At 58.1% G+C, this 227,770-nt stretch carries 201 protein-coding genes, 4 tRNA genes, 3 rRNA genes, 1 other RNA gene, 6 pseudogenes and 1 riboswitch (1 of these 216 running past the window's edge); of the genes and pseudogenes, 114 read left to right on the top strand and 101 right to left on the bottom strand.

Annotated features, from left to right (window positions below):
* Positions 1–26 precede the first annotated feature (26 nt).
* Genes ACA070_RS26240 through ACA070_RS26225 form a run of 4 tightly spaced genes read left to right on the top strand, consistent with a single transcriptional unit; the run spans position 27 to position 3,573 of the window.
* A complete protein-coding gene (locus ACA070_RS26240) occupies positions 27–899 on the top strand; it encodes a heme/hemin ABC transporter substrate-binding protein (protein ID WP_497448914.1) in 873 nt (290 codons plus the stop codon).
* Positions 896–1,933 carry a FecCD family ABC transporter permease gene (locus ACA070_RS26235; protein ID WP_497448913.1) on the top strand — a complete coding sequence of 346 codons (1,038 nt, stop codon included), beginning with the start codon at positions 896–898 and terminating at the stop codon, positions 1,931–1,933. The genes ACA070_RS26240 and ACA070_RS26235 overlap by 4 nt, the downstream gene beginning before the upstream one ends.
* Complete coding sequence (locus ACA070_RS26230; RefSeq protein ID WP_497448912.1) at positions 1,933–2,700, top strand: heme ABC transporter ATP-binding protein; 768 nt, start codon at positions 1,933–1,935, stop codon at positions 2,698–2,700. The genes ACA070_RS26235 and ACA070_RS26230 overlap by 1 nt, the downstream gene beginning before the upstream one ends.
* Before the next feature lie 21 nt (positions 2,701–2,721).
* Positions 2,722–3,573 carry a ChaN family lipoprotein gene (locus tag ACA070_RS26225; protein WP_497448911.1) on the top strand — a complete coding sequence of 284 codons (852 nt, stop codon included), beginning with the start codon at positions 2,722–2,724 and terminating at the stop codon, positions 3,571–3,573.
* Positions 3,574–3,837: 264 nt separating this feature from the next.
* Here ACA070_RS26225 and ACA070_RS26220 read toward each other — a convergent pair whose 3' ends face one another.
* From ACA070_RS26220 to ACA070_RS26210, 3 genes are all read right to left on the bottom strand, one after another.
* Positions 3,838–4,110 (bottom strand): TfoX/Sxy family protein, encoded by a 273-nt coding sequence (locus tag ACA070_RS26220; RefSeq protein ID WP_007971093.1) that lies wholly within the window; start codon positions 4,108–4,110, stop codon positions 3,838–3,840.
* Positions 4,111–4,352: 242 nt separating this feature from the next.
* Positions 4,353–4,697: a pentapeptide repeat-containing protein gene (locus ACA070_RS26215; protein WP_497448910.1), complete on the bottom strand. Its 345-nt coding sequence runs from the start codon at positions 4,695–4,697 to the stop codon at positions 4,353–4,355.
* A gap of 91 nt (positions 4,698–4,788) precedes the next feature.
* Positions 4,789–6,345 carry a bifunctional aminoglycoside phosphotransferase/ATP-binding protein gene (locus ACA070_RS26210; protein WP_497448909.1) on the bottom strand — a complete coding sequence of 519 codons (1,557 nt, stop codon included), beginning with the start codon at positions 6,343–6,345 and terminating at the stop codon, positions 4,789–4,791.
* 118 nt (positions 6,346–6,463) lie between these two features.
* Between ACA070_RS26210 and mrcB the strand changes: the two genes are divergently transcribed.
* The 3 genes from mrcB to ACA070_RS26195 are packed head-to-tail and all read left to right on the top strand — an operon-like array spanning position 6,464 to position 9,874.
* On the top strand, positions 6,464–8,788 hold the full coding sequence (mrcB, locus tag ACA070_RS26205) for a penicillin-binding protein 1B (protein ID WP_497448908.1): 2,325 nt from the start codon (positions 6,464–6,466) through the stop codon (positions 8,786–8,788).
* A 16-nt stretch (positions 8,789–8,804) separates the two neighbouring features.
* A complete protein-coding gene (locus tag ACA070_RS26200) occupies positions 8,805–9,539 on the top strand; it encodes a tetratricopeptide repeat protein (protein ID WP_497448907.1) in 735 nt (244 codons plus the stop codon).
* Positions 9,539–9,874 carry a YqcC family protein gene (locus ACA070_RS26195; protein ID WP_497448906.1) on the top strand — a complete coding sequence of 112 codons (336 nt, stop codon included), beginning with the start codon at positions 9,539–9,541 and terminating at the stop codon, positions 9,872–9,874. The genes ACA070_RS26200 and ACA070_RS26195 overlap by 1 nt, the downstream gene beginning before the upstream one ends.
* Before the next feature lie 50 nt (positions 9,875–9,924).
* Here ACA070_RS26195 and ACA070_RS26190 read toward each other — a convergent pair whose 3' ends face one another.
* Entirely contained in the window at positions 9,925–10,338 is a 414-nt protein-coding gene (locus ACA070_RS26190; protein WP_497448905.1) for a DUF4124 domain-containing protein, read from the bottom strand.
* A 399-nt stretch (positions 10,339–10,737) separates the two neighbouring features.
* Between ACA070_RS26190 and ACA070_RS26185 the strand changes: the two genes are divergently transcribed.
* The 15 genes from ACA070_RS26185 to ACA070_RS26115 all read left to right on the top strand — a co-directional run bounded on the left by ACA070_RS26185 (position 10,738) and on the right by ACA070_RS26115 (position 26,225).
* Complete coding sequence (locus ACA070_RS26185; RefSeq protein ID WP_497448904.1) at positions 10,738–12,462, top strand: acetolactate synthase 3 large subunit; 1,725 nt, start codon at positions 10,738–10,740, stop codon at positions 12,460–12,462.
* Positions 12,463–12,464: 2 nt separating this feature from the next.
* Positions 12,465–12,956 carry an acetolactate synthase small subunit gene (ilvN, locus tag ACA070_RS26180; protein ID WP_003205610.1) on the top strand — a complete coding sequence of 164 codons (492 nt, stop codon included), beginning with the start codon at positions 12,465–12,467 and terminating at the stop codon, positions 12,954–12,956.
* Between the two features lie 49 nt (positions 12,957–13,005).
* The gene (gene ilvC / locus ACA070_RS26175) at positions 13,006–14,022 is read left to right on the top strand and encodes a ketol-acid reductoisomerase (protein ID WP_007948647.1); all 1,017 of its coding nucleotides are present in this window, start codon (positions 13,006–13,008) and stop codon (positions 14,020–14,022) included.
* A 145-nt stretch (positions 14,023–14,167) separates the two neighbouring features.
* Positions 14,168–15,025 (top strand): CDP-diacylglycerol--serine O-phosphatidyltransferase, encoded by an 858-nt coding sequence (pssA, locus tag ACA070_RS26170; protein ID WP_010467638.1) that lies wholly within the window; start codon positions 14,168–14,170, stop codon positions 15,023–15,025.
* Positions 15,026–15,088: 63 nt separating this feature from the next.
* Positions 15,089–16,102, top strand: coding sequence for a protein-methionine-sulfoxide reductase catalytic subunit MsrP (gene msrP, locus ACA070_RS26165; protein ID WP_497448903.1), 1,014 nt, complete (start codon positions 15,089–15,091; stop codon positions 16,100–16,102).
* On the top strand, positions 16,102–16,722 hold the full coding sequence (msrQ, locus tag ACA070_RS26160; protein WP_497448902.1) for a protein-methionine-sulfoxide reductase heme-binding subunit MsrQ: 621 nt from the start codon (positions 16,102–16,104) through the stop codon (positions 16,720–16,722). Before msrP ends, msrQ begins: the two co-directional genes overlap by 1 nt.
* A gap of 72 nt (positions 16,723–16,794) precedes the next feature.
* Complete coding sequence (locus ACA070_RS26155) at positions 16,795–16,974, top strand: hypothetical protein (RefSeq protein ID WP_497448213.1); 180 nt, start codon at positions 16,795–16,797, stop codon at positions 16,972–16,974.
* 292 nt (positions 16,975–17,266) lie between these two features.
* Positions 17,267–18,805, top strand: a 16S ribosomal RNA gene (locus ACA070_RS26150).
* A gap of 82 nt (positions 18,806–18,887) precedes the next feature.
* A tRNA-Ile gene (locus ACA070_RS26145) sits at positions 18,888–18,964 on the top strand.
* Between the two features lie 27 nt (positions 18,965–18,991).
* Positions 18,992–19,067: transfer RNA gene (locus ACA070_RS26140), tRNA-Ala, on the top strand.
* Between the two features lie 249 nt (positions 19,068–19,316).
* Positions 19,317–22,208, top strand: a 23S ribosomal RNA gene (locus ACA070_RS26135).
* Positions 22,209–22,395: 187 nt separating this feature from the next.
* A 5S ribosomal RNA gene (rrf, locus tag ACA070_RS26130) occupies positions 22,396–22,511 on the top strand.
* Together the 16S, 23S and 5S rRNA genes with 2 tRNA genes alongside form the textbook arrangement of a ribosomal RNA operon.
* Before the next feature lie 148 nt (positions 22,512–22,659).
* Entirely contained in the window at positions 22,660–23,319 is a 660-nt protein-coding gene (locus tag ACA070_RS26125) for a paraquat-inducible protein A (protein ID WP_497448901.1), read from the top strand.
* The gene (locus tag ACA070_RS26120; protein ID WP_131063243.1) at positions 23,306–23,929 is read left to right on the top strand and encodes a paraquat-inducible protein A; all 624 of its coding nucleotides are present in this window, start codon (positions 23,306–23,308) and stop codon (positions 23,927–23,929) included. Before ACA070_RS26125 ends, ACA070_RS26120 begins: the two co-directional genes overlap by 14 nt.
* On the top strand, positions 23,922–26,225 hold the full coding sequence (locus ACA070_RS26115; RefSeq protein WP_497448900.1) for a PqiB family protein: 2,304 nt from the start codon (positions 23,922–23,924) through the stop codon (positions 26,223–26,225). The genes ACA070_RS26120 and ACA070_RS26115 overlap by 8 nt, the downstream gene beginning before the upstream one ends.
* Positions 26,226–26,430: 205 nt before the next feature.
* Here the strand turns inward: ACA070_RS26115 and mksF are convergent, their stop codons facing one another.
* Genes mksF through mksB form a run of 3 tightly spaced genes read right to left on the bottom strand, consistent with a single transcriptional unit; the run spans position 26,431 to position 31,248 of the window.
* Entirely contained in the window at positions 26,431–29,271 is a 2,841-nt protein-coding gene (gene mksF / locus ACA070_RS26110) for an Mks condensin complex protein MksF (protein WP_438657682.1), read from the bottom strand.
* Positions 29,268–29,981 (bottom strand): Mks condensin complex protein MksE, encoded by a 714-nt coding sequence (gene mksE / locus ACA070_RS26105; RefSeq protein ID WP_497448899.1) that lies wholly within the window; start codon positions 29,979–29,981, stop codon positions 29,268–29,270. Before mksE ends, mksF begins: the two co-directional genes overlap by 4 nt.
* Positions 29,971–31,248: an Mks condensin complex protein MksB gene (mksB, locus tag ACA070_RS26100; protein WP_497448898.1), complete on the bottom strand. Its 1,278-nt coding sequence runs from the start codon at positions 31,246–31,248 to the stop codon at positions 29,971–29,973. The genes mksE and mksB overlap by 11 nt, the downstream gene beginning before the upstream one ends.
* Positions 31,249–31,467: 219 nt before the next feature.
* On the opposite strand from mksB, the gene ACA070_RS26095 reads away from it, so the two are divergent.
* Positions 31,468–32,208 carry an energy transducer TonB gene (locus ACA070_RS26095; RefSeq protein ID WP_497452025.1) on the top strand — a complete coding sequence of 247 codons (741 nt, stop codon included), beginning with the start codon at positions 31,468–31,470 and terminating at the stop codon, positions 32,206–32,208.
* Complete coding sequence (rimI, locus tag ACA070_RS26090; protein ID WP_201120507.1) at positions 32,201–32,653, top strand: ribosomal protein S18-alanine N-acetyltransferase; 453 nt, start codon at positions 32,201–32,203, stop codon at positions 32,651–32,653. The genes ACA070_RS26095 and rimI overlap by 8 nt, the downstream gene beginning before the upstream one ends.
* Before the next feature lie 129 nt (positions 32,654–32,782).
* Here rimI and ACA070_RS26085 read toward each other — a convergent pair whose 3' ends face one another.
* Positions 32,783–33,187: a serine kinase/phosphatase gene (locus tag ACA070_RS26085; protein ID WP_497448897.1), complete on the bottom strand. Its 405-nt coding sequence runs from the start codon at positions 33,185–33,187 to the stop codon at positions 32,783–32,785.
* A 142-nt stretch (positions 33,188–33,329) separates the two neighbouring features.
* On the opposite strand from ACA070_RS26085, the gene can reads away from it, so the two are divergent.
* Complete coding sequence (gene can / locus ACA070_RS26080; protein WP_497448896.1) at positions 33,330–33,974, top strand: carbonate dehydratase; 645 nt, start codon at positions 33,330–33,332, stop codon at positions 33,972–33,974.
* A gap of 6 nt (positions 33,975–33,980) precedes the next feature.
* Here the strand turns inward: can and ACA070_RS26075 are convergent, their stop codons facing one another.
* From ACA070_RS26075 to ACA070_RS26055, 5 genes are all read right to left on the bottom strand, one after another.
* Positions 33,981–34,502, bottom strand: coding sequence for an SET domain-containing protein-lysine N-methyltransferase (locus ACA070_RS26075; RefSeq protein WP_497448895.1), 522 nt, complete (start codon positions 34,500–34,502; stop codon positions 33,981–33,983).
* A gap of 179 nt (positions 34,503–34,681) precedes the next feature.
* On the bottom strand, positions 34,682–35,854 hold the full coding sequence (locus ACA070_RS26070; protein ID WP_497448894.1) for a hypothetical protein: 1,173 nt from the start codon (positions 35,852–35,854) through the stop codon (positions 34,682–34,684).
* Positions 35,855–35,928: 74 nt separating this feature from the next.
* Positions 35,929–37,602: a J domain-containing protein gene (locus ACA070_RS26065; protein ID WP_497448893.1), complete on the bottom strand. Its 1,674-nt coding sequence runs from the start codon at positions 37,600–37,602 to the stop codon at positions 35,929–35,931.
* Positions 37,603–37,613: 11 nt separating this feature from the next.
* Positions 37,614–39,311, bottom strand: coding sequence for a molecular chaperone HscC (locus tag ACA070_RS26060; protein ID WP_497448892.1), 1,698 nt, complete (start codon positions 39,309–39,311; stop codon positions 37,614–37,616).
* A 297-nt stretch (positions 39,312–39,608) separates the two neighbouring features.
* Complete coding sequence (locus ACA070_RS26055; protein ID WP_497448891.1) at positions 39,609–41,027, bottom strand: short-chain fatty acid transporter; 1,419 nt, start codon at positions 41,025–41,027, stop codon at positions 39,609–39,611.
* A 200-nt stretch (positions 41,028–41,227) separates the two neighbouring features.
* Between ACA070_RS26055 and ACA070_RS26050 the strand changes: the two genes are divergently transcribed.
* The 4 genes and pseudogenes from ACA070_RS26050 (at position 41,228) to ACA070_RS26035 (ending at position 44,628) form a co-directional block, all read left to right on the top strand.
* Positions 41,228–42,541, top strand: coding sequence for an MFS transporter (locus ACA070_RS26050; RefSeq protein WP_497448890.1), 1,314 nt, complete (start codon positions 41,228–41,230; stop codon positions 42,539–42,541).
* 65 nt (positions 42,542–42,606) lie between these two features.
* Positions 42,607–43,383 (top strand): annotated as a pseudogene (locus ACA070_RS26045) (PAS domain-containing protein); the annotation flags it as partial.
* On the top strand, positions 43,363–43,971 hold the full coding sequence (locus ACA070_RS26040; RefSeq protein ID WP_497452024.1) for a methyl-accepting chemotaxis protein: 609 nt from the start codon (positions 43,363–43,365) through the stop codon (positions 43,969–43,971). The pseudogene ACA070_RS26045 and the gene ACA070_RS26040, both read left to right, overlap by 21 nt.
* Positions 43,972–44,028: 57 nt before the next feature.
* Complete coding sequence (locus ACA070_RS26035; RefSeq protein ID WP_497330868.1) at positions 44,029–44,628, top strand: flavin reductase family protein; 600 nt, start codon at positions 44,029–44,031, stop codon at positions 44,626–44,628.
* 11 nt (positions 44,629–44,639) lie between these two features.
* Here the strand turns inward: ACA070_RS26035 and ACA070_RS26030 are convergent, their stop codons facing one another.
* A complete protein-coding gene (locus ACA070_RS26030) occupies positions 44,640–45,008 on the bottom strand; it encodes a cupin domain-containing protein (protein ID WP_497448889.1) in 369 nt (122 codons plus the stop codon).
* A gap of 77 nt (positions 45,009–45,085) precedes the next feature.
* On the bottom strand, positions 45,086–45,895 hold the full coding sequence (locus ACA070_RS26025; RefSeq protein ID WP_497448888.1) for an AraC family transcriptional regulator: 810 nt from the start codon (positions 45,893–45,895) through the stop codon (positions 45,086–45,088).
* A 186-nt stretch (positions 45,896–46,081) separates the two neighbouring features.
* Between ACA070_RS26025 and ddlA the strand changes: the two genes are divergently transcribed.
* The 3 genes and pseudogenes from ddlA to ACA070_RS26010 form a co-directional block, all read left to right on the top strand.
* On the top strand, positions 46,082–47,176 hold the full coding sequence (gene ddlA / locus ACA070_RS26020) for a D-alanine--D-alanine ligase (RefSeq protein WP_497448887.1): 1,095 nt from the start codon (positions 46,082–46,084) through the stop codon (positions 47,174–47,176).
* Positions 47,177–47,209: 33 nt separating this feature from the next.
* Positions 47,210–47,554: a gamma-glutamylcyclotransferase family protein gene (locus ACA070_RS26015; protein ID WP_497448886.1), complete on the top strand. Its 345-nt coding sequence runs from the start codon at positions 47,210–47,212 to the stop codon at positions 47,552–47,554.
* A 37-nt stretch (positions 47,555–47,591) separates the two neighbouring features.
* A pseudogene (locus ACA070_RS26010) lies at positions 47,592–47,747 on the top strand (TOBE domain-containing protein); the annotation flags it as partial.
* A gap of 7 nt (positions 47,748–47,754) precedes the next feature.
* Here ACA070_RS26010 and ACA070_RS26005 read toward each other — a convergent pair.
* Positions 47,755–48,910, bottom strand: a pseudogene (locus tag ACA070_RS26005) (Fic family protein).
* A gap of 254 nt (positions 48,911–49,164) precedes the next feature.
* Positions 49,165–50,997 carry a gamma-glutamyltransferase gene (gene ggt / locus ACA070_RS26000; RefSeq protein ID WP_497448885.1) on the bottom strand — a complete coding sequence of 611 codons (1,833 nt, stop codon included), beginning with the start codon at positions 50,995–50,997 and terminating at the stop codon, positions 49,165–49,167.
* Between the two features lie 163 nt (positions 50,998–51,160).
* On the opposite strand from ggt, the gene ACA070_RS25995 reads away from it, so the two are divergent.
* The gene (locus tag ACA070_RS25995) at positions 51,161–52,270 is read left to right on the top strand and encodes a DUF2817 domain-containing protein (protein WP_497448884.1); all 1,110 of its coding nucleotides are present in this window, start codon (positions 51,161–51,163) and stop codon (positions 52,268–52,270) included.
* A gap of 71 nt (positions 52,271–52,341) precedes the next feature.
* On the opposite strand, the gene ACA070_RS25990 is transcribed toward ACA070_RS25995, so the two are convergent.
* Positions 52,342–52,418: transfer RNA gene (locus ACA070_RS25990), tRNA-Met, on the bottom strand.
* A gap of 115 nt (positions 52,419–52,533) precedes the next feature.
* Positions 52,534–54,591, bottom strand: a complete 2,058-nt coding sequence (locus tag ACA070_RS25985; RefSeq protein WP_497448883.1) for a methyl-accepting chemotaxis protein — start codon at positions 54,589–54,591, stop codon at positions 52,534–52,536.
* A 332-nt stretch (positions 54,592–54,923) separates the two neighbouring features.
* Between ACA070_RS25985 and ACA070_RS25980 the strand changes: the two genes are divergently transcribed.
* Positions 54,924–56,141 (top strand): MFS transporter, encoded by a 1,218-nt coding sequence (locus ACA070_RS25980; protein WP_497448882.1) that lies wholly within the window; start codon positions 54,924–54,926, stop codon positions 56,139–56,141.
* 201 nt (positions 56,142–56,342) lie between these two features.
* Here ACA070_RS25980 and ychF read toward each other — a convergent pair whose 3' ends face one another.
* The 8 genes from ychF to ACA070_RS25940 all read right to left on the bottom strand — a co-directional run bounded on the left by ychF (position 56,343) and on the right by ACA070_RS25940 (position 63,261).
* Positions 56,343–57,443 carry a redox-regulated ATPase YchF gene (gene ychF / locus ACA070_RS25975; protein ID WP_134419017.1) on the bottom strand — a complete coding sequence of 367 codons (1,101 nt, stop codon included), beginning with the start codon at positions 57,441–57,443 and terminating at the stop codon, positions 56,343–56,345.
* Positions 57,444–57,465: 22 nt separating this feature from the next.
* On the bottom strand, positions 57,466–58,050 hold the full coding sequence (gene pth / locus ACA070_RS25970) for an aminoacyl-tRNA hydrolase (RefSeq protein ID WP_008153430.1): 585 nt from the start codon (positions 58,048–58,050) through the stop codon (positions 57,466–57,468).
* Between the two features lie 168 nt (positions 58,051–58,218).
* On the bottom strand, positions 58,219–58,821 hold the full coding sequence (locus ACA070_RS25965) for a 50S ribosomal protein L25/general stress protein Ctc (protein WP_046053454.1): 603 nt from the start codon (positions 58,819–58,821) through the stop codon (positions 58,219–58,221).
* A gap of 141 nt (positions 58,822–58,962) precedes the next feature.
* Positions 58,963–59,904 carry a ribose-phosphate pyrophosphokinase gene (locus ACA070_RS25960; RefSeq protein ID WP_003208392.1) on the bottom strand — a complete coding sequence of 314 codons (942 nt, stop codon included), beginning with the start codon at positions 59,902–59,904 and terminating at the stop codon, positions 58,963–58,965.
* 45 nt (positions 59,905–59,949) lie between these two features.
* Positions 59,950–60,024: transfer RNA gene (locus ACA070_RS25955), tRNA-Gln, on the bottom strand.
* A 36-nt stretch (positions 60,025–60,060) separates the two neighbouring features.
* Entirely contained in the window at positions 60,061–60,912 is an 852-nt protein-coding gene (gene ispE, locus ACA070_RS25950; protein ID WP_497448881.1) for a 4-(cytidine 5'-diphospho)-2-C-methyl-D-erythritol kinase, read from the bottom strand.
* 2 nt (positions 60,913–60,914) lie between these two features.
* The gene (gene lolB / locus ACA070_RS25945) at positions 60,915–61,532 is read right to left on the bottom strand and encodes a lipoprotein insertase outer membrane protein LolB (protein ID WP_131059495.1); all 618 of its coding nucleotides are present in this window, start codon (positions 61,530–61,532) and stop codon (positions 60,915–60,917) included.
* A 4-nt stretch (positions 61,533–61,536) separates the two neighbouring features.
* Complete coding sequence (locus ACA070_RS25940; RefSeq protein ID WP_497448880.1) at positions 61,537–63,261, bottom strand: tetratricopeptide repeat protein; 1,725 nt, start codon at positions 63,259–63,261, stop codon at positions 61,537–61,539.
* A gap of 182 nt (positions 63,262–63,443) precedes the next feature.
* On the opposite strand from ACA070_RS25940, the gene hemA reads away from it, so the two are divergent.
* From hemA to ACA070_RS25910, 6 genes are all read left to right on the top strand, one after another.
* Positions 63,444–64,733, top strand: a complete 1,290-nt coding sequence (gene hemA / locus ACA070_RS25935; RefSeq protein ID WP_497448879.1) for a glutamyl-tRNA reductase — start codon at positions 63,444–63,446, stop codon at positions 64,731–64,733.
* On the top strand, positions 64,730–65,812 hold the full coding sequence (prfA, locus tag ACA070_RS25930) for a peptide chain release factor 1 (RefSeq protein ID WP_462028675.1): 1,083 nt from the start codon (positions 64,730–64,732) through the stop codon (positions 65,810–65,812). Before hemA ends, prfA begins: the two co-directional genes overlap by 4 nt.
* Positions 65,813–66,643 carry a peptide chain release factor N(5)-glutamine methyltransferase gene (prmC, locus tag ACA070_RS25925; protein WP_497448878.1) on the top strand — a complete coding sequence of 277 codons (831 nt, stop codon included), beginning with the start codon at positions 65,813–65,815 and terminating at the stop codon, positions 66,641–66,643.
* Positions 66,637–67,392, top strand: coding sequence for a molybdopterin-synthase adenylyltransferase MoeB (locus ACA070_RS25920; protein WP_497448877.1), 756 nt, complete (start codon positions 66,637–66,639; stop codon positions 67,390–67,392). The genes prmC and ACA070_RS25920 overlap by 7 nt, the downstream gene beginning before the upstream one ends.
* Complete coding sequence (murI, locus tag ACA070_RS25915) at positions 67,385–68,176, top strand: glutamate racemase (protein ID WP_497448876.1); 792 nt, start codon at positions 67,385–67,387, stop codon at positions 68,174–68,176. Before ACA070_RS25920 ends, murI begins: the two co-directional genes overlap by 8 nt.
* A gap of 114 nt (positions 68,177–68,290) precedes the next feature.
* Entirely contained in the window at positions 68,291–68,809 is a 519-nt protein-coding gene (locus ACA070_RS25910) for an acyloxyacyl hydrolase (RefSeq protein WP_497448875.1), read from the top strand.
* A 103-nt stretch (positions 68,810–68,912) separates the two neighbouring features.
* Here the strand turns inward: ACA070_RS25910 and ACA070_RS25905 are convergent, their stop codons facing one another.
* The 12 genes from ACA070_RS25905 to ACA070_RS25850 all read right to left on the bottom strand — a co-directional run bounded on the left by ACA070_RS25905 (position 68,913) and on the right by ACA070_RS25850 (position 78,978).
* Entirely contained in the window at positions 68,913–69,218 is a 306-nt protein-coding gene (locus tag ACA070_RS25905; RefSeq protein ID WP_131059487.1) for a YkgJ family cysteine cluster protein, read from the bottom strand.
* A 53-nt stretch (positions 69,219–69,271) separates the two neighbouring features.
* Positions 69,272–69,775: a DUF2878 domain-containing protein gene (locus tag ACA070_RS25900; protein ID WP_497448874.1), complete on the bottom strand. Its 504-nt coding sequence runs from the start codon at positions 69,773–69,775 to the stop codon at positions 69,272–69,274.
* Positions 69,768–71,039, bottom strand: a complete 1,272-nt coding sequence (locus ACA070_RS25895) for a class I SAM-dependent methyltransferase (protein ID WP_497448873.1) — start codon at positions 71,037–71,039, stop codon at positions 69,768–69,770. Before ACA070_RS25895 ends, ACA070_RS25900 begins: the two co-directional genes overlap by 8 nt.
* On the bottom strand, positions 71,026–71,841 hold the full coding sequence (locus tag ACA070_RS25890; protein WP_497448872.1) for a DUF1365 domain-containing protein: 816 nt from the start codon (positions 71,839–71,841) through the stop codon (positions 71,026–71,028). The genes ACA070_RS25895 and ACA070_RS25890 overlap by 14 nt, the downstream gene beginning before the upstream one ends.
* On the bottom strand, positions 71,838–73,085 hold the full coding sequence (locus ACA070_RS25885; RefSeq protein WP_497448871.1) for an NAD(P)/FAD-dependent oxidoreductase: 1,248 nt from the start codon (positions 73,083–73,085) through the stop codon (positions 71,838–71,840). Before ACA070_RS25885 ends, ACA070_RS25890 begins: the two co-directional genes overlap by 4 nt.
* Positions 73,082–73,864: an SDR family NAD(P)-dependent oxidoreductase gene (locus ACA070_RS25880; protein ID WP_497448870.1), complete on the bottom strand. Its 783-nt coding sequence runs from the start codon at positions 73,862–73,864 to the stop codon at positions 73,082–73,084. Before ACA070_RS25880 ends, ACA070_RS25885 begins: the two co-directional genes overlap by 4 nt.
* The gene (locus ACA070_RS25875) at positions 73,861–74,283 is read right to left on the bottom strand and encodes a nuclear transport factor 2 family protein (RefSeq protein WP_497448869.1); all 423 of its coding nucleotides are present in this window, start codon (positions 74,281–74,283) and stop codon (positions 73,861–73,863) included. Before ACA070_RS25875 ends, ACA070_RS25880 begins: the two co-directional genes overlap by 4 nt.
* Positions 74,276–75,721 (bottom strand): deoxyribodipyrimidine photo-lyase, encoded by a 1,446-nt coding sequence (phrB, locus tag ACA070_RS25870; RefSeq protein ID WP_497452023.1) that lies wholly within the window; start codon positions 75,719–75,721, stop codon positions 74,276–74,278. Before phrB ends, ACA070_RS25875 begins: the two co-directional genes overlap by 8 nt.
* 20 nt (positions 75,722–75,741) lie before the next feature.
* Positions 75,742–76,683 carry a MerR family transcriptional regulator gene (locus ACA070_RS25865; RefSeq protein WP_497448868.1) on the bottom strand — a complete coding sequence of 314 codons (942 nt, stop codon included), beginning with the start codon at positions 76,681–76,683 and terminating at the stop codon, positions 75,742–75,744.
* Complete coding sequence (locus tag ACA070_RS25860; protein WP_497448867.1) at positions 76,683–77,645, bottom strand: YbgA family protein; 963 nt, start codon at positions 77,643–77,645, stop codon at positions 76,683–76,685. The genes ACA070_RS25865 and ACA070_RS25860 overlap by 1 nt, the downstream gene beginning before the upstream one ends.
* A 134-nt stretch (positions 77,646–77,779) precedes the next feature.
* Positions 77,780–77,995 (bottom strand): TIGR02450 family Trp-rich protein, encoded by a 216-nt coding sequence (locus ACA070_RS25855; RefSeq protein WP_497448866.1) that lies wholly within the window; start codon positions 77,993–77,995, stop codon positions 77,780–77,782.
* Positions 77,992–78,978, bottom strand: a complete 987-nt coding sequence (locus tag ACA070_RS25850) for an NAD(P)/FAD-dependent oxidoreductase (protein WP_077749006.1) — start codon at positions 78,976–78,978, stop codon at positions 77,992–77,994. Before ACA070_RS25850 ends, ACA070_RS25855 begins: the two co-directional genes overlap by 4 nt.
* Before the next feature lie 196 nt (positions 78,979–79,174).
* On the opposite strand from ACA070_RS25850, the gene ACA070_RS25845 reads away from it, so the two are divergent.
* Together ACA070_RS25845 and hemH are read left to right on the top strand one after the other, a co-directional pair.
* Entirely contained in the window at positions 79,175–80,077 is a 903-nt protein-coding gene (locus ACA070_RS25845; protein ID WP_497448865.1) for a TIGR01777 family oxidoreductase, read from the top strand.
* A gap of 13 nt (positions 80,078–80,090) precedes the next feature.
* Positions 80,091–81,116 (top strand): ferrochelatase, encoded by a 1,026-nt coding sequence (gene hemH, locus ACA070_RS25840; RefSeq protein ID WP_497448864.1) that lies wholly within the window; start codon positions 80,091–80,093, stop codon positions 81,114–81,116.
* A gap of 105 nt (positions 81,117–81,221) precedes the next feature.
* On the opposite strand, the gene ACA070_RS25835 is transcribed toward hemH, so the two are convergent.
* Positions 81,222–82,496 (bottom strand): uracil-xanthine permease family protein, encoded by a 1,275-nt coding sequence (locus ACA070_RS25835; protein WP_131059474.1) that lies wholly within the window; start codon positions 82,494–82,496, stop codon positions 81,222–81,224.
* 2 nt (positions 82,497–82,498) lie between these two features.
* Positions 82,499–83,137, bottom strand: coding sequence for a uracil phosphoribosyltransferase (gene upp, locus ACA070_RS25830; RefSeq protein WP_010458234.1), 639 nt, complete (start codon positions 83,135–83,137; stop codon positions 82,499–82,501).
* A 164-nt stretch (positions 83,138–83,301) separates the two neighbouring features.
* Here upp and ACA070_RS25825 point away from each other — a divergent pair, with 164 nt between their 5' ends.
* The 4 genes from ACA070_RS25825 to ACA070_RS25810 all read left to right on the top strand — a co-directional run bounded on the left by ACA070_RS25825 (position 83,302) and on the right by ACA070_RS25810 (position 85,344).
* Positions 83,302–83,859, top strand: a complete 558-nt coding sequence (locus tag ACA070_RS25825) for a hypoxanthine-guanine phosphoribosyltransferase (RefSeq protein WP_462028657.1) — start codon at positions 83,302–83,304, stop codon at positions 83,857–83,859.
* Positions 83,860–83,862: 3 nt separating this feature from the next.
* Positions 83,863–84,336 carry a WbuC family cupin fold metalloprotein gene (locus tag ACA070_RS25820; protein ID WP_497448863.1) on the top strand — a complete coding sequence of 158 codons (474 nt, stop codon included), beginning with the start codon at positions 83,863–83,865 and terminating at the stop codon, positions 84,334–84,336.
* Between the two features lie 171 nt (positions 84,337–84,507).
* Complete coding sequence (locus ACA070_RS25815) at positions 84,508–84,993, top strand: hypothetical protein (RefSeq protein WP_131059471.1); 486 nt, start codon at positions 84,508–84,510, stop codon at positions 84,991–84,993.
* 63 nt (positions 84,994–85,056) lie between these two features.
* Complete coding sequence (locus ACA070_RS25810; protein WP_497448862.1) at positions 85,057–85,344, top strand: PA4642 family protein; 288 nt, start codon at positions 85,057–85,059, stop codon at positions 85,342–85,344.
* A 217-nt stretch (positions 85,345–85,561) separates the two neighbouring features.
* On the opposite strand, the gene mqo is transcribed toward ACA070_RS25810, so the two are convergent.
* Positions 85,562–87,070 carry a malate dehydrogenase (quinone) gene (mqo, locus tag ACA070_RS25805; RefSeq protein ID WP_497448861.1) on the bottom strand — a complete coding sequence of 503 codons (1,509 nt, stop codon included), beginning with the start codon at positions 87,068–87,070 and terminating at the stop codon, positions 85,562–85,564.
* A 739-nt stretch (positions 87,071–87,809) separates the two neighbouring features.
* Positions 87,810–88,043, bottom strand: coding sequence for a hypothetical protein (locus ACA070_RS25800; RefSeq protein ID WP_131059469.1), 234 nt, complete (start codon positions 88,041–88,043; stop codon positions 87,810–87,812).
* A 205-nt stretch (positions 88,044–88,248) separates the two neighbouring features.
* Between ACA070_RS25800 and ACA070_RS25795 the strand changes: the two genes are divergently transcribed.
* The gene (locus ACA070_RS25795) at positions 88,249–88,833 is read left to right on the top strand and encodes a YajG family lipoprotein (RefSeq protein ID WP_497448860.1); all 585 of its coding nucleotides are present in this window, start codon (positions 88,249–88,251) and stop codon (positions 88,831–88,833) included.
* Positions 88,834–89,024: 191 nt separating this feature from the next.
* Here ACA070_RS25795 and ACA070_RS25790 read toward each other — a convergent pair whose 3' ends face one another.
* On the bottom strand, positions 89,025–89,231 hold the full coding sequence (locus ACA070_RS25790; protein WP_010458215.1) for a hypothetical protein: 207 nt from the start codon (positions 89,229–89,231) through the stop codon (positions 89,025–89,027).
* A 192-nt stretch (positions 89,232–89,423) separates the two neighbouring features.
* Here ACA070_RS25790 and ACA070_RS25785 point away from each other — a divergent pair, with 192 nt between their 5' ends.
* The gene (locus ACA070_RS25785; RefSeq protein ID WP_131059467.1) at positions 89,424–89,702 is read left to right on the top strand and encodes a hypothetical protein; all 279 of its coding nucleotides are present in this window, start codon (positions 89,424–89,426) and stop codon (positions 89,700–89,702) included.
* A gap of 247 nt (positions 89,703–89,949) precedes the next feature.
* On the opposite strand, the gene ACA070_RS25780 is transcribed toward ACA070_RS25785, so the two are convergent.
* The gene (locus ACA070_RS25780) at positions 89,950–91,116 is read right to left on the bottom strand and encodes a 1-acyl-sn-glycerol-3-phosphate acyltransferase (protein ID WP_497448859.1); all 1,167 of its coding nucleotides are present in this window, start codon (positions 91,114–91,116) and stop codon (positions 89,950–89,952) included.
* Positions 91,117–91,255: 139 nt separating this feature from the next.
* Here ACA070_RS25780 and ACA070_RS25775 point away from each other — a divergent pair, with 139 nt between their 5' ends.
* The 3 genes from ACA070_RS25775 to ACA070_RS25765 are packed head-to-tail and all read left to right on the top strand — an operon-like array spanning position 91,256 to position 92,367.
* A complete protein-coding gene (locus tag ACA070_RS25775; RefSeq protein ID WP_497448858.1) occupies positions 91,256–91,438 on the top strand; it encodes a CPXCG motif-containing cysteine-rich protein in 183 nt (60 codons plus the stop codon).
* A 9-nt stretch (positions 91,439–91,447) separates the two neighbouring features.
* Positions 91,448–91,708 carry a putative signal transducing protein gene (locus ACA070_RS25770; RefSeq protein WP_497448857.1) on the top strand — a complete coding sequence of 87 codons (261 nt, stop codon included), beginning with the start codon at positions 91,448–91,450 and terminating at the stop codon, positions 91,706–91,708.
* Positions 91,709–91,743: 35 nt separating this feature from the next.
* Positions 91,744–92,367 (top strand): SOS response-associated peptidase, encoded by a 624-nt coding sequence (locus ACA070_RS25765; RefSeq protein ID WP_497448856.1) that lies wholly within the window; start codon positions 91,744–91,746, stop codon positions 92,365–92,367.
* A gap of 195 nt (positions 92,368–92,562) precedes the next feature.
* Here the strand turns inward: ACA070_RS25765 and ACA070_RS25760 are convergent, their stop codons facing one another.
* Both ACA070_RS25760 and ACA070_RS25755 read right to left on the bottom strand, forming a co-directional pair.
* Positions 92,563–93,267, bottom strand: coding sequence for a methyl-accepting chemotaxis protein (locus tag ACA070_RS25760; RefSeq protein WP_407682191.1), 705 nt, complete (start codon positions 93,265–93,267; stop codon positions 92,563–92,565).
* A 198-nt stretch (positions 93,268–93,465) separates the two neighbouring features.
* Positions 93,466–93,525, bottom strand: a pseudogene (locus ACA070_RS25755) (hypothetical protein); the annotation flags it as partial.
* A gap of 1,450 nt (positions 93,526–94,975) precedes the next feature.
* Here ACA070_RS25755 and ACA070_RS25750 point away from each other — a divergent pair.
* Positions 94,976–95,794 carry a M48 family metallopeptidase gene (locus tag ACA070_RS25750; protein ID WP_497448855.1) on the top strand — a complete coding sequence of 273 codons (819 nt, stop codon included), beginning with the start codon at positions 94,976–94,978 and terminating at the stop codon, positions 95,792–95,794.
* Positions 95,795–95,941: 147 nt separating this feature from the next.
* Here the strand turns inward: ACA070_RS25750 and ACA070_RS25745 are convergent, their stop codons facing one another.
* From ACA070_RS25745 to ACA070_RS25735, 3 genes are all read right to left on the bottom strand, one after another.
* On the bottom strand, positions 95,942–96,526 hold the full coding sequence (locus ACA070_RS25745) for a TMEM165/GDT1 family protein (protein WP_461955667.1): 585 nt from the start codon (positions 96,524–96,526) through the stop codon (positions 95,942–95,944).
* Between the two features lie 89 nt (positions 96,527–96,615).
* A riboswitch (yybP-ykoY riboswitch) is annotated at positions 96,616–96,740 on the bottom strand.
* Positions 96,741–96,779: 39 nt separating this feature from the next.
* Positions 96,780–97,778 (bottom strand): methyltransferase, encoded by a 999-nt coding sequence (locus tag ACA070_RS25740; RefSeq protein WP_497448854.1) that lies wholly within the window; start codon positions 97,776–97,778, stop codon positions 96,780–96,782.
* Positions 97,779–97,811: 33 nt separating this feature from the next.
* On the bottom strand, positions 97,812–98,777 hold the full coding sequence (locus tag ACA070_RS25735) for a 2-hydroxyacid dehydrogenase (protein WP_497448853.1): 966 nt from the start codon (positions 98,775–98,777) through the stop codon (positions 97,812–97,814).
* Positions 98,778–99,018: 241 nt separating this feature from the next.
* On the opposite strand from ACA070_RS25735, the gene ACA070_RS25730 reads away from it, so the two are divergent.
* The 5 genes from ACA070_RS25730 (at position 99,019) to ACA070_RS25710 (ending at position 108,233) form a co-directional block, all read left to right on the top strand.
* The gene (locus tag ACA070_RS25730; protein ID WP_497448852.1) at positions 99,019–99,648 is read left to right on the top strand and encodes a LysE family translocator; all 630 of its coding nucleotides are present in this window, start codon (positions 99,019–99,021) and stop codon (positions 99,646–99,648) included.
* A gap of 163 nt (positions 99,649–99,811) precedes the next feature.
* Positions 99,812–101,494, top strand: a complete 1,683-nt coding sequence (locus ACA070_RS25725) for a fatty acid--CoA ligase (RefSeq protein ID WP_497448851.1) — start codon at positions 99,812–99,814, stop codon at positions 101,492–101,494.
* A gap of 336 nt (positions 101,495–101,830) precedes the next feature.
* Positions 101,831–103,717: a DUF1302 domain-containing protein gene (locus ACA070_RS25720; protein ID WP_497448850.1), complete on the top strand. Its 1,887-nt coding sequence runs from the start codon at positions 101,831–101,833 to the stop codon at positions 103,715–103,717.
* A gap of 28 nt (positions 103,718–103,745) precedes the next feature.
* Positions 103,746–105,110, top strand: a complete 1,365-nt coding sequence (locus ACA070_RS25715) for a DUF1329 domain-containing protein (protein ID WP_497448849.1) — start codon at positions 103,746–103,748, stop codon at positions 105,108–105,110.
* Between the two features lie 384 nt (positions 105,111–105,494).
* The gene (locus ACA070_RS25710; protein WP_497448848.1) at positions 105,495–108,233 is read left to right on the top strand and encodes a winged helix-turn-helix domain-containing protein; all 2,739 of its coding nucleotides are present in this window, start codon (positions 105,495–105,497) and stop codon (positions 108,231–108,233) included.
* A 110-nt stretch (positions 108,234–108,343) separates the two neighbouring features.
* Here ACA070_RS25710 and ACA070_RS25705 read toward each other — a convergent pair whose 3' ends face one another.
* A complete protein-coding gene (locus ACA070_RS25705; RefSeq protein ID WP_497448847.1) occupies positions 108,344–114,613 on the bottom strand; it encodes a calcium-binding protein in 6,270 nt (2,089 codons plus the stop codon).
* Between the two features lie 216 nt (positions 114,614–114,829).
* Here ACA070_RS25705 and ACA070_RS25700 point away from each other — a divergent pair, with 216 nt between their 5' ends.
* Complete coding sequence (locus ACA070_RS25700; RefSeq protein WP_461955658.1) at positions 114,830–115,474, top strand: MBL fold metallo-hydrolase; 645 nt, start codon at positions 114,830–114,832, stop codon at positions 115,472–115,474.
* A gap of 101 nt (positions 115,475–115,575) precedes the next feature.
* A complete protein-coding gene (locus ACA070_RS25695; protein ID WP_497448846.1) occupies positions 115,576–116,283 on the top strand; it encodes a YiaD family glycine zipper/OmpA-like lipoprotein in 708 nt (235 codons plus the stop codon).
* A gap of 266 nt (positions 116,284–116,549) precedes the next feature.
* On the opposite strand, the gene ACA070_RS25690 is transcribed toward ACA070_RS25695, so the two are convergent.
* Positions 116,550–116,984, bottom strand: coding sequence for a Z-ring associated ZapG family protein (locus ACA070_RS25690; RefSeq protein WP_497448845.1), 435 nt, complete (start codon positions 116,982–116,984; stop codon positions 116,550–116,552).
* A 144-nt stretch (positions 116,985–117,128) separates the two neighbouring features.
* Here ACA070_RS25690 and ACA070_RS25685 point away from each other — a divergent pair, with 144 nt between their 5' ends.
* The 3 genes from ACA070_RS25685 to zapE all read left to right on the top strand — a co-directional run bounded on the left by ACA070_RS25685 (position 117,129) and on the right by zapE (position 120,323).
* The gene (locus ACA070_RS25685) at positions 117,129–117,758 is read left to right on the top strand and encodes an alpha/beta hydrolase (protein WP_497448844.1); all 630 of its coding nucleotides are present in this window, start codon (positions 117,129–117,131) and stop codon (positions 117,756–117,758) included.
* Between the two features lie 24 nt (positions 117,759–117,782).
* Positions 117,783–119,138 carry a tryptophan--tRNA ligase gene (locus tag ACA070_RS25680; RefSeq protein ID WP_497448843.1) on the top strand — a complete coding sequence of 452 codons (1,356 nt, stop codon included), beginning with the start codon at positions 117,783–117,785 and terminating at the stop codon, positions 119,136–119,138.
* Positions 119,139–119,228: 90 nt separating this feature from the next.
* Positions 119,229–120,323 carry a cell division protein ZapE gene (gene zapE / locus ACA070_RS25675; RefSeq protein WP_131059449.1) on the top strand — a complete coding sequence of 365 codons (1,095 nt, stop codon included), beginning with the start codon at positions 119,229–119,231 and terminating at the stop codon, positions 120,321–120,323.
* Between the two features lie 187 nt (positions 120,324–120,510).
* On the opposite strand, the gene ACA070_RS25670 is transcribed toward zapE, so the two are convergent.
* Complete coding sequence (locus ACA070_RS25670; protein ID WP_461959384.1) at positions 120,511–121,407, bottom strand: GlxA family transcriptional regulator; 897 nt, start codon at positions 121,405–121,407, stop codon at positions 120,511–120,513.
* A 245-nt stretch (positions 121,408–121,652) separates the two neighbouring features.
* Between ACA070_RS25670 and ACA070_RS25665 the strand changes: the two genes are divergently transcribed.
* Positions 121,653–122,789 (top strand): acyl-CoA dehydrogenase family protein, encoded by a 1,137-nt coding sequence (locus tag ACA070_RS25665; RefSeq protein ID WP_461976673.1) that lies wholly within the window; start codon positions 121,653–121,655, stop codon positions 122,787–122,789.
* A 103-nt stretch (positions 122,790–122,892) separates the two neighbouring features.
* On the opposite strand, the gene ACA070_RS25660 is transcribed toward ACA070_RS25665, so the two are convergent.
* Complete coding sequence (locus ACA070_RS25660) at positions 122,893–123,933, bottom strand: NADP(H)-dependent aldo-keto reductase (protein WP_497448842.1); 1,041 nt, start codon at positions 123,931–123,933, stop codon at positions 122,893–122,895.
* Between the two features lie 245 nt (positions 123,934–124,178).
* Here ACA070_RS25660 and rplM point away from each other — a divergent pair, with 245 nt between their 5' ends.
* The 7 genes from rplM (at position 124,179) to ACA070_RS25625 (ending at position 129,066) form a co-directional block, all read left to right on the top strand.
* Positions 124,179–124,607: a 50S ribosomal protein L13 gene (rplM, locus tag ACA070_RS25655; protein WP_007905295.1), complete on the top strand. Its 429-nt coding sequence runs from the start codon at positions 124,179–124,181 to the stop codon at positions 124,605–124,607.
* 14 nt (positions 124,608–124,621) lie between these two features.
* Positions 124,622–125,014 (top strand): 30S ribosomal protein S9, encoded by a 393-nt coding sequence (gene rpsI / locus ACA070_RS25650; RefSeq protein ID WP_002555064.1) that lies wholly within the window; start codon positions 124,622–124,624, stop codon positions 125,012–125,014.
* 267 nt (positions 125,015–125,281) lie between these two features.
* Complete coding sequence (petA, locus tag ACA070_RS25645; RefSeq protein WP_007905300.1) at positions 125,282–125,875, top strand: ubiquinol-cytochrome c reductase iron-sulfur subunit; 594 nt, start codon at positions 125,282–125,284, stop codon at positions 125,873–125,875.
* The gene (locus tag ACA070_RS25640; RefSeq protein WP_462028636.1) at positions 125,875–127,086 is read left to right on the top strand and encodes a cytochrome b; all 1,212 of its coding nucleotides are present in this window, start codon (positions 125,875–125,877) and stop codon (positions 127,084–127,086) included. The genes petA and ACA070_RS25640 overlap by 1 nt, the downstream gene beginning before the upstream one ends.
* Positions 127,086–127,868, top strand: a complete 783-nt coding sequence (locus ACA070_RS25635; protein WP_497448841.1) for a cytochrome c1 — start codon at positions 127,086–127,088, stop codon at positions 127,866–127,868. The genes ACA070_RS25640 and ACA070_RS25635 overlap by 1 nt, the downstream gene beginning before the upstream one ends.
* Positions 127,869–128,018: 150 nt before the next feature.
* Positions 128,019–128,636, top strand: a complete 618-nt coding sequence (locus tag ACA070_RS25630) for a glutathione S-transferase N-terminal domain-containing protein (protein ID WP_027922678.1) — start codon at positions 128,019–128,021, stop codon at positions 128,634–128,636.
* Between the two features lie 16 nt (positions 128,637–128,652).
* Positions 128,653–129,066 carry a ClpXP protease specificity-enhancing factor gene (locus ACA070_RS25625; RefSeq protein ID WP_008155980.1) on the top strand — a complete coding sequence of 138 codons (414 nt, stop codon included), beginning with the start codon at positions 128,653–128,655 and terminating at the stop codon, positions 129,064–129,066.
* Positions 129,067–129,170: 104 nt separating this feature from the next.
* Here ACA070_RS25625 and ACA070_RS25620 read toward each other — a convergent pair whose 3' ends face one another.
* The 4 genes from ACA070_RS25620 to ACA070_RS25605 all read right to left on the bottom strand — a co-directional run bounded on the left by ACA070_RS25620 (position 129,171) and on the right by ACA070_RS25605 (position 132,617).
* The gene (locus tag ACA070_RS25620; RefSeq protein WP_131059442.1) at positions 129,171–129,749 is read right to left on the bottom strand and encodes a BON domain-containing protein; all 579 of its coding nucleotides are present in this window, start codon (positions 129,747–129,749) and stop codon (positions 129,171–129,173) included.
* Complete coding sequence (locus tag ACA070_RS25615) at positions 129,746–130,339, bottom strand: phosphoheptose isomerase (RefSeq protein WP_008025961.1); 594 nt, start codon at positions 130,337–130,339, stop codon at positions 129,746–129,748. Before ACA070_RS25615 ends, ACA070_RS25620 begins: the two co-directional genes overlap by 4 nt.
* Before the next feature lie 104 nt (positions 130,340–130,443).
* Positions 130,444–130,806: a YraN family protein gene (locus ACA070_RS25610; RefSeq protein ID WP_007904371.1), complete on the bottom strand. Its 363-nt coding sequence runs from the start codon at positions 130,804–130,806 to the stop codon at positions 130,444–130,446.
* Positions 130,806–132,617 carry a penicillin-binding protein activator gene (locus ACA070_RS25605; RefSeq protein ID WP_497448840.1) on the bottom strand — a complete coding sequence of 604 codons (1,812 nt, stop codon included), beginning with the start codon at positions 132,615–132,617 and terminating at the stop codon, positions 130,806–130,808. The genes ACA070_RS25610 and ACA070_RS25605 overlap by 1 nt, the downstream gene beginning before the upstream one ends.
* Before the next feature lie 175 nt (positions 132,618–132,792).
* On the opposite strand from ACA070_RS25605, the gene rsmI reads away from it, so the two are divergent.
* The 18 genes from rsmI (at position 132,793) to lpxC (ending at position 152,287) form a co-directional block, all read left to right on the top strand.
* On the top strand, positions 132,793–133,698 hold the full coding sequence (rsmI, locus tag ACA070_RS25600) for a 16S rRNA (cytidine(1402)-2'-O)-methyltransferase (RefSeq protein ID WP_497448839.1): 906 nt from the start codon (positions 132,793–132,795) through the stop codon (positions 133,696–133,698).
* 76 nt (positions 133,699–133,774) lie between these two features.
* An RNA gene (rnpB, locus tag ACA070_RS25595) (RNase P RNA component class A) lies at positions 133,775–134,128 on the top strand.
* A gap of 355 nt (positions 134,129–134,483) precedes the next feature.
* On the top strand, positions 134,484–134,939 hold the full coding sequence (mraZ, locus tag ACA070_RS25590) for a division/cell wall cluster transcriptional repressor MraZ (RefSeq protein WP_008147486.1): 456 nt from the start codon (positions 134,484–134,486) through the stop codon (positions 134,937–134,939).
* On the top strand, positions 134,936–135,883 hold the full coding sequence (gene rsmH / locus ACA070_RS25585) for a 16S rRNA (cytosine(1402)-N(4))-methyltransferase RsmH (RefSeq protein WP_497448838.1): 948 nt from the start codon (positions 134,936–134,938) through the stop codon (positions 135,881–135,883). The genes mraZ and rsmH overlap by 4 nt, the downstream gene beginning before the upstream one ends.
* Complete coding sequence (gene ftsL / locus ACA070_RS25580) at positions 135,880–136,173, top strand: cell division protein FtsL (protein ID WP_497448837.1); 294 nt, start codon at positions 135,880–135,882, stop codon at positions 136,171–136,173. Before rsmH ends, ftsL begins: the two co-directional genes overlap by 4 nt.
* Positions 136,173–137,912, top strand: coding sequence for a peptidoglycan D,D-transpeptidase FtsI family protein (locus ACA070_RS25575; RefSeq protein ID WP_497452022.1), 1,740 nt, complete (start codon positions 136,173–136,175; stop codon positions 137,910–137,912). Before ftsL ends, ACA070_RS25575 begins: the two co-directional genes overlap by 1 nt.
* The gene (locus ACA070_RS25570; RefSeq protein ID WP_497448836.1) at positions 137,912–139,375 is read left to right on the top strand and encodes a UDP-N-acetylmuramoyl-L-alanyl-D-glutamate--2,6-diaminopimelate ligase; all 1,464 of its coding nucleotides are present in this window, start codon (positions 137,912–137,914) and stop codon (positions 139,373–139,375) included. Before ACA070_RS25575 ends, ACA070_RS25570 begins: the two co-directional genes overlap by 1 nt.
* Positions 139,368–140,735, top strand: coding sequence for a UDP-N-acetylmuramoyl-tripeptide--D-alanyl-D-alanine ligase (locus ACA070_RS25565; protein WP_497448835.1), 1,368 nt, complete (start codon positions 139,368–139,370; stop codon positions 140,733–140,735). Before ACA070_RS25570 ends, ACA070_RS25565 begins: the two co-directional genes overlap by 8 nt.
* Positions 140,735–141,817, top strand: a complete 1,083-nt coding sequence (gene mraY / locus ACA070_RS25560; RefSeq protein WP_497448834.1) for a phospho-N-acetylmuramoyl-pentapeptide-transferase — start codon at positions 140,735–140,737, stop codon at positions 141,815–141,817. The genes ACA070_RS25565 and mraY overlap by 1 nt, the downstream gene beginning before the upstream one ends.
* 5 nt (positions 141,818–141,822) lie before the next feature.
* Positions 141,823–143,169 (top strand): UDP-N-acetylmuramoyl-L-alanine--D-glutamate ligase, encoded by a 1,347-nt coding sequence (gene murD / locus ACA070_RS25555; protein ID WP_497448833.1) that lies wholly within the window; start codon positions 141,823–141,825, stop codon positions 143,167–143,169.
* A complete protein-coding gene (gene ftsW, locus ACA070_RS25550; protein WP_497448832.1) occupies positions 143,166–144,383 on the top strand; it encodes a putative lipid II flippase FtsW in 1,218 nt (405 codons plus the stop codon). Before murD ends, ftsW begins: the two co-directional genes overlap by 4 nt.
* Complete coding sequence (gene murG / locus ACA070_RS25545; protein ID WP_497448831.1) at positions 144,373–145,443, top strand: undecaprenyldiphospho-muramoylpentapeptide beta-N-acetylglucosaminyltransferase; 1,071 nt, start codon at positions 144,373–144,375, stop codon at positions 145,441–145,443. The genes ftsW and murG overlap by 11 nt, the downstream gene beginning before the upstream one ends.
* Entirely contained in the window at positions 145,436–146,896 is a 1,461-nt protein-coding gene (murC, locus tag ACA070_RS25540) for a UDP-N-acetylmuramate--L-alanine ligase (RefSeq protein WP_497448830.1), read from the top strand. Before murG ends, murC begins: the two co-directional genes overlap by 8 nt.
* Positions 146,893–147,849: a D-alanine--D-alanine ligase gene (locus ACA070_RS25535; protein ID WP_497448829.1), complete on the top strand. Its 957-nt coding sequence runs from the start codon at positions 146,893–146,895 to the stop codon at positions 147,847–147,849. The genes murC and ACA070_RS25535 overlap by 4 nt, the downstream gene beginning before the upstream one ends.
* A 4-nt stretch (positions 147,850–147,853) precedes the next feature.
* Entirely contained in the window at positions 147,854–148,723 is an 870-nt protein-coding gene (locus tag ACA070_RS25530; RefSeq protein WP_497448828.1) for a cell division protein FtsQ/DivIB, read from the top strand.
* 15 nt (positions 148,724–148,738) lie between these two features.
* Positions 148,739–149,998 (top strand): cell division protein FtsA, encoded by a 1,260-nt coding sequence (gene ftsA / locus ACA070_RS25525; protein WP_046048247.1) that lies wholly within the window; start codon positions 148,739–148,741, stop codon positions 149,996–149,998.
* A gap of 71 nt (positions 149,999–150,069) precedes the next feature.
* The gene (ftsZ, locus tag ACA070_RS25520; protein WP_497448827.1) at positions 150,070–151,263 is read left to right on the top strand and encodes a cell division protein FtsZ; all 1,194 of its coding nucleotides are present in this window, start codon (positions 150,070–150,072) and stop codon (positions 151,261–151,263) included.
* Between the two features lie 112 nt (positions 151,264–151,375).
* Entirely contained in the window at positions 151,376–152,287 is a 912-nt protein-coding gene (gene lpxC / locus ACA070_RS25515) for a UDP-3-O-acyl-N-acetylglucosamine deacetylase (protein WP_017340679.1), read from the top strand.
* Between the two features lie 181 nt (positions 152,288–152,468).
* Here lpxC and ACA070_RS25510 read toward each other — a convergent pair whose 3' ends face one another.
* The 7 genes from ACA070_RS25510 to ACA070_RS25480 all read right to left on the bottom strand — a co-directional run bounded on the left by ACA070_RS25510 (position 152,469) and on the right by ACA070_RS25480 (position 162,480).
* Positions 152,469–153,965 carry a diguanylate cyclase gene (locus ACA070_RS25510; RefSeq protein WP_497448826.1) on the bottom strand — a complete coding sequence of 499 codons (1,497 nt, stop codon included), beginning with the start codon at positions 153,963–153,965 and terminating at the stop codon, positions 152,469–152,471.
* A 148-nt stretch (positions 153,966–154,113) separates the two neighbouring features.
* A complete protein-coding gene (locus ACA070_RS25505) occupies positions 154,114–155,382 on the bottom strand; it encodes an OprD family porin (RefSeq protein WP_497452021.1) in 1,269 nt (422 codons plus the stop codon).
* A gap of 246 nt (positions 155,383–155,628) precedes the next feature.
* Positions 155,629–155,853, bottom strand: a complete 225-nt coding sequence (locus ACA070_RS25500) for a hypothetical protein (protein WP_497448825.1) — start codon at positions 155,851–155,853, stop codon at positions 155,629–155,631.
* A 327-nt stretch (positions 155,854–156,180) separates the two neighbouring features.
* A complete protein-coding gene (locus ACA070_RS25495; RefSeq protein WP_497448824.1) occupies positions 156,181–157,545 on the bottom strand; it encodes a heavy metal sensor histidine kinase in 1,365 nt (454 codons plus the stop codon).
* Positions 157,535–158,212, bottom strand: coding sequence for a heavy metal response regulator transcription factor (locus ACA070_RS25490; protein ID WP_077044915.1), 678 nt, complete (start codon positions 158,210–158,212; stop codon positions 157,535–157,537). The genes ACA070_RS25495 and ACA070_RS25490 overlap by 11 nt, the downstream gene beginning before the upstream one ends.
* Positions 158,213–158,221: 9 nt before the next feature.
* Positions 158,222–161,323 carry a multidrug efflux RND transporter permease subunit gene (locus tag ACA070_RS25485; protein WP_497448823.1) on the bottom strand — a complete coding sequence of 1,034 codons (3,102 nt, stop codon included), beginning with the start codon at positions 161,321–161,323 and terminating at the stop codon, positions 158,222–158,224.
* Positions 161,320–162,480: an efflux RND transporter periplasmic adaptor subunit gene (locus ACA070_RS25480; RefSeq protein WP_497448822.1), complete on the bottom strand. Its 1,161-nt coding sequence runs from the start codon at positions 162,478–162,480 to the stop codon at positions 161,320–161,322. Before ACA070_RS25480 ends, ACA070_RS25485 begins: the two co-directional genes overlap by 4 nt.
* Positions 162,481–163,598: 1,118 nt before the next feature.
* Between ACA070_RS25480 and ACA070_RS25475 the strand changes: the two genes are divergently transcribed.
* From ACA070_RS25475 to ACA070_RS25465, 3 genes are all read left to right on the top strand, one after another.
* Positions 163,599–163,970, top strand: a complete 372-nt coding sequence (locus ACA070_RS25475) for a DUF6124 family protein (RefSeq protein ID WP_497448821.1) — start codon at positions 163,599–163,601, stop codon at positions 163,968–163,970.
* 200 nt (positions 163,971–164,170) lie between these two features.
* Entirely contained in the window at positions 164,171–164,428 is a 258-nt protein-coding gene (locus tag ACA070_RS25470; RefSeq protein WP_028620828.1) for a hypothetical protein, read from the top strand.
* 142 nt (positions 164,429–164,570) lie between these two features.
* Positions 164,571–165,710, top strand: coding sequence for a transporter substrate-binding domain-containing protein (locus tag ACA070_RS25465; protein WP_497448820.1), 1,140 nt, complete (start codon positions 164,571–164,573; stop codon positions 165,708–165,710).
* A gap of 66 nt (positions 165,711–165,776) precedes the next feature.
* Here the strand turns inward: ACA070_RS25465 and ACA070_RS25460 are convergent, their stop codons facing one another.
* The 5 genes from ACA070_RS25460 to norR form a co-directional block, all read right to left on the bottom strand.
* Complete coding sequence (locus ACA070_RS25460; RefSeq protein ID WP_497448819.1) at positions 165,777–166,526, bottom strand: YkgJ family cysteine cluster protein; 750 nt, start codon at positions 166,524–166,526, stop codon at positions 165,777–165,779.
* 83 nt (positions 166,527–166,609) lie between these two features.
* Positions 166,610–166,936, bottom strand: a complete 327-nt coding sequence (locus tag ACA070_RS25455; protein WP_497448818.1) for a hypothetical protein — start codon at positions 166,934–166,936, stop codon at positions 166,610–166,612.
* A gap of 153 nt (positions 166,937–167,089) precedes the next feature.
* Positions 167,090–167,548: a GNAT family N-acetyltransferase gene (locus ACA070_RS25450; protein ID WP_497452020.1), complete on the bottom strand. Its 459-nt coding sequence runs from the start codon at positions 167,546–167,548 to the stop codon at positions 167,090–167,092.
* A gap of 27 nt (positions 167,549–167,575) precedes the next feature.
* Positions 167,576–168,478 carry a chemotaxis protein CheV gene (locus ACA070_RS25445; RefSeq protein ID WP_497448817.1) on the bottom strand — a complete coding sequence of 301 codons (903 nt, stop codon included), beginning with the start codon at positions 168,476–168,478 and terminating at the stop codon, positions 167,576–167,578.
* A gap of 267 nt (positions 168,479–168,745) precedes the next feature.
* Positions 168,746–170,299, bottom strand: a complete 1,554-nt coding sequence (gene norR, locus ACA070_RS25440) for a nitric oxide reductase transcriptional regulator NorR (protein ID WP_497448816.1) — start codon at positions 170,297–170,299, stop codon at positions 168,746–168,748.
* Positions 170,300–170,455: 156 nt separating this feature from the next.
* On the opposite strand from norR, the gene hmpA reads away from it, so the two are divergent.
* From hmpA to ACA070_RS25400, 8 genes are all read left to right on the top strand, one after another.
* A complete protein-coding gene (gene hmpA / locus ACA070_RS25435) occupies positions 170,456–171,637 on the top strand; it encodes an NO-inducible flavohemoprotein (RefSeq protein WP_497448815.1) in 1,182 nt (393 codons plus the stop codon).
* A 280-nt stretch (positions 171,638–171,917) separates the two neighbouring features.
* Entirely contained in the window at positions 171,918–172,427 is a 510-nt protein-coding gene (locus tag ACA070_RS25430; protein ID WP_497448814.1) for a disulfide bond formation protein B, read from the top strand.
* 814 nt (positions 172,428–173,241) lie between these two features.
* Positions 173,242–174,186, top strand: a complete 945-nt coding sequence (gene cyoA / locus ACA070_RS25425; RefSeq protein ID WP_462028607.1) for a ubiquinol oxidase subunit II — start codon at positions 173,242–173,244, stop codon at positions 174,184–174,186.
* 3 nt (positions 174,187–174,189) lie between these two features.
* Positions 174,190–176,220, top strand: coding sequence for a cytochrome o ubiquinol oxidase subunit I (gene cyoB, locus ACA070_RS25420; protein ID WP_497448813.1), 2,031 nt, complete (start codon positions 174,190–174,192; stop codon positions 176,218–176,220).
* A 3-nt stretch (positions 176,221–176,223) separates the two neighbouring features.
* Complete coding sequence (locus tag ACA070_RS25415; protein WP_461955624.1) at positions 176,224–176,850, top strand: cytochrome o ubiquinol oxidase subunit III; 627 nt, start codon at positions 176,224–176,226, stop codon at positions 176,848–176,850.
* Positions 176,851–177,186, top strand: a complete 336-nt coding sequence (gene cyoD / locus ACA070_RS25410) for a cytochrome o ubiquinol oxidase subunit IV (protein WP_084320724.1) — start codon at positions 176,851–176,853, stop codon at positions 177,184–177,186.
* 11 nt (positions 177,187–177,197) lie between these two features.
* Positions 177,198–178,085: a heme o synthase gene (gene cyoE, locus ACA070_RS25405; RefSeq protein WP_403100034.1), complete on the top strand. Its 888-nt coding sequence runs from the start codon at positions 177,198–177,200 to the stop codon at positions 178,083–178,085.
* Positions 178,086–178,576: 491 nt separating this feature from the next.
* Positions 178,577–179,029 (top strand): hypothetical protein, encoded by a 453-nt coding sequence (locus ACA070_RS25400; RefSeq protein ID WP_497448812.1) that lies wholly within the window; start codon positions 178,577–178,579, stop codon positions 179,027–179,029.
* A 78-nt stretch (positions 179,030–179,107) separates the two neighbouring features.
* On the opposite strand, the gene ACA070_RS25395 is transcribed toward ACA070_RS25400, so the two are convergent.
* Positions 179,108–179,386 carry a DUF3077 domain-containing protein gene (locus ACA070_RS25395; protein ID WP_497448811.1) on the bottom strand — a complete coding sequence of 93 codons (279 nt, stop codon included), beginning with the start codon at positions 179,384–179,386 and terminating at the stop codon, positions 179,108–179,110.
* A gap of 538 nt (positions 179,387–179,924) precedes the next feature.
* Positions 179,925–181,337, bottom strand: a complete 1,413-nt coding sequence (locus ACA070_RS25390; RefSeq protein ID WP_497448810.1) for an aminotransferase-like domain-containing protein — start codon at positions 181,335–181,337, stop codon at positions 179,925–179,927.
* 133 nt (positions 181,338–181,470) lie between these two features.
* Here ACA070_RS25390 and ACA070_RS25385 point away from each other — a divergent pair, with 133 nt between their 5' ends.
* Positions 181,471–181,953 (top strand): RidA family protein, encoded by a 483-nt coding sequence (locus tag ACA070_RS25385; RefSeq protein ID WP_497448809.1) that lies wholly within the window; start codon positions 181,471–181,473, stop codon positions 181,951–181,953.
* Positions 181,954–182,125: 172 nt separating this feature from the next.
* Here the strand turns inward: ACA070_RS25385 and ACA070_RS25380 are convergent, their stop codons facing one another.
* The 4 genes from ACA070_RS25380 to ACA070_RS25365 form a co-directional block, all read right to left on the bottom strand.
* Complete coding sequence (locus ACA070_RS25380; RefSeq protein WP_497448808.1) at positions 182,126–182,830, bottom strand: hypothetical protein; 705 nt, start codon at positions 182,828–182,830, stop codon at positions 182,126–182,128.
* A gap of 116 nt (positions 182,831–182,946) precedes the next feature.
* A complete protein-coding gene (locus tag ACA070_RS25375) occupies positions 182,947–183,690 on the bottom strand; it encodes a DUF72 domain-containing protein (protein WP_497448807.1) in 744 nt (247 codons plus the stop codon).
* A 53-nt stretch (positions 183,691–183,743) separates the two neighbouring features.
* Positions 183,744–185,261 (bottom strand): sensor histidine kinase, encoded by a 1,518-nt coding sequence (locus ACA070_RS25370; RefSeq protein ID WP_497448806.1) that lies wholly within the window; start codon positions 185,259–185,261, stop codon positions 183,744–183,746.
* Positions 185,258–185,974, bottom strand: coding sequence for a response regulator transcription factor (locus tag ACA070_RS25365; RefSeq protein WP_497448805.1), 717 nt, complete (start codon positions 185,972–185,974; stop codon positions 185,258–185,260). The genes ACA070_RS25370 and ACA070_RS25365 overlap by 4 nt, the downstream gene beginning before the upstream one ends.
* 152 nt (positions 185,975–186,126) lie before the next feature.
* On the opposite strand from ACA070_RS25365, the gene msrB reads away from it, so the two are divergent.
* From msrB to msrA, 3 genes are read left to right on the top strand one after another with little or no spacing between them, the layout of a single operon-like run.
* Positions 186,127–186,645 (top strand): peptide-methionine (R)-S-oxide reductase MsrB, encoded by a 519-nt coding sequence (msrB, locus tag ACA070_RS25360; RefSeq protein ID WP_497448804.1) that lies wholly within the window; start codon positions 186,127–186,129, stop codon positions 186,643–186,645.
* A gap of 43 nt (positions 186,646–186,688) precedes the next feature.
* Positions 186,689–188,452: a cytochrome c biogenesis protein DipZ gene (locus ACA070_RS25355; protein WP_497448803.1), complete on the top strand. Its 1,764-nt coding sequence runs from the start codon at positions 186,689–186,691 to the stop codon at positions 188,450–188,452.
* A 31-nt stretch (positions 188,453–188,483) separates the two neighbouring features.
* The gene (gene msrA, locus ACA070_RS25350; protein ID WP_497448802.1) at positions 188,484–189,191 is read left to right on the top strand and encodes a peptide-methionine (S)-S-oxide reductase MsrA; all 708 of its coding nucleotides are present in this window, start codon (positions 188,484–188,486) and stop codon (positions 189,189–189,191) included.
* Positions 189,192–189,203: 12 nt separating this feature from the next.
* Here the strand turns inward: msrA and ACA070_RS25345 are convergent, their stop codons facing one another.
* The 3 genes from ACA070_RS25345 to ACA070_RS25335 form a co-directional block, all read right to left on the bottom strand.
* Complete coding sequence (locus tag ACA070_RS25345) at positions 189,204–189,608, bottom strand: GNAT family N-acetyltransferase (protein ID WP_497448801.1); 405 nt, start codon at positions 189,606–189,608, stop codon at positions 189,204–189,206.
* The gene (locus ACA070_RS25340) at positions 189,605–190,618 is read right to left on the bottom strand and encodes a sensor domain-containing diguanylate cyclase (RefSeq protein ID WP_497448800.1); all 1,014 of its coding nucleotides are present in this window, start codon (positions 190,616–190,618) and stop codon (positions 189,605–189,607) included. Before ACA070_RS25340 ends, ACA070_RS25345 begins: the two co-directional genes overlap by 4 nt.
* Before the next feature lie 75 nt (positions 190,619–190,693).
* The gene (locus ACA070_RS25335) at positions 190,694–191,599 is read right to left on the bottom strand and encodes a LysR family transcriptional regulator (protein ID WP_497448799.1); all 906 of its coding nucleotides are present in this window, start codon (positions 191,597–191,599) and stop codon (positions 190,694–190,696) included.
* A gap of 102 nt (positions 191,600–191,701) precedes the next feature.
* Between ACA070_RS25335 and ACA070_RS25330 the strand changes: the two genes are divergently transcribed.
* Positions 191,702–192,877 carry an aspartate aminotransferase family protein gene (locus ACA070_RS25330; protein ID WP_497448798.1) on the top strand — a complete coding sequence of 392 codons (1,176 nt, stop codon included), beginning with the start codon at positions 191,702–191,704 and terminating at the stop codon, positions 192,875–192,877.
* 146 nt (positions 192,878–193,023) lie between these two features.
* Here the strand turns inward: ACA070_RS25330 and ACA070_RS25325 are convergent, their stop codons facing one another.
* From ACA070_RS25325 to ACA070_RS25310, 4 genes are all read right to left on the bottom strand, one after another.
* A complete protein-coding gene (locus ACA070_RS25325; protein WP_497448797.1) occupies positions 193,024–193,458 on the bottom strand; it encodes a bleomycin resistance protein in 435 nt (144 codons plus the stop codon).
* A gap of 11 nt (positions 193,459–193,469) precedes the next feature.
* Positions 193,470–193,979: a P-loop NTPase family protein gene (locus ACA070_RS25320; RefSeq protein ID WP_497448796.1), complete on the bottom strand. Its 510-nt coding sequence runs from the start codon at positions 193,977–193,979 to the stop codon at positions 193,470–193,472.
* 14 nt (positions 193,980–193,993) lie between these two features.
* Positions 193,994–195,916, bottom strand: coding sequence for an alkaline phosphatase D family protein (locus ACA070_RS25315; protein WP_497448795.1), 1,923 nt, complete (start codon positions 195,914–195,916; stop codon positions 193,994–193,996).
* 127 nt (positions 195,917–196,043) lie between these two features.
* Positions 196,044–196,463: a hypothetical protein gene (locus ACA070_RS25310; RefSeq protein WP_497448794.1), complete on the bottom strand. Its 420-nt coding sequence runs from the start codon at positions 196,461–196,463 to the stop codon at positions 196,044–196,046.
* Between the two features lie 57 nt (positions 196,464–196,520).
* Here ACA070_RS25310 and ACA070_RS25305 point away from each other — a divergent pair.
* Positions 196,521–196,861, top strand: a pseudogene (locus ACA070_RS25305) (sensor histidine kinase); the annotation flags it as partial.
* A 29-nt stretch (positions 196,862–196,890) separates the two neighbouring features.
* Positions 196,891–197,259 (top strand): PH domain-containing protein, encoded by a 369-nt coding sequence (locus ACA070_RS25300; protein WP_497448793.1) that lies wholly within the window; start codon positions 196,891–196,893, stop codon positions 197,257–197,259.
* Positions 197,260–197,392: 133 nt separating this feature from the next.
* On the opposite strand, the gene ACA070_RS25295 is transcribed toward ACA070_RS25300, so the two are convergent.
* The 6 genes from ACA070_RS25295 to ACA070_RS25270 form a co-directional block, all read right to left on the bottom strand.
* On the bottom strand, positions 197,393–197,614 hold the full coding sequence (locus tag ACA070_RS25295; RefSeq protein ID WP_497448792.1) for a formate dehydrogenase subunit delta: 222 nt from the start codon (positions 197,612–197,614) through the stop codon (positions 197,393–197,395).
* Positions 197,611–200,493 carry a formate dehydrogenase subunit alpha gene (gene fdhF / locus ACA070_RS25290; protein ID WP_497448791.1) on the bottom strand — a complete coding sequence of 961 codons (2,883 nt, stop codon included), beginning with the start codon at positions 200,491–200,493 and terminating at the stop codon, positions 197,611–197,613. The genes ACA070_RS25295 and fdhF overlap by 4 nt, the downstream gene beginning before the upstream one ends.
* Positions 200,490–202,052 carry a formate dehydrogenase beta subunit gene (locus ACA070_RS25285; protein ID WP_497448790.1) on the bottom strand — a complete coding sequence of 521 codons (1,563 nt, stop codon included), beginning with the start codon at positions 202,050–202,052 and terminating at the stop codon, positions 200,490–200,492. The genes fdhF and ACA070_RS25285 overlap by 4 nt, the downstream gene beginning before the upstream one ends.
* Entirely contained in the window at positions 202,049–202,525 is a 477-nt protein-coding gene (locus ACA070_RS25280; RefSeq protein WP_497448789.1) for a formate dehydrogenase subunit gamma, read from the bottom strand. The genes ACA070_RS25285 and ACA070_RS25280 overlap by 4 nt, the downstream gene beginning before the upstream one ends.
* Positions 202,526–203,244: 719 nt before the next feature.
* Positions 203,245–203,556, bottom strand: coding sequence for a DUF3077 domain-containing protein (locus ACA070_RS25275; RefSeq protein WP_497448788.1), 312 nt, complete (start codon positions 203,554–203,556; stop codon positions 203,245–203,247).
* A 546-nt stretch (positions 203,557–204,102) separates the two neighbouring features.
* Complete coding sequence (locus ACA070_RS25270; protein ID WP_497448787.1) at positions 204,103–206,535, bottom strand: AAA family ATPase; 2,433 nt, start codon at positions 206,533–206,535, stop codon at positions 204,103–204,105.
* 307 nt (positions 206,536–206,842) lie between these two features.
* On the opposite strand from ACA070_RS25270, the gene ACA070_RS25265 reads away from it, so the two are divergent.
* On the top strand, positions 206,843–207,529 hold the full coding sequence (locus ACA070_RS25265) for a hypothetical protein (RefSeq protein ID WP_497448786.1): 687 nt from the start codon (positions 206,843–206,845) through the stop codon (positions 207,527–207,529).
* Positions 207,530–207,671: 142 nt separating this feature from the next.
* Here the strand turns inward: ACA070_RS25265 and ACA070_RS25260 are convergent, their stop codons facing one another.
* From ACA070_RS25260 to ACA070_RS25230, 7 genes are all read right to left on the bottom strand, one after another.
* Positions 207,672–208,001, bottom strand: a complete 330-nt coding sequence (locus ACA070_RS25260) for a hypothetical protein (protein ID WP_497448785.1) — start codon at positions 207,999–208,001, stop codon at positions 207,672–207,674.
* 324 nt (positions 208,002–208,325) lie between these two features.
* Complete coding sequence (locus tag ACA070_RS25255; protein ID WP_497448784.1) at positions 208,326–208,556, bottom strand: hypothetical protein; 231 nt, start codon at positions 208,554–208,556, stop codon at positions 208,326–208,328.
* Positions 208,557–208,998: 442 nt separating this feature from the next.
* Positions 208,999–209,508: a hypothetical protein gene (locus ACA070_RS25250; protein WP_497448783.1), complete on the bottom strand. Its 510-nt coding sequence runs from the start codon at positions 209,506–209,508 to the stop codon at positions 208,999–209,001.
* Between the two features lie 94 nt (positions 209,509–209,602).
* Positions 209,603–210,355: a hypothetical protein gene (locus tag ACA070_RS25245; RefSeq protein ID WP_497448782.1), complete on the bottom strand. Its 753-nt coding sequence runs from the start codon at positions 210,353–210,355 to the stop codon at positions 209,603–209,605.
* Between the two features lie 539 nt (positions 210,356–210,894).
* Positions 210,895–211,773 carry a TIR domain-containing protein gene (locus ACA070_RS25240; protein WP_497448781.1) on the bottom strand — a complete coding sequence of 293 codons (879 nt, stop codon included), beginning with the start codon at positions 211,771–211,773 and terminating at the stop codon, positions 210,895–210,897.
* A gap of 209 nt (positions 211,774–211,982) precedes the next feature.
* The gene (locus ACA070_RS25235; RefSeq protein WP_497448780.1) at positions 211,983–213,395 is read right to left on the bottom strand and encodes a hypothetical protein; all 1,413 of its coding nucleotides are present in this window, start codon (positions 213,393–213,395) and stop codon (positions 211,983–211,985) included.
* A gap of 462 nt (positions 213,396–213,857) precedes the next feature.
* A complete protein-coding gene (locus ACA070_RS25230; protein ID WP_497448779.1) occupies positions 213,858–214,190 on the bottom strand; it encodes a hypothetical protein in 333 nt (110 codons plus the stop codon).
* Positions 214,191–214,452: 262 nt separating this feature from the next.
* Between ACA070_RS25230 and ACA070_RS25225 the strand changes: the two are divergent.
* The 7 genes and pseudogenes from ACA070_RS25225 to ACA070_RS25195 form a co-directional block, all read left to right on the top strand.
* Positions 214,453–214,905 (top strand): annotated as a pseudogene (locus ACA070_RS25225) (IS110 family RNA-guided transposase); the annotation flags it as partial.
* 360 nt (positions 214,906–215,265) lie between these two features.
* Positions 215,266–216,327: a hypothetical protein gene (locus tag ACA070_RS25220; RefSeq protein WP_497448778.1), complete on the top strand. Its 1,062-nt coding sequence runs from the start codon at positions 215,266–215,268 to the stop codon at positions 216,325–216,327.
* A 503-nt stretch (positions 216,328–216,830) separates the two neighbouring features.
* Positions 216,831–218,327 (top strand): MvaI/BcnI family restriction endonuclease, encoded by a 1,497-nt coding sequence (locus ACA070_RS25215; protein ID WP_497448777.1) that lies wholly within the window; start codon positions 216,831–216,833, stop codon positions 218,325–218,327.
* 335 nt (positions 218,328–218,662) lie between these two features.
* Positions 218,663–218,878 (top strand): hypothetical protein, encoded by a 216-nt coding sequence (locus tag ACA070_RS25210; RefSeq protein WP_497448776.1) that lies wholly within the window; start codon positions 218,663–218,665, stop codon positions 218,876–218,878.
* 38 nt (positions 218,879–218,916) lie between these two features.
* Positions 218,917–219,606 carry a hypothetical protein gene (locus tag ACA070_RS25205; protein WP_497448775.1) on the top strand — a complete coding sequence of 230 codons (690 nt, stop codon included), beginning with the start codon at positions 218,917–218,919 and terminating at the stop codon, positions 219,604–219,606.
* A gap of 234 nt (positions 219,607–219,840) precedes the next feature.
* Positions 219,841–220,971, top strand: coding sequence for a helix-turn-helix domain-containing protein (locus ACA070_RS25200; RefSeq protein ID WP_497448774.1), 1,131 nt, complete (start codon positions 219,841–219,843; stop codon positions 220,969–220,971).
* A gap of 8 nt (positions 220,972–220,979) precedes the next feature.
* On the top strand, positions 220,980–221,495 hold the full coding sequence (locus ACA070_RS25195; RefSeq protein WP_497448773.1) for a hypothetical protein: 516 nt from the start codon (positions 220,980–220,982) through the stop codon (positions 221,493–221,495).
* Positions 221,496–222,782: 1,287 nt separating this feature from the next.
* Here ACA070_RS25195 and ACA070_RS25190 read toward each other — a convergent pair.
* The 5 genes from ACA070_RS25190 to ACA070_RS25170 form a co-directional block, all read right to left on the bottom strand.
* Positions 222,783–224,477 (bottom strand): carbamoyltransferase C-terminal domain-containing protein, encoded by a 1,695-nt coding sequence (locus ACA070_RS25190; RefSeq protein WP_497448772.1) that lies wholly within the window; start codon positions 224,475–224,477, stop codon positions 222,783–222,785.
* The gene (locus tag ACA070_RS25185) at positions 224,474–225,061 is read right to left on the bottom strand and encodes an HAD family hydrolase (RefSeq protein WP_497448771.1); all 588 of its coding nucleotides are present in this window, start codon (positions 225,059–225,061) and stop codon (positions 224,474–224,476) included. The genes ACA070_RS25190 and ACA070_RS25185 overlap by 4 nt, the downstream gene beginning before the upstream one ends.
* Before the next feature lie 23 nt (positions 225,062–225,084).
* Positions 225,085–225,435 (bottom strand): NUDIX domain-containing protein, encoded by a 351-nt coding sequence (locus ACA070_RS25180; protein WP_497448770.1) that lies wholly within the window; start codon positions 225,433–225,435, stop codon positions 225,085–225,087.
* A 343-nt stretch (positions 225,436–225,778) separates the two neighbouring features.
* On the bottom strand, positions 225,779–227,083 hold the full coding sequence (locus tag ACA070_RS25175) for a carboxyvinyltransferase (RefSeq protein ID WP_497448769.1): 1,305 nt from the start codon (positions 227,081–227,083) through the stop codon (positions 225,779–225,781).
* 36 nt (positions 227,084–227,119) lie between these two features.
* A protein-coding gene (locus tag ACA070_RS25170) for a phenylacetate--CoA ligase family protein (protein WP_497448768.1) crosses the window boundary here: on the bottom strand, positions 227,120–227,770 show its 3' portion. It continues 660 nt past the right edge of the window; only the last 651 of its 1,311 coding nucleotides appear in the window; its start codon lies off the right edge, out of view — the gene reads right to left on this strand; it ends in the stop codon at positions 227,120–227,122.

Raw genomic sequence — 227,770 nt, 5'->3', positions numbered from 1 at the left:
TGGGAAAAATTAAAAGGAAGCTGTTTATGCGCCTGAGTACCCGCGTTGTTGCGCTGTGTGTCGGACTCCTCGTCAGCCACCACGCCGCAGCAGCCGAGTTGCCACAGCGTTGGGTCAGTGCCGGCGGCGCCCTGTCCGAGTGGGTGAGCGCGTTGGGCGGCGAATCGAAACTGGTCGGTGTCGATACCACCAGTCAGCATCCGGAGTCGTTGAAGGCGCTGCCGAGCATCGGTTATCAGCGGCAACTGTCGGCGGAGGGCATCTTGAGCTTACGCCCGCAGATTCTGGTCGGCACCGAAGAAATGGGACCGCCGCCGGTGTTGTCGCAGATTCGTACCGCGGGCGTGCAAGTCGAGTTGTTTTCGGCCCAGCCAGATCTGCCGACGTTGCAGGGCAACCTGGTGCACCTGGGCAAGTTGCTCGGTGCAGAAGACCAGGCTGCGCAATTGATCCAGTCTTATCAGCAGCAACTCGAGCAGCAGAAGGTCCGGGTCACTCGCGCGCAGTTGAAGGAAAAATCGCCGGGGGTGCTGTTGCTGTTAGGGCATGCGGGCGGCAAACCGCTCATCGCCGGCAAGGACACCGCCGCCGATTGGTTAATCCAACAGGCGGGTGGGCACAATCTGGCAGCGCATACCGGTTACAAACCCTTTTCTGTTGAGTCGCTGGTCAGTCTGGACCCTGACGTGCTGGTGTTCGCTGACCGAGCACTGACTGGCGATGCCGCGCGTACGGCGTTATTCAAGGAAAACCCGATTCTGTCCTCGACCCGCGCGGCCAAGGATGGACGCGTCATGGAACTCGATCCGACGTTACTTGTGGGCGGGCTCGGTCCACGGTTGCCCGATGCACTGAAAAAGCTCTCTGACGGTTTTTTTCCCGGTAAAACCGCCCAATGACCATTCTGGTTAAACCCCGCTCGTTGTTCATTGGTTTGAGCCTGCTTTGTTTAGTGGCGATCTGGTTGTCGTTGGCGCTGGGACCGGTGAGCCTGCCCTTATTCGATACCCTGCGTGCGGCATTGCGCATGATCGGCTTGCCCATTGCGCCCGATGGGCTGGAGCAGGCCGAACTCATCCTCGGGCAAATCCGCCTGCCTCGAACCCTGTTGGGCCTGGCGGTGGGGGGCGTGCTGGCGCTGTCCGGCGTGGCGATGCAGGGCTTGTTTCGTAACCCTCTGGCTGATCCGGGGTTGGTCGGCGTGTCCAGCGGTGCTGCATTGGGCGCCGCTATCGCGATTGTCGGCGGTTCGTTATTTGGCGGTCTGCCTGAATCGTTCGGACCTTATCTATTATCAGTGTGCGCATTTCTCGGAGGGTTGGGCGTTACAGCGCTGGTGTATCGGTTGGGTCGGCGTAACGGGCAGACCCATGTCGCGACCATGTTGCTGGCCGGCATCGCGTTGACTGCGCTGGCGGGTTCAGCGGTCGGGTTGTTCACCTATCTGGCCGACGACGCGACCTTGCGTACGCTGACGTTCTGGAACCTGGGCAGTCTCAACGGCGCAAGCTATTCGCGGCTCTGGCCGTTACTGCTGGTGAGTGCCGGTGTGGCGCTGTGGTTGCCGCGCCGGGCCAAGGCCTTGAATGCGTTGCTGCTGGGCGAGTCGGAAGCCGGTCACTTGGGCATCGACGTCGAAGGGCTCAAGCGCGAACTGGTGTTCTGTACTGCGCTGGGCGTTGGCGCGGCAGTGGCAGCAGCGGGAATGATCGGCTTTGTCGGTCTGGTGGTGCCGCATCTGGTGCGACTGCTGGCCGGTCCGGATCATCGGGTGTTGTTGCCGGCCTCGGTGCTGGCGGGTGCCAGTCTTCTGCTGTTTGCCGATCTGGTGGCGCGGCTTGCCCTGGCGCCGGCGGAGTTGCCGATCGGGATTGTCACGGCCTTCATCGGTGCGCCGTTCTTTCTGTATTTATTGCTCCGAGGGCGTGCCTGATGTTGCGAACCCAGAGCCTGCAAATCCGTCGAGGCACGAAGATCGTTCTGACGGACATCACACTTGAGCTCAAGCCGGGCGAAGTCCTTGGCGTCTTGGGCCCCAACGGTGCCGGCAAAAGCACCTTGCTGGGTGCCTTGTGCGGTGAGTTGAAGGCTGATTGCGGCGGCGTCTGGCTCGATGATCGCGAGTTAAGTCATTGGACTGGCGCGCAGCGAGCCCAGCGATTGGCGGTATTGCCGCAGGTATCGACCCTGGACTTCGCCTTTCGTGTCGAAGAAGTGGTCGGCATGGGGCGATTGCCTTATCAAAGCGGACGGGTCCGGGATGACGAGATCGTCGCCGCCGCCTTGCACGCTGCCGATGCGGGACACCTGAGTGGTCGCAGCTATCTGGCCCTGTCCGGCGGCGAACGTCAGCGGGTGCATCTGGCGCGGGTGCTGGCGCAGCTCTGGCCAGGCGAAGCGGGGCAGACGCTGTTGCTCGATGAACCGACCTCGATGCTCGATCCGCTGCACCAGCACACCACCCTGCAAGCGGTACGCGAATTCGCCGATCACGGCGCTGCAGTGCTGGTGATCCTGCATGATCTGAACCTGGCGGCACGCTATTGTGATCGCCTGTTGTTGCTCGAAGGTGGGCGGCCGGTGGCGCTTGATACGCCGGAGCAGGTCTTGCGTCCGGAGCCACTCAAAGCCGTGTTCGGGCTGGAAGTGCTGGTGCAGCAGCACCCGGAACGTGGGCATCCGCTGATCATCGCCCGCTGAGCATTTCATTGAGGTGAGAACATGCGAGTGATGTTGCTGTTGGCGCTGCTGGTTTTGAGTGGTTGCCAGCACCTGTCGAGCCCACCGCCGGTCACCGGTGAGATTCGTGACCTGCGCAGCGGTCAGGTCCTGACACCTCGGGAACTGGTCGCACGGCTGGCCGAGCCGTCGCGGCTGATCGTCGGTGAGCAGCATGACAATCGTGATCACCATCAACTGCAATTGTGGTTGTTACAGGTGCTGGGCGAGCGTCGACCGCAGGGCAGCCTGTTATTGGAAATGCTCACGCCGGATCAACAACCGCGCGTCGATGACGTTCGCCGTGCCTCGACGCTGCCCGCAGATTTGCCCGGCGCGTTGAACTGGCAGTCGGGGTGGGACTGGAGCCTGTACGGGCCGATCGTGGGTTTTGTGCTGACTCAGCCCTACCCGCTGCTGGCGGCCAATCTGGACAATCTTGAAGTCCGTACCGTTTATGGCAAACCGCCGACATTAAGAGGTTCGCGTTCCAACGCCTCGTCAGTCAAGGATGAGCTGCTGGCGCAGATCAACGACTCCCATTGCGGCCTGCTGCCCACCTCGCAAATGCCCGCGATGCTGGCGGTCCAGCAGCAACGGGATCGGCGGATGGCCGAGCGTTTGTTGTCGGCACCGACGCCTGCGCTGCTGTTTGCCGGCGCCTATCACGCGCGTAAGGATGTTGGCGTGCCGATTCACGTGCTTGATCTTGGAGAGTCGCAAGCTCCCACGGTTTTGATGCTGGCGGAGCAGGGCGGTGAAGTCACGCCGGCCATGGCTGATTACATCTGGTATACGCCTGCCACGCCGGCCCAGGATTACTGCGCAGAAATGCGTAAGCAGTTCAGTCAGTAACGGACGACTTTTCCACAGGCAAAAAAAGACCCGGCAAGAGCCGGGTCAAATAACCGTGATTAGCCTGATGAGGAGATATCTGAGAGTCCGAACCAAGGGCTTTTCAAATATCGACCAGTCTCGCGACCAGTTGTGGTAATCATAGCGATTCTCATTACCAAGTCAACCGCTGTTTTTTGATTTCTTTGAAATCCTCGGTTTTGCGTTGAAAAGCCCCGTAAACATTGCGCTTCAGGCGTTAATCCTGTGGCGAAATCTGCCTGTTCAATTCTTGTGACGGGACGAGATGGCTTCCAGTTGTTTGTTCAAGGCTTCTTTGCGTTCGGCTGGAATGTCATTCCAGTGCACGTCCATCAGTGCGCCTTCGATCGCATACAACAACACCTTGGACGCCCGGAACCCGCGCGTACGCACGGCCCGATAAGCATCCACCGCCCCAAGGCGACGCAAGTCCGAGGCGCTGTGGATGCCCACGGCATGCAGCCATTGCGCCGACGTCTTGCCAAGATTCTTCAGGTGTTGCAGTTCATCATTCATCAAGCCTCCTTGCGACGGCCGATCGGTGCGTGGGCGAGCTTCTCAGGAGTGTAGCCATCAGTAGGAAAAGCGTGATTGTTTGGTCGGTTTCGACGCAAAAGCTTCTAAGAGGAATACTCAAAGAGCCGCGTAAAGGTCTGCGGGGGCAGTAGAGGGGGCGCGGAGGAATCAACTTTTACGACAAAGAATCCAGCGTCCAGCGCGAAGCGGGGGCGCTGGACGTGGCAGGCAGAACGTCGTTTTTAGCGGGTGCGATAACGCAGGCGAGTACCGAAATTCATCGACATCAGGATCTCGTCAGCGCTCAGTTCGGGTGGAAAGTAGGCGCCTGAGATCTGTGCGTGAGCCAGGCTCGCGCCTTCCAGGCATGAGTTGCGAAAGTCGATGCCGCGCAAATCGGCGGAGCGGAAATAGGCATCGGTAAAGTCGACACCCTCGGCGTTCAGCTCACGCAGGTCCAGGCCACGAAAATCGCCGCCGACCATGTCGACAGAGGCATGACCGGCACGTTCGGCATTGAAGCCTGCGATGTCGTCTTTGTGCAGCAAGGCATAAAGCGGGGTGTCGAGGAGTTTCGGCTGGCTCATGTCGCATCACCTGATGGTTTTATGACGCCAGTATAGTGCCACTATTTGACAGCCGTGAAGCCGGCGAGGGCTCCACGGTTGAAATAGTTTTTTACAGACCAGGCATGCGCTGACGAATCTGCGCAACGACGGTATCGAGGGTCCCGCTTTCATTGGTCTGGACGCGTTTGCTGCACAAAATTTCGGCAGGCGTCAGGGCTTCGCGACTGGCTTGCTGCGCTGCAATAACAGCCAGGTTGGCGTCGGACGGATCCTTCTTGTCTGCCTGACGCAAGGCCAGCCAGCTCTCAATGACTGCTTGTGGTGCATTGCAATCGAGGATCAGGAACGGTGCACCGGTGGCCTCGGCAATTTTCGCCGCACTGTCGCGCTGGTCGCGCTTGAGGTATGTCGCATCGATGACCACCGGGAAACCGGCACGCAGGATCACTGCGGCAATCTCATGCAGGCGGGTATAGGTGGCGGCGCTGGCGTCGGCACTATAAATGCCGGCCTGCGGGTCATTCGGTACGATTTGCTCGCCGAACAGGCGCTTGCGTTCAACATCCGAACGCAGGCGAATGGCGCCCAACGCCTCCACCAGACGCATGGCCACGTGGCTCTTGCCGACGGCGGAAACACCGTGGGTAATCGCCATGAAACGCGAAGGAATGGTGCTGTAGCTTTCTGCCAGGTTGGCGTAGTTGCGGTACTGGCGCAGGGTGGTTGCGCGTTGCACCGGGTCGGCTTCGGCCGGCATGCTGAACAGGCTGACCTTAGCGCGAACCAGGGCGCGGTAGGCCTTATAGAAGTTCAGCACCTCAAGGCCTTGATAGTCACCGGTCAGTTCCAGGTACTGGCTGATGAAGCGACGCGCAAGGCTCTTCAGGCCGCGGTCTTCCAGGTCCATGGCCAGGAAACCGGTGTCGGCATATACGTCGGTGAAGCGGAACGGTTCATTGAACTCGATGCAGTCGAAGATCACGACCTTGCCGTCGATCACGGTGGCGTTACCCAGGTGAATGTCACCGTGGCATTCGCGGGTAAAGCCTTCAGCCTTGCGCTGGGCAAACAGCGGCTTGAGGCGTTCGAAGCTGCTTTCGGCCCAGGCTTGCAGAGCATCGAGTTGCAGCAGGTCGGCCTTGTCGCTGAGGAACGGGCGGATCTGTTCGAAGTTCTGGCGTACTGGCGCCATCACGCTGTCCGGGGTGCCGGCTTCGTGTTCGCCAGGCACTTTCGGTGCGGTGAGGTGGAATTGGGCGATCTGCGCAGCCATCTCATCGATGTGCGCGGTGGTCAATTCGCCGTTGGCTTGCAGGGTGCTGAGCAACTGGCTTTGGGGGAATTGACGCATTTTCAGCGCGAAGTCGACAACCGGACCCTCGCCACCCAGTCGCGGTGCTTCTTCGCTGCCGGTGATCGGCAACACTTCCAGATACAAATCGTTGGTCAGGCGCTGGTTAAGGCGCAGCTCTTCGCCGCAGAAATGCTCACGAGCGTCGAGGCTGGTGAAGTCGAGGAAGCCGAAATTCACTGGCTTCTTCACTTTATAAGCGAATGGGCCTGTGAGAATGACCCAGGAGATATGGGTCTCGATGACCTGGAACCCGTCTACCGGATGCGGGTAGAGGGCCGGGTTTTGCAGGGCGGCGATCAGGGACTGGCTCACAGGCGATCCTTCAGAGTCTGGGGAAAATTCACGGTCGCCATTATGGCTGCAAGTCCGCCTGACGCAAACCTCGGAGGGCTCCTGTTGAGTATGAATAAAGTGCGTATAATCCGCCGCCATGACTCGTACTCGATCCCCCCGTACCCCCAAAAAACCACCTTCCAAGGGCTTGAGCCCCTGGCTGGGCTGGGCCCTTAAACTCAGTCTGGTCGGCCTCGTGGTGCTCGCCGGGTTCGCGGTTTACCTCGACGCCGTGGTCCAGGAGAAGTTCTCCGGCAAGCGCTGGACCATCCCGGCCAAGGTGTATGCGCGCCCGCTTGAGCTGTTCACCGGCCAAAAGCTGAGCAAGGAAGACTTCCTGACCGAACTCGACGCCTTGGGCTATCGCCGCGAAGCCGTGAGCAATGGCCCCGGCGCTGCGGCGGTCAACGGAAACACCGTCGACTTGAATACCCGTGGTTTCCAGTTCTATGAAGGCCTGGAGAACGCCCAGCCGGTGCGCGTGCGCTTCTCCGGCGACTATGTGGCCGAACTTTCGGCGACCAACGGTTCGAAGCTTTCGGTCGTGCGGCTGGAGCCGCTGCTGATCGGCGGGATTTACCCGAAAAACCTCGAAGATCGCATTCTGATCAAAATCGATCAGGTCCCGCCGTATCTACTGGAAACCCTGGTGGCCGTCGAAGACCGGGATTTCTACAGTCACTGGGGCGTGTCGCCCAAATCGATTGCTCGCGCCGTGTGGGTCAACACCTCTGGCGGCAAGATGACCCAGGGCGGCAGTACGCTGACACAACAGTTGGTGAAGAATTTCTACCTGACCAGCGAACGCAGCCTGACCCGTAAACTCACCGAAGCCATGATGGCGATGCTGCTTGAGCTGCATTACGACAAACGGGAAATTCTTGAGGCGTACCTCAATGAAGTGTTCGTCGGTCAGGATGGCCAGCGCGCCGTGCACGGTTTTGGCCTGGCCAGCCAGTTCTTCTTCGGTCAGCCATTGTCCGAGCTGAAACTGCATCAAGTCGCAATGCTGGTGGGGATGGTCAAAGGGCCATCCTATTACAACCCGCGTCGCAACCCGGAACGGGCATTGGAAAGGCGCAATCTGGTGCTCGATGTGCTTGAGCAGCAAGGCGTCGCCACCGCTGAGCAGGTCGCCGCCGCGAAGAAAATGCCACTGGGTGTGACGACGCGCGGCAAGCTGGCGGACAGTTCTTTCCCGGGCTTCCTCGACCTGGTTAAACGTCAGCTGCGCGAAGACTACCGAGACGAAGACTTGACCGAAGAAGGCCTGCGGATCTTCACCAGTTTCGACCCGATCCTGCAGATGAAAGCCGAAGCATCGGTTAATGACACCTTTAAACGGCTGGCTGGGCGCAAGGGTTCCGATGAAGTTGAAGCGGCGATGGTCGTGACCAACCCGGAAACCGGTGAAGTCCAGGCCATGATCGGCAGCCGTCAGGCGAGTTTCGCCGGCTTCAACCGTGCGCTGGATGCGGTACGGCCGATCGGCTCGTTGATCAAGCCTGCGGTGTATCTGACAGCCCTTGAGAAACCGAGCCAGTACACGCTGACCAGTTGGCTGTCGGACGAATCCTTTTCGATCAAAGGCGCGGACGGTCAGGTCTGGAAACCCCAGAACTATGATCGCCGTTCCCACGGTACGGTGTTCCTGTACCAGGGCCTGGCTCACTCCTATAACCTGTCGACGGCGCGTCTCGGGTTGGCGGTGGGTGTACCGAATGTCCTGAAGACACTGGCGCGTCTTGGGGTCAGTCGCGAGTTCCCTGCGTTCCCTTCGATGCTGCTGGGGGCCGGTGGCCTGACGCCTATCGAAGTGGCGACCATGTACCAGACGCTGGCCAACGGTGGTTTCAATACGCCGATGCGTGGGATTCGTAGCGTACTGACCGCTGAAGGTGAGCCGCTCAAGCGTTATCCGTTCCAGATTGAGCAGCGTTTCGACCCGGCCTCCATTTACCTGATCCAGAGCGCCATGCAGCGGGTCATGCGTGAAGGTACCGGCAGTTCGGTTTATAACGTGCTGCCGAAAACCCTGACACTGGCGGGTAAAACCGGTACCAGTAACGACTCGCGTGACAGCTGGTTCGCCGGTTTCAGCCAGGACTTGCTGGCCGTGGTGTGGCTGGGTCGTGATGACAACGGCAAGACGCCGTTCACCGGTGCCACCGGTGCATTGCAGGTCTGGACCAGTTTCATGCGCAAGGCCGATCCGCTGCCGCTGGACATGCCGCAGCCGGATAATGTTGTTCAGGCCTGGGTCGATTCGCGTACAGGTCAAGGTTCCGAAGGCAGCTGCCCAGGTGCCGTGCAGATGCCGTATATTCGCGGCAGCGAACCGCCTCCCGGCGCTGCGTGCGGTGGCGAAAGCCCTGCATCCGGCGAAACGGTGATGGATTGGGTCAAGGGCTGGATGAATTAAGCAAAGAGGGCTTCAAGTGAACAAGTGGTTGATTCCAGCGGTTACCGCCGTGGCTTTGCTCAGCGGTTGCTCCTCCGTACAGCGCGGTTCGATCCCGGTTGTGGATTCCGGCAGCGCTGTCTCCAACAGCGAGCGTGTGTCGGCCAATGGCGGTTTCCGTCAGACGACGACTAAACGTCCCGTCCAAGCCCAGACTCAGGCGATTCCACAAGGTGACACCGGTGTCGTCGTGATGGTGCCAGGTGGCGGTGCAGTGGCGTCGGCGCCGATCAGCACTACGCCGATCACGCCAGGCCCGATAACCCCGGGGCCGATCGACACCTCGCCGGTGCAATCGGCGCCGGTCAATCAGGGCAGCTACAGCATGCCGTCGACGCCGAGCGGGATTCCTTCGTCGAGCGCCGGTGGCTTGTCTGCCGATGAGCAACTGGACGGTCCGGTACTGGCGTTGTTGACCACGGCTCAGCAGCAACAGGCCGGCGGTGACCTCAACGGTGCGTCCTCCAGTCTTGAGCGCGCCCAGCGTGTTGCACCGCGTGAGCCGCAAGTGCTTTATCGTCTGGCTCAGGTGCGCATGGCCCAAGGCGATGCACCCCAGGCTGAACAGTTCGCTCGTCGTGGCCTGACGTTGGCCAATGGTCGTCCGGCGCTCCAGGCCAGCCTGTGGGAATTGATCGGCCAGGCGCGTGAGAAGCAGGGTGATTCCCAAGGTGCTTCACTGGCCCGTCAGAAGGCCAAGGTTTCGCTGTGATGGACGCACGCTTCCCGAAGATTGCCGAACAACTGCTGTTGATCGAACGTGAGCTACGGGTTCAGGGCTGGTGGGACGACGCTTCTCCATCCGCTGAAGCGTTATCCAGCGTCGAACCGTTTTCGGTGGATACGCTGGATTTCGAGCAGTGGCTGCAATGGATCTTCCTGCCGCGGATGAAGGTCATCCTCGAACAGGATCTGCCGCTGCCCAATGCGTCGGGGATTCAGGAGATGGCCGAAATGGTCTTTGCCGCCCGCGATGTCCAGGGTAAGGATCGCTATCTGCAGGTCTTGCTCAAAGAGTTCGACCTGCTGATCACCGCCTCTCGCTGACTCCAATCCGTTGTAGCAGCTGTCGAGTGAAACGAGGCAGCTGCAGGTCCCTATTGGCAGTTATCCGCAATCTGTTTCTGTGCTTCGGTTGTGCGCTCCTGACGTTGCTCGTCGGTCAGGCGGCGCAGCTCACCGTCGACATCCTCCCGCAATCGCGGATTGTTCTGCAGCTGGGCCAGATTCGTTCGCGCCTGCTCACAAAATACCTTCAGCTGGGCTTGCTGCTCGGCGACCTGTTTTTTCACTGTGTTGTCGATGGCCTGTTGATCGCCAATCGCCGTGCTGCGCGTTGTTGCGGCGGGTTTGCCGGCAGACGGGGAGGGCGTCACCACCGTGGTGGCCTCCTGGCCTTGCGGCGGTTGCGCGTCGAAGTGTGTAACGCCTTGGGCGTCTACCCATTTATAGATCTGACCGGCCAAACACAAAGGGCTGATCAGCAAAGTGACTATGAAGAACGTTCGCATGCCATTTCCTTGCCAAAGTTGCGCAATTGAAGCTAACACAGTTGCGGTTTAGCGGTTTTTTCTTGCTTTCTCATGCGCTTACTTCAATAAAGCACATAGACGGCTTGACTTGCAGAGGACGAAACAGAAGAATCCAAAGTCCGCTGTAGAGGGACTGCCAGAAGCAGGCCCACTCAGCAGATCATGAGGCGCACATCCGCGCCGACCTGTTACACCCGCAACGCGTTACCTCGCGCTGGGTGGGAAAGCCCCGCAACACTTGGGACGATCCCAATACTTGCTCAGTCAGTGCTGACGTAGTCGGCGACCACCGTCGCTCATGCTCTGCTGAGAAGTAAACCTATTAAGACCCGTCCCCTTTTATGTGGGCGGTATTCTGGCGTTTTAGAGGTGAACAACGTGGAGCTTTTATCTGGCGGTGAGATGCTCGTCCGCTTTTTGCGTGACGAAGGCGTTAAATATATCTATGGGTACCCCGGTGGTGCCGCATTGCATATCTATGACGCGCTGTTCAAAGAACCAGCCGTTCAACATATTCTCGTTCGTCATGAGCAGGCTGCCACTCACATGGCTGACGGCTATGCGCGCGCCACCGGCAAGGCCGGCGTCGTACTGGTGACCTCCGGTCCCGGCGCGACCAACGTCATTACCGGTATTGCCACTGCGTACATGGACTCGATCCCGATGGTGATCCTGACCGCCCAGGTGGCTAGCACCATGGTCGGTACCGATGCCTTCCAGGAAACCGACATGATCGGTATCTCCCGGCCGATCGTGAAACACAGTTTCATGATCAAGCATGCTTCGGAAATCCCGGAGATCATGAAAAAGGCTTTCTACCTCGCGCAATCCGGTCGTCCTGGTCCTGTCGTTGTCGACATCCCGAAAGACATGACCAACCCGGCCGAGAAGTTCGAATACATCTTCCCGAAAAAAGCCAAGCTGCGTTCCTACAGCCCGGCGGTTCGTGGCCACTCGGGCCAGATCCGCAAGGCAGTGGAAATGCTCTTGGCGGCCAAGCGGCCGATCATCTATGCCGGCGGCGGCGTCATTCTGGGCAACGGCTCCGCGCCGTTGACCGAGCTGGCGCAACTGCTGAACGTGCCGGTCACCAACACCTTGATGGGCCTCGGCGCCTATCCGGGCAGCGACCGCCAGTTCCTCGGCATGCTCGGTATGCACGGCAGCTACACCGCCAACCTGGCGATGCACCATGCGGACGTGATCATGGCCGTGGGCGCGCGTTTCGATGACCGTGTTATCAACGGCGCATCGAAGTTCTGCCCAAGCGCCAAGATCATCCACATCGATATCGACCCGGCTTCGATCTCCAAAACCATCAAGGCCGACGTTCCTATCGTAGGTCCGGTGGAAAGCGTATTGACCGAAATGGTCGCTACCTTCAAGGAAATCGGTGAGACCCCTAACAAGGATTCGGTCGCTGCCTGGTGGAAGCAGGTTGAAGAGTGGCGCGGTGATCGCGACATGTTCCCTTACAACAAAGGGGACGGCAGCATCATCAAGCCGCAGACCGTTATCGAAACCCTGCACGAAGTGACCAAGGGCGATGCCTACATTGCTTCCGACGTAGGTCAGCACCAGATGTTCGCGGCGCAGTACTACCGCTTCAACAAGCCTAATCGCTGGATCAACTCCGGCGGCCTGGGCACGATGGGCTTCGGTTTCCCGGCAGCAATGGGCGTGAAACTGAGCTTCCCGGAAGCCGACGTGGCTTGCGTGACCGGTGAAGGCAGCATCCAGATGAACATCCAGGAGCTGTCCACTTGCCTGCAACATGACCTGCCGGTGAAGATCATCCTGCTCAACAACGGCGTGCTCGGCATGGTCCGTCAGTGGCAGGACATGAGCTACGGCGCACGTCACTCGCACTCTTACATGGAATCGTTGCCGGACTTCGTCAAGTTGGCCGAAGCCTACGGTCACGTCGGCATGCGCATCACGGACTTGAAGGATTTGAAGCCGATGATGGAGCAGGCATTCGCGATGAAGGATCGTCTGGTGTTCATCGACATCAAGGTCGACGCCGGCGAACACGTCTACCCGATGCAGATCAAAGACGGCTCCATGCGTGATATGTGGCTGAGCAAGACGGAGCGTACTTAATCATGCGACATATTATTTCCCTGCTTCTGGAAAACGAACCCGGCGCTCTGTCTCGTGTAGTCGGCCTGTTCTCGCAGCGCAACTACAACATCGAAAGCCTGACCGTGGCCCCAACCGAGGACCCGACCTTGTCGCGTCTGACACTGACCACGGTCGGCCACGATGAAATCATCGAGCAGATCACCAAGAACCTGAACAAGCTGATCGAAGTGGTCAAACTGGTCGACCTGTCGGAGAGTGCTCACATCGAGCGCGAACTGATGCTGGTCAAGGTCAAGGCTACCGGCGCCCAGCGCGCCGAGATCAAGCGCACCACCGATATTTACCGTGGGCAGATCGTCGATGTCAGCGCTAGCGTGTATACCGTTCAACTGACCGGTACCAGCGACAAGCTCGACAGCTTCATTCAGTCCATTGGCACCGCCTCGATCCTGGAAACCGTCCGTAGCGGCGTCACCGGTATCGCTCGCGGCGACAAAGTACTCAGCATCTAAAACCAAATTAGCGAACGGCCTGAACGGCCTGGATATATAGGGGAATTTCATGAAAGTTTATTACGAAAAAGACTGCGACCTGTCGATCATCCAGGGCAAGAAAGTTGCCATCATCGGTTACGGCTCCCAGGGCCACGCTCAAGCGTGCAACCTGAAAGACTCCGGCGTTGACGTTACTGTCGGTCTGCGTAAAGGTTCGGCCACTGTTGCCAAAGCCGAAGCCCACGGCCTGAAAGTGACCGACGTTGCTTCCGCTGTTGCGGCTGCCGACCTGGTCATGATCCTGACCCCGGACGAGTTCCAGTCTGCTCTGTACAAGAACGAAATCGAGCCGAACATCAAGAAAGGCGCCACTCTGGCCTTCTCCCACGGCTTCGCGATCCACTACAACCAGGTTGTTCCGCGCGCTGACCTCGACGTGATCATGATCGCGCCGAAAGCACCGGGCCACACCGTGCGCTCCGAGTTCGTGAAAGGCGGCGGTATTCCTGACCTGATCGCGATCTACCAGGATGCTTCGGGCAACGCCAAAAATGTTGCACTGTCTTACGCTGCCGGCGTTGGTGGCGGTCGTACCGGCATCATCGAAACTACCTTCAAGGACGAGACTGAAACCGACCTGTTCGGCGAACAAGCCGTTCTGTGTGGCGGTACCGTTGAACTGGTCAAGGCCGGTTTCGAAACCCTGGTTGAAGCTGGCTACGCGCCGGAAATGGCCTACTTCGAATGCCTGCACGAATTGAAGCTGATCGTTGACCTCATGTACGAAGGCGGTATCGCCAACATGAACTACTCGATCTCCAATAACGCTGAATACGGCGAGTACGTGACTGGCCCGGAAGTGATCAACGCCGAGTCCCGTCAGGCCATGCGCAACGCCCTGAAACGTATTCAGGACGGCGAATACGCCAAAATGTTCATCAGCGAAGGCGCAACCGGCTACCCTTCGATGACCGCCAAGCGTCGCAACAACGCCGCTCACGGTATCGAAATCATCGGCGAGCAACTGCGCTCCATGATGCCGTGGATCGGTGCCAACAAGATCGTCGACAAAGCTAAAAACTAAGTCGCGCACTTGTACGGAAAACGCGGCTTAGGCCGCGTTTTTTCGTTTGGGGTAGCCGGTTCTGGTATAAAGCTGCATCGTTTGCGGCCGAACCGTCGTCCCAGACACCTGTCGAAACTTTCCACCCCGTTGCAAGGTAATGTCCATGAGCGAACGTCCCGAAGAGCCAAACAAGGCTTCTGACGCCGAAAGCCTGCTGCCCATCGATGAACACATCGAGGAAGGGCACGACGCAGAAGGTCGTAAAGTCCGGCATCGTGGTATCTATCTTCTGCCGAATCTGTTCACCACTGCGAACCTGTTCGCAGGGTTTTATTCCATCATCAGCTCGATGAGCGCCCAGAGTGCCTTGAGTGCCGGTGATTCGATTGGCGCGAGCAAGTATTTCGCGTTTGCCGCGATCGCGATTTTCGTCGCCATGGTGCTCGACGGCCTTGATGGTCGCGTTGCCCGTATGACCAATACCCAGAGTGCCTTTGGTGCCGAGTACGACTCGTTGTCGGACATGGTCGCCTTTGGTGTTGCGCCGGCATTGCTGGCGTTTGGTTGGGCCTTGGGTGACATGGGCAAGGTCGGCTGGATGGTTGCCTTCATCTATGTCGCGGGGGCGGCGCTGCGTCTGGCGCGCTTCAATACTCAAGTCGGTACCGCGGACAAGCGCTACTTCATCGGTCTGGCCAGCCCGGCTGCCGCAGGTGTGGTGGCGGGGATTGTCTGGGCGTTCAGCGATTACGGCATTCAGGGGTCGAAGATGTCGTTCCTGGTTGCGCTGATGGTCGCAGCCGCCGGCATGCTGATGGTCAGCAATATCAAGTACAACAGCTTCAAGGAGCTGGACTTGAAGGGGCGAGTGCCCTTTGTCGCGATCCTCGCTGTCGTGCTGGTGTTTGCCGTGGTCTTCAGTGATCCGCCGCGCATTCTGTTGCTGGTTTTCCTCGCTTACGCGGCGTCTGGCCCGGTGCAATACCTATTGCATCTTCGTCGGCACAAAAACGCCGAGTGATGTAATTTCCCTCATACTCCGCAGTCTATTGGTGCATCTGTCCTCCAATGCTGCGGAGTTGCCATGCTGATCAAAGTCCCCAAAGCGTCTGACTGCCATGAGTCGGATGTCACGCCTGAATCCTTCTATCTTTCCCGACGCAGTCTATTGGGTGCAGCCGCCGCCGGTCTGGCCGTGAGCTCTCTGCCGCGTTGGGCCAGTGCTGAAGATGCCGCTCGTTACGCAGATGTCGAACCTGGCAAGGCGCCTTCCTGGTTTGCCGAAAAGCTTCCTTCTACTAAATGGGGGGCGGTCAACGTCAAGGATGAGGCGATCACGCCCTTCAAGGATGCGGCCCACTACAACAACTTCTATGAGTTCGGCGCTGATAAAGGTGACCCTGCCGCGAATGCCGGTTCGTTGAAGACTGAGCCTTGGACCGTGGTAGTAGACGGGGAGGTGGGTAAGCCGGGGCGGTACGCGCTGGAAGACTTCATGAAGCCTTATCAGCTGGAGGAGCGGATCTACCGTCTTCGCTGTGTTGAGGCGTGGTCGATGGTCATTCCCTGGATCGGTTTTCCTCTCTCGGCTTTGCTGAAGGAGGTCGAGCCGACGTCGAAGGCCAAATTCATCCGCTTTGAAACGCTGCAAGATCCCAAAAGCATGCCAGGGCAGCGATCCGGTTTTGCCTTGATCGAGTGGCCTTATGTAGAGGGGTTGCGCCTGGATGAGGCGATGAATCCGTTGGCCATTCTTGCCGTGGGCATGTATGGGCGCGAACTGCCGAATCAGAACGGAGCGCCGCTGCGTTTGGTGGTGCCTTGGAAGTATGGCTTCAAGAGCGTCAAATCCATCGTGCGGATCAGTCTGGTCAGCGAACAGCCGAAAACCACATGGCAAAGTATTGCTGCGGATGAATATGGCTTCTACGCGAACGTGAACCCTACGGTCGATCACCCGCGTTGGACCCAGGCGCGGGAGCGTCGTTTGCCGAGCGGTCTGTTCAAGCCCAATGTTCGGGACACGCAAATGTTCAACGGCTACTCGGATGAAGTCGCCTCTCTCTATACAGGGCTCGATCTGCGGAAGAACTACTGATGCGTTATCCGTTTTGGCGAGTTGGCGTGTTTATAGCTGCAGCGATCTGGCCGCTGATTTGGTTGTATCAGGCCTGGCAGGATGTGTTGGGGCCCGATCCGGGCAAGGTGCTTGTAGATCGGCTGGGGCTAGGGACGCTTGTCCTGCTATTGATAACGTTAAGCATGACGCCTTTGCAAAAACTCACCGGCTGGGCGGGGTGGATTGCTGTACGGCGACAGCTGGGGTTGTGGTGTTTCGCTTATGTGGTGTTGCATTTGAGCGGCTATACGGCATTCATTCTAGGATTTGATTGGTCGCAGCTGGGTGTCGAGTTGCGCAAGCGGCCGTACATTATTGTCGGGACGCTGGGGTTTCTCTGTTTGTTGGCATTGGCGGTGACCTCCAATCGTTATAGTCAGCGACGCCTGGGTGTTCGCTGGAAGAAGCTGCATCGTCTGGTGTACGTCATTCTCGGGCTTGGATTGCTGCATATGTTGTGGATCGTTCGTGCCGATCTGAAGGAATGGGCTATCTATGCCTCTATAGGGGCGTTGCTATTGGTGCTGCGCATTCCCCTGATTGCCCGTCGAATCCCTCGTTTAATAGCTAAAAAGGCTCCTTCTGCAAGAAAGGCGTAATTAGGGGTTGACGGCAGATTCTGGAAGTCTATAATTCGCCCCACTTCCGGCGCAGTCGAAACGGAAAACTCCTTGGAAAACAAAGAGTTACGCAGTTTTCGACAGCGAGTTGCTTCAGTTCATCGAAGCCCAGAAGGAGTTGATCAGGCAGGGTTGTTTGGCGTGATTGACGGTTCGATCTTCTCGGTCGAAAGCGGAGAAAAAGAGGTGTTGACAGCAGCGAGTAACGCTGTAGAATTCGCCTCCCGCTAACGAGAGATCGGAAGCGCAAGTGGTTGAAGTTGCAAAGGAAACTTTGAAAACTTCTGAAAATAACCGCTTGACAGCAACAGAGGCTGCTGTAGAATGCGCGCCTCGGTTGAGACGAAAGATCTTAACCAACCGCTCTTTAACAACTGAATCAAGCAATTCGTGTGGGTGCTTGTGGAGTCAGACTGATAGTCAACAAGATTATCAGCATCACAAGTTACTCCGCGAGAAATCAAAGATGTAACCAACGATTGCTGAGCCAAGTTTAGGGTTTCTTAAAAACCCAAAGATGTTTGAACTGAAGAGTTTGATCATGGCTCAGATTGAACGCTGGCGGCAGGCCTAACACATGCAAGTCGAGCGGCAGCACGGGTACTTGTACCTGGTGGCGAGCGGCGGACGGGTGAGTAATGCCTAGGAATCTGCCTGGTAGTGGGGGATAACGCTCGGAAACGGACGCTAATACCGCATACGTCCTACGGGAGAAAGCAGGGGACCTTCGGGCCTTGCGCTATCAGATGAGCCTAGGTCGGATTAGCTAGTTGGTGAGGTAATGGCTCACCAAGGCGACGATCCGTAACTGGTCTGAGAGGATGATCAGTCACACTGGAACTGAGACACGGTCCAGACTCCTACGGGAGGCAGCAGTGGGGAATATTGGACAATGGGCGAAAGCCTGATCCAGCCATGCCGCGTGTGTGAAGAAGGTCTTCGGATTGTAAAGCACTTTAAGTTGGGAGGAAGGGCATTAACCTAATACGTTAGTGTTTTGACGTTACCGACAGAATAAGCACCGGCTAACTCTGTGCCAGCAGCCGCGGTAATACAGAGGGTGCAAGCGTTAATCGGAATTACTGGGCGTAAAGCGCGCGTAGGTGGTTTGTTAAGTTGGATGTGAAATCCCCGGGCTCAACCTGGGAACTGCATTCAAAACTGACAAGCTAGAGTATGGTAGAGGGTGGTGGAATTTCCTGTGTAGCGGTGAAATGCGTAGATATAGGAAGGAACACCAGTGGCGAAGGCGACCACCTGGACTGATACTGACACTGAGGTGCGAAAGCGTGGGGAGCAAACAGGATTAGATACCCTGGTAGTCCACGCCGTAAACGATGTCAACTAGCCGTTGGGAGCCTTGAGCTCTTAGTGGCGCAGCTAACGCATTAAGTTGACCGCCTGGGGAGTACGGCCGCAAGGTTAAAACTCAAATGAATTGACGGGGGCCCGCACAAGCGGTGGAGCATGTGGTTTAATTCGAAGCAACGCGAAGAACCTTACCAGGCCTTGACATCCAATGAACTTTCCAGAGATGGATTGGTGCCTTCGGGAACATTGAGACAGGTGCTGCATGGCTGTCGTCAGCTCGTGTCGTGAGATGTTGGGTTAAGTCCCGTAACGAGCGCAACCCTTGTCCTTAGTTACCAGCACGTAATGGTGGGCACTCTAAGGAGACTGCCGGTGACAAACCGGAGGAAGGTGGGGATGACGTCAAGTCATCATGGCCCTTACGGCCTGGGCTACACACGTGCTACAATGGTCGGTACAGAGGGTTGCCAAGCCGCGAGGTGGAGCTAATCCCAGAAAACCGATCGTAGTCCGGATCGCAGTCTGCAACTCGACTGCGTGAAGTCGGAATCGCTAGTAATCGCGAATCAGAATGTCGCGGTGAATACGTTCCCGGGCCTTGTACACACCGCCCGTCACACCATGGGAGTGGGTTGCACCAGAAGTAGCTAGTCTAACCTTCGGGAGGACGGTTACCACGGTGTGATTCATGACTGGGGTGAAGTCGTAACAAGGTAGCCGTAGGGGAACCTGCGGCTGGATCACCTCCTTAATCGACGACATCAGCTGCTCCATAAGTTCCCACACGAATTGCTTGATTCATTGAAGAAGACGATAAGAAGCAGCCCGAAATTGGGTCTGTAGCTCAGTTGGTTAGAGCGCACCCCTGATAAGGGTGAGGTCGGCAGTTCGAATCTGCCCAGACCCACCAATTTTGTGTGGGAACCTGTAGAAATACGGGGCCATAGCTCAGCTGGGAGAGCGCCTGCCTTGCACGCAGGAGGTCAACGGTTCGATCCCGTTTGGCTCCACCACTACTGCTTCTGTTTGTTGAAAGCTTAGAAATGAGCATTCCACCAAGACGGTGATGAATGTTGATTTCTAGTCTTTGATTAGATCGTTCTTTAAAAATTTGGGTATGTGATAGAAAGATAGACTGAACGTTACTTTCACTGGTAACGGATCAGGCTAAGGTAAAATTTGTGAGTTGCTCTTAATTGAGTATTATCGAATTTTCGGCGAATGTCGTCTTCACAGTATAACCAGATTGCTTGGGGTTATATGGTCAAGTGAAGAAGCGCATACGGTGGATGCCTTGGCAGTCAGAGGCGATGAAAGACGTGGTAGCCTGCGAAAAGCTTCGGGGAGTCGGCAAACAGACTTTGATCCGGAGATGTCTGAATGGGGGAACCCAGCCATCATAAGATGGTTATCTTAAGCTGAATACATAGGCTTAAGAGGCGAACCAGGGGAACTGAAACATCTAAGTACCCTGAGGAAAAGAAATCAACCGAGATTCCCTTAGTAGTGGCGAGCGAACGGGGACTAGCCCTTAAGTGGCTTTGAGATTAGCGGAACGTTCTGGAAAGTACGGCCATAGTGGGTGATAGCCCTGTACGCGAAAATCTCTTAGTCATGAAATCGAGTAGGACGGAGCACGAGAAACTTTGTCTGAATATGGGGGGACCATCCTCCAAGGCTAAATACTACTGACTGACCGATAGTGAACTAGTACCGTGAGGGAAAGGCGAAAAGAACCCCGGAGAGGGGAGTGAAATAGATCCTGAAACCGTATGCGTACAAGCAGTGGGAGCCCACTTTGTTGGGTGACTGCGTACCTTTTGTATAATGGGTCAGCGACTTATTTTCAGTGGCGAGCTTAACCGAATAGGGGAGGCGTAGCGAAAGCGAGTCTTAATAGGGCGTCTAGTCGCTGGGAATAGACCCGAAACCGGGCGATCTATCCATGGGCAGGTTGAAGGTTGGGTAACACTAACTGGAGGACCGAACCGACTACCGTTGAAAAGTTAGCGGATGACCTGTGGATCGGAGTGAAAGGCTAATCAAGCTCGGAGATAGCTGGTTCTCCTCGAAAGCTATTTAGGTAGCGCCTCATGTATCACTGTAGGGGGTAGAGCACTGTTTCGGCTAGGGGGTCATCCCGACTTACCAAACCGATGCAAACTCCGAATACCTACAAGTGCCGAGCATGGGAGACACACGGCGGGTGCTAACGTCCGTCGTGAAAAGGGAAACAACCCAGACCGTCAGCTAAGGTCCCAAAGTTATGGTTAAGTGGGAAACGATGTGGGAAGGCTTAGACAGCTAGGAGGTTGGCTTAGAAGCAGCCACCCTTTAAAGAAAGCGTAATAGCTCACTAGTCGAGTCGGCCTGCGCGGAAGATGTAACGGGGCTCAAACCATACACCGAAGCTACGGGTATCACTTAGGTGATGCGGTAGAGGAGCGTTCTGTAAGCCTGTGAAGGTGAGTTGAGAAGCTTGCTGGAGGTATCAGAAGTGCGAATGCTGACATGAGTAACGACAATGGGTGTGAAAAACACCCACGCCGAAAGACCAAGGTTTCCTGCGCAACGTTAATCGACGCAGGGTTAGTCGGTCCCTAAGGCGAGGCTGAAAAGCGTAGTCGATGGAAAACAGGTTAATATTCCTGTACTTCTGGTTATTGCGATGGAGGGACGGAGAAGGCTAGGCCAGCTTGGCGTTGGTTGTCCAAGTTTAAGGTGGTAGGCTGGAATCTTAGGTAAATCCGGGATTCTAAGGCCGAGAGCTGATGACGAGTGTTCTTTTAGAACACGAAGTGGTTGATGCCATGCTTCCAAGAAAAGCTTCTAAGCTTCAGGTAACCAGGAACCGTACCCCAAACCGACACAGGTGGTTGGGTAGAGAATACCAAGGCGCTTGAGAGAACTCGGGTGAAGGAACTAGGCAAAATGGCACCGTAACTTCGGGAGAAGGTGCGCCGGTGAGGGTGAAGCATTTACTGCGTAAGCCCATGCCGGTCGAAGATACCAGGCCGCTGCGACTGTTTATTAAAAACACAGCACTCTGCAAACACGAAAGTGGACGTATAGGGTGTGACGCCTGCCCGGTGCCGGAAGGTTAATTGATGGGGTTAGCTAACGCGAAGCTCTTGATCGAAGCCCCGGTAAACGGCGGCCGTAACTATAACGGTCCTAAGGTAGCGAAATTCCTTGTCGGGTAAGTTCCGACCTGCACGAATGGCGTAACGATGGCGGCGCTGTCTCCACCCGAGACTCAGTGAAATTGAAATCGCTGTGAAGATGCAGTGTATCCGCGGCTAGACGGAAAGACCCCGTGAACCTTTACTATAGCTTTGCACTGGACTTTGAATTTGCTTGTGTAGGATAGGTGGGAGGCTTTGAAGCGTGGACGCCAGTTCGCGTGGAGCCAACCTTGAAATACCACCCTGGCAACTTTGAGGTTCTAACTCAGGTCCGTTATCCGGATCGAGGACAGTGTATGGTGGGTAGTTTGACTGGGGCGGTCTCCTCCTAAAGAGTAACGGAGGAGTACGAAGGTGCGCTCAGACCGGTCGGAAATCGGTCGTAGAGTATAAAGGCAAAAGCGCGCTTGACTGCGAGACAGACACGTCGAGCAGGTACGAAAGTAGGTCTTAGTGATCCGGTGGTTCTGTATGGAAGGGCCATCGCTCAACGGATAAAAGGTACTCCGGGGATAACAGGCTGATACCGCCCAAGAGTTCATATCGACGGCGGTGTTTGGCACCTCGATGTCGGCTCATCACATCCTGGGGCTGAAGCCGGTCCCAAGGGTATGGCTGTTCGCCATTTAAAGTGGTACGCGAGCTGGGTTTAGAACGTCGTGAGACAGTTCGGTCCCTATCTGCCGTGGACGTTTGAGATTTGAGAGGGGCTGCTCCTAGTACGAGAGGACCGGAGTGGACGAACCTCTGGTGTTCCGGTTGTCACGCCAGTGGCATTGCCGGGTAGCTATGTTCGGAATAGATAACCGCTGAAAGCATCTAAGCGGGAAACTAGCCTCAAGATGAGATCTCACTGGGACCTTGAGTCCCCTGAAGGGCCGTCGAAGACTACGACGTTGATAGGTTGGGTGTGTAAGCGCTGTGAGGCGTTGAGCTAACCAATACTAATTGCCCGTGAGGCTTGACCATATAACACCCAAGCAATTTGCTTGCTTCGAGCTGAAAAGCGAAAGAGCGCCAGATTGCGGTGTGTGAAGACGAAACGAACCGAAAGTTCGACTGTACTCACAAAAGCAGCACAAAACACCAAAAGCTGTCACATACCCATTCGCTGGAGCGTGAACCTGCAAAGGCCCACGACCTGGCTACCGAATTTCTTGACGACCATAGAGCATTGGAACCACCTGATCCCATCCCGAACTCAGCAGTGAAACGATGCATCGCCGATGGTAGTGTGGGGTTTCCCCATGTGAGAGTAGGTCATCGTCAAGATTAAATTCCGAAACCCCAATTGCGAAAGCAGTTGGGGTTTTGTTTTTTCCGAAGAAAAGTACTCCGAAAGTTACAACACAAATTTGCACAGTTATTTTCGATTCATGACACTAGAATAGGTCCAACTTTTTCGGAGGCCAGAGCCTTTATGTCAGAACCGGTTGACGCCCCCGGGCTGTCAGAATTACCGCTGGACGATTTGGTGGCGTGCCATGAGTGTGACTTGCTGATGCGCAAGCCCGAACTCGCCCCTGGCGAGAAAGCCCTGTGTCCGCGCTGCGGTTACGAACTCTACGCCCATCGGCACAATGTGGTGCAGCGCAGTCTTGCATTGGTCATCGCCGCGCTGTTGTTGTACATCCCGGCGAACTTTTTACCCATCATGCAGCTCAATCTACTCGGGCAATCGTCGCAGGACACTGTCTGGACCGGTGTTGTCGGTCTGTTCGATACCGGCATGCAAGGCGTCTCGGTGGTTGTGTTCCTGTGCAGCATGGGAATCCCGCTGCTCAAACTGCTCTGCCAGTTGGCCGTGCTGTTAAGCATTCGCTTTGATATCGGACGTAGCTATGGCTTGCTGCTCTACCGTATTTATCACCACCTACGAGATTGGGGGATGCTTGAGGTTTACCTCATGGGCGTACTGGTGGCGATCGTAAAACTGGCAGATATGGCAGCCATTACCGTAGGTCTTGGTTTGGCATGCTTTATCAGTTTGTTGTTGGTCCAGGTCTGGTTGGAGGTTGTGATGTCGCCTCATCAGATCTGGCAGGCTTTGTCAGGAGAGGATGCCCATGCGGGCGATTGATGCAGGCATTCTGATTTGTACCGAATGTCATGAGTTGAACAAGCAGGAAGCTGACACCGACGAGCAGACCTGCACCCGTTGCGGAGCGCTGGTGCACGCCCGTCGTCCAAACAGTCTGGTGCGTACCTGGGCGTTGCTGGTCACCGCAGCGATTCTCTACATCCCGGCCAACGTGCTGCCGATCATGACCGTCAGCTCACTGGGGCAGGGCGATCCCAGCACCATCATGTCCGGTGTTATCCAGCTGGTTCAGCACGGCATGATTCCCATCGCCGCCGTGGTTTTTATCGCCAGTATCGTGGTACCAACGTTCAAGCTCGTGGGCATCGCGCTGCTGCTGTTTTCAGTACAACGCCGCCAGCCACTCTCGGCACGTCAACGAATCTGGATGTATCGCTTTATCGAGTTCATCGGCCGCTGGTCGATGCTGGACATCTTTGTGATCGCCATCCTGGTGGCGGTCGTGAATTTCGGACGGCTTGCCAGCGTCGAAGCCAATCTTGGCGCCATCGCTTTCGCCAGTGTGGTGATTCTGACGATGCTTGCCGCAGTTACTTTCGATCCCCGACTGATTTGGGATAACACGGAGTCGGACGACGACCATGACTGATTTGCCTACAGCTAAAACCCGACCGGCCTCGAACTGGTCTGCCATCTGGGTGTTGCCCCTGATCGCCTTGATCATCGGCGGCTGGCTCGGCTGGCGTGCCTACAACGAAACCGGCATCGAGATTCAGGTGCGTTTCGAAAGCGGTGAAGGCATTCAGGCCAACAAGACTGAGGTGGTCTACAAAGGCATGTCTGTCGGCAAGGTGAAAACCCTCAAACTCGATGACGAAGGCAGCTCAAAAGGCGTGATCGCCACCATTGAGATGAACAAGGACGTCGAGCAATACCTCAAGACCAGCACGCGCTTCTGGCTGGTCAAACCGAGCGTGACCCTGGCCGGTATCACCGGGCTGGAAACCCTCGTGTCGGGGAACTACGTCGCCGTCAGTCCCGGCGAAGGTGAACCTGTTCGCAAATTCAAGGCCCTCGCCGAAGAGCCCCCGCTGTCGGACGCCAAGCCTGGCCTGCACCTCACCATCAAGGCTGATAGGCTCGGTTCGCTGAACCGTGGCAGTCCGGTGTTCTACAAGCAGATCAAAGTCGGCCAGGTCAAAAGCTACTTGCTGTCGGAAGACCAAAGCACCGTCGAACTCAAAGTATTCATCGAGCCCACCTACGCCAATCTGGTGCGCAAACACACACGTTTCTGGAACGCCAGCGGCATCAGCATCGACGCTAACCTGTCCGGTGTGAAAGTGCGCAGTGAATCGCTTGCCAGCATCGTCGCCGGTGGTATCGCATTCGCCACACCTGAAAACCGCAAGGACAGCCCGCCCACCGATCCGAGCCTGCCGTTCCGTCTCTACGAAGACTTCGATGCTGCCGCGGCCGGTATCCGGGTCAAGGTCAAACTCAGCGATTTCGAAGGCCTGCAGGCCGGCCGTACACCGGTCATGTACAAAGGCATTCAGGTCGGCAACCTGAAAGCGCTGAAGGTCGATCCGGACCTGAATGCCGCCACCGCCGAATTGACCCTTGATCCACTGGCCGAGGATTACCTGGTCGAAGGCACTCAGTTCTGGGTGGTCAAACCGTCGATTTCCCTTGCCGGTATCACCGGACTGGAAGCCTTGGTCAAAGGTAACTACATTGCCGTGCGACCGGGTGACAAAGGGGCCGCGCCGCAACGTGAATTTGTGGCCAGACCCAAGGCGCCGCCGCTGGACCTGCGTTCGCCAGGCCTACACCTGGTGTTGTTCACCGAAAACCTGGGTTCGCTGGAAGTCGGCAGTCCGATTCTCTACAAGCAGGTCAAAGTCGGTTCGGTCCAAAGCTATCAGTTCTCCAAGAAGAAGAAACAACTTGTGATCGGTGTTCACATCGAGAAGGAATACGAAGGTCTGGTCAATGCGTCGACACGCTTCTGGAATGCCAGCGGCATCACGCTCACGGGCGGACTGACCGGCGGAATCCAGGTCAAAAGCGAGTCGCTGCAAAGCCTGATGGCCGGCGGTATCGCTTTCGAAACACCGGAAGCCAAGGCGCCGTTGCAGAAGCGCATTCCGCGTTTCCGCCTGTTCGCCAATCATGAGGAAGCCAATCAGAAAGGCACCGTGGTCACGATCAAGGTCGACCGTGCCGATGGCTTGCACAGCGGCACCCCCGTGAGATTCAAAGGCCTGGATGTCGGCAAGATCGAAGATGTCGACCTCAGTGATGACCTGCAATCGGTGATGCTCACCGCACGAATCACCGAAGTACCAGAGCGCATTGCCCGGGTTGGCAGTCAGTTCTGGGTGGTCAAGCCTGAGCTTGGCCTGATCAAGACCTCTAACCTTGAAACGCTGGTGACTGGGCAATACATCGAAGTGCAACCGGCAGCGAAAAACCTCGGCCCGCAGAAGAACTTCGTCGCTCTGGCCACTCCACCGGAGTCGGCCAAACAGGAAGCCGGGTTGAGTCTGGTCCTGAGCGCCGCGCGCCGTGGTTCGCTGAAGACCGGTGTGCCGGTGACGTATCGCGAGGTCACGGTGGGCAAAGTGACGGGCTATGAATTGGGCCAGACCGCTGATCGTGTGTTGGTCCACATTCTGATCGAGCCGAAGTACGCGCCATTGGTGCGCAGCGGCACGCGCTTCTGGAACACCAGCGGTTTTGGTTTCGACTACGGCTTGTTCAAAGGCGCGACCGTGCGAACTGAATCTCTGGAAACGCTGATTCAGGGCGGCATCGCCTTCGCCACGCCGGAGGGTGATCGCATGGGCAGCCCGGCGCGGCCTGAGCAGACGTTCCCGTTGTTCGACAAGTTTGAGGATGAGTGGCTGACCTGGGCGCCGAAAATCGCAATCGGCAAATAGTGTGTTGGTGTCCGGGATGACGCCTTCGCGAGCAGGCTCGCTCCCACAAAGGATTTGCTGCGAACGCAGAAAATGTGATCAGACCCACGAAATGTGGGAGCGAGCCTGCTCGCGATGAGGCCCTGAAATTCACCGAAAGGCTTCCACAAAAAAGGCCGCGATCCATTGGATCGCGGCCTTTTTTATTACCTTCGATTAACGCAAATCAAACCGCATCCAACTCCGGCTCATCCGCTTCAACGTTAACCACAGCCTTCACCTCATCATGCCGACGGATGTACTTCCAGTCCGCCTCATCAATGTAGATACCGTTCGGCCCGCTGCCACCTTCCAGGTCAATCGCTACACTGGCGCAGACCTGCGGCTTCACACTCGCCAGGATCGGCACGAAGCCCAGTTGCAGACTGGTTTCCAGCAACGCTGCCTGGTTCTTCTCATCGATATCCGCTGCCTCGTCGAGGTAGTACGGCAGACGCACGCGACCGGCCTGGTCGCGGTCCATCAAGTGCAGCAACAAGTACATGTTGGTCAGCGCCTTGATGGTCATCGTCGTGCCGTTGGAGGCTGCACCGTCGATGTCGGTGTGGATCACCGGTTGACCGTTGACCTTGGTGATCTCGAACGCCAGTTCGAACAAGTCCTTGAGGCCGAGTTGGTTGTGGTTCGCCGCCACCAGCCGCGCCAAATACTCCTTGGCCTCTTCGTTCTTGTTGTCCTGATCGGCGCTCTGGCTCAGGTCGAACACGGAGAGGGTTTCGCCTTCTTCGTACTGGCCGGCGCTATGGATGATCTGGTCGATGTGCTTGAGCGCTTCCTTGTTCGGCGCAAGCACGATGCGAAAGCTCTGCAGGTTGGAGACCTGACGCTTGTTGATCTCGCGGTTGAACAGCGCCAATTGATGCTCGAGGCTGTCGTAGTCGCTGCGGATGTTGCGCAGGGTCCGGGCGATGTCGGTCACAGCTGCACGCCGCGCCTTGCCAAGGGTCAGGGCTTCGTCGGTGCGGTGCGCATACGCGTTGATCAGCAGTTGCAGGCGACGCTCCATATCGTCTTCGCTGTCGAACTTGGCCACGCCCTTGAGGCGGACCTGAGCGTACAGCGCCTCGATCTGGCCATCGCTGCGCTGCAAGCCCTGCCAGCTATCCTGATAGTCGTTGAGCAGCGGCAAGAGGTTGTCCATGGAATCGTCGATCGGGTCCATGAACGGCGTGCCGAACGGCATGTCAGCCGGCAGCAACTGGCGGCGGCGCAGGGCGTCGTCGAGGGTGCGTTGCTTGGCTTCCATGTCGCCGATCTGCCGGCCAACCAGTTGCAGCTTGGCCGACAGTTGCTGGACGCGCTCGGTGAAGGCGTCGCTGGAACGCTTCAATTCTTCCTGAGCCGCCTCCATCTGCGCCAATTGCTCAAGCTTGTCGTCTTCCTCGGCGCTCAGGGTTTGCGCGCGACGGAAATCTTCCAGGGCTTTCTGCGCATCCAGTACTTGCTGGTACAGCGCTTCGGTCTGGGTCTTGCTCGCGGCGCGGTCGGCGACCACGGCCGCTTGGGTTTTCAGTTGCTTGAGTTCTTTTTCCAGACGCTCCTTCTGATCGCGCAATGCGGCGCGGTCAGCCAGGGCTTGCAGCGCCGGAGGCTCGATGTGCGAGATGTCGATGGACAGGCCCGGCACGTCGAAACGCTCACCTTTGAAGCCATCGAGGATCAGCTCCAAAGATTTGACCCACTTGCCGTCCTCGTCCAGCGTAATGCCGTGCTCACCCAGCGGCAGGCTGAACAGCGCACTGTTGAACAGACGCATCAGACGCTCGACGTCCTGTTGCGAGAACTCTTCGCGCAGACGGGCGTAGCTGTTGTTGTCGGCGTGATCGAGTTGCTGCTTCACCGACTTCAGACGTTTTTCCAGATCCCGCAAGCGCTCTTCCAGGTCTTCGGCAGAGAACTGCCGCGATTGGGCCAGCGCACCGGCCAGTTCATCGTGGGCATCCTTGGCCGCGAGCAGTTGTTGCTCCAGCACTTTGACGTCTGTGACCAAAGCGAAGCGATGCTTGAGCACCGACAACTCGCCGAGCCAGCGCTGGATGCCGGTAATTTCCCGCTCCAGACGCATCAGCTCCTGAGTGCCGCCGCGCTGATCGTTTTGCAGCGCGTCCTGCTCGTTGCGGTAGTGCTCGGCCTGAATCGTCAGCTCTTCCTTGCGCGCACTGGCGTAGTCCGACCAGGTGCCCAGCAACGAATCGAGCAGCGGCGAGATCCGGTGCAGTTTGCCGCGCAGGATATTGCGCTGGGTCACGCCTGCCGCAAGGGCTTCAACCAACGGGCCGGCGGTGACCAGCGAGTTGTAGTCCTGCTCCATGCGTCGTACATCGCGGAACGCTTCTTCGCACGCGGCAATGTAATCGACGCTGCCGGAACGCAGGCTGTGTTCGAAGGCGTCGAGGAACAGCTGCTTGAGCTTGGCCGCAGTGATTTCGCGCATGTGCAGCAGGTTGATGAACAGCGCGCGGAAGGTCTTCAGGCTCTGCTCGCTGGTGGAGCGCAGTGGAATCAGCGTCAGGTCCAGCGGGATCGAGGTGTGACCGCCGACGAGCAAACGGCGCAGTTCATCCGGTTTCAATTCGTAGGCTTTCAGGCCTTCGCGCTCAAGGTTGGTGAACAGCTCTTTCTGCCGCAGGCAAGTGTCGTTTTTCTGGTAATGCGCCAGGTCCAGTTTGCCGGCGTAGGCAAAGAACTGGTGACCGAAACCACCGCCCGGGCCGCGACCGACCACGCCGATCACGTGCGGCCCATGGGGCAGCGAGACTTCGACCAGGATGTAGCTGGTGTCCGAGGCGAAGTAGAAACGTCGGGATTGTTCCAGGCTGTACTTGCCGAAACTCATGTCCGACATGCGCGCCAGAATCGGGAACTGCAACGCGTTGATCGATGCGGATTTACCGAGGTTGTTCGCGCCGTAAACCGACAACGGTTCTTCCAGCGGAAACAGGCCGAGGCTGTAACCGGCGGTGTTCAAAAGGGCAAAGCGGCGAATGCCGTAGCGTTCCTTGCTCATGCGTCGGTCTCCTGTTCTTCGGCAATGGCGCGGGCCATGGCGTCTTCTTCGCTTTCTTCTTCGCTCTCTACCTCAAATTCTCTGAGATCCAGCGGGTCATCGGTTTGCAGCAGTTTTTCATCGCTGTCGTCATCGATCAGTACCGGAACCGGCAGCGGCAAGACGCTGTGCAGGCTGGCCGCCAGATCGCGGTCCTGCTGAACCGAAAGGCAGACATCAAGGAAACGGTGCATCGGCGGCAGGAAACGGTAGATGCCGTTTTCTTCGCCGGCAAAACCAAGCTGAGTCATGCGGCGCATGATTTTTTCTTCGAGTTCTTCGACGGTCTGTACTTCGGCCTGGATGAACAGGTCGCGGTACTTTTCCAGCAACGACGGCAATTCATCGCGGCCGAGGCTGCCACCGTCGAGCACGGCGACCGGGTCGCGACCCTGGTCGGCCAAATGTTCGACGAGGATGAAGGTGAACAGCGCCAGGCGTTGCGCAGTCTTGTTCACCGCCGCAGCGGCCAGGTCCGGCACAAAGTAGTAGAAACCACGGGTGTCACAGACCAACTCATAGCCCAGCGCCCTGAACAGCGTGCGGTACTGGTCCTGGAAGTTCGACAGTTGCGCGTACAGCTCCGGGTCGCGGCGGCTGACGTGGTAGCCCTTGAACAGCTCGCGAAAGATCGGCGCGAGTTGGGACAGTTCGGATAGATCAAGATGCATGTGAGTTGCTCGCAGAATCCTCGGCGGCGCTGTCGCGGGCCGAGAGCAGGGCGAAGGAGCGCAGGCTGACCTGGTGCTCATGAGTGTGGTAATCGCGGCGTTCCAGACGCTCGCGCTTGAAGCGTTTTTCCCGCGACAGGCGCGAGAACCAGTAAAGCAATTCGTCGGTCGCGCCGTCCGGTTCCTGCTCCAGCAACCAGGTCATCAGGTCCGGCATCGGCAGGGCGTCTTCGCAGCGTTCGAGCATTTCGCGAACCGTGCGTGGCGCGCGCGGTGCTTCGCCTTTCTGGGTTTTGTGGGCCTTGGGAAAACGCGCCGGTTTTGGTTCGAAACGGGCCAGCGCGTACACATAGGCTTCGACCTGACTGGCGCTGCCGAGGAAGGTGCTTTGCGGCCGGGTGAACATCGGCATCGCGGCTTGCGGCACCGCATCGATGCCTTTGCGACGGATGGCCGACAAGGCCAGCGCAGCGCCACGGGTCACGGCGTTGTGACGACGGGCTTCTTCACGCAGCGGCAGCAGCAGTTCGCGGGCATGACGCAGGGTCAGCTGGGCGCTGGTCTGCATTTCGAGGATGCGTGCGTGGGTGCGCAGCAGCATGTCGTCGTCGACCAGATGGCCAAGTCGCTGCTGCTCGGTGAGCATTTTCAGCAAGACGTTTTCGACCTTGCGCACGCCTTGCTCGAAGGCGCCGTCGGCGTTCACCAACTGAATCATCGGCTCAACGTATTCGTCCCAGGTTGCGAGCACTTCAGCGTAACGCTGTCGCAGCGGAATCTGCCGGTCGCTGGTCTTGGCGCGTTCGGCGACGGCCACCAGGGCCTGTTCGTCGTTGGCGAGTTTCTTCAGAACGTCGCGCACGCGCATGTCCAGCAGACGCAGTTGACGCGCAAGATCGTGGCCGTCGCGGATGTCGAAGGCGTCCTGGATGTAACCGGCCAGGCGTTCGAGATGGCGCAAATAGGCTTCGATTTCCAGGCACAGGCCCAGACGGTGCTCACGGCGCAGGTAAGCGAGGAAGTCGTGGATCTGCGCGTTGAGTTCGAAACGGTTCGGGCTTTTCGCCACGGGTACCAGAATGTCGAGGCGGATCCACACGTCCAGCAGGCTGGTGATGTCCTGCGGCGTACTGTCCAGTTGCTGGGCGCCCAGTTGGGTGCGCAGTTCGTTGAGGCTCAAGGTGCCTTGGTCGAAGTGCTCGCACAATGGCTCCAGAAGTGCCCAGTGTTCAGCGAGGGCGCGCAAGACGCGCTTGGGTTCGATCATCGGAATGGCCGGCTGGTTGGCGATTAAAAGCCGCGATTGTACTGCATCGGGACCGATGCGATTCACTCTCGGGACGGGCTGTAGCTGTTTCTAAGGGAAAGAGTATCGATCAAGCGTGGGCGATCTTGAGCGAAGGGCGGTAGAATCACCGCACTTTAGTTATCCACAAGTGGCCGACCTTTGCTAATCGAGTACCGTCGCCGCGCCTATTTGACTGCCATGCAGGTGGTCAACTGGCTGCCGCGCACCGAATTGCCCTTTGCTGCGCCCTCGCGCCCCGAACTGCTGGAAGCGCCCGAGCCGTTGGTCGTCGCCCCGATGTTGCCGGCGACAGTGGCTGAGGCGCCCGTGGAACCCGTGGCCAAACCGGCTGAACGAGTGAAAATCGAGGTGCCACGGCCATCGTTGGCCAGCACGCGCACGAACGCCAAGGTCGAAGAAGAGGCGGCTCCAGTCGCGGACAAGGCGCCGGTTGTACCACCACCGCGTTTCGCCCTGCAATTGCTGCGGGCCGGGCGCTGTCTGCTGTTGGTCGAGTTACCCACAGGCGAACCGTTCCAGACCCGCGACCCCGCCTATCTGTTGCTCAAGGACATGCTGCGTGCCGCCGGCCTGCCGGACAGCCCGCAAATCGTCGGTGAGCCAGTGCGCTGGCCGTTGCTGGTTCGGGGCACCATGGATCAAGGCCCGGAAGCGGCTCGCGACTTCGTGCAAGGTTTTCTCTCGGCCCGGCTGGAAGACGCTCCCTGCGTCTGCGTGTGGCTGATCGGCCTGCCGGCCGTGCGTTTCGCCGGCGAAGCGAACGCCGAATCCTTCAACCGCGAACTCCAGGTCGAAGGCCTGGGCTCGGTCTGGGCCCTGCCGGGCCTGGAATTATTAATGGAAGAGCCACAGCGTAAGGCTGATGTCTGGCAAGCCATGCGTCGGCTGATGGCGCGCTGGAAAGAATCGAATGAGTGACGCTGTATCGTTTCGCCCGATGACCGAGGCGGACCTCGACGCTGTACTGAAAATCGAATACGCGGCGTACAGCCATCCCTGGACCCGCGGGATTTTTCTTGATGGGCTGGGCAAGTACCAGATCTGGCTGATGTTCGAAGGTCAGCAGCAGGTTGGTCACGGTGTGGTGCAGATCATCCTTGATGAAGCGCATCTGCTGAACATCACCGTCAAACCGGAAAACCAGGGCCGTGGTCTCGGCTTGACGTTGCTGGAGCATTTAATGTCCCGGGCGTATGACGCCAAGGCGCGGGAGTGTTTTCTGGAAGTGCGCGACAGCAACCGTGGGGCGTTTCGGTTGTATGAGCGGTATGGGTTTAACGAGATCGGGCGACGTCGGGATTACTATCCGGCGGTAGGCGGGCGTGAAGATGCAGTGGTCATGGCCTGCACTTTGGTCGACTAAGAGATTTTAAAAGCATCGCGAGCAGGCTCGCTCCTACAGTGGATCTGTCTAGTACACAAATTTTGTGCCTGACATAGACCCTGTGGGAGCGAGCCTGCTCGCGATGGCGGCCTTACAGGCGCTAGAGATTCAACGATTACCATCCATCGGATCCCGCCGCGCCTGTTCCTCTTCATCCAGCCCATTGCCCCCGCCAATATCGTCTTCATCGACAATGCTCAGATCCCAATCCGCCTGATCGCCTTGACCCGCCTCGTGAGCATCCCGCGCGCCGTCTTCACGGATCAATGTTTCCGGGCTCATGTCATCGTCGGTAGACTCATGGTCATTGGTCGAGGCGCCAGTCATGCCGGCTTCACGCACGCGTTCGCGAGGCATCAGCCGTTCGCGCTCGTTTTCCGGCAGTTCGTCGCCGATTTTTGCGCTGGGCTCTTCCTCGTCGAAATCCAGTTCATTTATCGAACCCATGCGGTCTTCGTTGTCGTCGATGGGCTCGGGTTGCGCCGCATCGTACGGACGTCGTGAATCATTCATGGCAATTCCTCATACTGTGGGCCTTACTAGGGTGGACCCACTGGGCTCCCGAGAATTCCACCGGTCATACTTGCATCAAGCGCGTGACCCCGACGGGCGGTTGTCTGTCAAACCAGCGCATCATTCTTGAGGCTTTAACAGCATGAACGAATTACAAGATCTGATTGATAACAACGAACGCTGGGCTGAAGCGATCAAACAGGAAGATCCGGACTTCTTCTCCAAGCTGGCCCGCCAACAGACGCCGGATTACCTATGGATTGGCTGCTCCGACGCCCGGGTGCCGGCCAATGAGATCGTCGGCATGTTGCCCGGCGACCTGTTCGTCCACCGCAACGTGGCCAACGTGGTGCTGCACACCGACCTCAATTGCCTGTCGGTGATTCAGTACGCGGTCGACGTGCTCAAGGTCAAACACATCCTCGTCACTGGCCACTACGGCTGCGGCGGTGTGCGCGCCTCGATGCAGGATCGCCAGTTGGGCCTGATCGACGGCTGGCTGCGCTCGATTCGTGACCTCTATTACGAAAAGCGCGAAGAACTGGCCGAGTTGCCGACCGAAGAAGAACGGGTCGACCGTCTCTGCGAGCTCAACGTGATCCAGCAAGTGGCCAACGTCGGCCACACCAGCATTGTGCAAAACGCCTGGCATCGCGGGCAGAACCTGTCGATCCACGGTTGCATCTACGGCATCAAGGACGGTCGTTGGAAAAGCCTGAACACGACCATCAGCGGTTTTGAGCAGTTGCCGCCGCAGTACCGACTGCGTCCGGTCGAGACGCAGTAAAGCCGTTCAACAGAGGCTGCGCCGACGCCAGTGGTCAAAAAACAAATGGCCGTCGGCGTTCGGCGATTCGTCGTAGCCGCAGATCCAGCCTCGACAATCGGGACAACCGCAGCAGCAGGCGAATTGGTGCAGCAGTTTGTCTTCGGTTGTGGCGAGGTCCATGGTCAGGTGATCGCCTTTGTGAATGTCCTTCAGCGCCCACAACCACAGCTCGCTCATGTCGAAAAAGACGTTGGGATCGCAGGAGTGGTTCAGTAATCCGCTGAAGCGCGGGTCGTAGACATGAATGCCCGGCGCCAACTGCCGGGTATGCTGATTGCGGCAAGGCAACAGATGCCCCGAAACGCGACAGATTCGGCTGATGCGAGGAAACTCGCGCAGGGCGACGACGCGCACCGCCAGCCTATCGGCGTTGTGGATGATTTCGAAGTCGGCGAGAGAGGGAAATCCAAGACTGACTGGGAGTTCTTTGAATGGATAAACTCCATCGAGCGACGCAGTGGTCCTGTCCATAGTTTGAGGTTTCATAACGATCCTTGTCGGCAGCGCGTTGCGACTTCCAAAACTGACGATCCTGTCAGCCCTGCAACACAGGGTATGCCTCAAGATTCTCGCAATTGAAACGGCGGGTCTACTGTCAGAACTGACAGGGGGAAAGTGCGCGTTTGCGCGTAAGCCATCGCTCACACGCAAACGTGCAAGGGCGATTACAGTGCAGGCACAGGGATCGCAGTCACAGGCGCTGGGGCTTGCAGCTGTTTGAGCTGGGACTGGATCGGCGTTGTCGCACACTTGGCCACGGCTTGTTCAGGCGTCAGGTTGCGGATCGAGGTGTAGAACAGCTCGCAGGTTTTTTCTTTCTGGGTCACTTGCCACGTCTGCGTGCAGCTTTTCAGCTGAACGGTCGGATCGCTCCCCGGTTTGCTGCCCATGCCGGCCTGCCAGCAGGCGGCGCTCAAGTCCTGGCCCATGACTTTCAGGCCGGCCGCATCAGCTTTGGCCTGCGCATCGTCGCCGGTGTAGCTGTCCGGGTTTGCGGCGTACCAGATGTAGCTCGGGTGGTTGGAGCCCAGCACCGGCACGTTCACCCCGGCGCTCGGGCTGATGGTGGCCAGGCCCAGCACGTTCACGGTCGGCCCGTATTGCTGTTTGACCCAGTTTCGCACCGGTGCGCCGAACGCAACCATTGGCAACGCAGCACCGTGGGCGTTCTGGCTGACTTCCTTGACCATGGTGGTCTGGTAGTCCTTGAAATAGTCGTAGACGCCTTCCAGATCCTTGCCTGCACTGGCCGGTGCCGCAATCGGCGCGATATCGATGATGGTCTGGTAGCCCGGTGTCTGATCGGCGGGGATACCGTTGTCCGTCAGCAGCGTGGCCCAGCGATCCGTGGTGGCGGACCGCAGGTAATCCTGGGCCTGCGTCAGGGAGTAGTCCGGCGGGAAATGCAGCAGTTCGACGCTCTTGCGGTTTTCCAGGGCCATGCCCAATGGCAGGAATAGATTCCAGCTGTAAGCCCATTTGCCATCAATGTTGAGTTTTTTGGCGCCGGTGTAGGCCAGATCACCGGCGTTGAGCAGCGCTGCCAACGGTTTTTCATAGCCCTTTGGTACGCCGCTGATGTCGGCGTAAAGCTGATCGTTATCGGTTTTGACCCGTACTTTCGCGGTGCTGTAGCCGTCGCGCTGCACGCTTTGAGTCAGGTAGTGCTCGACAGTCTGCTCAAGCGTCCAGTTACGGAAACAGATCACGTTGCAGTTGTTGGGGTAGGCGAACAGCCGGGTGACGCGTTCGGTGCTGCCCAGTTTCAGATCGACATTGGCGTGGGCGGCGGCGCTCAGGGTGAGGGCCGCGAGGGTAAGTCCTGTCAGTTTGAACATGCTCAGATCCTTTTCAGCGTGAGTCCGCGGTGATCGCGGGCAATAGCTACTTAAGCAGATCGGCCGGCAATCGCTCAGCTGAACCTCAAATGAGTCAGGTGATACTCCGGGAAATACATCCGGCACACGAAGATGGCACCGACCATCATCAGCAAAAACCCTAACTGCAACGGACTGAAGTGCGCCCAATGCAAGGCGCTCAACCATGGACGCCGAGCGGCCAGTTCAGGATCAAGCCGACCGATACGGCGCTTGTGCAAGAGACCGATCAGCATAAAACCGACATAAGTCGCCATGCCCGGCCAACCCAACACAAGCCCGAACAGCAGCGTGAGGACGGCTTGCGGCACACCGTGTCGCATCACCAGCCAGCGCGTATCAGGATTCCAGTGGCGGGGGACCAGGCCCTCGGTCAGCCACAGGTCCTGGACAATGAAATGCGAGGTGTATGGCACCCACCAGCTCATGGCGGAACGGAAGAACCAGACCGGCACGCAGGCGAATATCAACGGGATGCTGATGCTGTAGCCCAGGGATTTGTGCTCGGTCGGGAAATAAAACAAAAACAGCGCCAAAGCGATACCCACCCAGACACGTACCCAGGTTTCATCGGCGATGGGGCGCGGCAGAAAACGTCGCCAGTGAAAAACATCGGCGTGGGGCAACCGTAAACGCAACTGTGGATAGCGCCACTTAAGGGTGTGCGCGAGGTCATGACAGGCCTGCCATTCGTTTTGGCCAAAGCCGTCGATCATTTTCTTTTGTTGCCCGGGCTGCATCGGGTTTATCAACAAATGGGCGGCCTGAACGTCAGCGGCCCACGTCCGGTTGTCTTGCGCCTTGGCTCGCAGGCTTTCGTAGAAGCTTTCCTGATTGCAGCGCTCGATCAATGCCTCCCAGGTCGACGCCGGTTCCGGATGAATGCCTTTTTTATCGTCCCAGCCAAACACCTGCCCGACGCGGTCGAACAGCGGCAGGCTCCATTCAGTGTCGTTGAACAGTTGCAGGAGTATTCGCTGCCATTCCTGGCGTCGATCGAACACCTGCAGCCAAGGTTGTGCGGTGTAACTGTTGAGCAGGGTAAGAAACTCGCGTTCTTTCTTGTCTTCGAGCAGGTCCTGCAACGCTTGCCGATAATCTTGCAGCAAACCGCTGGTGAGAGCGTCTCGCTGCCAATCGGTCATGTCGACGTTTTGCCAGGGCGCGAGCCAATCGAGGTGCTGGACCGCCCAGGCGGCAATCGGATTGCGCAGGCCCGGATGATCGAAGCACAGCGCCAGCAGCAGCTTCTCAAACGCCTGGGCACAGTGCTGTTGTTGCGCTTGCGTCCAGCGCTCGGTCAGATTTTGCTCCGAGAGCCCGTCGAGCAAGGCACGCGCCGCCAGCTCGTCCGGTGCGATGACCGGTTCGTGCAGGGGGAGGGGATTGGACGGGGCAAGGTTAAGTGAGCGAAGAGGCGGCGGACTTTGAAGGCTCAATGGACGCACGTCGAGCACATCCGACCACGCCTGGAGGTTGGCGTGATTCGGCTGTTCGACCACTTCGGCCGTTGCGACTTCAAGTTCTTCGGCGGCGTATTCGGCCCGCCATTGCGCAACGCTCAGCGCCTCCTCATAGGCTTCGCGCAAGCGTTGAAAGCCTTCCGGATCTTCATCGGGCCGGAAGGTTTTCAGCAGTCGCGCATAGCTTCGCTTGATGGTGCGCGCGTCGGCGTCTTCGGGCAGTTCCAGCACAGACCAGCAATCCATGTTGCTGCTCCTTACTGCCAGAGGCCGTTGTCCAGCGTGCCTAGCTGCTGCATCAGTTCACTGCGCGCTTCACGGATCCGGCGTTCATCCTGGGAATCAAGCACGTGCTGGAACTGTTTGGCCCAATGACCGATCTGTTCACGCATCTGCCCAAGGCTTTCCTGGTAGAGACGTTCAAGACGTGCAGTCAACACCGTGTTGACCTGCTGATCGCGGGGATGAATTTTCAACAGCGCCAGACCTTCCAGTCGCTGCTGAATCTCCTCGGGTGTAAGCACGCCGGGATTGTTTTCGATGACCAGTGAATGCTTGTCGCCCGTCAGCGGAATGACCACCTGGGCTTCGAGCAAACCGTTGTTGTCGTAGGTGAAACGCACATCAAGGGCGACTTCTCCGGCCTTGCGTTTCGGCACTTTGATGTCCAGTTCGCCCAGCGCCACGTTGTCTTTGACCAAGCGGCTTTCGCCCTGAAAGATCTTCAGCAGCACACGCTCCTGGTTATCTTGCAGCGTGTACACCGTCTTGACCCGGCTCACCGGCACGATGCTGTTGCGCTCGATGATCGGCAGGTAATGACCGCTTTCGTATTGCTGGCCGATTTGGGTAGTGGTCTCGATACCCAGTGTGTAGGAACAGACGTCCGTCAGCACCACTTCTTCCAGCGCTGCGGAGCGAGCTTTCAAAGCCGCCTGGATCGCCGCACCGTGGGCCACCACTTCGTCCGGATCGAGGCTGATCGAAGGGAAACGCCCAAACAGGCCAGCCGCCAGTTTGCGAACCAGCGGCATGCGTGTCGTACCGCCCACCAGCAGGATTTCGTCGAGATCACTGACGCGAATCCGCGCGTCTCTCAGGGCCCGCTCGATCGGTGTGCGCAGACGTTCCAGCAACGGCGTGTACAGCGTCGCCAGTTGGGGTTGGGTGATGGTTTGCGTCCATTGCTGGCCGTCGACCCGCAGGCTGAATTCGGCGCTGCTGTCCTGGCCCAGGGCTTTGCGCACACGCTCGGCCTCGCGACGCAACGGCTGGATGATGCCGGCGCGGTCAGGAAAATTATCGGTGTTGCGATGGTGTTCGAGAAAATGTTCCAGCAGCACGCTGTCGAAATCTTCGCCGCCCAGGAAGTTGTCGCCCGCGCTGGCGCGCACTTCCATGACCCCGTCGAAGAGCTCCAGGATCGACACGTCGAAGGTGCCGCCACCGAGGTCGAAAACCAGGAACGAGGTTTCCTTGTCCCGTTGGTGCAGCCCATACGCCAGCGCCGCCGCGGTCGGCTCGTTGATCAGTTTTTCAACCTTCAGGCCCGCCAGTTCACCGGCAATGCGCGTGGCCTTGCGCTGGGCGTCGCTGAAGTAGGCCGGCACGCTGATCACCGCTTCATGCACGGTTTCGCCGAAGGCCCGTTCGACATCTTCCTTCAGGCTTTTGAGCACCAGCGCCGACAACTCCTCGGGACGGAATGACCTGTCTCCCAGGCGTACTTCCGTGGCGCTGCCCATGTGCCGCTTGAACAGCGAAGCGGTCTGGCGCGGATGGGTGTGCAAACGCTCGCGGGCGGCCTGGCCGACCAACACGCGGCCCTGATCATCGAGACCCACCACGCTGGGAGTGAGGAACTGGCCCAAGGCATTGGGCACCAACTCGCTGGATTCTCCACGCCAAACGGCGACGAGGCTGTTGGTGGTGCCCAGGTCAATCCCTACGATCATTGCGATGAACTCCCTTTCCGGCCTGCAAAAAGTTGAAACAGATAATATTCGCGCAAGGATATTACCGGAGCAGCGGGGCGGTAAAGGAAAGTGATGGCACTGAGCTATTGTTTGCGACGGAACGTGGGGTAACCCTCCATTGACGGGTTACGGTTCTGGATACAGCCGAATTCATGAATGTAGGAGTGAGCCTGCTCGCGATGGCGGTGTATCAGTCAACATTATTAGTGACTGATACACCGCCATCGCGAGCAGGCTCACTCCCACAGTAGTTTTGCGGTGTTTTTTAGTGTGGAGTTACGGCATCACCGGCGGCGTATACGTCAGCGTCGTCCCTAACGCCCACAGCAGAAACAGCACCAGCGGCGTGTGCACCAGCAGTTGCACGAATGAAAAGCCGATCAAGTCCCGCGCCTTCAGCCCGAGCACGCCCAGCAGCGGCAGCATGTAGAACGGGTTGATCAGGTTCGGCAGGGCTTCCGCCGCGTTGTAGATCTGTACGGCCCAGCCCAGGTGGTAGTTCAGGTCGGTGGCCACTTGCATGACGTACGGCGCTTCGATGATCCATTTACCGCCGCCGGACGGGATGAAGAAACCGAGAATCGCCGAGTACACGCCCATCAGCAGCGCATAGGTGTCGTGGGACGCAATGCTGACGAAAAAGGTCGAGATGTGGTGGGCCAGGGTCTGAGCGTCGGAGCCTTTGACCGTGGTCATCAGCGCGGCAATCGAGCCGTAGAGCGGAAACTGAATCAGCACGCCGGTGGTGGTCGGCACCGCCCGGGACACGGCATCGAGGAAGCTGCGCGGACGCCAGTGCAGCAACGCGCCAAGCATGATGAACAGGAAGTTGTAAGTGTTCAGCCCCGAGATCGCGCTGATCGCCGGTTTGGTCGAAAACTCGTGGAACAACCATCCCGCCGCCAGCAGCACCAGCAGAATCGTCAGCAGCGGACTGTGTTCCAGCCATTCGCCGGGACGGGTGCGCGGTTGCAGCGGCGGCAGGTTGAAACTCGGGTCGATACCGCAGGCCTCAGCGTCGCGGGCCGTGTTCGGACCCGGAGCGGTGGCGTAGGCAATGATCAGCGAGATCACGATCAGTGCCAGCAACATGACGCCGGACTGCCAGAGAAAGATCGTTTGAGTGAACGGAATGACGCCCGTGATCGACAGAATCGACGGCGGCAGGCTGGCCGGGTTGGCCTGCAATTGCGCGGCGGACGACGACAGGCCCAAAGCCCACACGGCGCCAAGGCCCAGATAGGCTGCAGCCCCGGCGGCGCGGTAGTCCATTTTCAGATCGGTGCGGCGGGCGAGGGCACGCACCAGCAGGCCGCCGAATACCAGCGACAGGCCCCAGTTCAGCAGTGACGCAACCATGGAAATCAATGCAACCCAGGCCACGGCCGAGCGACCGTTTTTCGGGATCCGGGCCAAGCGGTCGATAAGCTTCACCGCGGGCGGCGAGCTCGCGACCACATACCCGCCGATCACCACGAACGCCATCTGCATGGTGAACGGGATCAGGCTCCAGAAACCGTCACCAAACGCCATCGCCGCATCGGTGGGTTTGGCGCCCATGAACAGGGTGGCCACGGCAACGATGATCACCGCCAGCGCGGCAAATACCCAGGAGTCGGGGAACCAGCGTTCAGCAAAACTTGAGCAGCGCAGGGCAAAGCGGGCGGAGCGGGTATCTTCGATATCAGCGGCCACGGGAGTACCTCGAATTTTTATGTTTATTGTGGTCTTTAGGGCGGCAAAGGCCCGTCTGGACAGGTGCCAACAGTAAATCAATCAGTCATATTTTGTGACGAAGATTAACCAGTCTGAGACTTTGGTCTAACGGGTTGTCCGTGGGCGCGTTTGCGTAGACCATGGGCGCCTTGGTTTTTTGCCCATGCCAGAGTTCTTTCATGACTGCCGACACCCACTCGCGCCCGGCGCCGTTCAGCCGCTCGGACTACAAGACCCTTGGCCTGGCGGCCCTTGGCGGCGCGCTGGAAATCTACGACTTCATCATTTTCGTATTTTTCGCGCTGACCCTCAGCCAGCTGTTCTTCCCGCCGGACATGCCCGAGTGGCTGCGCTTGCTGCAAAGCTTCGGGATCTTCGTCACGGGTTATCTGGCGCGGCCGTTGGGCGGGATTTTGATGGCGCATTTCGCCGACCGGCTGGGGCGCAAGAAGGTTTTCAGCCTGAGCATCCTGATGATGGCGCTGCCGTGCCTGCTGATCGGGATCATGCCGACCTACGCCCAGATCGGCTATTTCGCACCGCTGCTGCTGTTGGCGCTACGAGTCCTGCAGGGCGCGGCGGTGGGCGGCGAAGTACCGAGTGCCTGGGTGTTCGTCGCCGAGCACGCGCCGGCCGGGCATCGCGGTTATGCCCTTGGTTTCCTGCAGGCCGGGCTGACCTTTGGCTACTTGATCGGGGCCCTGACGGCGACTTTTCTGGCGCAGGCGTTCACCCCGGCGGAAATCCTCGATTACGCCTGGCGTTACCCGTTCCTGCTGGGCGGCGTGTTTGGGGTAATTGGAGTCTGGCTGCGCCGCTGGCTCAGCGAAACCCCGGTGTTCATCGCGATGCAGGCTCAGCGCGATGCCGCCGTCGAGCTGCCGCTGCGCACTGTCTTGCGTGAACATCGTCTGGCGATATTGCCGGCGATGATCCTCACTTGCGTGCTGACGTCGGCGGTAGTGGTGTTCGTCGTCATCACCCCGACCATGATGCAAAAGTCCTTCGGCATGACCGCCAGCCACACCTTCGCCTTGAGTGCCTTGGGCATTGTGTTCCTGAACATCGGCTGCGTACTCGCCGGGCTGCTCGTCGATCGCATCGGAGCCTGGCGCACGGTCATGCTCTACAGCCTGCTGCTGCCCCTGGGCATCGGCGTGCTCTATACGTGCCTGATCACCGGCGGCCAGTGGATTGGCTTGGCGTACGCGATTGCCGGCCTCGGTTGCGGGGTCGTCGGCGCGGTGCCGTCGGTGATGGTCAGCCTGTTTCCGGCGCGGATTCGCGTCTCGGGGATTTCCTTCACCTACAACATTGCCTACGCGGCGTGGGCGAGTATCACACCGCTGTTGCTGATCGGTCTGATGCCGTGGAGCCCTTGGATTTGCGTGATCTTCAGCGCGGCAATGGGCGCGGTGGGCGTGAGCAGCGCGGCGTTTTTCGGTGCGCGGATGCCACAGAGCGAACGCTGCCCGGCCGCTGGCGCGGCATGAATGAAAGCGCAACTATTTTTGTAGGACAACCCTGAAACACTCTTCAGAAAACATCCGCAAGGCCGATGGCTAGGCTGCATACCGCTTTCTATCCCTGTCCATCGGTGCTTTCCATGTTCAACAAACGCTTGAAGCAGGAGCTGTCGGCTCTTCGCGAAGAACTCTCCAGCCTTCAGCAAGTGAAGGAAAGTCTGGAAAGCGAGATGCTGGTCCTGACCCTGGATCCTGATGGACGGATTCAATCGGTCAACCAGAACTTCCTCGGCGAGATGCTCTACAAGAGCAGCGACCTGATTGGCCGGCACCTCGAAGACATCGTCCCGGCCCATGTGAAATCGGACGAATTCCACCGCCGCTTCAAGGCTGCGCTGACCCGTGGTGAGCACTTTGCCGGTGCCGTGCGCTTGCTGCGTGGCAATGGCCAGGAAGCCTGGCTGCGCTCGATCGCGCAGCCGGTGCGCTCTTCGCAAGGTCGGATCAAGCACTTTTCGATTTACTCCAGCGACCTGACCCGCACCATCGAGGCGTCCCGCGAACATGAAAACCTGATCGGCGCGCTGGTGCGTTCGACGGCGGTCATCGAGTTCGATCTTAGTGGCAACGTACTGGCGGCCAACGAGCGGTTCCTCAGCGGCATGGGTTACAGCCTGGCGCAGATCAAAGGTAAACATCACCGTACGTTCTGCGACCCGGAGGAGTACAACAGCGCTGAGTACCAGAATTTCTGGCGCCGCCTGAACGCCGGCGAGTTCGTGGCTGGCCGGTTCAAACGTGTGGACAACCACGGCCGTGTGGTCTGGCTGGAGGCGTCCTACAACCCGGTGGTGGACGCCAACAACACGCTCTACAAAGTGGTGAAGTTTGCCACGGTGATTACCGATCAGGTCAATCAGGAGCAGGCGGTCGCCGAAGCGGCCAACATTGCCTACAGCACCTCCCAGCAAACCGATCAAAGCGCCCAGCGCGGTACCGCCGTGGTGACTCAGGCGGTGGACGTGATGCGTGACCTGGCCAGGCACATGCAAACCGCCGGCGAAGGCATCGAAGCGCTGAACGAGCAATCGCTGGTGATTGGCACCATCGTCAAAACCATCAGCGGCATTGCCGAACAGACCAACCTGCTGGCGCTCAACGCGGCCATCGAAGCGGCGCGGGCCGGTGAACAGGGCCGGGGTTTTGCCGTGGTCGCAGACGAAGTCCGGCAACTGGCTTCGCGCACCAGCCAGGCCACCGATGAAATCGTTGGCGTAGTGCGCAAGAACCAGGACATGGCGCGCAATGCCGTGGCCCTGATGACCGACGGTCAACTCCAGGCTGAGCAAGGCCTGGCGCTGGCGGCGGAGGCGGGCACGGTGATCGTCGAGATCCAGGACGGCGCGCAGAAAGTGGTGAACGCGGTCGGGCAGTTTGCCAATCAGTTGGCGACTTGATACCTGACCTCCTAGTGGAAATCGCTACAATCGGCGTTTTCTCCAGGAGCAGCCCTCATGAGCGTTTCTCATCGCCGTCCGGTTCCTTTGTCCAAGGCTTATCGCTTGCTCAATCATGGGCCGACCGTGCTGGTCAGCGCGGCGCATGACGGTCAGCGCAATATCATGGCTGCCGCCTGGGCCATGCCGCTGGACTTCGAGCCGCCGAAAATCGCCGTGGTGCTGGACAAGTCCACCTGGACCCGACAGCTGCTGGAAGCGTCGGGAACCTTCGTGCTGAACGTTCCCTGCGCCGCACAGGCCGATATTGCACAGACCGTTGGTTCGACGTCGGGCCTGGAACTGACTCAGGGCCAGGGCCTGGACAAGTTTCAGGTCTATGGCCTGCAGACGTTCAGCGGTGAGCTGATCGACGCACCGATGCTTGAAGGTTGCGTCGCATGGCTGGAATGCCGACTGCTGCCAGAGCCCAATAATCATCAGCAATATGACCTGTTTGTGGCCGAGGTAATTGCCGCCCAGGCCGATGAGCGCGTGTTCAGCGAGGGCCGTTGGCACTTCGAAGGGCACGACGCATTACGCACCTTGCACCACGTGGCTGGCGGGCATTTCCTGACGATCGGCGACCCGGTGGACGGCAAGACTCTGCAGCCGTAAGCGCTTGCCGTTCACACCCATAAGTCATTCTGCGCCGTGCGTTCGCCACCTTCGCTGCCCGTGTTCAGCACACCCTTGGGTTCGATCAGCAGCAGTTTCACTTCCTGCGCGGCACAGGGTTTGTGCTCGACACCTTTGGGCACCACATACATTTCGCCCGCGTTCACCAGAACGTGGCCATCGCGAAAGTCGAGGCGCAATTGCCCTTCGAGAACGATGAAAGTTTCGTCGGTATCCAGGTGATCGTGCCAGATGAAATCCCCGAGCAGTTTCACAACCTTGAACTGGTAGTCGTTCATTTCGGCGATGACCCGGGGGCTCCAGTGCGAGTCGATCCGGGCGATTTTTTCAGCGAAGTTCAGGCTTTGGTAAGCGTTCATGAAGCAAGCTCTCGTGGTTGATCGTGACTCCACGATAGTCAGCACGACAGCAGGCTTCTTGTACGATTGTGCGCGGCTCAGCGGCGGTGCATTTTCATCCACCGGGCCGGCGACAGGCCGTATGTCTTGCTGAATTGCCGGGTCATGTGGCTCTGGTCGGTGAAGCCGGCGACCAGCGCGGCACTGACCAGTGACTGGCCCTGAATCAGCAGCGCTCGGACCAGATCCAGCCGGCGCATCGTCAGGTATCGATAAGGGCTGGTGCCGAACAACAGGCGAAAATCCCTCGACAGACTCCATCGATCCCGGCCGCTGTGTTGCGCCAGTTCGTCCAAAGTCACGGTTCGATCCAGGGCGCTGTGGATGAATTCCCGGGCGCGCTCCGCCGCCACGTAGTCGAAGCGCTGGCGTTTACCGGGTGCGCCGGAGACGGTGCTCAAGGCGTGTGCCAGATCGAACAACGCGTCCTGTTCTTCCAGCGGGTCGAACGGGTCATCCAGGCTTCGCATCAGCACATCGGTGGCGGCGAACAAGCGTGGATCAGTGGACAGGCCTGTCTTGATAAACGGCAATGGCTGGCCGCCGAGTATCTGTTGGATCAGCGCCGGCTCGATGTACATCATTCGGTAGTGAAAACCGCTGGCGGTGCCGGCCTCGCCATTGTGGAGTTCATCCGGGTGCAGGACCAAGGTGCCGCCCGGCAGACTGTGGCGCCATCCGCCGCGGTACTGAAAGCTCTGCACCCCCGCCAGCGTGCGGCCGATTGCATAGGTGTCGTGGCGATGAAGGTCGTAGCCGTGACCGGCAAAAAACGCCTCGATACGTTCCAGCCCGCCGATGTTGGGCGCGCGGTGAAACCAATCGATGGGAGGCGTGTGCTTGGCCATGGTGTCGTTGTCTTGAACTCAATATAAAACACGGTAACCCAATGACCGGCCACCTGTCTGCTGGCCGACAAAACCCGTGAGGCTGGTAGAAAACAACGGGCAAATGTTGCAAGGTGTTGAGCATTCTCAGCAGCCTGTAAGCCGTCACGCGCGGCTGCGTAATGATCGTTCGTTGAGGTGAATGGAATGAGAAAACTGCGGGTAGGCATTATTTTTGGTGGTCGTTCGGCGGAGCATGAAGTGTCGCTGCAGTCGGCGAAAAACATTGTTGATGCGCTGGATCGGTCGCGCTTCGAGCCGGTGCTGATCGGTATCGACAAGCAAGGCCATTGGCACCTCAACGACCCTTCGAATTTCCTGCTCAATCAGGAAAACCCGGCCCTGATCGCCCTCAACCAGTCCAACCGGGAACTGGCCGTGGTACCGGGCAAGGCCAGTCAGCAATTGGTGGAAACGTCCAGTCAGGAATTGCTGGGTCATGTCGATGTGATCTTCCCGATCGTGCACGGGACGATGGGTGAAGACGGTTGCCTGCAAGGCTTGCTGCGTATGGCAGATTTGCCATTTGTCGGCTCCGACGTGCTCGGCTCGGCGGTGTGCATGGACAAGGACATCAGCAAACGCCTGCTACGTGACGCCGGGTTGGCGGTCACGCCGTTCGTGACCCTGACCCACGCCAGCGCCGCGCGCACCGGGTTCGCCGAGGTCCAGGGCAAACTCGGCCTGCCGCTGTTCGTCAAACCGGCGAACCAGGGGTCATCCGTGGGCGTCAGCAAGGTCAGCGACGAAGCCGAGTACACGGCGGCAGTTGAACTGGCCTTGGGTTTCGATGAAAAAGTCTTGATCGAATCCGCCGTCAGCGGCCGCGAGATCGAGTGCGCCGTACTCGGCAACGAGCACGCCATCGCCAGCGGTTGTGGCGAGATCATGGTGCGCAGCGGTTTCTATTCCTACGACAGCAAATACATAGACGCTCAAGCGGCAGAGGTCGTGGTGCCGGCCAATATCAGCCTTGATGCCAGCGAGCGCATCCGTGCCTTGGCCGTCGAAGCGTTTCAAGTATTGGGCTGCTCCGGGCTGGCGCGGGTCGATGTGTTCCTGACCGACAGCGGCGAAGTGCTGATCAACGAAATCAACTCGTTGCCCGGCTTCACCCGAATTAGCATGTATCCCAAACTCTGGCAGGCCACCGGCATGACGTACAGCGAGCTGGTCAGCCGCTTGATCGATCTGGCGCTGGAGAAGCACAAGGCACGGCAAGCGCTGAAGATCACTCGCTAAGCGGGGTGCGACTATTCAATCAAGGATTTATGGATGAGCGATTCAACGGTGTACCTGTTTTCCTACGGCACCTTGCAGGACAAAGCCGTGCAACTGGCCAACTTCGGGCGCGAACTGACCGGCAGTGCCGACGAGATGCTGGGGTACGAGCAGTCCTGGGTTGAAATCACCGACCCTGAGGTGTTGGCCACCAGCGGCAAGACCCACCACCCGATTCTTCGTCCGGGCAGCGCCAGCAGCACGCCGATTCCAGGGATGGTGTTCAAGATCACACCGGAGGAACTGGCTGCCGCCGATAGCTATGAAGTGTCGGATTACAAGCGTGTCAGTGTGGTTCTGAAATCCGGGATTGAAGCGTGGGTGTACGTGAGCGCCTAGTTACGCAACACGCTGTTATCCCGAATGATGAATAAAAGCAGTGAACGCGGAAGTCGTCATAAAGCTCGATGGTGGCAGCGAGGTTTGTTCGATCGTTACCCGGGAGGCCGTTGCAGAACTGGAATTGGCGGTGGGCGTGAGTGCGACGTCGCTGATTGAGGCGTCGCAAATTATTGTGGGTGTGCCGGCGTGATTTGTCTTCAAGGGATTTCTAGTGGGGCAGGGATGAAACCTTGCTCCCTAAGTCCCTTGATTACACCTCGGATCAAGTAATTGTTCGAGAACCCGATGGTGTATTGCCTTGCTCCTTCGTTGATTGGAAGGAGCATTCCTTGGCTAACCAGTTTTTTGATCAGATAAGTGCGTTGGCTAGCTGACAGATTCGGTAGCGTCTTTGCCAGATCGGAAGATTTAACAACGCCTTCAGTGATTGCTGTATCCAGAACAGCCTCTTCTGTTTTAGTAATCCACTCGCGCTGACGAGCGAATTCGACTGCAGGCGAAAGAATTGAGTGTTTGAGGTAGGCATAGTCAGTGAGTCGGTCCACCTTGGCAATCTCATCCTTAACGCCTTCCAACACATAGACGCACCATGTTTCGAGACCTGCTTTCGCCCCGGTATCTGCTACACCAAGCATCGCGTAATAGCGCTCACGGTCGTTACAGAAAACGGCTGTCGGGTTCAGCACTCTCCCGCCTGTGTTTACGTTAAATCCATATTTCATCAGGAGTGCGTAGGTGAGTAGACGCACCACACGCCCATTACCATTTCCGAAAGGGTGAATCCATCCGAATCTATGATGAGCCAGGGCAACTTTCATAAGATCGTACTTTGGCAAGTCATCGTGATTCACAAAGGCTACGAGTTCTTCCATGTAGCCTGGGACCTGAATGGCTTCGGGTGGTAGGTGTTCAGATTGTGCAATACGTACAGGAGTTTGACGGTAGGCACCTGGAGTTCTATCGCCTTCGCGCTCCAGTTCCTGGACCGTCATCGCATGGATTTCTCGAATAATCCGCTCCGTCAAAGGCTCGCCTGGACGCATGATTTCTTCGATGTAGTTCATGGCTTTTTCGATGTTGGCCACTTCACGTAACTGATCGCTATCAGCTGCCTTACCCTCAATTTTATTGTCCAGGTAGTCGGCCAAGGTTGTGTGGTTACCCTCGATCCGTGCCGATCCCAGGCTTTCCAGTGTGTGAAAAATCGCCTTCAGTTGGAAAAACACCGGTGCGGGCGTATCCCCCTTCTAGCCGCAATCTTCGTAGGTGCTCCAACTCGCTCAATACGTCTACCAATGGGGAGTCGAATGTTGGATTCAGCAGTTGAAGATCATGGTGGGAAAATTCAGGCATATGGAAATTTTCTCTAGGTGCTCGGATGGTTATCTCTAATGAGGCCCTCAATAGGCCCTATTTATAGGGGTATTTTTCAGTTCGGTGTAAAAATTATCTGTAATAGATCTCTGTGTTAAGTCGAAAACTGTAAGCAGATAAGTGAAAAACGCATCCCAGGTACAATGATGGAAAGCCTCATACTCTTCAGTAGTCAGTAAAAAATCATAAAAAAGGCCTACCTCCCGGTAAGCCTTTTCCACCCTCAGTAGGACTCAATCCCCCAACGCCGCTCCCTCACGCCGAGGATCGGCCCCACCCGCCAACGACGCTTTCCCCTGTGCATCCTTTACCCGAACAATCGCCTGGGTGCCGCTGGTCATGTCGATCTCGTTCACGCTGTGCCCTTTGTCTTTCAACGCCTGAATCAACCCAGCACTGAACTGGCCTTCTTCCAGCTCCGTCGGGCCGTTGCGGCTGCCGAAGTTGGGCAGGCTGATGGCTGCTTGCGGATCGAGGTTCCAGTCGAGCAGGCCGATGGTGGATTTGGCGACGTATTCGATGATTTGCGAACCGCCGGGCGAACCGAGGGTGGCGAGGAATTCGCCGCTCTGGCGATCGAAAATCAGCGTCGGGGCCATGGACGAGCGTGGGCGTTTGCCGGGTTCGACACGGTTGGCGACTTTCTGCCCGTTTTCTTCGGGGATGAACGAGAAGTCGGTCATCTGATTGTTGAGCAGGAAGCCCTGCACCATCACGTGCGAACCGAACGCGGATTCGACGGTGGTGGTCATGGACACTGCGCCACCTTCGTCATCGACCGCCACCACTTGCGAGGTAGAGATGCGCAGCGGCGAGCGATCCGGCGCGTAGGCGACCTGAATGCCCGGCGGGGTCCCGGGTTTGGCCGTGCCCATGCTGCGATCGCCGATCAGGGCTGCGCGGCTGGCCAGATACGTCGGGTCCACCAGGCCTTTGACAGGGACGGGCACAAAGTCGGCGTCGGCCAGATAGAGCGCGCGGTCGGCGTAGGCCAGGCGTTCGGCTTCGGAAATCAGGTGTACGGCTTCAGGCGTCGGCTCGGTGCCGGCGGGTGTGTCAGTCTTGAGCGGTTTCATTGAAGCCAAGGCAAAGCGCGGATCGCGAGCCTCCAGCGCCTGGAGTGTGCCGAGGATCTGCGCCACGGCGACTCCGCCCGACGACGGCGGCGGCATGCCGCAGACCTGCCAGCGTTTATAGTCGGTGCACAACGGCGCGCGCTCCTTGGCCTTGTAGCCTTGGAGATCGTTCAGCGACAGGCTGCCGGGGTTGGTGTGGCCCTGTACCTTGGCGACGATTTCTTGCGCAACCGGCCCTTTGTACAGCGCATCCGGCCCTTCTTTGGCGATGCGTTTGTACACCGCGGCTAGCGCCGGGTTTTTCAGCTGAGTACCGGCCGCTTTCGGGCTGCCATCCGCATTCAGGAAATACGCCACCATGTCCGGCGAGCGGCGCATGGACGAGTCTGAAGCGATCAGCTGATGCAGACGCGGCGAGATGGCGAAGCCTTGCTCCGCGAGTTTGATGGCTGGTTCGAACAGCTGCGCCCACGGCAGTCGACCGTGTTTCTGATGAGCCAGCTCAAGCGCTCGCAACACGCCCGGTGTTCCCACCGAGCGACCCCCAATCTGCGCCTGGGTGAAGGCCATCGGTTTGCCGTCGGCCTGTAGGAAAAGCTTCTCTGTAGCGCCGGCCGGTGCGGTTTCGCGACCGTCGTAAGTACGCACATTCTTGCCATCCCACAACACAATCAACGCGCCGCCACCAATGCCCGAGGATTGTGGTTCCACCAGCGTCAACACCGCTTGCATGGCAATCGCGGCATCAATCGCCGAACCACCCAGACGCAGCATTTCCCGGCCGGCTTCGGCTGCCAGAGGGTTGGCCGCCGCCGCCATGTGTTTCGAGGCGTGCCGGGTTTGCAGGTCGGTGCGATAACCCGAGGCGACTTCCGGCGCGACCGGCAACTTTGAAGTCGGCGGGGCGTTGCAGGCAGCGAGGGTCAGCGCGGTGGCGATCAGCGACAAGGCTGACAGGCGATAGCGGCTCAAGTGGAAGGCTGAAAGCACGTGGGGCACTCCGTCCGTGGGAAAAGATCAGGGGACTTTATCGGCCGACAGGGCGAGGTGCAAACCACGGACTACAGCAAAGACGCTTTTGTCCTTCATCAGTCAACGGATTTTCTGTAGGGTCGAGGGAACAGACGAGCCAGAAGATCAACAAGAGGCAGCCATGCAGACCGAGTTTCCCACTCAGCCGAGTTACCGCACACAACGTGAGCAATTCCTCGCGGCAGCGACCGCGGCCGGAGCGACGCTGACCGAGTATCCGCACCCACTCAAGGGGCCATTCGGCGAGTCCCTGAGCACCGATGTGGCGGTGTTGGGCGATCCGGATGCCGAGCGACTTCTGATCGCGTTGAGCGGCACGCACGGGGTGGAAGGCTTCTACGGTTCCGGTTGTCAGATCAAGTGGATGCAGGAGTTGGGCAAGCGTTCACTGCCGGCCGATGTCGCGGTGGTGATGATCCACCTGATCAATCCCTGGGGCACCGCGTGGCTGCGCCGGGTCAACGAAGACAACATCGACCTGAACCGCAATCACCTGAACTTTACGCGCCCGCTGCCGGACAATCAGGCTTACGCCGCGCTGCATGAAATCTATGCCTTCACGGAGTTGCGAGGCCCTGAGCGTGACCGCGCCGACGCCTTGCTCGACGGGCAGATTCGCGAACATGGCTGGCCGGCGGTGATGTCGATTGTCGAGGGCGGCCAGCACAGTCATCCCGATGGCCTGTTTTACGGCGGGCTGGCGCCGAGCTGGTCGAACCGCACGCTGCACGAAATCATGCAAAAGCATATTGCCCACGCCGAGGTCGCGATGTGTTTCGACTTGCACACCGGTGCGGGCGAGTACGGTCATCCGATGTTGCTGACCATCACCGAGGCCGCTTATCCCGCGCTGCCTGATGCGCAGGCCATCTACGGTCCGTGGCTCTACACGTTGCTGACCGGTGCCGATACCTTGAGTGAAACCGGTGTTGCAGCCACCGCGACTGGCTATACCTCGCAGGCACTGATCAATGCGCTGCCGCAGGTAAAACTGATGCCATTTGTGATCGAGTGCGGGACGTATCCGGGGGCGGACGTTCATCGTCATTTGCGCGATGACCACTGGCTGCACCTGCACGGCAATCCGAGTGATGCGGTGGGGCGTGAGATCAAACTGAATCTGCTGGAGCAATTCTATCCCGCCGACAGCGACTGGCAGGCGATGGTTTGGCTGCGGACCTGGCAGATTTGGGAGCGAGCGTTGTCGGCCTTGCCGACGGTTCGTTCCTGACGTGCTGTTCCAGGCACTTTTCTCGAGGCATAAAAAAACGGCCTACCTTTCGGTAAGCCGTTTTTAGTACTTGGTGGCTACACAGGGACTTGAACCCCGGACCCCAGCATTATGAATGCTATGCTCTAACCAACTGAGCTATGTAGCCAAGTGGCGCGCATTATTCACCGGTAATGCAGATGCGTCAAGCGTAAATCTAAAATATTTCTCTACGCTTTCAACCGCTTATCCACCTGAGCCGAAAATCGGACCGGGGGAGGGCGTCAACTGAGCTGAAATCTCCCGGTATTGGCACTCAGGGCCTTGCTGCCCTGGCTCAAGGTGTCCGCTGCCAGGTTCACCGCCCGCGCGCCTTCGAGCAATCTTACCGCGGCCTGATCGACTTGCTGGATGTTGCCGCTGACTTCATCGGCAGTACTGGCCTGTTCCTCTACTGCCGTGGCGATTTGCGCCAGGGTGTCGGTAACGCCTTGCACCGCGTGGGCAATTTCCCCGAGGCGTTCACCTAAACCGGTCACCGACTGGGCATCACTTTGTGCCTGGCTACAGGCCGCTTCCATCAGGCTGACTGCCTCATTCACCGTGCTGCGCAGGCTGTCGACTGTGCCGGCGATCTGCGCCGTGGAGGACTGAGTGCGTTGCGAGAGGCTGCGCACTTCATCTGCCACGACTGCAAAGCCACGACCCTGCTCACCAGCGCGAGCCGCCTCGATCGCCGCGTTGAGTGCCAACAGGTTGGTCTGCTCGGCCACGCCGCGAATGGTGTCGACCACCAATTGAATCTGCTGGCCTTGTTCGCTGACCCGCCCGAGTGCCGCTGCCGTGTCATTCAAACGTTGGTTGAGCTGCTGAATGCTTGCCGTGGTGCGCTGACTGTCGCGACTGCTGTCGGCCGCAATCCGTTGGGTGTGTTGAGCGCTGCCGGACGCTTGTTCACAACTCTGAGCGACCCCTTGAGAGGTCGCCGCCAATTGCGTGGCCGCTGCGGCGATCTGGCTGATCTGCAATTGCTGCGCTTCAACTTCACCGAGGGCGCCGCTGGAGTGATGGTTGAGGGTGCGCACCGCATTGCTCACCTGCAAGGTTTCGTGATCGACCCCCAGCAAACTGTTGCGCAGTTGCACCACGGCGACATTCAGCGCGGTGCTGATGGCCGCCAGTTCATCGCGGCCCTGCACAGGCACTTGCAGGCTGAGATTGCCGTCGCGCAACGCCTCGGCCAGCAAGGTGATGCCGCTGGCGCTGCGACGGATCGAGGCCTGCAAGCAGATGAACAGGTACAGCGCGGCCAGCAGCAGGCAGCCAAAGATCGTTGCCACCAGAATGAACTGGCGGATCGCCGAGCCGTGGTAGTAATCCAGGCGCTGATCCAGCGAAACCAATGACTGTTGGCGCAGCGAGGCAAGGTCGGTGAGCAGGCTGTCGAGGCTGCGTTCGAACTCTTCCGGCTTGAGCTTGATGCTGCCGCCAAAAACACCGTCATCGAGGACTTTCAGTTCGGCATCCAGATGCTTGAGGCTGTCCTGGTATTGCCCGGCCCAGCTTTGCAAGGCGCTGGGAAGGCGTGCTTCCAGAAGGCTGGCGGTTTTCACCAACTGCTCCCGGGCATCGCCGATACGGCTGCGCAAGTCACGCAATTGCAGGCGGCTTTGCAGGGTGAACTGTCCGGACACCACAGATGCCTGACCGACACTGGCCAGGCGGCCAACCCGCTCAATCAGGTCCGGCGCATGTTGCGTCGAGATTTGCGTCAGCAGATAGGTTTCCAGCCACGGCGCGAGCGTCAGGCGATTGTCCATGGCGATCTGCTCGCGCAAGGCTTGCAGTGCACTCAAGGCATTGGTGAAACGATCGTAGCCATCCGGCCACCAACCGACGCTGTTCAGGCTTTTCGAGTCCAGGCCGTTGAGCGCGGTTTGCAGGGCCTGATAACGGGACAGGGTTTCGCCCTCGGCGCCTTCGGTTTTAAGCGCATTACCGAGGTCCGTGGTGGCTTGGGCGACGGCAGGTTGAACCGCATCGAACGCGGCCATCGCGGCAAGGGTCGCCGGTGTTGGCTGGCGATTGGTTTCCGTTGCGCGCCAGCGGGCAGCGCGGTCACGTTGGGCGGCGAGCAAGTTGTCGAGCGCATCCAGGGCGAGCAGTTGACGAACGCCGGCCCGTTCGCCGGAGATCAGGTTCAGTTTGGCGCGATAGTCCTGACCGATCATCAACAGGCTGCCTGCCAGCGGCAGGATAAACAGCAGAAACAACAACTGAAATTTGCGTGCGAAGCCAAAACGCCCCAGCAATCCGATCCCCGGTGATAAAAAAGCCTGCATGCCCCATGACTCCTCTGGACACCACGCACCATTGGCGTGCGTCGGGGTCGTTGCGACCGCGACTTGTGCCCCTTTAAAAGGCCTCGAAAGTTCACCCTTGTCAGCTCTGTAGGCCGACTCTGTGGCGAAACTTCCCATTCTCGGTCCCCTTTGTAAGGGGCCGCGTTGAAGCGGATTAACAAGGCAAGATTCAGACCATGGCGTTGCGCTATCACCTTCTTGGCGATGAATGTCGAGGTCGTTAGCAGGCTAAGGGGATGGCGCTGTCGCACTGAAAAATGGCACATTGACGCACCTGCCCGTGTGCACCCATCTGTTGTACGGAAACTCTCATGGCTATTACGAACGCTCAGACCGGCGCGACGTCGGCACCCGCGACTCCACAAAGCAGTCCTCTGGTCATGCGCATCATCGGCGCGGTGGCGCTGGCGCATTTGATCAACGACCTGATTCAGTCGGTACTGCCGTCGATTTATCCGATGCTCAAGGCCAACTATGGCCTGACCTTCACCCAGGTTGGATTGATAACCCTGACCTTTCAGCTGACCGCGTCATTGTTGCAGCCATGGGTCGGTTATCACACCGATCGCCATCCCAAACCCTGGCTGCTACCGGCAGGGACGGTCTGTACGCTGATCGGCATTTTGATGATGTCGGTGGTCGGCAGCTTCCCGATGATTCTGTTGGCGGCAGGGTTGATCGGCATCGGCTCGTCGACCTTTCACCCGGAAGCCTCTCGTGTGGCGCGGTTGGCCTCGGGTGGGCGATTCGGCCTGGCGCAATCGACCTTTCAGGTCGGCGGTAATGCCGGTTCAGCGTTTGGTCCATTGCTGGCGGCGGCGATCATCATTCCATTCGGTCAGGGTCACGTGGCCTGGTTTGGCTTGTTCGCTGTGTTTGCGCTGTTTGTGCTCTATCGGATCAGCCGCTGGTACGCCAACCACTTGAACCTGTTCAAGCTCAAACAAGGTCAGGCAGCGACGCACGGCCTTTCAAAACGCCGGGTCATCAGTGCGCTGGTGGTGCTCGGTCTGCTGGTGTTCTCCAAGTATTTCTACATGGCGAGCTTCACCAGCTACTTCACCTTCTACCTGATCGAGAAGTTCGACCTGTCGGTGGCCAGTTCGCAGCTGCATCTGTTCCTGTTCCTGGGCGCAGTGGCGGCGGGGACGTTCTTCGGTGGTCCGATTGGCGACAAGATCGGGCGTAAGGCGGTGATTTGGTTTTCGATCCTTGGTGTTGCACCGTTCACTTTGATCCTGCCTCACGTTGATCTGTTCTGGACCAGCATTCTCAGTGTGGTGATCGGCTTTATTCTGGCTTCGGCGTTCTCGGCGATCGTGGTTTATGCGCAGGAACTGGTGCCAGGAAATGTCGGGATGATTGCCGGGGTATTCTTTGGGTTGATGTTCGGTTTCGGCGGGATTGGCGCGGCGTTGCTGGGGCATCTGGCGGATGTTCACGGCATCGAATACGTGTACTTCCTGTGCTCGTTCTTGCCGTTGTTTGGCGTGTTGGCGATCTTCCTGCCAAGAACCAGAAAGGTCTGAACCAACACAATTCCCTTTGTGGGAGTGAGCCTGCTCGCGATTGCGGTCGAACATTCTACGACTATGTTGACTGACAAAACGCTATCGCGAGCAGGCTCACTCCCACAGTGGATTGATGGCATGGCGGATAAGCCTGTCAGGCACAAAAAAGCCGCGTATCAAACGCGGCTTTTTCTTGGGCGGCTGCTTCGTTCTAAAAACTTAGACGTTGAAACGGAAGTGCATCACGTCGCCGTCTTTGACGATATAGTCCTTGCCTTCCAGGCGCCATTTACCGGCTTCTTTGGTGCCGGCTTCGCCCTTGTACTGGATAAAGTCGTCATAAGCGATGACTTCGGCGCGGATGAAGCCCTTTTCGAAGTCGGTGTGGATCACGCCGGCGGCTTGTGGTGCGGTAGCACCGACGCGGACGGTCCAGGCGCGGACTTCTTCGACACCGGCGGTGAAGTAGGTCTGCAGGTGCAGCATTTCGTAGCCAGCGCGAATCACGCGGTTCAGACCTGGCTCTTCAAGGCCCAGGGCCTCGAGGAACATGTCTTTCTCTTCACCGTCATCCAGTTCGGCGATTTCGGCTTCGATCTTGTTGCAGACCGGAACCACCATGGCGCCTTCTTCTTCGGCGATGGCCTTGACGATGTCCAGCAGCGGGTTGTTCTCAAAACCGTCTTCAGCGACGTTAGCGATGTACATGACCGGCTTGGTGGTCAGCAGGTGGAAACCACGAATCACCGCCTTATCGTCGGCGCCCATGGTCTTCATCAGGGTGCGCGCTGGCTTGCCGAGAGTGAAGTGAGCGATCAATTGCTCCAGCAGGCCTTTCTGGACCACGGCGTCCTTGTCACCACCCTTGGCGTTGCGGGCAACTTTCTGCAGTTGCTTCTCGCAGCTGTCGAGGTCGGCGAAGATCAGTTCCAGGTCGATGATCTCGATGTCGCGTTTCGGGTCGACGCTGTTGGAGACGTGAATCACGTTCTCGTCTTCGAAGCAGCGGACCACGTGAGCGATGGCATCGGTCTCGCGGATGTTGGCGAGGAATTTGTTGCCCAGGCCTTCACCTTTCGAGGCGCCGGCTACCAGGCCTGCGATGTCGACGAATTCCATGGTGGTCGGCAGGATGCGCTTTGGATTGACGATGGCTGCCAGGGCTTCCAGACGCGAATCCGGCATCGGCACGATGCCGGTGTTCGGCTCGATGGTGCAGAAGGGGAAGTTCTCGGCCGCGATCCCGGATTTGGTCAGGGCGTTGAACAGGGTGGACTTGCCGACGTTAGGCAGACCGACGATGCCGCAATTGAATCCCATGGTGTTTCCCCTCGGATTAGAGTCAGGCCTTCTGGCTGTGCAGGTTTTTCATCGCGCGGTTCCATTCACCGGCGAGGATATCCGGCAGCACGCCGAGGGCAAAGTCGATGCTGGCATCGAGTTTTTCCTGTTCGGCGCGTGGCGCACGACCCAGGACGAAATTTGAAACCATACTGGCAACGCCCGGGTGGCCAATGCCAAGCCGCAAGCGATGAAAGGTATTCTGATTGCCCAGTTGCGCAATGATGTCGCGCAACCCGTTGTGACCGCCGTGGCCGCCGCCCTGTTTGAGTTTGGCAACGCCCGGTGGCAGGTCCAGTTCGTCATGCGCCACGAGGATTTCTTCAGGCGTAATGCGGAAGAAACCGGCGAGTGCCGCGACGGCCTGGCCGCTGCGGTTCATGTACGTGGTGGGAATCAGCAGACGAACATCCTGACCCTGATGCGAATAGCGCCCGGTCAGGCCGAAATATTTGCGGTCCGCCACAAGGTTTACGCCTTGTGCGTTCGCGATGCGCTCAACAAAAAGGGCCCCTGCGTTATGCCGGGTCTGTTCGTATTCAGCGCCTGGATTTCCCAGGCCAACGATCAGTTTAATGGCAGTCACGATAGGGGCCCTTCCTTGGAGTGGTGGATAACATCGTCGCAATCATGTGTGCGGCGAAAGTGGACGATAAGTGCTCATTTACCATTATGTAAACTCCGCGTTCTCGCCCGCTTTCTCGCTACGTTCTAGTCCGCGATGTTACCGGTCACTCCGGCGAACAGAGTGAAATTACTCTGCTGCGCCTTCTTCAGTAGCTTCTGGAGCAACACGTGGAGCGTGGACATTGGCAACAGCCTTGTCATCGCCGTGTGCCAGAGCAACAAACTCAACGCCTTTAGGGGCTTTGAGGTCAGACAGGTGAATGATCGAGCCGATTTCAGCGTTAGCCAGGTCGACTTCGATGAATTCAGGCAGGTCTTTTGGCAAGCAGGTCACTTCGATTTCCGAAACAACGTGCGAAACTTCGCCGCCTTTCTTGATCGGAGCTTCTTCACCAACAAAGTGTACAGGCACGGTAGCGGTCAGTTTCTGGCCAGCTACAACGCGTACGAAGTCAGCGTGCAACACGTGGCCTTTGGCCGGGTGACGCTGCAGGGCTTTGATGATTACGTTTTGCTTGGTGCCGCCAACGTTCAGCTCGATGATGTGGCTGTAAGCCGCTTCGTTTTCGAGCAGTTTGGCAACTTCTTTAGCCAGCATGCTGATGGATTCAGGGGCTTTTTCGCCACCGTAAACTACAGCTGGTACCAGGCTTGCGAGACGACGCAGGCGGCGGCTCGCACCTTTCCCCAGGTCGGAACGCACTTCAGCATTCAGAGTAAAATCGTTCATGTTGTATCTCCAAAATAACCACATTCGCCCCAGCGGTTGCGACCAGCGCTAAAGGCGATATGGGCAAAAAAGCCCCGCCCCGACAGTAATGCCGGGGCGGGGCGCTTTTCGTCAACGAGACAGTCGAGAAGGGCAGGGCCCTTAACGGAACATCGCGCTGATCGATTCTTCGTTGCTGATGCGGCGGACCGCCTCGGCAACTACCGGCGCGATATCCAGTTGACGGATACGCGAGCAGGCTTGAGCAGCAGCGGACAACGGGATGGTGTTAGTCACCACCAGTTCGTCCAGCATGGAATTTTCAATGTTTTCGATCGCCCGACCGGACAGCACAGGGTGTGTGCAGTAGGCGAAAACCTTGGCAGCGCCATGCTCTTTCAGGGCCTTCGCCGCGTGGCACAGAGTGCCGGCGGTATCGACCATGTCATCGACCAGAATACAGGTACGCCCTTCGACATCACCGATGATATGCATCACTTCAGAGTGATTGGCTTTCTCACGGCGTTTGTCGATGATCCCGAGATCCACGCCCAGGGATTTGGCAACAGCACGTGCACGCACGACGCCGCCAATGTCCGGGGACACGATCATCAGGTTTTCGAAGCGCTGATCTTCAATGTCATCCACCAGAACCGGGGAGCCGTAGATGTTATCTACCGGAATATCGAAGAAACCCTGGATTTGGTCAGCATGCAGATCGACCGTGAGAACACGATCGATGCCGACTACGGTAAGCATGTCAGCAACGACTTTCGCGCTGATAGCCACACGTGCGGAACGCGGACGGCGATCCTGACGGGCATAACCAAAGTAAGGAATAACAGCAGTGATACGAGTAGCCGAGGAGCGGCGGAAGGCATCAGCCATCACTACCAGTTCCATCAGGTTATCGTTGGTCGGAGCGCAAGTCGGCTGAATAATGAAGACATCTTTACCGCGGACGTTTTCATTGATCTCGGCAGTAATTTCGCCGTCGGAGAACTTACCGACAGAGATGTCACCGAGAGGGATATGCAGCTGACGTACAACACGCCGAGCCAGATCGGGGTTAGCGTTCCCCGTAAAGACCATCATCTTGGACACGCGCAGTACCTAGAGGCTGAGGGTAACCTGGATGAGTATAGAAAATGGCAGGGGCGGCTGGATTCGAACCAACGCATGGCAGGATCAAAACCTGCTGCCTTACCGCTTGGCGACGCCCCTGTATCTGTTGCAACGATTACCCAGTAATCGGTTCCTTTAGAGCAGACTTTGCAGCTTGCGATGCAACATCGAAACGTTGCTTCCTTTTGCTACAAACCCTGTAAGGGTCTCTGTAAGAAGGGCCGAGACTTTATCAGCTTCAGCTTTGCTTGGGAAGCCCCCAAACACACAACTTCCAGTTCCGGTGAGTTTTGCTTCGGTAAAATTACCTAACAAATTCAATGCGTTACGTACATCTGGATAACGCCTTGCTACCACCGGTAAGCAGTCATTTCGACTGTTTCCCTTGGGAACGGGGCGCACTTTAATGGGAGAAGAGTTACGTGTCAACAACGGATCTGAAAAAATTTCTGCTGTACTTACAGAGACTTGCGGCACCAGCACGACATACCACGGTTCTTCGGGGTCTACAGGGGTGAGTTTCTCCCCTACGCCTTCGGCAAAAGCCGCGTGGCCACGCACGAAAACCGGGACGTCGGCCCCCAGTGTCAGGCCCAGCGCGGCCAGTCGATCCTCATCCCAATCCAGCTGCCAGAGATGATTCAGGCCGAGCAAAGTCGTCGCGGCATTTGAACTGCCGCCGCCGATTCCACCGCCCATGGGCAGAATTTTTTCGATCCAGATGTCGATGCCGAGCGAACAACCGGATTGCTCCTGAAGTTTTTTCGCGGCTTTGACGATCAGGTTGCTGTCGTGAGGAACGCCGACGAATTCGGTGTGCAACCGAATCACGCCGTCGTCGCGCACGGCGAAGGTGATTTCATCGCCATAGTCGAGAAACTGAAAAATCGTCTGCAACTCGTGATAACCGTCTTCACGACGACCGAGGATGTGCAGCATCAAATTGAGTTTGGCCGGGGAGGGTAGCGTCAAGCGTGGAGCAGTCATGTTCACTGCCCCAGTTTGCGTGGTTGCCATTCCTTGATCACCAGCGTGACATCAAGGTCGGTGCCGTGCAGTTTGATCCGCTCGGGCAGCCAGTAGCCGTTTTGCTCGGCGTAACTGAGGTATTCCACTTGCCAGCCATCCTGTTCGAGGTTGGCCAGGCGGCTGTCGGCATCCAGGGTCAGGCGACTTTTGCTGTCCGGCGCTGGTAGTCCGCGAACCCACCAGGCCAGATTGGACACCGGTAGCTTCCAGCCGAGCTGTTCTTCGACCAGCGCTTCGGGAGTCGTGGCGTCATAACGGCCCTGATTGGCCACTTCCAGTGAGACTTTGCCGGGGCGACCGGTCAAGCGAGCAGCGCCGCGACCCAATGGGCCAGACAGCCGGATGTCGTAGTAGTCCTGTCGCTGCAACCAATACAGCGTGCCGCTGCCCGAATCTTTTGGCGCGCGGATGCCGATCTTGCCGTTGATCTGCCAGCCATCGAGGCCGGTCAGCTGTTGTTTGTACTCGCGCCATTGGGCCGGGTTGCCTTGACCCTGGACCGATTCGCGGGCGCCGAAACCCGCGCAACCGGCGAGCAGGGCGATGAAGCTGAAAACAATGAGGTGGCGCAAAAACATAATCTTAAAGAGTCTCTGATCCGGTCAGGCGCTTGATGGTGCTGCGCAGAATTGGGCTGTCGGGTTGTTCCTTGAGGAACTTGCCCCAGATTTGCTTGGCTTCGCGTTGCTTGCCATTGGCCCACAGGACCTCGCCCAGGTGAGCGGCAACTTCCTGGTCGGGAAAACGCTCCAGGGCCTGACGCAGGTAGCGCTCGGCTTCATCGAGGTTGCCCAGGCGGAAGTGCACCCAGCCGAGGCTGTCGAGGACCGCCGGGTCTTCCGGGTTGATCTGGTGCGCTTGTTCGATCAGGGCCTTGGCTTCGGCATAACGCGTCGTACGGTCGGACAGGGTGTAGCCGAGGGCATTCAGCGCCATCGCATTGTCCGGGTCGCGCTTGATGATCAGGCGCAGGTCTTTTTCCATCTGCGCCAGGTCATTGCGTTTTTCCGCCTGCATGGCGCGGGTGTAAAGCAGGTTCAGATCGTCCGGGTACTTTTGCAGCGCGGTTTGCAGAACCTGCCAGGCCTTGTCGGGCTGCTTGTTGGCAGACAAGGTCTCGGCTTCGATCAGGTACAACTGAATCGCGTAATCAGGTTGCTCGTCGCGTTCGGTTGCCAGACGGCGCTGCGCTTCAGCGGTCTTGCCATTGTTGATCAGGATGTCGGTCTGGCGCAGTTGCGCGGGCAGATAGTCATTGCCCGGGCCGACCTGGGCGTACTCGATCAGTGCGCCTTGCGGATCGTTGCGCTCTTCCGCGATACGGCCGAGGTTCAGGTGCGCCGAATCGACATGGCTTTCCCGGGCAATCAGATCTTCCAGGTAACCTTTGGCCTCGTCCCAGGCCTTGGCTTCCAGGCACACAAGCGCCAGGGAGTAACGCAGTTCGTCGTCTTCCGGGTATTGCTGAACCAGGCTTGAGAACTCGACCTTGGCGTCATCCATGCGGTCCTGTTCAACCAGCATGCGCGCATACGTCAGGCGCAGGCGTTTGTCGTCCGGGTACTTCTTGATGTTTTTTTGCAGCAGCGGCAAGGCTTCGTCGCCACGATTGAGCCCTTGCAACAGGCGCGCACGCAGCAGGATCGGGGCAATTTCGCCGTCGTCCGGTGGATTGTCCTCCAGCAGGGTCAGCGCGCCTTTGGTGTCACCGTCCTGTTGCAGCAGCAAGGCCTTGCCGAAAATCAACTGGCTGTTGTTCGGGTGGCGCAGCAATAAACGGTCAAAACTTTTCATCAAGCCGTTGCGGGTGTCCTGGTCGGTATCGGCCGCGGACAGGGCGAGGAAGTCGAAATGCGTGTCGCCTTTGCCGAGCAGGACTTTCTCCATATAGACCATGGAGTCGTCATAACGCCCTGCGCGCGCCAGCTGCACGGCAGCCGCCCGTTGCGCTTCGAGATCGTCCGGGGCGTTTTTTGCCCAGATCAACGCGGTGTCCAGGGCGGCCTGATCGGCGCCCAGGTACTCGGCGATGCGGAAGGCCCGCTCGGAGATGCCCGGATCCTGAGTATTGATGGCCTGGGTCACGTAGTTGTCCAGGGCAATGTCGAAACGATTGCGCTGGCCAGCCAGTTCGGCGCTCAACAGGCTGAAGACGGTTTCTTCACTGAATGAGCTGTAAACCTTGGGCTTTTCAGGGGCCGGAGTGCTGTCTTCGACCGGCGGCGTACCGTCCGACGAAACGGGTGCCAAGACCTGGCAGCCGCTGAGGAAGACAAAAGCGAGGAGCAACGCGGAAGATCTATTCATATAGGAAGAGGACGACTAACCTGCGGTCGGATCATCATGACACAAGCCTTCGGCCAAACATAACCGAGTCTCGATGGATGCCTTTATAGAGGCAGGTCATTGGGACAATAGTCAGCGGTAGTTGTTCTGGCTCTGTCGAAGTAGGACAATTGCCGGCTTCACGTCACCATCAGCGACCTTGAATGGCCTTCCTTGCACTCGGTATCAACCACAAGACTGCGTCAATAGACGTCCGCGAGCGCGTGGCCTTTACCCCTGAGCAGCTGGTGGAGGCCTTGCAGCAGCTCTGCCGACTCACCGACAGCCGCGAAGCTGCGATCCTCTCCACCTGCAATCGCAGTGAGCTCTATATAGAACAGGATCACCTTTCGGCTGACATCGTATTGCGCTGGCTGGCCGATTATCATCATTTGAGCCTCGACGAGCTGCGCGCGAGCGCTTATGTGCACGAAGATGATGCGGCAGTTCGTCACATGATGCGGGTCGCCTCCGGGCTCGATTCGCTGGTGTTGGGCGAACCGCAGATTCTAGGTCAGATGAAATCGGCCTACGCCGTTGCGCGTGAGGCCGGCACCATCGGGCCGCTGCTGGGGCGTTTGTTTCAAGCGACGTTCAATGCCGCCAAGCAAGTGCGCACCGACACGGCCATCGGCGAGAACCCGGTGTCCGTGGCGTTTGCCGCGGTCAGCCTGGCGAAACAGATTTTCAGTGACTTGCAACGCAGCCAGGCCTTGCTGATCGGCGCAGGCGAGACCATCACCCTGGTCGCCCGCCATCTGCATGAGCTGGGTGTGAAGCGCATCGTGGTCGCCAACCGTACCCTGGAACGCGCGAGCATCCTGGCTGAGCAGTTTGGCGCCCACGCCGTGTTGCTCTCGGACATCCCTGCGGAGCTGGTGCGCAGCGACATCGTTATCAGCTCCACCGCCAGCCAATTGCCGATCCTTGGCAAAGGCGCCGTGGAAAGCGCCTTGAAACTGCGCAAGCACAAACCGATCTTCATGGTGGACATCGCCGTACCACGCGATATCGAACCTGAAGTCGGCGAGTTGGACGACGTTTACCTGTATAGCGTCGACGATCTCCACGAAGTGGTCGCCGAGAACCTCAAGAGTCGCCAGGGTGCAGCCCAGGCCGCCGAAGAGATGGTCTCGGTCGGCGCCGAAGATTTCATGGTCCGCCTGCGCGAACTGGCGGCGGTGGATGTGCTCAAGGCCTATCGCCAGCAAAGCGAGCGCATGCGCGACGAAGAATTGCAAAAGGCCCAGCGTATGCTGGCCAACGGCAGCAGCGCCGAAGAGGTGCTGGTGCAACTGGCGCGCGGCCTGACCAACAAACTCTTGCACGCACCGAGCGTGCAGTTGAAAAAGCTTTCTGCCGAAGGCCGCCTCGATGCGCTGGCCATGGCTCAGGAACTCTTTGCCCTGAATGAGGGCTCATCGGATAGCTTTTCGGATAAAAAACCGCAATGAAAGCGTCACTGCTCAATAAGCTGGACATCCTCCAGGACCGTTTCGAGGAATTGACCGCCTTGCTTGGCGATGGCGAAGTCATTTCCGATCAGGCCAAATTCCGCACCTATTCCAAGGAATACGCGGAAGTCGAACCGATTGTCGCCACCTATAAACAGTTGCTCAAAGTGCAAGGTGACCTCGAAGGTGCCCAGGCACTGCTCAAGGACAGCGACCCGGACATGCGCGAAATGGCCGTGGAAGAAGTTCGCGAAGCCAAAGAGCAACTGATCGACATCGAAGCCAGCCTGCAACGCATGCTGTTGCCCAAGGACCCGAATGACGGGCGCAACGTGTTTCTCGAAATCCGTGCCGGCACCGGCGGTGACGAGGCGGCGATTTTCTCTGGCGACCTGTTCCGCATGTATTCGCGTTACGCCGAGCGGCGTGGCTGGCGGGTGGAAATCCTCTCCGAGAACATCGGCGAGCACGGCGGCTATAAAGAAGTCATCGCCCGGGTTGAAGGCGAGAACGTCTACGGCAAACTGAAATTCGAATCAGGCGCGCATCGCGTGCAACGAGTTCCGGCCACCGAATCCCAGGGTCGCATCCATACCTCGGCCTGCACCGTGGCAGTGTTGCCTGAGCCGGACGAACAGGAAACGATCGAGATCAACCCGGCGGATCTTCGGGTCGACACGTATCGCTCCTCCGGTGCCGGTGGACAGCACGTCAACAAGACCGATTCGGCGATCCGCATCACGCACTTGCCGTCCGGCATTGTCGTGGAGTGTCAGGAAGAACGTTCCCAGCACAAGAACCGCGCCCGGGCCATGTCCTGGCTGTCGGCCAAACTCAACGATCAGCAAACCAGCGCCGCCGCCAATGCCATCGCCAGCGAGCGTAAGTTGCTGGTCGGTTCAGGTGATCGCTCCGAGCGCATCCGCACCTACAACTTTGCCCAGGGCCGGGTGACCGATCACCGGGTCAACCTGACGCTGTATTCCCTCGACGAAATCCTCGCGGGCGGCGTCGAAGCGGTGATCGAACCGTTACTGGCCGAGTTCCAGGCCGATCAATTGGCAGCGATAGGTGAGTAAATGACGATCATTGCCAGTTTGTTGCGCGCCGCCGATTTGCCCGACTCGCCCACGGCGCGTCTGGATGCCGAATTATTGCTGGCCGCTGCCTTGGGCAAGTCCCGCAGTTTTCTGCACACCTGGCCGGAACGCATTGTGCCGAGCGAAGCGGCGCTGAAATTCTCCCAATACCTGCAACGTCGTCGCGGCGGTGAGCCGGTGGCGTACATTCTGGGTCAGCAAGGGTTCTGGAAGCTTGATCTGGAAGTCGCGCCACACACGCTGATCCCACGCCCGGACACCGAATTGCTGGTGGAAGCCGCGCTGGAATTATTGCCGGCCACACCGGCCAACGTGCTCGACCTCGGCACCGGCAGCGGCGCCATTGCCCTGGCTTTGGCCAGCGAACGTCCGGCCTGGAAGGTTACCGCCGTGGATCGCGTGCTCGAAGCCGTGGCGCTGGCCGAGCGCAATCGTCAACGCCTGCACTTGAACAACGCCACGGTACTGAGCAGCCATTGGTTCAGCGTCCTGGAAGGCCAGCGTTTTCAACTGATCATCAGCAACCCGCCTTACATCGCCTCCGCCGATCCGCATCTGGTGGAAGGTGATGTGCGCTTCGAGCCGGCCAGCGCCTTGGTGGCTGGCGTTGACGGGCTAGACGATCTGCGCCTGATCGTCGCCCAGGCGCCGGATTATCTGGAAGCGGGCGGCTGGCTGATGCTCGAACACGGTTACGATCAAGCCAATGCAGTGCGCGATTTGCTGTTGACCCACGGCTTTGAAGCCGTCCACAGCCGCACCGATCTGGGCGGTCACGAACGTATCAGCCTGGGGCGCCTGCCGTGCTGAATGATCAGGAATTGTTGCGCTATAGCCGACAGATTCTGTTGCAACACGTCGACATCGACGGCCAGTTGCGGCTGAAAGAAAGCCGCGTATTGATCGTCGGCCTCGGCGGTCTCGGCTCACCGGTTGCGCTTTATCTGGCGGCTGCCGGTGTCGGCGAGCTGCACCTGGCGGACTTCGACACCGTCGACCTGACCAACCTGCAACGCCAGATCGTTCACGACACCGACAGCGTTGGCCTGAGCAAAGTCGATTCGGCGATTCGCCGTCTGAGCGCGATCAATCCCGAGATCCGATTGATCGCCCATCGCACCGCGCTGGACGAAGACTCCCTGGCCGCCGCCGTGGCGGCGGTGGACCTGGTGCTGGACTGCTCCGACAATTTTTCCACCCGCGAAGCGGTCAACGCTGCGTGTGTTGCCGCCGGCAAACCGCTGGTCAGCGGCGCGGCGATTCGCCTCGAAGGGCAATTGTCGGTGTTCGACCCGCGCCGTCCGGAAAGCCCGTGTTACCACTGTTTATATGGTCACGGCAGCGAAGCCGAGTTGACCTGCAGTGAAGCCGGCGTCGTCGGTCCATTGGTTGGGCTGGTGGGCAGCCTTCAGGCGCTCGAAGCGATGAAACTGCTGGTGGGTTTCGGCGAGCCGCTGGTAGGGCGCCTGTTGTTGATCGATGCCTTGGGCTCGCGCTTTCGTGAATTGCGGGTCAAGCGTGATCCGGGTTGCAGCGTCTGTGGTTCGAAACATGCGTGAAGCGCCTATCGGCGTGTTCGACTCCGGCGTCGGTGGGCTCTCGGTGCTGGCCGAGATCCAGCGTTTGCTGCCCAACGAGTCTCTGCTGTACGTCGCCGACTGCGGCAATGTTCCCTACGGTGAGAAAACCCCGGAATTCATCCAGCAACGTTGCAGCGTGATGGCCGAATTTTTTCAGCAGCAGGGCGCCAAAGCCTTGGTGCTGGCGTGCAACACGGCGACCGTATCCGGTGTTGCGGATTTGCGCCGCGATTATCCCGAGTGGCCCATCGTCGGCATGGAACCCGCGGTCAAACCCGCCGCTGCCGCGACCCGCAGTGGCGTGGTCGGCGTACTCGCCACCACAGGCACGTTGCAGAGCGCAAAGTTTGCAGCCTTGCTCGACCGATTCGCCACCGATGTGCGCGTCATCACTCAACCGTGCCCCGGCCTGGTGGAGCTGATTGAAAACGGCGATCTGCACAGCGAGGCATTGCGTCAGTTGCTGGCCGGGTATGTCGGACCGCTGCTCGGCGCCGGGTGCGACACGATAATTCTCGGCTGCACGCATTATCCCTTCCTAAAGCCATTGCTAAAGCAGATGATCCCGGATGACATCAGCTTGATCGACACCGGCGCCGCTGTAGCGCGGCAACTTCAGCGCCTGTTGGCCGAGCGTGAACTGCTCGCCGAGGGACCTGCACGTGCTGCGCAGTTCTGGACGAGTGCCGATCCGGAGCATTTCAGAAATATCTTGCCGATCCTGTGGAATACCGCTGGCATTGTGCAAAGCTTCAAAGGGTAAACAAGATCCTGGGGCAAACGAGTAATTGGGGTGAACTTCTGATTAAGCGTCGACTTCTATAGCGGTGAGCAACAAAAATAACCTTACGAAATTGTTCGGAAAAGGATGTTTCTAATGAAGCGACTATTCTGCTTGGCCGCGATTGCGGCCGCACTGATGGGGCAAAGTTTCACTGCACAGGCGGCAGGCGTGGAGTTCGCGGTCGGCCAGACCAGCGAGTCGACCATGACCTATCGACTGGGCATGCAATTCGATTGGGACAAGAGTTGGTTGCAGAGTGATGTCGGTCGTTTGACCGGGTACTGGAGCGGCGCTTACACCTACTGGGACGGCGACGAGGCCTCCAGCAACCACAGCCTGTCGTTCTCGCCGGTGCTTGTTTACGAATTTTCCGGCCAGACCGTCAAGCCCTACGTGGAGTTGGGCGTTGGCGTCGCGGTGTTCGCCAATACCGAAGTTGAAAACAATCAACTCGGCAGTGCCTTTCAGTTTGAAGACCGGTTCGGCTTTGGCCTGCGCTTTGCGGGCGGACATGAAGTCGGCATTCGTGCGACGCACTATTCAAATGCCGGGCTCAGTAGCCCGAACAACGGTGTAGAAAGCTACGCGCTGCACTACACGATGCCGTTGTGACGTTAAAAGCTTCGCGGGCAAGCCTCGCTCCTACAGGAAACCACCTGACCTGTAGGAGCGAGGCTTGCCCGCGAAGGCGTCAGAACTAACATCACATCTTTAACTACCGATACGCCGTAGTAATTCCCTGGCGCTCTTCGATGCATTCCGGTGCCCCCATCTCGAACTCCCGGCAGATCAGCGGGCGTTTTTCGTAGATGGTGCACATCATGCTGTTGCGATCCAGCGCAGCGCACCAGCCGTCATCCAGACGCAGCATGACTTCCCCGCCCCAATCATCGGTATCGATAAAACGCTCGGGCACACCCGTGTCGGTGATCAGCATGACTTCGAGCTGACAGCAACAGGCTGCGCAGGTCGAGCATGTGACGGCCGGCTCGGTGATTTGCGTGTGGGGAATGGTTTTCATGGCGCGCAGTGTAAGGCAGTGGGCCGAAACTGTGTAAAAGGCCTGACGGACGCTCAGCTGCGGGTGTTCGCCGCCAGCCGTTGAGCCATGAAATGCAGCGCGGGAAACAACAAGGCCCAGAGCAGTCCGATGCCCACCAGCGTGGGCACCTGGCCGTAAGGGAACTGCACGTCCGCCAGTTTCCCTCCCGCGAAATACGACATCGGTCCACCCACCGCGCCCAGCAGGCTGCCGAGCCACCAGGGGTTGGCGGTCCATTGCAGGCAATGGCGCAAGGTCGTTGCCAGTAACGCCCACAACAGTATCAGCCACAGCGGAATCAATGGCGCGACGTCGGCGAAGTCGAACACCCCCAGCCAGCGCAACGAACTGTCGACGGTGGTGCCCAGCAGCACAACGCTGAGGATCAGTCGGCCTTCATCGGCCCAGCGACTTATCCACAGCAAATGAATCACCAGCGCCGCTAGCGCCACTAACAGCCATAAACTGTTGCCGCCCGCCACACAGGCAAACCAGCCGAGCTGAAACAGCACGGCATTGGCCACGCGCTCAAGCATCGAAGCGGCCAAGCAGCGGCGCGGGCATCGCCGACGGTTTGGCCAGCAGCAATTGCGCAGTGCCGATGGTGCGCTCCAGGAATCCCCCTTCGCAGTAACACAGATAAAATTCCCACAACCGCAGGAAATAATCGTCGTAGCCCAATTCGCTCAAGCGCCCCTGGGCGCGGCGAAAATTCTCATGCCACAGGCGCAGGGTTCGGGCGTAATGCAGGCCGAAATCCTCCATGTGCAGCAGGTTCATGTCGGTGTCGCGGCTGATGATTTCCAGCATCTTCTGCACACAGGGCAGGGCGCCGCCGGGGAAAATGTAGCGCTGAATGAAATCGACACTGCCCTTGGCCTGTTCGTAACGCTGTTCGCGGATGGTGATCGCCTGCAACAGCATCAACCCGTTGCTTTTGAGCAGGTGAGCGCATTGTTTGAAATAGACCGGCAGGAAGCGATGGCCGACGGCTTCGATCATCTCGATCGACACCAGTTTGTCGTACTGCCCGGTGAGGTCGCGGTAATCCTTGAGCAGCAGCGTGACCTGGTCTTGCAGGCCTAGGGCTTCGATGCGTTGTGCAGTAAAGGCGTACTGTTCTTTTGACAGCGTGGTGGTGGTGACTTTGCAGCCGTAATGCTGCGCCGCGTAAAGCGCCATGCTGCCCCAGCCGGTGCCGATTTCCAGCAAGTGATCACTGGGTTTCAGCGCGAGTTTCTGGCAGATCCGCTCCAGCTTGTTCAACTGCGCCTGTTCCAGGCTGTCTTCGTCCGACAGGAACTGCGCGGCGGAATACATCATGGTGGGGTCGAGAAACTGTTCGAACAGGTCATTGCCGAGGTCGTAGTGAGCCGCGATGTTTTTCTGCGAGCCCTTGCGCGTGTTGCGATTGAGCCAGTGCAGCCCTTGAACGAAGGGGCGGCCGAGTTTCGCCAGGCCACCTTCCAGCGCATCCAGCACCTCAAGGTTGCTGACGAAAACGCGAACCACCGCGGTCAGGTCCGGTGAACTCCAATAGCCGTGGATAAACGCTTCGCCAGCGCCGATCGACCCGTTACCCGCCACCAGACCCCACGCAGCAGCGTCGAGGATATGGATCTCCCCGATCAGTTGACTGCCTGCGTTACCGAAGACATGCCGTTCGCCGTTTTCGATGACCACCAATTGTCCATGTTTGAGCTGCGTCAGTTGCCGCAGTACGCCACGGCGCAGCAACGATCCGGTCAGGCCATGGGGGCTGAGAAGATTGACTTTGGCCGAGGCACTAGTGGATTTCATGACGGCGATCCTTGGGCGGAACCAGGGCGGTTTGAACGCTGCCATCGGCAGCCTGATGAGCGAATAGCGGTACGCGTTTAAGCAACAGGCGCAGGGCCTGCCAATAGATCGCGAGGCAGGTTTTCGCCGTCATCCACGGAAAGCGCCGCAAGTAACGGTGCAGGCTGGCTCGATCGAGTGCTTCGCGTTTCAGGCTGAGCGTGGCGTCGAACAATTTCACATCGCCCTGCCAGTCCGCCATGTGCACGCCGAGCTTTTGCGCCGCGGGACTGAAACTCATGCGGTATTCCAGGTCTGGCGGCAAAAACGGCGAGACGTAAAACGCCTTTGCCACGGCGAAGTGTTGATGGAAATCGGACAGATTCACCGGGGCCTTGGCGGGTAATACGTAGTGATAACGCTCGCGCCACGGGGTGTTGGTGACTTCGCAAAGAATCGCCGCCAATTGCCCGTCAGCCTCATGGCAGTAGAAAAAACTCACCGGATTGAACGACAGGCCCCAACTGCGGGCCTGGGTCAGCAGGCAGATTGAACCTTGCGGTGCATGGCCGATGGCCTGGCTGACGAGTTGGCGTACCGCGTCAATCAGGCGCGTGCCGTTGCCGGTATAGGCTTTGAGGTAATCACTCTCGCGAAACGAGTACGGGGCGAAGCGACTGGTGCCCGAGAACGGCGACAAACCAAGCACGGCGTCCTGTTCGTCGAGGTCCAGGTACAACAGGCCGATCCGGTAACGGAAGGCATGGGGCTTTGGGGCGAACCGCCGATGGGCGATCCAGCCGCTGTAGAGGGCGCTGTTCACAATACTTCGCCAAACGAGCGAGCGACGCGTAACGCGCTGACCACGCCGTCTTCATGGAAACCGTTGGCCCAATAGGCGCCGCAATAGTAAGAGTGTTGCGCGCCGTCCAATTCTTCCCAGCGGTTTTGCGCAGCGACGGCCGCCAGGCTGAATTGCGGATGCGCGTACGTGAATTTGGCGAGCACTTTGCCCGGCTCGATGCCTGCGCTCTGGTTGAGGCTGACGCAGAACGTGGTATCGCTCTGGATGCCTTGCAGGATGTTCATGTCGTAGGTGACGGCTGCCCGAGTGTGGCCCGGGCCACCGAGGCGATAATTCCAGCTGGCCCAAGCGAGTTTTCGGGTGGGCAGCAGGCGTGTGTCGGTGTGCAGCACCACTTCGTTGTCGGCGTAGGGCAGGGCGCTGAGGATTGATTGTTCGGCATCGCTCGGCTTGGCCAACAGCTTCAGGGCCTGATCGCTGTGACAGGCAAACACTACTTTGTCGAAACGCTCGCTGCCGGCGGTGCTGTGGACCATGACGCCATCCTCATCACGTTCGACCCGGGTCACTGGGCAGTTGAGACGGATCTTCTCTTTAAAGGTCGCCGTCAATGGCCCGATGTAAGCACTCGAGCTGCCTTCGATCACACGCCATTGCGGGCGATTGCTGACTGAGAGCAGGCCGTGATTCTTGAAAAACCTGACAAAGAATTGCAGCGGGAAACCGAGCATGTCCGCCATGGACATCGACCAGATCGCTGCGCCCATCGGCACGATGTAATGGAGGATGAAGCGCTCGCCATAGCGGCCGTTTTTCAGGTAGTCGTCCAGCGTGGTGTCGACGGCGATCCGCCCTTCATCCAGGTCGCGCCGGGCTTCTTTATTGAAGCGCTGGATGTCGCGCAACATGCCCCAGAATCCTGGCGACAACAGATTTCGACGTTGGGCGAACAAGCTGTTGAGGTTATTGCCGTTGTACTCCAGGCCCGAGTCCGGATCCGTCACTGAAAAACTCATTTCAGTCGGTTTGAACCCCACGCCGGTCTGGCCCAGCAGGCGAATGAAATTCGGGTAGGTCCAGTCGTTGAACACAATGAAACCGGTGTCCACGGCGTAGCGCTGACCATCGACGGTCACATCCACGGTGTGTGTGTGACCGCCGACCCAGTCGCTGGCCTCGAACAGGGTGATCTCATGCCTGCGGTTGAGCAGGTAGGCGCTGGTCAGCCCCGAGATCCCGCTGCCGATGATGGCGATGTTCACGGTACATCCCGGATCGGCGGACTGCTGCGCACCATGCGTTTGCCGATCGCCAGTTTCACGCAGTTGGGCATTTTCGACAGAGGCCAGAGAGCAGCCATGAACAATCCGGGAAAGGCGATCTCCAGCGGACGGTTCTTGAGCTTGGCGAAGATGTGCCGGGCGGCCTTGGCCACTGGCCAACTGAGCGGCATCGGGAAATCGTTTTTTGCCGTCAGCGGGGTTTCGACAAACCCCGGGCTGACCACCGTGACTTCGATGCCTTCCGGCGCCAGATCAATGCGCAGGGATTCGAACAGGTAACGCAACCCGGCCTTCGACGCGCCATAGGCTTCGGCCCTTGGTAGCGGCAGGTAGGTCACCGAACTGGCGACGCCCACCAGATGCGGCGCCGTGCCCTTGCGTAGCAGGGGCAACGCGGCCTCGATGCAATAGGCGCTCGCGAGCAAATTGGTGCGCACCACGTGCTCCACGATCGACGCATCGAACTGCTTAACGTCGACGTATTCGCAGGTGCCGGCATTGAGGATGACCGTGTCCAGAGAGCCCCAGGCATAAGCAATTTGTTCGCCGATTTCGCGCACTGTCTGACTGTCAGTCAGATCGCCAGGCACGACCAGCACTTGCCCGGGATAACGCAGGGACAAGACTTTCAGCACCGCTTTCGAGCGCGAGCTCACGGCCAGGTGTGCGCCGGTTTTCAGTATTTCTTCGGCCAGTGAAGCGCCAATGCCACTGCTGGCACCCGTTAACCAGTATCGCCGTGGAGGCGTAAGGCTCATCCCATTCTCCTTTTCAACCAGGCAATCGCCCGGCCCAATACGGGTAAATGTTCGTAAAGTAGTGCCCCGGCATCGAAGTAATCCCGGTGGCGGTAAACCTTGTCGCGCCAGCGCAAGTGCGAGCACCCGTCAACGCGAATCAACTGGCCGCCACCCAGGCGTGGATGGCGGTAACTCATGACCCAGCGCAGATACCCTTCGCCTTCGCCGGTCTGGTCGAAGCCGTGAAAATCAAAACGCAGTTCGCTGACGTTGGCGTAGAGCTCCGCGAAGTAGCTGCGCAATTGTCCGAGTCCTTGCACTTCATGAAGCGGATCGGTGAAGTGCACGTCTTCGGTGTAGAGCTCACCGAGGCGTTGCAGGTTGTCTTTGTCCAATTGCGCGAACTGCCGGGCAAAATGCCGCAGGAAATCACTCATAAGCACCTCCTGCGCTCTGTCGCGACGGCAGGTTTTTGAACGCAGCCAAGGCACGTGCTCGACTGGTGCTTAGATTGACGATTGGCGATGGGTAATCCGCAACCCCGAACAAGCCGCCGACGTTCGCCGGGTTGTGCACTTCTTTCTTGTTCAGCCCGGCCAGCTCCGGTAGCCAGTGCTTGATGAACACGCCTTCGGCGTCGAATTTTTCCGACTGGCTCAACGGATTGAAAATACGGAAATAGGGTGCCGAGTCAGTACCTGTGGAAGCACTCCACTGCCAGCCGCCGTTGTTCGCCGCCAGGTCGCCGTCGATCAAGTGGCGCATGAAAAAACGTTCGCCTTCGCGCCAGTCGATCAGCAGGTTCTTGGTCAGGAACATCGCCACCACCATGCGCAAGCGGTTGTGCATCCAGCCGGTTTCGAGCAATTGGCGCATGGCTGCGTCGATGATCGGCAGGCCGGTACGGGCTTGCTGCCAGGCCAGTAGTTCTTCCGGGGCGTCGCGCCAGGCCAGGGCTTCGGTTTCCGGGCGGAATGCGCGGTGACGCGAGACCCGTGGGTAGCCCACCAGAACGTGTTTGTAGAACTCGCGCCACAGCAACTCGTTGATCCAGGTGACCGCACCAACCTTGCCGCTTTCGAACTCGCCTTGGTTACTTTGCACGGCGGCGTGCAAACACTGGCGTGGGGATATCACCCCGGCAGCCAGGTAGGCCGAGAGCTGGCTGGTGCCGGGTTTGGCCGGGAAGTCGCGCTCGTTTTTGTAGTAGTCGATTTGTGCGTCGGCGAAGGTGTCGAGGCGGCGGCGCGCTTCGGTTTCACCGGCCGGCCAAAGCTTGCGCAAACTGTCGCTGGGCGTCTCGAAACCTTCAACGCTCGACGGGATGTCGTCGCTGCTGATGTTCAATGGCGCCTGTACGGCCGGTGCAGCAACCCGTCCCGGAAGAGAGCGGTGCAGGCGTTCGTAACAGACTTTGCGGAACTGGCCGAAGACCTGGAAGTAAGTGCCAGTCCTGGTCAGCACGGTGCCCGGTTTGAACAGCAGTTGATCAAGGTAGCTAAAGAAGTCGATGTCATGAGCCTTCAGCGTTTCGGCTACCGCCGTATCACGACGGCTTTCATGAATGCCGTATTCCTCGTTGACGTGCACCGCGTCAATGTTCAATTGCTGACACAGTTCGAGCAGAACGTTCGGCGCCTCATCCCAGCGTGGGGCCCGGCGGATCAGCAGGGGAATGTTCAGCTCGCCCAGGGCGCGGCTCAGTTCATCCAGGTTGCGCAGCCAGAAGTCCACTTTGCAGGGCGCGTCATCGTGTTCCAGCCATTGCTCCGGGCTCAACAGGTAGACCGCCACCGTCGGGCCGCGCGCTGCGGCAGCCGAGAGGGCGGTATTGTCGTGTAGGCGCAAGTCGCTGCGCAGCCAGATCAATTGCATGGTGGTGTCCGCACGTTTCATTAAATAAGCCCACGCTTGACCAGTTCCTGATGAGCCAATAGCGGGTCTTCAGCCAGGAACAAATCAGCGATCTCGGAAGTTCTTACGGACAACTCGGCGTGGTGGATGCATACCGTTGGTCCGGCAATTATTTTTGGGCAACTGACGCCATTCAAAAGTTTCGGTAGCTGCGAAAGATTCATGGCTTTGCTGGAATACAGCAGTACGCCGCGGGCTTGCAGGTGATCGACCGCCAACGAGAGTTCGCCCGCCGGCAGCGGCCAGTCGAAGACTTCCACCGGGCAATCGGCGCTGCTGATCAGCCACGCGGTCAGCCACAGATGAGGTTCCAGTGGCAGGTCCGAGTGGTTGATCAACAGAAATGGCGCGGTGCGTAACTGACGATTGTTATGGTAGATGCGTGCGCCAAATTTGCTGCGCAGCCAGGAAAAGAAAAACACCCGCTCCATCTGCGCACCGAACTGGCCCTGCCAGCGTTGTTCCAGTTCCGCCAGCAACGGCATCAGCAGTTGTTCGCACAAGGTGCGTGGCGGATACAGCGCCATGGCTTGATTGACGGTGTCATCCAGCGTGCGTTCATTGAGTTGGGTCACCGCTTGCAGCAACGTCTGGCCCAGCACCTGCCAATCGTTTTCGATGGCTTCGGTAAAGGCCTGAGGCGTGTCGAGCAGTTGCTTGACCTGGCTGACGGCCACGCCACGATTGAGCCAGGTGAGGATCGTCAAGATTCGTTGCACGTGTTCGGCAGAGAACAGGCGATGCCCCTTGGGCGTGCGCTGGGGCACGATCAGCCCGTAACGTCGTTCCCAGGCGCGCAGGGTCACGGCGTTCACGCCGGTCTGCCGCGCCACTTCACGGATCGGCAACCAGCCTTCGTCCAGGGCTTTCTTGAAGTCATCGCCGAGGTCTTCCCGGGCGCTGGTGTCGAGTGGACTTTTCATTAGATTGCGTTTCGCAGACTGAGGTTTTCCGGGTGCGGCTGAAGGTAAACCTGCTGCGCAATATACGGATCCGGGTGTTGGCGGAAGTAATGTTTGAGCAGCGTCATTGGCACCACCAGCGGCACGATGCCGTGTCGGTACTGGCCGATGACGTGTTGCACTTCCTGCTTGTCTTCAGGGCTGATGACCTGTTTGAGGTAACCACTGATGTGTTGCAGCACATTGGTGTGAGTGCGGCGCGTGGCACATTTTTTCAAAGCGACCATCAGCTCGCTGAAGTAGCGCGGGCCGAGTTCGTCGGGATCGGTCTGGCCCATGTTGCCCAGCAAGTTGCCCAGGGTTTTGTATTGCACCGGGTTGTGGGCCATCAGCAGGTATTTGTAGCGCGAATGGAAGTCCGTGAGGCCGCGTCGGGTCAGGCCTTCTTGCCGTAACTGCTGCCAGGCGCTGTAGGCGAACACGCGGGTGAGGAAGTTTTCGCGCAGCACCGGGTCGTTGAGGCGGCCAGCTTCTTCCACCGGCAAGTCGGGGTGCAGGGCGCAGAACGCCTGGGCGTAGATGCCGCGTCCACCACCGTCCACCGGCGCTCCGTTGGCGTGGTAGACCTTGACCCGGTCGAGGCCGCACGAAGGGGATTTCTGCATAAAGATGTAGCCGCAGACATCGTCCAGTTCCGCGGCCATTTTTTGACCGTACTCGGCGAGTGGCCGGGTGACGTTGATCTCAGGGTTGACGGTGCCGACCGCCTCGGGATGTTCAGGGTCGCCGATCAGGCGGATCGGTTCGCGAGGAATACCCAAGCCGATGGCGACTTCCGGGCACACCGGGACGAAATCGAAATAGTCGGTGAGGGTGCGACTGCACAGCCGTGATTCCTTGTGCCCGCCGTTGTAACGCACCTCGGCCCCCATCAAGCAGGCGCTGATGGCGATTTTCGGACGGGTCGTTGGCTGTTCGCGCATCGGAGCACCTCGAATCTAAAACCTGTACAGAGTGATGATTCTGTACAACATGGTCTTCATCATAGATTCAAAGGTGTACAAGTCAAATTGTTTGTACAGGTTTTCGAGAGGATGCATTCCCTTGTGGGAGCGAGCTATTTCCAGCCGAGTATCCAGGCGTTGCTATCTTTCAGGGACTGCCAGGCGAAACGCTGATTGCGTTGGGTCAACACCGCCTGCAACTCGACATCCAGCACCGTGCCTTCCTCATCGCGGAACAACTCGGTCACCAGAAAATGTTTTTCGCGGTTTTGCGGATGGGCTGCTGTCCATTTCGACAGCAGCAATTTACTCGGGGAAATGCGATTCACTGCAGGTGCTCATGCAAGCGGCGCGCAGCTTCCTGGCCGCTGAGCCAGGCGCCTTCGACACGCCCGGACAAGCACCAGTCGCCACACACATACAGGCCCAGATCGGCATCGGCCAAGGCGCCCCATTCGTGACTGCTGGCGGGGCGTGCGTAGAGCCAGCGATGCGCGAGGCTGAAGGTCGGGGCGGGCATGGCGCTGTGCAACAGCTCGGCAAATGCACCGTGCAGTTGCTCGATCACGGCCTCCTTGGGCAGGTCGATATGTTGCCGACTCCAGGCACTGGTCGCATGCAGCACCCACGTATCTAGGGTGTTGTCGCGCCCGGGTTTGCTGCGGTTGCGCGCGAGCCAGTCGAGCGGGCTGTCCTGCACGAAGCAACCTTCCATGGGGGTATCCAGCGGTGTATCGAACGCCAGCGCTACCGCCCAGGTCGGCTCCATTTTTACCCCGGCGGCGGCCCCGGCGAGTTTCGGCGCGGAGGCCAGCAGTGCAGTCGCTTGAGGCGCCGGCGTGGCGATCACCACGTGGCTGAACGGACCATGGGTGAAGCCCTCGGCGTCTTGCAGGTGCCAGTGTTCTTCACCGCGATAAACCTCGGTGATCCGGCAGGCGAAATGCACTTCCAGATCCCCGAGCAGGCCGCGAGTGATGGCGCTCATGCGTGGCGTACCGACCCAGCGCGTCTGTTCGTCTGGCGACAGATTGAGTTGGCCGCCGTGGAAGGTGTAGAGCTGCGGTGTCCATTCGGCGACCCATCCGTTGGATTGCCAGCGCTGGACCTCGGTGACAAACCGACGGTCGCGGGCAGTGAAATACTGGGCGCCCATGTCCAAGGCACCCGCATCGCTGCGCTTGCTCGACATGCGTCCGCCACTGCCGCGGCTTTTATCGAAAAGTTGGACGATGTGCCCGACTTCTGTCAGGGCCTGGGCGGCTGAGAGCCCGGCGATGCCGGTGCCGATGATTGCGATAGGTACAGTCATAGGGGCCTCGTTTACCTTTCTGTACAGACTACGCCGTGGTTTAAACCTGTACAATATTGTTTTTCGGTATAACTTTTAGCGTTCTCGATCTGACAGCTTGGCCTATTGTTAAACACAGAGCCTGCCCGATACCAAAGATCCCTGCTTATAAAAATAGACTAGTGAACAGGGTAAAACGCCACGCGAGGAAGAAGTCATGCACATATTGCTGACCGGCGGTACTGGTTTGATAGGACGTCAACTCTGCCGACACTGGTTGAGCCAAGGACATCGCCTGACAGTCTTGAGTCGCACACCGGAAAAAGTCGCAAAAATCTGCGGTGCCCAGGTTCGCGGCATCGCGTCGCTCGAAGACTTCGGGCAAGAGCCGGTGGACGCAATTATCAACCTGGCGGGCGCGCCCATCGCCGATCGGCCATGGACGTCCAGACGCAAAGCCTTGCTCTGGAGCAGTCGCATCACCCTGACCGAAACCTTGTTGGCGTGGATCGAAACCCGTGAGCAGAAACCGCAGGTACTGATCTCGGGATCCGCCATTGGCTGGTACGGCGACAGTGGCGAGCGGGAGCTGACTGAAGCGTCTCCGCCGTCCATCGATGATTTCGCCAGTCAGTTGTGCATTGCCTGGGAAGAAACCGCCCAGCGCGCCGAGGCCTTGGGCGTTCGGGTGATTCTGATTCGAACCGGGTTGGTGTTGTCCGCCGAGGGCGGCTTTTTGTCGCGGCTGTTGCTGCCGTTCAAGTTGGGGCTGGGCGGGCCTCTGGGCAGTGGTCGGCAGTGGATGCCATGGATTCATATCAACGATCAAATCGCCCTGATTGATTTTCTTCTGCATCGCAACGACGCCAGCGGTCCTTATAATGCCTGCGCGCCTAAACCGGTGCGCAACAGCGAGTTCGCCAAGACCTTGGGCAGCGTGCTGCATCGTCCGGCGTTCATGCCGATGCCGGCCCTGGCCTTGAAAGTGTGCCTGGGCGAGTTGTCACTGCTGTTGCTGGGCGGTCAGAAGGCCGTACCAGCGCGCTTGCTGGAAGCGGGTTTCACTTTCCAGTTCACTGATCTGCGTGCGGCCCTGGACGATCTGTCCAGCCGCCTTTGAAATAGGACGTTGCATGACCGATCACGCATTGCTTCTGGTCAACCTGGGTTCGCCTGCCTCCACGTCGGTGGCGGATGTGCGCAGCTACCTCAATCAATTTCTCATGGATCCGTACGTGATCGATCTGCCGTGGCCGGTGCGTCGCTTGCTGGTGTCGCTGATCCTGATTAATCGTCCGGAGCAGTCGGCCCACGCCTACGCGTCGATCTGGTGGGAGGAGGGCTCGCCGCTGGTGGTGCTTAGCCGTCGCCTGCAACAGGCCATGACCGCCCAGTGGACTCACGGGCCGGTTGAGCTGGCAATGCGTTACGGCGAGCCGTCGATTGAGTCGAAACTGGTTGAGCTGGCGGCGCAGGGCTACAAAAGAGTCACCCTCGCGCCACTTTATCCACAGTTCGCCGACAGCACCGTGACCACGGTGATCGAAGAAGCCAAGCGGGTGTTGCGCGAGAAGAATCTCAATGTGCAGCTGTCGATTCTCCAGCCGTTCTACGATCAGCCGGAATACCTCGATGCCTTGGTGGCCAGTGCCAAGCCGCATTTGCAGCAGGATTACGATCACTTGCTGCTGAGCTTCCACGGATTGCCGGAGCGCCACCTCACCAAGCTCGATCCGACGGGCAAGCATTGCTTCAAGAATGAGGATTGCTGCAAGAACGCTTCGCCAGCGGTCTTGGCCACCTGCTATCGCGCGCAATGCCTGCGCACGGCGTCGGAGTTCGCCAAGCGCATGGGGCTGGCGAATGGCACGTGGTCGGTGTCGTTCCAGTCGCGTCTGGGCCGTGCGAAATGGATCGAACCCTATACCGAGGCGCGCCTCGATGAATTGGCCGGAATGGGCGTGAAGAAAGTCCTGGTCATGTGCCCGGCGTTTGTTGCCGATTGCATCGAGACGCTTGAGGAAATCGGTGATCGCGGGAAGGAATTGTTCCGCGAGGCGGGGGGAGAGGAGTTGGTGCTGGTGCCGTGCCTCAACGATGATCCGCAGTGGGCGCGGGCGTTGAATACCTTGTGCGAAAGAGCCCCGTTGGCGCTTTAAATGCTTCGCGGGCAAGCCTCGCTCCTACAGGTTGTGTGTGGCTCAACACAACGACGCAACTCTGTAGGAGCGAGGCTTGCCCGCGAAAGCAATCTAAAGAGTGACTTAGAGCAACGGCTCATCCGCCTTCTTGTGCTTCCAGCTGTCATTACCCGGCAGCAGCAGGTTCAGCCCGATCGCCACCACCGCGCACAGCGCGATGCCTTTGAGGCCGAAGTCGTCCGGGCCAGTGCCGGTGCCGACCAGCACACCACCAATCCCGAACACCAGCGTCACCGACACAATCACCAGATTGCGCGCTTCGCCCAGGTCGATCTTGTGGCGGATCAGCGTGTTCATCCCCACCGCAGCAATCGAACCGAACAACAGGCACAGAATCCCGCCCATCACCGGCACCGGGATGCTTTGCAGGAGCGCGCCGAACTTGCCGACGAACGCCAGGCTGATGGCGAAAATCGCCGCCCAGGTCATGATTTTCGGGTTGTAGTTCTTGGTCAGCATCACCGCGCCCGTCACTTCGGCGTACGTGGTGTTGGGCGGACCGCCGAACAGGCCCGCCGCGGTGGTGGCAATGCCATCGCCGAGCAGGGTGCGGTGCAGGCCAGGTTTCTTCAGGTAATCGCGCCCGGTCACGCTACCGACGGCGATCACGCCACCGATATGTTCGATGGCCGGAGCCAGGGCCACCGGAACGATGAACAGAATCGCCTGCCAGTTGAATTCCGGCGCGGTGAAGTGCGGGATCGCAAACCATGGTGCAGCGGCAATTTTCGCGGTATCAACGACGCCAAAATAGAACGCCATCGCAAAACCCACCAGCACGCCCGAGATGATCGGTACCAGGCGGAAAATGCCTTTACCGAACACCGCGACGATCAGCGTGGTCAGCAGCGCCGGCATCGAGATCAACATTGCCGTTTGGTAATGAATCAGCTCAGTGCCGTCGCCCGCCTTGCCCATCGCCATGTTGGCGGCAATCGGCGCCATGGCCAGGCCGATGGAGATGATCACCGGACCAATCACCACCGGTGGCAGCAGGCGGTCGATGAAACCGGTGCCTTTGATCTTCACGGCCAAGCCTAAGAAGGTGTAGACGAAGCCCGCCGCCATCACGCCGCCCATGGTCGCCGCGAGGCCGAACTGGCCCTTGGCGAGAATGATCGGGGTGATGAAGGCAAAGCTCGACGCCAGGAACACCGGCACCTGACGCCCGGTGACGATCTGGAACAGAATCGTCCCCAGCCCTGCGGTGAACAGCGCGACGTTCGGGTCGAGGCCGGTAATCAGCGGCATCAACACCAGGGCGCCGAAGGCCACGAACAGCATCTGTGCGCCAGACAGCACCGTGCGCCAGAGCGGATCGTTGAACTCTTGCTGCATGCTCAAGCGTCCTTCTGCTTGGTACCGAAGATCTTGTCACCGGCATCGCCCAGGCCTGGGATGATGTAACCGTGTTCGTTGAGCTTTTCGTCAATGGAGGCGGTGTAGATCATCACGTCCGGGTGAGCTTTTCCGACAGCAGCGATGCCTTCGGGCGCGGCAACCAGCACCATGGCGCGGATGTCACGGCAACCGGCCTTTTTCAGCAGGTCGATGGTCGCGACCATGGAGCTGCCGGTGGCGAGCATCGGATCGATGATCATCGCCAGGCGCTCGTTGATTTCGGGAACCAGTTTTTCCAGATAGGTGTGGGCCTGCAGGGTCTGTTCGTTGCGGGCCACGCCGACGGCGCTGACTTTGGCCCCCGGGATCAGGCTCAGCACGCCTTCGAGCATGCCGATACCGGCGCGCAGAATCGGCACCACGGTGATTTTCTTGCCGGCGATTTTCTCGACCGACACGGTGCCGCACCAGCCTTCGATGTCGTAGGTTTCCAGCGGCAGGTCTTTGGTGGCTTCATAGGTCAGCAGGGCACCGACTTCCTGAGCGAGCTCACGGAAATTCTTCGTGCTAATGTCGGCGCGGCGCATAAGGCCGAGTTTATGACGGATCAGCGGATGGCGGATCTCGAGGATGGGCATGGGAAAGGCTCCGGCGGCGGGCAAAAAAACCGGCCTAGATTAATCTATCCGAGGGTGTTGTCCTATAGACATACAGTACGTTAGTCCACAAACGCTTGATCTGGCCGTGCGGGATGCGTACCTTTGCCCGCTTTTCCTGAATCCCGCCACCCTTGGAGAGCGCCATGTCCGCTGATCTCGAGCATATCCGTCAAGTCATGCGAGAGGCTGACTGCCTGTACACCGAAGCTGAAGTCGAGGCGGCCATCGCCCGCGTCGGTGCACACATCAACGAACAGCTGGCTGACACTAACCCGGTGGTGTTCTGTGTGATGAACGGCGGGCTGATTTTCGCCGGCAAGCTGCTCACCCATCTGCAATTCCCGCTGGAAGCGTCCTACCTGCACGCCACCCGCTATCGCAACGAAACCAGCGGCGGCGACCTGTTCTGGAAAGCCAAGCCGGAAGTCTCGTTCATTGACCGTGACGTGCTGATCATCGACGACATCCTCGACGAAGGTCACACCCTGGGCGCGATCATCGACTTCTGCAAACACGCCGGCGCGCGCAAAGTGCACACCGCCGTGCTGATCGACAAGGACCACGACCGCAAGGCTCGCCCGGACCTGAAAGCCGATTTCGTCGGTTTGCCGTGCATCGACCGTTACATCTTTGGTTACGGCATGGACTACAAAGGCTACTGGCGTAACGCCAACGGGATCTTTGCTGTTAAAGGAATGTAATCATTGGCCACGCCGAGCTTTCTTGATCAAATGCTGCTCACGGAATTGGTCGAGAAGGCTGCGGCCAACCCGCGCGGACGCCAGCATCACAACTTCCATCAGATGGAAGAGCCGTGCCATCGCATGGCGGTGGGTTTGCAACCAAACACGTATATCCCGCCTCACCGGCACTTGGGGGATTACAAGGCTGAGACCTTGTTGGTCCTTAAAGGGCGGCTCGGTTTACTGATCTTCGACGAGTCCGGCGTGATCGTGAAGAAACAAGTCCTCGTCGCCGGTGGTGACTGTGTCGGTGTGGACCTGCCAACCGGTGTGTTCCATAGCCTGGTGGTGCTGGAAGCCGACAGTCTGATGTTCGAGTGCAAGGCCGGTCCTTATCGACCGGTGGGTGAAGGCGAGCTTGCGACCTGGGCACCACGTGAAGGCGAGCCGGGTGTGGCCGAGTATCAAGCGTGGATGCGCGCGCAGTTCGATTGATCCCATACCCTGTGGGAGCGAGCCTGCTCGCGATAGCGGTCTGACTGGCACATTTATGCTGGATGTGCCGACGTAATCGCGAGCAGGCTCGCTCCCACAGTGGATCGCGTCCACAGAAGTAATTTCAAATACCCATGCTAGAGTGCTCGGCCCCGCCCTCCGGAGCCTGTCATGAGCCTTTTGATCCGCAGTTGCGCCGCTCTGTTGCTGACCCTCAGCCTGCCTCTGGCTGCCGCTCCGGCGCCGATGCACGCGCAGTTCCTGCCGCCTGACGACCTGACCCTGCGTGACGCCGAGCCCGAGCAACAACAACTGCTGCAGGTCACCGAGTATTCGGTGGTAGTCGGCAGCCAGCGTCAGTCCAATCAACAGCCGATTCCGGTCACGTCTCCGGTAATGATCCGCCTCAAGGGCAAATCCTTGAACAAGGGCGCGACCATCAACCAGGTGCTGGTCAACTTCGATGGCGAAAGCAAAAGCCTGAAAAAGCCGATCTACGACGAAAAGAACAAGACCCTGACGCTGTTTTACCCGATGGCGCAGTACCGGGTGGTGATCGACTTGTTGCGTAATGACACGGTGTATTGCCAGTTCCTCAGCTACGCCAACGGCCATATCTGGGCCGATCTGCATACCGGGGCTGTTCGTCCGCGTTGAGACCTGAGCCCGGGCAGGGGTAAACTGCCCGCCCCGTGAAATGTCTGCGATCTGGAGTCGGCAATGCGTAAAGATAAGAAACAAGTGATTGGTGACGAGATCGGCGATGAGCAGATCAAGTTGTTTCTCGATTTCGAGCCGGTCGACGCCACTTCGCCGTCCCTGCACAAACTGATCAAGGCCTACCGTGGCCTGCGCATCGATGACTTCGAGCGTTTTCTGACGTTCTTTGTCGCAGCCGGTCTGGATCTGGATGGCAAGGATGAGCACGGCAATGACTTCGTCGCCCTGATCAAGGATCAGCGTAATGCGGCGGATTACATTGAGTTGATCGCCAAGGCTCGCGGTTAAGGTCAGTCGCACCGACATTTGTGGCGAGGGAGCTTGCTCCCGCTGGGCTGCGAAGCGGCCCCAAAATTCTGCGAACGGCGGAGATTTTGTGAGCGCTACGCACTCAAGCGGGACGGTGCGGCGATCCGACAAGCTCCCTCGCCACAAAGATGATTTCAGCGCCCATAAAAAAACGCCCCGCTCTCACTGAGAACGGGGCGTTTTTTATGCGGCCGAATCAAGCGTAGCTTTGGGTCTCGTTACTGGCTTCAACCAGTTCCAGCGCGACGTTGTTGTGCGCATTGATCTTGCGATAAAGCGCAGCGTCGGTTTCCAGTACCTTTTCCCGAGCCGGGAAGATTTCCGCCAGCTTGGCAGCCCATTCACCAGAAGCCTTGTTCGGGAAGCATTTTTCGATCAGCTCAAGCATGATCGAAACAGTTACCGAAGCGCCCGGGGACGCGCCCAGCAGGGCGGCTAGAGTACCGTCCTTGGCCGCGACCAGTTCGGTACCGAACTGCAGAACGCCGCCCTTTTTCGGGTCCTTCTTGATGATCTGCACCCGTTGGCCGGCCACTTCCAGGCGCCAGTCTTCGGCTTTCGCTTCAGGGTAGAAGCGACGCAGGGAATCGAGACGCTGTTCCATCGACTGCATCACTTCGCTGACCAGGTACTTGGTCAGGTCCATGTTGTTTTTTGCCACAGCCAGCATCGGGCCGATGTTGCCGGCGCGAACCGACATCGGCAGGTCCATGAAGGAACCATGCTTGAGGAACTTGGTGGTGAAACCGGCGTAAGGTCCAAACAGCAGGGACTTCTTGCCATCGACCACGCGGGTGTCCAGGTGCGGCACGGACATCGGTGGCGAACCCACCGCCGCCTGGCTGTAGACCTTGGCCTGGTGGTGTTTGACCACTTCCGGGTTGTCGCAACGCAGCCACTGGCCACTGATCGGGAAGCCGCCGAAGCCTTTGCTTTCTTCGATGCCCGAGGCCTGCAACAGCGGCAGTGCCGCGCCGCCTGCGCCGAGGAAGACGAACTTGGCGTCGACTTCACGGGAGTTGCCGCTGTTGACGTCCTTGATGCTGACGGTCCAGCCACTGCCGTTACGCTTGAGGCCGGTCACGCGCTTGCAATACTTGACCTGGGCATCGGGTGCGCTGATCAGGTGCTTGAGCAGTTGGTTGGTCAGGGCGCCGAAGTTGACGTCGGTGCCGTTCATCACGCGAGTGGCCGCGACGACTTCGTCGGCTGGGCGGCCTGGCATCATCAATGGCATCCACTCGGCCATGGTGGCCTTGTCTTCGGTGTATTCCATGTCCGAGAACGCGTGGTGTTTGCTCAGGGTCTTGAAGCGTTCCTTGAGGAAGGAAACTCCATCATTGCCTTGCACGAAGCTCAGGTGCGGCACCGGGCTGATGAACGTCTTGCACGAGCCGAAGGTGCCTTTTTTGGTCAGGTAGGACCAGAACTGCTTCGACACTTCAAACTGAGTGTTGATGTGCACGGCTTTCTTGATGTCGACGTTGCCGTCGGCAGCCTGCGGCGTGTAATTGAGCTCACACAGCCCGGCGTGACCGGTACCGGCGTTGTTCCACGGGTTCGAACTCTCCGCGGCACCGGAATCCATCAGCTCGACGACTTCCAGCTTGATCGCGGGGTCGAGTTCTTTGAGCAGTACGGCAAGGGTGGCACTCATGATGCCGGCCCCAACCAGTACTACGTCGACTGCTTCGTTATGCGCCATTTAACGCGTCTCCAAAATCTGCAGCACCAAATTGTCGGCATGGCTGCCAGGAGTGACGGGGCGTGTCAGTGATGCCCCAGGTACCCATGGCCAGTGTCGCCATGTCCGAATCTTCGCAATTTTTCGCAACTTCGACGGATGCATGCGGCCGGGCCTAAAGAGTTACATGAACTCATCTCAGCGCGCGGCTGGCAATTCGACTTATGGTCGAGACATCCGTTTGTGCAACCAAATCCGTAGCGGACAGGCTTCAGGCTCCGGTCTTCGAGGAGTACTCGGTCCTGTGTCGTTGGGCTGTTTCAGACGCTAATGGTGCATGTTCAGACGCAAAACTATTCATTTGCTCGCCACACTCTTGTGAAGTTGTGAAAACCCGTTTTTTTCACGCTCTTTTGAAGACGTGAACCTCAAAAAAGGGCTGTCCCAGCCTGGCACTGTGCCCGGAAGGATTGCCGTCATGGGGTACATGACAGGCAAAACGGGCAGACAGCTCAGTTACCGAGCGTAATGACAGCTCTGCAGATTCGCGAAAAGTGGGGGTTTTGCTCAAGGAACAGCAAGCGCGCCAGCTTCACTCGATCTGTGTGGGCGGCTCTCTGTGGGCGGTGCGGGGTGCCAAAACCGAAGCATTGACGATGCTGCGAGGCCCGATCAGGAGACGTCCTTATAATCGGGGGGAGATTGTATCTAAGAAACGCAGGGAAATGGACGTGTTTGATGACTTTTATTAGGCGTCTGGTCAGGTGGTCAACAGATGTTGCACCCGTGCACGTGGCTGGCGCTGGCTGACACGGGCGCTCGGGGGCAAAGGATGATGCAGCCAGTTGAGGCGGATTTCTTCGATTTCGACCCAGCCATCGCCCATCGGCTGGAGGCTGCACTGCTTGAACGCCTGGCAGTGGCCATTGCGGTCGAGCAGGGCAAAGCTGCGGTGTAACGGACGTGGCGCGAACAGCGAGATGAGATAACGCATGGGGAAGTACCTTGTGGGTGACCTGCTGTGAAGGTTGCCAGCGAGCCGTGACGTGAAAGTGTATGGGCGATGACAGATGTGTGACACGAGGCGGTTTCTCAAGGGTTTGTAGGAAATTACTTCAATCATTGCGCTGCCCTAGTTAGCTGCAGTGACGCACAGCTATACTGCGGGCCTGTTTGTGCCTGATTCTGGAGAGAAGAGCATGTTGCAACGCCTGTTGTTCGGTTTGATCACTGTGACCAGTTTGACCCTCGTCGGCTGCGCCCACAGCCCGCAACAACTGAACCCTGAACCCAAACTGACGACTCAGCTGGCGCCGGTCGGCCGTGGTCAGCCGGTGGTGGTGCGTGTGGTGGACGGTCGTCCGTCGCCAACCCTGGGCACCCGTGGTGGCTTGTACCCTGAGACCAGCGCAATCACCGTGCAGGGCGCGCAGATCCTGCCGAAGTTGCAGGCTCAGGCCGAGGCGGCCGTGCGGCTGCTGGGCTTTACCCCGACGTCGAATGCGCTGAATGCTCCGCAGCTGACGGTGACCCTGGCCGAGCTGAAGTATCAGTCGCCCAAAGAAGGCATGTACGTGACCGAGGCGACCATCGGCGCGACGTTCCGCTCTGATGTGCAGAACGCCAACCGTCGTTACAGCGGTCGTTACGGTGCGTCCCTGGATCAGCGTTTTGGTATGGCGCCGAATCAGGAAACCAACACCAAGCTGGTCAGTGATGTGTTGAGCGATGCGTTGACGCGTCTGTTCAAGGACCCGACGATTGGTCAGGTTCTCAGCGAATAACGGTTCGCGAGATTCAAAAAAGCCCGGTGCCAGCAATGGCCCGGGCTTTTTTATGCCCTCTGATTCAGCAGGTGTACACACAACAACTGTGGGAGCGAGCCTGCTCGCGATGACGGAGTGTCAGGCGACTTAATGTTGAATGTTAAATCCCCATCGCGAGCAGGCTCGCTCCCACAATGGATCATCTGTGGTCAGGCAGCTTGCGAATAGAAATCCAGCACACTCACACCTGTCAGCAAATCCGTCTCCGGCAAATCCGCATGTTGATGCCCACCCAGCGCGCAATAAACCAGCCAGTGGCGGTCTTGAACGTTAAAGGCGAGGCTTCCTACGAGGTTTTGTTGTTCGTCACTCTGGGCGATGAGGTAGAGGCGGTCCTGGTTTTCGGCGTGCAGCATGACAATTTCCGTGTCGGTTTCGAGGGCCGCCAGACTGGCGTATCCAGATGACGGTGCCGTGACACAGGGCAGCATTTGTTCAGGTGTTTCGTTATTTGTCGGAAAGGCGGGGCAGGTGGGCAGCCTTTCGGTAGAATCCGCGCCGCAATCGTCGGTTCGGCGTTTGTCACACCTGTTTTGCCGAGGTCCGTGATGTCGTTGCATTTGATTTCGCTGTTCACCAACCATCCCGCCAAGTTGATCAACCTGCTGGCCTTGCTGTTGGCCTTCCCGGGTGGCTGGCTGCTGCACGCCACTCGTCGCCGTGAACAACGCGCCATGGCCAGCCTGGTCGCCCAGCGCCAGAGCCGCCCGAGCGAAGAGCCCATCCTGGATTGGGCAACCTTGCGCATGAACCGGTTTTTCTACCGTTTCGGTTTCGCCTGCCTGGGGTTGGCGTTGCTGGTGTCTTGGATCAGCACCCGGTTTTGACTCTCTGAAGCAGACTCCTGTGGCGAGGGAGTTGCTGTGATGAGAGGACTCTGTGGCGAGGGGATTTATCCCCGTTCGGCTGCGCAGCAGTCGTAAAATCGGTACCCGCGATATGTCTGAAGAAATGTGATTGCAGGTTTTAGGACTGCTGCGCAGTCCAACGGGGATAAATCCCCTCGCCACAGGTGATGTGGTGGCAGGCAAATAAAAACGGCGCCCCGAAGGCGCCGTTATTGTATCCAGGCAATTAAAGCGGCAATCCCGCTTTCACCCGGTACTGATTACGCACCGGCGTCGCATATTGCAGCACCATGAACGGACGATGTTCCTCAGGGCAGGCTTCCAGGCGACGTTGCCATTCTTCCTGAGCCTTGGCCAGTTCGTCGGCCGCAAACACTTCGGCGGCTTTCGGCACCTGCAGTTGCGGGTCGGCGTCCTTCCACTGTGCGTAAGCCAGGTAGTGCACCGGGAACAACCGGTAGCCACCAAGGATCTGCCGGTCCATTTCGATCGCCAGTTGCTTGGTGTCGTCGAACAGTTCGGTGATCGGCGCGGCGAAGTTCACATGCACCCGGCCTTTGTAGCCGGTGATGCCCTTGGCGATGCTGACATCGTCCTCACCCGGGACTTTGGTGTAGCTGCCGGTGGTGGCGCGGATGAACAGCTCGCGAGCCTTGGCCTGGTCGCACGGGTCGTATTCGTAGCTGATCGACACCGGGCTGACGTTAAGTGAGCGGATGACTTCGCCGAACGGCTCGTCCTTGCGGCTCATGTGGAACATTTTCAGGATCGCCGACTCGGTGCGGTCGTCGCCGTCCTTGGCCCGGCCTTCGGCCTGGGCGATCCAGATGGAGGCGCAATCGTTGCGGATCGAGTGGTTGATGTAGGCCGACAGCAGCTGATACGCCGCCATCTTCTCGCGTCGACCGGTGATCGAACGGTGCACGATGAAGCTCTTGTTCAGGCGCATCAAATCGCTGACGAAGGGCTTTTGAAGAAGGTTGTCGCCGATCGCGATGCGCGGTGTCGGCAGGCCGGCGTGGTACACGGCGTAGTTGACGAAGGCCGGGTCCATCACGATGTCGCGGTGGTTGGCGATGAACAGGTACGCGCTGCCGGACTTGAACTGCTCGACGCCGGTGTACGTCACACCGTCCGTGGCCCGTTCGATAGTGTGGTCGACGTACATCTCGACTTTATCCTGCAACGTGGCCACTGACGTGACGCCAGAGAACTCACGGCGCAGCCGATGAGCTATAAGAGGTTTGAGCGCCCAGCCGAAAGCACCGGCAAAGCGCGGGAAGCGGAAGTGGATGAGGATGTCTAGAAACGCCTTGTCGCCGAGCAGCCGGTCCAGCACCGCTGGGACTTCGCTATCGTCGTACGGTCGGATGGCATCGAATTCGCCCATCATGCTCTCTTGTTAGAAACGGCTAGGGTAAGTAAAGGTTTTGCTCGAAAACCAACGGGGCACGGTCTGAAAAGGTAGTCAGACAAAAATAGCCCTGCAAATAGACCGGCGATTATACGCACAAGTCACCTGGGAGACCGCGATGCTGGAAACTGCGCAGTATGAATGTCCGTATTGTGGTGAAGAGGTTGAGACCACCGTGGATCTGTCCGGGGGCGATCAGACGTATATCGAGGACTGTCAGGTGTGCTGTCGGCCGATCACGTTTGTGTTGCAGGTTGACGGACAGGAATGGCATCTCGAAGTATTCAGCGAAAATGAGTGAGGGGCGTCTATGCAGCGAATCTACGAGCCGGAAAACCTGATGGAAGGTGAGTTGCTGCAAGGCATGCTGGCCAGCGAGGGCATCGAGGCGCATCTGGTGGGGCGCGATTTGCTTGGCGGGACCGGCGAATTGCCGGTCTATGGCCTGCTGGGCTTGTCGGTGGATAACGACCAGGCCGAATACGCCCGCGAGTTGATCACTGCGTACAATGCCGCGCTGCCACTGCCCGGCGACGAACCGGAAAGTTTTCTCGGCACGCTGGTCTGTTAGGCTGGCGTTCGTTTTATTGAGAGTCGTGTTGCCCCATGTGTGGACGTTATGCCCTGTTTCGCTGGAACCCCGCCTTCGCGGCCCTGCCTGGCTTCCCCGCCGATCAGCAGGCCCAGTGGAATATTTCCCCCAACGATTCGGTGCTGATGCTGCGTGCAGGCGTTGACGCTCAGCGTGAGCTGGCTCGAGCGCGCTGGGGTTTGACGCCGCCGTGGCTGACCGATCTGTCCCGCACCCCGGCCCATGCCCGGGCCGAAACCGTTGCCGAACAACCGATGTTTCGCCAGGCCCTGCGCGAACGCCGTTGCCTGCTGCCGGCCAACGGTTTTTACGAATGGCGTGGCACCACCCGCAAGCGGCCGTATTGGCTGACGCCGGGGGAGGGCTCGACTTTGTTTTTCGCGGCGATCTGGGAAGCGTATCCGGTGCAGGAGCAGGTGTGGCTGAGTACGGCAGTGATCACTCAGCCGGCGGCGAGTCAGCGTCGGCCGTTGATTCTGGATGCGGCGGGGCAGGATGCGTGGCTGAATCCTGAAACGCCATTGCATACGTTGCAGGCGTTGCTCGCCAGTGAACCTGCTGCATTGCGCGAGCGGGTGTTGGCGAATCTGGTGAATGATCCGAAGCTTAACGGGCCGGAGTGTTTAACGCCGGGTTGAGATCTTGGTGTTGTTTAAAAGCCACCCCTCACCCCAGCCCTCTCCCCAGAGGGGAGAGGGGAGAGGGGAAAGGGAGCCGATCTTTGTCGCTTTCAAAACTTGAGTTCGACTCGATATTTCAGGTCGATGGACAGCGCGATACACCTCGGTCAGTCCCCTCTCCCCCCGGGAGAGGGTTAGGGTGAGGGTGCTCTTCTAGACCTTGAACTGATTGATCAACCGCCGCTGCTGTTCAGCCAGCTTGGTCAAATCCGCACTCGCCGCACTCGATTCATCCGCCCCGCCAGCCACTTCATTGGCCACTTGCCCAATGTTGATCACGTTCCTGTTGATGTCGTCAGCCACCGCACTCTGTTCCTCCGCCGCGCTGGCAATCTGCGTGTTCATGTCATTGATCACCGACACCGCCTGAGTAATCGTCTCCAAGGCCTCGGCCGCTTTCGCCGCATGTTGCACGCTTTCGTCAGTACGGTTCTGGCTGTCCTCCATCACCCGCACCACATCGCGGGTGCCTTGTTGCAACTGCTGGATCATGGTCTGGATTTCTTCCGTGGCCTTCTGGGTTTTCTGCGCCAGGTTGCGCACCTCATCGGCCACCACCGCAAAACCACGGCCCTGTTCGCCAGCGCGTGCCGCTTCAATGGCCGCGTTCAAGGCCAGCAGATTGGTTTGTTCGGCGATCCCGCGAATGGCGGTCAGGATCGCGTTGATGTTCTCGCTGTCCTTGGCCAGGGTCTGGACCACGCCGACAGCCTTGCCGATTTCCACTGCCAGCACGCCAATCGAGTTCGACGTATCGCGCACGATTTGCATGCCCTGGGCCGCTGCCTGGTCGGCGTGGCTGGCGGCTTGCGCAGCCTGGGTGGCGTTGCGTGCCACGTCTTGCGCAGTAGCGGTCATTTCATGCACCGCGGTGGCCACTTGATCGATCTCGGCCATTTGCTTCTGCACGCCGATGTTGGTGCGAATGGCAATGTCGGCGGTGTGTTCAGAGGAATCGCTGACGCTCTGCACCGACGTCACCACCTGGGTGATCATCGCCTGTAGTTTGGCCAGGAAAGTGTTGAAGCCTTTGGCGATCGAACCCAGTTCGTCGGCGCGGTCGCTGGTCAGGCGGCGCGTCAGGTCGCCTTCACCTTTGGCAATGTCGTCGAGCATCGCGACCATCTGCTTGAGCGGGCGGGCGATGCCGTGGCCCACTAGCCAGATCACCAGCAAGCCGATGCCGGCGATCAACAACCCGACCATGGCCATGCCGAAAGTGTCGGACTTGCGTTGAGCGTCCAGGTCACTCTGGAGTTTCTGCAGGTCGGCCATCACTGCGTTCAGCGGCAGTTGCAACATCAAGGTCCAGCGCGCATCGGTCTGGCCGATGCCGAACGGCAGGTACAGCTCGATCCGGCCCTGGGCCTTGTCGACGGTGTAAGTCACTTCGCCGCGCTTGAGGTTGGCCATGTTGGCGATCTGTTTGCTGTCGAGGATGTCGCTGACCTTCTCGCCGAACTTGCTCGGGTCCTTGGTGTAGGCAACGATCCGGCCATTACCGCCGATCAGCGCCATTTCCCCTGCGCCGCCGTACAGTTTCTGATTCGCGCCCAGCAACATTTCCTGGATGAAGTTCACCGACAGATCGGCACCGACGATGCCCTGGAAGGCGCCGTTGAGCATGATCGGTTCAATAAACGAGGCGAGCATGACGATCTTGTCGCCGACCTTGTAAGGCGCCGGATCGATCACGCAGGATTTTTTGGTTTCTTTCGAGCACAGGTAGTACTCACTGGCGCGCACGCCAGTGGACAGGGTTTTCTGGTCGTCGACGTCCACCAGTTTGTCCAGGCCCAGGGTGCCGTCCTCGTTGCGGAACCACCACGGCAGGAAGCGCCCGTTGCTGGCGTCGATGCCGACCACCTTGGTGTCGACGTAAGCGGCGTCGTTGTGGTCGAGGGCGTCTTTTTCCCAGCCTATATAAGTGCCGAGAATTTTCGGGTTCTTGACCACGTTTTCCTTGATCAGGCTGATCAACTGCTCACGGCTCAGGCTCAGCTGCGGCTGGCCATCGGCGCCCGGTGTGCCGATCAGCGCGTTGACCCGCACCAGGCCGCCGGCGATCAGCAGCGGCGCTTCGAGTTCGCGCTGGATCTGGCTGACTTGGGTTTGCGCCAGAGAGGTCAGCCGCTGCTCGATCACTTGCTCGAATTGCGCCTGTGTTCGCTCCTGGACCATGTCTTGCGTCCGGGCGCCGGAAAACAGTGCGTACAGCACCAGCGCGGCGACTACGCTAAGAACGATGGCGCCGGCGAGGGCGGCCACGGAAAACTGGATCGACTTGAATTTCATGGGTGCTCCGCACGCAAGAGGAGGTCTGCGGTGGTGTATCGGCAGGAGCCCGGAGGGCCATGAGCGGGGGCGGGCGAAATGGCTGTTTTGGAGTGCTGGATGTCGCAAATGAATCATTGCGGGCCGTTGTCGGCCGTGGCGGGCGTCGGTATGTGAATTTTTTCCTACGGCCATGAGAGTTTTGGCTGAAATGTGCGTCTACTCATTTGCGTAACTGGCGTCGATACCATTCCCGTCCAGGATACGCGCCATGTTTCCAGGGAGTTTTTTGATGAACAAGACATTGGTTGTGTGTGCGCTGAGTGCAAGTTTGCTGCTTGCCGGTTGTCAGTCGGTCAATACCACCAGCGGTGGCGCCGTGGGTGTTGAGCGCAAGCAGTACATGTTCAGCATGTTGTCCACCGACGAAGTCAACCAGATGTACGCTCAGTCGTATCAAAAGACTGTCGGAGAGGCGAACACCAAAGGCGTGCTGGACAAGACCAGTAACGATGCCAAGCGCGTCCAGTTGATTGCCGACCGGCTGATTGCCCAGGCGCCGGTTTTTCGTCCGGATTCGGCCCAGTGGAAATGGGAAGTCAACCTGATCAAGAGCGACGAGCTCAACGCCAACTGCGGGCCTGGCGGCAAGATCATTTTCTACACGGGGCTGATCGACAAACTGCAACTCACTGACGATGAAATCGCCGCGATCATGGGCCATGAAATCGCTCACGCCCTGCGCGAGCATGGTCGTGAAGCGATGTCCAAGGCGTACGGCGTCGAGATGGCCAAGCAGGGTGCTGGCGCATTGCTCGGTCTGGGCCAGGACAGTCTGGCCCTGGCAGACACCGTGGCGAAATACGGCATGACCTTGCCCAACAGCCGTGGCAACGAAAACGAGGCGGACTTGATTGGTCTCGAGTTGGCGGCTCGCGCCGGCTACAACCCGAACGCCGCGATCACGTTGTGGAACAAAATGAGCAAAGCCTCGGAAGGCGCGCCGCCGGAGTTCTTGAGCACGCACCCGGCTTCGTCCAGCCGGACGGCGGCGTTGCAGGCAGCGATTCCGAAGGTGATGCCGTTGTACGAGAAAGCGCCGAAGTCCTGAAAGCAGGCGTTGACGCCACTGACGCCTTCGCGGGCAAGCCACGCTCCCACAGGTTTTGTGTTGTACACAAATTTTGTAATCGACCGAAACCTGTGGGAGCGTGGCTTGCCCGCGAAGAACGATAACGCGGTCTAACGACCTACCGCATCAAACCCACCCGCTGCTCTGCATCGCCTTGTACACCGCCACAATCGCCAGGACAAAAAACGCCGACGCCGCCAGGCGACGGATCAGGGTGAGTGGCAATTTGTCCGCCGCAAAGTTACCCGCCAACACAACCGGCACGTTGGCAATCAACATCCCGGCGGTGGTGCCGATGATCACCAGCCACAGCTCTGGGTATTGCGCAGCGAGCATCACCGTGGCGACCTGGGTTTTGTCGCCCATTTCGGCCAGGAAAAACGCAATCAGCGTGGTCAGGAACGGTCCGAACTTGCGGGCGGTGCTGGCTTCATCGTCGTCCATCTTGTCCGGCACCAGGGTCCACAGTGCAGTCGCGGCGAAGCTCGCTGCGAGGATCCAGTGCAACACCGCATCCGAGAAGAAACTGCCGAACCAGGCACCTACCGCGCCGGCTGCCGCATGGTTGGCCAAGGTCGCGGCGACGATGCCGGCGATGATCGGCCAGGGTTTGCGAAAGCGGGCAGCGAGAATGAGCGCGAGCAGTTGCGTCTTGTCGCCGATTTCGGCCAAGGCAACGATTGCGGTGGGAACCAGCAGAGAGTCCAGCATCAGGGATTTTCCTAAGGGGCGGGTCGACACGGCTATGACACGTACAGCCTTCCCGCCCCGGGTAAGGTGTTCGTGTCATAGGTCTTGTCAAACCCTGCGATCCGTCTGATGCGGACGCTTGGGTCGCATACGCCATGGTCTGTTGACCAAGTATGTTGACGTATGCCGGACGAGCATGGCGCTCGTGGGAGACTACTCCCCTAGGACGGAGCGGATTCTGCCTAGGCAAATCCGATTGGGCAAGCAGAAAGTTTTATCCACGCTTGGCCCGGTAAATCCTGAAACCCTGTCCTTCAGCCTTGATCGCACACACGCCCAAGTGCTCTTCGATCAGCGGTTGATACTTCAGGAAGCTGTTGGCGACCAGGCGCAGTTCGCCGCCGTTTTTCAGATGTTTTGCCGCTTTTCGCAGCAAGTTCTCGGTAGCGAAGTAGTCGGTGTGGACGCCGACATGGAACGGTGGATTGCTCAGAATTGCACTCAAGCCCATCGGTGCAGCGTCGATGCCGTCACCGGTAATTACATCGGCTTCCAGGCCATTGGCGGCCAGTGTCAGGCGACTGCTGGCGGCAGCGAATGCGTCGACGTCGAGCAAAGTGACCTGATTGTGTGGATAACGACGTTTCACCGCGGCGCCCAACACGCCCGCTCCGCAACCGAAGTCGAGCAAGTGGCCGCTTGGCAACTTGTCCAGATGTTCCAGCAGCAGCGCGCTGCCACGATCCAGCCGACCGTGGCTGAACACGCCCGGCAGGCTGATGACTTTCAGCGGACCTTCGGCCAGCGGCAACTCATACGTCTGGGCCAGGCTTTCCAGCGATTTGGCTTCTGGCGCATTGGCCACGGTGACCAGCCAGAGCTGGCAATGCCGCGCGCTATCGAGCTTGCGTGGCTTGCCGAACGGGTTCAGTTGCTTGGCCGCGCCTTCGATGCCGCTGCGTTTTTCCCCCACCAGGTACAACTCGCGACCGGCCAGACGCGAGGCGAGGGCGTTGAGGATGTAGTCGGTCAGGTCCTTGGACTTGGGCAAAAACACCACGGCCGTGTCGAACTTACGCTCGGGTGCGTTCACACCAAAATGGCTGCGCTCGGCAAAACGCGCGTCCAGCGCCGCTTGATCGCCGGCGTGCCAGCACCAGCCGTGGGCATCGGGCAGTCGGCCCAGCAAATCGTCGGCGGGCAAACCGGCCAACAACACCGAGCCCTGGAATAATTCGGCCTGACGAAGCAGTACTTCACTGCGCGGATCCATAACTGCTCCTGTGAAAAAAAGTGCCGCAGTCTATCAACTGACGACCCGCAGCGCTTTACCGCTGAAGTAGCCCTGCGCGTTTTCGGTCAACTGACCGACGATCCTCTGCCGCGCTTCGCGACTGCCCCAGGCGTTGTGCGGCGTGACGATCAGCCGTGGGATGTCATCGGCCAGCAATGGATTGCCGGCGGTCGGTGGCTCGACGCTCAGCACATCGGTGGCCGCGCCGCCCAGATGACCGTTGCGCAAGGCATCGGCCAGCGCCTGTTCATCGATCAAGCCACCGCGCGCGGTGTTGACCACGAAAGCGCCGGGTTTCATCGAGGCCAGTTCTCGGGCACCGATGAAGTGGCGGGTGTGTTCGTTGAGTGGGCAATGCAGGGTGAGGGCGTCGATCTGCGGCAGCAGTTCATCCAGCGGCAAGCGATCCGGCCGGGCAGGGCGCCCCGGAATCTGGCCCAGCAGCACGCGCATGCCGAACGCTTCGGCCAGCCGCGCCACCGCACCACCCAGTTCGCCGTGACCGAGCAGGCCGAGGGTTTTTCCCTCGAGTTCGACAATCGGGTAATCCAGCAGGCAGAACTGTTTCGCTTGCTGCCAGCGGCCTTCACCGACGGCTTTCTGATAATCGGCCAGGCGCGTGGCCAGGTTGAGCAGCAACATGATCGTGTGCTGCGCCACCGATGGCGTGCCGTAACCCTGGCAGTTACAGACCGTGATGCCGTGGGCGCGGGCGGCCGCGAGGTCGACGTTATTGGTGCCGGTGGCGGTGATCAGGATCAACTTCAGGTCGGGGCTGGCGGCAATGGCGGCGGCGTCGATCAGGATCTTGTTGCTGATGGCCACGGTGGCGCCCTTGAGGCGTTCGATCACCTGGTCCGGCGTGGTTTGTGCGAACAGTTGCAACTCGTCGAAGCAGTCGCGCAACGGGCTGAGGTCGAGATCGCCCAAGTCCAGGGACGGATGGTCGAGGAAAACGGCGCGGCGAGAGTTCGTCATCAACTGTACCTTTTATGCATTGAACTGAAGGCGTAATCTGCCGAGCCTACCAGATGAAACAAATGGTTACCCATTGCCAGGCCGGACGCCGAACCTGTGGGAGCGGGCTTGCTCGCGAAGGCGGCGTGCCAGACAACAAAGATGTCGACTGACACTCCCTCTTCGCGAGCAACCGCGCTCCCACAGGGGCGCGTTGACCCTTTAAATTCAATTAGATCCATCCGTCCCAGAGGAGCCCCCCATGTACTGGACAGAGTTCTTGACCGTTGCCCTGATTCACTTGCTCGCCGTCGCCAGCCCCGGCCCGGATTTCGCCGTGGTGGTCCGTGAAAGCGTGACTCACGGCCGTCGCGCCGGGACCTGGACAGCGCTGGGCGTCGGTACGGCGATTTTCCTGCACGTCGGTTATTCGCTGCTCGGCATCGGCCTGATCGTGTCGCAGTCGATCGTGCTGTTCAACGCCTTGAAATGGGCGGCAGCCGCTTACTTGCTGTACATCGGCTACAAGGCCTTGCGCGCGCAACCGGCCAAACCGGTTGCCGACAATCTGCACAAGGAAGCCGGCGAACGCACGCCTCGCGGCGCCTTCACCTCAGGTTTCGTGACCAACGGCCTGAACCCGAAAGCCACGTTGTTCTTCCTGTCGTTGTTCACCGTGGTGATCAACCCGCACACGCCTTTGGCCGTACAGGCGGGTTACGGGATCTATCTCGCGGCGGCGACGGCTGTTTGGTTCTGCCTGGTGGCGCGGTTGTTCAGCCAGCAACGCGTGCGCGCCGGTTTCGCCCGCATGGGCCACTGGTTCGACCGGACCATGGGCGTGGTGTTGATCGCCATCGGCGTCAAACTCGCGCTCACCGAGGCGCATTAATCGCGAAGAGCCATTCGGATAAAGAAATCCTGCAAATGCTGGCGCAAAGCTAGCATTTGTATGGCTCTGCAAATCATTCCTTTGGCTGATTTGGCCGGCGTATAAGGGTTCTAGAGTGGTTGCCTCTAAAAGCCAACACCGTGCAGTCAGAAAAGGGATTCTTATGTTGCAGACTCGCGTTATCCCCCCAGCCGAAGGCGCTTACCAGTATCCGCTGCTGATCAAGCGGCTGCTGATGTCCGGCGCTCGTTACGAGAAAACCCGCGAGATCATTTACCGCGACCAGATGCGCTATAGCTATCCGACCCTGATCGAGCGAGTTGCGCGGCTGGCCAACGTGCTCACGGAAGCCGGGGTCAAGGCCGGCGATACCGTGGCGGTGATGGACTGGGATAGCCATCGGTACCTGGAATGCATGTTTGCCATCCCGATGATCGGTGCGGTGATTCACACCATCAACGTGCGCCTGTCTCCGGAACAGATCCTCTACACCATGAACCACGCCGAGGACCGCTTCGTGCTGGTCAACAGCGAGTTCGTCGGGTTGTACCAGGCCATTGCCGGGCACCTGACCACGGTCGAGAAAACCCTGCTACTGACTGACCTGCCGGATAAAACCGCCGACCTGCCCAATCTGGTGGGCGAGTACGAGCAGTTGCTGGCGGCCGCGAGCACGCAATACGACTTCCAGGATTTCGACGAGAACTCGGTCGCGACCACGTTCTACACCACGGGCACCACCGGTAATCCCAAAGGCGTGTACTTCACCCATCGGCAACTGGTGCTGCACACCATGGGCGTGTCGACCATCATGGGCGCCATCGACAGCGTGCGCCTGCTGGGCACCAACGACGTGTACATGCCGATCACGCCGATGTTCCACGTGCATGCCTGGGGCTTGCCGTATGTGGCGACCATGCTCGGGCTCAAGCAGGTTTATCCCGGTCGTTACGACCCGGAGTACCTGGTGGAGCTGTGGCGCAAGGAGAAGGTCACCTTTTCCCACTGCGTGCCGACCATTCTGCAAATGGTCCTCAATGCCAAGGCGGCACAGGACACGGATTTCGGTGGCTGGAAAATCGTCATCGGTGGCAGTGCGCTGAACCGCGCGCTGTACGAAGCGGCCAAGGCCAAGGGCATTCAGTTGACCGCGGCTTACGGCATGTCGGAAACCGGGCCATTGGTCTCCTGTGCTCACCTCAACGATGAGCTGATGGCCGGCACCGAAGACGAACGCACCACGTATCGGATCAAGGCCGGTGTGCCGGGGCCCTTGGTGGAAGCGGCGATCGTCGACACCGACGGCAACTTCCTGCCCGCCGATGGCGAGACTCAGGGTGAACTGGTGCTGCGTGCGCCGTGGCTCACCGAGGGCTACTTCAACGAGCCGCAGAAGGGCGCCGAGCTCTGGGCCGGGGGTTGGCTGCACACCGGCGACGTGGCGACGCTGGACAGCATGGGCGTGATCGACATTCGCGACCGGATCAAAGACGTGATCAAGACCGGCGGCGAGTGGATCTCCTCCCTGGACCTCGAAGATTTGATCAGCCGCCACGTGGCGGTACGCGAAGTAGCAGTGGTGGGCATCGCCGATCCACAGTGGGGCGAGCGCCCGTTTGCACTGTTGGTGATCCGCGAAGGGCATGAGATCGGGGCCCGGGAGCTCAAGGAACACCTCAAGCCATTCGTGGAATTGGGACACCTGAGCAAGTGGGCGATCCCGAGTCAGATTGCCCTTGTTACTGAAATTCCCAAGACCAGTGTCGGCAAGCTCGACAAGAAGCGTATTCGCCTCGACATCACTGAATGGCAGGCCAACAACAGCACCTTCCTCTCGACGCTTTAAGCGCCTTCTGGCGTGCCCAAAAGGCACGCCAGCCCCACCAAGCAAGCGCTTGGCTTGTGAAATCCGAATTTTCAGCCATCCTTGCCGTGCCGACATGTGTCGGACTGGCGAAAGGACTGTTCCAGAGTGGCCGGCAGCTGCAAATCACACTTTAGAGGGATCAAGCTCTACTACCTGCTGGCTATAGTCCGCTCAAGGATTTTTAAGAACGGAGCAAACGCACAAAACGGGGCGATGCATCTTTGGAATGACTTGGGGACCTTTTGGTTTCCAGTCATCCACAGCGTTTTTAGAAGTACTCACTGCCATAACAATAATGCACATGGAGTAGCGTCGATGACATCAGTAAACCAGTTCTGGCGCCGGGCGAAACTGCCCCTGGCGGTCAGTCTTGCCTCTACGCTCGCCGGGCCAGCATTCGGCGTCAGTTTCAACGTTGGTGAAATCGAAGGTCAGTTCGATTCATCCCTGTCGATCGGTGCCAGTTGGTCTACCGAGAGTGCCAACAAGAACCTCATCGGCGTCAACAACGGCGGTCGCGGCCTCTCACAGACTTCCGATGACGGTCACTTGAACTTCGAGAGCGGGAAAACCTTCTCGAAGATCTTCAAGGGCATCCATGACCTTGAATTGAAATACGGCGACACTGGCGTTTTCGTCCGTGGCAAATACTGGTACGACTTCGAGCTCAAAGACGAAAGCCGTCCGTTCAAGGACATCAGCGACAGCAACCGCAAGGAAGGCGCCAAGTCCTCCGGCGGCCAAATCCTCGACGCCTTCGTCTACCACAACTACTCCGTTGCCGATCAGCCGGGCTCCGTGCGTCTGGGCAAGCAAGTAGTGAGTTGGGGTGAAAGTACCTTCATCGGCGGCGGTATCAACTCGATCAACCCGATCGACGTGTCCGCGTTCCGTCGTCCAGGTGCCGAGATCAAGGAAGGCCTGATCCCGGTCAACATGTTCTACGTGTCGCAGAGCCTGACCGATACGCTCTCGGCCGAAGCTTTCTACCAGCTGGAATGGGACCAGACCGTCGTCGATAACTGCGGGACCTTCTTCTCCCAGCCCGACATCATTGCCGACGGTTGCGACAACAACCTGCGCGTGCTGAACAAACGCTCGACCATTCCCGCCGCCGCCCTGCCGACGCTGACTGCGCTGGGTGTCAACGTCGACAACGAAGGCGTGCTGGTACGCCGTGGTCCGGATCGCGATGCGCGCGACAGCGGCCAGTGGGGCGCGTCCCTCAAATACATGTTCGAGCCGCTGGACACCGAGTTCGGCGCTTATTTCATGAATTACCACAGCCGGGCGCCAATCTTCAGCGCAACCGGTGCCCCGACATCGACTTATGCCCGGGTGGCAGCTTTGCCAGCACAGCTGCGTGCGCTGGCGCCACTGGTTGTCGCGGGTAACTCGAACTACTTCGTCGAGTACCCGGAAGACATCCGCCTGTACGGCTTGAGCTTCTCCACCACCCTGCCTACTGGTACGGCGTGGAGCGGTGAAGTCAGCTACCGTCCGAACGCACCGGTGCAACTCAACTCCACCGACATTCTGTTTGCGGGCGTACGTCCTTTGGGCGGCGCGCTGACCAACGCTTCGTTGCTCACCGGCGTACCGGGTCAGGACTTGCACGGCTATCGCCGCAAGGAAATCACCCAGTTCCAGACCACCCTGACGCACTTCTTCGATCAGGTCATGGGCGCCAGCCGCCTGACCCTGGTGGGCGAAGTGGGCGTGACCCACGTCGGCGGTCTGGAAAGCACCTCCAATGTCCGTTATGGCCGTGATCCGGTCTACGGTCCTGGCGAGTTGCCGGCCACCGGCGGTGCCAACACCTGCGTGGCACTTAACTCCAGCACCATCGCCGGTGCCGGTCCAGGTACTGCCACCAACAACCGCAGCCGCAATTGCAACGACGAAGGCTTCACCACGGCCACTTCGTGGGGCTACCGCGGTCGTGCCATCTGGGAATACAACGACGTGTTCGCCGGTGTGAACCTCAAGCCGAACGTGGCCTGGTCCCACGACGTAGACGGTTACTCGCCTGGCCCTGGCGGCAACTTCGAGGAAGGTCGCAAAGCGGTGAGCCTGGGCGTCGATGCCGAATACCAGAACACCTACACCGCGAGCCTGGCGTACACCAACTTCTTCGACGGCAAGTACACCACTGTAGATGATCGCGACTTCGTTGCGCTCAGCGTCGGCGTGAACTTCTAAGCACTGTTTTTTCAGGACGAACACACATATGAAAATAACAAAGAGTCTGTTCCACGCCGGTGTTCTGGGGCTTTCGCTGCTGGCGACCAGCGTCATGGCGGCAGTGCCTGCCGCCGAAGCGGACAAACTGGGCAAGAGCCTGACGCCGATGGGCGCCGAGATGGCGGGTAACGCCGACGGTTCGATCCCGGCCTGGAAACCGATGGCGAAAAACGCCGGCACCGTCGACAGCAAAGGCTTCCTGTCTGACCCGTTCGCCAGTGAAAAACCGCTGTTCACCATCACTGCGCAGAACGTCGACCAGTACAAGGACAAACTCGCTCCGGGCCAGTACGCGATGTTCAAGCGCTACCCGGAAACCTTCAAGATGCCGGTCTACCCGTCCCATCGCGGTGCGACCGTGCCGGATGCCGTGTTTGCCTCCATCAAGAAAAACGCCACCACCACTAACCTGGTGTCCGGCGGCAACGGTCTGGAGAATTTCGAAACCGCAGTTCCATTCCCGATTCCGAAGACCGGCGTCGAAGTCATCTGGAACCACATCACCCGCTATCGCGGTGGCAGCGTGACCCGTCTGGTGACCCAGGCCACGCCGCAGCCGAACGGCTCGTACAGCCTGGTGTACTTCCAGGACCAGTTCGTGTTCCGCGACAAGATGAAGGATTACGATCCGGCGAACCCGGGCAACATCCTGTTCTACTTCAAGCAGAAAGTGACCGCGCCGGCACGTCTGGCCGGTGGTGTGCTGCTGGTGCACGAAACCCTCGACCAGGTGAAAGAACCACGTTCGGCGTGGGTCTACAACGCCGGTCAGCGTCGTGTGCGTCGCGCACCACAAGTGTCCTATGACGGGCCGGGTACCGCAGCCGACGGCCTGCGTACCTCCGACAACCTGGACATGTACAACGGTGCACCGGATCGTTACGACTGGAAGCTCGAAGGCAAGAAAGAGATGTACATTGCCTCCGACAGCTACAAGCTCGACTCGCCGCAACTCAAGTACGACGACATCATCAAGGCCGGTCACATCAACCAGGACCTGGCTCGTTACGAGCTGCGCCGGGTCTGGCATGTGGTGGCTACCTTGAAGGAAGGTCAGCGTCACATCTACGCCAAGCGTGACTTCTACATCGACGAAGACACCTGGCAAGCCGCGGTGATCGACCACTACGACGGTCGTAACCAACTGTGGCGTGTGGCGGAAGCTCACTCCCAGAACTACTACAACGTTCAGGTGCCTTGGTACACCCTGGAAACCTTGTACGACCTGCAATCGGGCCGTTACCTGGCGCTGGGCATGAAGAACGAAGAGAAGTCGGCCTATGACTTCGGTTTCACCGCGACCACCAGCGATTTCACACCCGCTGCACTGCGTCAGGACGGGGTTCGCTAACCTGAACTGAACAGAGGCCGCACCCTCGAAAACGCCCCGACTGGTTCGGGGCGTTTTTTTTGCTGTTCACTTAAGGCTCGTAGCAGCTGTCGAGCCTGCGAGGCTGCGTCCGAGGACGAAGTCCTCGCAAATTTGGTGCACGCGGTTTGTCTGGCAGAGCGCGTTGCATGGTTTTACGACTGCTTCGCAGCCGAACGCAGCCTCGCAAGCTCGACAGCTGCTACGGTCGAATTCAGGTCAGGTGTGGCAGTCGGGTTTGGCCGACACCTTTGCTTGTATTCTTTTTGTAGCCATTTGTAGCAATAACCTTCATTCCCTCTTCGTTTACCGATAGTCTGCGGACATCTGCAACGCCGCCACCCGCAATTCAAACAAGAGCCGGCCATGACTGATCTGTCCCCACTCCCGGGCCCCGCAAGTGTTGCCGTCACGGCACTGGACGGGCGCTTTTTTCGGCCCCCGTTGCCCGACGGCCATGTGCTGCGGCCTCGTCTGTGCGAGCGCCTGAGTGCGGGGCTCGGTGGCAGGCTGTTGCTGGTCAGCGCACCGGCGGGGTTTGGCAAGAGTTCGTTGGCAGTGGAGTTCTGTCAGGGCTTGCCGGCTCACTGGCAAAGTCTGTGGCTGGGGTTGAGTCCGCGAGACAGCGATCCGGGCCGTTTCCTCGAGCGCTTGCTCGAAGGTCTTCAGGATTACTTTCCTAAGCTCGGCAGCCAGGCCCTGGGCCTGCTGAAAATGCGTCAACGCCATCAGCCATTCGCCTTCGAAGAATGGCTCGACGGTTTGCTTGATGAGCTGGCCATCCACCTTTCGCCGATGACGCCTTTGCTGCTGGTGCTGGATGACTATCATCTGGCCCAGGGCCCGGTGCTCGATCGCTGCCTGCAGTTTTTCCTAAATCATTTACCCGATGGCTTGCTGGTCATGGTGACCAGTCGACAGCGTCCGGACTGGCACCTGGCGCGTTTGCGCCTGTCGCGGCAACTGCTCGAATTGCATGAGCAGGACCTTCGACTGACCCACGATGAAGCCCTCACGTTGCTGGATCGACACAGCAGTTCCTTGCGTGGCGAGGCACTGGAAAACCTGATCCAGCGCAGTGAAGGCTGGGTCGCCGGTCTGCGCTTCTGGTTGCTGGCGGCCTCCGAGGCGGGCACCGACAGTGCGTTGCCGCAGTCGTTGCATGGCGGGGAAGGGCTGATTCGCGATTACCTGCTCGAAGAAGTCATCGATTGCCTGCCCGCCGAAGTGCAGTCATTCCTTTACGACACCGCGCCTCAGGAACGCTTTTGCAGCGACCTCTGCGATGCGGTTCGCGAGGCCCATGACAGTGCCGAAATTCTGCGTTTCCTTCAGGCGCACCAGGTGTTCCTGGTGCCGTTGGACGAACACGGCCACTGGTATCGCTATCACCACCTGTTTTCCGACCTGCTGCGTACCCGGCCCACCGCTCAGTCGATAGTGCCGGCCGCCAGCCTGCATCTGCGCGCCTGTCGCTGGTTCAATGCTCAGGGGTTGCTCGACGAGGCGGTGGAGCAGGCGTTACGCGCCGGGCACCTGGACGTCGCGGCGAACCTGGTGCAAAACCTCTCTGAAGAACAACTGCTCGCCGAACAGAACGTCGGGATGCTGCTGCGCTGGAAAATGGATTTGCCCGACAGCCTGCTCATCAGCACGCCGCGGCTGATCGTGCTTTACAGCTGGGCGTTGGGGCTGGCCTGTCAGCTGGACGCGGCCGAGGAACTGGCGGCCCACTTGAGCCGCTTCCTGCCAGCCCCGTCGGCCACCGCGCAGAAGTCCATGCTGGCGCAATGGCTGGCCCTGAGCGGCATCATCGCCCGGGGCCGAGGCAATCGCGCGCTCACGCAACTCTACTGCGCCGAAGCACTGGAGAGCCTGCCGGCCAAGCGCTACGGGCAACGGCTGATGTGTCTTTCAACCCTGTCCAACCTGGCGATCGCCGACGGCGACTTGTGGCGTGCACGCAGCTTGAACCGCGAATCGCTGGAACTGGCGCAACGCGTCGGCAACCCGCTGTTCGAAGCGCTGGCCCATTACGACCGCGCGCGAGTGCTGCAAGCGCGGGGGGAAATCATGCGCTCACTGCAAGAAGTCCGTCAGGGCCTGCAACGTCTGCAAGGGTTATCCCCACAACGGCTATACGCCGTGCGTGCGCGCCTGACCTTGTACGAGGGCTTTTTGCTGGCCGTGCGCTTGCAACCGCAAGCCGCACGGGCCCGTTTACAAGCCGGGTTGAGTGAAGCCCGAGCCTGTCGCGATATCAGCGTTTTGATTGGCCATTGTGTGATCGCCCGGCTTGAGGGCAGCAGCGGCGAGTTCGCCAAAGCCTTCGCCGAACTCGCTGAAGCTGAACGCCTGATGCACATCTGGGATGTGCCGCCGATTTACTATCTGGCGATGATCACCCTGGTCAAATGCGAACTCTGGCTGGCTCAGGGGCGTACCGATCTGGCCGAAGCCTGGCTGGCGCGACTCGGCCAGACCTACAACGGTGAGCACGCGGCAGCGCCGCCGGAATTCCATCCACAGCTGCCGCTGCATATCGAATTGCAGCAAGCCTTGCTGGAGGTGATTCAGGGGCAACCGATGCTGGCCGAGGGGCGTTTGAACGCGTTGCTTGAGCATGGGCAGAAATCGGGACGGCAAATGCTCAGCGTGATGGCGCTGACGCAGAAAATTGCCTTGTTGCTGGCGGGCGGCCGTGAGCCAGAGGCTCGCAAGGCGCTGGTCCAGGCTCTGGAAGCGGCAACCGGTGGCGTCCTGCAACCGTTCGACGGATTGTTGGCTGAACACCCGGACTGGCTGCGTAACCAACTTCAACTCGGTGTGCCGACCCCCGTTTCATTGAGCCTTTCGGAAAAACTTCCGGCAGTGACAGCCCGTCCCGCAACAGAGTCATCCGCGGCGGCGGAACAACTCAGTGCGCGGGAAATGGCCGTCCTGCGACTGATCGCCCAGGGCTGTTCGAATCAGGAAATCAGCGATCAACTGTTTATTTCGCTGCACACGGTGAAAACCCATGCCAGCCATATCAACAGCAAGCTGGGCGTCGAACGGCGTACACAGGCGGTCGCTCGGGCGAAGGCGTTGGGCGTGTTGGGCTAGCTGAAGATAAAGCGACCTCACCACAGCAAAACACCCCGAACCAGTCGGGGCGTTTTGTTTGCTCCCCCGGTCTGATTGACAGATCGGGTATTGCTCTCAAGATGAAACCGTCAGGCCACCAGGTCGTGGGCACTGAAGGTGTTGACCCCCACCAGTTGGATTTCGAAGTCTGCGCCGGCGTTGCCGCTGACGTTGCCCGAAAGCACATGGTCGACAAAGCGCAGCTGTCCTGCACCGGTAAAGTCATCGGCACCAATGAAGGTGAAGCCGTTGAAGCCACCGCTCAGCAAATCGGCGTCGAACTTCGTCAGATCAATCTTATCGCCCTGCAGACTGCTGAAGTCGGTGATGACATCACGATTGGCGCCTGTGCCCATTTCGTTCACAGCACTGAAAACAAACCTGTCGGCACCTGCGCCGCCGATGAGGGTGTCTGTACCCGCGCCGCCGTTCAGAACGTTGGCATCGGCGTTGCCGGTCAGGGTGTTGTTCAAGCTGTTTCCCAGCGCTGTAAAGGCCCCGTTGCCGAGCAACAGCACGTTCTCGACGTTGTGCAGGTTGCTCAGATTCAGATCGACAGTGTTGGTCTGTGCAGTGGCGTTGTAGAGGACGTAGAGCGTATCGGTGCCTTCGTTGATATTTTCCTGGACCAGGGCCAGCTCGCCGGCCTGATCAAGGCCGTAGTCGTCGTTGCCCTGGCCACCGATCAGGGTATCCAGACCTGCGCCGCCAACGAGCTGGTTGTTGCCATCGTTGCCGGTGATGACGTTGTTTTGGGCGTTGCCGATGCCATCGATGTTGGCCGCGCCGGTCAGCGTGAGGTTTTCCAGATTATTGCCCAAGGTGTAGGTCACCGAAGAGCGCACGGTGTCGATCCCTCCGGCCAAGGTATTGGTCTCGACGACCACATCACCGATGTTGTCGACGATATAGGTGTCGTTGCCATCGCCGCCGTTCATCAGGTCAGCGCCGAGGCCACCGTCCAGGAGGTTGTCGCCGATGTAGCCGTTGATGACGTTGTTCAGGGCGTTGCCGGTGCCGTTGAGGTTGGTGCTGCCCACCAGCATCAGGTTCTCTACGTTGCTGCCCAGGGTGTAATCGATCAAGGAATAGACAGTGTCGATTTCGCTGCTCAGGGTGCTGGTCTCGACGACCACATCGCCGACGTTGTCGACGCTGTAGCTGTCGTTGCCGGCGCCGCCGATCATGAGGTCAGCACCGAGGCTGCCATCGAGGACGTTGTCGGCACTGTTGCCGGTCAGGGTGTTGTTCAGGTCGTTGCCTATTACCGTAAACGCGCCGGCGCCGAGCAACAGCACGTTCTCGACGTTGTGCAGGTTGCTCAGGTTCAGGTCGACCATGCTGGGAAGGCCCGTGGGCTGGGTCACGGAGGCGTAGGTGACGTAAAGGGTGTCGGTGCCTTCATTAGCATTTTCCTGGATCAGGTACAGCTCTTCGGCCTGATCAAGGCCGTAGTCGTCGTTGCCCTGGCCACCGATCAGGGTATCCAGACCGGCGCCGCCAACGAGCTGGTTGTTGCCATTGTTGCCGGTGATCACATTGTTTTGGGCGTTGCCGATGCCATCGATGTTGGCCGCGCCGGTCAGCGTGAGGTTTTCCAGATTGTTGCCCAGGGTGAAGGTCACCGAAGAGCGCACGGTATCGATCTCGCTGACCAGAGTGCTGGTCTCGTTGACCACGTCGCCGATGTTGTCGACGACGTAGGTGTCGTTGCCAGTCCCCCCGATCATCAGGTCAGCGCCGAGGCCACCATTGAGGACGTTGTCGGCATTGTTGCCCGTCAGGGTGTTGTTCAGGTCGTTGCCCAGCGCGGTAAAGGCTCCGGTACCGAGCAACAGCACGTTTTCGACGTTGTGCAGGTTGCTCAGGTTCAGGTCGACAGTGCTGGTCTGTGCAGTGGGGGCGTAGGTAACATAAAGGGTGTCGATGCCTTCGTTGGCATTTTCCTGGACCAGGGCCAGTTCGCCGGCCTGATCAAGGCCGTAGTCGTCATTGCCCTTGCCCCCGATCAGGGTATCCAGACCGGCGCCGCCAACGAGCTGGTTGTTGCCATCGTTGCCGGTGATCACATTGTTTTGGGCGTTGCCGATGCCATCGATGTTGGCCGCGCCGGTCAGCGTGAGGTTTTCCAGATTGTTGCCCAGGGTGAAGGTCACCGAAGAGCGCACGGTATCGATCTCGCTGACCAGAGTGCTGGTCTCACTGATCACGTCGCGGATGTTGTCGACGAGGTAGGTGTCGTTACCGGTACCGCCAGCCAGGTAGTCGGCACCGATGCCGCCGTCCAGAATGTTGTTGCCGGTATTGCCGATGATCACGTTGTTCAGGGCGTTGCCGGTGCCGTTGAGGTTGGCTGCGCCCAACAGTGTCAGGTTCTCGAGGTTAGTGCCCAGGGTGTAATCGAGGGAGGACGAGACCGTGTCGATCTCGCTGACCAGGGCGCTGGTCTCACTGATCACGTCGCCGATGTTGTCGACGACGTAGGTGTCGTTGCCGGCGCCGCCGATCATCAGGTCAGCGCCGAGGCCACCATTGAGGACGTTGTCGGCACTGTTGCCGGTCAGGGTGTTGTTCAGGTCGTTGCCCAGCGCGGTAAAGGCTCCGGTACCGAGCAACAGCACGTTTTCGACGTTGTGCAGGTTGCTCAGGTTCAGGTCGACGACATCAGTCTGTGCAGTGGCGTTGTAGAGGACGTAGAGCGTATCGGTGCCTTCATTGATATTTTCCTGGACCAGGGCCAGTTCGCCGGCCTGATCAAGGCCGTAGTCGTCGTTGCCCTGGCCACCGATCAGGGTATCCAGACCGGCGCCGCCAACGAGCTGGTTGTTGCCATCGTTGCCGGTGATCACATTGTTTTGGGCGTTGCCGATGCCATCGATGTTGGCCGCGCCGGTCAGCGTGAGGTTTTCCAGATTGTTGCCCAGGGTGAAGGTCACCGAAGAGCGCACGGTATCGATCTCGCTGACCAGAGTGCTGGTCTCACTGATCACGTCGCGGATGTTGTCGACGAGGTAGGTGTCGTTACCGGTACCGCCAGCCAGGTAGTCGGCACCGATGCCGCCGTCCAGAATGTTGTTGCCGGTATTGCCGATGATCACGTTGTTCAGGGCGTTGCCGGTGCCGTTGAGGTTGGCTGCGCCCAACAGTGTCAGGTTCTCGAGGTTAGTGCCCAGGGTGTAATCGAGGGAGGACGAGACCGTGTCGATCTCGCTGACCAGGGCGCTGGTCTCACTGATCACGTCGCCGATGTTGTCGACGACGTAGGTGTCGTTGCCGGCGCCGCCGATCATCAGGTCAGCGCCGAGGCCACCATTGAGGACGTTGTCGGCACTGTTGCCGGTCAGGGTGTTGTTCAGGTCGTTGCCCAGCGCGGTAAAGGCTCCGGTACCGAGCAACAGCACGTTTTCGACGTTGTGCAGGTTGCTCAGGTTCAGGTCGACGACATCAGTCTGTGCAGTGGCGTTGTAGAGGACGTAGAGCGTATCGGTGCCTTCATTGATATTTTCCTGGACCAGGGCCAGTTCGCCGGCCTGATCAAGGCCGTAGTCGTCGTTGCCCTGGCCACCGATCAGGGTATCCAGACCGGCGCCGCCAACGAGCTGGTTGTTGCCATCGTTGCCGGTGATCACATTGTTTTGGGCGTTACCGATACCATCGAGGTTGGCCGCGCCGGTCAGCGTCAGGTTTTCCACGTTGGCGCCCAAGGTGAAGGTCACCGAAGAGCGCACGGTATCGATTTCGCTGACCAGAGTGCTGGTCTCACTGACCACATCACCGATATTGTCGACGACATAAGTGTCGTTGCCAGTCCCCCCGATCATCAGGTCAGCGCCGAGGCCACCATTGAGGACGTTGTCGGCATTGTTGCCCGTCAGGGTGTTGTTCAGGTCGTTGCCCAGCGCGGTAAAGGCGCCGGTACCGAGTAACAGCACGTTCTCGACGTTGTGCAGGTTGCTCAGATTGAGGTCGACGACATCAGTCTGTGCAGTGGCGTTGTAGAGGACGTAGAGCGTATCGGTGCCTTCGTTAATATTTTCCTGAACCAGGGCCAGCTCGCCGGCCTGATCGAGGCCGTAGTCGTCATTGCCCTTGCCCCCGATCAGGGTATCCAGGCCCGCGCCGCCAACGAGTTGGTTATTGCCATCGTTGCCGGTGATCAGGTTGTTCAGGGCGTTGCCGATGCCATCGATGTTGGCCGCGCCGGTCAGTGTGAGAACTTCCAGGTTGTTGCTCAGGGTAAAGGTCGCCGAGGAGCGCACGGTGTCGATCTCGCCGGTCAGGGTGCTCGTTTCAACGATCACATCGCGGGTGTTGTCGACGATGTAGGTGTCATTGCCGGTGCCGCCAGCCAGGTAGTCGGCACCGATGCCGCCGTCCAGAATGTTGTCGCCGGTATTGCCGATGATCACGTTGTTCAGAGCATTACCGGTGCCGTTGAGGTTGGCTGCGCCCAACAGTGTCAGGTTCTCGAGGTTACTGCCCAGGGTGTAATCGAAGGAGGACGAGACCGTGTCGATCTCGCTGACCAGGGCGCTGGTCTCACTGATCACGTCGCCGATGTTGTCGACGACGTAGGTGTCGTTGCCGGCGCCGCCGATCATCAGGTCAGCGCCGAGGCCTCCATTGAGGACGTTGTCGGCACTGTTGCCGGTCAGGGTGTTGTTCAGGTCGTTGCCCAGCGCGGTAAAGGCTCCGGTACCGAGCAACAGCACGTTTTCGACGTTGTGCAGGTTGCTCAGGTTCAGGTCGACAGTGCTGGTCTGTGCAGTGGGGGCGTAGGTAACATAAAGGGTGTCGATGCCTTCGTTGGCATTTTCCTGGACCAGGGCCAGTTCGCCGGCCTGATCAAGGCCGTAGTCGTCGTTGCCCTTGCCGCCGATCAGGGTATCCAGACCGGCGCCGCCGTTAAGCTGGTTGTTGCCATCGTTGCCGGTGATCACGTTGTTCAGGGCGTTGCCGATGCCATAGGTGTTGGCCGTGCCGGTCAGCGTGAGGATTTCCAGGTTGTTGCTCAAGGTGAAGCTCGACGAAGATCGCACGGTGTCGATTTCGCCGGCCAGGGTACTGGTTTCAACGATCACGTCGTTGATGTTGTCGACGATGTAGGTGTCATTGCCGGTGCCGCCAGCCAGGTAGTCGGCACCGATGCCGCCGTCCAGGATGTTGTTGCTGGAGTTGCCGGTGATCACGTTGTTCAGACCGTTGCCGGTCCCGTTGAGGTTGGCCCCGTCCACCAGTATCAGGTTCTCGAGGTTACTGCCCAGGGTGTAGTCGATGTAGGAATAGACCGTGTCGATTTCCGAAGTCGATGCGCCGCGTTCGATGACCACATCGCCGACGTCATCGACGATGTAGCTGTCATTGCCAGCCCCGCCATCCATTGTGTCCGCGCCGGCCATGCCATTGAGCAAGTTACTCAGTGCATTGCCGATCAGCGAGTCGTCAAAAGCCGAGCCATAGGCGTTTTCAATCTTGGCGCCATAGGCAATCGCCAGCCCTTCATTGAAAGCATCGCCATTCTGGTCGGTGAACGCTTTGCCGATCTGGCTGAACTGACCTTCGTTGAGGTTGATGCGCACTGCGGCCAACTGATTGCTGGCGTCGATACTATCGTTACCGCCAGCGTCCCAGATGGTTTCGAACACCGACTGGGTGGGGGCCCAGGAGTAAACGTTGTTACCTGTCATCCAAAAGTTATTGACGCCATAAAGACTCTGGATCGCCAGAATGTCGAGCACCATTGGGGTAGTGGGCAGATAAGAGTAATTATTGTTGTAGCTCATGACGGTAAACGCAACGTCGTCCAGCGCCGGATCGAGCGTGATCGAGTTTAAACCACCCGGCGCGAACGAGTGCTTGAGGCCTATCGAATGACCAATTTCATGGATAAACGTCATGAAGTCATAGCTGCCTTTATCAGGCGTCAGGTCGTTGGTGTTCGGTCCGATCCAGACATCGCCGCCAACGGGGTCGTCGGAGGGGTAATAGGCCCAGCCTGCCGAATCGTCGTCCAGCTTCGTGTAACCACCGAAGCGCAGATCGCCCACGTTGAATGTATTATCGGTGGTCAGCTGGAAGGTGATGTTGGCGACTGCACTCCATGAGGCGAGTGCCCCGGTGGCCGCCGTCTGCTGCGCAGCCGTCAATGCGTACATGTCTTTGTACTCATTGTAGGGGCTGTAGTTGTAGGCGAACTTGGAGATGGCGGGTGATATAAAACTGTACGTCAGATTGGTCACAGCCCCAGGCATCCACCACTTGGAGCTTTCCCATTGGAAGCCGGAGATTAAACTGTCAACGGCTTTAATACCGGTCAGCGAAGAAGACAAGCTATCTGTATAACCAGTGGGACGTGGCATGTGAAATTCCTGGGAGTAGGTTGCGACCCTTCCTGAATGTGGCCGCTACAATCTGCAATTTTGCATGATAAATAGTGCCATTGACATCATATGGCCACTATTTATTTTGATGAGACCGACGTATGGCGGCTCCGGTCTTTTGTATCGGCCACCGCCGTATAATCCTGAGAGCCTCAACTTCTTTGTACAAGACGGCCTTGCCCTCCCAGGACTCTTATGAACACCGTAAAACCCACCCTCATCCGCGAAACCTTCCCCGTCGGCCCTCTCCAGTGCAACTGCACAATCATCGGCGATCCGATCACCAAAAAAGCAATCGTGGTCGACCCGGGCGGCAACCACGAATTGATCCTCGCGCGCCTCGACGCCTTGGGCCTGAAAGTGGTCAGCATCATCCATACCCATGCGCATCTGGATCACTTTCTTGCCTCCGGTCAGCTCAAGGAAAAAACCGGCGCGACCCTGCACCTGCATAAAGAAGACCAGTTCCTTTGGGACAATCTGGAGATGCAGTGCCAGATGTTCGGTGTGCCTTACACGCCGGTGCCGTCGCCAGACCGCTGGTTGGCCGACGATGAAGAACTGGCCTGTGGTTGCGGCGTGGCGTTGCACACGCCGGGTCATACGCCGGGTTCCATGAGCTTTTGGTTTTCCGAGGCCAAGCTGCTGATTGCCGGTGACACGCTGTTTCGTCGCGGGGTAGGGCGTACGGATTTGTGGGGTGGCGATCAGGCGACCATCGTGCGGTCGATCAAGCAGCGGCTGTATACGCTCGACGAAGAAGCGACGGTCGTGACCGGGCATGGTCCGGACACGCGCCTGGGCGATGAAATGCGCGAGAACCCGTTTGTGCGGGCTTAAATGTAACCGACGGAATTTTCGTCCGCCAAAATGATCCAACGCCCGCAAAGGTTCAATGCTTTAGTCCGTTGCACCCCAGAATGAAAAACCAGGAGCTCTTCATGTTCACCAAGCAGCGTTTGATTATTGTCGCTACGGCTGTGGCCTTGCTGTCTGGCTGCGCCTCGCCTAACCCTTACGACAACCAGGGCCAGGCTGACGGTGGCTCCACGGGCATGAGCAAAACCGCAAAATACGGTGGCCTCGGTGCGCTAGCCGGTGCGCTGGCCGGTGCCGCCATCGGTCACGACAACCGTGGCAAGGGCGCGCTGATTGGCGCCGCCGTGGTCGGTGCTTCCGCTGCCGGTTACGGTTATTACGCTGACCAGCAAGAGAAGAAGCTGCGTGCCAGCATGGCCAACACCGGTGTCGAGGTGCAGCGTCAGGGCGATCAGATCAAGCTGATCATGCCGGGCAACATCACGTTCGCCACCGATTCGGCGAATATCGCTTCCAGCTTCTATCAACCGCTGAACAATCTGGCAGGCTCGCTCAAGGAGTTCAGCCAGAACCAGATCGAAATCGTCGGTTACACTGACAGCACCGGCAGCCGCCAGCACAACATGGACCTGTCCCAGCGTCGTGCGCAGAGCGTGGCGACTTATTTGACGTCGCAAGGCGTGAGCGGTGCGAACCTGTCGGCTCGCGGTGCCGGGCCGGATAACCCGATTGCCAGCAACGGTGATACCAATGGCCGGGCGCAGAACCGTCGGGTCGAGGTCAACCTGAAGGCGATTCCGGGCCAGCAGTATTCGCAACCGACCCAGTAGTGACAGCAAAAGCCTGACTGAACCCCAGGCGTAAAAAAGCCCGCCCGATCCTCAGCAGATCGGGCGGTTTTTTTTGTCGCCAGCACTGGCCCCATCGCGAGCAGGCTCGCTCCCACAGGTGACCGCGAACCGATCCAACACTCGGTCCACTGTGGGAGCGAGCTTGCTCGCGATGGGGCCAGAACTGGCGATGAAAACTTCAGAATTAAAAAAAGCCCCCGAACGATCACTCGTCCGAGGGCTTTTTCATATCGCGCGAAACCTGATTACTTCTTCAGGCCGTAATGCTCATCGAGCATGCCCGGCGCGTTCGGGGCTTTGGGAGCGTAATCGCGAGGCGGCTCCTGATTGCGCGGTGGCGTCAGGCGTTCCCGTGGTGCCACGGCAGCGTCGGCGTGCAGGGCGGCTAGCAAGCGTTGACGGGTCTGCTCGTCCAGGGCCAGTCGGTTGGCACCCTCGGCGAGGTGATCCTGCACTTCCTGATAGCTCGCAGTCAGCTTCTTGACCAGGTTTGCAGTGCTGTTGAAGTGGGTGACCACCTCGTTCTGATAACTGTCGAAACGTTCCTGAATGTCATCCAGCTGACGTTGTGTGCTGCTCGGCGCGGCGTTCGGCACCAGGCGAGCGATCAGGAAACCAACGGCGACACCCACAACCAGGGCAAGAGTCGGCAACAACCAAACTAAGAGCGAGTGTTCCACGAGTCCTTCCTCTATAAACGGCTTTGCTTTACGTTAACGGCTCGAACCTGCGCTGTATACCGCGATTCACTCGCAATACATCGGCACAGACAATTTGCTAGACGAGTCGACCCGATTCGAGGTCACGGAGTTCCTTCCTTGCTTATGCGCGAAACCCCTGTAGTCATTGCTGGTCCGGTCGGCCAACTGGAAGCTCTTTACCTGGATAATGAAGCGCCACGCGGCATCGCGCTGATCTGCCACCCGAACCCGGTGCAGGGCGGCACCATGCTCAACAAAGTGGTCTCGACCCTGCAGCGCACCGCGCGCGACGCCGGTTTTATTACTTTGCGTTTCAACTACCGTGGCGTCGGTGCCAGTGAAGGCACCCACGATATGGGCACCGGTGAAGTCGATGATGCCCAGGCAGCGGCCGAATGGCTGCGGGCCAGACACCCGGACTTGCCGCTGACCCTGTTCGGATTCTCCTTCGGCGGTTTTGTTGCAGCAAGTCTCGGCGGACGCCTGGAAGCCAAGGGCGAACAGCTGAAACATCTGTTCATGGTCGCGCCTGCAGTCATGCGCCTCGGCGATCAGGATCAACTGCCGCAGCAAGGCGAGTTGACTCTGATCCAGCCGGAAACCGACGAAGTGATCGATCCGCAAGCTGTCTACGACTGGTCCTCGAAACTCGAGCGCCCCCATGAGCTGCTGAAAGTGGCAGAATGCGGACACTTTTTTCATGGCAAGCTGACCGATCTCAAGGATCTGATTCTGCCGCGCCTTTCGAATTGATTGCAGTCTGACAAGCGATTACCCATGACGACTCGTACCCGTATCCTCACCGGCATCACCACCACCGGCACGCCGCACCTGGGCAACTACGCCGGTGCCATCCGCCCGGCGATCGTCGCCAGCCGTGACAGCAATGCCGATTCGTTCTACTTCCTGGCCGACTACCACGCCCTGATCAAATGCGATGACCCGCTGCGCATCCAGCGCTCGCGTCTGGAAATCGCCGCGACCTGGCTGGCCGGTGGCCTGGATGTGGACCGCGTAACGTTCTATCGCCAGTCCGACATCCCGGAAATCCCCGAGCTGACCTGGCTGCTGACCTGCGTTGCCGCCAAGGGCCTGCTCAACCGCGCTCATGCCTACAAGGCCTCGGTGGACAAGAACGTCGAAACCGGCGAAGACCCGGACGCCGGCATCACCATGGGCTTGTACAGCTACCCGGTGCTGATGGCCGCGGACATTCTGATGTTCAACGCTCACAAGGTGCCGGTCGGTCGTGACCAGATCCAGCACGTGGAAATGGCCCGTGACATCGGCCAGCGTTTCAACCACCTGTTTGGCCAGGGCAAAGAGTTCTTCACCATGCCCGAGGCGCTGATCGAAGAAAGCGTCGCCACACTGCCAGGCCTCGACGGTCGCAAGATGTCGAAGAGCTACGACAACACCATCCCGTTGTTCAGCAGCGCCAAGGAAATGAAGGACGCTATCTCGCGGATCGTCACCGACTCCCGCGCACCGGGCGAAGCCAAAGATCCGGACAACTCGCATCTGTTCACCCTGTTTCAGGCGTTTGCTACGCCGGCGCAGTCCGATGAATTCCGCAGCGAACTGTTGCAGGGCCTGGGTTGGGGCGAAGCGAAGAATCGCCTGTTCCAACTGCTGGACAGCGAGCTTGGCGAATCCCGCGAGCGTTATCACCAATTGATCGAGCGCCCGGCAGACCTGGAAGATATGCTGCAGATCGGCGCCAAAAAGGCTCGCTCGGTCGCTACGCCGTTCCTCCACGAACTGCGTGAAGCGGTTGGCCTGCGCTCTTTTGTGGCCCAGACCCAAGTCGCTGCCACCACCAAGAAGAAAGCCGCGAAAGCCGCACGTTTTGTCAGCTTCCGCGAAGAAGACAGCAGTTTCCGTTTCCGTCTGCTGGCGGCCGATGGCGAGCAGCTGCTGCTGTCGCGCAACTTCGCCGACGGCAAGACCGCCGGCCAGGTGACCAAACAATTGCAATCGGGCCAGCCGTTGGATGTGCGTAGCGAAGACCGAAGCTTCAGCGTCTGGCTGGAAGGCGAGTGCGTTGCCGACAGCCCGACGTTTGCTGACGACACGGCTCGCGACCTCGCCATCGACGCCTTGCGGGTTGCTCTGACGCCGGTTCAGGAATAATCAGCGGCTCGGTCCGACCAAGGGCCGATTGCCATTCCCCCGGGCCGTCGCTACAGTGACGGCCCGTTTTTGTTGCCTTGCTAACGAATTATGACGCCCCTAGAACGATATCAAGCTGATCTGAAACGCCCGGAATTCTTCCATGACGCCTCGCAGGAAACTGCGGTGCGCCATTTGCAGCGCCTGTACGACGATCTGGTCGCGGCGTCGAACAACAAACCGGGCCTGCTCGGCAAACTGTTTGGCAAGAAAGAACAGGCACCGGTCAAGGGTCTGTATTTCTGGGGCGGCGTTGGCCGCGGCAAGACTTACCTGGTCGACACCTTCTTCGAAGCGCTGCCGTTCAAGGAAAAGGTCCGCACTCACTTCCACCGCTTCATGAAGCGTGTGCACGAAGAGATGAAGACCCTCGGCGGCGAAAAGAACCCGCTGACCATTATCGCCAAGCGCTTCTCTGACGAAGCGCGGGTGATCTGTTTCGATGAATTCTTCGTGTCCGACATCACCGACGCGATGATCCTTGGCACGCTGATGGAAGAGCTGTTCAAGAACGGTGTGACCCTGGTCGCGACCTCGAACATCGTGCCGGACGGTCTGTACAAGGATGGCCTGCAACGAGCGCGCTTCCTGCCGGCCATTGCGCTGATCAAGCAGAACACCGACATCGTCAACGTCGACAGCGGCGTCGATTATCGTCTGCGTCACCTTGAGCAAGCGGAGCTGTTCCACTTCCCGCTGGACGAAGCTGCGCATGAAAGCCTGCGCAAGAGCTTCCGCGCCCTGACCCCGGAATGCACGGCCGCCATCGAGAATGATGTGCTGATGATCGAGAATCGTGAGATTCGCGCGCTGCGTACCTGCGATGACGTGGCCTGGTTCGACTTCCGCGAACTGTGCGACGGCCCGCGTAGCCAGAACGATTACATCGAACTGGGCAAGATCTTCCACGCCGTGTTGCTCAGCGGTGTCGAGCAGATGAGCGTCACCACCGACGACATCGCCCGACGCTTTATCAACATGGTCGACGAGTTCTACGACCGTAACGTGAAGCTGATTATTTCTGCTGAAGTTGAGCTGAAAGACCTCTACACCGGTGGTCGCTTGAACTTCGAGTTCCAGCGCACCCTCAGCCGTCTGCTGGAAATGCAGTCGCACGAATTCCTGTCTCGGGCGCATAAGCCATAGGACTTTTTCGGAAAGTAAAAAGGCTTGCATTTGCAGGCCTTTTTTATGCGTTGAAGAAACCTAAAATTCACCGCAATCCCCTGTGGGAGCGAGCCTGCTCGCGATAGCGGTGTGTCAGTCACATCAGTGCTGGATGTGCCTCCGTCATCGCGAGCAGGCTCGCTCCCACAGTGGAGTTGTGTCTGGTTCAAGCAGCTTGCTGAAACTGCTGCCGATACTGGTTCGGCGACAATTCGGTGTGCTGGCGGAAAAGCCGCGCAAAGAAGCTCGCATCGTCGTAACCGACTTCATAACTGATGGTCTTGATGCTCTTGCGGCTACCCGACAGCAAACCCTTGGCTGTTTCGATGCGCAGGCGTTGCAGGTAATGCAGCGGCTTGTCGCCGGTGGCGGTCTGGAAGCGGCGCATGAAGTTGCGGATGCTCATGCCGTGTTCGCGGGCGACGTCTTCGAAGCGGAATTTGTCGGCGAAATGCTCTTCGAGCCAGTGCTGGATCTGCAGGATGATCACGTCCTGGTGCAATTTCTGCCCGCCGAATCCGATGCGTCCCGGCGAATAGCTGCGCTGCACTTCGTAGAGAATGTCCCGGGCCACGGCTTGCGAGACGTTGGCGCCGCAGAAGCGTTCGATCAGGTAAATGTAGAGATCGCACGCCGAGGTGGTGCCGCCTGCGCAATACAGGTTGTCGGCGTCGGTCAGGTGCTTGTCCTGATTGAGCTGAACCTGTGGGAAGCGCTCGGCAAAGGCATTGAAGAAGCGCCAGTAAGTGGTCGCTTCCTTGCCATTGAGCAGCCCGGCCTCGGCCAGCCAGAACACCCCGGTCGCCTCGCCGCACAGCACGGCACCGCGAGCATGTTGCTGGCGCAACCAAGGCAGGACCTGTGGATAACGTTGGCAAAGGGTGTCGAAATCGTCCCAGAAGGCTGGAAGGACAATGATGTCGGCGTTTTCCAGGCCGCCGTCCACCGGCATGATCACATCGCTGAAGCTGTTCACGGGTTTGCCGTCGGGGCTGACCAGTCGGGTTTCGAACGCCGGAGTCAGGCCCTGACCCAGTTGTTTGCCATAGCGCAGGCTGGCCAGGTGGAAGAAATCCTTGGCTTGCATGAGGGTGGAAGCGAAAACCCGGTCGATAGCCAGGATGCTGACGCGCCGCAAGGGCGTGGAGACTTGGTTAGACATAATTCAACTTTATTCTTATAGGGGAAAGTGGTCACCAGACGGCTGGATCGTCTTATTTTTTGTCTGATGTGTCCAGTGTCCTGTATCGGATGCGGGGCTTAGTCTCTGAAGGTCAACTTCTTCTAACAATTAACGACAGGTGCCGCATGATCCCCAGAACCTTGTTCAGTTCCGAGCACGAATTGTTTCGCGACAGCGTGCGAACATTCCTCGAAAAAGAGGCCGTGCCGTTCCACGGGCAATGGGAAAAACAAGGCTATATCGACCGTAAACTCTGGAACAAGGCGGGGGAGGCTGGGATGCTCTGCTCGCACCTGCCGGAGGAGTACGGCGGGCTAGGGGCGGACTTTCTCTACAGCGCGGTGGTGATTGAGGAGGTCGGTCGTCTCGGCCTGACCGGTATCGGTTTTTCCCTGCATTCCGACATTGTGGCGCCGTACATCCTGCATTACGGCAGTGAAGCGCTGAAGCACAAATACCTGCCGAAACTGGTGTCCGGCGAAATGGTGACAGCCATTGCCATGACCGAGCCGGGCGCCGGTTCTGACCTGCAAGGGGTGAAAACCACCGCCGTGCTGGATGGCGACGAGTACGTGATCAACGGGTCCAAGACGTTCATCACCAACGGCTATCTGGCGGATCTGGTGATTGTCGTGGCCAAGACGGATCCGAAGGCGGGCGCGAAGGGCACCAGTCTGTTTCTGGTTGAGGCCAATACGCCAGGCTTCGACAAGGGCAAGCGCCTGGAAAAAGTCGGCATGAAGGCGCAGGACACCTCGGAGCTGTTCTTCCAGGACGTGCGGGTGCCGAAGGAAAACCTGTTGGGGCAGGCGGGCATGGGCTTCGCTTACCTGATGCAGGAATTGCCTCAGGAGCGCCTCACTGTCGCCATCGGCGGGCTTGCGTCGGCCGAAGCCGCGTTGAAGTGGACGCTGGATTACACCCGTGAGCGCAAGGCGTTCGGCAAGGCGATTGCCGACTTCCAGAACACTCGCTTCAAACTGGCGGAGATGGCGACTGAAATCCAGATCGGCCGGGTCTTCGTTGATCGCTGCCTGGAACTGCACCTGCAAGGCAAGCTGGATGTGCCGACGGCAGCGATGGCGAAATACTGGGGCACTGACCTGCAATGCAAGGTGCTCGACGAATGCGTGCAGTTGCATGGCGGTTACGGGTTCATGTGGGAATACCCGATCGCCCGGGCGTGGGCGGATGCGCGAGTGCAGCGGATTTATGCGGGGACCAATGAAATCATGAAGGAGATTATTGCGCGGTCGCTTTGATGCTGCGGTGACTGGTCGGACGCTTTCGCGAGCAAGCCCGCTCCCACAGGTTAAGTGATCTCCTGTGGGAGCGGGCTTGCTCGCGAATGGGTCTATGAATTAATCAGGGAGCCGGATTCGGATGATCCTTGTGAATCGCCTCAATCCCCTCCAGCACTTCATCGGAAAGTTTCAGCTCGAAGCTCGCTAAATTGCTTTCAAGCTGCTCCAGGGTGGTCGCGCCGATGATGTTGCTGGTCACGAACGGCTGCTGGGTGACAAACGCCAACGCCATTTGCGCCGGGTCCAGGCCGTGTTCACGCGCCAGTGCGACATAACGGCTGCACGCAGCTTCCGACTGCGGGTTGAAATAGCGACTGAAGCGGCTGTAGAGGCTCAGGCGACCTTTTGGAGGACGCGCGCCACCTTCGTACTTGCCCGACAGGAAACCGAACGCCAGCGGCGAATAGGCGAGCAGGCCGCACTGTTCGCGGATGGCGATTTCCGCCAGGCCGACTTCGAAGCTGCGGTTGAGCAGGTTGTACGGGTTCTGGATCGATACGGCGCGTGGCCAGCCACGGGCTTCGGCCAGGGCGAGAAAGCGCATGGTGCCCCACGGCGTTTCATTGGACAGGCCGATGTGGCGAATCTTGCCAGCCTTGACCTGCTCGTCCAGCGCTTCGAGGGTGTCCTCCAGCGGCGTCAGGTTGGCTTCGATCTTGTGTTTGTAGCCCAGCTGACCGAAGAAGTTGGTGCTGCGTTCCGGCCAGTGCAGCTGATAAAGGTCGATGTAGTCGGTTTGCAGGCGCTTGAGGCTCGCGTCCACGGCTTCGGTGATGTGCTGGCGGTTGTGCCGCAGGTTTTTGTCACGGATGTAATCGATGGTGTTGCCGGGGCCGGCGATCTTGCTGGCCAGGATCCAGTCGGCGCGATCACCGCGACTTTTGAAGTAATTGCCGATGTAGCGTTCGGTGGTGGCGTAGGTTTCGGCCTTCGGCGGCACCGGGTACATCTCGGCGGTGTCGATGAAATTGATCCCGGCGTCCTTGGCCCTTTCGATCTGCGCGAAGGCTTCAGCTTCAGTGTTTTGCTCGCCCCAGGTCATGGTTCCGAGGCAGATGGCACTCACATTCAGATTGGTTCGGCCTAGCTGGCGATAGTCCATCGGGTGCTCCTTGGGCAAAACAATCATAAAAGCAGGTTGAAATATTTTTCGCAATCTGCATAATTGCGCACCTCTTTCTGCAGTGGAAGTGATGCGCCGCCGCCGAAGAATCTTGCCGTTGAACGGACGCGCCGACCCGAGCCCCCGAAAGCGTCTGTATCCGGCTGCCTTTGACTTGTCAAAGTACGCACTATTCAGTAAGATCCGCCGTCTAATTTACAGGGCGGCCCCTGAGGCTATAAAGAATGAAAACTTTTACTGCTAAACCGGAAACAGTACAGCGCGACTGGTTTGTCGTCGACGCTGCAGGTCAGACCCTGGGTCGTCTGGCCACCGAAATCGCGAGCCGTCTGCGTGGCAAGCATAAAGCTGAGTACACTCCTCACGTTGACACTGGCGATTACATCGTCGTTATCAATGCCGAGCAGATTCGTGTAACCGGTGCTAAAACCACCGACAAAATCTACTACTCCCACTCCGGTTTCCCGGGCGGCATCAAGTCGATCAACTTTGAAAAGCTGATCGCTAAAGCCCCTGAGCGCGTGATCGAGACCGCGGTCAAAGGCATGCTGCCTAAGAACCCACTGGGTCGCGACATGTATCGTAAGCTGAAAGTCTATGCGGGCGCTGTACACCCTCATACTGCTCAGCAGCCCCAAGAACTGAAGTTTTAACGGAATAGTTCATTATGTCGGCGACTCAAAATTACGGCACTGGCCGTCGCAAGACCGCAACCGCACGCGTTTTCCTGCGTCCGGGTACTGGTAACATCTCCATCAACAACCGTTCGCTGGATAATTTCTTCGGCCGCGAAACTGCCCGCATGGTAGTTCGTCAGCCGCTGGAATTGACTGAGACTGTCGAGAAGTTCGACATCTACGTCACCGTGATCGGCGGTGGTGTAAGTGGTCAAGCTGGCGCAATCCGCCACGGTATCACTCGCGCACTGATGCAGTACGACGAAACCCTGCGTGGCGCTCTGCGCAAAGCTGGCTTCGTTACTCGCGATGCTCGTGAAGTTGAACGTAAGAAAGTTGGTCTGCGTAAAGCGCGTAAGCGTCCGCAGTACTCGAAGCGTTAATTCGCTTTCGCGTTCAAAAAGAACGCCCAGTTTCCTCGCGAAGCTGGGCGTTTTTTTATGGGCGCGATTTATCAAAGAATTGCGCTGTGACAACTTGCCACATCCGCAGAGCCCCTATACTGCAAGGCTTGGCAGTGGAGCCCCTCGGTAATTACCTTGTCAGAATTGGGGCTTTTCATTACCATTCGGCAAAATTTTTATAAGTACATAGATTTACTTAGTAGACGCCTGATTTAACAGGCCACAAAGCTGATGGGAGAGGACTGAATGAGCAATGACGGCGTGAATGCAGGCCGGCGTCGCTTCTTGGTAGCAGCCACATCCGTGGTGGGTGCTGCAGGAGCGGTGGGGGCTGCGGTCCCGTTCGTGGGGTCATGGTTTCCCAGTGCCAAGGCGAAAGCCGCAGGTGCACCGGTGAAAGTGAATGTCAGCAAAATCGAACCAGGCCAGCAGATGATTGCTGAATGGCGCGGTCAGCCGGTGTTCATTGTCCGCCGTACCGAGGAAATCCTGGGGAATCTGAAAAAGATCGAGGGCCAGCTGTCTGACCCGACCTCCAAGAACTCGACACAACCGACCTATGTCGACCCGGAAACGCGTTCGATCAAGCCAGAAGTTCTGCTGCTGATCGGTATCTGCACGCACCTGGGTTGCTCGCCGACCTTCCGTCCAGAAGTGGCACCTGCGGATCTTGGCAAGGACTGGGTAGGTGGTTATTTCTGCCCTTGCCACGGTTCCCACTACGATCTGGCTGGCCGCGTCTACAAGTCGCAACCTGCGCCTTTGAACCTGCCAGTTCCCCCGCATTCCTATGAGACCGATGACATCATTGTCATTGGCGTCGATACGGAGAAAGCGTGATGAGCAAGTTCATGGATTGGGTTGATGCGCGCTTTCCCGCCACTAAAATGTGGGAAGACCATCTCAGCAAGTACTATGCCCCGAAGAACTTCAACTTCTTCTATTTCTTTGGCTCCCTGGCACTGCTCGTTCTGGTCAACCAGATCGTTACCGGTGTCTGGCTGACCATGAGCTACACCCCGTCGGCGGAAGAAGCATTCGCCTCCGTCGAATACATCATGCGCGATGTCGAGCACGGCTCGATCCTGCGCATGTTGCACGCGGTCGGCGCTTCGATGTTCTTCATCGTGGTTTATCTGCACATGTTCCGTGGCTTGCTCTACGGTTCGTACCAGAAGCCGCGTGAGCTGGTGTGGGTCTTCGGCATGCTGATCTACCTGGCGCTTATGGCTGAAGCCTTCATGGGTTACCTGCTGCCGTGGGGCCAGATGTCCTACTGGGGTGCCCAGGTGATCATCTCGCTGTTCGGTGCGATCCCGGTCATCGGTAACGACCTGACCCAGTGGATCCGTGGTGACTACCTGATTTCCGGTATTACCCTGAACCGCTTCTTCGCCCTGCACGTTGTTGCCCTGCCGATCGTGATTCTCGGTTTGGTGGTGCTGCACGTTCTGGCGTTGCACGAAGTCGGCTCGAACAACCCGGATGGCGTCGACATCAAGAAACACAAAGACGAAAACGGCGTACCGCTGGACGGCATTGCCTTCCACCCGTACTACACCGTGAAAGATATCGTCGGCGTGGTGGTGTTCCTGTTTATCTTCTGCTCGATCGTGTTCTTCTTCCCGGAAATGGGCGGCTACTTCCTCGAGAAGCCGAACTTTGAAGTAGCGAACGCCTTCAAGACCCCTGAGCACATCGCTCCGGTCTGGTACTTCACGCCGTTCTACGCGATTTTGCGGGCGGTTCCGGACAAGCTCCTGGGCGTAATCGCCATGGGCGCGGCCATCGCAGTGCTGTTCGTCCTGCCGTGGCTGGACCGCAGCCCCGTCAAGTCGATGCGCTACAAAGGCTGGATGAGCAAGATCTGGCTCTGGGTATTCTGCATCTCGTTCGTGATCCTGGGTGTGTTGGGTGTTCTCGCTCCGACTCCGGGTCGTACGTTGCTGTCGCAGGTATGCACCTTCCTGTACTTCGCCTACTTCATTCTGATGCCGTTCTACACCAGGCTCGAGAAGACCAAACCGGTTCCGGAAAGGGTGACTGGCTGATGAAAAAGCTATTTGCTGTACTGATTCTTGCTGCCATGCCTGTCCTGTCCTTCGCGGCCGAACACGGTGGTCCAGAGCTTGAAAAAGTCGACATCGACGTTTCTGACAAAGCGGCCATGCAGGACGGCGCGCGTACGTTCGCCAACTACTGCATGGGCTGCCACAGCGCCAAGTTCCAGCGCTACGAGCGTGTTGCCGATGACCTGGGCATTCCGCATGACCTGATGCTCTCGAAGCTGGTGTTCACCGGCGCCAAGATCGGCGACCACATGAACATCGGCATGCAGCCGGCAGACGCCAAGACCTGGTTCGGTGCGGCTCCGCCCGACCTGACCCTGGTTGCTCGCGTTCGTGGTACTGACTGGCTCTACGGTTACCTGCGTTCGTTCTATGAAGACCCGTCGCGTCCTTGGGGCGTGAACAACAAGGTCTTCCCGAACGTCGGGATGCCTAACGTTCTGGTCGGCCTGCAGGGTCGTCAGGTGGTAGGCTGCAAACAAGTTCAAATCGTCGAAGACGGCAAGAAGCAATACGATCCGCTGACCGGTACGGCTCTGACTCATGAGGCGTGTGACCAGCTGACCGTGGTGCCAAAAACCGGCACGCTGAACGCAGAGCAGTTCGACGAGAAGGTCAAGAATCTGGTGACCTTCCTGGCCTACTCGGCCAACCCGGTGAAGCTGCAGCATCAGCGCATCGGTACCTATGTGTTGCTGTACCTGGCGTTCTTCTTCGTATTCGCTTACTTGCTCAAGCGTGAATACTGGAAAGACGTCCATTGATAAAGCTGTAAGCAATTGCTGTTAATCGCACGCGCCCAGGGGCGTCTCTGAAGGTGTAACGAGTCTGGTGATCCAGACGTTACGGGAGGCGTCCTCTGGGCGCGTGCGTTTTTCCGCTTCCGATAATTTCAACAAGCGAGGAGGACCGCCATGGGCGTGACCAATCGGTTGGCCTGTTACTCCGACCCCGCCGACCACTATTCCCACCGAGTGCGCATCGTACTTGCAGAGAAGGGTGTCAGCGCAGAGATCATTTACGTGGAAGCTGGTCGCCAGCCGCCTAAACTGATTGAAGTGAACCCTTACGGTAGCCTGCCCACCCTGGTCGATCGTGACCTGGCGTTGTGGGAGTCGACCGTGGTGATGGAATATCTGGATGAGCGTTACCCGCACCCGCCCTTACTGCCGGTTTATCCTGTGGCGCGTGCCAACAGCCGTCTGCTGATTCATCGTATTCAGCGTGACTGGTGTGGTCTGGTGGATCTGATTCTGGATTCGAAGACCAAGGAAGCCGCCCGCGTCGTGGCTCGTAAAGAGCTGCGCGAAAGCCTGACTGGCGTGTCGCCGCTGTTCGCCGACAAGCCGTTTTTCCTCAGTGAGGAACAAAGTCTGGTGGATTGCTGCCTATTGCCAATACTCTGGCGTTTGCCGATTTTGGGTATTGAACTGCCGCGGCCTGCCAAGCCGCTGCTTGATTACATGGAGCGCTCGTTTGCGCGTGAGGCTTTCCAGGCGAGTCTGTCTGGTGTCGAACGCGATATGCGCTAAGGCTTAAGGAGCCGCTATGAACTCCAGTCGACCTTATCTGGTCCGCGCGCTCTACGAGTGGATTGTGGATAACGATTGCACCCCGCACATGCTGGTCAATTCCGAGTATCCGTCGGTGCAGGTGCCTCAGGGTTTTGCCAGTGACGGACAGATTGTCCTGAACGTATCACCGGCTGCCGTGCGTCATCTGCACATGGACAACGAGGCGGTCAGCTTCGAAGGGCGCTTCGGTGGCGTGCCGCACACCCTGTACGTGCCTATTGCATCGATCCTGGGTATTTACGCCCGGGAGAATGGTCAGGGCATGGTGTTCGATCTGGAATCGCCTATGGAAGACGAGGAAGAGATCGAGCCGGATGATGATATTCCGCCGCCCGACAGCGAACCGCCGCGTCCCAGCGGTCGACCCAGTTTGAAAGTGGTGAAGTAATAAAAAAGGCGATCCGAAAGGATCGCCTTTTTTATTACTGTAGGAGTGAGCCTGCTCGCGATGGCGGTCTCAAGGACACCATCGCAAGCGGTGCTCATGCAGGATCAGTCAATGTACTCAAACAACTTCACAATCTTCTGCACACCAGAAACGCTCTGCACCAGGTTGGTGGCCTGCGCCGCTTCCTGCTTGGTCAGCAGGCCCAGCAAATAGACGATGCCATTCTCGGTGACGACCTTGATGCGCGAGCCCGGGATGTTCGGGTCGGTGAGCATCTGGGTCTTGATCTTGGAGGTCAGCCAGGTGTCGTTCTGGCGAGCAAGGAAGCCGGAGGGTGGCAAAACCTGCAGCTCGTTATGAACCTTCTTTACGCGCTGGACGGCGGAAGCAGCTTGTTCGGCCTTGGCCTTGAGGTCTGCGGTCGGCGTTTGCCCGGCGAGCAGCACGACACCGTTGAAGCTGGTTACGACGATGTGTGAGTCATTGTCCAGGGCAGGATCGGCCTTGGCGACGTTCACGCCGACCTTGGTGTCGATCAGGGAGTCGTCAATCTTGCTGCCGAAGGTGCGCGTACCACGGTCATCTTCAATCGGCGCTTCACGGCTGGCGTTCACCACCGAGGTGCAGCCGCTGATGCCGAGGCACAGGGTCAAGGCCAGAAGGCCTAGGCGATTAGGGGTCATTCTTCACTCCCGAACAGTTGGCTGTCGATCAAATCGCAAAGGCAATGGATCGCCAGCAGGTGGACTTCCTGAATACGTGCGGTGACGTTGGCCGGTACGCGAATCTCGACGTCCTCAGGCAATAGCAACGACGCCATGCCGCCGCCATCGCGACCAGTCAATGCTACGACAATCATTTCGCGATCATGTGCGGCCTGGATCGCTTGAATTATGTTCGCCGAGTTGCCGCTGGTGGAAATCGCCAGCAATACGTCGCCCGGCTGGCCAAGGGCGCGGATCTGTTTGGAAAAGATTTCGTTGTAGCTGTAATCGTTGGCGATCGAGGTGATCGTCGAGCTGTCAGTCGTCAGCGCAATGGCTGGCAGGCTCGGGCGTTCGCGCTCGAAGCGGTTAAGCAGCTCGGACGAAAAGTGCTGGGCGTCACCGGCGGAGCCGCCGTTGCCGCAAGAAAGCATTTTGCCCTCGTTGAGCAAGGCGTTGACCATCACCTGGCTGGCTTGCTCGATGTGCGGTGCAAGTACGTCCATCGCCATTTGCTTGGTGTCGATACTGGCCTGAAAAAGCTGGCGAATTCGGGATTGCATGTCCATCTGTGTGACCTTAATTAGCGCGGCTACTCGGCACATGAATGTGCAGCCCGCAAAGCAAAGAGCAAAAGTGTTGGGTAAAGGTGTCCGCTTCGGGGCGCACGCGATCAGCTGTCAAAGGCATTCTGCAACCAGTTCAACTGATCGAGGTTGCTGTCGATGGCAACCACGTCGAAGCGGCAGGGGGAATTGGCCCAACGCGACTCGCGCTGAAGAAAATACTGCGCGGCGAAAATCAGTTTCTGCCGTTTGCGCCCATCGATGCTGTCGAGCGCTCCACCCCATTGGGTGTTTTTTCTGTAGCGGACTTCAACGAATACTACTGTATCGCCATCAAGCATGACCAGATCAAGCTCGCCGCGTTTACACAACCAGTTCTGCGCCAGCAGGCGCAGACCTTGTTGTTGAAGATGCTCGAGCGCATGGCGCTCGGCATCCTTACCGCTTTGCTGGCGTGACCTGTCAGGCATCAGCGCGGGGTATCCGGCAGGCGTTGAACCTGACCGTTGGTGAACTGTGCCCACGGCAACTGGCGCACCACGCGCTGGTTCTGAGTCATGCCCAGGCTGCCTGACTGGCCTTCAATGCGGCTGTCCGGCAGCGCCTTGAGTTGCCCCAGGCGCGGCGCCAGGCGATACGCATCCACGCCCATTGCGTACAGGCGGCCCAGGCTGCCGGCGGCTTGTGGCCATTGCGCGGTGACCTGCTTGCGCAGCGGATCATTGGCGTCCAGCAACCATGGGGTCTCGCAGAAGCGGATGCCGTTCATGTCGTTGTACTGATTCACGTCGCCACTGGCACTGAAGACGTGGGACGTGGCGTAAACCGGCACATCGCCCGCGTACTGGAAGTTCAGGGTCGGTTTGATCTGCTGGGCCTGTTGCGGAGTCGCGGCCAGGAAGATGAACTCGATGTCCTGGCGACGCGAGGGCTGGGCCGCTACCTGCGAGCCAACGGTGCTTTGCAGGCTCTTGGCGCGACCTTCGCTCTGGCGCAGCTGGAACATGTCGGCAATCTGCTGGGCCAGTTGAACCGGTTGGTCAACGCGTTCGGTCGCGACGATGGTGCCGCCGTTGGCTTGCCAGTCCTGGCTGAACGCTCGCATCACGCGATCGCCCCATTCGCCTTTCGGCACCATGATGGCAGCGCGATGCAGGCCGTCGGCGCGAGCACGACGAGACACTTCACGCGCTTCGTCTTCTGCGGCCAGACCAAACTGGAACAACTGAGCCGGACCTTGTTCGCCTTCGCTGTAGTTCAGCGCCAGGGTAGTGATCGGCAGTTGCGGGCGAGCACTCAGCTGTTTGACCAACGGTTTTTCCAGCGGACCGATCACCAGTTGCACGCCATCGGCCTGGGCCTTGCGGTAGAACTCGTCCATCGAGGTCAGTTTCGAGCTGTCGTAGAACTCGATGGCTGGCGGCTTCTGCCCGGCTTGTTGAGCCTGGTAGTGAGCGGCCATGAAGCCTTCACGAAGTGCTTTGCCGACCGAGGCCAGCGGGCCGTCTTGCGGCAGCAGCAGGGCGATCTTGCCCAGTGGCTGGCTGGCCAGTTCCTTGAGCTTGGTCAGTGGCAGCGGCAGCTCAATGGCAGCCGGGTGTTTAGGGTTCTGGGCGCGCCAGGCGTCGATGGCGGCCTGCTGCTGTTCCAGGGTGCCGGCGGTTTTCACGGCCAGCGCCAGAGCCATCCAGCCGCCGAGGTCGTCGGTGGTGGTTGGCTGCAACTGGTCGGTTGGCAGGGAGGCGATCAAGGTCCAGATCGCTTCGTGGTTTTTGCTCGCCGCTTCACCTTCAAGCATTGGCGCGATGAAAATGCGCTCCCGTGCGGCGGCCAGCGTCTGCCCGTCGGCTTCAAGGGCGCGAGCATGGACAGTGCCGGTGCGAACCTGTTGCTCGACCGGCAACTCGCTCAGGCGTTGCAGGCTTGGATGGCTCAAGGCAGTCAGTGCCGCCTTGGGCTGGTTGCGCACCATGGCCAGTTCAGCCGCCAGGGTGCTGGCGAAGACTTGTTGGCCGGGCTTGAGTTGTTCCACCGGAACCTGTTGCAGGATTTGCGCGGACTGGCCGGCGTTACCCTGACGGTAGGCCAGGTCTGCCGCACTCAGGCGCAACAGCGCGGCTTTTTCCGGATCCTTGCTTTGAGCGGCCTGTTCGAGCAGCTGCTCGATACTGGCGTCCGGGGTCCGTGGAAGTTCGCCAAGGCTGGAAGAGGGCGAGCTGGCGCAAGCCGCCAACAAGGCAGCGAGGCAGAGGGCAGTGAACAGCCGCAGGCAAGCGATCATGTAATGTTCCTGATACTCGATCAAATTAGCGTGGAATTGTACCCAAGCGCTGGCCGGGGCGCGATGTTACTGGCATGAATCGATCAATTTAGCTCGTGCAAATGTTGCAGCGCTGCACAGACGCCTGAAAAACCCGAGGAGGGCGGGGCGATCGCAAGCACCGCTACGCGCTACAATGTCGCCTTTTACCGATCATGAGGTGTGCGCTTTGACTGCTCCAGGTGCTTTGAATTCCGCTGCTGGCTCGCTTTTTGTGGTGGCGACGCCCATCGGCAACCTGGACGACATCAGTGCGCGTGCGCTGAAGATCCTGCGCGATGTCGCGTTGATCGCCGCCGAAGACACTCGTCACTCCCAGCGCTTGATGCAGCATTTCGGCATTCCCACGCCGCTGGCAGCCTGCCATGAACATAACGAGCGAGATGAAGGCAGTCGCTTTATCACGCGTTTGTTGGCGGGTGACGACGTGGCGCTGATCTCCGATGCCGGCACGCCGCTGATTTCCGATCCGGGTTATCACCTGGTCCGTCAGGCCCGTGCCGCCGGGATTAATGTAGTGCCGGTTCCGGGGGCTTGCGCATTGATCGCGGCATTGTCCGCAGCGGGGTTGCCGTCGGACCGCTTCATATTCGAAGGCTTCCTGCCGGCCAAGGCCGTAGGCCGACGCGCTCGCCTGGAGCTGGTCAAGGAAGAGCCGCGAACGCTGATTTTCTATGAAGCGCCACATCGCATCCTTGAGTGCCTGCAAGACATGGAGCTGGTGTTCGGCCCCGAGCGTCCGGCATTGCTGGCCCGTGAAATCACCAAAACTTTCGAAACCCTCAAAGGTTTGCCGCTGGCCGAGTTGCGTGAGTTCGTCGAGTCGGACAGCAATCAGCAGCGCGGCGAGTGCGTGGTGCTGGTGGCAGGCTGGTCGGCACCCGAGACCGAGGACGCGGTCAGCAGCGAAGCCATGCGCATCCTCAATTTGTTGCTCGAAGAGATGCCACTCAAGCGTGCGGCGGCATTGGCGGCGCAAATTACCGGTGAGCGCAAGAATGTGCTCTATCAGGTGGCGCTGGATAAACAGAAGGGCGAGTAAAAAACCGACGCACCGTAGTGGCTTAGGGCGTTTAGCGCTTGTTCTTCGGCCGCTCTGCCGTTAATCTTCGCGGCGGAGAGTCGATTGGACAGTCGCTGCCCTCTATGAAAATTAGGGGGGGGAGGAAAGTCCGGGCTCCATAGGGCGAAGTGCCAGGTAATGCCTGGGAGGCGTGAGCCTACGGAAAGTGCCACAGAAAATAACCGCCTAAGCGCTTCGGCGCCGGTAAGGGTGAAAAGGTGCGGTAAGAGCGCACCGCACGTCTGGCAACAGTTCGTGGCTAGGTAAACCCCACTTGGAGCAAGACCAAATAGGGTCCCAAGGCGTGGCCCGCGCTGGGACCGGGTAGGTTGCTAAAGATGTCCAGTGATGGCCATCGTAGACGAATGACTGTTCAAGACAGAACCCGGCTTACAGATCGACTCTCCACCTTTTTTTTCCTCCCTGCTTTAATCATTGAGCAGGGCGCTGGTAGTAGCATTTTCCCTCCTTCCAGAATCGTTGCCAGAACACTTTCGTAATACCGAAAAAATCTTACTCTTAACAAATTACTTTAACTTTCGAACGCAGCCCTCTGTGCTGATTCAAGTTATTGGACAAATACATCTGCCAGATTGTCGTTACCCCTCCGTTTACCCTTCTAAATCTCAGTTCTGTAAGGCTTTTCCTTTAATCCGCGCCTTGACGGTGCGGTGGCCGCATTCCTATAGTGTGCGCAAGTGGCGGAAAGTGGCATGAAGTGGGTTTTTTGAGCGTAAAACGCTAATATTTGGAGAAACGCTGACGTGTTTCGCGGAGCTAACGCTATCAGTCTCGATGCAAAGGGCCGTCTCGCCATGCCGAGCCGGTACCGTGACGAGCTCGTTTCGCGTAGTTCCGGTCAGTTGATCGTCACAATTGATGCCGTTGATCCGTGTTTGTGTGTTTACCCCCTCGATGAGTGGGAAATTATCGAAACCAAACTGCGCGCACTGCCTTCGCTTCGCGAAGAGAACCGCCGCCTGCAACGTTTACTGATTGGTAATGCCGTCGACCTCGAGCTCGATGGCAGTGGTCGTTTTCTGGTTCCACCGCGTCTTCGTGAATATGCCAAGTTGGATAAGCGCGCGATGTTGGTAGGCCAACTGAACAAGTTCCAATTGTGGGACGAGGATGCCTGGGATGCGGTTTCTGCCGCTGACCTGGCTGCTATTCAACAACCGGGCGCCATGCCTGATGAACTGCGTGATTTGATCCTGTGACTATTGATAGCGGCTTTAACCACATCACCGTACTGCTTGACGAAGCCGTGGAGGCTCTCGCCGTACGTCCTGATGGCTGCTATCTGGACGGCACGTTCGGGCGCGGCGGGCACAGTCGGTTGATCTTGAGCCAGCTCGGTCCCGATGGTCGGGTCCTCGGATTCGACAAAGATCCTCAAGCGATTGCCACCGGGCAAACGCTAGCGGCCGAAGACGGCCGCTTTGTCGTTGTGCAACGCAGCTTTGCCGAGCTCGGCTCGGAAGTGGCCGACCGCGGTCTGCACGGCAAGGTCAGCGGCGTTTTGCTCGACCTTGGCGTGTCTTCGCCGCAACTCGACGACCCTGAGCGCGGCTTCAGTTTCCTCAATGATGGCCCGCTGGACATGCGCATGGACCCGTCCCGCGGGATCAGCGCTGCCGAATTCGTCAACACCGCACCGGCGGAAGAAATTGCCCGGGTGTTCAAGGAGTACGGCGAAGAACGTTTCTCCGGTCGCATGGCGCGTGCCGTGGCCGAGCGCCGCGACATCAAGCCGTTCGAGCGCACCGCCGATCTGGCTGAAGTCCTGAAAGTCGCCAACCCGGCGTGGGAAAAGGGCAAGAACCCTGCCACCCGTGCGTTCCAGGGCCTGCGCATTCACGTCAACAACGAACTGGGCGATCTGGAAGCCGGCCTCGAAGCCGCGCTGGACTGCCTGGAAGTGGGCGGCCGCCTGGTCGTCATCAGCTTCCACTCGCTGGAAGACCGCATCGTCAAACTGTTCATGCGCAAACTGGTGAAAGGCGAAGCCGACAACCTGCCGCGCAACCTGCCGGTCCGTCACGTCGCTTTCGAGCCGATCATTAAAATCCATGGCAAAGCGCAGTCCGCCTCCGAGGCCGAACTCAAAGCCAACCCACGTTCCCGCAGCGCCGTCATGCGCGTCGCGGAGAAGCTGCGGTGAGCAAGCTTTTCGCCAAGCCACTGCCCGGCGGCAGCTTTTTCATGCTGCTGCTGTTTGTCGCCGTGCTCGTTTCGGCTATTGGTGTGTCATACAGCGCTCACTGGAACCGTCAGTTGCTGAACTCGCTGTACGCCGAGTTGAGCGTGCGCGACAAGGCGCAGGCGGAATGGGGCCGGTTGATTCTCGAGCAGAGCACCTGGACCGCGCACAGCCGTATCGAAGTCCTGGCCACCGAGCAACTGAAGATGCGCATTCCCGGCGCCGCTGAAGTGCAGATGGTGGCGCCATGATGAAACTCGAAGGCGCACTGTTCCCATGGCGTTTCCGCCTGGTGCTGGGTTTGCTCGGCGTCATGGTTGTAGCTATTTGCTGGCGTATCATCGACCTGCAAGTCGTCGACCGTGCCTTCCTTAAAGGTCAAGGCGATGCGCGCAGCGTTCGCCACATTCCGATTCCGGCTCACCGTGGTCTGATTACCGACCGTAACGGCGAGCCTTTGGCCGTGAGTACCCCGGTCACCACGTTGTGGGCGAACGCCAAGGAAATGCAGCTGGCCAAAGAGAAATGGCCAGCACTGGCCGCCGCTCTGGGCCAGGATCCTAAAGCCCTGGCCGAACGTCTCGAAGCTCAGGCCAACAAAGAGTTCATCTACCTGGTGCGCGGGCTCACCCCCGAGCAGGGCCAGTCTGTGCTCGACCTGAAAGTGCCGGGTGTTTACGGCATCGAAGAATTCCGGCGTTTCTACCCGGCCGGTGAAGTCACCGCGCACATGGTCGGCTTTACCGACATCGATGACCACGGTCGTGAAGGGGTCGAACTGGCCTACGACGAATGGCTGGCCGGGGTCGCCGGCAAGCGACAGGTCATCAAGGATCGGCGTGGCCGACTTATCAAGGATGTCCAGGTCACCAAAAACGCCAAGGCCGGCAAGCCCTTGGCGTTGTCCATTGACCTGCGTCTGCAATACCTGGCCAACCGCGAGCTGCGGAACGCGATCATCGAGAACGGCGCCAAGGCCGGCAGCCTGGTGATCATGGACGTGAAGACCGGTGAGATCCTCGCCATGGTCAACCAGCCGACCTACAACCCGAACAACCGTCGCAACCTGCAACCGGCGATGATGCGCAACCGCGCAATGATCGACGTGTTCGAGCCGGGTTCGACCATGAAAGCCATTTCCATGAGCGCCGCGATCGAAACCGGGCGTTGGAAGCCGACTGATACCGTTGAGGTTTATCCGGGCACCTTGCAGATTGGTAAATACACCATCAAGGACGTCTCCAAGAGCGAAGGTCCGGTACTCGACCTGACTGGCATTCTGATCAATTCCAGTAACGTCGGCATGAGTAAGGTCGCGTTCGATATCGGCGGCGAAACGATTTTCCGTCTGGCGCAGAAAGTCGGCCTCGGCCAGGACACCGGTCTTGGCTTCCCGGGCGAGCGCGTTGGCAACCTGCCGAACTACCGCGAATGGCGCAAGGCTGAAACCGCCACGCTGTCCTACGGCTACGGTATTTCCGTCACCGCGATCCAGTTGGTCCACGCCTTCTCGGCCCTGGCCAACAACGGTCGCCTCGCGCCGCTGACCCTGATCAAAACCGACAAGGCGCCGCAAACCACACAGGTATTGCCGGAAGCTGTCGCGAAAACCATGCAAACCATGCTGCAACAAGTGATCGAAGCCCCGCGCGGTGTATTCCGTGCGCAAGTGCCGGCGTATCACGTTGGCGGCAAATCGGGTACCGCGCGTAAAACGTCGGTCGGCACCAAAGGCTACGCCGAGAACTCCTACCGCTCGCTGTTCGCCGGCTTCGGCCCGATGAGCGATCCGCGCTACGCCATCGTGGTGGTGATCGATGAACCGACCAAGGCCGGTTACTTCGGTGGTCTGGTATCGGCACCGGTGTTCAGCAAAGTGATGTCCGGGACGCTGCGCCTGATGAACATCACGCCGGACAACCTGCCGCCGACTCAAACCGCTAACGCCACACCGGTCGTTCCGCTGAAAGCCAATGGAGGGCGCGGCTAATGTCTCTGAGCCTGAACAAGATTTTTGCCCACGCCGGCCGCGATCTGTTGATCCGCGAACTGACCCTGGACAGCCGCAACGTGCGGGCTGGCGATCTGTTCCTCGCCGTCCCTGGCGGCAAGTACGACGGTCGCGCGCACATCGCCGATGCCTTGCAACGCGGCGCTGCCGCCGTGGCTTATGAGGTTGAAGGCGCTACCGTATTGCCGATCACTGATGCGCCGCTGATTCCGGTCAAAGGCCTGGCGGCGCAGCTGTCGGACATCGCCGGTCGCTTTTATGGCGACCCGAGCCGGCACCTGAACCTGGTCGGCGTCACCGGCACCAATGGCAAAACCAGCGTCACGCAGTTGGTTGCGCAGGCCCTGGACTTGCTCGGCCAACATTGCGGCATCGTCGGGACCCTGGGCACCGGTTTCTACGGCGCGCTGGAAAGCGGCCTGCACACCACGCCGAACCCGATCGCCGTGCAAGCGACGTTGGCCGACCTGAAAAAGGCCGGTGCCAAAGCCGTGGCCATGGAGGTGTCATCCCACGGTCTGGATCAAGGCCGCGTAACGGCGCTGGCGTTTGATGTGGCGGTGATGACCAACCTGTCGCGCGATCACCTGGATTACCACGGCACCATGCAAGCCTACGGCGAAGCCAAGGCCAAGCTGTTTGCCTGGAACGATTTGAAGTGCCGGGTGATCAATCTCGACGACGAGTTCGGCCGCCAACTGGCTGCGGACAAGCGTGAGTCGCGCCTGATCACCTACAGCCTTGAAGACTCGAGCGCCTACCTCTATTGCCGTGAAGCGCAGTTCACCGACGAAGGCGTGCGCGCGACGTTGGTCACGCCCCAGGGCGAGCACCATTTGCGCAGCACCTTGCTCGGTCGTTTCAACCTGAGCAACGTGCTGGCCGCTGTCGGCGCCTTGCTTGGCCTGGACTACGCGCTGGACGAAATCCTCAAGGTCCTGCCGAGACTCGAAGGCCCGGCCGGTCGCATGCAGCGTCTTGGCGGCGGCACCCAGCCATTGGTGGTGGTCGATTACGCCCACACCCCGGATGCGCTGGAAAAAGTATTGATGGCCCTGCGTCCACACGCCAAAGGCCGTTTGTTGTGCCTGTTCGGCTGCGGCGGCGATCGTGATCGCGGCAAGCGTCCGCTGATGGCTGAAGTGGTCGAGCGTCTGGCCGACGGCGTGCTGGTGACCGATGACAATCCGCGTACCGAAGACCCGGCAGTTATTTTCGATGACATCCGCGCCGGCTTCACCGCTGTGGATAAAGTTACTTTCGTCGCTGGCCGTGGTCAGGCGATTGCCCAACTGATCGCCAGTGCTTCGGCGGATGACGTGATTGTCCTGGCCGGCAAAGGTCACGAGGACTATCAGGAAATCAACGGCGAGCGTCACGACTTCTCCGATCTGGTCGAGGCCGATCACGCCTTGACCGCGTGGGAGGTGGCTCATGCTTAAAGCCTTGAAACTGAGCGAGCTGACCGTCGCACTGAATGCACAATTGATCGCGGCCGATGCCACGTTCGATGGCGTCAGCATCGACAGCCGCGCGATCAAAGCGGGTCAACTGTTTATTGCCCTGACCGGCCCGCGCTTCGATGGTCATGATTATTTGAACGACGTGGCCAGTAAAGGCGCCGTCGGTGCGTTGGTCGAGCGTGAAGTCGCCGACAGCGCGCTGCCGCAATTGCTGGTCAAAGATACCCGCGAGGCGTTGGGCCAGCTGGGCGCGATGAACCGTGCAGCATTTACTAACCCTGTTGCGGCGATCACCGGTTCCAGCGGTAAAACCACGGTCAAGGAAATGCTCGCGAGCATCCTGCGCACCCGCGGTCCGGTACTGGCGACCCGTGGCAACCTGAACAACGACCTCGGCGTGCCGCTGACCCTGCTCGAACTCGCGCCGGAACACACCGCCGCCGTGATCGAACTCGGTGCTTCGCGTCTGGGCGAAATTGCCTACACCGTCGGCATGACCAAGCCGCATGTGGCCGTGCTCAACAACGCAGGGACCGCCCACGTCGGCGAGTTCGGCGGGCCGGAAAAAATCGTTGAAGCCAAGGGCGAGATCATTGAAGGGCTGGATGCCGATGGCGTCGCCGTTCTGAATCTTGACGACAAGGCGTTCGACATCTGGAAGACCCGCGCTGCCGGTCGCAAAGTCCTGACCTTCGCCTTGAACAATGTCAGCGCCGACTTCTACGCCAGCGATCTGGATCGCGATGCGCGCGGTTGCCCGGCCTTCAACCTGCACAGTCCTGAAGGTGTGGAACGGGTTCAACTGAACCTGCTCGGCACCCATAACGTGGCCAATGCCATGGCCGCCGCTGCTGCTGCCCATGCCTTGGGCGTGTCGTTGTTCGGCATCGCTACCGGTCTCGGCGCGGTGCAGCCGGTCAAGGGTCGTACCGTCGCGCAACTGGCCAGCAATGGCATGCGCGTGATCGATGACACGTACAACGCGAACCCCACCTCGATGTGCGCCGCCGTTGATATACTCGCCGGCTTTTCCGGCCGCACCGTTCTGGTGCTCGGAGATATCGGCGAACTGGGCGATTGGGCGGAGCAGGGCCACCGCGATGTGGGCGAGTACGCCCGCGGCAAGGTTTGCGCGCTTTACGCCGTCGGGCCACTGATGGCTCACGCCGTGAACGCTTTCGGTCCCCAGGCCTTTCACTTCAGCACTCAGGCTGAGCTGATCAAGGCCCTGGGCGCCGAGCAAGACACAAACACCACCATTTTGATCAAGGGCTCGCGCAGCGCTGCGATGGAAAACATCGTCGCCGCTTTGTGCGGGTCCAGCCTGGAGAAACATTAATGCTGCTGCTGCTAGCGGAGTATCTGCAACAGTTCTACAAAGGCTTCGCGGTCTTTCAGTACCTGACCCTGCGCGGGATCCTCGGTGTGCTGACCGCGCTGGTTTTGTCGCTATGCTTTGGCCCGTGGATGATCCGCACTTTGCAGAACCGTCAGATAGGTCAATCCGTTCGCAACGACGGTCCACAATCGCACCTGTCCAAGTCGGGCACCCCGACCATGGGCGGCGCACTGATTCTGTCGTCCATCGGTGTCAGCACCTTGCTTTGGGCTGACCTGAGTAACCGTTATGTCTGGACCGTGTTGCTGGTGACGTTGCTGTTCGGCGCTATCGGCTGGGTCGACGACTATCGCAAAGTGATCGAGAAAAACTCCAAAGGCCTTCCGAGCCGCTGGAAGTATTTCTGGCAGTCGGTGTTTGGCCTCGGCGCGGCGATCTTCCTTTATATGACCGCCGCCACCCCGGTGGAAACCACCCTGATCCTGCCGATGCTCAAGGACTACAGCATTCCAATGGGCATAGGCTTCGTGGTCCTGACCTATTTCGTGATTGTCGGCTCGAGCAACGCGGTCAACCTGACCGATGGCCTCGACGGACTGGCGATCATGCCGACGGTCATGGTCGGCGGCGGGCTGGGGATCTTCTGCTACCTGTCCGGTAACGTGAAATTCGCTGAATACCTGCTGATCCCTTACGTACCGGGCGCCGGTGAGTTGATCGTGTTCTGCGGTGCCTTGATCGGCGCGGGCCTTGGCTTTCTCTGGTTCAACACCTATCCGGCACAAGTCTTCATGGGCGACGTCGGCGCACTGGCGCTGGGCGCGGCTCTTGGCACCATCGCGGTGATCGTCCGTCAGGAAATCGTCCTGTTCATCATGGGCGGCGTGTTCGTGATGGAGACCCTGTCCGTCGTTATCCAGGTTGCTTCTTTCAAACTGACCGGTCGCCGTGTGTTTCGCATGGCACCGATTCACCACCACTTTGAACTCAAGGGCTGGCCCGAGCCGCGCGTGATCGTCCGTTTCTGGATCATCACCGTGATTCTCGTATTGGTCGGCCTTGCCACCCTGAAGCTGAGGTAGAACGAGTGTCTCTGATCGCTTCTGACCACTTCCGCATCGTTGTCGGCCTCGGCAAGAGCGGCATGTCCCTGGTTCGCTTCCTGGCGAACCGGGGCACGTCGTTTGCCGTGGCCGATACGCGGGACAATCCACCGGAACTGGCCACGCTCAAGCGTGACTATCCGCACGTGGAAGTGCGTTGTGGCGAGCTGGACGTCGAATTCCTGTGCCGTGCCGACGAGCTCTACGTGAGCCCCGGCCTGGCGCTGGCGACCCCGGCCCTGCAGGCTGCCGCCGCTCGTGGCGTGAAATTGTCCGGCGACATCGAGCTGTTCGCGCGTAACGCGAAGGCGCCGATTGTCGCCATCAGCGGTTCCAACGCGAAAAGCACCGTCACCACTCTGGTCGGCGAGATGGCTGCGGCGGCTGGCAAGCGTGTCGCGGTCGGTGGCAACCTCGGTACGCCGGCGCTGGATTTGCTCAGCGATGACGTCGAGTTGTACGTGATGGAACTGTCGAGCTTCCAGCTCGAAACCACCGATCAACTCAACGCCGAAGTGGCGACCGTACTCAACGTCAGTGAAGACCACATGGACCGTTACAGCGGTCTGCCGGCCTATCACTTGGCCAAGCACCGGATCTTCCGTGGTGCGAAGCAGTTTGTGGTCAACCGTCAGGACGCCCTGAGCCGTCCGCTGATGGGCGAGGGCCAGCCATGCTGGACCTTCGGTTTGAGCAAACCCGATTTCAAGGCCTTCGGGATCCGCGAAGAAGACGGCGAGAAATTCCTCGCCTTCGAATTCCAGAACCTGATGCCGGTGCGCGAGTTAAAAGTTCGTGGCGCCCATAACCAGTCCAACGCCCTGGCGGCATTGGCCCTGGGCCACGCCGTCGGCCTTCCGTTCGACGCGATGCTCTCGAGCCTGCGCACCTTCGCTGGCCTCGAGCATCGCTGCCAATGGGTCCGTGACCTGGATGGCGTGGGTTACTACAACGATTCCAAAGCCACCAACGTCGGCGCCGCACTGGCGGCCATCGAAGGGCTGGGCGCGGACATCGACGGCAAGGTCGTGCTGATCGCCGGTGGCGATGGCAAGGGCGCCGAGTTCAATGATCTGCGTGATCCGGTGGCGGCCAACTGCCGCGCCGTGATCCTGATGGGCCGCGACTCCGACAAGATCGGCGAAGCCATTGGCGATGCCGTGCCGCTGATCCGCGCCGCTTCGCTCATCGAAGCCGTCGAGCAGTGCCGCGCCGCTGCGCAACCGGGCGACGTCGTGCTGCTGTCGCCGGCCTGCGCCAGTTTCGACATGTTCAAGAATTACGAAGACCGTGGTCATCAGTTCGTCCGCGCCGTGGAGGAACTGGCATGAGCCTGCTCAATATCATCAAGCCTTATCCGTCGCCGATCATCACCGGGCGCGGGATCGATCTCGACTTCCCGATGCTCGCCGGTTGCCTGGCCTTGATCGGCCTCGGGCTGGTCATGATTGCATCGGCCTCGACCGAAGTGGGGGCCGTGCAGTCGGGCAGTGCCCTGTACTACATGATTCGCCACCTGATCTACATCGTGCTGGGCCTGGGCGCCTGCATCGTCACCATGATGATCCCGATCGCTACCTGGCAACGTCTGGGCTGGCTGATGCTGATTGGCGCGTTCGGTTTGCTGGTGATGGTGATCATCCCGGGGATCGGCCGTGAAGTGAACGGTTCGATGCGATGGATCGGCTTCAGTTTCTTCAACGTTCAGCCTTCCGAGATCGCCAAGGTGTTCGTGGTGATCTACCTCGCCGGTTATCTGGTGCGTCGCCAGAAAGAAGTGCGGGAAAGCTGGATGGGCTTCTTCAAGCCATTCATCGTTCTGCTGCCAATGGCCGGTCTGTTGCTGATGGAGCCGGACTTCGGCGCCACCGTTGTCATGATGGGCGCGGCGGCGGCGATGCTGTTCCTCGGCGGTGTCGGGCTGTTCCGTTTTTCCTTGATGGTGGTCCTGGCGGTCGGGGCGGTGGTGCTGTTGATTCAAGTGCAGCCGTATCGAATGGCGCGTCTGACCAACTTTGCCGATCCGTGGGCCGACCAGTTCGGTGCTGGCTATCAGTTGTCCCAGGCATTGATCGCGTTTGGTCGCGGCGAATGGCTGGGCGTTGGCCTGGGCAACAGCGTACAGAAACAGTTCTACCTGCCGGAAGCCCACACCGACTTCGTGTTCTCGGTCCTGGCCGAAGAGCTGGGTGCTGTGGGTTCCTTGTGCACGGTCGCGCTGTTCGTCTTCGTGTGTGTGCGCGGCATGTACATCGGTTATTGGGCCGAGAAGGCCAAGCAGTTCTTCGCGGCGTACATCGCGTACGGCTTGTCGTTCCTGTGGATCGGCCAGTTCCTGATCAACATCGGGGTGAACGTCGGCCTGCTGCCGACCAAAGGCCTGACCCTGCCGTTCCTCAGTTATGGCGGCAGTTCGTTGGTGATCTGCGGTGCCTGTCTCGGCTTGTTGCTGCGCATCGAGTGGGAGAGTCGAACCCACCTGGGCAGCGAAGAGATGGAGTTCCATGAGAGCGACTTCGCCGAGGAGCCGAACCATGGGCGCTAACGTCTTGATCATGGCGGGCGGCACCGGTGGCCACGTGTTCCCGGCGCTGGCCTGTGCTCGCGAATTCCAGGCCCGCGGTTACACCGTGCACTGGCTCGGAACACCGCGCGGAATCGAGAACGACCTGGTGCCGATGGCCGGAATCGAGCTGCACCGGATCAATGCCAGCGGATTGCGCGGCAAGGGCAAGTTGTCCCTGCTCAAGGCTCCGTTCATGTTGCTCAAATCCGTCTGGCAGGCGCGGACGATCATTCGCCAGCTGCGGCCGGTGTGTGTGGTCGGCTTCGGTGGTTATGTGACCGGCCCTGGCGGCGTTGCAGCCAAACTGGCCGGCGTGCCGGTGATCGTTCATGAGCAGAACGCCGTGGCCGGTACCGCCAATCGGTTGCTGGTGCCGTTGGCCGCCCGCGTCTGTGAAGCGTTCCCCGACACCTTTACCCTGTCGGACAGCCGTCGGACCACCGGTAACCCGGTGCGCACCGAGCTGTTCCTCGAAACACAGCGCCCCGCCCTGGCGGGTCGCAAGGCGCGTTTGCTGATCCTGGGCGGAAGCCTGGGCGCAGAGCCGTTGAACAAGTTGCTGCCTGAAGCCCTGTCGCAAGTCGCCCCCGACCTGCGCCCGGAAGTGTTCCATCAGGCCGGCAAAAACCACGATGAAGTGACTGCAGAGCGCTATCGCGCGGCTGGCGTCGAGGCGCAAGTGCAGCCTTTCATCAAAGACATGGCCCAAGCCTATGGCTGGGCCGACCTGGTGGTGTGCCGCGCAGGCGCATTGACCATCAGTGAACTGGCTGCCGCCGGTCTGCCCTCGATGCTGGTGCCTTTGCCCCACGCGATCGACGATCACCAGACCCGCAACGCCGATTATTTGGCCCGTGAAGGCGCTGCCTTCCTGATGCCGCAAAGAACGACTGGCGCAGCGGATCTTGCCGCACGCCTGACAGAGGTCCTGATGCAACCACAACGACTCAACGACATGGCCACCGCGGCACGCCGCCTGGCCAAACCCGATGCAACCCGTAACGTGGTCGATACCTGTCTGGAGGTGGCCCATGGTTGAGAAACAGAAAGCCATGCCGCAACCGGAAATGCGCCGTATCCGTCGCATCCACTTCGTCGGTATCGGCGGCGTGGGCATGTGCGGCATCGCCGAAGTGTTGTTGAACCTGGGCTATCAAGTATCCGGTTCCGACCTTAAAGCATCGCCGGTGACCGAGCGTCTCGAATCCTTTGGCGCGCAGATCTTTATCGGCCACCGTGCCGAGAACGCCGCTGCCGCCGATGTGCTGGTGGTGTCGAGCGCCGTGAACACGTCCAACCCGGAAGTCGCCACCGCGCTGGAACGCCGCATTCCGGTGGTGCCTCGCGCAGAAATGCTGGCCGAGCTGATGCGTTATCGCCACGGCATCGCCGTTGCCGGTACGCACGGCAAAACCACCACCACCAGCCTGATCGCTTCGGTGTTCGCGGCCGGTGGCCTGGACCCGACGTTCGTCATCGGTGGCCGACTGAATGCCGCGGGCACCAATGCCCAGCTCGGCACCAGCCGCTACCTGATTGCCGAAGCCGACGAGAGCGATGCGAGTTTCCTGCACTTGCAGCCGCTGGTGGCCGTGGTCACCAACATCGACGCCGACCACATGGCGACCTACGACGGTGACTTCAACAAACTGAAGAAAACCTTCGTCGAGTTCCTCCATAACCTGCCGTTCTACGGTCTGGCGGTAGTGTGCCTGGACGACCCGGTGGTGCGTGAAATTCTGCCGCTGGTGAAACGCCCGACAGTCACTTATGGCTTCGGCGATGACTGCGACGTGCGCGCCATCAATGTGCGCCAGCAAGGCATGCAGACTTTCTTCACCGTGCTGCGTCCTGAGCGCGAGCCGCTGGATGTCTCGGTGAACATGCCGGGCAACCACAACGTATTGAACGCGCTGGCCACCATCTGCATTGCCTCCGACGAAGGCGTCAGCGATGAAGCCATCGTCCAGGGCCTGTCTGGGTTCCAGGGTGTCGGCCGACGCTTCCAGGTCTACGGCGAACTGCCGGTAGACGGCGGCAACGTAATGCTGGTCGACGACTACGGTCACCACCCGACCGAAGTCGCGGCCGTGATCCAGGCCGTACGCGGTGGCTGGCCGGAGCGCCGTCTGGTGATGGTTTACCAGCCGCACCGTTACAGCCGCACCCGCGACCTGTACGACGATTTCGTCAATGTCCTGGCCGACGCCAACGTGCTGCTGCTGATGGAAGTCTACCCGGCCGGTGAAGAGCCGATTCCGGGCGCCGACAGCCGCAAGCTGTGCAACAGCATTCGCCAGCGCGGTCAGCTCGACCCGATCTACATCGAGCGTGGCGTCGATCTCGCGCCGCTGGTCAAACCGCTGCTGCGTGCCGGCGACATCCTGCTGTGCCAGGGCGCCGGTGATATCGGTGGTCTTGCCCCGAAACTGTTGGCCAGTCCGCTATTCGCGGGTGCTGTTGCCGCGCCGACTGTGGGGAAGTTGAAATGACTGCTGCTTACGCCAACCTCGTCTCCACGATCGCGCCAAAAGACTTCGGCCGTGTCGCCGTGCTGTTCGGCGGCAAGAGTGCCGAGCGTGAAGTGTCCCTGAAGTCGGGTAACGCTGTCCTCGACGCGCTGCTGAGCGCTGGTGTGGATGCGTTTGGCCTCGATGTGGGCGATGACCTTCTGCAGCGTTTGCTGAACGAAAAGATCGACCGCGCCTTCGTCATCCTCCACGGTCGTGGCGGTGAAGACGGCAGCATGCAGGGCCTGCTCGAATGCCTGGGCATTCCGTACACCGGCAGCGGCATTCTGGCTTCGGCACTGGCCATGGACAAGCTGCGGACCAAACAGGTCTGGCACAGCCTTGGTATTCCGACGCCACGCCACGCGGTACTGAGTTCCGAGGCCGATTGTATTTCCGCCGCGACGGAACTGGGCTTCCCTTTGATCGTCAAACCGGCCCATGAAGGTTCAAGTATCGGTATGGCCAAAGTGAGTTCCGCGTCGGAGTTGATCGACGCCTGGAAAGCGGCCAGTACCTACGATTCGCAAGTGTTGGTCGAGCAATGGATTCAAGGTCCGGAGTTCACCATCGCCACCCTGCGTGACCAGGTGTTGCCACCGATTGCCCTGGGCACCACGCACAGCTTCTACGACTACGACGCCAAGTACGTGGCTTCCGATACCCAGTACCGGATCCCGTGTGGCCTGGACAGCAACAAAGAAAAAGAACTGATGGACCTCACGGCGAAAGCCTGTGAGGCGCTGGGTATCGCCGGTTGGGGCAGGGCAGACGTGATGCAGGACGCCGACGGGCAGTTCTGGTTCCTCGAAGTCAACACCGCACCGGGCATGACCGATCACAGCCTGGTGCCGATGGCGGCCCGTGCTGCCGGTCTGGATTTCCAGCAACTGGTTCTGGCGATTCTGGCCGCAAGCATTGAGCCACGAGGTTAAGACCATGCAAGGCGCACAGCTGAGACATCAGCCCCCTCCAGTACCCGGCCGCAAGCCGGTGCCGCGGGGTGCCAGCCGAATGGTGGCTAAAGAGCCGATGTCTGCGCGCCTGCCGAAAGCCAATTTTGGCTTTCTGAAAAGTCTGTTCTGGCCGGTGCTGTTGGTTGCACTGGGGTTCGGTACCTACGAAGGCGCACAGCGTTTGCTGCCGTACGCCGACCGGCCGATCACCAAGATCAACGTGCAGGGCGACTTGAGTTACATCAGCCAGCAAGCGGTGCAGCAGCGGATCGCCCCGTACGTGGCGTCGAGCTTCTTCACCATCGACCTGGAGAGCATGCGTACCGAACTTGAAACGATGCCATGGATTGCCCACGCCGAAGTGCGCAGGGTGTGGCCGGATCAAGTGGTGATCCGTCTGGAAGAACAACTGCCGGTGGCCCGTTGGGGTGATGAAGCGCTGTTGAACAACCAGGGTCAGGCGTTTACCCCGCGTGAGCTGGCGAACTACGAACACTTGCCACAGCTGTTCGGCCCACAACGGGCTCAACAGCAAGTGATGCAGCAATACCAGGTGCTGAGCCAGATGCTCAGGCCGTTGGGCTTCTCGATTGCACGCCTGGAGTTGCGTGAACGAGGCAGCTGGTTCCTGACCACCGGCGCCGGCAGCGCTGGCCCGGGGATCGAACTGCTGCTGGGACGCGGCAAGCTGGTGGAAAAGATGCGCCGCTTCATTGCCATCTATGACAAGACGCTTAAAGAACAGATTACGAACATTGCGCGCATCGATCTGCGCTACGCCAACGGCCTCGCTGTTGGCTGGCGGGAACCTGTAGCGCCCACGACAGCCCAACCCGCTGTCGCGAAGAATTAAGAAGAGGCAGGACCCATGGCAAACGTGCAAAGCGGCAAAATGATCGTCGGTCTCGATATCGGCACCTCCAAGGTGGTGGCGCTGGTCGGCGAGGTTTCGGACGACGGCACGCTGGAAATCGTCGGGATCGGCACTCATCCGTCCCGTGGCCTGAAGAAAGGCGTGGTGGTGAACATCGAGTCCACCGTGCAATCGATCCAGCGCGCGATCGAAGAAGCGCAGCTGATGGCCGGTTGCCGGATCCACTCGGCGTTCGTCGGCGTGGCCGGCAATCACATCCGCAGCCTGAACTCCCACGGCATCGTGGCGATTCGTGATCGCGAAGTCAGCGCCGCCGACCTTGAGCGCGTTCTCGACGCCGCCCAGGCCGTGGCGATCCCGGCTGACCAGCGCGTGCTGCACACCTTGCCGCAGGATTACGTGATCGATAACCAGGAAGGCGTTCGTGAGCCGCTGGGCATGTCGGGCGTACGCCTGGAAGCCAAGGTTCACGTGGTGACCTGTGCCGTCAACGCTGCGCAGAACATTGAAAAATGTGTGCGTCGCTGCGGTCTGGAAATCGACGACATCATTCTCGAGCAACTGGCGTCCGCGTATTCGGTCCTGACCGACGACGAGAAAGAGCTGGGCGTATGCCTGGTGGACATCGGCGGCGGCACCACCGACATCGCAATCTTCACCGAAGGCGCGATCCGTCACACCGCGGTGATCCCGATTGCGGGCGATCAGGTGACCAACGACATCGCCATGGCGTTGCGCACCCCGACCCAGTACGCCGAAGAAATCAAGATTCGCTACGCCTGCGCCCTGGCCAAGCTGGCCGGTGCCGGTGAAACCATCAAGGTGCCAAGCGTTGGCGACCGTCCACCGCGCGAGCTGTCCCGCCAGGCCCTGGCTGAAGTGGTCGAGCCGCGTTACGACGAGCTGTTCACGCTGATCCAGGCCGAACTGCGTCGCAGCGGCTACGAAGACCTGATCCCGGCCGGCATCGTGCTGACCGGTGGTACTTCGAAAATGGAAGGCGCGGTCGAATTGGCCGAAGAGATCTTCCACATGCCGGTTCGCCTGGGCGTGCCCCATGGCGTCAAGGGCCTGGACGACGTGGTGCGCAACCCGATTTATTCCACCGGCGTTGGCTTGTTGATGTACGGCCTGCAGAAGCAGTCCGACGGGATTTCTTTCTCGGGCATCAGCAGCCGCGACAGCTACAGCAATGAAGAACCGAAAGCCGCCTTGCTCGATCGCATCAAGAGCTGGGTACAAGGCAACTTCTAAAGATTTACCGCAGCACCGTTGTAGATACAGGCAGTAGGCGAAAAAACTAGAGAACGTAAAGGAGAGGGAAAATGTTCGAACTCGTAGACAACATCCCCGCAAGCCCGGTAATTAAAGTTATCGGTGTTGGCGGAGGCGGCGGCAACGCTGTCAACCACATGGTCAAGAGCAACATTGAAGGCGTTGAATTCATCTGCGCCAACACTGATGCCCAGGCGCTGAAATCCATCGGCGCGCGGACCATCCTGCAACTGGGCACCGGCGTGACCAAAGGTTTGGGCGCCGGCGCCAACCCTGAAGTAGGTCGTCAGGCCGCTCTCGAAGACCGTGAGCGCATTGCCGAAGTCCTGCAGGGCACCAATATGGTGTTCATCACCACTGGCATGGGCGGTGGTACCGGTACCGGTGCTGCGCCAATCATTGCCGAAGTGGCCAAGGAAATGGGGATCCTCACCGTTGCGGTGGTGACTCGTCCGTTCCCGTTCGAAGGCCGCAAGCGCATGCAGATCGCCGACGAAGGTATCCGTCTGCTGTCTGAAAGCGTTGACTCGTTGATCACCATTCCCAACGAGAAGCTGCTGACCATCCTCGGTAAAGACGCCAGCCTGCTGTCGGCTTTCGCCAAGGCCGACGATGTACTGGCCGGTGCCGTTCGCGGTATCTCCGACATCATCAAGCGTCCAGGCATGATCAACGTCGACTTTGCCGACGTACGGACCGTGATGAGCGAAATGGGCATGGCGATGATGGGCACTGGCTGCGCCAGCGGTCCGAACCGTGCACGTGAGGCCACCGAAGCGGCCATTCGCAACCCGTTGCTCGAAGACGTGAACCTGCAAGGTGCACGCGGCATCCTGGTGAACATCACCGCCGGTCCTGACCTGTCCCTGGGTGAGTACTCCGACGTGGGTAGCATCATCGAAGCCTTCGCTTCCGAGCACGCGATGGTCAAGGTCGGTACCGTAATCGATCCGGACATGCGCGACGAGCTGCACGTGACTGTGGTTGCCACCGGTCTGGGCGCGAAAATCGAGAAGCCTGTGAAGGTCATCGACAACACCGTTCACACTTCCATGGGCTCCCAGCCGCAACAATCGGCGCCCGCTCGTCAGGAACAACCGGCGGTGAACTACCGTGACCTGGACCGTCCGACCGTCATGCGCAACCAGGCTCAGGCCGGTGCTGCGACTGCCGCGAAGATGAATCCGCAAGATGATCTGGATTACCTGGACATCCCGGCTTTCCTGCGTCGTCAGGCTGATTGATGGAATGTATCAGGGCTATGAAGGTGATTGGTGTTCAGCAAAGGTCTGGTCTGCTATTATCGCCAGCCTTTGTTGATACCAGTTCGCAATTTGCGCTGAAGCGGCCCAAGCCATGATTAAACAACGCACACTGAAAAATATTATCCGTGCCACAGGTGTAGGCCTGCACTCCGGGGAGAAGGTATACCTGACCCTCAAGCCCGCACCTATCGACACCGGCATTGTGTTTTGTCGTGCCGACCTCGACCCTGTGGTGCAAATCCCTGCCCGCGCGGAAAACGTTGGTGAAACCACGATGTCGACCACATTGGTCAGTGGTGACACCAAAGTGGATACGGTGGAGCACTTGCTCTCGGCCATGGCTGGCCTGGGCATCGATAACGCCTACGTCGAGCTCTCCGCGTCTGAAGTCCCGATCATGGATGGTAGCGCTGGACCCTTCGTATTTCTGATTCAGTCGGCTGGCCTGGAAGAACAGGACGCGCCGAAGAAGTTCATCCGGATCCTGCGGGAAGTGACAGTGGAAGACGGCGACAAGCGCGCCACTTTCGTCCCTTTCGAAGGCTTCAAGGTGAGTTTCGAGATCGATTTCGATCACCCGGTTTTCCGTAACCGCACACAAAGTGCAAGCGTGGATTTTTCCAGCACTTCGTTCGTAAAAGAAGTCAGCCGCGCCCGTACCTTTGGTTTCATGAGTGACATCGAGTACCTGCGCAAGCACAACCTCGCACTCGGCGGCAGCGTTGAAAACGCTATTGTGGTCGACGCGGATGGTGTACTGAACGAAGACGGCCTTCGCTATGAAGACGAATTCGTGAAGCACAAGATCCTCGATGCAATTGGTGACCTCTACCTGCTGGGCAATAGCCTGATTGGTGAGTTCAAGGGCTTCAAGTCCGGACATGCATTGAACAACCAGCTGCTGCGCAAGTTGATTGAGCAGACAGATGCTTGGGAAGTCGTGACTTTCGAAGACGCCAGCACTGCACCGATCTCTTACATGCGTCCCGTTGCGGCCGTGTAAGTAAAAAAACCTCTCTAGTTTTTAAAGGCTGCCTTCGGGTGGCCTTTTTTTATGTCTGCGGGAAAGAGGTGTGCTGTATGTGATGACGCCTTCGCGGGCAAGCCTCGCTCCTACAGTAGACCGAGTGCCCCTGTAGGAGCGAGGCTTGCCCGCGAAGAGGCCAGTAGTGACACCGCAGATTTCAAGCTGTGGCGACCACCCGATTCCGCCCACCTTCCTTCGCCTGATACAAAGCCTTGTCCGCCGCAAACAGCAAACTCTCCAGGCTGATATCAGTCGCTGTCGTCCACGTGCTGATCCCGATACTGACAGTCATCGGCAAAGCGGCACCCTCAACCAACGGCAACTCCTCGACAGCCTTGCGAATGTATTCAGCAATCTGCCGCGCACCCGCGCTATCGGTTTCCGCCAGGATCACCGAAAACTCCTCGCCACCGTAGCGGGCGGCCAGGTCCGCCGGTCGTCGGACATGGGCGCTGATGACGTTGGCCAACGAGCGCAGCGCTTCGTCGCCGGCCAGATGGCCATGGCGATCGTTGAACGCCTTGAAGTGATCGGCATCGATCATCAGCACCGACAACGGCATGCCGGAACGTTGGGCGCGAAACCATTCATGGCGCAGGGCCTGATCCAGCGTTCGGCGGTTGGCCAGTCCGGTCAAGGCGTCGGTGGCCGCCAGCTGCGCCAGCTCCTGCTCAGCGTGGTGGCGCAGGCGCAGTTCACGGCAGAACAGCCAGGTCAGCCAAAGCAGGCTGATGCACAGCGCAATCGTCGCAACGCTGACCACCACCGCCGTGCGCTTCCATGACGCGAACACTTCATCACTGGAGAGGGCAACGATGACGATCAACGGCAAGTTGCCCACCTTGGAGAACGTGTACAGGCGTTTGTCCTTGTAGCGACTTGAAACACCGGTGAAGCTGCCGTCGCCTTCTTTGACGATGCGCTGGAAGTTGGGGCGGGCGCTGAAGTCCTTGCCAACCAGCTCTTCGGCCAAGCGGGGTTCCTGGGCCAACAGAATACCGTCCGAGCTGATCAGGTTGACCGAGCTGTCACGACCGATACTCAGGCTGTTGAACAATTGATCGAAGTAACTCAAGCGCATGGCGGCTTCGGCCACGCCGAGGAATTCGCCCTGTGAGCCGCTGACCCGGCGACTGAAGCTGATGCGCCATTCATGTTCAGCCTGCCTGGCGCGGAAGGGACGGCTGATGAACATGCCCGGGTCGCGATTGTTCACGTGCGATTGAAAATACTCGCGGTCGGCATAATTGCCCTTCCTGGGCTCCACCGAGGCTGAGTCGGCGATCACGTCGCCCTTGTTGTCCAGCAACAAAATGTCGCCCTTGTACGGCGCGGCAGTGGCGCGGTCAAACAAGGCCAGATGGCGAATGGCGGGAGACACTTGCTTGAGGTCTTCTCGCTGCGAGGCCGCGATCAGGCCGAGCAAGGACAGGTCATAGAGTTCGACATTGCGCAGCACGTCGGCGTCGATCAATTGCACGATGTTGGACGCCGAGCGCGTGGCAGACAACTCTGCATTGACGCGCTCTCGCACCAGCAGGAACGCGACGATGCTCAGAATTGCGATCACCAGCAGCAAACTGCCGAGAACCAGAAGCTGTTCCGACCGGGTCGAACGGATCGGATCGTGAGGTTTTGTGTTGCTCACACTCATGGCTCTGGCTTCTGCTGATAAGCGTTATGAAAGTACGGTTGCAAGCATCGGACAGAAATCCCGGGAGCCGTTTGCGTTCAGGGCGCCTATATAAGGCCCTTATATACAAAAGGCCAGCAAAACGTGCTGGCCTTATGTTTCTTCAAGCTTAGAAGACATTGAGCGGGTAGTCGACGATCACCCGGTATTCATCGGTGTCTTGGTCCAGCGCGCCGTAGCCATTGCCGCCACGGTTGGTGGCCCATTGCAGGCGTACCGCCAGATCCTTGGCCTTGCCGCCCTGGACTACGTACTTGAGATCGATGTCGCGTTCCCAGTGTTTGGCGTTTTTGCCGTCGGCGCTGTACCACGAGGCGTAACCGCGGCTTTCCGGATCGACTTTGGTCAGGTCCAGCTTGCCCCGGGAGTACGACACCGCCGAGGTCAGGCCGGGCAGGCCGAGGCCAGCAAAGTCGTAGGCGTACTTGAGTTTCCACGAGCGCTCGTTCGGGCCGTTGAAGTCCGAATACTGTTGGGAGTTGTCGAGGAAGACACTGTCGCCCTGGCTGATGTAGTCGAACGGCGTGTTGCCGTTGACCCGCTGATACGCCGCGGTAACGCTGTGATTGCCCACGCTGACGGTGAAATGCAGGCTGTACGTGTTGTTGTCGATGTTGCCCAGCAGCGCATCGCCGGTGTCTTGCGTGTGATAGAAGTGCAGGCCCGGGTTGAGGCTGACCAGATCGTTCAGCGCGTAGGTGTAATCCAGGTCGTAGTAGTACTGGTTCCAGATGTCCTTGAGTTCGGAAGCGTACAGGCTGCTGGTCAGCCCCGGCAGACCGCTCCAGGCCACGCCGGCCCAGTTCAGGTGCTGACTGTCGGCACCGTCTGCCAGGCTGCCGTAGGAAGTGCCGATGCGGGTGTGACCGCTCTGGTTGTACGGCTTGGTGAAGCTTGCCTGGCCACCTTCAATCAGGAAACCGTCGAAGCTGTGGTTGGTCAGGCTGACGCCACGAAAGGTCTGCGGCAACATGCGGGTCTCGCCGCCCGCAATCACCGGGTTGGCGAGGAACAGGTCACCGGCCTTCAACTCGGTATCAAAGGCGCGCATTTTCAGGGTGCCGCCCGCCGTCGAGAAAGACCCCGGCGCTTTGCCGTTGCCATCGCTGATCGGCAGGATGCTCGAGCCGTCCGTGCCGCCACCGCCGTCGAGCTTGAGCCCGAGCATGGCGTGCGCATCAACGCCGAACCCGACGGTGCCCTGGGTGAAACCCGATTCGAAAATGCCAAGGAAACCCTGGCCCCATTCGATGTTGTCGTCCGTCTGCTGCAGACGGTTACGGTTCATATAGTAGTTGCGGGCATTAAGGTTGAGGCTCGAGCCTTCCACAAAACCTTCGTGGCTGGATTCGTCGTCGGCGTGGGCGTTGGCGGTCATCGTTGCAGCGATTGCAATGAACAACGGGGTGAAGCGGCGAGGGAAAAGCACTTGCGGTTAAGCTCCTTGGGTCAACTAAGCACTTCATAGTCCTGAAGTGCGAAATGTTTCTTGTCAGGGAAGACGAACCGGACGGCGTTTAAACCACAACGAAAAAAAGCCGCTGATAGCAGCGGCTTTGAAGACAACTTTTCAAAGGAAAGAGCCGATGAAAAGTGTCGAGGGAAACGGAGCGGATACGCGGGGTCAGCTGTCTTTCTCAACCCGTGGCTGGGTCGCAGAAGTGGACGCTTGAGGGGTTTGCGCAGCGTCCTGGGCCTTGGCGGTCATTTCGATCTGATGCTCTTCATACGCTGCGGCGCGTGCGGCATTTTGCGCGACGAAAGTCTGAGACTCTTCAGCCACGGCGAACGGAGACAGGAACAAAGAGGACAAAACGAAAGCGCTGGCAATACCCATAGTGTTGGACATCTTTAAAACCTTCTTGCTTGGCAAGTGCTGTTTGGTGCGGCAAAGATAAGGGGGATTGGAGAGGGGAAAAAGAGCGGATTCATGAAAGGACTGTTGCGCTAAAAGCAACAGTAGCCAGGGCGACGCAATACATGTAGCAGCTGCCGAGCAGCGCGAGGCTGCGTTCGGTGCGGGCCGCGGTCGGACGAAGCCGTCGTGAAATCAGGCGATGCGGTCTGTCAGATAGACCGCGTATTCGGGGTTTACGACTGCTTCGCAGCCGAACGCAGCCTCGCACTGCTCGGCAGCTGCTACAGGGACCGCGTGCAGTCCAAATGCCGGGTTGGGTCAGACGGGGAGATGGATACCGAAGGTATTCATCCCATGATCACTGCGCACAAACACATCCCCGCCATGCATCAACGCAATCGCCTTGACGATCGCCAGACCCAACCCATGGTTGTTCCCGCTGTTGCTGCGCGACGCATCCACCCGATAAAAGCGCTCGAACAACCGCGGCAAATGCTCGCTGGCAATCGGCGATCCTGGATTCGCAACCCCGATGCTCACCTGATGCTCCTCAACCTCGATCCGCACCTCGATCACTTGCCCAGGCCCGGTGTGCTGTACCGCATTGCTCAGCAAATTGATCAACGCCCGGCGCAGATGAGCGATCTCGATCCGCACCTGCGCATCACCACTGACCTGTACCTGAACCTGCGCGTCTTCAAGGATGAAATCCAGATATTCCAGGGTCGTGGCCACTTCATCGGCCAGCGAGGTGGAGGTCAGTTTGGTCGCCTTGCTGCCCTGATCCGCACTGGCAAGAAACAGCATGTCATTGATGATCGAACGCAGCCGTTCCAGCTCTTCGAGGTTCGATTGCAACACTTCGAAGTAGTGTTCCGCCGAGCGTCCACGGGTCAGCGCGACCTGGGTCTGGCCGATCAAGTTGGTCAGGGGCGAGCGCAGTTCATGGGCGACGTCGGCGTTGAACGACTCAAGGCGCGAATAGGCCTGCTCGACCCGCTCCAGTGTCGAGTTGAACGAATTGACGAACTGATTGAGCTCCGGCGGCAACGGCGACAAGCGCAAGCGCCCGGAACGCAACGGCGGTGCCAGGCGCTGGGCTTCCTGAGACAACTTGATCAAGGGTTTGAGACCGATCCGCGCCACCCAATACCCCAGCGCCGACGCCAGCAACACACCGACAATCGCCAGGCTGATCAGCGCGATCAGCAAATGATGCTGGGTCTGGAAAAACGTCTCGGTGTCGATGCCGATCATGAAGCGCAGCGGCGGTCGTTGATCCTTGGCCGGGAACTGACTCACCAGCACTTTCAGCGGATAAGGCTGGTCCGGCAACGTCATGTCGCGCATCCCCAGCGGCCCTTCGGCAAAGGCGCGGATCTGCGGTGTCAGGTTGCCGTATTCGTAGTGCGGATCGCCGCTGATGATCCAGAAACTGATGCGCTTGTCTTCTTCGCCCAGCAGCTTGAGCTTGTTGTTGATCTTCACCCAATGCTCGGGCGTGCCATAACGCCCGACCGTGGATTCGAGCACGCTGTAACGCGCGTCCAGCTCAGCCTCAGGCAACAAACCCAGGCCTTTATCGACCTGCTGGTACAAAGCCCAGCCGATCAACAGGAACACCAGCAGCGCCACCAGCGTGAACATTCCACTGAGGCGCAGGGCAATCGAGTTACTGGACACCGCGGCTCTCCAGCACATAACCCATGCCGCGAATCGTGTGCAGCAGTTTTTCGTCGAAAGGCCCGTCGAGCTTGGCCCGCAGGCGTTTGATCGCGACTTCGACGACGTTGGCGTCGCTGTCGAAATTGATGTCCCAAACCATCTCGGCGATGGCGGTTTTCGAGAGGATTTCACCTTGCCGACGGGCCAGCACGCTGAGCAGCGAGAACTCCTTGGCGGTCAGGTCCAGACGGGTACCGGCGCGGGTGGCTTTGCGGCTGATCAAATCTATCCACAGGTCGGCGATGCTCACTTGCACCGGTTCATGGCCGCCACTGCGCCGGGTCAACGCTTGCAGGCGCGCCACCAGTTCGAGGAACGAAAACGGTTTGCCAAGGTAATCGTCGGCACCATCGCGCAGGCCTTTGATGCGGTCTTCGACGCGCTCGCGGGCGGTGAGCATGATCACCGGGGTTTGCTTGCGCGCACGCAATGCGCGCAGTACGCCGAAGCCGTCGAGGCCCGGCAGCATGACGTCGAGGACGATCACCGCGTAGTCGCTTTCCAGCGCCATGTGCAGGCCTTCGACGCCGTCGCGCGCCAGGTCCACGGTGTAACCCTGTTCCGTCAGGCCGCGGTGCAGATAATCCGCGGTTTTTTCTTCGTCTTCGATAATCAGAACGCGCATGACCCCGCCTCAGTCTGTGGTCGCCAACGCCGGTACGGGCGCAGGTTCGGGCCTATGGAATAGCCGCTCAAGCCACAAGTATATGACCGGAGTGGTGAACAGCGTCAGCGCCTGGCTCACCAGCAAGCCGCCGACCACCGCGATGCCCAATGGCTGACGCAGTTCGGCGCCGGTGCCGTAGCCGAGCATCAGCGGCAGCGCGCCGAGCAGGGCGGCGAGGGTGGTCATGATGATCGGCCGGAACCGAGTGATACAGGCCTGGTAGATCGCCTCTTCCGGCGGCAGGCCATCCTTGCGTTGGGCTTCCAGCGCGAAGTCGATCATCAGGATGCCGTTCTTCTTGACGATACCGATCAGCAACACCAGCCCGATCAGCGCCATGATCGAAAAGTCCTGGCCGCAAATCCACAGCATGATCACCGCTCCGAGCCCCGCCGACGGCAGGGTCGAGATGATGGTCAGCGGATGGACGAAGCTCTCGTAGAGCACACCGAGAATGATGTACACCGCCACCAGCGCCGCCAGAATCAGCCACGGCTGGCTGGCCAGCGAGCTCTGGAATGCTTGCGCCGCGCCTTGGAAGTTGCCGCTCATGGCCGCCGGCATGCCGATGTCGACCTTGGCCTGGTTGAGCATGATCACCGCATCGCCCAACGCCACGCCGGGCGCCAGGTTGAACGACAAGTTGGCGGCCGGGAACATGCCGTCATGGGCGATGGACAGCGGGCCGACCGTCGGCGCATCGAACTTGGCCAGCGCCGACAGCGGCACCATTTCTCCGCTCAGCGGTGAGCGCAGGTAGAAATAATTGAGGCTTTCGGCCTTGCCGCGTTGCTTGGTGTCCAGTTCCAGAATCACGTTGTACTGGTTGATCTGGGTCTGGAATTCATTGATCTGCCGCTGGCCGAAGGCGTCGTACAGCGCTTCATCGACATCGCTGGCAGTCAGGCCGAAACGCGCGGCGGCGCTGCGGTCGATGCTGATGTGAGTGATGCTGCCGCCCAGTTGCAGGTCGTTGGAAATGTCGCGGAACGCCGGGTTGGCGCGCAGTTTTTCGGTTAGGCGCTGGGTCCAGGTGCTGAGGGTCGCGCCGTCGTTGCTCTTGAGCACGTATTGGTACTGCGCGCGGCTCGGGCCAGAGCTGAGGTTGATGTCCTGGCCGGCGCGCAGATACAACACGATGCCCGGGACTTTCATCAGTTGCGGACGGATCCGGTCGATGAACTGGCTGGCCGAGACGTCGCGGTCGCCGCGTTTTTTCAGGGAGATCCAGAAGCGGCCGTTGGCGATGGTCTGGTTACTGCCCGAGACGCCCACTGAGTGGGAAAACGCCGCGACTGCCGGATCCGCCGCGACAATTTCGGCCATCGCCAGGTGTTTTTTCACCATGTCGCCGTAGGAAATGTCGGCAGCAGCTTCGGTGGTGCCGAGGACAAAACCGGTGTCCTGCACCGGGAAGAACCCCTTGGGGATAAAGATGTAACCGGCAATCGCCAGGCCCAGCGACAGGCAAAATACGCCGATCATCAGTTTCTGGTGGGCTAGGGCGCGGCGCAGAAGTTTTTCATAGCCTGCCAGCAAGCGTTCGCCGAACGTGGGTTTGCTGTGGGCGTGATGCACCGGCGCGCGCATGAACAGCGCGGCCAGGGTTGGCGCAAATGTCAGCGAGACCACCACGGAAATCATGATGGTCGAGGTGGCGGTCAGGGCAAATTCCTTGAACAGCCGCCCGACCACACCGCCCATGAACAGCAGCGGAATGAACGCCGCCACCAGCGAGAAACTGATCGAGACCACGGTAAAACCGATCTCGCCGGCGCCCTTGATCGCCGCTTCGCGCATGCCGTCGCCGGCCTCGAGGTGACGGTGAATGTTCTCCACCACCACAATTGCATCGTCGACCACAAACCCCACGGCCACCACGATCGCCACCAACGTCAGGTTGTTCAGGCTGAAGCCCATGATGTACATCAAGGCGAAACTGGCGACCAGCGAAACACCCAACACGGCGGACACGATCAGGGTCGCCGACCACTGGCGCAGGAACAGCGCCATCACCGCGACCACCAGCATGATCGCAATCAGCAGGGTAATTTCCACTTCATGCAGCGAGGCGCGGATGGTCTGGGTGCGGTCGACCAGCACCTTGACCTGCACTGAGGCCGGCAGCATGGCTTCGAGGCCGGGCAGGGCAGCTTGAATACGGTCCACGGTTTCGACGATGTTGGCGCCCGGTTGCCGGGAAATCACCAGGTTCACACCCGGTTTATCACCGGCCCAGGCTTGCACGTAGGCATCTTCCGAACCGTTGACGACTTTGGCGACATCCTTCAGGTGAACCGGCGCACCGTCCTTGTAGGAAACGATGAGTTGGCTGTATTCCTCGGGATGAAATAGCTGGTCGTTGGTCGACAGCGTCGAGATGCTCGACTCACCGTACAACGCCCCTTTGGCCAGGTTGAGGCTGGTGTTCTGAATCGCCAGCCGAATATCCGCCAGGGTCAGGCCGATGGCCGCGAGTTTGTCAGCGGAAGCCTGAACACGGATCGCCGGACGTTGCTGACCGGTGATGTTGATTTGGCCTACGCCGTCGATTTGACTGATCTGACGCGAGAGCAGGGTTTCCACCAGGTCGCTGAGTTCGGTGCCGGGCATTTGCGTCGAGTTGACGCTGAGGATCAGCACCGGACTGTCGGCCGGGTTGACCTTGCGCCACGTCGGCAGGGTCGGCATGTCTTTCGGCAGTTTGCCGGCGGCGGTGTTGATAGCGGCCTGCACTTCCTGGGCGGCGGTGTCGATGCTTTTGTCGAGGGTGAATTGCAGGGTCAGGTTGGTCGAGCCGAGGGCGCTGCTCGAGGTCATCTGGGTCACGCCGGGGATGGCGCTGAATTGCACTTCAAGCGGCGTGGCCACCGACGACGCCATGGTCTCGGGGCTGGCGCCGGGCAGTTGTGCGGCGACCTGAATGGTCGGGAATTCGGCTTCCGGCAACGGCGCAATCGGCAGGCGCGGGAAGGCGATGACGCCGAGCAATACCAGGGCAAAGGTCAGCAGGATCGTCGCCACCGGATGATCGATGCACCAGGCAGAGACAGAACCGTGGCCCTTCATGGCTTCGACTCCGATTGCACCACTTGCGGTGGTTCGGTCAGCACTTGCACGGTCGAGCCGGGTTTGAGCCGCGATTGGCCGTCACTGACCAGCACGTCGCCCGGTTTCACGCCTTTGATGATGTCCTGACCGCTGCCCTGGGAGACCATTTGTACGGTGACGGTTTCTACCTTGTCGCCGTTCACCCGGTACACGAAGTGTTGATCGAGGCCACGCTGTACGACGGTGGGCGGGACCACCAGCGCATCTTTATCCAACGCTGTCTGAATTTTTACCGTCACCAGCAGGCCCGGCCAGAGTTTCTGCCCGGCATTATTGAATTCAGCCTTGGCGCGGATGGTCCCGGTGTTGGCGTTGATCTGGTTGTCGATCAGGGTCAGGTGACCTTCGCCCAGCAGGTTGCCGGTTTCACCGTCGGTGTCGGCGCCGATATAGGCCTTCACTTGTGCGCGTTGTGGGTCGCCGATCAGGCCTTGCAGGGTGGGCAGCATTTGCTGCGGCAGGGAGAACTCCACGGCGATCGGGTCGATCTGCGTCACGGTGAACAGGCCTTGGGCGTCGGTCATGCGCAGGAAATTGCCTTCGTCCACCGTGCGAATACCGACGCGGCCGGTGACGGGAGAGCGAATCTGTGTGTAGGAGAGTTGCACCTGGGCGGCGTCGATTGACGCCTGATTGCCTTGGGCGGTGGCTTTGAGCTGGTTGACCAGGGCTTGTTGCTGGTCATAGGTCTGTTTGGACACGCCGTCGTCGACGCTCAGCAGTTTGTAGCGCTTGAGGTTGACCAGTGCGACTTGCAGTTGGGCCTGGCTTTCGCCCAATTGGGCCCGGGTCTGGTCGAGACTGGCGCGGATCGAGCGGTCGTCGATGGTGGCGAGCAGGTCGCCTTTGTTCACCAGTTGGCCTTCTTTGACCAGGATTTTGGTGAGGATGCCGTCGATTTGCGGGCGGACCACCACGCTGTGCAGGGACAGGACCGAGCCGATGCCGCTGACGTAGCGGGGGACGTCTTTTTCGGTGACGCTGACGACCCGGACCGGGATCGCTGTGGGCGCGGCGAGTTTGGCGGTGGCGGGTTTGGTGGCGTACCACGTGCCTCCCGCTGCCAGGGCAATCAGCAGACCTGCGATCAAGGCGGTTTTTTTCTGAATTCGCATGCGAGTGGGGCGCCGGGCTGGGTGGTCGGGAGTCGGGTCGGGTTTGTAACTTCCTTTATAAACCTGTTCGCTGGTCAGGAAGGTGACTGCTAACTGACGGCGCTGTCAGTTTGGGCCTTGGCGGTTGATCTTTTGACCTTGGCGGCCTGACAGCCGACCAAGCTCTTGTTGATGGCGTACATATCCGTTCCTGCGGTAACGGCTGCTGGCGGTTTCGCTCTTACAGCGACTCCCTTTGGCAAACGCCCCAAAGGAAGCAAAGGTCTTCGCCCCAACGTCCGGCCCCTCGCCTAGGCTCGGCGTTCCTTCGCTCCGGCATTCATCTGGGGGCATCGCCTCCGGTCGGCTTCGCTTCGACCTCCTCTCGATGTGTGCGGCTTCGCCGCACGGCGCTACGCGCCCACCCCCCAGATGAACACCTCCACTCAGCCTCCCGACGGGGCGGGTAGATCAAGATCAAAAGCTGCAGGCGAGCTAACGCTCGGCCTGTTGAGTGGTGAGAAGCGGGCGGTGTACGCCGCTCCATTGTGGGAGCTGGCCTGCCAGCGATGGCGGCCTGGCAGCCGACCAATCTCTTGCAGATACGCACCAAAACCTGTGGGAGCTGGCCTGCCAGCGATGGCGGCCTGACAGCCGACCAATCTCTTGCAGATACGTATCAAACCCTGTGGGAGCTGGCTTGCCTGCGATGGCGCCCTGACAGCCGACCAATTTCTTTCTGCTGTCCCCGATTGATCGTTCCCTACGTTCCGCGTGGGAATGCCGCCCGGGACGCTCCGCGTTCCATTTTTGTGTTGAACGATGTGTAAAAAACACAGCGTTTTCCCACGCATTTTTCAGGTTGCCGGGTAGGAAGCGTGTTCTCTAACCTTTGGCTGTCGCTGAAAACTCAGCGACCGGGAGTGAGATTCCGGCTGAACAATTGGAAACCAGCGCAAGGCCCCCCATAATTGCCGCCAGCTTATCCGCTGCCTGCAAGTTTTTTATGGCGGCTGTGTGCGGGCAGACTTCGGTCTGGCCGGGTTCCTTTTGCCGGTAATCTCACACCGCACATAGCTGCCACCTCTGCTCCGAGTGAGATCGGAAATTGATGGCTCCAACATCAAAAGGAAATTTGTATGGATAAGTTAATCCCCGATCCACCCATCGACACCACCACTCCCAGCGACGAGGTCACTCCGACCGAAGCGCTCATCAAAGACCGCGAAGCTATAAAACGCGCCCTCGATTACTACCTCGATCCACCCGAGCCATACACCGCGAAACCCCGCCGCCCGAGCACGATGTTTGTGGTCGCCCCTGATGTTGATTCAGAAAGTCTGTTGGCTCATGCCTGTGAGTCTTTGGCGTCGGCAAGTGTGATGAGCAGTGATTTTGCGGCGAATCTGGTGGGGCCGCAGCGCCATACGGTGTTGGCGATTCAGCAGGTCATCATGCTGGCGGAGTTGGCGGTGAATCGGGTGTTGGACAGGGTTGAGGTTCCGGCGTAGGTAGCGTTCGGTCTGGTTGACCGCGTTATCGTTCTTCGCGGGCAAGCCTCGCTCCTACAGATGCGGGGGTTGCTCGCGATTGGCACAAAACCCGACGGACTCGCTTGCGGCGTGAAGCTTGCGGCTCTGGACACAGGTATACTGCCGCCTTTCGCGGCTCGCTGACCGGGCCCGACTCTTTTGCATCACCCGGAGCTTTCATGACTTCCCCGACACAACCGCCGGTTGCCGACGCTTTGAGCGACGACCAGGCAGACCTGCCAGACAGCGTCGACTCCAGCGCAGACAGCGAAGCCAAAGCCGCGATCCCTGCGTTCAAGTTCCCGTTCAAACCGGGTGATCTGGCCGCAGCGAAGAACGCCAGCCAGCCTTGGTACAAGAATGGCGCGAAGAATGGCCATACCAAGACGCCGGGGGCGGCGCCTCCTGGTACTCGTCGTTCGATGGGCAAACGCTGACCGTCAGACGGCTTGTCGCTCGGTAATTGTTCCTTCAGTCATTGGGACGGTTCCCACAAGGATCAGCGATTTGTCCTCTGGGAAATCCGGTAGCCGCTCATCAAGAATTCATGCCCGATGAATCCTTGATGAAGGCTACCCAATGTCTCTGCTTAAACCCCTTTCTCTGCTGTCACTGATGGCTCTGGTAACCGGCTGCGCATCTTCTGCAGTCGATCCGCAGATCCGTTTCGGGGTCGAAGCCCTCGTTCCACCGTTTGAGAGCCGTAACGACAAAGGTGAGCTGGTCGGATTGAACATCGAGTTGGGCAATGCACTGTGTGCAGAACTCAATTCCCGTTGTGTCTGGGTCGATCAGGATTACGCCACCAACCTTCAGGCACTTGAAGCCAACCGTTTCGACGTGATCATGCCGATGACGGCTACGCCGGCGCGTCGCGAGCGGGTGGATTTCACCGATAATCTTTATCCCCTGAGCAGCCGCCTGGTGGCGCGCAAGGGCGCGTCGTTGCAACCGGATGTGCAATCGCTCAACGGCAAGCGTGTCGGCGTCCTGGCGGGCACCAGCCGCGAAGCGTTCGCCAAGGCGCGCTGGGCGGAAGCGGGCGTAACGGTGCGCAGTTTTCAGTTCAACGACCAGTTGATTGCCAGTCTGCTGGCCGGCGAAATCGATGCGACCCTGCAGGACTCCATCGAAATCACCCAGGCGTTATTGAGCCTGCCGCAAGGGCAGATGTTCGATTTTGCCGGTCCCGCCCTCAACGATCCGATGCTGGGCAGTGGAGTGGCCATGGCTGTACGCAAAAGCGACACCACACTGCGCGATAACCTGAACGCGGCGCTTGAGCGTCTTAAGCAAAATGGCCAGTATCAGGCGATTACCCAGCGTTACCTGCCACCGGCTGCTCCGGCCTCGCCACGCTACGTTCCTAATGAAGAAGGCCTGGCATTTTCCGATGCGGTACAGGTCGGCAATACCGTTTACTTCTCCGGCGTGATCGGTCTGGGAGCGGATGGTGATTTGGTGAAGGGCGGCATCCGGGCGCAGACGAAACAGGCCATGGAGAATTTGAACACCGCAGTGCAGCGTCAGAGTTTGTCGCTGGCTCAGGTGGCCAAATGCACGGTTATCCTTGCCGATATCAAGGATTTCGCTGCCATGAATGCCGTGTATCGCAGTTATTTCCCGGCGGACCGCTTACCCGCTCGCACCACATTTGCCGGCAAGCTGGTCGCTGACGCGAAGGTCGAAGTGGAATGTCTGGTAATGGCGGCCAACTGATCTTTTGAAGAAGAGCTGCTGCGCAACGGGTTTGCGCAGTGGTTCCAGGCTCCGCAGTTTCGCTGCTCAGGCTGCCCGCAACGAAATAAACGCGTAGTTCACCGGTGTATCCGTAGCCACTTGCGCCCCAGCCGCCTGTACTTGCCCGGCGATATCATCGCCTGATACATGAAACTGCCAATCACTGTCTGTGTGCGCCAGCGGTTGCTCTGAAAGCTGATCAATGACCGTGGCAAACGCATTCATATCCGGCAGATAAGCCGTAAACCCATCCCCCTTCAACGCTGTAGTCCGAATCCCCAGAAGCCCGCAAATCGCATCCTTGGTCTGAATGTCATCGCGATCCGCCTGACGTGAGCGCTGGATCAATCCTGCCAGTTCCTGATCCACCAGCTCACCACCGATGATCAAGTCCGGTCCCTGTTCCCACGACTCGGGCGGGCACTCCTTCACTGCCGTGTTCAGTGCGATGTGCGGATTGATTTCCATCGGGTAGATGCGGCACACCAGCGGGCGGCGTTCGTAGATGCGGCAGAGGTTGTCTTCGTCAAGATTCCGGCAGGGGCCGACGTTGTAGGCGGCAAAGGTGATCGCCACGTACGCTTCGGACGTGCCGCTTCTAACCATCACTGAACGACGCTCGGCGTGTTCGCGTTGCTGCACCGGCAGGCCCAGGCCTTTGCCCAGGAAACCTTCCACCAACACGATCACCTGACCGCCATCAGCCGCCCACATGCGGGCTTCGGCCAGGGTCAGGGGCACGTGGTGGTCGTTGCAGCATTTGCCGCAACCTACGCAGGAAAAAGTCGTATTCATTGAGCGGCCGGTCGCTTCCGAGGGCATGAAACGGCGCCAGAAGGACACCGCCAAGGCGCGTTTCGAAGCAAGTTATGCGCCAGTCACTGGGCTTTGGCAGTGGGGCGGATGGAGTCCCATTCGGTGACGTAGGCGGTTTTGGTCTTTTTGTTGTAGAGGCACAACTCGGTGCCTTGCTGGCCTTTCATGTGTTTTTGCGGATATTGGCCTTGCAGCAGGAGCGCGGTGTAGCCGACCCGGTCGTCGAACTGCGCGGCGTTGCCGACGGGCTTGGCGTTTTTCAGGCCACTGGCTTTGGTGCAGCTGGCGAGCACGGCTTTGTCGTAGGCGGCCCAGGCGTCGGGGCTGGATGCGTGGGCCTGGGTGGCGAGGGCGGTGAGGCAGAGGAGGGTCAGGGTTGCGGCTTTCATGGGTCAGGCATCCTTGGGCAGTGAGTTGGCCGAGGGGTGGAGTATGCCTGATGGTTTTGTATTGAATGTGTCGGCCCTTTCGCGGGCAAGCCTCGCTCCTACAGGGATCGCGCATGACCTGTAGGAGCGAGGCTTGCCCGCGAAGGCGGTGTATCAGACCGGAACCGGTTCCCGGCGGACCACATACATCCCGGCGTTTTTGTACAACCGCTGCGCCCGAAGGTTGTCTTCCAATACCTTCAAATCTACAAAACCTTCCCGGCGATCCTGAAACATCTTGAATGCGTGCAGCAGCAACGCACGACCCAATCCAAGGCCTTGAGCCCGAGAATGCACCACCAGGTTCTTGATGTACGCGCTGGTCCAGCACTGGCAAACGCCGACGATCCGTTCGCCATCCAAAGCAACGAAACACAGGCTCGGATCGTATTCCGGATCGGTCTCAAACCGCTGTTGCCAGGCATCCAGTGCCGGCACACGACCACCACCTTCCCGATAACCCAGTTCCATCAAACGATGAACGGCTTCAGCCAGTTCGGGGCGGTATTGGACGAGGTCTATTCCCTGAGGCCAAGTGATCGCAGGCACAGCCTCAGCGAGGTTGCGCCGCATCAGAAAGCAAAATGCCTCGGCCAAGACTCAGTGACCTTGTTCGGCGACGGCTTTGGCCGCCTCGATCAGGCATCGGGTCAATTCCGGCGAGGAGAACTTGGTCAGCACCGCGTTGGCCCCGGCCAGGCGCGCTTTCTCGCTGTTCATTGCACTGTCCAGAGAGGTGTGCAGCAGCACATAAAGGTGCGAGAAGTCTGGCGTCTCGCGCAGGGTGCGGGTGAAGGCGTAGCCGTCCATCTCCGACATTTCGATGTCCGAGACGATCAGGTTGATCTGCTGCGCCGTGCCTTGCAGGTCCAGCAGGCAGTCGATAGCTTCTTTGGCGCTGCGGGCGGTGTGGCATTGCAGGCCGAGGTTGCGCAGGGTGTGCACCGATTGCTGCAGCGCGACCTGGCTGTCGTCGACCACCAGAATCCGTGCGTTGCCCAGCACTTCGGCGTCTTCCATGCTGAGTTCGGTCGGGGCCGTTTCGATCTGCGCCGGGGCGATGCCGTGGATGACCTTTTCGATGTCCAGCACTTGCACCAGGGTGCCATCGACCGATGTCACGCCGGTGATGTACGAGCGCACGCCGCCGGAGCCGAAGGGCGGCGGGCGGATGTCGGTGGTCAGACAGTGGACGATCTTGCTCACGGCCTGAACGTGCAGGCCCTGCTTGGAGCGACTGACGTCGGTGACGATCAGGCAGCCACCGTTCGGGTCTTCCAGCGGCCGCTCGCCGATGGCGCGGCTCAGGTCGATTACCGACAGCGAGGCGCCGCGCAGGGTGGCGATGCCTTTGACGTGGGGGTGCGACTCCGGCAGTTTGGTCAGAGCCGGGCAAGGGATGATTTCACTGACTTTCAGCAGGTTGATTGCCATCAGCTTGCCGCTGCGCAAGGTAAACAGCAGAAGCGAAAGTGAGTCTGCGCGGGCTTTTGTGGTGGACATAAAAACCTTCTGTGGAAAAAGGTGATCGGCGAGTAAAAGTCGCCAAAAGCTATTGATGCCGGGTTATCGACTTGTTGGGGGCAGGCTTTAGGCTAAATACCCATTCCCGGCCCAACGGCGAACCCCTGTGGCGAGGGAGCTTGCTCCCGCTGGAGTGCGAAGCGCTCCCAAATCAGACCGGTGTGCTATCAGGCTATCCGCATTTACAGGTTTTGCGACTGCTGCGCAGCCGAGCGGGAGCAAGCTCCCTCGCCACAATGATGTGCGTTATTTCATGCCCAGTCGCTTGGCCATCCGCCCAAGATTCGCCCGGTCCAGGCCTAGCTCGCGTGCCGCGCTCGCCCAGTTGTCGTGATGCCGTTCCAGGCAAGCGCTGATCAATTGTCGCTGATAATTTTCGGTGGCCTCCCGTAAATCCCCCGCGACCAACGCGACGGGACTGGCAGCCAGTTGTTCAGTGGCGGCAATTTCAACGCTGCCATTGGGCAAATCCAGATCCGCCGCACTCAAACTGAGAATCTTCGGCCGTTCCTTGCAATTACCCAGCGCCTTCAACGCGCTGCGGCCAATCAAATGCTCCAGCTCCCGCACATTCCCCGGCCAACCATACGCCAGCAATGCCGCCTGTGCATCGCTGTTCAAGCGCAGGCTATTGAGGCCCATCCGCGAGCGGTTCTGTTCCAGGAAGTAACCGCTGAGCAGCAACACATCCCGCCCGCGATCACGCAGAGCCGGCACCAACAGCGGGTAAACGCTCAGACGATGATAGAAATCGGCGCGGTAGCGGCCGCTGCGCACTTCTTCGGCCAGGTCGCGGTTGGTCGCGGCGATCAGGCGCACGTCCACCTGATGTTCTTTATCCGATCCCAGGCGCTGCAACTGACCGCTTTGCAGCACCCGCAACAACTTGGCTTGCACGGTCAGGGACAATTCGCCGACTTCATCGAGAAACAGCGTGCCGCCATTGGCCAGTTCGAACTTGCCGCGCCGATCGTTCATGGCGCCGGTGAAGGCGCCGCGCACATGACCGAACAATTCGCTTTCCACCAGCGTGTCCGGCAGGGCGGCGCAGTTGAGGCTGATGATCGGTTTATCCGCCCGGGGTGATGCCGCATGAATTGCCTGCGCCACCAGTTCCTTGCCGACCCCGGTTTCACCAGTGATCAGCACGGTCAGGTCGCTGCCGCCCACCAGGTTGATCTCTTCCACCAAGCGTTTGTGCGCTTTGCTCTGTCCGATCATCTCGCGGTTCTGCTGGCCGCTGGCCTGACGGTAGACCTCGGCGCGCTGATGCTCGTCTTCGGCGCGATTGGCCAGGCGTTCGATGCGCTCGGCGGCGTTGACAGTGGCGGCGGCGAGGCTGGCGAAGGCCTGCAGGGCGTCCAGTTCGATGGGTTCAAATTGTTCCGGGTCGAGGGCGTCGAGGGTCAGCAAACCCCACGGACGTTCGTCGATAAACAACGGGCAGCCCATGCAGTCGTGGACTTCCAAATGATCGTCGAGGCCGTCGACCAGTCCGTCGTAAGGGTCGGGCAAGTCGCTGTCGGCGGCGAACCGCGTCGGGCCGGGACTGCTGAGCAACGCTTCGAAGCGCGGGTGCTCGCTGACTTTGAAGCGTCGGCCCAGGGTGTCGGTGCTCAATCCGTCGACGGCCAGCGGCACCAGCCATTCGCCGTCAAGGCGCAGGAGGGCGGCGGCATCGCAAGGGAGCAGGGCGCGCATGGCTTCGAGCAGGCGTCGATAACGCTCGCCTTCGGGCAGTTCGCGGGACAGGTCGGAGACCAGCGGCAGCAGGGCGGTGAGCAATGATTTTGCAGTCATAGTGACTCCGTGTAGTCGGTATGACTATAAGTCAGTCTGTGTCGATATGACTACTATGTTTATAAGTTGTTGATTTTAAAGGTTTAAATTATTGGCATGGAAAGTGATAGGTATAGGGCAATCAGTTAGTAACCCAAGTAGCCCAGGAGTCACTTTATGCTTAGCGTTCAAGACCGTGCCATCGTCAAATCCACCGTGCCGCTGCTGGAAAGCGGTGGCGAAGCGCTGATCACTCACTTCTACCGCATGATGCTCTCCGAATACCCGGAAGTCCGCCCGCTGTTCAACCAGGCCCACCAGGCCAGCGGTGATCAACCGCGCGCCTTGGCCAACGGCGTTTTGATGTACGCGCGGCATATCGATCAGCTCGACCAGTTGGGCGACCTGGTCGCCAAGATCATCAACAAACACGTGGCCCTGCAAATCCTTCCGGAGCATTACCCGATTGTCGGCACGTGCTTGCTGCGCGCCATCTCCGAAGTGCTGGGCGACGAAATCGCCACCCCTGAGGTGATGAATGCCTGGGGCGCGGCCTACGGTCAATTGGCCGAGATCCTGATCGGCGCCGAAACCAGCATCTACGATCAAAAGGAACAGGCACCCGGCGGCTGGCGCGGGGCGCGGGATTTCATCGTCGCGGCCAAGGTCGAGGAAAGCGCGGAAATCACCTCGTTCTACTTCGAACCTGCCGACAAAGGCGCGATTCTGGCCGCTGAACCCGGCCAGTACATCGGCATGAAACTGATCCTCGACGGCGAAGAGATCCGCCGTAACTACTCGCTGTCGGCCTTGGCCAGCAAGGGCCAGTACCGCATCAGCGTCAAACGCGAAACCGGTGGTCGCGCTTCTAACCACTTGCACGATCAGCTGCATGTCGGCGCGAGCATTCAGCTGTTCCCGCCGTCGGGCGAGTTCACCCTGACCGCCAGCGACAAACCCTTGGTGCTGATCAGCGGCGGCGTGGGCATCACCCCGACGCTGGCGATGCTGGAAGCGGCATTGGCGACCGAACGGCCGGTGCACTTTATCCACTGCGCGCGCAACGGCAGCGTTCACGCCTTCCGCGACTGGGTCGATGGTTTGGCCGAGCGTCACCCGCAACTCAAGCGCTTCTATTGCTACGCCGAAGATGACGGCGTGAGCCCGGCGGCGCACAAGGTCGGGTTGTTGAGCCGCGAGCAACTGGGCGAGTGGCTGCCGGAGCAGCGCGATCTGGATGCTTACTTCCTGGGGCCGAAAGGGTTTATGGCGGCGATCAAGCGTCACCTGAAAGCCTTGGGTGTGCCGGAGAAGCAGAGCCGTTACGAGTTCTTTGGACCGGCTTCGGCGTTGGAATAACTGTTTGAGGCGACTCGGACATACCGAGTCGCCTTCATCGCGAGCAGGCTCGCTCCCACACTTGACCGCGTTCTCTCAGGGGAATGCGGTCGAATGTGGGAGTGAGCCTGCTCGCGATTGGCCGCACCACGGTCTCGATTCGTAAAAATCCCGCCAAAGTTAATCCGTTCTTAACCGGTTTATCGTCTATTCCCCGATCACCACCGAAGCGCGCCGGGCTCTCAAAGGTTGGAGCCTGCGTGTAGACTTCCGGGCAATCGATCTTTACAAGGGAAACGCGATGAGCGAGGAAACGATGCGGTTGGGACGTGAACGGCGCTATCTGGTGTTGCTGGGCATCATCTGCCTGGCGCTGATCGGCGGCGCGCTGTACATGCAAATTGTGCTGGGCGAGGCGCCGTGCCCGCTGTGCATCCTGCAACGTTATGCGCTGTTGCTGATTGCGCTGTTTGCCTTCATTGGCGCAGCGATGCGCACCCGTCGCAGCATCACGGTGCTGGAAACCCTGGTGGTGATTTGCGCACTGGCCGGCGTCGCGGTGGCCGGGCATCACGTCTACACCCAGTTCTACCCGGCGGTCAGCTGTGGCATTGATGTGCTGCAACCGATCGTCGATGGCCTGCCGCTGGCGAAGATCTTCCCGCTGGGTTTCCAGGTCGACGGCTTCTGCTCCACGCCGTACCCGCCGATCCTCGGTTTGTCACTGGCACAGTGGGCGCTGGTGGCGTTCGTGCTGATCGTGGTGCTGGTGCCGCTGCTCACTTCGCGTAACCGCAAAGCGCTGCGTTGAGGCTATTCGCCGTACCGTTGAGTGAAACCTGAAACGCCCCGGCCTTCGTTGAGAAGGCCGGGGCGTTTTGCATTTCAGGGCCGGCGTAAAAAGTTCGTGATGTGCGGCAGCGAAGGGTGCGACACATGTGCGACATGTTGTCACAGCGAGGCTGTCGCAAGGCATTTCAAGTCGCCTGATCGGTGCATAGCCAAGCAACGAAATTGGTCTATTCAGGCGTCAACCGATTCAAAGGCTATCGCGCGCAAGCAGGCAGTTTTAACAGGGCCTGGCGAATCGCCAGAGCCCTTGTCTGATAGGGGCTAGGGCATCGCCTAAGTGTCTGCTTGAGCGTTGATAGCTGTCTGAACTGCGCGCTGTAGACCTACAAATTTTGGTGTTTTTGTTGAGAATGAATTTCGATAAGATGCCGCACTTTTGCAAAAACCGTTAATGATTGTTGCTGGAATGGATAAAAATTATTTCGGGATGAGACATGGTTTATGAATCGTTACATATCTACAATCGCCCGCACTGAATTCCGGCACTGCTCACCTTGAGCAGGAATACAGGGCGTCGAGGAGCTGAACGCTTCATGCGACTCCCGGGTGTCGGAGCCTTCCAACTATCCGCACCAAATGGAATTGGTCTGTAACAAGGCCTTTGACCACGAATTCGAATAAGAACTTACCGCTAGCCCAGGATTTGTCGAACAGCGTCTGACGCGCGACGGGCAGCCCTTATTCAATCCAAGAAAAATGCCAACCCTTGGCAGGGTGAAGTGTTGGCGATCAAAACCCAACTGCATTGCGCAAGCTGCTTTAGAGGTCGTGAGATGAGTAAAAACAGGTACCCCAGACTACTAGGCTTATTGCCGCTGCTCGGCACGTTGTTGCTGTCAGGCTGCAACATGACCTTGCTCGATCCCAAGGGCCAGGTTGGCCTGGATGAGCGAAACCTGATCATCACCGCAACGCTGCTGATGCTTCTGGTCGTGGTACCGGTCATCGTCATGACCTTCCTGTTCGCCTGGAAATACCGCGCGTCCAACCAGGACGCCGTCTACACGCCGAAGTGGTCGCACTCCACCAAGATCGAAATCGCGGTGTGGACGATCCCGGTACTGATCATCATTGCCCTGGGTTACATCACCTACAAGTCGACCCACGCGCTGGATCCTTACAAGCCGCTGGAGTCCGACGTCAAGCCAATCACCATTGAAGTGGTCGCGCTGGACTGGAAGTGGATGTTCATCTATCCGGAACAAGGCATCGCCACCGTCAACAAGATCGTGTTCCCGGCGCACACCCCGATCAACTTCAAGGTGACTTCGGACTCCGTGATGAACTCGTTTTTCATCCCGGCCCTGGGCGGCCAGATCTACGCGATGGCCGGCATGCAGACCAAACTGCACCTGATCGCCAACCAGAACGCTGAAATGGACGGTATCTCCGCCAACTACAGCGGCGCTGGTTTCACTGGCATGAAATTCAAGGCTATCGCCACTTCCCAGGAAGATTTCGACGCCTGGGTAAGTGAAGTCAAAAAGGCACCTAAACAGCTTGAAGAAGCTGAATACGCAGCCCTTTCCAAGCCGAGCCAGAACAACCCAGTCGAGCTCTACTCCTCGGTCACTCCGAACCTGTTCCAGATCATCGTCGACAAGTACGAAGGCATGAAAGCGGGTCCGAAGGTCAAGCACGAGAAGAAAGAGAAAGAAGTGGCCGCTACGCAAGGAATGGACATGAACGCGCATTCAGCTGCCGGGGCAGAGGAGTAAACGATGTTTGGTAAATTAAGTTGGGAAGCGGTCCCGTTCCACGAACCGATCGTGATGATAACCATCGCCATGATCGCGCTCGGCGGTCTGGCGCTGTTCGCTGCAATCACTTATTTCAAGAAGTGGACCTACCTGTGGACCGAGTGGCTGACCTCGGTCGACCACAAGAAAATCGGCGTGATGTACATCATCGTCGCCATGGTCATGCTGCTGCGTGGTTTTGCCGACGCCATCATGATGCGTACCCAGCTGGCCATGGCCACCGAGGGTTCGCCTGGCTACCTGCCGCCTGAACACTATGACCAGATCTTCACCGCCCACGGTGTGATCATGATCATCTTCATGGCGATGCCATTCTTCACCGGCCTGATGAACCTTGCAGTGCCGCTGCAGATCGGCGCGCGTGACGTTGCCTACCCGTTCCTGAACTCCCTGAGCTTCTGGTTGCTGGTGTCCGGCGTGGTGCTGATCAACTTGTCCCTGGGCGTCGGCGAATTCGCCAAGACCGGTTGGGTTGCCTATCCGCCGCTGTCGGGTCTGCAATACAGCCCTGGCGTGGGGATGGATTACTACATCTGGGCGCTACAGCTATCCGGGTTGGGTACGACGCTGACGGGGGTCAACTTCCTGGCCACCGTGCTGAAGATGCGTACCCCTGGCATGAAGCTGATGGACATGCCGATCTTCACCTGGACCTGCACCTGGGCCAACGTCCTGATCGTGGCTTCGTTCCCGATCCTGACCGCTACCCTGGCACTGCTGACGCTTGACCGTTACATGGATTTCCACATTTTCACCAATGAACTTGGTGGCAATCCGATGATGTACGTCAACCTGTTCTGGGCCTGGGGTCACCCCGAGGTGTACATCCTGATTCTGCCGGCATTCGGGATCTTCTCCGAAGTCATCTCGACCTTCACCGGCAAGCGTCTGTTCGGCCACCACTCGATGGTCTACGCATCGGGTGCGATCTCGATCCTGGGCTTCATGGTCTGGCTGCACCACTTCTTCACCATGGGTTCGGGTGCCAGCGTCAACGCCTTCTTCGGTCTGGCGACGATGCTGATTTCGATCCCGACGGGGGTGAAGCTATTCAACTGGCTGTTCACCATTTACCAAGGCCGTCTGCGTTTCACCAGCCAGGTTCTGTGGACCCTGGGCTTCATGGTGACCTTCGCCATCGGCGGCATGACCGGCGTATTGCTGGCCATCCCGGGTGCTGACTTCGTCCTGCACAACAGCCTGTTCGTGATCGCTCACTTCCACAACGTGATCATCGGCGGCGCGGTATTTGGTTACATCGCAGGCTTTGCCTTCTACTTCCCGAAAGCGTTCGGCTTCAAGCTGCACGAAGGTTGGGGCAAGGCAGCGTTCTGGTTCTGGATCTCGGGCTTCTTCGTCGCGTTCATGCCGCTCTATGCACTGGGCTTCATGGGCATGACCCGTCGTCTGAACGCCACCACCAACCCTGAGTGGGTGCCGTACCTGTACGTCGCCATGTTCGGTGCGGTGATGATCGCTGTGGGTATCGCTTGCCAGCTGATCCAGCTCTACGTGAGCGTGCGTGATCGCAACAAGCCAGAAAACATGTGCGAACACGGCGACCCGTGGAATGCCCACACGCTGGAATGGTCGACCTCGTCGCCACCACCGTTCTACAACTTCGCCGTGCTGCCAAAAGCCGAAACCATCGACCCGTTCACCGAAGCCAAGGAAAACGGTACCGCGTACCAGGCTCCGGCCAAGTACGAACCGATCCACATGCCAAACAACACCGCGACCGGTGTGGTCATGGGTGCTCTGTTGACCGTGTTCGGTTTCGCGATGATCTGGCACATCTGGTGGCTGGCCATCGTTGGTCTTGTAGGCACCGTGGTCTACTTCGTGATCCACGCTGCACGTGATGACCAAGGCTACATGGTGCCGGTCGAGACAATCGAACGCATCGAAGCCGAGCAGCACAAGCGTCTGGTAGCGGCCGGGAAAGTCCCAGCCACCGCCACCCGTGTTGAAACCTCGTTGGAACAGGCTTAAACCATGTCGAACTTAGTGACCAATGCTGGACACACCCATGTCGATGGACATGGGCACGATGACCATCACCACGACTCGGGCGAGATGACCGTATTCGGTTTCTGGCTCTACCTGATGACCGACTGCATTCTGTTTGCGTCGATCTTCGCGGTGTACGCGGTACTGGTTAACAACGTAGCGGGTGGCCCGTCGGGCCACGACATCTTTGAACTGCCATACGTACTGGGCGAAACCGCTCTGCTGCTGTTCAGTTCGATCACCTACGGCTTCGCCATGCTGGCGTTGTTCAAGGGCAAAAAGAACCAGGTGCTGGGTTGGCTGGGCATGACCTTCCTGTTCGGTGCCGGCTTCATCGGCATGGAGATCAACGAGTTCCACGTGCTGATCTCCGAGGGCTACGGCCCTAGCCGCAGCGGCTTCCTGTCCGGGTTCTTCACCCTGGTCGGCACCCACGGTCTGCACGTGACCAGTGGTCTGATCTGGATGGCGATCATGATGTATCAGGTGCAGAAAAACGGCCTGACGGCGACCAACAAGACCCGTCTGAGCTGCCTGAGCCTGTTCTGGCACTTCCTGGACGTGGTGTGGATCTGCGTATTCACCGTTGTTTATCTGATGGGGACTATGTAAATGGCTAACGCTCATTCCCACGATAGCCACGACGCCGGCCACGGCAGCGTCAAGTCTTACGCTATCGGTTTCATTCTGTCGGTGATCCTGACCGTCATTCCTTTCGGCCTGGTGATGTACCCGTCGCTGCCGAAGTCGCTGACTCTGTGGATCGTACTGGCTTTCGCCGTTATCCAGGTGCTGGTGCACCTGGTGTACTTCCTCCACCTGGACCGTTCGGCCGCGCAGCGTAACAACGTGATTGCGTTTGTTTTCGCCGCCATCGTGATCGTCCTGCTGGTTGGCCTGTCGCTGTGGATCATGTTCAGCATCCACACCAACATGATGGCGAAGTGAGGTAAGTCCGAATGTCCTTGAAGCACTTTATCCAAATCACCAAACCGGGGATCATTTTCGGTAACGTGCTTTCAGTGGCAGGCGGATTTTTCCTGGCCTCGAAAGGGCATGTCGATCTGGCCATTTTCCTGGCAGCAATGATCGGCACATCCCTGGTAGTGGCTTCCGGTTGCGTGTTCAACAACTGCATCGACCGCGACATCGACTTGAAGATGGAACGCACCAAGAATCGGGTGCTGGTCCAGGGCCTGATCTCCCTGAAACTGGCGCTGATCTTTGCGACCGTCCTGGGTGTTGCCGGCGTTGCGTTGTTGTACAAGGTGGCTAACCCGTTGGCCGCGCTGTTCGCGGTGATCGGTTTCGTCATCTACGTCGGCTTCTACAGCCTGTACCTCAAGCGCAAGTCGGTTCACGGCACGCTGGTGGGCAGTCTGTCGGGCGCCATGCCGCCGGTGATTGGCTACGTGGCTGTGACCAACAGCTTCGACATGGCCGCACTGACGCTGCTGGTGATGTTCAGCCTGTGGCAGATGCCGCATTCCTACGCCATCGCGATCTTCCGCTTCAACGATTACCTGGCCGCATCGATTCCGGTGTTGCCAGTGAAGCGCGGGATTCAAGTGGCCAAGAAGCACATCCTGCTCTACATCCTGGCGTTCCTCGTGGCGACCTTGATGCTGACCTTCAGCGGCTACGCCGGCATGAGCTACCTCGCCGTCGCCGCGGCTATGGGCATGTACTGGTTGTACATGGCCTGGACCGGCTACAAGGCAGTGGATGACACGGTCTGGGCACGCAAGCTGTTCGTGTTCTCGATCTTCACCATTACCGCGTTGAGCGTGATGATGTCCCTGGACTTCAAAGTGCCGAGCGAGTTGTTGCTGACGTACGCGCCTTAAGCGTCGGATGCTGTAAAGAAAAGCCCCGCCCTTCGAGAGAAGAGGCGGGGCTTTTTGTTGGGTGGCTTTCTGTTGGACCGTGTTGCCCCAATCGCGAGCAGGCTCGCTCCCACATTTTGATCGCTGTTGCGTCAGGTTCTGAGTACGACGCTGAACCCCTGTGGGAGCGAGCCTGCTCGCGATGGCCGCACCGCGGTGTGCCAGAAAAAGGACGTCGTGAATAGTTATAGTGAGAAAAGGTTATAACTGAATATATGTAGCTAGATGTTCTCTACTTTTTGACGGGGCGCGCAGTTCTCTTCACAGTGTTTCCGGTAAGTGGTCCAGATTGACCGCTGACCAAGAGAAGGCGACCTGTTTGCAGAGTTGATGCAGGGCGTTGACGAGATGGTTGCTCCATTTCGTTGCGTAGTCATATGGTGAAGTGTGTGCGAACTCTCGAAGCTGCCGCGCAGTGACACCCGATATTCAAAACTATCTGGAGAATACAGATGACTAAGCCCCTTAGCGGCCACGTCCTCTCATCCGCTTTGGACACTCTGGTCAAAAGCCCTTTGAATCAAGCAGATGACGTTGCGCTTGTGAGCGCTGCCAAAGCTGTCTGGTACTCGAACTCGAACCTTGAAAGTGAAGTTTCGGCTTTTCTGAATAGTCATTCAGATGAGGTCGAGGTTCGTCGCGCAGGCTACTTGCTCGAGCGCTTCACCCGTTTTGCATGCGTGTCTGATAGCCGCGTGCTGGAAACCTTCAATGCCCTTGAGCTTTTTGCATACTCGACCTTAAAGCCAGACGTGAAGCCACAAGCAGCCGCACCGCTTCGCCGTCGCCGTGATGAGCTCGCCGCCTCTTGGGGGTTGAGCGAAGGGCTTGGCTTAAAGGCTCAAACCCTCATGCCTTTTCAGACTCGACATTACGAGGCAGAGCAACGCGCAACGTTTTCCTGAGCCTGAGTTGTATAACAAGAACCCGACGCACGTCGGATTGAAAGCCCCGCCTTTGATCGAAGAGCGGGGCTTTTTCGTTTACGCGCGGTTGTTACAAGGTGCGCTAAGCACCTTCATCACGTCATCGATGATCGCCTTGCTCATGTCCTGCAAGTAATGCGACGCCCAGGCATGTCTGTCGGTGTCGCGGACCATGGCAGCGTCGGAGGCGAGGAGTTTGGAGATGTGGAGCAGGTCGGAGGCATGAGAGAGGGCTTCGATCACTGGGACGCCGGCGTTGATGCGGAACAAAGACTGGTTGGCGTGGAAGGAGAAGTGGGTGAGGCCGATGGTTTTAAGGTCTTGAGGGTTGGTCATTGAGTGTCACCTCCGGTGGTTGGGTGGAGGTGGGGGATGAGCGGTGGAGCAGAGGGATTGATATTGTTCATTGCGCAATTCCTATATGTCAGTGGAGCTGCCCCGATCGTTATCAGGCGAAAGGGTGGCAGCTGTGCGCAGGCTGATAACCGGGAATATAGGAAACCGGCAGACCCGAAGGTCTCCCGCGCACAGCCGCCATTGCACGAAATGCGGGCTTAAAAAGCATGCGATCGTGATTGGAGCACTGAGGCGCCGATATATTACCCGGGTTATCAGGCCCGGTCGCTGAGTTGGCAGCGACGATCTGAAGTTAGCGTGCGGTGTCAGGTGCCGCAATCGTAGCGATCTGGTGGCTGGGAATGTCATGCCGCCAGCAAACGTTTCGTTGAACGCATGTTTTGTGGCGAGGGAGCTTGCTCCCGTTCGGCTGCGCAGCAGTCGTAAAGCCTGCCTGTGCTGCGTGTCTGATGAAATATAGGGGAGCGCTTCTCGCTCCAGCGGGAGCAAGCTCCCTCGCCACAGAGACGATGGGTGGTTACGCTTTGTAATAGTCGAGCAATCTAAAGAACTGCTCGCGCACCTGCGGGCTATCGCTATGCGCGACGTTGAAACGCAGGAAGCTGTTGGCTTCGGCGGCTTTACTCAGCAAGGTGCCGGGGGCGAGGACGAGGTCGTTTTCGAGGCCTTTGCTGGCCAGCGTTTCGGCATGCAGCCCTTCGGGCAATCGTGTCCAGATGAACAGCCCTTCACCCGGCATCGATGACACCGAGCATCCGGCCTCTACCAGCCATCTCGTCACGCGACTGCTCGATTCATACAGACGATCAACGGTGCGCCGGGTGTGTTTGGCGTAGCTGCCGTTGCTCAGCAGGGTGCAGGTGATCTGCTCCGCCAGTTCCGAAGTCACGCCGCCGCAGCTCATCTTCAAGTTGATCAATCGAGCGGCCAGTTGCGGCGATAGCGCGGTATAGCTGACCCGGCTGTTGGCGGTCAGGGTCTTGGAGAAACCGGATACGTAACTGACATTGTCCAGTCCGCTCGCGGCCAGGCGCGGGGTGCGCCGTTGCTGGATGTCGCCGTACAAGTCATCTTCGAGGATGTGCACGCCGTAACGGTGGCTCAGTTCGAGCAGGCGATAAACCTGGGCTGCGGAGAACGAGTGCCCGGTCGGGTTATGCAGGGTGCTGTTGGTCATATACATCACGGGGCGATGTGCAATCAGCAATTGCTCGAAGGTTTCCAGATTCACGCCGTCGCAATCGCGGGCAATGGTGATGACCTTGGCGCCGTGCAGCGCCAGATTGGCGTGCATGTTGAAGTAACACGGATCGTCGAGCAGCACCGTGTCGCCAGGTTTTATCAACAGGCGCATCAGCAGGTCGATGGCCTGCACGGTGTTAGCGGTGGTGATGATCTGCTCGATCGGCACTTCGATACCGACGGTCGACAGCTTGACTCGCAACGCCTCGCGCAACGGTCGGTAACCACCGACTTCACCGTATTCGCCCATGCGCAGCGCGGTCGCGCGAAGGGTGCTGCGCACGGCTTTGAGCAATTCGTCAGCGGGCAACCACGAGGCGGGCAGAAACCCGCAGCCGGGGCGCAGCGCGCCGTTGTCCAGCAGCAAGGCGCGGCGGACCCGGCTGAGGGTGTCTTGGGGTTGCAGGTCGGGGCCAGTCGGAATGTGGGGTTGGGTGCTTGGGCGATGAATGTAATGCCCCGAGCCTTGGCGTGAGACCACCAGCCCCTTGGCCCGCAATCGGTCGAGGGCGTCGACCACCGTGGATTTACCCACGTTCATCAACTCGGAGAGTTCGCGAATCGGTGGCAACTTGGCCCCGTGAGGCAAGCCACCCTGGCTGATGGCCACAGACAACTGATCGACGATCTGCTGTACCAGCGGCACTCCTGGCTGGAACTCGATGGCGGCGATGACGGCGCGCTGCATTTTACTGGTATCCCTGGCAGTAAAGTTTGTTGGATCTTATACGAAGTTGCCCTGATCAAGACACGCATCTCTCTCTACCATCAGCTGCGCGTATGCATGATTGATTAAGAGGGTTCAGTTAATGAGTAATCAAATGAGTCGCGACGAACGCTTCCTCGCGATGGCAAAAGAACTCGGCTTTGATATCTACGACGAGAACTCCGCCGGCGGGCATTACGCGCCGCTGATTCGGCACGATGATGAACTGTACGTCAGCGGGCTGGTGCCACGAATGAACGGCAGAATCCAGTACCCTGGCCGGGTGGGACTGGAACTTAATCTGGCCGATGCTCAAGAGGCGGCTGGCATCAGCGCGATACGCGGACTTGCACTGATCCGAGAGGCCATCGGGTCACTGGATAACGTCAAGTCACTGCTGCGCATCACGGTCTATGTGAAATCCACGTTCGACTTTGTGGACCTGAGTGACGTGGCCAACGGCGCGTCTGACGTCTTCACGCATGTGCTGGGTGACGCGGGTAAACACACCCGAACGACCGTGGGTGTTTATCAGCTGCCAAAAAATGCGCCGGTAGAAGTGGATATGATCGCGGCCCTGCATCCGTCGACGCGGTAAAACTTTCGGGCATACCTGCTTTTGTGGCGAGGGAGCTTGCTCCCGTTTGAGTGCGTAGCACTCACAAGAGTCGTCAATGTTGCCGCATTTTTGGGGCCGCTACGCAGCCCAGCGGGAGCGAGCTCCCTCGCCACAGGTTTCTCATTGACTGAAGGCTTTCAGGTCGATCGTGTTACTGCGCGGCGATGCTGTAGCCGTCGAACGCGGTTTGCTGCTGAAGTGCGGTGATGATGTTCTTGCGGTTGACCGCTTGTTCGGCCCCGGTGTTGTCCAGGAACGTCTCGCTTTCAATTACCGCGTCATCGCCTTCGCCGACGAAGGTCAAGCCGAGGAATTCCAGTGCTTCGCGGTCAACGTTCAGGCTCGAACGTGGGGTGCGCAGCGGCAGCGTGACGCTCATGCCGTCCTTGCTGATGGTGAACACTTCGAGGTCTTTCTTGGCGCGAGCCACTTTGCTCTTGCCGGTGCTCGGGTTGCTGATGGCCTGGTGGGTCTGGTTCAGCACCTTCAATGCCAGTCCATAGACGATTTCCTGAAAGGCCGGGTCGTCCTTGAAGCTGGAGAGGATACGGCTGATCGGGAACTTGCTGCTCAGGTCTTCAAGCGCGGCAATGTCGGACGCTTCGGCGTCTTTCAGTTGTTTGAGCTCGCCCATCAGTTCATAGGCTTTATCGTCGTCGAAGCCGTCGTGAGCCTGGCGAATCGCGACGCGCAGCTCGCGAATCTGGTCGCTTTCCCGGGTGGCTTGAAAAGCGTCCAGGACCATCTCGCTGATGGTCTTGGCCTGTGGCACATGTTGTGAAAGATTGATGGAGTTTTCGTATTCCGCTTTGGACGACAAGGTGACTACGGATTCAGCGGTATTGGAATCGGACATTGAAATTTCACTACTTCTTTTAACTTGGGTTTAGGCGAGAAAGCACGGAGCCTTTTCAGGCCGCCTAATCTATTGGACCTGACCTGAGTTGTCACGGATGAACAGATGGTTTGTCATCATTTTTGGCGTGGAGGCGTCATTCGCTGAAGCGCCAGCGCATTGGCCGTCGCCGCGCCACTCGCGGTGTTGTCGAAGATGCACCAGGCGGGAGTGTCTTGCGCACAGGTTTGTATCTTTTGAGCCAGATCCTCAAGCCATGGCAGTTCGTAACTCGAGTAGTAGATTCGCGGTGATCCGTGCAATCGGTAGTAGCCGATGCCTGGCCAACCTCCGGGCACATCGCCATTGGGCAGCGGCGAAGGATCGGCAGCCACTTGGCCGATTCGATGTTCAATCAGTAGCGCTTGCGCCTCAGGTGTTTGCCAGCTGACATGCCTCGGTTCAAGCACTGCAAACCCTCTGTAGTGCGAACGAAATGTGGTGAAGAAGGTTTCGGCAGTTTTGACTTCGAAGGATAAGGAGGGCGGGATCTGGATCAGCAGACACCCAAGCTTCGGCCCCAAGTGGGAGCATTGCTCAATAAAGTCATCGATCAACACTTCACAGTTCAGCAAGCGAGCTTCGTGGGTAATCTGCTTAGGGACTTTGACTGAAAACCGAAAGCCCTCCGGCACACTCTCGGCCCATCGTGCATAGGTTGCCGGGCGGTGAGGCCGATAAAACGAGCTGTTGATTTTCGCGCACGTCAACTGTGCCGCATACCGTTGCAGGTGAGTGCCTGCGGATGGAAAAGCCTTCGACTGTTCGCGGGGCAGGCTCCATCCGGCGCAGCCGATGTACAGGGGCGTCGTTGCAGTCATCAGCGTTTTCTCACCTCAGCATCAGGTTCAAAGCTGTGACCACCGAAACCGGGTTAATTCCCCATCGAATTAAGGGTCATCGAGCGAACGGCCCATTGTTCCGCCGTTTGTTCATCCACCGGCAAGGAAAAGCGGAAAGTCGCACCGCGTCCCGGAACATCGATCAACTGGATCTCGCGACCGTGCAGCTGCAGGATCCGATGCACGATCCGCAGCCCCAGACCGCCATCGCGCCGGGCACCGCCAATGTTGAATGGGCGCAGGAACAAACCTTCGCGCAATTGGGGCGCGATGCCGGGGCCGGTGTCGCTGACGGTCACTTCGATAAAAGCCCCTTGAGGTCGTAGGCTCAATTCGATTTCTCCACCTTGGGGGGTATCGCGCAGGGCGTTGTCGAACAGGTTGGTCAGCACGCGCTCGATCAGCCCCAGGTCGGCGCAGGCGGTGGAAACGTTAGGCGCGAAGGTCGCCTTGAGTTCGATCTGGCGCGCTTCGGCGGTGAGTTCGAATTTCTGGAAGATGTCCTGCACCAGATCGGTCAGGGAAAAACGCTCCAGCACCGGTTGCACGAACCCGTGTTCCAGCCGCACCAGTTCAAGCAGTGATTGCGCCAGGCCACCCACCTTACGGCTTTGATCCAGGGCGATGCCCAGATAACGACGACGGTCGGCAGGGGACAACGTGGCGTCTTTGAGCGACAGGGTTTCCAGATAACCGTGCAGCGAGGCTAGCGGTGTACGCAGGTCGTGGGAGATGTTTGCCACCAGTTCGCGGCGTTCCTGATCTTGGCGAGTCAGCGAGCGCCATTGTTCGCTCAGGCGGGTCTGCATCTGACGGAAAGCGGCGTCGAGTACGGCTATTTCATCGTGGCTCGACGCTTTTTCTACCGGGTCCGATGCGGGTGGTGTGGAGGGGACGCCGTCGATGTCGAACTGGCTGACTCTCTCGGTCAATCGACGCAACGGTCGGGTGATCAGGGCAAATGCGGTGAGGCCGGCGATCAGGCACAGCAACGCCACCAGCCCAATGGATAACAGTGCGGTATTGAGCGCGGCGCTGGTGGCACCGCGTTCGGCGAAGCGGTCGTGTTCTTCACTGAGCAACACCACATAGAGATAACCTGCCGGTTTGCCGTTGACCTTTAGCGGCGCGGCGCTGAACACCTTGCGCCCCTCGGCGCTGCGCGGGTCGTCGCCGAGAATCGGCAGCGTATCGCCTTTGAGCAAACGCTGGATCGGTGCCAGATCGATCCGCTCCCGGCGTATCCGGCCTTCGGGGGCGGCGCTGCCGACAATTTGCCCCTCGGTATTGAGCAGATAGACCTCGACACTGGGATTGACCAGCATGAGTTTGCTGAACAGTTCGCGCACGGCATTGGGCATCAGGCCGTTGGTGTCCATCAGCACCGTATCGCGGGCAATGTGCTGGGCGAGATCGCGCGACAGCCCTTGAACCACTTCCAGTTCATGCATCTTGTTGGAGCGCACTTGCATCCAGGCCGATGTGCCACAGCACACCAGCAACAGGACGGCGAACACCAGGGACAGGCGTTGTGTCAGGGTCAGCCTCATGGCTGCTCCTCCTTGGCCGCGAACTTGTAGCCACGACCCCACACCGTGAGGATGCGTGCGGGTTGTGCAGGATCGGCTTCGATTTTGGCCCGCAGGCGGTTGATATGGGTGTTGACCGTGTGTTCGTAGCCTTCGTGGCTGTAGCCCCAGACTGCATTGAGCAGGTCCATCCGTGAAAACACCTTGCCAGGCTGTCGGACGAAGAAATACAGCAGGTCGAATTCCCGCGGCGTGAGGTCCAGGCGACGACCGTCGAGAGAGACGTCGCGGGTGATCGGGTCGATGGACAGGCCGTCGGTGGTCAGGCTGCCGGCGTCCATTTTCAGGTTGCGGGCCATGGCGTCGACTCGTCGCAGCAGGGCTTTGACCCGGGCGACCAGTTCTAGCATGGAAAAAGGCTTGGCCAGATAGTCGTCGGCACCGAGTTCCAGCCCCAGGATCCGGTGCATTTCGCTGGAGCGGGCGCTGGTGATGATGATCGGTGTGTAGCGGGCCATTGCCCGCGCCCGACGGCAGATTTCCAGGCCGTCCACACCGGGCAGCATCAGGTCGAGGATCAGTGCGTCCCAGCTTCCTTGCTGCAGCAGTCGCATGCCTTCATCACCGTCGGCGCAGTGCACCACCTCGAACTGCTCATCGCGTAGATGCAGGCAGATAAGGTCGGCGATGTGCAGGTCGTCCTCGACCACCAGGACACGTTTGGTCTGTTCCATAAAGCTCAATCCTTTGTAGCGCAATGGGCACATTGTGCGGGTTTTCCTCGGGGCGAGTTATCACGAATTGTTTAACTGCCCGTGAGGATTTGGCGATCAACCCAAGCCTAGGCTGTGTTCCATATCAGGCATCTGGAATTTTGGAGAAGGCCATGTTTTCACGGCGACAGTTTCTTGTAGCGAGCGGCGGGCTGGGCGCTGCAGCCCTGGTGATCGGTGTGTTGCCAAAATTTGCCGCCCGTACTGCGCTGGTCAGCGAAGCCAGTGCGTCGGAGGTGTTCGAGGTGACTCACAGTGACAGCGAATGGCGCGCCATGCTCAGCGCCGAGCAGTACGAAATCCTGCGGGAAGAGGGCACCGAGCGCGCCTACAGCAGCCCGCTGAACAACGAGCATCGCGAGGGGACCTTCGCCTGTGCCGGTTGTGATCTGCCGCTGTTCTCTTCCTACACGAAGTTCGATAGCCGCACCGGTTGGCCCAGCTTCTGGGCACCACTGGAGAAGGCGGTGGCGACTCGCCAGGACCGATCCTTCGGCGTGCTGCGCGAGGAAGTCCACTGCCGCCGCTGTGGTGGTCACCTGGGCCATGTCTTCGACGACGGGCCCAAACCCACCGGCCTGCGTTACTGCATGAACGGTCTGGCGATGACCTTCGAGCCCCAGGCAGCGTGATCCATGGGCACTTCCTTTCACTCACTTCTTGCAGGTCGATGCTATGTGGCTTCTGGTTCTCGCTTATCTCGGTGGTGTGCTGACGATTGTCAGCCCGTGCATTCTGCCGGTATTGCCGTTTGTCTTCGCTCGCACCGGGCAGCCGTTTATGAAAAGTGGCTTGCCGCTGCTGACGGGGATGGCACTGACCTTCGCGCTCGTCGCCTCGTTGGCGGCGGTGGGCGGCGGCTGGGTGGTGCAAGTCAATCAGTACGGTCGCTGGCTCGCGTTGCTGTTCGTGGCACTGTTCGGGCTGACGTTGCTGCTGCCTCGATTGGCCGAGCGCCTGACGCGTCCGTTGGTGGCGGCCGGCAGCCGACTGTCGGAAGCCGCGGGTGCCGATGCTCGTCCGCGTCCCGGCGCTTCGTTCCTGATCGGCGTCGCCACGGGGCTGCTCTGGGCGCCTTGCGCCGGGCCGATTCTGGGTCTGTTGCTGACCGGAGCGGCGCTGCAAGGGGCAAGCATCGCAACCACGTTGCTGTTGCTGGCTTACGCCGCGGGTGCCGCCACTTCCCTCGCCGTGGCGTTGTTGCTGGGCGGTAAAGTCTTCGCAGCAATGAAGCGCTCGATTGGCGCCGGCGAGTGGGTACGCCGAGGTTTGGGCGCGGCGATGTTGGCCGGTGTGGCGGCCATTACCCTTGGGCTGGACACCGGGATTCTGGCGCGGGTTTCGACAGCTTCCACTGGCGGCATCGAGCAGGCGTTGGTAGGTCGGTTGGCCGGTAAGTCGCCAAACAACAGCGGGGCGATGATGGCCGCTGGCGGGGCGATGAAAATGTCGGCAAAAGCGCCGGGCGCATTGCCGATCGAGGGCAACCTCCCGTCGCTGGACGGCGCCGTGCAATGGCTCAATTCACCCCCTCTGACGGCACAGGCGTTGAAGGGCAAAGTCGTGCTGGTGGATTTCTGGACTTACTCCTGCATCAACTGCCTGCGCACCTTGCCGTATGTAAAAGCCTGGGCCGAGAAGTACCGCGATCAGGGCCTGGTGGTAATCGGCGTTCATGCACCCGAATTCGCCTTCGAGCGTGATGTGGGCAATGTCACCAAAGCCATGAAGGACCTGGGCATCAACTATCCGGTGGCGATCGACAACGACTACAAGATCTGGCGAGCTTTCAACAACGAATACTGGCCAGCCCACTATTTTGCCGACGCGCAGGGGCGCATCCGTTATCACCACTTCGGTGAAGGCGAGTACGCCGAATCGGAACGCGTCATCCAGCAGTTGCTGCGTGAAGCGGGCGCCACAAAGGTCGCGGACGGGCTGATCAATGCCGACGCCACAGGGGTTCAACTCGCTCCAGACATGAGTGAAGTCCAGTCGCCGGAAACCTATGTTGGCTACCAGCGTGCGGAGCACTTCGTGCCTGAAACAGGTTTGGTGCCAGACAAAGTGTCGGCTTACAGCACGCCGCCGCAATTGGCGCTCAACGATTGGGGGCTGGACGGTCAATGGAACGTCGGTTCGGAGCGCGCGACCTCAAGTGCGCCGGCCAGCCGCATCGTCTACCGCTTCCACGCTCGCGATTTGCACCTGGTGCTGGGCCCCGGCGCAGACGGTAAAACGGTGCGCTTCAAAGTGCTGATTGACGGAAAAGCCCCCGGCGATGCCCACGGTACCGACGTGGCGCCTGACGGCAGCGGCAGTGTCACCGAGCAACGGCTGTATCAATTGGTACGCCAGAACGGCGGCGTGACGGACCGGACTTTCAGCATCGAGTTTCTCGATCCGGGTGTGTCGGCGTATGCGTTTACGTTTGGTTGATAGCCCTTTCATTTGTTCAGGAGTCAGACTCATGAAAACCCCCTTTACCTGGCGCCGTACCTTATTGGGTTTGGTGGCTGCCGGCGTCATCGGCCAATGCTCGGCGTTCTCTTTCGGTGCTGCTGAAGGCGCCGTCATCATCCCACCGCCGGCCCTGGATGAAACCACCCAGGCCCACAGTGAAACCGCGGTCTTCGCCGGCGGTTGCTTCTGGGGCGTCCAAGGGGTGTTCCAGCACGTTAAAGGCGTGAAAAAAGCCGTCTCCGGTTACGCCGGCGGTGAAGCGAACACCGCCCGATATGAGCGTGTCAGCGGTGGCGACACCGGTCATGCGGAATCGGTCGAGGTTACTTTCGATCCGTCGCAGGTCAGTTACGGCACCTTGCTGCAGATCTATTTCTCAGTGGCTCACAATCCCACAGAGTTGAACCGCCAGGGCCCTGACAGCGGCACGCAGTATCGGTCGGCGATTTTCCCTGCGAACGCTGAACAGCAGCGCGTCGCCCAGGCCTATATTGCCCAGCTCGACGCCGCCCGTTCGTTCAACAAGCCCATCGTGACCAAGCTGGAAACCTACAATGGTTTCTACCCGGCGGAGGAGGAGCATCAGGACTTCCTGACTGAGCACCCGACGTATCCATACATTGTGATCAACGACCTGCCGAAAGTGGCGCAACTGAAGCAGCTATACCCGGATCGGTATCAGGAGAAACCGGTGCTGGTGAAGGCGGGGATGTGAAGGGCGATTTGGCTACCGACTGCGTGGGCGCTCCATCGCGATGCTCGACGTTTCAAAGCCCAGGCGCGAGAAGAATTCCGAAGCGCCTTCGCGGCCCGCACGCAGCACCCAGGTGATGTCAGTGTTCTCGCCCATGACATGCTCGACCAGCGCTCGACCAACGCCCTCTCGCCGATGTTGCCCGGACACGACCACCATCGACAGATAACCGTTGGACAGGCCGTCGGTGATGCCTCGAGCAAACCCGACGATGTGGGCGTCTTTCACGGCAAGCGCAGTACGTTGGGAGTTGGCGATCAATTGCGCAAAATGTTCAGTTGATCCCAGGCGGTGCGCCCATCCGTTCTGCTCAAGAAAAAGCCGTACGGATTCCACTTCCGAAGGCAGTACATCGCGGACATGCAGGAGGTCATTCATCCCGAAATCACATTCTTGCCCGCGATCTTCGACCGATACAGCGCCTGATCCGCCCTCGCCAGAAGACCGGTCTGTTGCTCTTCTTCAAAGCGCTGGACCACGCCAAAACTCATGGTCACCTGAAACTCTCCCACAGGCGGCAGGCTCGACAGGCCATGGCGGATTTTTTCGGCGATGGATCTGGCGTTGGTCAGCGAGGTATTGGGCAGGATGAGGATAAACTCGTCGCCGCCCCAGCGCGCCAATAGATCGCCTTCGCGCACGCTGCGTTCCACACTCTCGACGACCTGAATCAACGCCGCATCTCCCAAAGCATGGCCGTAGTAATCGTTTATGTTCTTGAAGTCATCGATGTCCATGGCGATCAGTGACAGTGGCTGCCGAAAGCGCTGGGCACGGTCGCATTCCTGGGGCAGGGCTTTTTCCAGGCGATAGCGATTGGCGATCGATGTCAGTGCATCGGTTTCCGCCAGTTTGCGGTTTTCTTCCAGTTGAATTTGCAGCTGCTGATTGACCCGCGACAACTCACGGGTGCGTTCTTCTACGATGGCTTCAAGGGACTGATTGCGCCGTTCCATCTCCTCGAAGAGGCGTTTCTTGTCTTCAATACTGCGGTGCGCGCCGACCATCCGCGCCACCGATCCGTCGACATTGCGCGCCAGCACGTAGCCGCGATCTTCGATCCAGGTATAACTGCCGTCCTGCTTGCGGCAGCGATACTCGGCTTGATAGCCCGGCGCGCGTTGATTCAGGTAATCATCAAACACCGTCATCACCCGAGGGTAATCGTCGGGGTGAATCACGTTTTCCCAGGTAAACACGGTGTTGTCCAGGGAGTGAACTTCGTAGCCGAGCATTTCGTACCACCCGGGATTGCGGTAGACGAACCCGGTGTTGGCGTTCCAGTCCCAAATGCCGTCACTGACCAGTTCCAGAATGGTGTGCAACATGTCTTCGTTCAAATCCGACACATTGAATTTCAACGGCTCGATATTCGATGCTTCACCCATCACCGCTCTCCCTGCTGCACTGATATCAAAGTGACCCGTCAATCGGGGAGATTAGTGCATGGCGTATTGCCGCGGCTAGTGCTTGGCCCACAACTGCATGGCGAAGTCGACGAAGCGACGTAATTTCGGCAAGCGGTAGCGATCCTGGGCGTACACCAGGTGCATCGGCCGGCTCGGCAGTTGATAGTTCTGCATCAACGCCACCAGATTTCCGTTCAGCAAATCCTGCTCGACCAACGCGTCGGGCAACATCACGACGCCCATCCCGGTTCGAGCGGCCTGATGCAGCCCGGCCGAACTGTTGATCAGCATCGGGCCTCTGACGGCCACCATCACTTCGCCTTCCGGCCCGCTCAGGCGCCATTGTTTTTCCACGGATTGCCAGTCATCGCCGACCGGATAGGCAAAGGACAAGCAGTCGTGATGTTGCAGGTCTTCGGGTTTTTCCGGTGTGCCTCGGCGCGCCAGATAGTCCTTCGAGGCGCACATGGTCAGCGTGTAGTCGATGAGCGGACGGGCGATCAGGTTGGACGGTTCTATAGCGCCCAAGCGAAACGCCACGTCGAGGCCGTTCTCGAGAAGATCGGGCCGCCCATTGGTGAGCACCACGTCCAGTTTGACTTGCGAGTAGCGCAGGGTGAACTCGCTGAGCGCTGGCGCGAGCTTTTCAGTGCCAAAGGTCAGTGGGGCAGTGATGCGCAAGATCCCGCTCGGCGTGTCCTGGCTCTGTTCAGCCAAACGTTCGGAATCGGCCACCAAGCCCAGCACCTCCAGACATCGCTGGTAATAGGCAGAGCCGAATTCTGTCAGTCGCTGGCGCCGTGTCGTACGGTTCAACAAGCGCACACCCAGGCGTTGCTCCAGCGCGCGAAGGTGATTGCCGACCATGGTCGTGGACATTTCGCACTGCTGCGCGGCCGCAGTCATGCTGCCGGCTTCTACCACTTTGACGTAAACCGTCATTGCCAGGAATAAATCCATTATCAAGCTCAGCTTTAAGATGATTGAAGTGTTACAGCGTTTATCCATCTCAGGTGGCTAACCATACTGCAAAAACACCGACAATTGATGGAGCTTGATGTCATGACCGCCGCCTGCCTGATGACCACTTACCAACCTCTGGCCCTGAGTTTCAGCAGAGGCCTTGGCACTCGACTTTGGGATCAGGCGGGTCGTGAGTATCTGGATGCGGTGGCGGGCGTGGCGGTGACCAATGTCGGCCACTCTCATCCCAAAATCGTGTCGGCGATCAGCGAGCAGGCCGGGCTGCTGTTGCACACCTCCAACCTCTACAGCATTGACTGGCAACAGCGGTTGGCGCAGAAACTGACGAAGTTGGCGGGCATGGAGCGGGCGTTCTTCAACAACTCCGGTGCCGAAGCGAATGAAACCGCGCTGAAACTCGCGCGGCTTTACGGTTGGCACAAAGGCGTCGAGCAGCCGTTGGTGGTGGTCATGGAAAACGCCTTCCACGGCCGGACGTTGGGCACCTTGTCCGCCAGCGATGGCCCGGCCGTGCGTTTGGGATTCAACGAGTTGCCCGGCGACTTCGTCAAAGTGCCATTCGGTGACCTCAACGCGCTGGAAAAGGTGCAGCAAGCCCATGGCTCACGCATCGTGGCAATTTTGATGGAGCCGATTCAGGGTGAAAGCGGCGTCCAGTTGGCGCCTCCCGGTTACCTGAAAGCCGTGCGCGAACTGTGCAACCGGCGCGCCTGGCTGATGATGCTCGATGAAATCCAGACCGGCATCGGTCGTACCGGGCAGTGGTTTGCCTTCCAGCACGAAGGCATCGTCCCGGACGTCATGACCCTGGCCAAAGGCCTCGGCAACGGCATCCCCATCGGCGCCTGCCTGGCCCGGGGCAAAGCTGCCGAGCTGTTCACCCCCGGCAGCCACGGCAGCACCTTCGGCGGCAATCCGCTGGCGTGTCGTGTCGGCTGCACGGTGCTGGACATCATCGAAGAACAGGGCCTGCTGGAAAACGCCAGACTGCAGGGCGAACGTCTGCTGGCCAGATTGCGTGCCGAACTGGCGGACGACCCGAACATCCTGGCAATTCGTGGCCAAGGCTTGATGATCGGCATCGAACTCAAGCAACCGATCCGCGACCTGACCCTGATCGCCGCACGGGATCACGGCTTGCTGATCAACGTGACACGCGGCAAGACCATTCGCCTGCTGCCACCGCTGACGATTGATGAGCGGGAAGTGGAGATGATTGTCAGAGGGGTTTGTCGGGCGCTAACCACCGCCTAGGAGAGTGATCGTTCCTACGCTCTGCGTGGGAATGCCTCAATGGACGCTCTGCGTCCGCTTTTGGGACGCGGAGCGTCCGGGGCTGCATTCCCACGCAGAGCGTGGGAACGATCATGCGTCACACAACAGATTTTTGCGTTGCGACCTCAACAATCTGGCAACCACGCCCGCTCTCCCAAACTTTCCACCAACCGAACCAGATACCCATCCGGATCCTGCACCAGAAATTCACGTTGCCCGACTTCCACCGCATCGGCGCGATACCAGACGTCGGCGCAGGAACGAAACAACGGCCATTCAACTTCGGCCAATCGCTTGAGTATCGGCTCGACAAAATCGACAGTGATCTGAAAGTTGATGCCCCGGCCGAACGGCGCTTCCAAAGCACCCGTCATCCACTGGCCTTCGTCCGGAGCGTATTGCTCCAGCATGATCTGCACGCCGTTTTTATCGAGGTAGGCAAAACCCGCTTCCGGACGCTCGTAGGCGATCTTGAAACCGACTAATGATATCCAGAAATGCAGGCTTTTCTTGATGTCGGTGACCATCAGTTCGGGGACTAACTTGCTCCGTGCAAACATACAAATCCTTGTTAAACGCTGTGGGATGAGTCGGGAAGGGTGTTCACGAAGGCCGAGATTTCACTTCGATCCATAAGTTTGATCTTTGAACCACCGAACCCTTCAAACAGTTGCCGGTGCGCAGATAGCCCACTGGAGTCTTCGCGAAAACGATAACTGCCAGCCCATTCCAGCAACGCCATCAGCAACCCGTCGTTGTCGGGTCTGTTTTCTCGCTGGCGAATATTGGCGACGCAGTTTTCGTCGTCAACACACAGCCAGACAAGCGCTGTTGCGCGGTGGATAACTTCGCTGACGATCCAGCCGTAAACACCTTCGATCACCCAGCACTCTTCATCGGCCAGCACTCGCGCCATGCCCAATGCTTCGGCGCGAGGTCGGGCGATGCTGCATTCGTCTGACGTCCAGTGAACCTGATCAAGATCGGTCCACGGTACGTGAAGTTGTTCGGCCAAGCGTTTAGCCAGCCAACTTTTGCCTGAGCCAGAGTTGCCGATGATCAGGGTTCGGGTGAGGTTCATGGTGACTCACACTTTCAGTCGTCATTCTCAGGCGCAACCATCCGCGTCTTGGGCGCACCGTTTGAGTTGTGCTGATAAATTTCCTGGGGTTGTCCTTTCTCATTGAAGAACACCTGACCGATCCCTGCCGAATTCCACAACCGTTCACCTGCTTCAGCATGCTCAGGGGTGTGCGGGATGATGCGCATGCGTCGGCGTTTAGTCAGCCAGTTGAGCGGCGAACGCGGTGAGTAGAGCCAGCGGTTGAGGCGGTCGAACCATTCGAGCAGCGAGGGCGGGAACTCGTTTTTGATGCCGCTGCTGGTGATCTGCCAGATTCGCGGGCCGGCCTTGCGGTGTCGGATCAGGACTTCGTAGACGAAGGAATAATGCACATCACCTGACAGCACCACGTAGTTACCGGGCGTACGCGAGTGTCGGAAAATGTTCAGGATGACCTGGGCCGCGCCGCGATGGGCCATCCAGTTTTCCGCGTCGACCAGCAGTGGATAACCGCACCAGCTGAACACTTTTTGTACGGTTTCGATCAGTTTGACGCCGAAGATCGGCGCCGGCGAAACGATGATCGCCGACGGATGATCCAGCAGTTCCTGTTGCAGTTCGCTGAGCGCTTCCCAGTCCAGCAGACCTGAGGGTTGCTTGAGGTTCATCTCGCTGCGCCAGCGCCGGGTGCGGGTGTCGATGACCACCAGCGCCGGGGTGGTGGGCAGCACGTAATGCCAGTGTTGAAAGACGAGCAGTTCATCGATCAGGTCGTCCTGGACGTCGCTGTCGAGATAATGATCGTGCCCCGTGGCACTCAGTACACAGGCTTTTTCCAGGACAGCGCCGAACGCATCCGGGTTGTTGCCCCAACCCTGGCACAGCATGTAGGCGAGCAACGCATTGCCGATGATGCGCTTGGAGAACGGATGGCCATAGGCCGTTTCCTCCCATTGCGCGGAAAGATTCCAGTCATCGGTGATGTCATGGTCGTCGAAAATCATCAGGCATGGCAGATGCGCCATCGCCCGCCCGACACCGCCCAGCCCCGCCTTGAAGTCATCGATGCGCGTTTGTTCAAGGGCATAACGTTTGCGCCTTTCGGGCGTCAGCGTCGGTGGCTGTGGCGCGATCAGCGTCCAGGGTGTCGGCGACCAGACCAGCAGGTACATGGCCATGACTTCGGCGAACGTCACCAGATGGTTGTCGGCGCTGCTGCTGGTGAAAATCGGCTTACGCGCCCCGCCGAAAAATCGCTCGCGCAAGGTTTTGTTGCTCTCAAGCGCCGGTAACAAATCCGCACGATGGTAGTAACTGGCGGGGTGCTCGTAGAGCTTGGCGCTGTCGCTGACCACCGCCCCTTCGAGGTGTTCTTCGAACAGCCCCAGTTGCTCGATCAGAGCATGGATCGCCCGCAACATCGGGCCGGCGACATCGTCGGCGTAGACCTGATCGCCGCTCATCATCAGCAGGGCCGGGCGGTCTGTCGCGGCATGTTCCGTCGCCAGAAAACGATCGACGCACAGCAAACCGTCCGCTGCCGGGTGGTGAGGTTTGCGGCAGGAACCGTGCAGCAACTGGTCGATGCGCGAACGCAACACAAAGTTCGGGCAACGGGCTTCGCCGTACAAAAGATGAGGTGCCCAGTCGGCAATACCGGTCGCCGCGTCATCAATCAGCAGGTCATAGTCGATCAGGGTGTCGCAGGGCAGGGCGGTCGTCAGCGGCACATCAATCAGATGAACGAAGGCATGTTTGCCAACCGGGATGACCGTGCATTGCCCGGCATCGAGGCGAATGTCGCCGACGCCTTGCAGGCGCAAGGTCAGCGACAAGGCCCGGGTTCCCACCAGCCAGAGCACCAGACGCGTGGGCTCCAGACGCCGCAACAGCGGGCCGGCGAGGACCGGTGGCAGAGAGTGATGGCTGTCGGGGAATGGCGAAGACATGGGCATGCAGGTTCAAGACTCTTGGTGCACAGAGCGCGCGATGATAGCGCAGCCAGCGCCCGGGATTATCTGATGGCCACTGGCTTGCTGCTAAAGGTGTGCCGTCGAAGAGTGAAGTGCTGGGCAGTGCTCATTAGTCATGAAAGATCAGTGCGCATATCACAAACGTCAGGAACGTCGTTACCAGACTGCACGTTCCGGCTATCAAATGACGCCCGACCGGATACTCACCTTGCTTGAACCTGGCGACTATGAAGAGCCATGTCCCGATGAAGGCGCCAAGGGTCGACATGATCGTATAAAGAATGACAGCGGGTCGTACTTCTGTCTCAACGGGGCTCGCGAACACCAGCACGACCGTGGCGACAATCAAACTGGCCAGAGCACCTGCCAGGTTGGCGAACCACAGATTGAAGCTGCCACGGTTCCTCACTATCCAGAACCAGATCCCCGCTGACGCAGCCAGGAACACCAATATTGCGAAGAGGACCATTGATTCTTCCTTGTTAACAATGGCTTCCATTGTTCTAAGAGGTGAGGTGATGGCGCGCACGATAGCAAATCAGTGGCGTGGTGTTGAAGTGAGCGGGGCAATCAAGCAGCAAAAGGTTATTTCGGGAGGCCGTTGGGGCTTAAGCGGGTGAGGCCAATCTGCTCGATAACGCGATCAAGTCCGTAAGAGAGCCGGCGATTGAGCTGATTCCTGCTGCCGGGGACCTGTGGATCAAAGTACTGGATCGTGGACCGGGGATTCCTGAGTCGAGTCATGAACAAGTGTTCGCGCCGTTCTTTCGCCTGGAAGGATCTCGTAACAAAAGTACCGGGGGAGTCGGGTCAGGATTATCGGCGGCGCGGGCCATTATGTTGGAGCATGGCGGGGAATTGAAACTGCGTAATCGGTTGAAGGGCGGGTTGGAGGCATTGGTGGTTTTGCCCGTGCATCCGGCTTAGATGTTCATTTGATAAACAGGGAATGACAGATGATTGATTTCAACAACAAAGGCTTCTTCAAACTCAAGCAAAACGATGAATACGCCGAACGCGTTACTTCGCTGCTTCTGGATGGGGAGCAGGTAATCGACTCCTACAAATCCATGCGCGATGGGGTGGTGTTTACAAACAAGCGGATCATCGCGGTGAACGTGCAGGGCCTCACTGGCAGCAAGAAAGACTTCACCTCGTTGCCGTACAAAAACATCGTGGCGTATTCGGTGGAAACGTCAGGGACGTTTGATCTGGATTCCGAACTGGAGATTTATTTTTCTTCGTTGGGGAGGGTGAAGTTTGAATTCACCGGCAGGACTTCGATGGTGGAGATCTCGAAGCTGATTTCTCAGCATTTACTCTGAACACTCAACCCCTGTGGGAGTGAGCCTGCTCGCGATGAGGGCAGTCCATTCAGCATAAGTGTTGACTGAACTGACGCTATCGCGAGCAGGCTCGCTCCCACAGGTTTTGGGTCAATCTTGAGGTTGTGTGAACCTACGCCTCCCAACCCGCGCCACTAACCGCTGCCTGCGCCAACGGGTGCAAGTCCGCCCCTTGATGCTCCGTCTGCCAGGCCAGCAATTCCTTGCGCATGCCCGGCGTCCAGTACATCTTCAGATGATTACGCACTCCGAGCACGGCCGCTTGCTGGTCCGGTTCGGTGGCGAAATACAGGGCGATCTGATTGACCATCTTGATCAGGTTCTCAGTACTCATCGGCGCACCTCCGCTTTAGCGCCACGGGCCTGGCGGCGTTCCTTGAGCAAACGGTCCTGTTCGTCGCTGAAGGCCTGGTAGCGTTTTTGCCACTCGGAAGGGTGGTAGACGCGACTGACTTCCACGGCGGTGACCTTGTACTCCGGACAGTTGGTGGCCCAGTCGGAGTTGTCGGTGGTGATGACGTTGGCCCCCGATTCCGGGAAGTGGAACGTAGTGTACACCACGCCCGGGGCGACCCGTTCGGTGACCCGCGCACGCAGTACGGTCTGCCCGGCGCGGCTGCCGATGCCGACCCAGTCACCTTCGTTGATGCCACGGCTTTCGGCGTCGGTCGGGTGGATTTCCAGGCGGTCTTCGTCGTGCCAAGCGACGTTTTCGGTACGTCGGGTCTGGGCGCCGACGTTGTACTGGCTGAGGATGCGTCCGGTGGTCAGCAGCAGCGGATAGCGATTGTTGACCTTTTCCTCGGTGGGCACGTAGCCGGTGAGCATGAAGCGCCCCTTGCCGCGCACGAATTCCTCGATGTGCATGGTCGGCGTGCCGTCCGGTGCCGCGGCGTTGCACGGCCATTGCAGGCTGCCGTGGCGCTCCAGTTCGGCGTAGCTGACGTTGGTGAAGGTCGGCGTCAGGCTGGCGATTTCATCCATGATTTGCGACGGATGCGAGTAGTGCATCGGGTAGCCCAGCGCGTTAGCCAACGCCACGGTGCCTTCCCAGTCGGCCTTGCCGCCCAGCGGCTCCATGACCTTGCGAACCCGGGAGATGCGCCGCTCGGCGTTGGTGAAAGTGCCGTCTTTTTCAAGGAACGAACTGCCCGGCAGGAACACATGCGCGAACCTTGCGGTTTCGTTGAGGAAAATGTCCTGCACCACCACGCATTCCATGGCCGACAGCGCTGCGGTGACGTGTTGGGTATTCGGATCGCTCTGGGCGATGTCTTCGCCCTGGCAATACAAACCTTTGAAAGTGCCGCCCAGCGCTGCCTCGAACATGTTCGGGATGCGCAAGCCCGGATCAGGTTGCAGCGTGACATTCCACGCCTGCTCGAACTGCGCCCGTACCACTTCGTTGGAGATGTGCCGGTAACCGGGCAGTTCGTGGGGGAAGGAGCCCATATCGCAGGAGCCCTGAACGTTGTTCTGCCCCCGCAGCGGGTTCACGCCCACGCCTTCGCGGCCGATGTTGCCGGTGGCCATGGCCAGGTTGGCGATGCCCATCACCGCGGTGCTGCCCTGGCTGTGCTCGGTGACGCCAAGGCCGTAATAGATCGCCGCGTTGCCACCGGTGGCATACAGACGAGCGGCGGCGCGGATGTCGGCAGGTTCTACGCCGCAGATCTCGCCAAGCACTTCTGGCGAGTTTTCCGCGCGGCTGACGAGCTCACTCCAGCGGGCGAAATCAACACCCTCGCAACGGGCGTCGATAAAGGCTTGGTCTTGCAGGCCTTCGGTGATGATCACATGGGCCAATGCGTTGAGCATGGCGACGTTGGTACCGGGACGCAGGGCCAGGTGCAGTTCGGCGCGAGCATGCACCGAGTCCACCAGATCGATGCGACGTGGGTCGATGACGATCAGCCGCGCACCTTCCCGCAGACGGCGTTTGAGTTGGGAAGCGAACACCGGGTGGGCGTCGCTGGGGTTGGCGCCCATCACCAGAATCACGTCGGCCTGCATCACCGAGTCGAAACTCTGGGTGCCGGCGGACTCGCCCAAAGTTTGTTTCAAGCCATAGCCGGTCGGCGAGTGGCAGACCCGCGCACAGGTGTCGACGTTGTTGTTGCCGAACGCGGCGCGCACCAGTTTTTGTACGAGGTAGGTTTCTTCGTTGGTGCAGCGACTGGAGGTGATGCCGCCAATGGAATCGCGACCGTACTTTTGCTGCAACCGACGGAATTCGCTGGCGGCGTAAGTCACCGCTTCATCCCAGCTGACTTCCTGCCACGGGTCGTTGATGTGTTTGCGGATCATCGGCTTGGTGATGCGATCCGGGTGGGTCGCGTAGCCCCAGGCAAAGCGCCCTTTGACGCAGGAGTGTCCGTGGTTGGCTTGGCCGTTTTTGTCGGGAACCATGCGCACCAGCTTGTCGCCTTTCATCTCGGCGCGGAACGAGCAACCCACGCCGCAATAGGCACAAGTGGTGATCACGCTGCGTTCGGGCTGACCCAGTTCGACCACGCTTTTTTCCATCAGGGTCGCGGTCGGGCAGGCTTGCACACAGGCGCCGCAGGACACGCATTCCGAGTCGAGGAAGTTCTCGCCACCGGCGGCCGCGACCCGGGATTCGAAACCGCGCCCGGTAATGGTCAGGGCAAAGGTGCCCTGGGTTTCTTCGCAGGCGCGGACGCAGCGGTTGCAGACGATGCACTTGCTCGGGTCGAAGTCGAAGTAGGGGTTGGAGGTGTCCTTCACGTCGGCCAGATGGTTGTCGCCTTCATAGCCGTAACGCACCTCCCGCAGGCCGACCTGACCGGCGACGGTTTGCAGCTCGCAGTTGCCGTTGGCCGAGCAGGTCAGGCAATCCAGCGGGTGATCGGAGATGTACAGCTCCATGACATTGCGCCGCAGGGTCGCGAGTTTCGGCGTCTGCGTGTGCACGGTCATGCCTTCAGTGACCGGCGTGGTGCAGGACGCCGGGTAGCCGCGCATGCCATCGATCTCCACCAGGCACATGCGGCAGGAGCCGAAGGCTTCCAGGCTGTCGGTGGCACACAGTTTCGGAATGGTGGTGCCCATCAGCGCGGCGGCGCGCATCACCGAAGTGCCTTCGGGCACGCTGATGCTGCGGCCGTCGATGTTCAGGGTGACTTGCACCTGGCTTTCGCGGGCTGGAGTGCCGAGATCGATATCGGTTTTCGGGTCGAAGAGAGTAATCATTGCTCGGCCTCCGAGGCTTGCAGACCGAAGTCGGCGGGGAAGTACTTGAGGGCGCTGGTGACCGGAAAGGGGGCCATGCCGCCCAAGGCGCACAGCGAACCGTATTGCATCGTGTCGCACAGGTCTTTGAGGATGATCGCTTGCGCATCGCGATCGCTCTGGTCCGGCGCGGCCAGCATCCGGTCTATGACCTCCACGCCCCGGGTCGAGCCGATGCGGCAGGGCGTGCATTTGCCACAGGATTCCTCGGCGCAGAATTGCATGGCAAAACGGGCCATTTGGGCCATGTCCAAGGTGTCGTCAGCCACGACCACACCGCCGTGACCGATCATCGCGCCGATGCCGGCGAAGGCCTCGTAATCCAGCGGCGTATCGAATTGCGATGGGGGTACCCAGGTACCGAGTGGGCCGCCGACTTGCGCGGCCTTCAGCGGCCGGCCACTGGCGGTCCCGCCGCCGTAGTCTTCCACGAGTTCGCGCAGGGTCAGGCCAAAGGCCCGTTCCACCAGTCCGCCGTGGCGAATATTGCCCGCCAACTGGAAGGGCATCGTGCCCAGTGAACGGCCCATGCCGTAATCGCGATAAAACTGCGCGCCCTTGGCCAGAATCAGCGGCACCGAAGCCAGGGTCAGTACGTTGTGCACCAGCGTTGGCAGGCCGAACAGCCCCTTCAACGCAGGTATCGGCGGCTTGGCGCGGACGATCCCGCGCTTGCCTTCGAGCGAGTCCAGTAGCGCGGTTTCCTCTCCGCAAATGTAAGCGCCGGCACCGACTCGCACTTCCATATCGAAGGCCAGACCGCTGCCGCCGACATTGGCGCCGAGGTAACCGGCGGTCCGGGCGATGTCCAGCGCTTGGCGCAGGATTGCAACGGCGTCTGGATATTCCGAGCGCACATAGATGTAGCCGAAGGTGGCGCCGACGGTGATGCCGGCGATGGCCATGCCTTCGATCAGCAGGAACGGGTCGCCTTCCATCAACATACGGTCGGCGAAGGTGCCAGAGTCGCCTTCGTCGGCGTTGCACACAATGTATTTCTGCGCCGCTTCGGTAGCGCGCACCGTGCGCCATTTGATCCCCGCCGGGAACGCCGCGCCGCCACGGCCACGCAGGCCTGAATCGAATACCTCTGTTGCGGTTTGCTCACCGCCAACGGTCACGGCCCTCGTTAAACCCTCGAAACCGCCGTGGGCCCGGTAATCGTCCAGCGACAACGGCCGGGTAATGCCGGCGCGGGCGAACATCAGACGTTGTTGAGTCTTCAGATAAGGTAATTCTTCCACCAGCCCCAAGGCCAGTGGATGCGCGGACGACTCGCCTTGAAGCGCTTCGAGCACGGACGGCACATCCGCAGCGGTCAGCGGACCGAAGCCGATCCGGCCTTGCGGGCTGTCCACTTCCAACAGCGGTTCCAGCCAATACAGACCGCGCGAACTGGTGCGCTGCAACTCCAGCGGTAGATTGCGTTCCTGAGCCGCAGTGATAAGCGCCACCGCCACCTCATCGGCACCCACGGCACGGGCCAGCGAATCACTGGGCAAATAGAGCGACGGCATCATGCGTCCTCCCGGCAAGCGGCGAGCAAGGCATCGAGACGCTCAGCGCTGAGCCGTGCATGCACCCGGCCATCCAGCTCCAGAGCCGGCGAGCAGGCACAAGCGCCGAGGCAATACACCGGACGCAAACTGATGCTGCCATCGGCGCTGCTGCCGTGATCGTCCAGTTGCAGACGTTCACGCAACTGCGCAGCAAGCTCTTCGGCGCCACGGCTTTTGCAGGACTCAGCCCGGCACAGACGCAGAATATGCTTGGCGGGCGGCGCGGTACGGAAGTCATGGTAAAAACTGATCACCCCGCGAATCTCCGCCTGACTCTGATTGAGGGCGTGGGCAATCTCGGGGACGGCCGCATCGGGGATGTAACCGATGCGCTCCTGAATATCATGAAGAATGGGCAACAGTGCACCCACAGAGCCCTTGTGGCGCTCCAGCAGGGTGTTGACCACAGGCAGGTGCAAACTCTCATCAGGCATTCAGCAATCCTCACGGTCACGGACAAACCAGATGGTTGTCGGTCGTCCGAAAGTGTCGGCTGCGGCACTCACACCACGTCACGGAATCGTGGCAATTTCAGGCCGGTGGCCAGGGCACCCTGAGCGGGCATCTTGTTGTGCCCGGCACGGTCTTCGCCGCACCTCTTAAAGGGCATAAAAGGCAGATTGCCACGCTGCCATTGATTTAACTGCACCAAAGCGACGTGTTCAGTTCTGCCTACGACTATCCATTAAGTCTAGATGAGTGGGGCGCGAGGCGTTCACTCACCGGCCTAATGCCCTGCGGGCCTGTCGATGGGTGATGTATAGCAAGCATTACAGGTGAGAAACAGCATCAGATCCGTGGGCAATTCAGGGAGCAGAGGCGTTGATCAATCCCGCTGTAAACCAAAAGCCATCCACCTTGAGCCGAACAATAAAAAACCCCGAAAAACCTCGAGGCAAATCCAAAATTCCAGTCAGCACACAAAACCCCTGTGGGAGCCAGCCTGCTGGCGATAGCGCCAGCCCAGACAACATCAATGCTGAAGATGCACCGCAATGACAACTCAGCCACCTAGTTGGGCCAAATAATGCCCGTCAGCTCACCACAATCCCTGTGGGAGCGGGCTTGCCCGCGATAGCGTCAGCCAAACCAACAAAAATGCTGAATCAACTACCACCATCACAAGCCACCCACACCCCACAGACCTCAAACACTAAGCTTCAGCCTTCGCCCCCGCCCGCTTAGACGCCAGCTCATTATCCCGATCCCGATTCAGCACCTTCACCGCATCATCAACCACCGCCTTACTCATCGCCGTCAAATAATGCGCAGCCCAGGCGTGGCGGTCGGTGTCTGTGGCGTAGGCAGCATCTTCATTCAGCTTCTTGGCGAGAAACAGAAAGTCAGAAGCCATAGATAACGCATCACCGAGGGGAACGCCGCGAGTGACGTGGAACAGGGCTTGATCCGCACAGTAGATAGCGGGGGTTAGGCCGATGGTTTTCAGCTCTGATTGATCAGTCATTTGCCACCTCCGATGACGGAGAGGCGGTGGGAGAGGGTGGACAGTGGAGCGTCACGCAACTGGGAGGCGCGTTGAGGGAACAGCCAAATTTTGTACGGATTGATGCTGCGCATTATCAGACTCCTTGATATGAGGAGCTGCCACGTTCGTTACCACACGAATGGGTGACAGCTGTGCGCAGGGTGGTAAACCGGGAATCAAGGAAACCGGCACGTCCGAAGACGTCCCACGCACAGCTGCCATAACTCACGCCGCAGGCATAAAAAAAGCGCCTGCAATCGTGATGGGGGCGCTGTAGCGCCTTGAATAACTCGGGTTACCACACCCGGTCGCTGAATTGGCAGCGACGGTGGGAGGTTATCGTGCAGATTCTTTTCCTGCAACCTTCAAACACACGGGGTGATAAATGTGCGGCGGGAGACTTTTGCTTTATGACGTGTGTTGAAAAAGGGCAGGGCCATCCGTGGGTTGTGGCTGCCGTGCGGAAAGCAGCCGCTATCTTGATGTGCGTGGTTCCTGGCACACCAAGCGAGGATCAGATGAAACTCAGAACGGTATGTCTGAATCCAGCTCCTCAGGGCTAAGCGTCAGCAGGTCAGTGGGTTTCGTGGGAGCTGTAGTGGCCTCGCGTAGACTCTCTTCCCCACGCTCGATTGGCAAAGTAACTAATATGGGAGACGCAGGATCCTCGACGATTGAGGCGAGTTGGTGGGCACTGTCTAAGAGTACTGCCTCTGCCTCTGGAATGGACTCATCAGGATCCAGATCCACGAAGTCACCATCCATCATCATCTGGTAATGAGCCATGTGGTCTGTGACTTTAAATATTTTGAAGAAAATCTTCATGTAGCTGGCAGCCATTGCGTCACCGATGGCAACGTAGAGTTCGTCGGGAGCGTAATGCGATCCGTCGTTAACCCAACTGATGAGAGACTGGCACTGAATCTTCTCATGCCCTTCAAACCGAGCGACAAGCGTCTGGGTGTCGATACCGCCAAGGATCTTGAAGTAATTCTCCAAGATCCGGCGCATGGTATTTTGGAGCGTGAGGGCCGGTACGGGCTTTTTCTTCAATTCATTCCACAGTAGCTGATACGAAGTTCTAATGGGGTTAGCGGAGTGGAATTCAATCTCTGAGTAATGCCCAGGTTTACGAACGATCCAGAACCCTTCATCGCCGAGAGAGGCGCCAGGTTTCCGGCTTTGGTTAAAGGTGACCTCCTTGTGAAAATGCACATTGTGAGTCAGCACAAAAATTTGCTTTAGATTGCCTCCCTTTTGTCGGACCTCGGTAAATAGCTGCTTGATTAAACTACTTACGATGAATAACACGTCGCTATCGAGACTGGAGACAGGATCATCAATGACCACGACGCGATCGGTCGTGATACCGGATGTCGTGATGCTGCCTTTGAGCAGATGATAGAAATACAGGAAGGTGACGAACGTCTTCTCACCTTCACTAAGCGTGTTTTTGGCATCCGTTCCATCAGCCCTAATAAGCCTGTAGGAATTTCCAGCACAGGCCGGATCGAGGGAAAAGCTACGAAATCCAAAATCCTTCAGTATTTTGTTTATGGCAATAACCGTGGGCTTAACACTCGTTAGAGATGTTTCTATCTTATCGATCTCTAACTCGGCCTGACCGATGTCCTGCTGAGCCATCTCAAGGCTACTGGTGATTCCTGCAATCGCCTTTTGCAACCGCGACTTGTCAGTACCATAGTCTGCCAAAGTAGCTTTGAGTTCAGACTCCAGAATGTATTTCCACACCTCCCCAGTCAGCTTCTTTTGCTCAGCGGTAAAACCCGCGACCAAGCGATTATGCTCCGTGACTTTCACATTGGCAGCGCGGATGACCTCTTCGACACCGTGGTGAAGCCCTTCAAGACTTTCAAGGTCTACTTCTATGCTCGGGCTGGACACCTTATTGTCGATTCGACCCTTATTGACAAGAACTATGGCCTCCATGGTCTGGAAATCGTGACCGAACTTTTCTTTATCAAGATGAATACAAGCCATGGTCAATATGGCATTAGCCTGACCCAGCAATTCATCCGCGACTCGAGAATAATGCGAGCGAAGGTCTGCTACGGCCTTGGTATCCGCCTCGAATGTTTCATCAAAATAGTCGGCAAGGCTTTTCTCGAAATCATGGGAAATACCTTGCTGGCAAAAAGGACACTTTTCATCCGAGTGTTCTAAAAACCTCATGCCTTGACGAACCCAGTCACTGTTATTAAGTCGCTGAATCAGAGCAGAGATACTTACATCCTCTTTACCTATTACCTTCTTCTTCAGAACCGGACTGGTCTCGAAAGTAATCAAGCGAGATAAGTCGAGATTTGGGACAACGTTCATTGGCGAGGGCGCTTCGCCGTACAAAACTGACGCTCTTTCTTTGAGGTTGGCCAGATCGACAAGGGCTGACTGATTGCTCATACTTTCTTGCAAGACACGAGCCTTAAATCCTTCTTTGCTGTTCCTTACGCCTGTAAAAGCGCCATGGAGTTCGTTGTCGTGCTTTTGCTTTTGATCCCAGCAGCGGGTAAGCAGCTTTGCTTCCAAAGCTGCAAGCTCTGCATTTTTACCGCCATTACTATTCTCACCATCCAGCATCGCCATCGACCTGTTTTTTTGCTGCTGGTGGCGCTGCTTTTCTGCTAGGAGTTCTTTGAGACGATCAAGCTGTTCTTTCTCAGCTTTGCCCAGTGTAAAGACGCCTTTGAGATCTTCGGAGTCCTTGTAGTTATCCTTGATGAAGTCGTTGTTGTAGACCATCGCCGGGATTGGAGTATTCCGCAGCCAAGTGATCTTGGAGTCTCCGGAAATCTCGGGCTTATTTATGAGCCGACTGAGGGTTGTCTTGCCCGCACCATTCGCCCCGTAAAAGAAGTTTATTTGCTTGAGATTCGCGATGGTTTCAGGGGTTGTTGGACTGTAAGTAGCAATATTGGACAGGCTAATCGACTCAATCATGTCTCGCTTCCATCGAGAAACGGCGGCCTGCTGAGACCTGCCGCTCGTTCAAAATTGGAGGGTCGAGACAGCGATACCGACGGCCTTGACCCTGAACAATCGCATGCCGGCGATTGGCCTCGTCCAGCGTAGCCGGTCCGGAGAGTTGAGCAAAGTTTTTGGTGCCTAGGTGGGGCGGCGTAGCGGCGGGAGGATGACGGTGGTTTTTCTACAGGTGAAAAAAAGGTTCTGCAAAGCAAGGCAAATTTAGCATCATGCAAAGTCAAGGTTCGGCAATTCGTGCAAGTAAATGGAGACTAGAAGATACATGCGTAAGCGCTTAGGGCTGATCGGTGGGGTCGTTACGGCCGTTTACTTATTGGGGCTGGCTGCGTTGGTGTGGGGCCGTACCTACGCACTAATGATCATGCCTTTGAATGAGGTAGGCGATTTTCTTGCAGGTGCTTTCGGACCGGTCGCGTTTCTCTGGCTTATTCTCGGCTTCCTGCAACAGGGCGATGAATTGCGACAGGGTACTGAGGCGCTTAAGTTGCAGGCCGAAGAGCTCAGAAACTCTGTGGAGCAGCAATCGATCATGGCGTCCGCTGCCACCCAGCAGATCAACGCACAGCAGCAGGCGCTGCAACTGCAGTTGGAGGAAACAGAGCGCACCTTTCGGGCGAATTTCGTTTTTGGTGGCGGGCCCTCGGTCAGCTCCAATCGCGGCCTCGGGTTCTATGCGGAAACAAGTATTGAGATAGGGGTTGCAAGGTCCGTTGCGCACGCAGTTGAGATAGCCATTGACCCACCTTTTGGGGGAGTCAGTGAAGGAAAGTTCGCAGCAATTGACCTCAAACGCTCTGTTTCAATACCGGTGAAATTCTTCACGTTGCCGGAAACGTCAGGGACTGTATCAATTTCGTATGACGGTGCAGACGGAAAGCGTAGAGAAGAAAGCTTCGTATACACGACGTTGAATGGGCATCCTTGGGTAGAAATCAAGAGAGCAGATTAGCTGCGCGGCGTAGGGCAATCTCTGATCCCCAAAGAACAGCTAAGAAAAAGAAAGGGGGACAGATTTATTATTGTATTGGGGCGTGGAGACCAACCCCAGACTGGATGTCGGGTGTTCCACATTTTGGACCGCTCGCCTTCATTCATTGAATGTCTTTCAGATAATCCTTGAGCGCGATAAGTGGAGCATCAAGTTGCTCCATCGTCCGCGCAGCGCTGAAATCAGTCGTCAATCTATCCAGCTCGAGGCCCAGGACTGAATCAACGCCGCCAACAGCTCTCAGCGCCAAACTTAAGCAATCATCCACTTTTTTATGAATCCCCTGAACATCCCCCCGCCTCACCAACAACCCAAACACCTCCCGCTCATAATCACTCATCATCAAGTCGTCCCGCAGAATCGGACTCGAATCTTCAGTCTCATAAGCGAGCTTGAGGCAGAACAAGGCGACGGTTTCCAGCAGCAGTTCCATGGGATGAATCCTTGAGAATTGTCGTACCAGCCAGGATGCGAAGATCAAAAGATCGCAGCCTTCGGCGGCTCCTACACCACAGCGGTGGGTGAGCTCACTTTTCTACAGACGAAAAAAAAGGCCTTGCAAAGCAAGACCTTTCTTAATTTTGGTGCCCGAGGGAGACTCGAACTTTGGCTTGCAGGCGCCATATTAAGCTGTGAGAAGGGTGGTGTCGCTAAAATCTACTCACATTTCTACTCACAACAGTTGCCGTCGCTTTCTGACCTACGGAGAGTTTCCTCTGTTCGTTTACGCAACAGCGTCCTATCAGCGCCTGCGAGCCTAAACAAGTTTGCTCAGTCCATACCCAAACAATACGCCGATGCATATCAGGCCGGTGGCCAATGCGAGGGGATAAAACAAAACCTCGCGCCAAGGCCCGTAGGGAGACTTCTCGCTGAATCTGGCTAGCATGACGAGTTGTTGTTCGCAGAGTTTGGCTTGTATGACGCGTTGCTGCTCATGGAACAGCCTTCTCTGCTCTTTAAGCTGCGTAAGCTCGGACTTAGTCATGATCATGCTCCTTTCAGCATGCTCCATTTACATCAACCACAAGGAGCCTTCGCTAGCCGTCTCAGTATGGCTGCGTGATCAACGCCTGTTTAGTGGCCGCTTACATCTATGCCAAGGAACAGATCTTCACTATACGAACGATCATTATGCTGAGCGTGTTCCTCTGAGCGAGTCTCGAAGCGTCCGCGCACAGGCATCGGCTATTGTTCGTTCTGTCCTGAAGGAGTGGACACCCGCACAAATCCTTATCAGTACCGGCGACCACGATTCGCCCTCGCTTATTGATAAGCTCGATCTGCCGCGTTGCTGGGAGAAGCGCGCTTACGTGCCATCCCACCGGCCTACGCGAAAAGGCCGCGCAGCCGGTGAGTTAAGACGTTAAAGTCTGTTTTGGGTCGAAAGCGGTCGTATCAAGCAGAGCCGACGCTGTGTGTACTAGTCGTTACTCCACCTCCCAGAGTAACAAGCACACCTCACCTTGCTCGCCATCACCAAAACATTTTTTTACATCCGGCGTTGCCCAGAATGGCATTTCCTCAAACCAGTAAGTCCACTCAGTCTGAAGGTCTGTCTCTGCGTCGCTACACAACAACATCAATTGGACCTTCCGAACCCCTTGCCCTGCACCTTGGAGTTTTGCCCGGTCTTCTGTGATCTTGGTTCTCCATTTGTTTTGCGTGTATCCATGCACCAGAGACGTTTCTACCAGCCATGTTGTGCCATCCTTTGCCCGAATCACGATATCGCCCAACTGGGCAGATACATGCTCAGTAAAGTGTGCCTTATAACCTGGTTTGGGAGTGCATACGAATTCTCGAGCCGTAAGCGCGCTGAATAATTCCCAGTTGAACCATTCTTCAAACGAGTAGCCTGTACCTGCAAAGCGCGTTATGTCACGGGCCTTTGGGCAAAAATGGTCTGCCAAGATCTGAGCGAGATCTTCCAAAATCATGTGCATTTATCCTTGTATGGTTAATGGCTGAAATAGCCAGTAGCAGTCAGGTGACTAATAGGCTGGGACGGATTTGCGGGCGGACGATTAGAGTTCACCCACCAGCTGCAACGACGCGCAACTGCTCCAGCAAAAACCGACGCGCCGCACGAGAGGGTGCGCTGATGCTGCTCGGGTGCTGGATTCGAAAGCATTGAATGCGTTGGTATAGTTTGAATCGCCACAGTTGTTTAAGCGGGATCCCCTGCTCGCTGAAGTCACCCAGCTCGCTACACACACTCGATTCGCCCTTATGGGGAAAATAACCTTGGCGAAACTTCGCACTGCTGGCACCGTTAGCGAAGATAATGATATCGGGTTGCAAGATTTTTACTTGGACTTTGAGCAGTTGTTCTGAGATTACCAATAACTTTGCAAAGTGCTCCCAACCCATTGGAGACTTCTTGTTCCAAGCGAAGCAGAACAAGTTTGACCACGCGATGCCTTGCGTACCGTGATCGTCGGCCAAATCGCGCAGTATATTGAAGAAGCTTTCGCCTCGGTCTCTGGGTTTAGCTATGAACTTGGCGAGGTGATCTTGCTGTGTAGCCATCGCTTTGTGGATATAAGCTTCCAAGCTCTCGAACTTGTCATCGCCTTTCAACACATCCCAACGGCGGGTTTCACGTCCAACCACCAGAATCTTCTGCGGTGCGCAATGGTATCCAAGTGAAGTGCCCGGGAGAAAAAGTCCAGAGAGCTTGGCGTATTCCTCTTCGTGGGATCGGCTACGGTCAAGCCAATGCTGCGGCAGGCCTTTCAGTACCTCGCGGTAGGCATTGGCCAAGGTTTGTTGCGTGCTATCCATTCAAAGCCTCCTTGAGTGATATCGCCGTGATATCAAAAGAGGGGGAGGCATTCAACTTGTATTTACTACATACGGTTGCAACCCCGATTGTGCTCAGCAATCCACCGTCAACGTTGTGCAGCTGTGCCACAAGGATTGGATTCCACCAATCCCACTCTCTGCCGAGCCTGGCCCATCTGAGTCAGCCCTGATTCTTCCCAACAGCGTTCAGTGTCAACTTTGGGTTGATTTCTACCCTTCGCGAAAGGCAACTACCGGCCAGAAGTGGACCCCAAACAGGCTCTATCGCTCTGTAATGAACGTCAACTTCGGCCAAGTCTCGCCCCAAACCTTGGATCGAAGCCGATATAAAAATGTGGGATATTTATCGCCCTTCAATCGATCTAAAGGCGCGGTGTGAGATGGCCATACCCGTACATTGTTTTGTTCGGACTGCGAATCTGGCCGGTAAAAAACCATCAGGAAACACAGTTGGGCCTGCTTGCCCCTCATCATTGCGGGCAGGGTGATGACTGACAAGGAAGAAACCAGAAGCTGACTTACGCCCGCATGACCTTATTCCAGTCAATCTCATGGCCCGCAGCTTCTAATTCACGCCCCAGGGCCTGTTTCCAGCTATTACCTTCCATGGACTCCCATACGACACCGGCGAAGTCACTGGGGATCTCCACGGTGCCACGCTTCAGCGCACACACTTTGTCACGTCCCAGGCGCCCCAGGAAATAGCCCAACTCCAACAAGACGTTCTGCCGAGCCCGCGGCTCCGGCGTGCCACCCTTGGCGCAGCCCTCATCGTCCGGGGTCAGCAGCACCACGGCAAATCCCACTTGTCCATGCGCTTCAACCTTCTCCATAACCGTGCGGCCCTGGTTGGCTTGCTCATGCAAAATGATCGGCTCGAAGCCCAGCTGCATCAAAAAGCGCGCCACGGTCTCTCTTGCGCCTTCATCATGGCCATGCACTACAAACACGCGGCGGGAAAGTTCTTGGGGTACCGGTTCTGATATAGCTGGGAGTGACGGAGTGGACTCTAAATCAAGATCCGCAAGATCCTCCATCAGGGCCAGTTGAGCCTGCGTAAGCAGCGCGACCGCATTGCCGATGTTTCGCCGGGTAGGGGAGGCATAGTCCACCACTTCACCGCGAGAAATGACCATTGAATAATGTTGAAGATGCGCCGCTCGTTCATAAAGGTCATAAGCCGAGGTGCCCTCGCCAAAGCAGCGGGTTAGGGTGTCCTTGATCGCGACCTCCAAGGCCGTGATCTCAGCACTTCGTCCCTTAACCAACGTACCGACATCAAAGGCTTGCAGCTCAGAGATTCTTTCTCCCAGCCTCGCAATACCCCGTTCTATGCCTTGGGGGCTCAGTTGTAGCTTGGGAGCGACAGTAGTGGTTGAAGATTTAGCTCGGGCCATCGCAGTGAATCCTTTCTTATCCTAGGTGTGATAAAGGACATTATCACCTATAGGCAAGGATAGCGGTGGCTGTCTGGGTTACCTGTCGCCACCGTCAGCTTTGGGTATATACCTGCCGCTATCGACCCAAGGCCGCCCTTCACGGACGGCTGCAACCGGCGCGGAAGCGGACTGCCAAGCCAATCTACAATCTGTCGAGAGGCACGTTATTAAAAGTATGCCTCATCATATTCCTTAAATTTAGGGTTTCGCAGTGATTTAACCCCATTTACATACCAGCAAACTTCACCGGTTTGAATTCCAAGATCATGCATCCATGGTGTGGTGGAGCATAATTCTGGGTTGTCCATTTTATCCCTTAGTGGGCATACCTCAAGATATGGGCAGCTTAAATCGTGAGGGCTATTTACCAAATCGCTAGTATTATTGAAACTGGCCACTTTGGAGAGGTGGAGCTGCGAATACTGTATTGCGCACTGGAGGGTTGAAATAGCTCCGACTGTCGCCTCTGGCAGTTTCGCGACACCATTCCCCATCCAATAAAGCTCGGCCTTTCCATCAGGTTGATTTTGAAGAATACATCTCGGCGGAAGGCTCTCGCTTTGGATTATGCCTTCAAATACCTCCCGCGTTAATGGTTCGCGGAGGAATACCAATTCAAAGAAAGGACTTTTCTCTCTTTTGTTGATAGCGCCCACAACGATATCGTCCAACATTTTCAATCCATCATTAACTGATGTTCCCGTGAAGACCGTGCCAAGAAGTAAGTTGACAGTTTCTCTATACCCAGACAATACCTCCTGATGTTCATTCGCCATACTTGAAGCGAATTTTTGAAACAGCTCATCGCTATGTTTCAGTGCAAGCGTTGCAGCTTTCAGCCCCCAAGATGGAATCTTGTTTTGTAGTGCAAGCGTTCCGACCTTCACTAATTCAGGTAAAGAACATGGTCTGCCTACGAGATGCTCGACGATGGGGCGATACAACCTGTATGGGAGAGGGGGCGTGGAATACTCCAGAGCCATACCACTTCCCCCTGTTATCGTGTTGCGAACTTGCCTTTCAATTTCATATGCAATCCCTTCAGTGATAATGTTATAGCCTATATTGTCTATCTCTTTCACCCCGGCGATACCGCCTAGCTGGTACGAGACCTTTATACCTAAAATATTGCACGGGTCGGAGGGATCATCGGTTTCTTCGCTGAACTCAATTGTTTCAAAAGAAAGCGCCGTAAGAAAACCTTCTTTTTCAATTTTATCGGTATTGCCAAGTATTCTTGAATAGTCTTTTTCGAAATTTGCAAGGACGCGCTTGGCAATGTGTTTGTAGTTTTTCCCCTGGCGAATATAGTGGCCATCATCGTTCGTTCCGGTTGCAAAGATCTGTAATGCAACCAATCTGTTCTTCAGTAGCTGAATACCCGCCGTAGTCGAAAAATTATGCAGTTGGTGAATATATTCATGCACATGTAAACCTAAGACTTCTTGAACTAGCTCAGGGTCCAGCATGCCAGAATATTCACTGAGAAGTTTAAGGTCTGCCGTGTGTGGAAAAGTAGTGAATAAGGCGTTGTTTCTATAGCTGGCGAGTGCGCTGTATTGTGAGCCTGTGTGTTCCATTCATGATCTCCCCGATTTTGAGGGGGTAGAAAATACCCCTCCTTTCGCCCCAAGTGGGGCTGATGGTTAAATTCGTTCGTTTGATAATATCGTGGTCACCTACTTCAGGGCGAATGTAGAACCCACTCGCTACGTATCACTCAGCGCGTTAGCACATGAAAGCTAGAGGTGTGGGCGCTTGCGGTTGCAGCTGTTCCAAGGGCTGGGAGGAGCTAGTGTCCGCTACCGGAACGTCTGCTTTGGGTTGTGGATTTCTGCCTGTCGCCACCCTCAGTTATATGGCTTGGGGCTGGCGACCAGTTAAACATTGAGAGTTGATGGAGTGATGGTGTTAAAGCCAGTCCGGGATACGACTACCGCCGCCTAATGTTTGAGGCTTCAATCGACACGAACCTGTTGGGTGACCCGCGGTAACTGAATGCGGTTTAATTCCAGGCGGGCGAGCTAAGTGAGAGTACCCACTTACATCGACTTGACCGAGATCACTTCCACAAACCTGAATTTTTTTCTGGCCGTCTTAGTAGCTTCTTGTTCTGCAACTAGGGAGCTCAACGTATCGGCCTCATGTACCATCTCGTGCATCTCGCCTTCAAATTCGTTTCCCACACGGAGCGTGACTCTCAACCTAGGTGTGAAGCCTTTTGATACTGTCTTTTTCTTCGCTGCCTTCACCGGTTGCACGATCACAACATCCGGGACTGGGTCCTGCACGTCTGAGTTAATTGCCGGCGCAGAGGGCTCCGAATCACCGAATAGCGCCCGGCGCATCTCATCTTCCATCAATTCTGTATTCATACCATTTCTCAGAAGGGTGTTATCTATAACCTGATCGATTCTATCAGGATGGCCGGCCTCTGTAGTAAAGCGTCGCTGGGGTCGGACCTGAAGTGGTAAAGGGCCAGCAGATACCGGCGAGCGTCAGCGTCTGTCCATCTGCCGCCTATCATGGCGGGCAGCTATCGGCCAAAAGCAATGGGATGGACTCCTCCTCACTTCGGCATCTTGAGTGCCAGACTGAAAGTGCGTACCACAGTCAACGGTGAGAAGGAGTCCACACATGAAGCTTATGCGAATTGGGGTCGACCTGGCCAAGAACGTGTTTCAGATCCACGGTGTGGATTGTCATGAGCTACCCGTCTGGCGGCAGCGCCTACCGCGCGATCGCTGGCTGCAAACGGTGCTGGAAAAGATCGAACCCGGCTGTAAGATCGGCATGGAAAGTTGCGGTGGTGCGCACCATTGGGCGCGGCAACTACAAGCACACGGATTTCGGGTGAAGCTGGTCGCGCGGCAGTTCGTCAAACCGTATGTCAAGAGCAACAAGAACGACGCCAACGATGCGGAGGCAATCTGCAAGGCGATGAGTCGTCCCTGCATGCGCTTCGTCGCCATCAAGACTATCGAGCAACAAGATATCCAGGCGACCCATCGCATCCGGGCCGGCTCGATCGAACAGCGGACAGCCAAGGCTAATCAGATTCGCGGGCTGATCGCCGAGTACGGCCTTGTTGCTCCCAAGGAGTTACGGATGTTACGTAGCGCGATACCGTTTGTGGGGGGGGGGCTTTTCACACTGGATAAGCGCGTGGGTGTGTACAGGGGCATCTTCCATGCATCGTCTTCCCTTGTACCAGTTCTGTACCATTGTGTTTGTAATGACTCTCGTTATTGCTCAATCTGACGATACCGAAGGTGGCACGGGGGCCGTCTCTAAACGTCCCTGGCGCCGGTAGAAGTCGCGAGAATCCGGCGAGGCCCCCTAACGCTTGTCTTCCAGCCATTTTTTTGGTGTGATTCGTTTTTATCTCTACCCCGGTGCTTCTGCTGAAAAGTGAGAAATGGAGCTCGTGCGAAGAACCAAGGAAAAAAATTGCTTGAGCTAGCTGAAACATCTCGTTTGATTCATGCCGCTGAATTTCTACATACTAAGAAGGCAAAAACCAAGAGATTAGAATCTATTGTTACTGACGTTTTTTTTGAGAAATCCATTACTCAGCAGCCTTCACTTGGTTTTTCAGGCACACAGTCTTCTGGCTGGATGACATGTTTCGACACCAAAAAAAACATTAGAAAGTGGTACAAACTAAGCTCTAAAGAAGATAGTGATGGGCGCAACCTTTGTCTACTATTCATACGCAAAATACTGTCTCTCGGACAACAAAATGAATTCTATCTTGTTTTCTATACAGTTCTGCCTACAGGAATGGTTGAATACGAACTTAAGCAACTTGAGCTAGATCTCGCTACTGACAAGATCGGCTCAAAATCCAGAAACGATTTAGATCTGATTATTAACAGAAGCGCATCCTCGAAATTTACGTTTTACAAAATTCCAAAATGTATAAATCTATACGTAATTGAACCATGGTTGATTGGCGGCTACTTCTCGCCGGAGCAACTTAACCGAATCCTCGCTTCGCGCGTCTTTTTGAATTTTTCCGGAGTTTTCGGATTGACTGATATAGATCTGGTCTGCTGGATCGACGGACAAATATCGATCATAGAGTTCAAACGCAAATATCCCGCCTATGGTCATCGCTATGTATTCAATTCACCACCTGTAAGCTACAGCTCAATATTATCCTCTTACCCTACAAACGCGTTGGCGCTGTGCACTTATCGAAAGGCATCAAAACAACCCGGTGCGTATGGGCTCGATGAGTCTCACCTAAAAATTCTGGCAGATATACATTCAGGAGTAAATTACAGAAATGTTATCTGGGACTCCACAACGACCGAAATATCAAAACTCTTAACGTACGATTTAAACCTAATAAATCCCGCTAGAATTAAGTACTTAGACTTGCGCTTATCGCTACTTCACGGACTAACCTCGACGCCTGCAGTATCATCAAGTTCCTTTAACTCTGAAGACTCTAGATTTCAGCTATTAATACTAGAATCGGGATATGCCTCGTTCGTTATTCCTTAATGCGGCAGCCTGAAAAATCATGGAGATTAGGGCTGTGCATGCATCCGTCAAGGGGCTCTATATCCATGATGAATTGGAGTAACTGACGCCTCACCCCTTTAAAATAAAGACTTACAGCAAAAGACTTACTCACCCGTACCAGTTTTGTACCACTAACTTCCTTTCGACCGAGTCTCCGCGTCGACCAACTGCATTTTCATCAGGCAGATGGCGGCCATGAACCAACTGCTCGGGCTATTAGCTTTACCCCCCCCTCTGTTTCAACAATCCGCCTCGGTCATGCCGAAACGCTTCGGCGCGCCAGCATGGAGTGAGGCACACGCACCCGGCACCTAGCCACAACCAGTACAAACCAAGTCAAAACCAAGTCAAAACCAAGCAAATGTCGATTTGGCCAAGCAATCATTGGATATTTGTTTGTTTTTGATATTTTTTGTTGTGATTTTATAAAGCCATGAGTAGATTGCGAGCATCAACGCGACAACGACTCAGAGACTCAAAAAATGACGCAAACGGCTGCAAGCTTTGAACACTTCGCCAGCTCTGTAGCCCACATCAAGAGCCTTCTCGAGAGCTTCGGCGTTGACAAAATGCTGCTTAAGGTTCTGCCTCCAAACGCCAACGACAAAAATCAGGTGTACTTTTTGCGTAGCCTTGTTGGTCTGCATGCCACCTTCGACATGACTATTTCGGAACGAGCAGCCAGCACTAGTCTCACCAAAGCTCGTTCCAAACCGGGTGACAACATCCCGGAAGCCACTTTCAATAATTTCAAGTGGGTCGATACCAACAGAAACCTGATTCGGGCCAAGAACGTTAAGGCAATCGTCTACACCCAGTATCCGGAGGTCAGGCTTTCGGGTTTTATTACCGACCAGAACACCATGCCTAGCTCCCTCTCTGTCACCTATACAAAAAACCACCCAGAGGCTAAACGATTACTAGTGCTTGGCCACACGCCTAGCGGGGGCTGTCTTGCATTTATGTTCGTGGGTTTCGACGAAACCCTTGAACAGGAGATTGCTAAATTGCCGGGCTTTGACGGTTCAAGGGTTTGCAAAGCGCTCAACATCCATCAACGCTATAGCGGTAGGTTGTTTGACCAACTTAGGGCGGATGTGATGGGTCACCCGCACAGCGGGTTCAGGCTGAATGTAAAGGGGGAACGAATCCCGTTTGAAGGCACGCAGGTATGCGGATATACGCTGGAGGGACTTTTAGGCATTGTTCCAAATTCCAGCAAGGACGGTGATTTGTACGGCATCGAGCTCAAGGCCCATACCATGCCAAAAATCACGCTTTTCACCACCGAGCCTGATTTCGGCCTATATGTCGATAACTTCGAACAGATGATTAGGGCCTATGGCTATGAATCATCGAAGGGGGAATGGCGGCTAACAGGAATTCATCGCGCAAACGTGCCCAGCACAAAATCCGGACTTACCCTCCGGGTACGCGAGTACCGCGCCGTTGAGCCTGAAAATGCCAAATCTGATTGGATTCGCAATGAGTGTGGCGCACGCGTTAGCTTCCCCTACGACCCATCAACCTCACTGACAAGCAAGATGAACGCAGTGGAAGTTGTGTTGGTCGACGACGCGGGGGTTGTAGCGGCAGGATGGAGCCTCGAACGGCTTATGAACAACTGGGGCGCGAAACACAACGAAGTTGTTTACATTTCTGCCGAGAAATCGCGCAACAGAAACACAGCGGATTACGACAAAGGTTTCACGTACCAAGTACTTTTTTCACCTGAAATAATTTGGTGCCGCAGAACTTCGGCAGAGCTCTTGCTGAAAGCACTATCTGACGGCGTCATCTACCTGGATCCTGGGCACAAATTCGTGGCCAATGATCGTTCGAAGAACAAACGCCGCTGCCAATGGCGCATCAACGATATTCATAGCTCCGTGCATCTTTTCTACAAAGACGCTCGGAAACTCAACCTGGCGGCAGGTGAAAGCACCAACCCTGACGTTGATTTTGAGCTGGCAAGCTGACCGGCCGGCTACAGACAGCTAAATGCTAGTTAAAAGCAACCGATCTCCAGCTTCAGTTCTTTAAAAGTTGCTGACTGCTGGGGTCGATTGCTGCCGGTGACGAAACTGACCGCGTTGTCCGTGATGGATTGGCCGTACTAATGCTCCCACCTCGTAAATAAAGGCCCTCAGGGCTATATCAGTTTCCCTGTACCACTTTTGTACCAATACTTCCCCCCCCCGTTGCTTTCCGTCTGCCACCTTCTCTGTAGCAAAAATTTAAGCAACCGATTTCGGCTCCAATCACCAGCACTGTCGCTGCTATGCTTGAGCTTTTTCGAAAGGAGTCGGCAACCGTGGCAAGCGAGTACTCACTGGCAGATGTTCTGGAAAGGATTTATCACAATCAACTAGCCCTGGAAGCAGCCGTGATGGAGGTAACTCTGTGGGCTGAGCGGCAAAACGCTGCAGAGGTGGGCGAGAACGTGCGGGGGGCGCTTCACACAATTGGTGAAAACGCGGGTCATATCAAACAAGGTCTGGCTCGACTGAAGGGGTTAGACCTCACGTAACCGCCAACCATCCTCATGAATTTACCGAGTGCGGAGCAATGATGGGCAGAATATGGGACTTAGTCGCGTTGAAGGGATATATCAACACGGTAAAGCCGGAGAAGGTCTGGCTTCTCAGTACGGTTGATTCCGTAGCCCACTCTCTCCACATCTATCAGTACCACAAGAATCTGGCTCGGGACGCTTTTGCTAGCTACCACATTGACCAGGACCCTGATGGAATCAAGTTGTTTGCCGGTATCATGATGATGGGAACCGATGAGAGATTTGAGGAGGCCAAGCTAGCCAGCGAAGCAAACCTGATTGCTGCGGTTAATATCACCCGCAATACCTTTGATATCTTCGCTCAGATAGTTAATGCCTTAGTACTCCCCCAGCCCTTATTTATCGAGCACTGCACCATTGGCAAGGCGCGTGACGGGCTTCCCGAAGGCAAGTTGAAGGAGGAGATAACGCGTGTCACCCGGCTTCCTTGGTTTCGCTATCTCGCTGGATTCAGCAACACGATCAAGCATCGACAGCTAATATCGCACAAGCCCTCGCAGAAGCACAAAGCGGATACGGGCGAATACCTTGGTGGAAGTGCGGAAGTAGTAGGCTTTGAGCATGGGGGGCGAAAATTCGAAAGCTTTTGGGTAAATGATGTTTTGGAGGGCACAGTCGAGATGCACAACGAAATCGTTACTCTTGGCATCTCCCTCAATCAATGGTGCCTGAGCCAGCGTTGAAGGCTCAGGATTCTAATCGGTTGTTGTTTTTGAGACGCCACGATCGGACGGGCTGGGTCGATCGCGGTCGCTCGAACGAGCCCTATCTTTTTTTCGGTCGCCCTCCAGCCCCTTTCCCGCGCAGCATTACCAAAATTAACGTTTTGCATCGTCGCTTTCGAAAACACACTTAAATACTGTTCGAACAGCCAGTAATTTCTTGCATTTGCAAATTTGCAAGATTACGATGCACGTATGAAATCAAACGACCTTACTCCTGCCCCGGCCCGCATAGGCCAGCGCATTCGCGCCGCCCGTGAAGCCCTCGGCTTAACTCAAAAAGCACTCTCCAGCTCATTGGGCTTCGCTGATCGCCAAACGCTCTCGACTATCGAGAAGGGAGAGCGACGCATCCAACCTGCTGAGCTTGTACGGTTCAGTCAGGAGCTTAGGAAGCCTATTGAGTGGTTTATAGACCCTTTCGTGATTGCAGGTGAAGCTTGCTTCTCCTGGCGTGTCTCACCGGAGGTATCCAATGAGTCTCTCGACGATTTCGAGTCGCGTATTGGCCAGTTTGTAGGGCTTTTTCGATTTTTGAAGGTCGCATTACAAGGACCGTCCAATCCACTCACGCAAGTGTTGCGGATGCCGGCTTACCCTACGTTTGAGGATGCGTGGGATTGGGGCGAATCATTAGCCCAACAGCTTGAGCTCGGCCTCATTCCTTCTCAGCATCTTGTCGAACGCATCGAAAGTAAGCTTGATCTACCTATTCTATTTATCGATGCTCAAACCAACTCGAGCCCTGATGGAATTTCGGGTGCGATGTGCCGTTTACCTGATTTAGGTGCCATCGTGATCAATCGACGAGAGTCCTTGGTACGTCGTCACTTTGACATAGCACATGAGTTATTCCACGCCTTAACGTGGGACAAAATGACTCCTGAGCGCCGGGAGGATCCTGACGCAAAACCTCCAGCTCGGAACCGTCGAATAGAACAATTGGCTGACAACTTTGCTGCAGCAGTCCTCATGCCCAAATCGAGCCTAACTCAGCTCATAGATCCCGCTCGTTTCGATGATGCCGAACACTTGAGTGAGGTTGCACGCGAATTACAGGTATCCACCGGAGCGCTGGCGTATCGGCTGTTCAACGCCAAAATGATCGACGAGCCAACGCGCAGCAAATTGTGCGTTCTAAAAATGGTTAAAGCACAGACAGAGCCACCCAGGTTGCTTTGTGAGAGTTTCGTGACGCTTCTGCATGATGGTATTGCTCGTGGCCATGTATCGGCCCGGAAAGCTGCGAAGGCGTTGTCTATGACGTTGGAAGAGCTGGCATCATTGATGCGCGATTACGACAAGACCGCTCCGTTTGCTATTTAGGTTGAAAAATGGCGAAGCTACGGGTACTGGTCGATACGTGCGTCATCATTGAAGCTTTTCGTATCAACTGCTGGAATGCACTTTGCAATCACTTTGACGTTGAAACCGTCCAGTGTTGTGTCGATGAATGCAGCGCGGGTGACCCATTGGCACCTGGACGGGTTTCAGTTCCACAAGCTGTACTCTTGCAGGGGTTATCTAAAGTTCACGATGTGGATGCCCTAATGCTCGCCACACTGGCTCTTGAACGTGATGATCTACCTGCAATCGATGACGGAGAGCTCCATATGATGGCGTGGTTACACGCTAATCCCTCCGAAGCAGTGATTACCGCCATCTCTACCGCTGATCGTGCAGCGGTGCGTGCAACGCATGTCCTCCAGTTGGTGGACAAGGTGTCCTCACTACAACAGCTAGCTAAAAGTGCCGGAGTCGGGCCAAGACAATTGCAGGGGCTGCAGCATCATTTTAGCGAGGATTGGCTTAGCACCCTACGCACACAGTTGAAGATGGGCATCCTGTAAGGGCCGGTACGAGCGCTCGGAGATTACGCCGTTCAATTACAACTCGGCCTATCAAATGGGCCGTCTTATTTCGATAAGCATTGAAGTGAGTTAAAGCTTCTTCCCCCCGCTCCAGCCATACCTTTCAGATGAACTGAAGGTTCATAAGCCTGACCTGGATCCCCTGCTGGCTGAAAGCCAGGAGCGTGTCTTCACGCTCCGGAGCTTCCTTGCCAATGTTTTCGGCACTTTCGTGGCGGGTCACTCCCTGGAAAATCAAGAATCCGCCCTTATTGGTCAGTTCCGAGCTCTGGCTTGTAACTGCGCGTTCGGCCGGGAAGCTGGTTAGTCACTGAGGCCCGGCTAGCTTCCCGCCCGCCATGGAGGATAGCAGCAGACGCGAGCTTCAGCTTTGGTCGATGGTTCTAGTCGTGGATGGCCGCTATTGGCCCAGGGTGTGTAAAAACGCGTCACCAAAATTGAAGTGTGCGCATCTACGTTAAATCTAAAATTCATCGACACATCAGCAGATGTGGATTTTGCGTAGAAGCGCGATTTCCAGTCTGGTTTTGAGTACCTGTCGCGGAAGGCAGAAATCGGCCAATCGAAGCTATTGGAGGCATTCAAAATATTTTGACTGTTGGTCCTACGGCGGATAAGTGGTTAGGGCGGGCGTACTCAGGACTGTCCACTATCGCCCACGTTACTCCTGAACGCCGGGAGAGGGAAAACAGTAACCCAGGCGCGGAGCGGCAGTCATAATGCCAGCTCCCCAATGGATCTCAGGGCCACGTGAAAATAATTTACGATAAAATCTTCGGTATAGCGTTGGATTACGCGGCGGATACTTACGTGAAAACGGCTGCTTCTGACCTATTTGTGCGGTAGCAGGAGCTGCGGGATTGTGACCCTCTCCGAGCGTTCTACACGCTACATAATGCTAGCCTGGGCATCAGCAATAATGGAGTTTGTTTCCTTCTTTCGGCAAGATCTTACGGCAAAGTCAGTTGGGGATGGCTGGTTGACCTGTCGAAGAGATCAGTTGCCCACTTTCTATATGATTCTAATCTAGCTCTTTCGCAGCGCCTGCTTATTACTATATGTAAGTTGTAATGACCTTGATTCCCTTCAGATACAGCTCGCCCAGAGTTATAACGTCTAAATTGACTCTCGAGCTATTCAATTATTTATAGGCACATATAATGGATAAGGTGAAAGGCTTAAGTTGTCATGTCAGAGTTTGCCAGCTAAAAAGTGGCAGTGTTGCCAGTCATCAACAAAAATTCAAAACTCGTTTCTTGTCTTATCTTAAGGTTTTGTTAGCAGATATGGTCCGAGCGCCATGTACTTCAGTCCTGACAAGTTAAAGACGCGAAGAGCATCCTCAGGACTCTCAACTATAGGCTCTCCGTGAAGATTAAATGAGGTGTTCAGTAGCGCGGGGATGTGTGTGATTTTGGCGAATTTATCAATTACATCGTAATAAGCAGAATTCTGTTCCACCGAAAGAATTTGTGCTCGACAGGTCTTGTCTCGAGGATGTATCGCTGAGGCTAGCGCATAGCTCCCTTCCTCGGTGACGGGAAAAGTAAACATCATGTATGGAGAGTCCATACCGTTTCGTCTATGCAATAATCTGTCAGCCTCCGGTGCGAGCACCGTTGCGGCGAAAGGCATCCAGAAGTCACGGTTCTTGACGGTTTTGTTCAGCACATCGATCAATTCGGTTTTGCGAGGGTCTGCCAGGATTGAGCGGTTTCCGAGGGCTCGAGCGCCGAACTCTGCTGCCCCAGCGAATCTAGCGACAATATTTCCATCTGCCAAGAGCGATGCAATGGCAGAATTAATACATTGCGGTTCGCACCAAACAAGTTGATCACCTGCGTTGGTAACAGCGGAAAGACACTCTTTGTCCGTGTATTTTCGTCCGCCATATACGTTCAAAAATCCAGTATTCAGTTCTCCTACGTCTGACAGTGCCTGAAAGGCTGCTCCAACACTATTACTTTCGTCACCGCAAGACGGAAATACGAAAATATTATCTATTTCATCTAACATCGAAATTTTTCCGTTCAACTTTACATTCATAAAGCCCCCACCGCAAAGAGCTATACGGCGGACACCTGAGCTCCTTACCGCACCTAGTATCCATTCAAGCATAAAGTATTCATAAAATCTCTGAAGACCCGCCGCGACATCATCGAATCTACGAAATTTTAGTTCCTGTTGTAGAAACGCTGGCATCAGTTCACTTCTAGGAACCCCGATTTCTCTACCCCATGTATATGGACTCTGTGCATCAAACGTAAATAAAGACCTAAACCATTGCGCAATTTCTGCAGCGTTAATTGACTCTTCTGCATACGGTGCAAGTCCCATCAACTTGTATTCATGTTCAAGGGGCCGGAACCCGAGAAGGAACGTTACGAAGCTGAATATTTGCGCAACGGAGTCATCTCGATGCACAGCACCGATTCGCGTCAGGGCATTTTTATCTCCTAGATGAACAGTTGCAGAAAGCCCATCCCCTTGACCGTCGCAGGTAAATACAAGGCAAGGGTGCTCCCCTGCAGGGGTGCCATAAAACGTGGTTGATGCATGACACAAATGATGCTCGACAAACTTTATAGTTTTGGTATATCCAACTTGCCTTAGAAAAGCAGTGCGTTCGTACTGCTCACTTTCTGCATTATATTCACTAGTACTGCTACCGGAGCACTGGGCATGATGGGTGCCCCTGAACATTTCGTCGAAAACTTTATGGACAGCCGACGAGTCCAACATTGCTGAATTGCGGTATTTTTTTGTTGAAAAGGAGACTAGATCAATATCGCTCCAAGCAAGACCTGAAATTGACAGTATTTCCTCGACTGCAAGAAAGGGGAACCCGCCCTGGTTTTTTACGCGGCTGTATCGTTCTTCCTGTAAAATTCTTAGCAAATATCCATTGCGTATTAGGGCTACAGATGCATTATGCCCATCGTGAATCCCCAAGATGTTCATGAGATAGCTTCTAATTTCGTAATAAGATCGCGTTCATCACGAAACAAAATTCCGATGAACCCCGCTTGAATTGCCGCATTCACATTAACTTCGTCATCATCTACAAATACAGCACAGGAGCGACCTTCGACGCATTTTTCTCGAACAAGATCAAACATTTTTTTGTGTGGTTTCTCAATCCCACACTCAAAGGAAAGAAGAACTTGTCCGGCAAGCTGGCGAAGGCCGTACCGATTATTCAGAAAGTTCCAGTGCCCATCATTGGTGTTGCTGCATATTGAAATATCCCACGAGTTTGACAAAGATTTCAGCGCTCGTATTAATGCTTCATTCGGAGAGAAATGCGAACACCAAGCTTCTAAAAACTCACTGAAAGGTGCATCTATGCCGTAGGAGTGCTTTAGCTGCTCATAAAGTCCTTGAGCAGAGAGGTCCCCAACACCAATTCCACTAGCCCGAATCTCAGTAAGCAGGTTCGCGGCCGGAGGAGGGTAGTTCATCAGGGTACTCAAATTGCGCAGCATAATGGCGTTATCAAGAAAAATAATAACGCCCCCGATATCGAAAATAAGTGCTTTGTCCATACTTAGATATACCTCCAAAGGACTCACCATGTGTCTGACACAGGAGCTTCGCCCCAAAACTCCCGCAGTCGTTTTGTGGTTTTGATGGTAATTTCTTCCGACATGTTTTCCGGTGAGACCCAAACCACGTCTGCGATCTCAGTAGAATCATTTGGATAGGGAACACCATCGTAGTCACGGACCACGAATAGAATGGGGTAATCGTCAATTCCACGCCAAACATTTCGATAAGCCCCAAAAATAGTTGGCGTCCCGTTTACCTCAATACCTACTTCTTCACGCAGTTCCCTGATGATTGCCTTCAGGGGCGACTCACCAGAGTGGACTCCTCCGCCGGGTGTTTCAAGCCCGGATCGGTAGGTATGACGTACCAAGAGCACTTCTCCTGCTTGGTTTAATACTAGCGCCCTAACACCGACAGATTTCCCTCCAAGGACGGACAATAGGCTATTGCGGATTAGATCCGATGCGGTCAGCAAGACATGCCGTAAAAGATTTTTCCTATTCAAAATCAGTCCCTAATTCATTTCGAGTTCGAGAAAATTTTCTATGATGACCTCAGCTTAGATTAGCCAGCGCAGAAACGTCCTGACCAAGCGCCGCTCCTATGCGTGCTCCCGCGACCCGTAAAGACTGCTTGCGAAGTAAATCGAGGCTTCGCGTAATTTCAAATTTCTCTGAAAAAAATTCTATTATTAAGAGCTAAGGTCTTATAAATTACATAGGTATAGAATCATTGGCCGTCCTTCTAGCTAGTACCCCTAATGGGCCGAAGAAATTTTCCAGTGGCCCGTAACCACGTTCAAGTTCTTCAGGATTAAGCAGAAATACATTCAAACCAAGCGATAGTGCATACAAACACGCCGACATACCGCCTCGAAGATCCGTCGCTAAAATTTCCTCTCTGTCGCTTTGGTTGTCCCGGATTAGCGGCCCCTTAATCGTCAGTATGTTATCAACCAAAGAAAATCCAGTAGCTATCTTACGTAATGACCGTAGATACTGAAAACGATCGGAGTAGACACCCTCCTTGAATGTGGAAGTACCTTTTACTCTCGCTGCGAGTGCTGCCAGTAGTGGTTGGGCGTCGGAGGCAAACATTGGATAAGGACCGCTTGTTATATTGATTGGTGAAAGCTGCTCAAGTGGGCGTGGGATCAGTTTTATTATTCGCCCTGCAAGTTTTATTTTCAAACCTAGTTTTTTAAGTGACGCCAATTCGGCTTTGAGTAAGTGAGGCGCTGCGTTCTCAATATTTAGTGGTGCGAATAGTAATTGTCCTGCCAATAAAAGTGTAAAGCAGACAATGCGATCTGGTAACAGTGCAACGGTTCGAACGGCGTCTGCACGAGGTCTCGTAGCTTTCCTAAAAATAACCACTGTACGATGTCCCGCCTCCAAAATTTCGGAGCCACTTTCGCGGAGATAATCAGCTATCGCGCAAACTTCCGGTTCAATTGATATGTTTTTGAGAGTGACTGGGATAGTACTGGTTGATGCTGCAATCATAAGATTAATCGATGCTCCTACTGATGGAGTACGCAAAATGTATAAACAGCCCATTCGCTTCCCTGGAGTTAGTCGGATAAAACCCTCTTTCTCTTCGATCATATGCCCAAGTGCTGCGAGGCCATCAAGATGAATATCATGCTGTCTAGACAGTTGACATCCCCCGGGTGACGGAATACAGATGGACTTACCGCGAGCAGCTGCAACACCGAGGAGCAGCAGTGAGTATCGCGTTTTTCTAGCAGCATTAAAATCCAGATTTTCTGGATAGAAGTCCTGGGTAGCTATATGGAGGGTATCACTATCGTAGTCGATCTTTCCTCCGGTACTTATAATGCAATTAGCTGTTGATACCCAATCTATTAGTGCCGTCGGAGCATTTAGAATGCGGATTTTCGTAGGGACAGCTAAACAGGCAAACGCTAGAGGTAAAAGATGATTTTTTGCGCCGCGCAGTCGAACTGTCGTCGTCAACTTGTCCCCATTATGATGGAGAGGCTCCAAGATCATCATATGTTTCCCCTAGTTTTCCCTACTAGTTAAAAACGATCAGCCTTTAAGCTTCCAGATTTTTCCTGCCTTATCGTATCCTGTTTCTGTATCAGGATCTGGAATGAAATATGAAATGCTTAGATGTTTAATAGGTACTGTGCAAATGGTTCTCAGCCCCTCGCTGAGTTCATTTGTGATGCGCGATGTTGCTGTGGAAAACCAATGCATATCGATAACGGTGCCGACATATAAATATAGCTCTAGTGCGCCGTTATGTTGCCAGCTAAACTCGCCTCTAATAATTGGTTTTCCACTCGCTGAGTGATCTATTGCAGGGACCGCAAGCCCGTGTCGTTGCCTGGCTATAAGTTCGCAATTGTCTACAAGATTATAAAAGTCGGTGCCTGAAATAATTAGTTCTCCAAGGGGGGAGAATAAGCAGTGATCTAATCGCCCATGATATTTGTAAAGCCCATCTATAAAACTAAATATATCCCCTGTTCGGTAGCGGATCAGAGGTTGTCGCTGAACGAAGGGGAACAAAGTTGTAAGAATCAATTCTCCGGTGTCTGGGCTAGAGAGCGAGGAAGCTGAGACAAGTTCAACATGAACTATGGGGTCAAATTCGTAAAGTCCGGTCCCGCCGGGGCTGGTCGCGCCACCAAACGCTTCAGAACATGAAAAACGATTGACGATCTTTGCATTCCA

Source organism: Pseudomonas sp. LBUM1678 (assembly GCF_059695575.1).
The sequence above is the reverse complement of the archived record's forward strand: the minus strand, read 5'-3'. Positions and strand labels throughout refer to the sequence as shown.

What these genes read in the sequence shown, in the direction of transcription:
- ACA070_RS26050 (WP_497448890.1), top strand. Translation starts at nt 41,228, where the DNA reads ATGACTGCCGACACCCACTCGCGCCCGGCGCCGTTCAGCCGCTCGGAC.
- ACA070_RS25615 (WP_008025961.1), bottom strand. Translation starts at nt 130,339, where the DNA reads ATGGACATGCAATCCCGAATTCGCCAGCTTTTTCAGGCCAGTATCGAC.
- ACA070_RS25795 (WP_497448860.1), top strand. Translation starts at nt 88,249, where the DNA reads ATGTTGCAACGCCTGTTGTTCGGTTTGATCACTGTGACCAGTTTGACC.
- ACA070_RS25860 (WP_497448867.1), bottom strand. Translation starts at nt 77,645, where the DNA reads ATGCGCGAACAGCCAACGACCCGTCCGAAAATCGCCATCAGCGCCTGC.
- ACA070_RS25230 (WP_497448779.1), bottom strand. Translation starts at nt 214,190, where the DNA reads ATGAATACAGAATTGATGGAAGATGAGATGCGCCGGGCGCTATTCGGT.
- mksE (WP_497448899.1), bottom strand. Translation starts at nt 29,981, where the DNA reads ATGCATCTTGATCTATCCGAACTGTCCCAACTCGCGCCGATCTTTCGC.
- ACA070_RS25190 (WP_497448772.1), bottom strand. Translation starts at nt 224,477, where the DNA reads ATGAACATCTTGGGGATTCACGATGGGCATAATGCATCTGTAGCCCTA.
- ACA070_RS25270 (WP_497448787.1), bottom strand. Translation starts at nt 206,535, where the DNA reads ATGATTGAGTCGATTAGCCTGTCCAATATTGCTACTTACAGTCCAACA.
- ACA070_RS25300 (WP_497448793.1), top strand. Translation starts at nt 196,891, where the DNA reads ATGATTGATTTCAACAACAAAGGCTTCTTCAAACTCAAGCAAAACGAT.
- ACA070_RS25445 (WP_497448817.1), bottom strand. Translation starts at nt 168,478, where the DNA reads ATGTCCACCACAAAAGCCCGCGCAGACTCACTTTCGCTTCTGCTGTTT.
- ACA070_RS26240 (WP_497448914.1), top strand. Translation starts at nt 27, where the DNA reads ATGCGCCTGAGTACCCGCGTTGTTGCGCTGTGTGTCGGACTCCTCGTC.
- ACA070_RS25400 (WP_497448812.1), top strand. Translation starts at nt 178,577, where the DNA reads ATGACTAAGCCCCTTAGCGGCCACGTCCTCTCATCCGCTTTGGACACT.
- ACA070_RS26030 (WP_497448889.1), bottom strand. Translation starts at nt 45,008, where the DNA reads ATGAACGCTTACCAAAGCCTGAACTTCGCTGAAAAAATCGCCCGGATC.
- ACA070_RS25825 (WP_462028657.1), top strand. Translation starts at nt 83,302, where the DNA reads ATGTCCGCTGATCTCGAGCATATCCGTCAAGTCATGCGAGAGGCTGAC.
- ACA070_RS25175 (WP_497448769.1), bottom strand. Translation starts at nt 227,083, where the DNA reads ATGATGATCTTGGAGCCTCTCCATCATAATGGGGACAAGTTGACGACG.
- ACA070_RS25345 (WP_497448801.1), bottom strand. Translation starts at nt 189,608, where the DNA reads ATGAATGACCTCCTGCATGTCCGCGATGTACTGCCTTCGGAAGTGGAA.
- ACA070_RS25575 (WP_497452022.1), top strand. Translation starts at nt 136,173, where the DNA reads ATGAAACTCGAAGGCGCACTGTTCCCATGGCGTTTCCGCCTGGTGCTG.
- pssA (WP_010467638.1), top strand. Translation starts at nt 14,168, where the DNA reads ATGAGCGAACGTCCCGAAGAGCCAAACAAGGCTTCTGACGCCGAAAGC.
- ACA070_RS25630 (WP_027922678.1), top strand. Translation starts at nt 128,019, where the DNA reads ATGGGCGTGACCAATCGGTTGGCCTGTTACTCCGACCCCGCCGACCAC.
- ACA070_RS25415 (WP_461955624.1), top strand. Translation starts at nt 176,224, where the DNA reads ATGTCGAACTTAGTGACCAATGCTGGACACACCCATGTCGATGGACAT.
- cyoA (WP_462028607.1), top strand. Translation starts at nt 173,242, where the DNA reads ATGAGTAAAAACAGGTACCCCAGACTACTAGGCTTATTGCCGCTGCTC.
- ACA070_RS26025 (WP_497448888.1), bottom strand. Translation starts at nt 45,895, where the DNA reads ATGGCCAAGCACACGCCTCCCATCGATTGGTTTCACCGCGCGCCCAAC.
- ACA070_RS25705 (WP_497448847.1), bottom strand. Translation starts at nt 114,613, where the DNA reads ATGCCACGTCCCACTGGTTATACAGATAGCTTGTCTTCTTCGCTGACC.
- ACA070_RS25985 (WP_497448883.1), bottom strand. Translation starts at nt 54,591, where the DNA reads ATGCAGGCTTTTTTATCACCGGGGATCGGATTGCTGGGGCGTTTTGGC.
- fdhF (WP_497448791.1), bottom strand. Translation starts at nt 200,493, where the DNA reads ATGATTACTCTCTTCGACCCGAAAACCGATATCGATCTCGGCACTCCA.
- ACA070_RS25280 (WP_497448789.1), bottom strand. Translation starts at nt 202,525, where the DNA reads ATGCCTGATGAGAGTTTGCACCTGCCTGTGGTCAACACCCTGCTGGAG.
- ACA070_RS25660 (WP_497448842.1), bottom strand. Translation starts at nt 123,933, where the DNA reads ATGGACTATCGCCAGCTAGGCCGAACCAATCTGAATGTGAGTGCCATC.
- ACA070_RS25200 (WP_497448774.1), top strand. Translation starts at nt 219,841, where the DNA reads ATGAAATCAAACGACCTTACTCCTGCCCCGGCCCGCATAGGCCAGCGC.
- ACA070_RS25845 (WP_497448865.1), top strand. Translation starts at nt 79,175, where the DNA reads ATGCACATATTGCTGACCGGCGGTACTGGTTTGATAGGACGTCAACTC.
- ACA070_RS25785 (WP_131059467.1), top strand. Translation starts at nt 89,424, where the DNA reads ATGTCGTTGCATTTGATTTCGCTGTTCACCAACCATCCCGCCAAGTTG.
- ACA070_RS25505 (WP_497452021.1), bottom strand. Translation starts at nt 155,382, where the DNA reads ATGACCGCCAACGCCCACGCCGACGACGAATCCAGCCACGAAGGTTTT.
- ACA070_RS26215 (WP_497448910.1), bottom strand. Translation starts at nt 4,697, where the DNA reads ATGAGCCAGCCGAAACTCCTCGACACCCCGCTTTATGCCTTGCTGCAC.
- ACA070_RS25900 (WP_497448874.1), bottom strand. Translation starts at nt 69,775, where the DNA reads ATGCTTGAGCGCGTGGCCAATGCCGTGCTGTTTCAGCTCGGCTGGTTT.
- ACA070_RS25235 (WP_497448780.1), bottom strand. Translation starts at nt 213,395, where the DNA reads ATGGAACACACAGGCTCACAATACAGCGCACTCGCCAGCTATAGAAAC.
- ACA070_RS25620 (WP_131059442.1), bottom strand. Translation starts at nt 129,749, where the DNA reads ATGACCCCTAATCGCCTAGGCCTTCTGGCCTTGACCCTGTGCCTCGGC.
- ACA070_RS25255 (WP_497448784.1), bottom strand. Translation starts at nt 208,556, where the DNA reads ATGACTAAGTCCGAGCTTACGCAGCTTAAAGAGCAGAGAAGGCTGTTC.
- murG (WP_497448831.1), top strand. Translation starts at nt 144,373, where the DNA reads ATGGGCGCTAACGTCTTGATCATGGCGGGCGGCACCGGTGGCCACGTG.
- ACA070_RS25535 (WP_497448829.1), top strand. Translation starts at nt 146,893, where the DNA reads ATGACTGCTGCTTACGCCAACCTCGTCTCCACGATCGCGCCAAAAGAC.
- ACA070_RS25680 (WP_497448843.1), top strand. Translation starts at nt 117,783, where the DNA reads ATGACGACTCGTACCCGTATCCTCACCGGCATCACCACCACCGGCACG.
- ACA070_RS26075 (WP_497448895.1), bottom strand. Translation starts at nt 34,502, where the DNA reads ATGAAACCTCAAACTATGGACAGGACCACTGCGTCGCTCGATGGAGTT.
- ACA070_RS25455 (WP_497448818.1), bottom strand. Translation starts at nt 166,936, where the DNA reads ATGAAAGCCGCAACCCTGACCCTCCTCTGCCTCACCGCCCTCGCCACC.
- ychF (WP_134419017.1), bottom strand. Translation starts at nt 57,443, where the DNA reads ATGGGATTCAATTGCGGCATCGTCGGTCTGCCTAACGTCGGCAAGTCC.
- upp (WP_010458234.1), bottom strand. Translation starts at nt 83,137, where the DNA reads ATGCCCATCCTCGAGATCCGCCATCCGCTGATCCGTCATAAACTCGGC.
- ACA070_RS26230 (WP_497448912.1), top strand. Translation starts at nt 1,933, where the DNA reads ATGTTGCGAACCCAGAGCCTGCAAATCCGTCGAGGCACGAAGATCGTT.
- msrP (WP_497448903.1), top strand. Translation starts at nt 15,089, where the DNA reads ATGCTGATCAAAGTCCCCAAAGCGTCTGACTGCCATGAGTCGGATGTC.
- ACA070_RS25320 (WP_497448796.1), bottom strand. Translation starts at nt 193,979, where the DNA reads ATGAACCTCACCCGAACCCTGATCATCGGCAACTCTGGCTCAGGCAAA.
- ACA070_RS25715 (WP_497448849.1), top strand. Translation starts at nt 103,746, where the DNA reads ATGAAAATAACAAAGAGTCTGTTCCACGCCGGTGTTCTGGGGCTTTCG.
- petA (WP_007905300.1), top strand. Translation starts at nt 125,282, where the DNA reads ATGAGCAATGACGGCGTGAATGCAGGCCGGCGTCGCTTCTTGGTAGCA.
- ACA070_RS26070 (WP_497448894.1), bottom strand. Translation starts at nt 35,854, where the DNA reads ATGTTCAAACTGACAGGACTTACCCTCGCGGCCCTCACCCTGAGCGCC.
- ACA070_RS26065 (WP_497448893.1), bottom strand. Translation starts at nt 37,602, where the DNA reads ATGGATTGCTGGTCTGTGCTGGAACTGCCCGAAGACGCCGACGCGCGC.
- can (WP_497448896.1), top strand. Translation starts at nt 33,330, where the DNA reads ATGAACGAATTACAAGATCTGATTGATAACAACGAACGCTGGGCTGAA.
- ACA070_RS25285 (WP_497448790.1), bottom strand. Translation starts at nt 202,052, where the DNA reads ATGATGCCGTCGCTCTATTTGCCCAGTGATTCGCTGGCCCGTGCCGTG.
- ACA070_RS25790 (WP_010458215.1), bottom strand. Translation starts at nt 89,231, where the DNA reads ATGCTGCACGCCGAAAACCAGGACCGCCTCTACCTCATCGCCCAGAGT.
- ACA070_RS25965 (WP_046053454.1), bottom strand. Translation starts at nt 58,821, where the DNA reads ATGAACGATTTTACTCTGAATGCTGAAGTGCGTTCCGACCTGGGGAAA.
- ddlA (WP_497448887.1), top strand. Translation starts at nt 46,082, where the DNA reads ATGAGAAAACTGCGGGTAGGCATTATTTTTGGTGGTCGTTCGGCGGAG.
- rplM (WP_007905295.1), top strand. Translation starts at nt 124,179, where the DNA reads ATGAAAACTTTTACTGCTAAACCGGAAACAGTACAGCGCGACTGGTTT.
- ACA070_RS25245 (WP_497448782.1), bottom strand. Translation starts at nt 210,355, where the DNA reads ATGGATAGCACGCAACAAACCTTGGCCAATGCCTACCGCGAGGTACTG.
- ACA070_RS25265 (WP_497448786.1), top strand. Translation starts at nt 206,843, where the DNA reads ATGCGTAAGCGCTTAGGGCTGATCGGTGGGGTCGTTACGGCCGTTTAC.
- hemH (WP_497448864.1), top strand. Translation starts at nt 80,091, where the DNA reads ATGACCGATCACGCATTGCTTCTGGTCAACCTGGGTTCGCCTGCCTCC.
- hemA (WP_497448879.1), top strand. Translation starts at nt 63,444, where the DNA reads ATGGCCTTCCTTGCACTCGGTATCAACCACAAGACTGCGTCAATAGAC.
- ACA070_RS25765 (WP_497448856.1), top strand. Translation starts at nt 91,744, where the DNA reads ATGTGTGGACGTTATGCCCTGTTTCGCTGGAACCCCGCCTTCGCGGCC.
- ACA070_RS26120 (WP_131063243.1), top strand. Translation starts at nt 23,306, where the DNA reads ATGCGGGCGATTGATGCAGGCATTCTGATTTGTACCGAATGTCATGAG.
- ACA070_RS25865 (WP_497448868.1), bottom strand. Translation starts at nt 76,683, where the DNA reads ATGAAAAGTCCACTCGACACCAGCGCCCGGGAAGACCTCGGCGATGAC.
- mksF (WP_438657682.1), bottom strand. Translation starts at nt 29,271, where the DNA reads ATGAGCAAGGAACGCTACGGCATTCGCCGCTTTGCCCTTTTGAACACC.
- ACA070_RS25240 (WP_497448781.1), bottom strand. Translation starts at nt 211,773, where the DNA reads ATGGCCCGAGCTAAATCTTCAACCACTACTGTCGCTCCCAAGCTACAA.
- ACA070_RS25640 (WP_462028636.1), top strand. Translation starts at nt 125,875, where the DNA reads ATGAGCAAGTTCATGGATTGGGTTGATGCGCGCTTTCCCGCCACTAAA.
- ACA070_RS25720 (WP_497448850.1), top strand. Translation starts at nt 101,831, where the DNA reads ATGACATCAGTAAACCAGTTCTGGCGCCGGGCGAAACTGCCCCTGGCG.
- ACA070_RS26195 (WP_497448906.1), top strand. Translation starts at nt 9,539, where the DNA reads ATGGACGCACGCTTCCCGAAGATTGCCGAACAACTGCTGTTGATCGAA.
- murC (WP_497448830.1), top strand. Translation starts at nt 145,436, where the DNA reads ATGGTTGAGAAACAGAAAGCCATGCCGCAACCGGAAATGCGCCGTATC.
- ACA070_RS25500 (WP_497448825.1), bottom strand. Translation starts at nt 155,853, where the DNA reads ATGTCCAACACTATGGGTATTGCCAGCGCTTTCGTTTTGTCCTCTTTG.
- prfA (WP_462028675.1), top strand. Translation starts at nt 64,730, where the DNA reads ATGAAAGCGTCACTGCTCAATAAGCTGGACATCCTCCAGGACCGTTTC.
- ACA070_RS25780 (WP_497448859.1), bottom strand. Translation starts at nt 91,116, where the DNA reads ATGATGGGCGAATTCGATGCCATCCGACCGTACGACGATAGCGAAGTC.
- ACA070_RS25465 (WP_497448820.1), top strand. Translation starts at nt 164,571, where the DNA reads ATGTCTCTGCTTAAACCCCTTTCTCTGCTGTCACTGATGGCTCTGGTA.
- cyoE (WP_403100034.1), top strand. Translation starts at nt 177,198, where the DNA reads ATGTCCTTGAAGCACTTTATCCAAATCACCAAACCGGGGATCATTTTC.
- ACA070_RS25530 (WP_497448828.1), top strand. Translation starts at nt 147,854, where the DNA reads ATGCAAGGCGCACAGCTGAGACATCAGCCCCCTCCAGTACCCGGCCGC.
- ACA070_RS25250 (WP_497448783.1), bottom strand. Translation starts at nt 209,508, where the DNA reads ATGATTTTGGAAGATCTCGCTCAGATCTTGGCAGACCATTTTTGCCCA.
- ACA070_RS25460 (WP_497448819.1), bottom strand. Translation starts at nt 166,526, where the DNA reads ATGAATACGACTTTTTCCTGCGTAGGTTGCGGCAAATGCTGCAACGAC.
- ACA070_RS25215 (WP_497448777.1), top strand. Translation starts at nt 216,831, where the DNA reads ATGACGCAAACGGCTGCAAGCTTTGAACACTTCGCCAGCTCTGTAGCC.
- ACA070_RS25735 (WP_497448853.1), bottom strand. Translation starts at nt 98,777, where the DNA reads ATGACGAACTCTCGCCGCGCCGTTTTCCTCGACCATCCGTCCCTGGAC.
- ACA070_RS25295 (WP_497448792.1), bottom strand. Translation starts at nt 197,614, where the DNA reads ATGAGTACTGAGAACCTGATCAAGATGGTCAATCAGATCGCCCTGTAT.
- ACA070_RS25205 (WP_497448775.1), top strand. Translation starts at nt 218,917, where the DNA reads ATGATGGGCAGAATATGGGACTTAGTCGCGTTGAAGGGATATATCAAC.
- ACA070_RS25315 (WP_497448795.1), bottom strand. Translation starts at nt 195,916, where the DNA reads ATGCCCATGTCTTCGCCATTCCCCGACAGCCATCACTCTCTGCCACCG.
- ACA070_RS25430 (WP_497448814.1), top strand. Translation starts at nt 171,918, where the DNA reads ATGAGCGAGGAAACGATGCGGTTGGGACGTGAACGGCGCTATCTGGTG.
- ACA070_RS26085 (WP_497448897.1), bottom strand. Translation starts at nt 33,187, where the DNA reads ATGAATGATTCACGACGTCCGTACGATGCGGCGCAACCCGAGCCCATC.
- ACA070_RS25910 (WP_497448875.1), top strand. Translation starts at nt 68,291, where the DNA reads ATGAAGCGACTATTCTGCTTGGCCGCGATTGCGGCCGCACTGATGGGG.
- ACA070_RS25810 (WP_497448862.1), top strand. Translation starts at nt 85,057, where the DNA reads ATGCGTAAAGATAAGAAACAAGTGATTGGTGACGAGATCGGCGATGAG.
- ACA070_RS25395 (WP_497448811.1), bottom strand. Translation starts at nt 179,386, where the DNA reads ATGACCAACCCTCAAGACCTTAAAACCATCGGCCTCACCCACTTCTCC.
- ACA070_RS25850 (WP_077749006.1), bottom strand. Translation starts at nt 78,978, where the DNA reads ATGACTGTACCTATCGCAATCATCGGCACCGGCATCGCCGGGCTCTCA.
- lolB (WP_131059495.1), bottom strand. Translation starts at nt 61,532, where the DNA reads ATGTTTTTGCGCCACCTCATTGTTTTCAGCTTCATCGCCCTGCTCGCC.
- mraY (WP_497448834.1), top strand. Translation starts at nt 140,735, where the DNA reads ATGCTGCTGCTGCTAGCGGAGTATCTGCAACAGTTCTACAAAGGCTTC.
- ACA070_RS25325 (WP_497448797.1), bottom strand. Translation starts at nt 193,458, where the DNA reads ATGTTTGCACGGAGCAAGTTAGTCCCCGAACTGATGGTCACCGACATC.
- ACA070_RS25875 (WP_497448869.1), bottom strand. Translation starts at nt 74,283, where the DNA reads ATGAGTGATTTCCTGCGGCATTTTGCCCGGCAGTTCGCGCAATTGGAC.
- mrcB (WP_497448908.1), top strand. Translation starts at nt 6,464, where the DNA reads ATGACTCGTACTCGATCCCCCCGTACCCCCAAAAAACCACCTTCCAAG.
- ACA070_RS25335 (WP_497448799.1), bottom strand. Translation starts at nt 191,599, where the DNA reads ATGGATTTATTCCTGGCAATGACGGTTTACGTCAAAGTGGTAGAAGCC.
- ACA070_RS25450 (WP_497452020.1), bottom strand. Translation starts at nt 167,548, where the DNA reads ATGCGGCGCAACCTCGCTGAGGCTGTGCCTGCGATCACTTGGCCTCAG.
- ACA070_RS25380 (WP_497448808.1), bottom strand. Translation starts at nt 182,830, where the DNA reads ATGTCCGATTCCAATACCGCTGAATCCGTAGTCACCTTGTCGTCCAAA.
- hmpA (WP_497448815.1), top strand. Translation starts at nt 170,456, where the DNA reads ATGCTTAGCGTTCAAGACCGTGCCATCGTCAAATCCACCGTGCCGCTG.
- ACA070_RS25775 (WP_497448858.1), top strand. Translation starts at nt 91,256, where the DNA reads ATGCTGGAAACTGCGCAGTATGAATGTCCGTATTGTGGTGAAGAGGTT.
- ilvN (WP_003205610.1), top strand. Translation starts at nt 12,465, where the DNA reads ATGCGACATATTATTTCCCTGCTTCTGGAAAACGAACCCGGCGCTCTG.
- ACA070_RS25275 (WP_497448788.1), bottom strand. Translation starts at nt 203,556, where the DNA reads ATGACTGATCAATCAGAGCTGAAAACCATCGGCCTAACCCCCGCTATC.
- ftsW (WP_497448832.1), top strand. Translation starts at nt 143,166, where the DNA reads ATGAGCCTGCTCAATATCATCAAGCCTTATCCGTCGCCGATCATCACC.
- ACA070_RS25605 (WP_497448840.1), bottom strand. Translation starts at nt 132,617, where the DNA reads ATGATCGCTTGCCTGCGGCTGTTCACTGCCCTCTGCCTCGCTGCCTTG.
- ACA070_RS25490 (WP_077044915.1), bottom strand. Translation starts at nt 158,212, where the DNA reads ATGCGCGTTCTGATTATCGAAGACGAAGAAAAAACCGCGGATTATCTG.
- rimI (WP_201120507.1), top strand. Translation starts at nt 32,201, where the DNA reads ATGAGTGACGCTGTATCGTTTCGCCCGATGACCGAGGCGGACCTCGAC.
- zapE (WP_131059449.1), top strand. Translation starts at nt 119,229, where the DNA reads ATGACGCCCCTAGAACGATATCAAGCTGATCTGAAACGCCCGGAATTC.
- ACA070_RS25330 (WP_497448798.1), top strand. Translation starts at nt 191,702, where the DNA reads ATGACCGCCGCCTGCCTGATGACCACTTACCAACCTCTGGCCCTGAGT.
- ACA070_RS25745 (WP_461955667.1), bottom strand. Translation starts at nt 96,526, where the DNA reads ATGCTGGACTCTCTGCTGGTTCCCACCGCAATCGTTGCCTTGGCCGAA.
- ispE (WP_497448881.1), bottom strand. Translation starts at nt 60,912, where the DNA reads ATGACTGCTCCACGCTTGACGCTACCCTCCCCGGCCAAACTCAATTTG.
- ACA070_RS25800 (WP_131059469.1), bottom strand. Translation starts at nt 88,043, where the DNA reads ATGCGTTATCTCATCTCGCTGTTCGCGCCACGTCCGTTACACCGCAGC.
- ACA070_RS25610 (WP_007904371.1), bottom strand. Translation starts at nt 130,806, where the DNA reads ATGCCTGACAGGTCACGCCAGCAAAGCGGTAAGGATGCCGAGCGCCAT.
- ACA070_RS25695 (WP_497448846.1), top strand. Translation starts at nt 115,576, where the DNA reads ATGTTCACCAAGCAGCGTTTGATTATTGTCGCTACGGCTGTGGCCTTG.
- norR (WP_497448816.1), bottom strand. Translation starts at nt 170,299, where the DNA reads ATGACTGCAAAATCATTGCTCACCGCCCTGCTGCCGCTGGTCTCCGAC.
- ACA070_RS25895 (WP_497448873.1), bottom strand. Translation starts at nt 71,039, where the DNA reads ATGAAATCCACTAGTGCCTCGGCCAAAGTCAATCTTCTCAGCCCCCAT.
- ACA070_RS25815 (WP_131059471.1), top strand. Translation starts at nt 84,508, where the DNA reads ATGAGCCTTTTGATCCGCAGTTGCGCCGCTCTGTTGCTGACCCTCAGC.
- msrA (WP_497448802.1), top strand. Translation starts at nt 188,484, where the DNA reads ATGAAAACCCCCTTTACCTGGCGCCGTACCTTATTGGGTTTGGTGGCT.
- rpsI (WP_002555064.1), top strand. Translation starts at nt 124,622, where the DNA reads ATGTCGGCGACTCAAAATTACGGCACTGGCCGTCGCAAGACCGCAACC.
- ACA070_RS25710 (WP_497448848.1), top strand. Translation starts at nt 105,495, where the DNA reads ATGACTGATCTGTCCCCACTCCCGGGCCCCGCAAGTGTTGCCGTCACG.
- ftsZ (WP_497448827.1), top strand. Translation starts at nt 150,070, where the DNA reads ATGTTCGAACTCGTAGACAACATCCCCGCAAGCCCGGTAATTAAAGTT.
- ACA070_RS25905 (WP_131059487.1), bottom strand. Translation starts at nt 69,218, where the DNA reads ATGAAAACCATTCCCCACACGCAAATCACCGAGCCGGCCGTCACATGC.
- ACA070_RS25185 (WP_497448771.1), bottom strand. Translation starts at nt 225,061, where the DNA reads ATGGACAAAGCACTTATTTTCGATATCGGGGGCGTTATTATTTTTCTT.
- cyoD (WP_084320724.1), top strand. Translation starts at nt 176,851, where the DNA reads ATGGCTAACGCTCATTCCCACGATAGCCACGACGCCGGCCACGGCAGC.
- ilvC (WP_007948647.1), top strand. Translation starts at nt 13,006, where the DNA reads ATGAAAGTTTATTACGAAAAAGACTGCGACCTGTCGATCATCCAGGGC.
- prmC (WP_497448878.1), top strand. Translation starts at nt 65,813, where the DNA reads ATGACGATCATTGCCAGTTTGTTGCGCGCCGCCGATTTGCCCGACTCG.
- ACA070_RS25700 (WP_461955658.1), top strand. Translation starts at nt 114,830, where the DNA reads ATGAACACCGTAAAACCCACCCTCATCCGCGAAACCTTCCCCGTCGGC.
- ACA070_RS25685 (WP_497448844.1), top strand. Translation starts at nt 117,129, where the DNA reads ATGCGCGAAACCCCTGTAGTCATTGCTGGTCCGGTCGGCCAACTGGAA.
- ACA070_RS26235 (WP_497448913.1), top strand. Translation starts at nt 896, where the DNA reads ATGACCATTCTGGTTAAACCCCGCTCGTTGTTCATTGGTTTGAGCCTG.
- murI (WP_497448876.1), top strand. Translation starts at nt 67,385, where the DNA reads ATGCGTGAAGCGCCTATCGGCGTGTTCGACTCCGGCGTCGGTGGGCTC.
- ACA070_RS25565 (WP_497448835.1), top strand. Translation starts at nt 139,368, where the DNA reads ATGCTTAAAGCCTTGAAACTGAGCGAGCTGACCGTCGCACTGAATGCA.
- ACA070_RS26095 (WP_497452025.1), top strand. Translation starts at nt 31,468, where the DNA reads ATGCAGGTGGTCAACTGGCTGCCGCGCACCGAATTGCCCTTTGCTGCG.
- ACA070_RS26225 (WP_497448911.1), top strand. Translation starts at nt 2,722, where the DNA reads ATGCGAGTGATGTTGCTGTTGGCGCTGCTGGTTTTGAGTGGTTGCCAG.
- ACA070_RS26220 (WP_007971093.1), bottom strand. Translation starts at nt 4,110, where the DNA reads ATGAATGATGAACTGCAACACCTGAAGAATCTTGGCAAGACGTCGGCG.
- ACA070_RS25485 (WP_497448823.1), bottom strand. Translation starts at nt 161,323, where the DNA reads ATGAAGGGCCACGGTTCTGTCTCTGCCTGGTGCATCGATCATCCGGTG.
- ACA070_RS26115 (WP_497448900.1), top strand. Translation starts at nt 23,922, where the DNA reads ATGACTGATTTGCCTACAGCTAAAACCCGACCGGCCTCGAACTGGTCT.
- ACA070_RS25730 (WP_497448852.1), top strand. Translation starts at nt 99,019, where the DNA reads ATGTACTGGACAGAGTTCTTGACCGTTGCCCTGATTCACTTGCTCGCC.
- mksB (WP_497448898.1), bottom strand. Translation starts at nt 31,248, where the DNA reads ATGATCGAACCCAAGCGCGTCTTGCGCGCCCTCGCTGAACACTGGGCA.
- ACA070_RS25510 (WP_497448826.1), bottom strand. Translation starts at nt 153,965, where the DNA reads ATGAGTGTGAGCAACACAAAACCTCACGATCCGATCCGTTCGACCCGG.
- ACA070_RS25470 (WP_028620828.1), top strand. Translation starts at nt 164,171, where the DNA reads ATGACTTCCCCGACACAACCGCCGGTTGCCGACGCTTTGAGCGACGAC.
- ACA070_RS25355 (WP_497448803.1), top strand. Translation starts at nt 186,689, where the DNA reads ATGTGGCTTCTGGTTCTCGCTTATCTCGGTGGTGTGCTGACGATTGTC.
- ACA070_RS25570 (WP_497448836.1), top strand. Translation starts at nt 137,912, where the DNA reads ATGTCTCTGAGCCTGAACAAGATTTTTGCCCACGCCGGCCGCGATCTG.
- ACA070_RS25375 (WP_497448807.1), bottom strand. Translation starts at nt 183,690, where the DNA reads ATGACTGCAACGACGCCCCTGTACATCGGCTGCGCCGGATGGAGCCTG.
- ACA070_RS26015 (WP_497448886.1), top strand. Translation starts at nt 47,210, where the DNA reads ATGAGCGATTCAACGGTGTACCTGTTTTCCTACGGCACCTTGCAGGAC.
- ACA070_RS25475 (WP_497448821.1), top strand. Translation starts at nt 163,599, where the DNA reads ATGGATAAGTTAATCCCCGATCCACCCATCGACACCACCACTCCCAGC.
- ACA070_RS25740 (WP_497448854.1), bottom strand. Translation starts at nt 97,778, where the DNA reads ATGGATCCGCGCAGTGAAGTACTGCTTCGTCAGGCCGAATTATTCCAG.
- ACA070_RS25760 (WP_407682191.1), bottom strand. Translation starts at nt 93,267, where the DNA reads ATGACCGCTACTGCGCAAGACGTGGCACGCAACGCCACCCAGGCTGCG.
- ACA070_RS25340 (WP_497448800.1), bottom strand. Translation starts at nt 190,618, where the DNA reads ATGGGTGAAGCATCGAATATCGAGCCGTTGAAATTCAATGTGTCGGAT.
- ACA070_RS26125 (WP_497448901.1), top strand. Translation starts at nt 22,660, where the DNA reads ATGTCAGAACCGGTTGACGCCCCCGGGCTGTCAGAATTACCGCTGGAC.
- msrQ (WP_497448902.1), top strand. Translation starts at nt 16,102, where the DNA reads ATGCGTTATCCGTTTTGGCGAGTTGGCGTGTTTATAGCTGCAGCGATC.
- msrB (WP_497448804.1), top strand. Translation starts at nt 186,127, where the DNA reads ATGTTTTCACGGCGACAGTTTCTTGTAGCGAGCGGCGGGCTGGGCGCT.
- ACA070_RS25995 (WP_497448884.1), top strand. Translation starts at nt 51,161, where the DNA reads ATGCAGACCGAGTTTCCCACTCAGCCGAGTTACCGCACACAACGTGAG.
- cyoB (WP_497448813.1), top strand. Translation starts at nt 174,190, where the DNA reads ATGTTTGGTAAATTAAGTTGGGAAGCGGTCCCGTTCCACGAACCGATC.
- ACA070_RS25370 (WP_497448806.1), bottom strand. Translation starts at nt 185,261, where the DNA reads ATGAGGCTGACCCTGACACAACGCCTGTCCCTGGTGTTCGCCGTCCTG.
- phrB (WP_497452023.1), bottom strand. Translation starts at nt 75,721, where the DNA reads ATGCAATTGATCTGGCTGCGCAGCGACTTGCGCCTACACGACAATACC.
- ACA070_RS26190 (WP_497448905.1), bottom strand. Translation starts at nt 10,338, where the DNA reads ATGCGAACGTTCTTCATAGTCACTTTGCTGATCAGCCCTTTGTGTTTG.
- ACA070_RS25635 (WP_497448841.1), top strand. Translation starts at nt 127,086, where the DNA reads ATGAAAAAGCTATTTGCTGTACTGATTCTTGCTGCCATGCCTGTCCTG.
- ACA070_RS25770 (WP_497448857.1), top strand. Translation starts at nt 91,448, where the DNA reads ATGCAGCGAATCTACGAGCCGGAAAACCTGATGGAAGGTGAGTTGCTG.
- ACA070_RS25390 (WP_497448810.1), bottom strand. Translation starts at nt 181,337, where the DNA reads ATGCAGCGCGCCGTCATCGCCGCCATCGAGTTCCAGCCAGGAGTGCCG.
- ACA070_RS25725 (WP_497448851.1), top strand. Translation starts at nt 99,812, where the DNA reads ATGTTGCAGACTCGCGTTATCCCCCCAGCCGAAGGCGCTTACCAGTAT.
- lpxC (WP_017340679.1), top strand. Translation starts at nt 151,376, where the DNA reads ATGATTAAACAACGCACACTGAAAAATATTATCCGTGCCACAGGTGTA.
- ACA070_RS25480 (WP_497448822.1), bottom strand. Translation starts at nt 162,480, where the DNA reads ATGCGAATTCAGAAAAAAACCGCCTTGATCGCAGGTCTGCTGATTGCC.
- ACA070_RS25625 (WP_008155980.1), top strand. Translation starts at nt 128,653, where the DNA reads ATGAACTCCAGTCGACCTTATCTGGTCCGCGCGCTCTACGAGTGGATT.
- ACA070_RS26060 (WP_497448892.1), bottom strand. Translation starts at nt 39,311, where the DNA reads ATGATCGTAGGGATTGACCTGGGCACCACCAACAGCCTCGTCGCCGTT.
- ACA070_RS25195 (WP_497448773.1), top strand. Translation starts at nt 220,980, where the DNA reads ATGGCGAAGCTACGGGTACTGGTCGATACGTGCGTCATCATTGAAGCT.
- rsmI (WP_497448839.1), top strand. Translation starts at nt 132,793, where the DNA reads ATGTCGCCTTTTACCGATCATGAGGTGTGCGCTTTGACTGCTCCAGGT.
- ACA070_RS25260 (WP_497448785.1), bottom strand. Translation starts at nt 208,001, where the DNA reads ATGGAACTGCTGCTGGAAACCGTCGCCTTGTTCTGCCTCAAGCTCGCT.
- ACA070_RS26035 (WP_497330868.1), top strand. Translation starts at nt 44,029, where the DNA reads ATGAGCGTTTCTCATCGCCGTCCGGTTCCTTTGTCCAAGGCTTATCGC.
- ACA070_RS25980 (WP_497448882.1), top strand. Translation starts at nt 54,924, where the DNA reads ATGGCTATTACGAACGCTCAGACCGGCGCGACGTCGGCACCCGCGACT.
- ACA070_RS25665 (WP_461976673.1), top strand. Translation starts at nt 121,653, where the DNA reads ATGATCCCCAGAACCTTGTTCAGTTCCGAGCACGAATTGTTTCGCGAC.
- ACA070_RS25940 (WP_497448880.1), bottom strand. Translation starts at nt 63,261, where the DNA reads ATGAATAGATCTTCCGCGTTGCTCCTCGCTTTTGTCTTCCTCAGCGGC.
- ACA070_RS25385 (WP_497448809.1), top strand. Translation starts at nt 181,471, where the DNA reads ATGAGTCGCGACGAACGCTTCCTCGCGATGGCAAAAGAACTCGGCTTT.
- ACA070_RS25880 (WP_497448870.1), bottom strand. Translation starts at nt 73,864, where the DNA reads ATGAGCCTTACGCCTCCACGGCGATACTGGTTAACGGGTGCCAGCAGT.
- ACA070_RS25835 (WP_131059474.1), bottom strand. Translation starts at nt 82,496, where the DNA reads ATGCAGCAAGAGTTCAACGATCCGCTCTGGCGCACGGTGCTGTCTGGC.
- ftsA (WP_046048247.1), top strand. Translation starts at nt 148,739, where the DNA reads ATGGCAAACGTGCAAAGCGGCAAAATGATCGTCGGTCTCGATATCGGC.
- ACA070_RS25365 (WP_497448805.1), bottom strand. Translation starts at nt 185,974, where the DNA reads ATGGAACAGACCAAACGTGTCCTGGTGGTCGAGGACGACCTGCACATC.
- ACA070_RS25750 (WP_497448855.1), top strand. Translation starts at nt 94,976, where the DNA reads ATGAACAAGACATTGGTTGTGTGTGCGCTGAGTGCAAGTTTGCTGCTT.
- mqo (WP_497448861.1), bottom strand. Translation starts at nt 87,070, where the DNA reads ATGGCGCATAACGAAGCAGTCGACGTAGTACTGGTTGGGGCCGGCATC.